Raw genomic sequence first — 199,925 nt, 5'->3', positions numbered from 1 at the left:
CTCGACTTGCATGTATTAGGCACGCCGCCAGCGTTCGTCCTGAGCCAGGATCAAACTCTCCATAAAAGTGGTGAGTTGATTGCTCAACTGCTGGCTTTGTTGATTGACACAAGATGTGTCTAAAATCAAACAAAGTGTTAATTGCGCATTATTTAACTTGAAAACAAGTTATTTTTTGCGACTTTTTATACTAATGAGATATCGTGTATCTCTTCGTACGCTTGGCTTTTGTTCAGTTTTCAAAGAACTCATTGTCGCGTTGGCGACTTAATTAATATATCATTTCCACTCAGATAAGTCAATTACTTTTTAAAAGTATTTGTTATCTGAAATGTGTTTGCGTCGTTTAAGACAAGAATTAGTATAGCACACGTAACAGAAATTAAACAAGCATTTTTTTATTTATTTTTAAAAGATCTTCAATGTGCAGATGTGGTGCCTGCTGAAGGTTCATAATCTCATTAGTACCTGATACCTTAATCATTGGTCTCGTTAGATCTTGAGGGTTAATAAAAACAATTTCACCAGTCTCTCCTGAATTCAAACGAACAGTCGCTCCTTTTGAATGCTGAAGAAGCAGTTCAGTTAAAGTAAGAACGATTGAAACGTTAAGTAACCCAAATCGTTGTCTTCTCATCTCTTCTAATATGAAGAAGATTGAATGCTTCGCTCTATATTCTCTTTCAGAAGACATCGCATGGTAAACGTCTGCTACTGCAATGATCTCACTATATGGATGGATCTTAGATTGTTTACTACCAATCGGATATCCTTCCCCGTCTGAACGTTCATGATGCTGCAGGACTGCTAGCTTAACTGAATCAGTTAAACTCGCTGCGGTTTTAATCATTTGATAGCTATGAACAGGATGTTGTTTGATTTCACTGTACTCTGCTGCTGTAAGGGGCCCACTTTTATCTAGCACTGTAGGAGTAATCTTAGCCATCCCAATATCAGCCAATACACCCGCTAAACCAATTTGAATCCAGTCTTTTGCTTCATAATTTAATTTGTGAGCGAGTGATGCCGAAAACAAACCAACAGATATGGCATGATGATAGCGATAATCCTTTGGATGATTGTATTCATGGAGAGCCAGTAGATAAACAGGTGCTCCAATTACATCTTCAAATAAAGGAACAATCATATTGCGAATATCGTGTATAGCTACAGGCATACCTGCTTGCCACGACTCAAATTGCCTTTTGAATGTTTGGACCGCTTGATTATAACGATAAAAAAAGGATTCATCTGTGTGGCGAACTTCCTCCAGTACTTCATCAGAATTAATCGGCTCGCCCAGATCTGACCCATTAACTGAATCAATCTCCACCTCTTTAATAGAAAAAGCGCGAAGAAACATTAGATGTTTTTCCTTAAGCACCGTACGGCTTTTAATTAAAGGTGTTTCCGCTAAACTATAAACATCATTCTTTAATACATGACCTTCTTTTAATGAACGTACTGGAACGATCATACTTTTTCTCTCCTAACAAATTATCATTACTTTTGAACTAGATCTATTATCCTTTATTATATAGGACTTTCTGAAATTGGGAAATATCAAACTTATGTAACAGTAACCACTTTAAAAAAAGACAAAAAAAACTGTCGAACCTACCTTAATACGAGGATAGGTCGACAGTTTTCTTTATTCTTCTGTATCTTGATTTTCTTGAATGTTCTCTACTGCTTCTTGTTCTTTTGCTGCTTCTTCTTCAAGAAGCTCTTCTACCTCGTCATCTTCAATGTCTACACGCGCAACTGTTGCTACCTCTTCGCCTTCATCTACGCGAATGAGTTTTACCCCTTGTGTATTACGACCTGTTCGCGAGATTGGTTCAACTTTGGTACGAATGATAACACCACTAGCCGTGATAATCATAATATCACTTTCTAGGGAAACCACTTTTAAAGAAATAAGCGCACCTGTTTTATCTGTGATATTAGACGTTTTGATTCCTTTTCCGCCTCGATTTTGAATGCGATACTCTTCCATAGGTGTACGTTTGCCGTATCCTTTTTCAGAGACAATTAGAACGTCTTGATCCGAATGAACAACATCCATTCCAACCACATGGTCTTCTTCTGAGAGGCTAATTCCTTTTACGCCTCCAGCTGTTCGACCCATTAGTCTTACATCCTCTTCATGGAAACGGATCGCCATACCTTGACGCGTTCCGATAATGATCTCTTCGTCTCCACCTGTCAGTCTAACACCGTGTAGTTCATCTTCACCACGAAGATTAATGGCAAACAAACCACCTTTTCTGATGTTAGCAAAGGCTGATAGTTGAGTCCGCTTCGCAATTCCTTCTTTTGTTAAGAAGAATAAGTATGAATCATCGTTAAACTCTTCAATTGGAATAACCGTACTAATATATTCGCCTTGTTCGATTTGAAGTAGGTTAATAATTGGTATTCCTTTAGCTGTTCGTCCGAGTTCAGGAATTTCATAGCCTTTTAGACGATAGACCTTCCCTTTGTTCGTGAAAAAGAGAATCGTATGGTGTGTATTTGTCGTAAAGAGATGCGAAACAAAATCATTATCGTTTGTCCCCATCGCTTGAATTCCTTTACCACCACGTTTTTGACTCTTATATGTGGAGATCGGTAGACGTTTGATATATCCATTGTGACTTAATGTGATAATTACATTTTGTCGTTCAATAAGGTCTTCGTCTTCTAAATGATCTTCGCTCATTGAAATGATTGTGCGGCGTTCATCGTTAAAGCGATCTTTCACTGCAGTCAGTTCTTCACGGATGATCTCGAGTACCTTTTCTTCATTAGCAAGAATCTCTTTTAACTCTGCAATTCTCTGCTGTAGCTCATTGTACTCGCCTTCGATCTTGTCACGCTCGAGTCCAGTCAGACGCTGTAAACGCATATCGAGGATCGCTTGTGATTGATCATAGCTAAGCTCAAAGCGTTCCATTAGACCATTTCTAGCAATTTCCGTTGTTTGTGATGCACGGATGAGACTGATCACTTCATCCAAGTGATCTAACGCAATACGTAAGCCTTCTAAAATATGTGCACGAGCTTCTGCTTTTTTAAGTTCAAATGCAGTACGTCTGCGTGTAACCACGACCTGATGGTCTAAGTATTCTTCCAAGCATTCTTTTAAGTTAAGAACTTTTGGACGTCCTCCAACTAATGCTAGTAGGTTAATACCAAAGCTTGATTGCAAGGCCGTTTGCTTGTGTAAGTTATTCAACAAAACATTCGCATTTGCATCTCTACGCACTTCAATCACGATACGCATACCTGTACGGTCGGATTCATCACGAAGATCCGTAATGCCTTCAATCTTCTTATCACGGACAAGCTCAGCAATTTTCTCAATTAGTCGAGCTTTATTGACTTGATATGGAAGCTCGGTAACGATAATACGTTGCTTACCATTGTTCTCTTCAATCTCTGTTTTCGCACGTAATGTGATAGACCCACGGCCCGTTTGATAGGCACGACGAATACCTGAACGGCCTAGGATCTCGGCACCCGTAGGAAAATCTGGACCAGGAATGTATTCCATTAATTCAGGAATATCAATTTCACGGTTTTCAGAAAGGGCTAGAACTCCATCAATCACCTCACCTAATTGGTGTGGCGGAATGTTTGTAGCCATTCCAACCGCAATTCCTGAGGCTCCGTTAACTAATAGATTTGGGAACCTGGCAGGCATAACAACTGGTTCTTGCTCTGATCCATCATAGTTATCTTGAAAATCAACTGTATCTTTATTAATGTCTCGAACAATTTCCATTGAGATCTTTGACATTTTTGCTTCTGTATAACGCATTGCGGCTGCGGAATCACCATCAACCGATCCGAAATTTCCATGCCCATCAACAAGCATGTAACGGTAGCTGAAATCTTGAGCCATCCGTACCATGGTTTCATAAACAGCCGTATCACCATGAGGGTGATACTTACCAATAACATCTCCAACAATACGGGCTGATTTTTTGTACGCTTTGTCAGGAGTCATACCTAAATCGTTCATCGCATAGAGAATGCGGCGATGAACTGGTTTTAGACCGTCTCTTGCATCAGGAAGTGCCCGGCTGACAATTACACTCATTGCGTAATCCATAAAGGATGTTTGCATTTCCTGGCCTATATTTATTTCAGTAATATTAGAACGATTCTCCTCAGCCATTTGTTACCCCTCCATCAGAGCTGTTGCATTTTTCTACCCGTTTACACATCAAGATTTTTTACGTATTGGGCATTTTCCTGTATAAAATCACGTCTTGGTTCAACTCGGTCACCCATTAAAACATCAAAAATCTCATCGGCTTTAATCGCATCAGCAAGAGTTACTTGCATCATGCTGCGTGATTCAGGGTTCATTGTTGTATCCCACAGCTGCTCCGGATTCATCTCACCAAGACCCTTATAGCGCTGGATCCCAATTTTTGAACGATCTGAGATGGTTTTGAGTAATTCATCTAGCTCTCGGTCGTTATACGTGTACGTAACTTGTTTTCCTTGTTGAACTTTATATAAAGGTGGTTGAGCAATATATACGTACCCATGTTCAATAACCGGACGCATGTAACGATACAAGAAGGTTAAGAGTAGTGTACGAATGTGCGCACCATCTACGTCGGCATCAGTCATTAAAATTAATTTGTGATAACGGGCTTTTGTAATATCAAACTCATCACCAATTCCTGTTCCAAGTGCGGTAATGATTGTTCTGATTTCATTATTTGCTAGGATTTTATCTAAACGTGCTTTTTCAACGTTTATAATTTTCCCGCGTAGTGGCAAGATCGCCTGGAAATGACGGCTTCGACCTTGTTTTGCAGAACCACCCGCAGAGTCACCCTCTACGATATACAGTTCACTAATCGTTGCGTCCTTTGATGCACAGTCAGCTAGTTTCCCAGGTAGGGAGCTCACTTCAAGTGCACTTTTACGACGAGTTAGTTCTCTTGCTTTTTTCGCTGCTTCTCGAGCTCTTGATGCCATTAAGCCTTTTTCAACGACTTTGCGAGCAACTTGAGGGTTTTCAATCATAAACCTAGCAAAATGCTCACTAAACAATGAATCCGTAATCGTACGTGCTTCACTATTACCGAGCTTTGTTTTTGTTTGTCCTTCAAATTGTGGATCCGGAATCTTAACAGAAACAATCGCTGTTAATCCTTCACGAACATCTTCACCTGTCAGGTTTGGATCACTTTCTTTGAAAAGGCTGTTCTTACGTGCATAGTCATTAATTACACGCGTAAGACCCGTTTTAAAGCCTGATTCGTGTGTTCCACCCTCGTGTGTATTAATGTTGTTAGCAAATGAATAGATGTTACTTACATACCCATCATTATATTGAACAGCAACTTCAACCGTCAGACCGTCTTTCTCACTTTCAATGTGAATCGGCTCAGGGTGAAGAACTTCCTTTGTACGGTTTAAATGCTCAACAAATGAACCAATTCCACCCTCATAATAGTAGGTAGACTCTTGTTCTTTTTCAGCTCGTACGTCCTTAATATGAATCGTTAATCCCTTATTTAGAAAAGCAAGCTCACGTAAGCGAGAAGCTAATGTATCAAAATCATACACTTGTGTTTCTTTGAAAATCTCATCATCTGGCTTGAAACGAATAACCGTACCCGTTTTGTCAGTTTCACCAATGATGGCTAAGTCAGAGACTGGTACACCACGCTCGTATTTTTGATAATGAATACTTCCACCTAGGTGAACATTCACTTCCAGAGAAGTGGATAACGCATTAACAACAGAGGCTCCTACACCGTGAAGTCCCCCAGATACCTTGTAGCCGCCTCCGCCGAACTTACCTCCGGCGTGAAGAACCGTCATGATGACTTCTACAGCTGGACGTCCCATCTTTTCTTGAATCCCGACTGGAATTCCGCGCCCATTATCTTCAACAGTAATACTATTGTCTTCCTCAATTGTCACGGTAATTGTGTCACAGTAACCGGCCATTGCTTCATCAATACTGTTATCAACAATCTCCCAGACTAAGTGATGGAGACCACGTACGCTCGTTGAACCAATATACATACCAGGTCGTTTACGAACAGCTTCAAGACCCTCGAGTACCTGTATCTGGCTTTCATCATACGATTGTTCCATTTGTTGTTCATTACTCACTTGCTTCACCTTCATTCCCAATGATCTTAAACTTTTTTATATCAGCTAAGTGGTTTACACTACTTCTTCTTTAAAACCTTGATCTGTTTGTGCTCGTCTATTTAATGTGATTGATGAAACTGGAGAGTAATAGATAATATGATCTGTAATAATGACGGATTTCACGAGATCGGGTGTAATCGTAACCGACTCTTTTGCGCCAGCTAGTGTGATAAAAGGGTTTTTCTGCTCTGGCGCTTCGCTGTCTTCGTATTGAAGAATGGCGATGATCTCAGCTGCCCGAATCATGACATCTCCACCTAAATGTATAAACATTACTTCACCTCATTGCTGTCGCTTTTGAATATGGCCCGATTTCACTTCAAAAACCTCGGCATTCTCTAGGGCATCTTCATGAACACCAGCAAGTCCAGTAGTTGTTACAAATGTCTGTACTTTTTGTTGAATCGTTTCAAGTAGATGAGATTGGCGGTAATCATCTAACTCAGAAAGCACATCATCCAGTAACAGCACTGGGTATTCTCCTACCTCTTCTTTGATGAGCTCAATCTCAGCAAGCTTAAGAGCGAGAGCAGTTGTTCGTTGTTGTCCTTGTGAGCCGAAGCTTTGCACGTCTTTTTCATTTACTAGAAAACCAATATCTTCACGATGAGGTCCAAATAGGGTTGTTCCTCGGATCTGTTCTTTTTCTTTTTTCTGTTGATATACCGTATATAGTCTTTCTTTTAGGTTCGACAAGTTTATGTCTTCTGATACCTCTATAGTGGAAAGATACGTTAGTTTTAATTGTTCTGTGCCCCGGGAAATATCATAATGGATTGATTCGGCCCATTTTTGGAGCTTATTTAAGAATTCGGCGCGGCGTTTAATGAGTTCTGCAGCCGTTTCAATCAGTTGATCTGTTAAAATATCAAGCATGTCAGGAGCAGGCTTTCTGTGCCAATCTCTAAGTAGAGAGTTCCGCTGCTGCAGGATCTTTTGATAACGACTGCTATGGTGAAGGTATACAGGACTAATCTGACCTAGCTCCATATCCATAAAGCGTCTCCGGCCCTGTGGACTACCTTTAACAAGATGTAGATCCTCAGGTGCGAACATAACGACATTAAGAGCCCCGACGTATTCACTGAGGCGTCGTTGCTCCAACCCATTAAGCTTTACTTTTTTTCCTTTGGCCGAAATACGCAAATCAAGAGTTAATTTGTTATGACGTGTTTGAGCTTCGCCGTAGATCCCTGCGTATTCCTCACTCCAGTTAATCAGCTCTTTATCTTTAGATGTGCGGTGAGATTTTGCCATAGCTAATACGTAGATGGCCTCTAGGACATTTGTTTTTCCTTGAGCGTTGTCACCAATAAACACATGCACTTGCTTTTTAAATTCAAGCTCAGCCTTTGCATAGTTCCGATAGTTGAACAGGGTTAGCTTATTGACCCTCATCTTCCTTCTCCTCAGACCATGCAACTTCGATCGATGTGCCGTCATGAAGCCGGATCACGTCACCCGCACGCAGTTTCTTGCCTCGTCGGTTCTCAGGTTCTCCATTCACAATCACTTCATATTCACTTAAATACCATTTCGCCATCCCACCAGTATCAATTGCACCAGATTCCTTGAGCAACTGTCCTAACGTGATATAAGGCGTTGAGATTTTTAGCACGTCCATCTTGTACCTCTTTTCCTCCCTTTTTTAAGGGTCATAAGAAAGGGAAGACAGCAAGTCATGGAGAGCTGCTGTCTTCTTGTTCCGTTCAATTTGCATACTTTCTCTATAGTCTATTGTACTAGACCAGCGTCTTCAAGCCAAGTCCAATCTTAAAAGAAAGCCACTTAGACCTAGTAAGTACGCACTGGTGAGAAGAGGTGCAGATAATGTTCATGATCAGTAGGTCTAATCACAAACGCACTCATTGCTCCTGTGAACATAATATTTACTTTTTCACTGTCAATTACCTTTAATGCATCGATGACAATCTTTCCGTTAAAGGAAATTCGCATCTCTTCTCCCTCTTGCTCTGTAGTTGATAGATCCTCAGTTACTTTTCCAATCTCTGGTGAAACGGATGTGATTTCGATTTGCTGATCATCCAGCGTCTTAAGTGTGACGACGTTATTCTTCCCATCAGAAAGTAATAGCGCCCGCTCAAGTGTTTGCAGCAGCGACTTGGTTTGTACAGAGAACGACGTTTTTGATTGAGTCGGAATCATACTGCTTGTCACAGGATACTTTCCATCAAGCAATCTAGAGAAGAACAATGTGTGACCCAGCTTAAATAAAATTTGGTTCTCCGTCACAACAACCTCGATTAGCGTGTCATTCTCTTCTAAGATTCGGCTAAGCTCCGTTAAGCTCTTTCCTGGAATCACCACATTTTCGAATGATAGATCTTGATCATTTCGTTCGACCGATGATTTTCGCATTGCTAGACGTCTGCTATCTGTTGCAGTACAGATTAACTCGCCATCCTCGATCTCTAAGTTTACACCTGTCAACACAGGACGTGTTTCCTGAGTGGACACTGCGAAAACGGTTTGGCGGATAATATTCTTTAGCATGTCCTGTGGCAAACGGAAAACCCGATCTTCTTCAAGTTGGGGAAGTCGAGGATACTCCTCTGGATCTAATCCGTTTAACGTAAAAACAGATGAACCCGATTTGATCGTTGCACTTAATTGGTCTTGAACGATAATTTCAATTTGTTCACCTGGAAGTTTTTTCACAATCTCTGCGAAGAAGCGTGCTTGTAAAACAATACTTCCTTCTTGTTTAATTTCAACAAGATGACGATCTTCTTCTTCTGTGGGGATAAAGGTTTCAATTGAAATATCAGAGTCACTACCAGTAAGAGTAATTCCTTCGTTTGTAGCAACAAGTTTCATACCTGTAAGAATAGGAATGGTGGTTCTAGACGATACGGCCTTCGCTACGTTTTGAACATCATGAACAAAACGATTTCTTTCGATGACAAAATGCATGACAAATAGCTCCTTTAAATCATTATTTATGTTTTAAAAAGTCGTAATAATAGTAATAGGGACTGTGAATTTGTGGATAAGTGCGTCTTCTCTAGCTAGCGCAAGTTATACACGTGTGGGTAAACTGTGTATAGCGCTGACTACTTTACCCACATGTGCACATTCATTAGGCGCGAAGCTGTTCTGTGATGGCCTGGACTTTTTGCTGTAAATCTTCATCCGTGCCAAGTAACCTGGAGATTTTTTCGTGTGCGTGTATGACGGTTGTGTGATCGCGTCCTCCGAATTCACTTCCTATCTTAGGTAAGGATGAATCCGTTAATTCACGAGAAAGATACATCGCGATTTGGCGAGGAAACGCAACAGACTTCGTTCGTTTTTTGGCTTTAAAATCCTCAAGCTTAACTTGATAATAGTCACCTACAAGCTTTTGAATATCTGCTATTGTTAGCATTTTTGGCTTTGAGTTTGGAATAATATCTTTTAAGGCTTCAGCTGCTAAATCCGCATTCATATCTTTATTAATAAGAGATGAATATGCAACAACACGGATTAGCGCGCCTTCTAATTCACGTATATTTGTATCGATTTGATTCGCAATATATAGCATAACTTCATTTGGTATATCTAAATTCTCTGCTTTTGCCTTTTTTCTTAAAATGGCAATCCTTGTTTCAAGATCTGGTGGAGTAATATCAGTAATTAACCCCCACTCAAATCTAGATCGAAGTCGATCCTCAAGTGTAGGAATCTCTTTAGGAGGACGATCACTCGAGATGACGATCTGTTTTGATTCTTCGTGCAGCGCATTAAATGTATGGAAAAACTCTTCCTGCGTCTGTTCTTTTCCAGCTAGGAATTGAATATCATCGATTAATAGGACATCTACATTTCGATATTTATTGCGAAAATTGACGGCTTTATTATCTCGAATCGAGTTAATAAACTCATTCGTAAATTTCTCAGATGATAGATACACCACTTTTGCTTTTGGATTATGCTCCATCACATAGTGTCCAATTGCGTGCATTAAGTGGGTTTTACCAAGTCCAACCCCACCGTAGATAAATAAAGGATTATAAGCCTTTGCTGGTGCCTCGGCTACTGCAAGGGATGCGGCGTGAGCGAATCGATTCCCAGAACCAATGACAAAGGTGTTAAACGTATATTTTCCATTAAGCATCGTGCGAGTCGATATATCATCGGTTGCATCTGCTTGAGGAGCCTTTTTAGGTGGTTGCTCTACCAATAGTTCATCCGCGTTATCATTTTGAGGAATAACGAACTTAGGCGTGAGTCGTGAACCTGTTAAATGCTCAATCGTATCCGAAGTTAACCCCGCATAATGATCCTCTAACCAGTCACGAGCGAATTCATTCGGAGCGGTTACTGTAATCACATCATTTTGTATAGTTGTCGCTTTTGTGGATTTTAACCACGTTTCAAAGCTTGGTTTGCTCACCTTTGTCTCCATTTCAGAGAGGACCCGTTCCCATAGGTCGTGAATGTTCTCCAAGATTAAACCTCCTTTTTCCCTAGTGTTACAAGTAGTCTAGACACAGAAAAGACCTATACGGCCTTTTTTAATGTTTGCTTGTATAGGTTTTGTACAACACTTATGTTAACGATGAATAAATATTCACCACTGAATAAATTGTGGAAAGATAATAGTATAGTAGAAAAACGTAAAAAAAGAAATAGTAAACATGCCTGTGGACAAAACAATCCATAGAAAAACATCCTGTCCACAAAGTTACCCACAGGCTGTGGACAATGTAAATAGGTGGATAAGCTGTCCACGAGTAAAAACAATATAATCATAGCAAAATAATCCCTTTGTCGCAATGGTTTGTTCTATTTATCCACAAAGCACACGATATTGTGTTTTATTTTTGTCCACAACACAAGATATGTGAGTAAGCTGTCGATGAGTCGTAGGATAAGTCGAAAACTGTCTATTGTAGTTTTCCACAGGTGAGGTTTAAAAAGAGGGAGAAGATGAAGAAAGGATGATTTCTAAATACGCCTTGACAATTGATGTTCTTTTTCTTTATAATTTACAAGACTGTCTTACAGCCAGAATTTTTTAATGAGCAATCCGCAGGGGGTGTAATAAATGGGTAAACCAACCTTTCAGCCAAACAACCGTAAGCGTAAAAAGAAGCATGGTTTTCGTGCAAGAATGAGCACTAAGAACGGTCGTAAAGTTCTAGCTCGTCGTCGTCAAAAAGGAAGAAAAGTATTGTCCGCATAAAACCACTGATAAGCCAGTGATAAGCAACTTCAGATTATTGGACTTGCTTTGCGCAAGCTGGATCCTTTTTATATGTAAGAAGGAGCTTATGAGCGAATCGCGGCAAGTATCGACATCTGAGACCACTGGCAGACAGTGGTCTTTTTTGCTTCAAAGAGAAGATAAGGAGCGGGAATATGAGAAAAGAACAGCGGATCAAAAAGAATGAGGAATTTTCGGCTGTATTTAATCATGGTCGTTCCGTAGCCAACCGTCAGTTTGTTCTATATGTGCTACAAAAAGAGGAACAAGAGCAATTCCGTTTAGGATTATCTGTTAGCAAAAAGGTAGGGAATGCTGTTGTACGTAATCGTATCAAGCGCTTAATTCGCACCGTTTTTCAAGAAAAGCAGGAAATACTGCTTCCTCATTGCGATTATGTAGTGATAGCGAGAAAACCAACAGCTACTATGGATTACTATGAGTTTCATGCAAGCCTAGCACATGTAATGAAAAAAGCAGGTGTCAGCAGAAGAAGCTCCGAGCATGCATCAAAGAAAGATTAAGTTGTGCAGAGGGTGTGAAAGAGTGAAGAATAAGTTTGGGTTATTCATTGTTTCATTTGGTCTGCTATTTCTTCTAACCGGATGTTTCAGTGTAAATGAACCGATTACTAGTAATAGTGAGGGGATTTGGAATAGCTTCTTTGTGTATCCGGTTTCCTGGCTCATTATTCGATTTGCTGATTTCTTTAATAGTTACGGAATCGCAATTATTGCTTTAACCGTGCTTATTCGATTAGTTATTATGCCACTGATGATTAAGCAAACAAAAAGCATGAAAGCTATGCAATTATTACAGCCTGAGATGCAACGTTTGCGTGAGAAACATAGCGCGAAGGATCAGGTAACACAACAGAAGCTGCAAAAAGAATTAATGGGTCTTTATCAAGAAAAAGGTGTGAATCCATTTGCCGGTTGTTTACCACTTGTGATTCAAATGCCGATTTTATTGGCACTTTACCACGCAATTATGAGAACAACTGAGATTAGTGGTAACACCTTCTTATGGTTTACATTAGATGTATCCGATCCGATCTTCCTTCTACCGATTATCGCAGGGGCGGCTACATTTATTCAGCAAAAGATGATGATGGTTCAAAATAATCCGCAGATGCAAATCTTGCTTTACCTCATGCCAATTATGATTACGGTATTTGGGTTCTTCCTGCCATCAGCAGTTATCCTTTATTGGGTTGTTGGTAACGTATTTATGATTGCTCAAACGTACTTTATTACGGGCCCGAACGTAGAACAACGGAAGGCTGCGAAAGCGGGCGTTGGAGGGAATACAGATGTCAAAGCACCTCAATCAAAACCAAAGCCTAAAGTTAAAAATAAGGGTAACAGGAAAAAGCGTAAATGAAGCCATTGAAGAGGCACTAAAAGAGCTGGATGTTCCAAAAGAGCGTCTTTCCTATGAAGTTCTTGAAGAGCCTAAGAAAGGGTTTCTAGGGTTTGGTGCTAAAAAAGCGCTGCTTGAAGCGACGGCCATTCCTGATCCGATTGAAGTAGCGTATTCGTTTTTGACGAAAACGGTGAGTGAAATGGGAATTGATGCGTCGATTGAGCAAAAGAATACGAGTGAAGGTTGTCTTCTTTCCATTCATTGTGCAGAGGAACGAGACGCTGCCAGGTTAATTGGAAAGCGGGGACAAACATTAGATTCTCTTGAGTATCTGGTGGAATTAGCCGCTAACCGCCACAAAGTAAAGTATCAAGCGTTTCAGGTTGATGTAGGAGATTATCGGTCAAAGAGATACGAGCTTTTGCGTGAGTTGTCTCATCGCGTGGCAAGCAAAGTCGCAGGGCAAGAGGAAGGGATTCCGCTTGAACCAATGAATGCACGTGACCGGAAGATTGTACATCAGATCTTATATAAGAAAAAAGGCGTCACAACCGTTTCAAAAGGAAAAGGTACCAACCGACACGTAATTGTCAAAAAGTCGAATGACTCATAATAGCAGTAGATTGAACGAGGCTGAGACAAAACTAAAAATCAATGAGAAAATGGCGAATGATTCTACCATCGAATCATTCGCCATTTATGTTTTTAATAGCTTTTAGTAAGATAAGCGGGTGAGAACCCGAGACGCCTATGGAAAAGTACGTGGTGAAGACTCAGTAGTGGTAGGTTTCCGCGAATGCTAGAGATTCTCCTGCAGAGGATGTTTTGCTGAGTTTATGTTTAGCTAACAGCATTAACGTTATATCCCAGCCTCGTTCATTGTCTCTCATCCGAAAAAGGGTCGAAATGTAGAATGAGATTGCAGAATCACCCTCATATTCCCATTAATGAGGGCTTGCTGGTTCGTAGCTTTTCGGCTAGGTCTGTGCTATTCTATTACATTAGAAGCGATCAGATAAGCTAGCGTATCAACGAATAGATTTTATGAAAACAAAGTAGGAGGTGACGACGATGATAACAGAATTTGACACCATTGCGGCGATTTCAACGGCTCAAGGAGAAGGGGCAATCGGAATTGTAAGGCTAAGCGGCGATGAAGCGATTTCCATTGCGTCTCATTTATATGAAGGAAAAAATCCGCTTCATGAGATAGCGTCTCATTCCATTGTCTACGGTCACATTACGGACGGAACAAGCAAGGTAGAAGAAGCGATGATTAGCGTAATGCGAGCTCCTCGTACATTTACACGAGAAGATGTCGTTGAAATTAACTGTCATGGTGGGTTAGTATCTGTTAACCGAGTTCTTCAGCTTGCGCTAAAACATGGAGCGAGGCTGGCGGAACCTGGAGAATTCACGAAACGAGCCTTTTTAAATGGACGAATTGACCTATCTCAAGCAGAAGGTGTCATGGACTTAATCCGTGCAAAAACAGATCGAGCGATGAATGTGGCACTCGGACAGCTTGAAGGGCGATTGTCAGGGAAGATTAAACAGCTACGCCAAGAGCTGCTTGAAACAGTTGCTCAAGTAGAAGTAAACATTGATTACCCTGAATATGATGCGGAAATGATGACTCATGATATTATGGTTGAAAAAGTAGGGTTTGTGATTGAAGAAGTGGATAAGCTGTTAAGAACAGCAGGCCAAGGAAAGATTCTTCGAGAAGGTCTTGCTACTGCCATTATCGGAAGACCGAATGTTGGAAAGTCGTCTCTTATGAACAGCCTCGTTCATGAAAATAAAGCGATTGTAACGGACATTCCGGGTACAACGCGTGATACACTTGAAGAGTACGTGAATGTACGTGGTGTTCCCTTGCGCTTAGTTGATACAGCAGGGATTCGTGAAACAGAAGACATCGTCGAACGCTTAGGTGTGGAACGGTCACGTAAGGCTTTACGCGAAGCAGATTTAATTTTACTTGTTGTTAATCACGGAGAAGAACTCTCACCTGAGGATGAAGCGTTGTTTGAAGCAACTGCAGATATGAATGCAGTAGTCATTGTGAACAAGGTCGATATACCTCGCGCAATTAATTTGGAGAGAGTAAAGGAGCTTGCAGCAGGACGTCCTGTTGTGACAACTGCTTTTATAGAAGATAGAGGATTGGAAGACTTAGAAGAAGCGATTGCGGCTCTGTTTTTTGAAGGGGCTATTGAAGGTGAAGATGCAACGTATGTATCGAACACGAGACATATCGCATTACTTGAACAGGCGAAGCAGACGGCGCAGGATGCTCTTGATGCAACAGATTCAGGTATGCCAATTGATTTAATACAAATTGATGTAACAAGAACATGGGAGTTGCTTGGTGAGATTATCGGTGACAGCGTGCAGGATAGTCTAATTGACCAGTTGTTCTCGCAATTTTGTTTAGGAAAATAACAACCTCATTCTGACTGAGTGAGAGTAAAAATAGAAAGAAGGATGAACGATGAGCTATCAAGGTGGAGAATTTGATGTCATTGTGATTGGAGCAGGTCATGCAGGAGTAGAAGCAGGACTTGCTTCTGCACGTATGGGTGCAAACACTCTAATGCTGACACTGAACCTCGATGCCGTTGCGTTTATGCCGTGTAACCCATCAGTTGGAGGACCGGCAAAAGGGATTGTCGTAAGAGAACTTGATGCATTAGGCGGCGAGATGGCCCGTAACATTGATAAGACGCATATCCAAATGAGAATGCTGAACACAGGTAAAGGACCTGCTGTACGTGCCCTGCGTGCGCAGGCGGACAAGTTCATGTACCAGCATGAAATGAAGAAAACCATTGAAGAACAAGAGAATCTTCTTCTTCGTCAAGGAATGGTAGAGAAGCTAATTGTAGAAGATGGGATCTGTAAAGGTGTCATCACCAATACAGGTGCAGAATACCGCAGTAAGTCTGTGATTATCACAACTGGTACGTATTTACGTGGGAAAATCATTCTTGGTGAACTAGCGTACGAAAGTGGTCCGAATAACATGCAGCCTTCTGTGCAGTTATCCTACCACCTGCAGGAGCTTGGCTTTGAGATGGTTCGCTTTAAAACAGGTACACCACCGCGTGTGAATGGAAATACGATCGATTATGATAAGACGGAAATCCAACCAGGTGATGATGTTCCTCGTGCTTTTTCATACGAGACAACGAAGTATATTACGGATCAATTACCATGCTGGCTGACGTACACGTCTACAGAGACACACATGATGATTAATCAAAACTTAACGCGTTCGCCAATGTATTCTGGAATGATTGAAGGAACAGGTCCGCGTTATTGCCCATCTATCGAGGATAAGATTGTTCGTTTTAATGATAAACCGCGTCACCAGATTTTTCTTGAGCCTGAAGGACGTAATACAACGGAAGTCTACGTACAAGGGTTATCAACAAGTCTTCCAGAAGATGTTCAGCTAAACATGTTGAAAACAATTCCTGGTCTTGAGAATGTAAAAATGATGAGACCTGGTTATGCCATTGAGTATGATGCGATTGTTCCAACGCAGCTATGGCCAACACTTGAAACAAAAAAAGTCGAAGGACTATTTACAGCCGGTCAAATCAATGGAACATCTGGATACGAGGAAGCAGCAGGGCAAGGAGTGATGGCTGGAATTAATGCCGCACTTAAAGCAAGAGGAGAAGAAGGTCTAATCCTTGATCGCTCACAAGCCTATATTGGCGTGTTAATCGATGATCTTGTGACAAAGGGCACAAATGAGCCATACCGCCTTCTAACGTCTAGAGCAGAATTTAGACTACTTCTGCGTCATGACAATGCTGACTTACGTCTAACGGAAATCGGCCATGAGATCGGCTTAATTAAAGAGGATCGCCATGCTCGCTTCTTGAAAAAGAAAGAGCAGATTGAGTTTGAGAAAAAACGAATTGAAAAAATCATTATTAAACCATCTGCAGAAGTGGATAAGATGCTAGCTGATGCAGGTTCATCACCTTTAGCAGAGGCGATGCATGCAGCCGGCTTATTGCGCCGTCCTGAATTAACGTATCAACATATTGCTTCTATTATTCCTGCAGCCGACACTGTGATTGCTGATGATGTCGCAGAGCAGGTTGAGATCCAAGTGAAGTATGAAGGATATATTGGCAAGCAACTGCAACAAGTTGAACGTTCGAAGAAAATGGAAAACAAAAAGCTTCCTGAAGATCTTGATTACATGGCTATTAACGGCTTAGCCACAGAGGCAAAACAAAAGCTAGCTGAGGTACGTCCAATTTCACTTGGTCAAGCATCTCGTGTATCTGGCGTGAACCCTGCGGATATTTCGATTCTTCTTGTGTATTTAGAGCAAGGAAAACTAGCAAAAGTGAAATCATAGAAAGAGGGAACTATGAATAAAAGTGAATTTGTTCTAGCTTTATCAAAAAAAGGGATTGAGTTATCTGAGCATCAACAATGGCAGTTTGAACGTTATTTTGAACTTCTTGTTGAGTGGAATGAAAAGATGAACTTAACAGCATTAACATCTGAGTCAGACGTGTATCTTAAACATTTTTATGACTCCATTAGTGCAGGATTTTATTATTCCTTTAATGAGCCAAAATCAATTTTAGATGTAGGAGCAGGGGCAGGTTTTCCGAGCTTACCTATTAAAATTGTGTTTCCAAACATTCACGTCACAATTATTGATTCCTTAAAAAAACGAATTGGCTTTCTTGAACATTTAGCTTCCGAGCTTAAGCTTGAGAATGTACGTTTTCATCATAACCGCGCTGAAATTGCTGGGCAGGACCCGGCTTATCGTGAACGCTTTGATGTCGTCACAGCACGTGCGGTTGCTAGGCTCTCTGTTCTCTCAGAGCTATGCTTACCTTTTGCCAAAACAGGAGGAGAGTTTCTAGCCATGAAAGGAGCAGGGGCAGGTGAAGAATTGAAGGATGCCAAAAAAGCACTTGATACATTAGGTGGTGCGGTTGGTGAAACCTTCTATTTTACCTTGCCTGAAGAAGAAAGCGAAAGAACCATTTATTTACTCCAAAAAACACGATCTACACCGAAGAAATACCCACGCAAAGCAGGCGTTCCTGCTAAGCAGCCTCTCTAAATGTTACAGGCAGTGTTTCACGTGAAACACTGCCAATCTTACATAAATATTGCTAAGAATTAAACAAAATCTTGACGACCTCACGCAGGTTGGATATAAAAGAGTTAGAGATAAAAAGGGATTATAGATCATAGTGTCGAATAGATAGATAGGACATTGAGGTTTATAAACAGAAGGTGGTGTCAGGGCGATGAAGCAGCCGTTTTCACGCCTATTTGGCTTTAGTGACAAACAGGATGAAACAGCAGTGATAAAAGAGAATGAGGAAGTACAACAACTCAGTCTAGCAGAAATTGTACCCAATCGTTTTCAGCCACGGACCGTATTTGATGAAGAGAAAATTGAAGAGCTCGCACAGACCATTCGTACACATGGTGTCATTCAGCCGATTGTTGTCCGAAAGCGCGACGACAAGTATGAAATTATTGCTGGTGAAAGACGTTGGCGTGCAGTTACACATCTAGGTTGGGAGAAGATCCCTGCGCTAGTAAAAGAATTTAATGATTCACAGACCGCTTCCATCGCGCTTATTGAAAACCTTCAACGTGAAGGATTAACAGCGGTTGAAGAGGCTGTAGCGTATGCAAAGTTAATTGAAATTCATGGATTAACGCAGGAAAGTTTAGCACAAAGACTTGGAAGAGGTCAGTCAACCATTGCAAATAAGCTTAGGTTGCTTCATCTACCTGATTTTGTACAACAAGCCATCTTGGATCGTAAAATTTCAGAACGACATGCACGTTCTTTACTTGTATTAAAGGATGCTGAAAAGCAAGAACTCATCTTAAACGAGATCATTGAACACTCGCTAAATGTTAAACAAACCGAAGAACGAGTCAAAGCCTTAATGGAGGCAAGTCAAGCTCCTGAAGAGAAGAAAAAGAAGCCAACTCGTAAAGCGTATTCAAAGGATATGAGAATTGCGATGAATACCATAAGGCAATCCGTTGACATGGTTCTTCAAAGTGGACTGAATATAGATACAGACGAAGAAGAAAACGATGAATTCTATCAATTCACGATTCGTATCCCTAAGAAGTAATCTATCTTTTGAAAGATAGGTTCTTTTTTTACCCAACTTTTTGAAGAGATTTCCGATCTCACACAACTTTCTAAAATGTTTTCTCTCAAACTATGATAGAATAATAACGACTTATGATAGTTCTTTTTGAGGGAAAGTAGGTGGCTAAGTGGCCAAGATTATTTCGATTGCCAATCAAAAAGGAGGCGTGGGTAAAACCACCACAGCCGTAAACTTAAGCGCATGTCTTGCTTTTCTGGGACATCGAGTCCTTTTGGTTGATATAGACCCGCAAGGAAATGCATCAAGTGGAGTAGGGGTAGAAAAGGGAGACGTAGACGAGTGTGTGTACGATCTGCTTGTTGAAGATATAGAAACAAAGTCCGTTATACGTGAAACAACGGTTGAAAACTTATCTGTTATTCCTTCGACTATTCAGCTTTCTGGTGCAGAAATTGAGCTAGTATCAACAATTTCAAGAGAGGTTCGATTAAAACGAGCGTTATCTGAGGTTGCTGATGAGTATGAGTATATTTTTATTGATTGCCCACCATCTTTAGGATTGTTAACGATTAATGCGTTAACTGCATCAGATTCAGTCTTAATTCCAGTTCAATGTGAGTATTATGCATTGGAAGGATTAAGCCAACTCTTAAATACAGTTCGTTTAGTACAGAAACATTTAAATACAGACTTAGCCATAGAAGGTGTTCTGCTCACAATGCTCGATGCCAGAACGAATCTTGGCATCCAGGTTATTGATGAAGTGAAAAAATATTTCAGAGAAAAAGTATTTGATACCATCATTCCTCGTAATGTTCGTCTTGGAGAAGCACCAAGTCACGGGAAACCAATCATTGTGTATGATGCAAAGTCACGTGGAGCTGAGGTTTACGTAGATTTAGCAAAGGAAGTGGTTACGAATGGCTAAAGGTTTAGGGAAGGGTCTTCAGGCATTTTTTCCAGAACACTCTGATGAAAAACAGGAACAAATAGAGCAGATAGCTCTTAAACAAATCCGTCCCAATCCATATCAGCCTCGTAAAACCTTTACAGAGGAAGCAATTAGTGAACTGGCTCATTCCATCCAAACTCATGGATTGCTGCAGCCAATCACTGTCCGTAAAAGTATAAAAGGCTATGAAATTGTGGTCGGTGAGCGTCGCTTTCGAGCTGCTCAGCATGCAAAGCTTGAAACAATACCTGCTATTGTAAAAGACTATACCGAAGATGAAATGATGGAACTTGCATTAATTGAGAACCTGCAACGTGAGGATTTAAATCCAATTGACGAAGGTTTCGCTTATCAGAAGCTTATGAGCCATTTAAACGTTACACAGGAGCAACTGGCTAAGCGACTTGGAAAAAGCAGACCCCATATCGCGAACCATATTCGATTGCTTCAACTACCAACTGTGGTTCAAGAGTTTATCCAAGATGGTAAGATCTCAATGGGACACGGCCGAGCGTTACTTGGATTAAATGACAAGAATAAAATCTCATCATTATTGGAGAAAGTCTTACACGATAAGCTAAGTGTAAGAGAATTAGAGCTTTTAATCCAGCAGGTCAATGAGCGTGTTTCACGTGAAACAAAGAAAAGAAAAATTAATCTTTCTCCTTTTCTTAGAGAAAGACAGGACCTCTTACGTTCAACACTTGGGACATCTGTTGCGATTAAGCCTGGTAAGAAAAAAGGGAAAATCGAAATTGATTATTTCTCTGAGGATGACCTTGAAAGAATTCTTCAGATTCTCTCCATTGAAGAAACACAGAAATAATGATCTAAAAATGAAAAAAGATGAGGTCATCCATTTAAGGTGGCTTCTTTTTTTAATGAAAGGATCGATTCTATGCTTTATTTTGATCATGCGGCATCATCATTTCCAAAGCCAACTCAAGTAGGGGAGGCGATGAAGGAAGCTGTAGATGCTTTTGCAGCTAACCCTGGACGCGGCGGACATGCTTTATCGCAAAAGGCGGCTTCGATCGTGAAGCAAGCAAGAAGTGAATTAGCTCAGTTCTTTGAAGCTCCTCATGCAAATCATGTCTGGTTTTATCAAAATGCAACGATGGCATTAAATCAAGCTATTCTCGGATTTCCATTTAGCTCCGGAGATCATGTTATAACTACTACCTATGAGCATAATTCAGTATTACGTCCATTACATAGGCTCGAACAAGAATTGAATGTTCACGTGACATATCTTACACCAGATGATTCGGAGCTCTTCAACGTTGAGGATGTACTTAAACAAGTAACAGATCAGACAAAAATGATTGTCATTACTCATGCATCAAATGTAACCGGTGCTATTTTTCCTATAAAAGAATTAGGAGAGCAGTTAATGGACCACTCAATTACAGTGGTGGTCGATGCCTCGCAAACAGCTGGAAAAGTGGACATACAAATGAAAAGAGATCATATTGATTTGTTAGCGGTTGCTGGTCATAAAGGTTTACTCGGACCTCAAGGAACGGGTGCGCTAATTAGTTACAATGACTATGATCTGAATCCACTAATCCTCGGCGGGACTGGAGCATATTCAGAGCTTGAAACACAGCCTCCAAACTGGCCAGAACGCTTTGAAGCAGGGACTCTTAATACACCTGGCATTGCGGGATTATTAGCGGGGGTGCAAGCAATTAAGGCACAAGGTGTAGAGGCCATTCAATCTCATGAGGAAGCGTTAATGAAGATGTTTCTAGAAGGAATGTCCACAATCGAAGCTGTCACATGTTTTGGTCCAACTGACGTACAAAAGCGAGTTGCTGTCATATCGTTTCACATGAAACATCTCGCCAGTCATGAGCTTGCTATGATTTTAGATAACCACTATCAGATCGCGGTTCGAGCAGGATTACATTGTTCTCCTAAAACCCATCAACACTTACAAACGGTTGAAGAAGGACTAGTAAGAGTGAGTTTTGGACCGTACAACACAGAAGAAGAAGTTCAACAATTAATTGAAGCAATCAAGGACATCGTTGAGGCTTTTACAGAATAAGCAAAACTAAAGAATAGGACGTACTCTCATATGGTATTAACAGGTACACTGGTGAATGGTTTGGCCATTATTGTAGCAGGCTTCCTTGGCCTCATGGTACAAAACATTCCGGAAAAGATGAAAACAACGGTTCTACAAGCAATTGGACTTGCTATTATTTTACTAGGCTTGCAAATGGGTCTACAAACAGAAAATTTCTTACTAGTTATCGGATGTTTAGCTGTCGGGGCCGTGCTAGGTGAATGGATAGGCATTGATTCCTATTTAAATAAGCTGGGAGTGTGGATCGAATCCAAATTAAAGCCAGCGAAGTCAGGGGAGTCTGGAAAAGTAGCCCAAGCCTTTGTAACGACCTCATTAATATATGTCGTCGGAGCGATGGCTGTTCTCGGATCCATTGATAGTGGACTTCGAGCAGATCACTCATTGCTTTATACAAAAGCAATGCTTGATGGTCTATCTGCGATTATCTTCGCTTCAACGATGGGATTTGGCGTCTTGCTCTCTGCCATTCCTGTTATGTTATATCAAGGAACCATTGCCCTTCTAGCTACATCTATCGCGGCTTTTGTGCCCAATGTATTGCTAGAGCAGTTTATTCTAGAAATGACCGCTACGGGTGGTGTGATGGTTGTTGCTATTGGATTAAATATCTTAGGGCTAACAACAATCCGTGTAGCCAATTTATTACCGGCATTACCAGTCCTGGCATTAGTCATTTGGATCCTATCGTACGTTTAAAATTGAAAAAGAGGCATGCACCGTTGTGACGGCATGCCTCTTTTTTGATATTTACTGCTTTATATCTGTTGGTTTATATTGAATTAATGCTTGAATGGCAGGTCTTTGAGTGGAAACATTGTGTAGCTGTTGGTCCGCTAAGTAAATGGATTGGGCAATACTTTCAGCCATCGACATCACTAAATGAAGCCTTGTATTCTGAAGAACATAAAACTCCATTGAACCACCAACATTCACGATCCCAGTAATATGGATATCTCCTACCTTTGGAAGGTTTTTGTGTACAGCTGCACCGGGGTGTAGAGGTCCGTCCTGAATGGTTAGTGATCCCACATTGCTCTCTTGTCCAAGACACGCGTCGATCGCAATAATAAAGGGCTTATGATGAGAGGTGGCAATCTCCGAAACTCGATCTGCTAGATTCATCGCATGAGCAGGGTAGGCAAGTGTCCCATAGACGTGAAAGTGTTTAAGTGACATCGCTTCAAGCTTTGAGCCAATCAATGGCCCAAGAGAATCACCTGTTGAGCGATCAGTTCCTACACATAAGATGACAAGATCTCGTTCATCTACCGAATTGCAATAAGCGACAAGTTTCTCGGCGAATGCATCATGAGAATGAATCTGATCATACGGAACACGAAACGGCTTTGGTTTCTTTTTATTAAAACGCCATAGGTTTGGACTCATAACTTGTACTCCTTTGCCATAGTAGTAACAGTATAGTAGGTTAACGCTGTTTTTATACATGTAGACAAAAAAGGGAGCGAGCTTTCATGTGGGCAAATGGGTTAAAATGGATGTTCTTAATTGTAGGAACACTAATAGGTGCTGGATATGCCTCAGGACGCGAGCTCTGGCAGTTCTTTGGAGCTGAGAGTAATGTAGCCATTCTTTTATTCACTGGGCTGTTTACGATTTCGTGTTATGTGATCTTAAATCTAGCATATAAACAAAAAAGCACTCAATATGTTCCATTGTTAACAACACTGGTTGGACCGAAGCTAGCACGGTTTTATGATTGGATTATTTTGTCTTATCTGTTTTCAACAACAACCATCATGCTAGCAGGAGCAGGGGCGACACTTGAGGTGTATAACATCCCATTCTGGCTTGGCATGGTTGGAACGGCTGCCTTTGTTGTCCTGTTATTTTTGCGTGATACTGATGGCATGACAACCGTGAATGCTTTTCTGATTCCAGTCTTAATTCTTGCCTTAGTTAGTATCTTACTAGTCTTTCAATATTCACTTGGATTTTCCTTCAGCTTTGATATCGCTCATCAATCTAATTGGCCGTCAGCCATTACATTTACCGCTTTAAATATCTTGCCCATTGTAGCTGTTGTCTCAGCGATCGGTAATCAAATCTCGCATCGAGGAGAAATTTGGATAGCTACCATTGGAAGTGGCCTGTTAATGGGTTCGATTTCGTATTTATACAATGAATCTCTCTTACAAATTGCAAATGAGATTATGTTTTACGAAATTCCCTTGTTTGTTATTCTTAAACAATATCCGTCTATTATGGTTATTGCGATGTCCGTTTTACTTTGGCTTGCTATTTATACAACAGCTGGTGCAGGTATCTTTGGACTGATTTCTAGATTGAGAGGCGTTTTAAAAGGAGAAACCTGGTTAGTTGCTATGCTGTTGCTTGCTGTAATGGCACCACTAACAACCTTTGGATTTTCTTCAATGATTGCTGTGTTGTATCCGTTATATGGGGCAGTCAATTTGTATTTACTTGTTGCCATCATCTTATATCCATTCCTTCGTCATCCTTCATCAAAAAAGACCTTGTAAGCATTCGAGAGGGTTTCCCTTTTCACTGTGGTATCGTGTATAATGGAAGCAGTATGCTTCAAGGAGGTCGAATTGAATGGCAGATAAGGAATTCTTCCTGAACGATATCGTTGAGATGAGGAAGCCGCATCCTTGTGGAGCCAATCAGTGGAAAGTGATTCGTGTTGGGATGGACGTACGCATTAAATGTATGAACTGTCAGCACAGTGTGATGCTTCCACGTAAGGAATTCACCCGCAAGCTTAAAAAGATTTTAGAATCCGCAGAACGTAGTGAGTAAAGCAAGGCGAGGGGAGCCTGATCCGTTGCCTTGTTTTCTTGTGCCAAAATAGAGAAGACAGAAAAGGACGTGACTGAATTGGCTTTAACAACAGGAATTGTGGGTCTACCAAACGTAGGGAAATCCACGTTATTTAACGCTATCACACAAGCTGGAGCGGAATCTGCAAACTATCCGTTCTGTACCATTGACCCAAACGTAGGGATCGTTGAAGTACCCGATCACCGTTTAAACGTATTAACAGAGCTTGTTGAACCGAAAAAAACGATTCCAACAGCTTTTGAATTCACAGACATTGCCGGAATTGTAGAAGGAGCAAGTAAAGGAGAAGGGCTTGGAAACAAATTCTTATCTCACATTCGCCAAGTAGATGCGATCTCTCATGTTGTACGTTGCTTCGCTGATGATAACATCACACACGTAAACGGAAGTGTTGATCCGATTCGTGACATACAGGTTATCAACCTAGAGTTAATCCTTGCAGACTTTGAATCAGTGGACAAGCGTATTGCACGTGTATCAAAGCTTGCCCGTACAAAGGATAAAGAAGCAGTAGCAGAGCTCGCTGTTCTTGAAAAGCTACGTGATGCCTTTGAAGAAGAAAAACCAGCTCGTAGCGTAGAATTTACAGAAGACGAAGAGAAAATTGTTAAAGGGCTTCATCTATTAACAAGCAAACCTGTTCTTTACGCAGCAAATGTAAGTGAAGAAGATATCATGGACCCAGAACAAAACGATTATGTAGCAAAGGTTAAAGCTTTTGCAGCTGAAGAAAACAGTGAAGTCATCGTCGTTTGTGCAAAGATTGAAGAAGAGATTGCTGAGCTTGAAGGCGACGAAAAACAAGAATTCCTTGATGACCTAGGAATCGCTGAATCTGGTTTGGACCAACTGATCCGTGCCGCTTATCAATTACTCGGACTACAAACCTACTTCACAGCAGGCGTACAAGAAGTACGTGCGTGGACATTCAAAAAAGGAATCAAAGCACCACAAGCAGCTGGAATCATCCACACCGACTTCGAGCGTGGCTTCATCCGTGCTGAAATCGTATCCTACGATGACCTAGTCGACGCCAAATCAATGGCTGTCGCTAAAGAACGCGGAAAAGTCCGTTTAGAAGGAAAAGAATACATCGTCCAAGACGGAGATGTAATCCACTTCCGTTTTAACGTGTAAACAGTAGAATACAATAGTAATAAAGAAAACCCCGAGCGTTCAGCAGAGCGCTCGGGGTTTTCTTATGTGGAAAGTGCGCGAGAATTTCCATCAATATTTACTAATCCAAATCCCAGCACATAACCCACCCAAAACCAGCGAAAGAGAAGGGGTCGACTCCTAGTGGAGAAAAGGGCAAGGTTGAAATGAATTGGCACAGCCAATTCGTTCAAAGCCCTCCACAGGAAAGCGTGCCCCTTCTCTGTAGCGACGACTAGAGCATCATAATAACGTAACTCGATTTTATTGTTTTTCATTCCCTCATATACTTGCCTATTTGCTCCAAATCTGCTATCATTAATTGTTGTGAGTAAAATGACTCTGTCGATGAGTTTTGCTCCTTGCTCTGTTAATCGGAGCCGCTTAGACCAAAAGGAGGTGGCCGGAATGCGTAAGTACGAAATTATGTACATCATCGCTCCAAACCTGGAAGAATCAGCTTATAAAGAAATCGTTGAACGTTTTAACAACGTATTAACAACGAATGGTGCTGAGATCGAAAAGGTTAATGAAATGGGTAAACGTCGTTTAGCTTATGAAATCAATGATTTCACTGAAGGTTTCTACGTACTGCTAAACGTAAACGCTGCTGCTGATTCTGATGCGCTTAATGAATTTAATCGCTTAATCAAAATCAACGACAACGTTATTCGTGTCCTAGTAACTAAAGACGAACAATAATTAAAACCAGAGGTTAAGCAGTCTCGCTTAATCTTGCTTTTGGACATCCTCTCGGGGACCGTCTTAATACTTTTAGAAGCGGGAGGGATTTGGATGCTCAATCGTGTTGTCCTAGTTGGTCGCCTGACAAAAGATCCTGAATTACGTTATACACCAAGCGGAGTAGCTGTTGCCAACTTTACACTTGCTGTGAATCGTCCATTTTCGAATCAACAGGGAGATCGTGAAGCTGACTTCATCAACTGCGTTGTATGGCGTAAACCAGCTGAAAATGTAGCTAACTTTTTAACTAAAGGCAGCTTGGTAGGCGTCGATGGCCGTGTACAAACAAGAAGCTATGACAACAATGAAGGCCGTCGCGTCTATGTGACCGAAATCGTTGCCGAAAGCGTCCAGTTCCTGGAACCGCGTAACAGTCAGAATAACCAACAAAATAGTGGTTCACAGTCTAACAATAACTATGCTCAAGGTGGTTACGCTCCAAACCAGAACGATAACCGTCAGCAGCAGCAGGGTGGATATAAGGATGATCCATTTGCAAATGATGGGAAACCCATTGATATCTCGGACGATGATCTACCGTTTTAAGTTTTCTGCCTGATCAATCATAAGAAAGGAGTTGTTCCGTTATGGCTCGTCGTGGTCGTCCTAAACGCCGGAAAGTTTGTTTCTTCACTGTAAACAAAATTACGCACATTGACTATAAGGATACTGAGCTTCTTAAACGTTTTATCTCAGAACGTGGCAAAATCTTGCCTCGTCGTGTGACTGGAACGTCTGCTAAGTACCAACGTAAATTGACTATCGCTATCAAGCGTTCACGTCAAATCGCATTACTTCCTTATGTTAACGAAGTAAACTAATGTTGATTAAATAGGTCGACGAGGAATCCGTTCCTCGTCGATTTATTTTTTTTACAGAAAGAGTGTACACTAAAAGGAAACCTTTAATTCTGTAAGCAATTACGATAAAATAGACAGGTATATATTGAGCTTACATTCGTTCTTTTTTCTTATGAAAAAGGGTATGTGTTTCTTGTAAAAAGAGGTGACATTGTGAATCAAAAAAGTGCTTGGAAAGACGGCATTTTGATTGTTGGACTATATGTTTTACTATTACTTGCTACACTTCTTGTTCCGATCTTGAATGTGGTAGTTCTTTGGACTCTGCCACTACCGCTTGTTTATTTTGCAGCGCGTCATGGAATTAAGCCTTCACTCCTTCTCTTTGGATTTCTCTGTATCCTAACAGCTCTGTTCGTTGAAGCGTTTATTTTAACCTTTGTGTGGGCCTCTGTTGGTATAGTGATTGGTGAGCTTCACCGCAGAAAGGCCGATGGGTTTGCTGTATTGATTGGAGCGAGCTTAACGTACATTTTTCACCTATTAGTTGGGTATGTGCTGTTAACGCTTCTATCAGACCAAAGCTTGCGAGAGATGATTTCAACACAACGTGACCAAGTGACATCCTTCCTGGAACAAGCAGGGACCTCGTCGGAACAAATTGAATCAGTAACGACGAACTTAACATTTATTCCTTCTATTATCCCATATATATTGGTTCTAACTGGAACTGTTATGGGAGTTATAACAGTCTGGCTAGCGGGTATCTTGTTAAGACGCTGTAATTTAGAGGCCAACCGAGTACCTCCTTTACGTGAATGGGGATTCCCTAAGGCGTTTATTTGGTACTATTTGATTGCGTTTATCTTACTACTTACAACGCAACCAGAAGAGGGTAGCACTCTTTTTATTGCGGTAACCAATGTGTTTTTATTAATTGAAACCATTATGACTATCCAAGGACTATCCTTTATCTTATTCTTCTTCCATTTGAAGAAGCTTCCTAAGATTCTAGGAATTCTTGCTGTGGTTATAACATTAGTACTTGCGCCGCTTCAACAAATTGTTAGACTGGTCGGAATTGCTGATCTGGTTCTTGATTTGAAAAGCAGGCTGGGAAGCCAGAGAAAGTAGGAGTTGACAAGAATGCCGAAGTCTATAATGAATCGATGGCACGGCTATCATGTCATTGCATTGTTTGCTGTGGCGATTGTGTTAAGCACGTTGATTACCTTTTGGCATTGGCAGATAGGTCTCGCAAGCTTTGCTGCTGTCATTCTTGTTGCCTTTTATTCGGTTTATGCCAAAAAGGGGTTTGAACAAGAGCTAGAGGCGTACCTTTCTACTCTTTCCTATCGTGTGAATAAGGCTGGAGAGGGTGCTGTAGCCAATCTCCCAGTTGGTATCATTCTGTATAATGAGAATCATGTGATTCAATGGGTGAATCCTTTTGTGAACAATCGAATTGAAGTGGATCTGATTGGAGAGAATCTCTCTGTGATTAGTGAAGAACTCCTCGTTATTCTTGATGAGGGCTCTACATCTGAGACGATTCAAGTGGATTCGGTTTTTTATCACGTAGAAGTTGAACGCAACGAGCGACTCATATACTTAACCGATGTAACCGAAAAGGAAGAAACAAAAGAGCTGTACGAAGATACGCAGACCGTTGTTTCATTGATTTACTTGGATAACTACGATGAAGTAACCCAGGGGATGGAAGAGCAGGTCAGAAGTCGTATGATGAGTACAATTACGTCCACGTTAAATCAGTGGGCTAATGATTATGATATTTTTCTTAGGCGAACGGCGTCAGATCGGTTCCTCGCTGTGATGAATTATAAATCCCTTTTGTTGTTGGAAGAAAATAAATTTGCGATTGTGGATGAGATCCGAGAGGCAACGAGTAGAGAAAAAGCGTCCATTACGCTAAGTATTGGTGTGGGAACAGACGAATCTTCTCTTAGAGAGCTAGGGCAAGTCGCACAATCAAGCTTAGACCTTGCGTTGGGGCGTGGTGGAGACCAAGTAGCGATCAAACGAAAGAATGGTCGTGTCAGGTTCTACGGGGGCAAAACCAATGCTATGGAGAAACGTACGCGTGTACGAGCACGAGTCATTTCTCATGCCTTACGTGACTTTGTGACAGAAAGTGAACGTGTGATTGTGATGGGGCATTCGCGACCGGATATGGATGCAATCGGTGCCTCAATCGGTGTACTAAAAATTGCAGATGTAAATGACCGAGAAGGATACATTGTTCTTGATCAAAGTGATATGAATGCAGATGTACAAAGATTAATGGAAGAAGTGGAAACACACGATCACCTTTGGTCACAATTTATTTCACCAGAAGAAGCTGTTTCATTAATTGATAAAGAAACGCTGCTCGTGATTGTGGATACACACAAGCCGTCAATGGTCATTGAACCAAAACTGCTTGATATGGTGGATCGAGTCGTTGTACTTGATCATCACAGACGTGGCGAAGATTTTATCAACGACCCTGTTCTTGTGTATATGGAGCCTTATGCGTCGTCTACAGCTGAGCTTGTTACAGAGTTACTTGAATACCAGCCAAAGCAATTAAATATGGATCGACTTGAAGCCACAGCGCTCCTTGCCGGGATTATCGTTGATACGAAGAGCTTCGCCGTGCGAACAGGTGCGAGAACCTTTGATGCTGCATCATTCCTACGCTCAAACGGAGCCGACACGGTGCTGGTCCAAAAGCTCCTGAAAGAAGACTTGGACCACTATAAAAAGCGTGCTAAGCTGATTGAATCAGGTGAGATGTACCGCGAAGGCTATATGATTGCCACAGCAGATCCAACAGAGACATACACGCAATTGATTATTGCTCAGGCAGCCGATACGCTGCTCACCATGAAACAAGTGGTTGCATCCTTTGTGATCTCGCAGCGAGAGGATGGATTAATCAGTATCAGTGCACGATCGTTGGGCGAAATAAACGTTCAGGTTATAATGGAAAGACTAAATGGCGGAGGACATCTGTCCAATGCGGCTACCCAGCTTGAGGGGATAAGCGTGGAAGAAGCAAAAGAAGCGCTTCAAGAAGCCATTGATGAAGTGACAGGGGGAGACGAATAATGGAAGTTATTTTCTTAGAAGATGTTAAAGGAAAAGGGAAAAAAGGCGAGAAGAAGAATGTATCTGAAGGATATGCACGCAACTATCTTCTACCAAACAACTTAGCTGTTACTGCAACAAAAGGAAACCTCAAGGACCTTGAAGCAAAGCAGAAAAGTGCGGATAAGAAACAAGAAGAGGAACTAGCTGAGGCGAAAGCATATAAAGATGAGCTAGAAGCGCTAACAGTTGAAATCAAAGCAAAATCAGGAGAAGGCGGACGTTTATTCGGAGCCATTTCAACGAAGCAAATTGCTGAGACACTGAAGAAGATGAAAAAGAAAGTCGACAAACGCAAAATTGGTTTAGATGAGCCAATCCGCTCACTCGGCGTCACCAAAGTACCAATTAAGATTCACCCTGAAGTAACAGCAACTGTTAAAGTACATGTGATTGAAGAATAAGAGAGACCTGGAAAAGCAGCTGTCCTCCAAGCTGGAGGCGGTTGTTTTTTTTGCGAAAGGAAGAGTAATCGTGAGTGAGTTGTTTTCAGACAGAACCCCTCCACAAAATATAGAAGCAGAGCAGGCAGTACTAGGTGCTATTTTTCTCTCAGATGCAGCGTTAATTACTGCAACGGAGAAGCTGATGCCAGAAGACTTTTACCGGGCCTCGCACCAACGCATCTATCAGGTGATGGTTGAGCTTGCTGAAAAAGGTGAGCCCGTTGACTTAGTCACCGTCACCTCTGACCTGCAGGATCGGAAGTGGCTTGAGGAAATTGGTGGAGTTGCGTATCTAGGGGACATCGCTAATGCTGTCCCGACTGCTGCAAACGTTGAATACTATAGCCGGATCGTGGAAGAAAAGTCTGTACTAAGACGACTCATTCGCGTGGCAACAGATATTGCAGCGGAAGGGTACGCGAGCGAAGAAGAAGTCGATACCATTTTAAATGAAGCGGAGAAGACCATTCTCGAAGTCTCACACCGTCAAAACACAAGTGCCTTTATCTCAATTAAAGACGTGCTCGTTGAAACCTACGACCGAATTGAGATGCTTCAAAATCAAACCGGCGATATTACCGGAATTGCCACTGGTTTTACCGAGCTTGATAAAATGACGGCCGGATTCCAGCGCAATGACTTAATTATCGTTGCCGCTCGTCCATCAGTAGGTAAAACGGCCTTTGCCTTAAACATTGCGCAAAACGTTGCCACAAAAACAGAGGAAAGTGTCGCCATCTTTAGCTTAGAGATGGGCGCCAGTCAGCTTGTACAGCGGATGCTCTGTGCCGAGGGCAATATTGACGCCCAACGCATGAGAACCGGTGCTTTAAACGATGAGGATTGGCAAAAGCTGACCATGGCTATGGGTTCACTCTCAAAGGCCGGGATCTACATCGACGACACACCCGGTGTTAAAGTAAACGATATCCGTGCCAAATGCCGCCGTCTGAAGCAAGAAAATGGACTGGGTATGATCATGATCGACTACCTGCAGCTGATCCAAGGTAACGGCCGAAGCGGCGAGAACCGTCAGCAAGAAGTATCGGAGATCTCGCGTACCCTAAAGGCCATCGCAAGGGAACTCGAAGTCCCGGTTATTGCCTTATCTCAGCTATCACGTGGCGTAGAGCAACGACAGGATAAACGCCCGATGATGTCTGATATCCGGGAATCAGGAAGTATCGAGCAGGATGCCGATATCGTTGCGTTCCTATACCGTGACGATTACTATGACAAAGAATCGGAAAACCAAAACATCATCGAAATCATCATCGCCAAACAACGGAACGGCCCAGTCGGAACCGTCGAGCTCGCCTTTGTTAAGGAATACAACAAATTCGTAAACCTCGACAGACGACACGACGAACGAGACATGCCACCAGGCGCATAAATGAGAAAAGCAGAGCCACATTCGCTCTGCTTTTTTGTATGCTCTTATCTTGCATGTCTTCCAACAGGTTTGAACACCCACTTAATCATCTCCACAACAAGAGCGAACACAACATTTAACACAAACAATGTTGTAACGAAAATCATACCGATAAATAAATAGTAACTATGTATATTAGCTGTAATCACGTACAACGAAATGGCTAGTAGTAATAAAAAGACTGAAAACGCCCATAACTTATTACTAAACGCTCGCATCTATTCACTCCTCTCATCTCCCTTGTACAACCTTATTCCTCTGTGCCTTCTTTCATGCATGATCAAACCTAAAAAAAGCGGGGAAACGAGATCGATTTAAGGTATGTGTTGGGGAATAGAACTTAGATGTCAGTACTAAGAATGTAAGGACGTTATTAAGACAAATAAAGGATAGAGCCCCTAAACTAAGTTCGAAGATACCAAGAGAAAATCACATTCAATAAGGACTAAACGTGTACACGTTTAAGAATGATGATTACTAAGCAGAAGTGCATGGAAACCAAGAACAAAGGCAAATAAAGCAAGAACGCAAAGATGTTACCAAGAAGAATGAGGTGCGGAGCAAGCAAGAAGGGGGGCCAATCAAGAAGTGTCTCTTGATAGCAAGAAAAGCTGTTCGAAAAGCAAGGAGCACCCCTCGATACCAAGAAACAGAGCCCAATTACCAAGCCCACACAACACAAAACCAAGAGAAAGAGCGACTCAACCAAGAACACGTCTACAAATAAGGAATAAACGTGTACACGTTTAAAATAGGTGATTACTAAGAAGAAAAGCTTAAAAACCAAGCCTGCGGGTAGCGTTAGCAAGAAGAAAAGCTCATGCAACAAGAGCGCAGAGCCGTTATCAAGAGAAATGGACATTTTAGCAAGCTAGAAGGGGGGCTCAATCAAGAAGAGAGATCTGATAACAAGAAAAAGCGATCGAAAAGCAAGGAGCACACCTCGATACCAAGAAACAGAGCCCAATTACCAAGCCCACACAACACAAAACCAAGAGAAAAAGCGACTCAACCAAGAACCTACGCTCACCCCACTCCCAATCCACTATATTAAGCAAGAACCTATTATTTAGAACCAGTGACCCCTTATCAACTCTAGTAAGCTCTTTTTATACGAACAAATGTAGAATTACCGAATAAGAATGTTCGTGTTTTGTTTGACGATGCTATCTCTAGCTGATATACTTATCAAGGGTTTTTAGAAGAGAGTTGGAGGTGCAACAAATGTCATCAGTTGTTGTTGTAGGAACACAGTGGGGCGACGAAGGAAAAGGAAAAATTACCGATTATCTTTCTGAAAAAGCAGAGGTTGTCGCACGTTACCAAGGTGGAAATAACGCGGGACATACGATTGTGTTTGGTGGAACGAAGTATAAGCTTCACCTTATTCCATCCGGAATCTTCTATAAAGAGAAGGATTGCGTGATTGGAAACGGAATGGTGATTGACCCGAAAGCACTTCTTGAAGAGTTAAAATATTTACACGATCGTGATGTAGACACAAGTAACCTTAAAATTAGTAATCGTGCACATGTGATTCTTCCTTATCATTTAAAGCTTGATATTGTGGAAGAGGATCGTAAAGGCGTAAATAAAATTGGGACAACCAAAAAAGGGATTGGCCCTGCATATATGGATAAGGCAGCGCGTATCGGCATTCGTATCGCTGACTTATTAGATAAAGAAACATTTGAAGAGAAGCTTGAGCTAAATCTTAAAGAGAAAAACCGTCTGTTTGAGAAATATTATGAGACAGAAGGTTTTACGAAAGAAGAAATTTTTGAAGAGTACTATGACTACGGGCAGCAAATCGCTAAGTATGTGTGCGACACATCTGTTGTGTTAAACGATGCATTAGATGATGGCCGTCGTGTTCTATTTGAAGGTGCGCAAGGTGTTATGCTTGATATTGACCAAGGTACGTATCCATTTGTTACGTCTTCTAACCCAATCGCGGGTGGAGTAACGATTGGTTCTGGTGTAGGTCCTTCAAAGATTAACCATGTGGTTGGTGTATCCAAAGCGTACACAACTCGTGTTGGAGATGGTCCATTCCCAACTGAGCTTCATGATGAGACGGGTGAATTGATCCGTGATGTAGGGAATGAGTACGGAACAACAACAGGTCGTCCACGTCGTGTGGGTTGGTTTGATAGTGTGGTTGTACGTCATGCTCGTCGTGTAAGCGGAATTACAGATCTTTCTCTTAACTCTATCGATGTATTAACTGGAATTGAGACATTAAAGATTTGTACTTCATACACGTACCGTGGAGAAGTGATGGAAGAGTTCCCAGCTAGCTTAAAGGTACTTGCTGAGTGTGAGCCGGTATTTGAAGAGCTTCCAGGCTGGACTGAGGATATTACTGGAGCGAAAAGCTTGTCTGATCTACCTGAAAATGCTCGTCATTATATTGAGCGTGTATCTCAGTTAACAGGTATTCCGTTAACAATCTTCTCTGTAGGACCAGATCGTGATCAAACGAATCTTGTTCGTGGAGTATTTGCTTAAGTTACAGGAGGCGCAGGGAGCAAAATTGCTCCTTGCATTCCCCTGTTTTATTAGATATTCTTGGTTAAGAGAAAAAAGTACATGAAATCACAACTTTTTTTAGAAAAGTGTTGCGCAGGACAAGCATATATGCTAAGATAAATCTTGTCGTCAAAGACAACATGTTAAAAACATGAGCCATTAGCTCAGTTGGTAGAGCATCTGACTTTTAATCAGAGGGTCGAAGGTTCGAATCCTTCATGGCTCACTTTCTTTTTAAAAAATCTTTACATAGTGGCCCGTTGGTCAAGCGGTTAAGACACCGCCCTTTCACGGCGGTATCACGGGTTCGATTCCCGTACGGGTCACCATTTATTCGGTCTGGTAGTTCAGTTGGTTAGAATGCCTGCCTGTCACGCAGGAGGTCGCGGGTTCGAGTCCCGTCCAGACCGCCATTTTATTTGAATAGTAGTGTGGCTTAGTAGCTCAGTTGGTAGAGCAACGGACTGAAAATCCGTGTGTCGGCAGTTCGATTCTGTCCTGAGCCACCATTTGCCGGCCTAGCTCAATTGGTAGAGCAACTGACTTGTAATCAGTAGGTTGGGGGTTCAAGTCCTCTGGCCGGCATTCATTCGCTAGAGAACCCTCATCATGAATACTTGATTGAGGGTTCTTTTTGTACGAGTGGGTTGAATTGATTGCAAAGAACGTATATAGATAAGCTTTTCCCCGTGCAACGGTACATATGGATGTCGTTTGGTCGCGGGGTTATTTGTGTTAAACTAAAAGAAGTTTGATAAGAATAGGAGAGACTTGTTAATGGATAAACGAATTCTCGTTGTGGATGACGAACGTCCCATTGCAGATATCTTAAAATTTAACCTCGAAAAAGAGGGATTTGAGGTCGTCTGTGCCTATGACGGCGTTGAGGCTATGGAACAAGTTAAACAGGAGAAGCCTGATTTAATTTTATTAGATATTATGCTTCCTCATAAAGATGGAATGGAAGTATGTAGAGAAGTACGAAAAAGCTATGATATTCCGATCATTATGCTAACAGCTAAGGATTCGGAGATTGATAAAGTGCTAGGACTTGAGCTTGGGGCAGATGATTATGTAACGAAGCCGTTTAGCACAAGAGAGCTTCTTGCGCGTGTAAAAGCGAACCTGCGTCGTCAGAAGACAACGGAGGAAGCACCGGCACAGAAAGAGCTTGTGATTGGAAGTCTCGTCATCTATCCAGATGCGTACCAGGTTAAGAGACGCGGGGAACCGATTGAGCTGACTCACCGTGAGTTTGAATTAATCCATTACCTTGCCAAACATCTTGGCCAAGTGATGACCAGAGAACATCTGCTTCAGGCTGTTTGGGGCTATGATTACTTTGGAGATGTGCGGACTGTTGATGTAACCGTACGTCGTTTGCGTGAAAAAGTAGAGGACAACCCAAGCTTCCCAGCGTGGATTATTACACGTCGCGGAGTCGGATATTTCTTAAATGAACCAGAACCAGAGGAGCAGGAGAAGTCTTAATGGATAGAAGAATTGGCTTCTTTAAATCCATTCAGTTTAAGCTGATTATCGCCTATGTTCTTTTAATCCTTGTAGCCGTTCAAGTGATTGGTGTGTACTTTTCAAGGCAGCTTGAGCAGGATCTTTTAGAGAATCATTTTGATGTGCTGAGCGAGCGCTCTACTCTGTTAAACTATCAGCTGGCCCAGGTACTTGGGAACCCTCCTGAGGAACGGGAACAGCTCACAGATGATATTAACTCACTGTTACGAGATTTCTTTACGATTGATAATGCAACCGTTCAGGTAATTGATAAGAATGAAGTGATTCTAGGGACATCCAATACGGGAGCGCGCGATCAGATTGGGATGCGGAATAATGAGATTCGAGTGAAGCGTGCCTTGCTTGGTTCAACCGAGGAGGGTGAGGTGCTCGACTCGAATAAGGAACGTTTCCGCATTATGGCTGTTCCGATTATGCAGGACAATGAAACGGTGCTTGGGGTTATCTACATTCAGGCGTCGCTTGAGGATATTTATACACAAATAAGTGAGATTAATAGCATTCTCTTTAAGGGAACGACGATTGCATTAATTATATCGGCGATTCTCGTTATTTTGCTTGCGCGGACAATCATTGTGCCGATTTTGGAAATGAGAAAGCAAACCTTACGTATGAGTCATGGGGATTTCTCACGTCAGGTAAAGGTATATAGTACGGATGAGATCGGGCAGCTGGCAACGTCTTTTAACCAGCTGACGATGAAGCTTCATGATGCGACGTTAACTCGTGATCGTGAGCAAAAACGTCTAAGCTCTGTGCTTTCTAACATGACGGACGGTGTGGTTGCAACGGATCAGAATGGTCGTGTTATTTTACTAAATAAACGAGCTGAAGAGTTGCTCGGCGTTTCTAGTAAACAGGTGATGCGTCAGCCTTTAACCGACGTGCTTAAGCTAACAGATACGTTTGGCGTGTATGATCTCTATGATCACTCAGGCTCCCTTCTACTTGATTTTAGTAATGAAGAAGGGCAATACCTGCTCGAAGCGAATTTCTCCGTGATTCAAGAGGACGAGGGGCCAATCAATGGACTAATTACCGTTCTACATGATGTCACGGAAAAAGAAAAGATTGAACAGGAGCGTCGTGAGTTTGTAGCGAACGTTTCACACGAGCTACGTACGCCTCTGACAACGATGAAAAGCTATCTTGAAGCATTAGAAGACGGTGTGATGCGGGACGAGGAAATGGGACCTCGTTTCTTGAAAGTTACGCAAAATGAAACGGAACGAATGATTCGTCTCGTAAATGACTTACTGCAGCTTTCAAAAATCGACAGCGATGATTACCAATTTAATCTACAATGGATTGATTTTGGACAATTTTTGCATGAAGTACTCGATCGCTTTGAAATTATTGCCCAGGAAAAGAATATCGAATTAAATCGACATATATCGAAAAAACCAAGCTATGTTGAAATGGATCAGGATAAATTGATTCAAGTATTAGACAACATAATTTCAAACGCACTAAAATACTCTGCTGAGGGCGCAAACATCACAACAACCTTGCTCCATCAAGGAAATCATGTGCGCGTAAGTATTGCTGACCAAGGGATGGGTATTCCCCGGGAAAGTCAGATGAAAATATTCGACAGATTCTACCGTGTCGATCGTGCGAGGGCGCGAAATATAGGTGGTACGGGACTTGGTCTTGCGATTGCCAAAGAATTAGTTCAAGCCCACGGTGGAGACATATGGGTGCACAGTGAGTACGGAGAAGGAACGACCATTTACTTCACATTACCCTACTCAACATCTAAGGGAGGAGACATGTGAACGTGAGAGGACTATATTATGAACGACTTAAAACATGGTTACTCGTTTTTTTGGTCCTTTTAAGTTTAGTCTTAACTTGGTTTCTGTGGACCTACGAGCCTGATTTGATGGAACAAGATTCTGAAGCAGTTGAAGTGAATCGAATTGGTGAAAACAAGTCGATTGAGGATGTTATTCGACCGAGTAAAATCATTAAGCACCAATTTGGAGAAAGCTACATGGTGCTTGAGACAAATGATTTGTTTAATCAAATCTATGAAACACTTTTGAACGCAGAATTATATGAAACAAATCCTTTCCCGCCAACAGATGTTACAACAGGCATTGAGTTTGTATTTCCCGACCGAATCCCAATAAAAATGTTTATGAGTTTGTTTGGGGAAACCGGAGAAGAGGATGAGATGCCGTTACGTGGGGTCGATCGAATTCTACTGTACGATGATGGAGATGGCGTAAAGCTACAAGTGTATTCTTCTGCTGACAAGGCACCCTTTGAAATCTCTACAACCTTTCAGTCATCAGATCTAGACCGATTCCTAGATGATAATACAGCTGTTCCGGCAATGACTGTAAATGCTACGAATAGCCAAGCGGTTTTATTGAATCAGGAAAATATCTATATCCCAACCAATGCAAATGAGTATGCGCGTCTGCAGTATTCAACCGATCGGGTGCCGAAAGATGACATTACGCAAACCTTATTCCCTGATCCGAAAACGGTGCGAAACTATCGCCAAAGCAATGGGGAATTTACGTATACAGATGGAACACGAATTTTAAATCTGCGAGATAATGAGAACTTTATGACCTATCGGAACTCTTCTACTTCCGATTCATCCAGTTTATCAACCAGTATTCCGCAGACAAGCTTTGACTACATTAATAACCACAACGGGTGGACGAACGATTATGTATTAAGCTGGTGGCGAGAATCAAACGAGCGTGAGTCAGCCGTGTACCGGTTATATGTGAACAATCTACCTGTTTATAATTTCAAAAATAGCCGTGATAGCATGACGATAAGTGTAGATAAGTCAGGTACCCAGACAACAAGCTACATTCGACCTCTCCTTAAGCTGGATAATACACCAATCGATGAAAGTATGATCGAGCTGCAATCAGGTGAGAGTGTCATTGAAAAGCTTGAAGCGGCAGAAAACTTTGATCTTGAAAGTATTCAAGATATTCGAGTGGGATATGAGATGGTTGATCAAGATAACCAGCGTGGTCTCGTAACGTTTGAACCAGCATGGTATGTGTTCACTGATAATAACAGTAGCTGGCAGAAGGTTCCGGCAGAGGGAGGGGCAAATGAATTGGAGTAGAACCAAAACCGTATTCATTATGACCTTCCTTTTCTTAAACCTCTTCCTTGGTTATCAGCTTTATCAGGTGAATGATGAAAATCAACTGAGCTTAATTAGCGGGAACAGCACACAGGATCGATTACGAGAAAATCAAGTAAGCATCGATGTGGAGCTACCCGATGATTTAGAAGAAGTGGAGTACCTTGTTGGTCAAAAAGAAACGATGGAATCAGAAGATGTCGAATCCCTTGCACTCAACGGGCAAACCGCAGAGCTAAAGGATGAACAAACCCTGATCTCAACGCTTGATGACCCGTTTCCAATTGGAGAAGAGCGAGAGACCCTTAATCAATTTTTATCCGCTTATGTAACACACGGCGAACAATATCAATTTGTGCGAGAAGAAAACAGTGTCATTTACCTTGATCAAATTTTTGATGAATTGCCCGTGTTTACGAATCAAAACGAGCCCCTACGGTTGTTTGTGAACACAGATGATGAAGTGTATGCCTATGAACAAGAGTATTGGAATTTCGAGAAGCAAGGAGATCCAAAGGATACACTCATCAATTTGCGTGCAATTGAAACGTTATTTAACCAACAATATATTACTATGAATCAACGGGTGACGGACTTTCAGTTAGGCTACTATAGCTTTTTCAAAGAATCTCGAGTCTTTGCTCCAATCATGAAAATTGTCGTTGATAAAGGAGAAGATATCGGCGAGGTCACGTATCTCGTTAACGCCTTTGAAGGGATTGTGCAGGAGCAAGGGATCCTGGATGACGAAGGCGATGTCATTGATCCTGAGCTCGAGCAGCCAACTGATCTTGAACCCGATGATGAAGAGATGATAGAGGATTAACCGGAAAGGAGGCCACTTATGGCCTTGCGATTTAGTGTGTTGGCAAGTGGCAGTACAGGAAACGCCATGTATGTGGAAACACCCACACAGCGTTTGCTGGTCGATGCTGGCCTCAGCGGCAAAAAGATGGACGAGCTGTTTCAGGAAATTGATCGAGATCCCAAGGAGCTTGATGGGATCCTGGTCACTCATGAACACAGTGATCACATAAAAGGTGTCGGCATCTTCGCCAGACGCCACAAGCTACCGATCTACGCCAACGAAAAAACATGGAACGCCATGGAAAGCAATCTTGGAACCATTCCAGTTGATCAAAAATTCCATTTTAATATGGAAACCGTACGTAGCTTTGGTGACCTGGAAGTCGAATCCTTTGGCGTCTCCCATGATGCCGCCGAGCCAATGTTTTACGTGTTCCGCCATAATGGCCGAAAGCTAGTCATCGCGACGGACATGGGCTATGTGAGCGACCGGATTAAAGGAACGATCAAAGGAGCAGACATGTTTGTCTTTGAATCCAATCATGACCTCAATATGCTGCGAATCGGTCGTTACCCTTGGAACGTCAAGCGCCGCATCCTAAGCGACGTCGGCCATGTGTCCAACGAAGACGCCGCACTTGCTCTCACAGACGTAATCGGCGATACAACAAGCCGAATCTACCTTGCGCACCTTAGCCTTGATAACAACATGAAGGACCTCGCCCGACTCACCGTCGAGCAAAGCCTGCGTGAACAAGGCATGGGCGTTGGCGAGCAATTTGAACTATATGATACCGATCCATTAAAGCCGACCGCTTTGACGGTGGTGTAGAGATTAGGAGATCCAGCCGATGCTGGGTCTTTTTTGTTGTGGAGTGAGTGGGCGGGGCGGGAGGTGAGGTGGCCGGTGGTTTAGCAAGAAGGATGAGCCGAAGTACATCGCGTCTCATCCAACATACATCGGAAAAACTCCAAATACATCCGTTTAAAAGCAAAATTCCATACCCGCGCACCCTTATAAACAGGTAAACTAATCTCAAACCTATCATAAAGGAGAGAATATGATGACGCAGGCAATCCTTTCTCGTTTATATGATCAGATCGACCAATCAACTGACCGCACCACACACTTTGTCTCAACCAACACCCAGCTTGAAGGAATGATAACGAAGGCTCATACACAGCTCGCACAATGCATCAAAGACCACGGCACAGGCAAACCCGTACTGCATGAAGGTGGAATCTATCACGGAACCTGGCTTGAGAGCACCGGCACCATTAATGCGGAGATTCTCTCTCGCTTTTTACCGGACATTGCGCAACATACATTTGAACAATTCGCCACCTATCAACGCGCAGATGGACTCATACCCTATAAAGTAACGCCGGACGGACCGAATTACCGCCAAATCCAACTCGTCTCGCCGCTCGCACGAAGCGTCTGGACACATTACCAGCTTAATGGCCGTGACAAAGTATTCCTGAAAAAGATGTATGACGCAATGGCCAAATACGACACGTGGCTCACCACATACCGGAATACACGCCAAACTGGCTGCGTCGAAGCGTTCTCCACATTTGATACCGGGCATGATCGCTCACCTCGCTTCTGGCACGCACCTGATGTGCCGCATACAGGTGACGCGACCCAGTGTCATCCAGACTCACCGCATCTCCCGTTTCTTGCACCGGATCTCACGGCCAATGTATATTGCCAGCGTCTCTACCTAGCAAAAATCGCTACCGAGCTTGGCGATACCACTCATGACTGGATCAAATTCGCCGACCAAAGCCTCCACAGTTTGATGGAGCATTGCTATCATAATAAGGATCACTTTTTCTATGATCTTGACCGAAATAATCAATATGTAAAAGTACAATCCGATGTGCTATTGCGTGTGCTTGCCTGCGAAGTCGGAGATCACGACTTTTTCTCCGAAGCACTCAGCCGCTACCTTTTAAATACGAAAAAATTTTTCTCAGCTTACCCATTCACATCGATTGCGCTTGATGATCCGAGGTTCGACCCAACTTCAACGGCGTACAACAGCTGGTCCGGTACAAGTAATTTCCTAAGTCTGATCCGTGCACCACACGCCTTTGAAGCACATGGACATTACGTAGAACTCTCGTGGGTGCTCCAGCCGATTTTAACTGCGTTCGCGCATATGGACCGTTTCCCACAAACGCTTCATCCGTGGACAGGCGAGGCCGGCTTTACTGACGTCTATTCACCATCGATTCTGTGCCTGCTTGATTACACTGAGCGCCTCTCCGGTATCCTGCCACGACCAGACGGGGAGCTTTGGATCACCGGATTAACGCCATATCCATTCCACCAGGAGCACGAGCAGCACAATCTGGCCTACAGCAGACATCACAACCATCACGAATATGCGCTCACTCATATAAACGAAATCTGCACACTGTACAAGGATCGCGAGGAACTCGCCACATTCCCACCTGGCATTCGTCTGATCCTAAACGAAGCTGATCAATCAATCTCAATAGTCGGCATGTCCGTCCGCACCATCACGGGCACACTCACATACCAACAAACCGACTATCATTTTCAAATCAAAGGCAACGAAATCCAAACGCTTCAAGCGGGAGCCTGGGTCATAACCAACTCACCCGGCATTGTTCCACCAAGCTACGAGTAAAATCAAACCAAAGAACGGAGCAGAACTCATGACAACATTTCCAACGATCACAACCGAACGACTCATCTTAAGAGAAATCACACCCGCTGATGCGACATCTATGTACGAATACTTATCCGACCCTGAGGTCACCAAACAAATGGCTCTTGATCCCTATGAATCACCTGAGGCGATAGCAAATGAGGAGATTCGTTGGTATGACTCGATCCGCAAAGCCGAAACAGGTATCCGGTGGGGAATCACATTAAAGGATGAGAACATTGTCATTGGCAGCTGTGGGTTCTTGAACCGCGCCAAGCAACATAGTCGTGCGGAGATCGGATTTGAGCTCCATCCCTCTCATTGGCGCAAAGGCATTGCAAGCGAAGCGATCCAGGCTGTCCTCTCTTACGGCTTTCACACGTATGGACTGCAACGAATTGAGGCGATTGTGGACCCAGCAAACACTGGATCCAGACAAATCCTCCAAAAGCACGGCTTCATCGAAGAAGGACGCCTGCGCCAATACGAGTATGTTGCCGGTGCCTACCAGGACGTCCTCATGTTTTCTATTTTAAAAACGGATTCCTAACTAATCAGGTTTAACGCCCTCTCAAATGTGGAAACATGATCCTATACACACAATTAGGCTAAAAGCACCACCGCAATTTGCGTCTATTTGCATAAGTTCGCGTCATCTTTGTTGCAAACTATCTAAGCATTGTCAAAAATGTACAAAAACAATTCGTGCGACTAGACCCCGCCAAATCTAGCGGTATAATAGGATCAAAGCAAGACATTATACTCCCAGGGAGACAGAGAGGGGTAAGACAAGATGGGCTATTATGATTCGCAAGACCCAAATGACAAATCAACGCAGCAAGGACATTATTCATCCGAACCAAGACATACAGAACCACAGGAACGCTACCGTAAGAAGAAAGGCAAAGGGCGCACAGCACTTTCTGCATTTGGAGGGGCCGTACTCGGTGGACTGATCGTTGTGATGTCAACACCTGCACTTTCAAGCTTAGGCTGGCTCCCTTATGAGATTGATGGCAATTCACCAAATGAACAGGTGAACAGCACACAAATCGATAATTCCGAACCATCCCAAGCCGTTAACTTAAACGTAAGCTCTGGTATCACTGATGCTGTTGAGAAAGTATCAGACGCTGTGGTTGGCGTAACGAACATGCAGCAGGGCGATCTCTTTTCACAGCAGGAAGCTGCAGAGGGAACAGGCTCAGGTGTCATCTATAAGAAAGAAAATGGCAAAGCCTATGTTGTGACGAATAACCACGTAGTCGAGGGCGCAAACGAATTAAGTGTTACACTCACAGACGGAACAGACGTCCCAGCCACACTACTTGGCGCAGACTTAATTACAGATCTTGCTGTTCTGGAAATTGATGATGAGCATGTAGATACGGTTGCGACATTTGGTAACTCTGAAAACCTACGTGCCGGTGAACCCGCGATTGCAATTGGGAATCCACTTGGTCAAAGCTTTGCGAGCTCCGTAACACAAGGAATTATCTCTGCTACAGAACGTAGCATCCCAGTTGACCTTGATGGCGACGGACAACCAGACTGGAACGCAGAGGTTCTTCAAACCGATGCAGCCATTAACCCAGGTAACAGTGGTGGCGCACTGATTAATATAAATGGTGAAGTGATTGGAATTAACTCCATGAAGATTGCGCAAAGCGCCGTAGAAGGAATCGGCTTCTCGATCCCAACTGCAGTCGCTGAACCAATCATTAACGACCTAGAAACATTCGGTGAAGTGAAACGCCCTCAGCTTGGCGTTGGCATCCGCTCTCTAGCAGATATTCCTGCCCAGCACCGTACAGGCACACTGAACCTGCCGGAAGACATTGAAGCAGGAGTGGTTGTGACAAGTGTTGCTCCAAACTCTTCTGCTCAAAAAGCCGGACTACAGGAATATGACGTCATTGTTCAAATTGATGGGGAAGATCTAAACGAAGGCGCAGACCTCCGTCGTTTTCTATACACGGACAGACAAGTCGGTGACACCGTGAGCGTCACTCTATACAGAGACGGTCAAAAACAAGACATCGACGTCCAGCTACAAGAACCACAAAGCTTCTAATATAGATATCCACAAAAAAGCAGTGACCGATCCCCGGCACTGCTTTTTTCCTGTGTAAAAGGTTATCCACACCTATCCACAATCGTTAGGATCAGCTCCTAACCTGTGGTATAATATGCTAGAAAACGAAAGGACGGATATCTTATGTATTACGCATGCGACGAGCATATTGAGCTTGCCCTTGATGTGGTAGTTGATGAAAATGAAGTCTTCCCGGTCATGGAAAAGCTTACACAAGAACAAGCCTTATCCACAGCCTGCAGCTTCTGCAAAAATCAAGCCATTTACACCGTGACAAAATAATCAGATACCCACAATGTTGATATGTGGATAACTTCTGTGGATAACAAATAAAAAAGGAGCCATCAACACTGTGAATATCTCCATTCTAACGGTCGGAAAACTAAAAGAAAAATACCTCAAGCAAGGCATCGACGAGTACACCAAACGACTCGGTGCTTACGCCAAAATCACCATCACCGAAGTCCCTGACGAAAAAGCACCCGAGAACCTAAGCCAAGAAGACATGCGCATCATCAAACAAAAAGAAGGCGAACGCCTCCTAGCCAAAATCCCACAAGACGCCCACGTCATCGCCCTCGCCATCGACGGCCAGATGCAAACATCCGAACAACTAGCAGCCAACCTCAACCAGCTCGCCCTGCATGGGAAGAGTAAGATCTGTTATGTCATTGGAGGATCGCTGGGATTGTCTGACGAAGTATTGAAGAGAGCGAATGAGAAGCTGTCATTTTCTAAGATGACGTTTCCTCATCAGCTGATGCGGTTGATATTAGTGGAGCAGGTTTATAGGGGGTTTAGGATTAATAGGGGGGAGCCGTATCACAAATAGTGGTAAAACAAAAGGTTGAGATAGTAATTAGACAAGAAGTGTTAAATTGTTTGTAACCGGGTTATTAGAAGTTTTTATTGTAATTTCTCAGGGTATATTATAGAATGAACTAAGAAATAAAAATGTGTTGACATTAATATGAAATTTAGATATTATAATAAAGTCATTAAAAATTCGAGAAAAAATGTATATTTTTTATAGATATGTTAATACATTAATAATGGGACATATGAGCCCGGCTAAATAAATGGACGTATGAGCCATGGAAAAGAAAGTACTTAAAAGTACTTTCTTTTTTTTATGAGAAATATTTTCTTAATCCATAGTGTACTACGAATGTCTGCGAAAAATTAGGGTCATTACTTGCATCATCCCTATATCCCCAAGAGAAGTGGTAAACAGGCTTTCCCTTTTTAGTTTTTCCATGTTTCCATGAGTTCCCGACCACACCAAACTTATATAGTTGAACCATAGTTTGCTTCAAGTTAGTTATGTTTGGATAATCGTCGATATTTTGATTGTAATGATCTTCTATTTTTTGCAAGTTTAGATTTAATTTTTTTATATCATTCAGTAACTTTACACCTTCAAGTATAGAATTTTTATTTTCATGGATACTTATCTCATTCTCAAGTTCATTATAGAACCATTTGGAATATGTCTGAGAGCATTCTTTAAAGAAATTTGGTTCAAAATGAGTAGCCTCAGGGTTACTCTTAATAATTAAATTAAGGTATTGTATAATGTCTCTTGGCCGCCCGAAACTATAGTTTAACAAATAATCTATTATTTCCTTGTCATATAAATTCTTAGGGAAAAGCAACTTATACAATGTGTCTTTATCAACGCCTGAATACTCTGGAACAGATTTTTGTATTTTGTATAAAACCATTTCCATCAGTGGATGATCTGCCGGAGATTTATAGTTTTTAGCGATCCAATAAAGTTTAACTTCACCTTCAGTTGTTAGTTTGTTTGAGTTGCTAGAGTGCTTATGAATTTCGTCTATTATGTCGCTTCTTAACAGAACTATAATCTTTGTAGAAGTTTTTTTGAGTTTACTAAATTCAATATTGAGTTCTTTAATAGTTTCTAGCATTGATTTCAATAATTTATAGTAATTTGGGGACTCACTAACACGTTCTTCAATTTCGTCTAGATCATCGTAAATTAATACAACTTCACTCTTCTTCTTTAAGCAGTCGAATACTAACTTCTTTAACTGTGAGAGTAATTCGTAATATTGCTTTTGTCCATAATTTTTACTGCTTGAGGTAGTATCTTCTGCACCAGCATCTAATTGTTTTCCTTTTGTCTTAAACGCTGTTTTAAGGGTGCTTTTTTTAGATTTACCTTTATTGAAGTCTACAAGTTTAAAAATATCATCAGGGTATTTTGTGCTTATAAAGTTCTTTAATTTTCTTTCTGCTAAAAAAGGAACCTTATTGCTATATTTCTTTTCCTTTACTAAAACTTGTCCAATTTGAATTAGAAAAAACCACTTCCAAAATAATGAACGCTCTTCTTCTTGAAACTCTCTATATTCTAAATCAATTAATCTTTGTAATTTAAAATCTTCCTTTTTAAAGACTCTGCAGTAAAAATTTTTATTATTATTTGTTTTTTTACAATATAATTAGCCAGAATAGTTTTCCCTGTCCCTTTTCTTCCAGAGATAATAAACTTTTCAGGTTGCATTATTTCATCAAATTTACTGTTTTTAGTGTAGAAAAGTTGTTCGAAATTATCACGTGATGACTCTTGTTCACCATCAATGTTTCCAATATACAGTTTGCTCAATGGAACGCTTGCAGACAAATATTATACCCCCTTATTTCAATCATTGGTATATTATAGCATAAAAAATATTGGTAGTTATGCAATATAAAGAACATATATTCTTAGTAATGTAATAATCGTTGTGATTATATATTATGATTTAAAAGTTCCTTTCTTCTAACCTTTTTAGTGCCTGATCATATTCAATGTTTTTTCTCTTTCCTTCCAAACCTAACCATTAAATTCTATTAATACTGTATTTTACTCCGTAAAAATCAACGGCTTTACTCCATTATCTTGAAGAGTAGTCATAAACAAATTTTCAAAAGATAATGGAGGAGATACACTTGCAGCGAACATAAACACATTAACCATTTGAAAGGGGTATAATCTATTTATGTTATACGACAAAAAATATGATAAAATAGGAAGAAAGTTGGAAGTTCCAAGAAATGTTTAGGGGGATTTAATAATGACTGTAAAAGCAGATATAGATTTTCAGAAAGACTTATTTGATGCGGCGACTAGGATGCGAGGAAGTATCACTCCATCAGACTATAAACATTATGTATTACCATTGATATTTCTACGATATGTATCATTACGTTTTGATAAGCGTAGAGCACAAGTTGAAGTAATGGTTAATGACCCTGAGAGTATTTGGTATTCAGATGACCAAGAGGTAAGAGAAAGTATTCTCAATGACCCAGACCAATACAAATCAGAAAATGTATTTATGGTTCCAGAAGAAGCAAGGTGGTCTTATCTGGTAGAAAAAGCTAATGATAGTAATGTTAAAGGTATTTTAGATAATGCTATGAAATTAATTGAACAAGAAAATCCTGAGTTAGAAGGGATCTTACCACGTATTTTTCAAGGCTCTAACTTACCAGCAGAAAATGTTGCAGGATTAATTGAAGTATTCTCAAGAGATGTTTTTAGTGCACGTCATGAAGATAGTGTCGATGTACTGGGCCGTACATATGAATATTTTATTGGAAATTTTGCTTCTAGCGAAGGAAACAGAGGAGGAGAATTCTTCACACCTTCATCAATTGTAAAACTTCTTGTTGCAATGATGGAACCAATTGAAGGAACAGTGTTTGACCCGGCTTGTGGTTCTGGAGGAATGTTTATTCAGTCAGAAGCCTACTCAGACAGAGGAAATGCGCTGTCATTTTATGGTCAAGAAAATGTTGAAACAACTTTACGATTAGGAAAAATGAATGTTTTATTACATGGAATGAACGCTGAGATTCGACTAAGTGATTCTTTATTAAATGACCAGTATCCTGACTTAAAGGCTGATTACGTTATTGCTAATCCACCATTTAACGTTGATACATGGGGAGCAGAAAGAATTTCAAAGGACGACCCTCGTTTAATTGGTCCAGTTACTAATGCCAATGCTAACTATATGTGGATGCAGCACTTCCTATATCACTTAAAGGAAGGTGGAACTGCAGGTTATGTTATGGCAAATGGAGCCATGACTACTAATACAACTGGTGAAAAAGAAGTCCGTCAAAAGTTAGTTGACGACCATCATATTGATTGTATAGTTCAATTACCTGAAAAACTATTCTTCACGACAGGAATACCATGTTGCTTGTTTTTCTTAAGTAAGAATAGGGACGGGGCTAATGGATATAGGAAACGTTTAAATGAAATTCTTTTTATTGATGCTAGAAAAATGGGCTCACTGGTTAGTAGGAAGCAAAAAGCGCTATCACAAGAAGAAATTGGAGAAATTGCGGCCGCTTACCACCAATATCGTAATTTAGATGGTGAATTTATAGAGGAAACAGGATTCGCCAAAGTAGCGAATATTGAAGTTATCAAAGAAAATAATTATAAATTAACTCCGGGTATTTATGTTGGTACTGTTCAAGAAGAGGAAGATAATGTTCCATTCGAAGAAAAATTGGAGGGATTGAAAAATTCCCTTCGCGAACAATTTGCTGAAAGTAATCAACTCCAAGAAAAAATCTTGAAAGATTTGGAGGAGTTAGTTTGATTTTTCAAAAAGTTAAATTAGGTGACGTAATAACGTTTAAGAACGGTAAAGGGATTAATGATGAAAAAAGAGATAAAGACGGGAAATATTTGATATATGGTTCAAATGGGGTTATTGGAAAAACCAACGAGGTCTTAGTTGAAGGGAAAAATATTATAATAGGCAGGGTTGGAGCGTACTGTGGATCTCTTAGATATATAGATCAACCGTCTTGGATAACGGATAACGCTATTTATGGGATTTCTAGTGAAGAGGTTGACGATAGATACATGTATTTGCTTTTAACTACCTTAGATTTAAGGAACTATGCTGGGGGAAGTGCGCAGCCATTACTAAATCAAACTGTCTTAAAAAATATTTCAGTCGATATTCCCAATAAAACAATTCAAACCAAAATTGCCGATATATTATTTAACTTATTGGATTTTATTAAACTTAATAATAGTATAAATGAGACTTTAGAGACATTAGCATTAACGCTTTACAATAACTGGTTTATAGATTTTGGACCGTTCCAAGACGATGAATTTGTTGAATCTGAATTAGGTATAATTTCTAATGGGTGGGAAGTAAAGAAATTAAAGGATATCTCAAACATCCTAATGGGACAGTCACCAAAATCGGAATTCTATAACCAAATAGGTGAAGGATTACCATTTCATCAAGGTGTTACGAATTTCGGTAATAGATTTCCAACAAATACAACGTATTCTTCAAAACTTTTAAGAGTCGCTCAGGAAGGGGACTTTCTTATTAGTGTAAGAGCACCTGTAGGAAGAATAAACATTGCTCATACCAAAATGGTTATAGGTAGAGGTTTAAGTGCAATCTCATCAAAAACAAATACACCTTCATATTTATTATATACACTCAAAGTAATATTTAATGAAGAGGATAGGTATGGTTCTGGAACTATATTTAATTCAATAAATAAAGGGGAGTTAGAAAACCTAAAGGTTATTGTGCCAGATCAAAAAATAATGAACGAATATGAAGATAAAGTATCCAAAATTGATCAGTTGATTAAAATGAACCATGAACAAACGATAATAGTAACTAACACAACGGACTACCTTCTTCCACGTTTAATATCGGGGGAGATAGATATTTCAGAAGCAGCAGAAATAGTAAAGGAGGTTATTTTAAATGAGCAACCGGAGCCGTCTGTATGAGTCTGATTTTGAGGAAACAACGATAGAGAGGCTAAAAAATTTAGGTTATGACTACATTCCTGCCTATGAGTGGGGTTCACGCCCGTCATTAGCAGATGTTGTTATGGAGGATAGGTTGGAAAAGTATCTTTTTGATACTTTTCCGTCCTTTCCAAAAGAACATATGCCAGCATTAATATCTCAGATTACTAATGTAGACGGAGTTACAGTTGAACAACGAAATGAACGCTTTCATGAACTGTTAACAAAAGGTTTAGATTTCAAAATTGAGCAAGAAAATGACGAAGATCTGTTTTATCATATTTCACCTATAAATTGGGATAAACCGTTAGATAATGACTTTGTGGTAATGAATCAATTGGCCATAGAAGGAAGAATGTCACGACGCCCTGATATCATTGTTTATATTAATGGATTGCCACTAATCCTTTTTGAACTTAAGAGCCCTTATATAGAAAACACCACTGTTCAGGACGCCTACACACAAGTAAGAAATTACACCTACGATATAGCCCAACTATTCAATTACAATGCATTTTCTATTATCTCAGATGGAACGACAACTTTACATGGAATGCCCTTTGCTCCAATTGAATTCTTTGCTGCATGGAAATCAATTGATGGAGTAAGCATTGATAATAATATAGCGAATACAATGAAAACCCTTATAGAAGGTTTATTTCAAAAAGACCGTCTACTAAACTATATTCGTAATTTTATCGTTTTTATGGACAATGGTAAAATAAAGGCAAAAATTGGAGCCAAGTATCATCAATTTTTTGGTGTGAACTTTGCTGTCCAAGAATCCATTCGAGCAACAAGACCGAATGGAGATAGAAAAATTGGAGTTATTTGGCATACTCAGGGATCAGGTAAATCAATATCTATGTTATTCTTTGCCGGTATCTTAATTCGCCATAGTGAAATGAAAAATCCAACTGTTGTGATTCAAGTAGATCGAGCCGACTTAGACAATCAATTACATGACACTTTTGTTGAGGGAAAAACCCTCGTAGGTCATGTCAAACAGGCTGAATCTGCCAGTGATTTAAGAGAACTCTTAAAAAATGAATCTGGTCAAATAATATTTACCACTATTGAAAAGTTCCGTTTGAAAGAGGCTGAAGGTGTTCATCCAGTTCTTTCTGAACGAGAGAATATTATCGTGATAGCAGATGAAGCGCATAGAACACAGTATAATGATGCTGGATATGCAGGCCATATAAAAACGGCTCTACCCAATGCCAGCCATATCGGTTTTACAGGTACTCCGGTTGATTTTGCAGGAAGAAGTACGAATGAAATATTCGGTCATACGATTCATACCTATGATATGCTTCAGGCAGTTGAGGACAATGCAACAGTTCCAATTTATTACGAATCGCGCCTGATTAGATTAGGGGTAACTAACGACGAAATAGACAGTCAAATTGACGAGTTAGGAACTGGTGAAGGTAATGACGAACTTGAGAAACATCGCAGAGCATGGGCGGCTCTCGCAAAGTTGGCTGGAACTAAGGAACGTGTCGAGGAACTAGCCAAAACAATTATTGATCACTTTGATGAAAAACAATCGGTAACACCTGAAGCAAAAGGCATGATTGTATGTATGAGTCGTGAAAACTGTGTTGCTCTTTATAATGAAATGCGAAAACTACCAAATTGTCCACCAGTTGAAATTATTATGACTGGTGATGTATCAAAGGACCCAGAAGAGTGGCGCCAAAAACAAGAGGGTAGTGATTACTCACATATAAAATCTAAAGAGGAGCAAGAGACCGTAAAAGCAAAGTTACGTGATTCAAAGGACCCGCTCAAACTTGTTATTGTTCGGGATATGTGGCTTACTGGCTTTGATGCAAAACCTTTAACTTATCTGTATATTGATAAGCCTATGAAGGGGCATAATCTTATGCAAGCAATTGCACGTGTAAACCGTGTATTCCCCGGTAAGCAAGGTGGGACAATTGTAGACTTTATTGGGATTGCAACCCAACTAAAAGAAGCAACCAAAAAGTATACGGACAGTGGTGGTAAAGGAGATCTAACCTTTGACATTGAGCAGGCAGAAGTTTTATTTTGGGGCTTTTTACACGAAGTAAGAGAACTTATCCCTCAAAAACTTTATCCAAATAACCTGTCCTTAAATGAGTGGAGAGCATTACCAAAAGTTGAACGGGAAGATTTTATTGCAGAAGTGGTTAATCACTTTTTAGATGGTAAAGAAAAGGTATTTTTAGAAGCGCATGTCAAACTTGCTAAATCCCATAAACTTGTTTCTCACCTTGCCTCTGTAACTGCAGTTTCAGGAGAAGTATTATTATATGACATTGTTAAAACACAACTCCGCAAAATATCACAACCAATTGGTGGAGACGGCCAGAAGGATAACAATTATGAAAAGAAATTAGGACAAATAGTAAATGAAAGTGTAAGTTCTTATGGGGCCTTGGATCTCTTTAAAATTGCAGGAATCGATAAGCCTAACATATCAGTACTAGATGATGCCTTTTTAACAGGGTTAGTTGAAAAACCCCATATTGATTTACGAATGAAATTGTTGAGGCAACTTTTGGAGGATGAAATTAAGGTTAAATTTAAAAAGAAGAACCCAAAAGGTAAACAGATGAGTGAAATGTTAAAGAAAACGATCGAAGAGTATCACAACAGAGTAATATCAGCAGCAGATGTTATTCGCTTTATGGTTGAGATGAGAAATAACTTAGACGAAGAGACAAAGCGACGAATGGATTTAGGGCTTACTGAAGAGGAAGTAGCGTTTTATGAAATTATCGCAAATATGGAAAACGCTACATTCGACAATCAGTTTATGGCAGGTTTAGTCCATCAAGTTGTGAAAAACATGAAAAAAGAATTTCAAATTGATTGGACCAACCCACACCGCCAAGATATCTTATCAAAAGTTAATCTCGCAGTAAAGGCAACATTAATGAAAAATAAGATAAAGCCAGAGCAGTTGAAGTTTTTGACCAATGCCTTTGTAGAGGAAGCAAAGGAACAGTTTAAAGATTGGCCAATTGATGCATAAATTACTAAAAAAAGGAGGGAAGATTTCATATGGAATTAGGACTACTTAGTAAATTTTCTATGTTTCTTTCCTCTTATTTTCTACTTTTTTTTGCTGTCGCAGTAAAATATGACTTTAATAATATTACTGTTGGAATGCTTGCCGTATCTTTATTTGGTGTTCTATACACATTAATTATTATTAAGACGACAAGGGTTAATAGGGACTCTAGAAAAGTAATTCAAGTTAATGCTGAAAATGAAAAGGTATTAAGTTATTTAGTAACGTACCTTCTGCCATTTCTAGGGTTTAATTTAGCAAATTTAAGTGACTCTATAGCACTAATTATCTTATTTATAGCAGTAGGATTACTATATATAAAAGCCGATTTAATTTTTATTAATCCAGTATTAATGGTATTTGGTTACAATATCTATTCCGTTACCTTCGAGAATAATCAGAAAAGGATATTGTTATCGAAGAGGACCATACAAGAAATAAGGAACACTCAAAAGACCACTTTTTATGAATTAAAGGATCGTTTTTTAATTGTTGAGATTACGGAAAGAAGGGGTTAACTTGAAAGATATCTCAAAACAAATTCTTTCACAGATATATAATGCAGATACAGTAAAAATATACTTTGTAAATCCTCAATATAACGAAGAGAACAGTTACAAAGTGGCAAAACTTAATATAAACGATAGTGTGATTGAGGCTGCAAAGGAAATTATTTCTTCATGTGTGCAAGGTTTTTCAGAAAAAGAAGAAATCGCCATAGAAAAGTTGGACAAGCAGGATGAAGATTATGTGGTTACAGTACCATTAAGTGAAGTCGATTTCCTTGAAGAATGTATTAACGATTTAAAAAATGAGAGATATGAATCTTTTCATGCACACGACTCTACTGATTTTTTGGAAAAGTTAAAATTCTATGTACTTGAACTCAGTCATAATGGAGAAAGCCACTACTTTATCAGACGTTATTCATGTAATAAACTGATGGCACCAAGACAGGTACTTCTAGTGAGAAAAGAAAATACTTTTGAGCATGTAAAGGACAATAAGGTATTTACACTTGAAACAGCGATTGACGCTTTTGTACAAGGAAATAAGGTATTCGTTTTACGGGATAAACAATTTTCTCAAATGACGGGCTATTATAAAAAGGAAAGAGAAAAGGCAGATAAAGTGCTAAATGATATTGGCAACCTTAACTTAGTTAATGGTTTTGATACATTAAAAGAACACTGTGAACAACGGATATCCTATGTAAAAAAGATAAGTAAAATAGACCAGTCATCTGTTAACAAGATTACCTTTAGTAAAGTTTTAGAATTGAAGCAATCTAGGGGTATTGATTTTGTAGTCGACGAGGGTAGTAAAACAATCTCATTCGAAAGCGATTCCCAATTAAAGAATGTTTTGGACCTTTTGCTTGATAATTTTTTAATATCTGAAGTTACTGGAGAGCCATATAGAGCCTTGAATAAAAGGAAAGATATCAAAACTGCCTAACCATTCTTAATAAGTAGTGGAGGGAATTATTTGAATTTAGAAGAATATAAAAATATCAATGATAGTTTCGCTGGTATTCGTGAGCAAATGCAACAGATTAACAGGTTAACTAGTGGAATAGATTTTAGCCCTATGTTAAAGGCACATAGAGAAATGCAAACAATTGGTTTTACAGCAAGTAGAATGGTTGAACAAATGAGAATGCCGCTAATTGAATTGCACAGAAATATGCAGATAAGTGGCGCGCTAGACGCAGTTAATCAATTAAAAAGAATTCAATTACCCATTATTAATATTCAAGATACAATTAGATTATCTGGGATAAGTGAATCTATTTCTTCTATCAACCGACTTTCAGGAATAGTTCATACGAGTTACTTTACAGATATCTCTAAATTGACAAAGGCAATGAGTCAAATACATTCCAACCTCGATCTTTCTAGTATAAGGCACTCTATCAGTACTATTAATAGTATAACTATGCCGGTTGTGGAATTAAGTAAGCAAATTCAAAGTATGAGTTTGGCTAATTATAACCTAAATACATTAATTCCGGATATAAGTCATGTATTAGAAAGTATTAGAGAAAAATCTATTAATATTTCATCAGTTGATATTTCATCAATAACTGAGAAGTTAAATGTTATATCATTCGAAGAAATAAGTGTCGAAGAGGATGGTACGATCAATTACCAAAATGAGTGGTTTACAAGAGAAGAAGTTCAGGAGATCGTTAACAAAGCAATAAATGATAGTTGTTTGCTTCTCCAGCAGGAAAGCAAGGATATAAACGTAGTAATTGCAGAAATACAAAAACATAAGCAGCCACTGTATCAACAGATTCTACTTAACCTTATATGTGGTGTAATTCTCTTTCTTGCTACTCCATTAATGCAAACAGTACAAGATTCTATTACAACTATAATGATTGAAAACAAAACGAAAATAATCAAATTAATCAAAGAAGAATACCAAAGTCTAAAGTTAGAAGTAAGTGAACAAAATCATATTAGACTAGTAAAGACTGAGAGTATGTTTGTACGAATAACCAATAAGAAAAATGCACAGCCAGTAGGAAAAGTTAATTTCGGAATGGTTGTTCAAGTGCTTTATAAAAATAAAAACTGGTCATTGATTGAGTACGAAAATGAAAATGAAGAAATTGTTACTGGTTGGGTTTATACTCGGTATTTAGAGAAATTAAATAAATAAAATTATGTCATTTCTGAAAAGGGTAGTTTCATACTACTCTTTTTCTTTTTTAAAAAGGTAATCTTGTATTGGTGCACAACTGTTTACATGGGAATTTTTCATCATTAAGATAATGGAGGAGATACTCATGAAAAAAGAGCACTTTAAAGTTGAAGGAATGGACACAGAATTTGTTGAATTTCGACACAAAGAGCATAATATTTTGTTCACAAGATTCGAACGTATTAGGTTTAAAGGAGAAAAAGTTAGAGAAGAGGCCAAATATTTATACCTTATTTATATTTTTCGTAAAAAGCATAAGGTAGTAAAAAATAATGATGAAAAGGCAATGGGCCCCTTTAACATAATTTGTTTTAATCAGGTCTATCATACCTTCGATTCAACAATATGTAGATGCACTACGTATGCCATACAAAAATAAAAGAGAAAAACTTGCTACGATAGAAGAAGAGAGACTACTAGTTCGTTCAATTTATGTTCGATTTGAAGATGTAATTAATGCAATTACAAGTATCTCAAATGAAGAAGAAAGTGAGGAAAGAGATTACGTTAAAAAAATCGTTACAGAGACATACGGTGATATATTTAGGAAGATACGTTGGATTTTAGATGAGGAAAATGATGTCGATGAGTTATGGAATTTTGTCTCGCCATTTCATAGATCTATTAATAAAAGGTGGGATGAGTTAGAAATTGTAATTCATGATAAAGGAATTCAGGCCGTAATTAGGGGAGAAAGTGTTACTCATCTCTGGATTAATATATTGCGTTGGATTGAGGAGCATAAACTCCCATTATGATATTGCGTTGCAACCGGTGCATATTAACCGTAGAAAATTCACAACAAGCCGAGAGTATCAATCTTTGTTAACAGGAGAAACGTATTATATTGAGGCAAAGATTAACACAGAGCGTGCTATGCTTACTATTATAAAGATGCTAGATAAACTAGGAGTAAAAGCATATACGCCACTATTAAATAGTAAAAGTTAAATAACAAACTAATTTCTAATTAAATGAATCAGATTTTAAACGCATTGATGGAATGAAAAAATCATATTCCCCAATTGACAAAACCCCAAAACTTTCATAACATTGTGAAATACATATAACTTCATATCTTATCCAGAGTGACTGAGGGACAGGCCCGATGACGTCCGGCAACCATCATGTGTGACATGAAAGGTGCTACTTCCTGCAGAATGATTTCATTCTGAGAGATAAGTTTTTTATTGAAACGCCTCTTTCTGATGAAAGGGGCGTTTTTTGATTGTTTATTCAACTATGCATCTACATAAAAGGGGAGAGTTTACATGATGAAAAGACATGCTCGTTTGACTCAATCGGTTGTTGCGGTTCTTGGTTTGGCGGTTCTAGCAGGTGGGTGTTCTGTTGGAAATACCACAACAAATGAACAGGTCATCTTAGTTGGTACGCAGAATGATTACCCACCTTTCGCGTTTGCGGATGAGAGCAATGAACTAACTGGTTATGATATTGAGGTGGTCCAGGAGATCGATAAGCGCTTGGATGGCTATGCGTTTGATTTTGTGGCGACGCCTTGGGATAGTATGTTCCTGGCGCTTGAATCCAATAAGATTCAGGTAGTGGCGGATCAGGTGGCGAAAACGCCTGAGCGTGAGGAGAAGTATTTGTTCTCAGAGGAGTCGTACTTTGCTGCGGAGACGGTGATTGTGGTGAAGTCGGGTGAAGAGGATATTGAGATGATTGAGGATCTAGAGGGGAAAAAGGTCGGGGCGCTCGCTGGGGATTCGTATACGCTGTTGCTTGAGGAATACAACAAGGATGCGGAGAACCCAATTCAACTGGAGTACAGTGAGAGTGGTACACCTGCTGAGATCCTGCAGGACGTTCAGAACGGGCGCGTGGATGCGTATGTAAATGATCCAATTATGATTGATACGGTGCTCGATAAATATGACTTAGATGTTGAGATTGTGGGTCAGTCGTTAGTGAATGACAATATGGGCATTGTGTTCGCACAGTCGGAAGAGGGCGAGGAGCTACAGAAGCTAATTGATCCGATCTTAAAGGAACTGAAAGAAGACGGGACGCTTGCCGAGCTTTCAGTGAAGTGGACAGGTGGAGAGTATATTCCGGAATAGAGTGGAAGAGGGGAAGACATCATGGAGAACTTACTAGACCTTCAATTTCTAATTGAAAGCATTCCATATATTTTAGCGCGGCTGCCAATTACGCTTGGGATTGCGGTAGGATCGCTCACCTTAAGTTTAGTGATTGGGCTTGGGACTGCATTGATTAAAATTTACCGGGTTCCTGTATTGCGGGTGATAACATCAGTCTATGTTTCGTTTGTGAGGGGCACACCGCTTTTAGTGCAGCTGTATCTCGTCTTCTACGGGATTCCTAAGGTGATCTATTTTCTGCAGCGGGAACAAGGGTGGCTGCTTGGGCTCGATGTGAATCTGATTGCTCCAGAGGTGTACGCTCTCTTAGCCTTTTCCTTTAATCTAGGTGCGTATTTATCAGAGACGATTCGTTCGGCAATTGAGTCGGTGGATCGCGGGCAGTTTGAGGCGGCAAAGGCGATTGGGATGAAGCCGACGCAGATGATGCTGAAGATTATTTTCCCGCAGGCCTTAATTGTAGCGATCCCGAACCTTGGAAATATGTTCATTACTACGATTAAGGATACGTCACTTGTCTTTATTATTGGCGTGATCGATATTATGGGCCAGGCGAAGATTCTTGGCTCGCGTGGGTTAGCCTTTTTTGAAGTGTATATTGCGGTGTCGATTATTTATTGGATCGTGTGCCTGATGGTGGAGAGGGTGCTTGTGATCATTGAGAAACGGGCGCGCAGATATGAAAGAGGGATTGCATCATGATCAAGCTAGAGAATTTACATAAGTACTTTGGGAAACACCATGTGCTAAAGGGGATTGATCTTTCGGTGAACAAAGGAGAGGTTGTGGCGATCTTAGGTCCAAGTGGCTCAGGCAAATCAACACTCCTGCGTTGCATGAACTTTCTTGAGGAGCCAACAAGTGGCTTCGTTGAAGTGAGTGGGAAAAGAGTAAATGTGGAGTCGGCTAGTAAGAAAGAGATTCTGGCACTTAGGACGTCTACCGGCATGGTGTTCCAGCAGTATAACCTGTTCAAGAACTTAACGGTGCTCGATAATGTGATGATTGGTTTAACGAGTGTGAAGCAGCTGAAAAAGAATGAAGCGAAGCAAAAGAGCATTGATATTTTAGAGCGTGTGGGTCTGGGGAACCGGTTAAATCATTTTCCTGCGCAGCTATCAGGAGGACAGCAGCAACGGGTTGGCATTGCCCGTGCCCTTGCAATGAATCCTGAAGTCATGCTGTTTGATGAGCCGACGTCTTCTCTTGATCCGGAGCTTGTGGACGAGGTACTAGCAACGATCAAAGAGGTAGCAAATGAAGGCAACACGATGTTTATTGTGACGCATGAGCTTCAGTTTGCCAGAGAGATCTCGGATCGCGTCATTCTTATGGAGGACGGCAGGATTGTGGAGGTAGGGACGGCAGAACAGATCTTTACGAACCCAAGGGTAGAGCGAACAAGACAATTTTTAGGACGATTTATTGAAGAAGGAAGGAAGGTTGAACATGAATCCAATTGAACAGATTCTCACGGACTTTCCTTTAATGGTTTTGGACGGAGCACTGGCGACCGAGCTTGAACGCTATGGCTGCGACCTAAACGATCCGTTATGGTCAGCCAAGGTGTTACTGGAGAAGCCGAGAGTGATTAAGCGCGTTCATACCGATTACTTTGAAGCTGGGGCAGACTGTGCGATTACGGCGAGTTATCAGGCGACAGTGAAGGGTTACAAGAGAAGGGGTTTAAGCGAACTTGAAGCCGCTATGTTGATTAAGCAATCGGTTGAGCTTGCGGTGGAAGCGCGGGATACATTTTGGAGTGTTGAGGCGAATCAGTCTGGACGCCCCAAACCGCTTGTTGCTGCATCTGTTGGTCCGTACGGTGCCTATCTTGCTGATGGCTCTGAATTTCATGGAGACTATGGATTATGCGAAGAGGAGCTCGTTTTATTTCACCGAGATAGAATCCGACTCTTAGTTGAAGCGGGGGCAGATGTGCTGGCATGTGAAACCATTCCTTGTCTAGTAGAGGCAAAAGCCATTGCACGTGTGTTAAAGGACTTTCCTGATGTGTATGCGTGGGTCTCGTTTAGCGCAAAGGATGAGCTACATATTAATAGCGGAGAAAGAATCGCCGATTGTGCCGAGTGGCTTGATGGAGAAAAGCAAATCGCAGCGGTAGGTATTAACTGTACGGCTCCGCAGTTTGTGGAATCGTTAATTACTGAGGTAAAAGCGAACACGCAGAAACCGATTATTGTGTATCCCAATTTGGGAGAAACGTATGATCCAGAGAGTAAGCAGTGGAGTGATAAGGGTTCAGATGAGCCATTTGTGGTAAACACCAAACGATGGTTTGAAGCTGGGGCAACGGTGATTGGTGGCTGCTGTCGGACGACGCCTGAGGATATTCGCGGAATTCGGGAGTGGGCGCGGGGGTAGGGAGAGGGAATCGACTTATGGGTCGATTCCTTTTTTATTTTAAGCATCACCCCTCTGCCTCTACCACCCGATCCACCTTCCGAAATGCTAGCTTCGTAGAAAGTAACACCACCAGCCCCATCGCACTCACGCTAAAAAAGAGACCGATTCCTGAAACGAACGTAATCAGAAGATAAACTCCAAAAAATCCAAAGATCATCGTCAGGCTTGCGACCGGATTATAGATGGCAAGCAACACGGCATTTTTGAGATGCGTTTTGACAGGTGCCTGAAATTCAACATATAAGGAAAGAAAATAACAAAGAATCAATAGGAAGAAGCAGGCTATGATAATGGTTGCTACATACATGGCTTGAGAGATGCCTGTATTCATCGTCTGGAGAAATTGAATGTTACTAATAAGGACGATGGATAAAAGGATGACACACAGTCCTATTACGTTACTTTTTATCCATTCTTCTTTGTAGAATGTCCAAAAGGTTTTAAAGATTGATCCTTCATTTTGGTTAAGGAGCTGCCTGATAGTTGCAAGCAGCGCCACAGTTGCAGGAAAGAATCCAAAGAGTCCAAGTCCCAGAATCGTGAAGAGGATCCAGAGTACATTAATGAAGGCTAAGCGATAGAACCAAACACAGAACGTATAGATTGGACCGGAGATGGCGTTAAGATACATAGAGCTTCCTCCTTTTTGTTATAGACTATATCATGCTTCCGGTGTATTTTTGAGGGAACGGAAAGGGATGTAAAAATAATCTCTAGAACGTAAAAAAGGTTCACCCTAAGTGGACAGGCTATTCCCACGAAATATGGGGATTTCGTTGATGGATCTACTTGTCTGTTCTTTGTAAGTATTGGTTTAATAACGTTTTTTGAGTGTGGAGCTCTGTGTGCCTCCAACTTATGCGAAATACTAAGAAAGTAAAATTTGTGCGCAGAACAGTCAAGATCGTTCATTTATGTAAGCGCTTTAAAAGGGTAAGATGAGCTTAACCCAGCTAGAGAGGTGAAATGAAAGCGCAACCAAAAAAGTTCTTTCGTAAAAAAACTCAAAAGAATAAAAGTCCATTAAACAGTTGGCGTGATGCAGTTGCAGGTTGGGTCTTTATTGGTCCAATGTTCATTGGGACATCCATCTTAGTTATCTTTCCGATTCTGTCTTCATTAACGTTAAGTTTTACGAACTGGAATATCGTTGCAGGCTATGAGAATGCGGAGTTTATAGGACTTGATAATTTCGTTGCTTTGTTTAATGACCCGCTCTTCATAAAGTCGTTAGGTAATAATTTTATTCTTCTATTAGCGATACCGATTACCTTATTTATCTCATTAACGTTGGCTACGATTATCAACAAATATATCTACTTCAAGGACTTCTTTAAGGTCATCTTCTTTATGCCTTTTATTTCAAGTATTGTGGCGGTTGCTGTAGTCTTCAGGGTGCTATTTCATCCAACTCAAGGTCCAATTAACCAATTGTTAATGACACTTGGAATTGATAACCCACCAGGATGGATTGCGGATATCTCGTTTGCCTTACCGTCCGTTATGATCATTATGATTTGGACGGGGATAGGCTTTAACTTAATTATTTATTTGGCAGGTTTGCAAAGCATTCCTAAGGAGCTGTACGAGGCTGCACAAATTGATGGTGCTTCTGCTTGGTACCAGTTTAAGAGTATAACGATTCCACTTGTTTCACCAACAACCTTTCTGTTATTTGTAACAGGAATCATTTCTAGCTTTAAGATCTTTGATTTAATTATTGTTTTAACAAATGGTGGACCAGCGAACTCGACTAAGGTTCCAGTTGTCTACTTATATGAAAAAGCCTTTCTAGACTTACGAGCAGGCTATGCCTCGTCGATCTCATTAGTTATTTTCGTCATTATTTTAATCATCACATACCTGCAATTTAAGGGGCAGAAAAAATGGGTGAATTATTAAGGGGGTGAGCGTATGAAGAAACCGATTAATGGTAAAAAGATCTTAGTTACAGTGTTGATGTTCATATTGGGGATCTGCTTCATGACCCCATTCTTATGGATGATCTCGGCTTCTCTTAAGGTTGAGGAGGAGGTTTTGACCTATCCAATCCAGTGGATCCCGACAACGTGGAATGCGATTGAAAATTATCGTGAGGTATGGACGGGGACGATGCCATTCTTCTTATTATATTGGAACTCAATTAAGGTTTCGGTCCTCACAACTCTTACGTCTGTCGCGGTTTCAGCGCTTGCTGCATATGGATTCTCAAAAGTTGAGTTTAAAGGTAGAAATCTAGTTTTTATGCTGGTATTAGCGACATTTATGATCCCGCCACAAACCTTACTCGTCACGCAATTTATCCTGTACCGCACGCTTGGCTTATACGACACGCATACAGGGTTAATTCTATTAAATAGCTTCAGTGTTTTTGGAACCTTTATGCTTAGACAATTCTTTTTAGGGGTTGGGAATGAAATCATTGAATCAGCTAGGATGGATGGTGCCGGGCACTTCCGGATTTTCACATCTATTGCCTTTCCACTAGTGAAGCCGGCAATTGCAACCTATGCGATCCTGCGATTCATCTGGACATGGAACGATTTCCAGTATCCCCTTATTTTCTTACGTAGCAAGGAGCTGTTTACGATTCAGCTAGGAGTGCAGAGCTTTGCTGATGAGCATGGAAGCATCTATTCGCTTATGATGGCGGCTTCTGTTTCAGCTATTATTCCGCTCTTGATTGTCTTTATTATCGGACAGAAGCAGGTTATTGAGGGCATTCAGCTTGGGGGCGTCAAGGGATAAACAAGGCAACAACCATTTAGTGGTTCACTATAAAAACTCACAAAAAAAGGGGAGTAGTATGATGAATAGAAAATGGTTTGTATTTGGAATGGCATCTGTTCTAGCGTTAGGCGTAGCCGCTTGTTCTGGGGAAGAAAGTACCACAGGAGGCGGTTCTGATGGTGATGATGAAGTAACGATCAAATTTGTGCATTGGTTTAATGAAGAGAATGGCAACTGGGAGCCTCTCATAGAGAAGTATGAAGCGGAGAATCCGGGTGTGAAGGTTGAATCAATGCCACTCGTTGAAAACATGAACTCTCAGGATTATTACAAACAGCTTGATCTTATGGCAGCAGCAGGAGAAGATTTAGACGTGGTCATGTTTAGTAACCCAAATGACTATGTTTCTCGTATAAATGCTGGTTTACTAGAGCCACTTAACTCCTTCTTAGATGATGAGGGAATTGATATTAATGAAGAATATACAAATAGCTTTCAAGCGATTGATGGAGATTATTATGGCGTTCCGATGAAACAGGTAAACCAGATGATTTTAATGAATAAGGATCATTTAGATGAAGCCGGGCTCGAGATTCCGACCGAGTGGACGTGGGAGGAGTACCGTGAGTATGCAAAAGAGCTTACAACGGATGATCACTATGGCTCTTACTTGCATACCTGGCATAACCTCCACTCGGCATTAAAGTTAAACAGTAAGCCTAATGGGGATAATGGATTACTTACAGAATCGGGGGACTCCAATATTAGTGACCCCTTGGTGAAAGAATCACTAGAGCTACGCTATGCATTAGAGAATGAAGATGAGAGCTCCGTTCCTTTTTCTTCAATTCTCTCTCAACAAATGGACTATCGTCAGCAATTCTTTACACAGGAAGCGAGTATGGTACCAATTGGGACATTTATGCTTTCAGAATGGGGACAATTCACACCAGACTTTGAAATGGCATGGGCACCATGGCCACAAAACGAGCTTACAGGGGTCAATTACTCAGGTGTTGGTGGAGATGCATTATCCGTTGCAAAATCATCTAATCACAAGCAAGAAGCCTATGACTTTATTCGTTGGTTAACAACGGAAGGGATTGTTGAACAAGGCATTTGGGTACCTTCTTGGAACGGAGCTAATCTTGATGAAGTCGTTGAGAATATTGCTGCGGGCACGAGTAACCCAGAAGCTCTGCATCTCGAATCAATTATCCATTCTTTAGATGTTGAACCTCTTGAAACCTATATGCCTGCACCATATATCACGGAAGTACACACGGCTTATGGAGCCGAAGTAGAAAGATATCTACTTGGGGATCAAGGCATTGATGCAACCATTGAGAATTTAGAGACCCAAATTCAGAATATTGCGGACTCTAATAAGTGAGCCTATAATTAGTGTAATGAGAGAGCTTACTCTCTCGTTACACTCCTTGTATTGATCGTGGTGGTGATGAGATGACCTGGTTAAAGCGGCTGCATCAGTTATCTTTTCGTAGTCGGTTAATGATTGCTGCCATTCTATGTATCTTATTTCCTTGGGTACTTACGTATTTTGTTTCGAACTATTTAACTGAGGATGCACTGGAAGAGCTTGCTGTAAATCAATCAAAGCAATCGTTAAATCTTCTTGGAATGAGTATCCAACAAATTTTGGATGATGTGATGTACACCGCAAACTATGTGAAGTTTGATTCAAGTTTTAATCAAGTCATGAGGGAGCATCAACTGATTGACCCTGATGCACCAAATGCAAGTCAGGAGATTGCATTAAGCCTGATTGAGGTGGCGAGTCATCTGTTTCCTATTACGAATACGGTGTCACCAGAGTATGTCACGCTTCTGTTTAGCAACGATTTATTCTATATGAATTACCCTTTAAGTGAATTTCACCCTCTTGATTTTAAAGAGGAGCCTTGGTTTGATGAGCTTGATACGTTAAGTTATTATGACTTGCTGTGGATTGGAGCTCACCCTACGTATATCAAATCAGATCAGAGCGAGAACCGTTTTTTAATTAGTTTCGGAAGCTACCTACGTTCGGTAAATGGTCGGAATGCCTATCTGATTATCAGCATTCGAGAACAACAAATTAGCTCCTTGCTTGAGAATTACCAGGCGGATGATGGGTCTGAGTATTATTTAACAGATGGAGAAGGTACGGTGTACTCAAGTGTCGACCAAAGGATGATTACTCGGACACTACCCTTCGATGTGAATTCGAATGAACAGCAGATTGTGGAGAGGAATGGGGAGACGTACTTTTTAGTGACCCGTCCTATTGCGTATTCAGATTGGAGGTTAGTGAATTTCGTACCATATAACGAAACGATAGGGAATATTAATCGAATGAACAAACTAACGATAACAACACAAGGCGTGCTGTTGTTCATTTTCTTAATTGGTCTCATTTTTCTCGTTCGGGAACTGACTAAACCGCTCATGGAGCTGAAATCTGTGACGAAGTCTGTTGAGCAAGGAGACTTAAGTCAGCGAGCCAAGATGTATGGAAATAATGACATCACTCAGCTAAGCTCATCATTTAATGAGATGCTCGACACGGTGGAGGAAATGATTGACCAAGTACGAATTCAGGAGCACGCGAAACGAAATGCAGAACTTGAAATGCTCCAGGCTCAAATTAATCCACACTTTTTGTTTAATGTGTTAAACGCCATTCGGATGCAAACCATGTTAAATGGAGATAAACAGAGTGCAGACTTAATTCATTCCTTATCTTCTTTGCTTCGAATGACAGTGAACCGAAATAATTCGTTTATTGCTTTAGAGGAAGAGCTTGAGATCAATCAGCATTATATCAAGCTGATGAACTTCAGACATCAACATGAGATTGAATTCATTCTTGAGCTTAAAGACAACGCATCACAGGTTCTTATCCCGCGATTTTTCCTGCAACCTATTATTGAAAACGCTATCATACGTGGGCAAACCGATGGCCAATTGACGATTAGGATTACAGCAGACGTAAATAAGCGTGACCAGCTTTCACTTGAACTATCAGACAACGGGATGGGCATGTCTCTGGAGATGCTAAACAGAGTAAAGGATAAGCTTCACCAATCAACACAAGCTCAATCAATAAGCAGTCATCATTCCTTTAACGGCATTGGTATTCAAAACGTGTACCAGCGAATGAAGCTCATCTATGGTGACCACTTTGAAATGGATATTCGTAGTACGGAGTCTGTCGGGACATCCTATCTGTTTTGTATTCCGATTAAAAAGGAGTAGATTCCCAATGTATCAGATCGTTTTAGTAGATGATGATCGACTTGTTACAACGTTTCTGCAGAAGATGATCCCTTGGGAGGAGTACGGATTTGAAGTGAATGCGGCGTTTTCGGATAGTATGGAAGCGTATGAGTATTTACGATCAAATTCGTATGATGTGTTAATGACAGACATTGGGATGCCAAGAATGAATGGCATTGAACTTATTACGAAAATTAAAGAAGAGAATGCGTCCTCCTGCAACATCATCATCTCGTGTCATGGCGAATTTGAGTATGCACAGCAGGCTTTGAAGTTAAAAACCTTTGATTACATTTTAAAGGAAACCATGAATGAAGAAGACATCACCGACATGCTTCAAAAACTTAGAAGTCATTTGGATCATCAGAAACAAGAGCTGTTTAACAAAAATAAGATTCGTAAGTATCTGTCGGAAAATCATTCCGTGTTAAAGTCTACATTTTTTAAGAGAGTCATTAGAGAGTCAACGAATCAATTCACTGACTGGCGGGTAGAAGCGGAGGAACAGCTAGGCCTGAGCTTTCCTTTTGATCATTACGCAGTGATTCATTGTTCTATTGATCAACATCAGATAGTAGCAGATCGATTTCAGGATGAAGTACTACTTAAGTCTTGTATCGCAAATATTATGGAAGAAGCTTTAGCAGAGAGGCAAGAGGGGGTTCACCTCATTTACTGGAATCAAAGCTTCTTTATTCTTTACCCTCTCATTGAACGAACAAGCATGGCCACCATCAAACACGCGCTTAAAGAGATGCAAGCCAAACTTCAAATGTGTCTTAAAACGACCATGACGTGTGCAATTCATCCCGTTTTAGAGCCACGGGGTGAGCTTGAGAGAATGAAAGAGCTGATCCATCATCAGGATCAACGGTTTTATTATCGTTACGGTTCTATTGAGGAATTTCAAGTAAAAACGTTCGAGAAGGGCTCTGTTTTTAAGAGCTATACCGCGGATGTTGAACAGGTGAAAACGGCCATTTTAACTAAAGACCCAGATAAATTGAACGGTTGGTTTTCTAAACAGTTTCATACTGAAAGGATTCATCGTCATTCACCCGAGGCGCTCAAGGACTGGGCAACCATGCTCGCATTAGACCTAAAGGTTAGCTTGAATGCCCTTCATCATTTTGACCGTTCAAGCTCATTCTCTGTAAAAAGTGATCGGATCCAGGATGCGGAGACTGTTCAAGACCTTGAAGCGCTCATGAAGGACATCTTTCATGCCTATATGGAGCAGGTTCACCATATCGACTCAGCCTCTCAAAATGAGGATATTACAAAAGCCAAACGATACATCTACTCGAATCTTGATAAGAAGATTTCATTAAAAGACATAGCAGCACATCTCCATTTGAATAGCAGTTACTTCAGCAGACTTTTTAAACAGGAAACAGGGCAGACATTTATCGAATATGTCACCACATTAAAGATGGAAAAGGCAATGGGTCTGCTAGATAACAGTACAAAAACCGTGGAGCAGATCTCCTATGATTTAGCCTTTGATAGCAAAAGCTACTTCATTCGAATCTTTAAAAAATATGTTGGTGTGTCACCAAAAGCCTATAAGTACAAAAAAGAAGATGTGTGTAGTTAGTTTTGATAGCGCTTACTTAAATGAAGGAGGATTCATATGAAAAAAGTGAGACTAGGCATTATTGGATTAGGTGTGCAGGGAAGCACGTATGCGGGGTTTATCTTGTCGGGCAAAGTTCCGAATATGGAGATTGGTGCCATTTGTGATACGGATACGAGTAAGAAGGCAACAGTCAGTGAGATGGAAGGCGAGATTCCTTTTTATGAAAACTACATTGATATGTTGGAAAGTGGACACGTGGATGCTGTTGTCACAACGGTTCCTCATTATTTACATCCAACCATGGCGATAGAAGCGTTAAAGAGAGATATTCACCCATTGGTAGAGAAGCCAGCTGGTGTGTATACAAAGCAAGTTAAGGAACTAAACGAGTTCGCAGCAACAAAGCCGGAGCTGACATTCGCCATCTTTTTTAACCAACGAACCAATGAACTTTACCAGAAAGTGAAAAAGCTCATTGATCAAGGGGACATTGGCGCCATCCGCCGAACGAACTGGCTCATCACTACATGGTGGAGACCTCAAGGGTACTATGATCAAAGTGCGTGGCGCGCCACGTGGGAGGGAGAAGGTGGCGGAGTGCTTGTGAATCAGGCCCCACACCAGCTCGATCTCATGCAATGGATTTGCGGGATGCCAAAGAAGGTGTATTCAAAGGTTCAGTATGGCTTTCAAAGAGAGATTGTGGTAGAGGATGAAGTGACTGCACTCTTAGAATATGAAAACGGGGCTACCGGGATGTTTATCACGTGCACTCATGACGTGCTGGGTACCGATCGCTTTGAAATTCTTGGAGATAAAGGAAAGATTGTCGTTGATAACAGTAGCAAAGTGACGATTAAGCGATTAAAACAACCAGAGCCTGAGATGAGCACCAACATGAGCATGCAGGATGTGATGGAAATGATGAGAGACCAGGGGCCAAGTGGGATGTATGACGAGGAAGTGATGGATTTCTCAAGTGAGTGGGGAGAGCAGCACATCGCCGTATTACAGAACTTTGCGGCAAATATTCTAGATGACACACCACTTATCGCTCCTGGTAGTGACGGAATTCACGGGGTGCACCTAGCCAATGCGATTCATCTATCAAGCTGGTTAGGGCAAGAAGTAGAGCTACCGATTGATGAGGAGCAGTACCTGGCTGAGTTAACGAAAAAGGTGGAAGAAGAAAAGCAGCATTCATAGAAAGGGGGGTTCCTGATGCTACAAGTAGCTGTAATCGGACTTGGTGATATTTCGGCTCTGCATCTCGCAGCCATTCAAGGAAGTGAGCTGGTAAATCTAGTGGCAGTCTGTGATCATGATCCTTCTTTAGAAGATAAGGTACCTGGCGTCCCTTTTTATACAGGTTATATGGAGCTTCTCACAACTGAGAATCCGGATTGTGTACACATTTGTCTCCCGCATCATCTGCACGATGAAGTCACAAGGGCTTGCGTTGAAAAAGGTGTACATGTCTTTTTAGAAAAACCAATTACAACAACCACAGAAAGCAGCTTGAGTTTAATAGAGCTAGTGGAAAATCAGCAAGAATCTAAAGTCTGTATCTGCCTGCAAAATCGCTTAAACACAACGGTTCAAGAGCTCAAAAACATCATAACAAGCGGTGAGCTTGGTCAGATCATTGGAATCAAGGGACTGGTTACGTGGCATCGTCCAACAGCGTACTATGACATAAAACCGTGGCGAGGGACGATGAAGGAAGCAGGCGGAGGAGTGATGATCAATCAAGCGATCCATACTTTAGATTTGATGCAGTTACTTGGAGGAGACGTTTTTTCCATTCGAGGATCAATCGATTGCTTGGTAGAGAATGAATATGAAGTGGAAGACACGGCGATTGCACACCTTACCTTTAAGAGTGGGGCTACAGGTCTATTTTTCGCAACCAATGCCAATGCAACCAATGACTCTGTTGAGGTTCAGGTTTCATTTGAAAAAGGTGAATGCACCATTAAGGACAGCATGTTAACGAAAAAATGGGCTGATGGAAAGAAGGTATTTGTTGTAGAGGACGAAAAGGTAGCTGGTACAAAATTCTACTACGGCGCTAGTCATGCCAAGCTCATTCACCAGTTTTATCAATGTATAGCAACCGATTCAGATGAATACATTCATGTGCGTGAAGCGCAAAGCTCAATGGAACTCATTCAAGCGATTCGAGATTCATCTGAACAACATAAACGAATCAACCTGAAGGGATCGATTACAATATGACACAACCTAAAATCGGCGTACAAATGATGATGCTAAAGCAAAAAGCTGAGGAAATTGGTGTATACGAAACGCTTAAGGAATTAATGAATCTAGGATACCGCTCCGTGGAGGTTTCGCAAATTCCGATGACAACAGAAAACGTGGCTGAGCTTAAAAGGGGCAGCACCGACTTTTCGATTAACATAGCTGCACTTTCTGCTCCTGTGGAACCTATGGCTCCCGGTGTCCAAATGGAGAACCTTACAGATAATTTTGATAAAATTATAGGCGATTGCCAGGAGCTCAACTGCAGCTATCTCCGAATTGGTATGCTCCCAGTTCACATCATGGGTGATAAAGAGAAGATCATGGCATTTATTCACCGGGCTGAGGCGTTAGCGGAGCGGCTAGCCGCTCGTGGCATTCAGCTTTATTATCATACGCATCATATCGAGTTCCAAAAGTATAACGGCGAGTATCTACTCGATCTCATGAAAAACAATACAAAGACATTGGGATTTGAACTTGATGTTCACTGGATTCAACGAGCGGGCGAGGATCCGATTAAGATGATTCAACAATACAGGGGAAGGGTCTCTCTTCTTCATTTAAAGGATTACCGTATCGGTCAGGTAGATGCAAGCGAAGAGGCGTTAAAGGATATGAGAGCATTCTTTGATGGCTTTACAAACCTCATTGAATTTGCTGAGCTTGGCGAAGGAAATTTAGATTTGAAGGCCATTATTGAAGCTGGTCTTGAAGCGGGTGTCGAGCATTTCTTTATTGAACAGGATGACACGTATGGAAGAAATCCGTTTGAATGCTTGAAATTTCTGGAGATCACCTGAAGACGTTAGGGTATAGTCATATGTTTTAAACGATTAAGAAGAGAGGTTGCTTACACGCAATCTCTCTTCTTTTTATTCATTCATACCTATATATTTCACCGAATGCATATGCGTTTTCGTTAGCTCAATGATTTCATGAATCAACGTCTCTTGATCCTCTTGAAAGTCTTCTAGAATCCAGTATTTCAGCAGTCCATAAAATCCGTAAGCTGTATACTTTTTAAAATAATCCATATTAACAGGAGCATGATCAATCGTCTCAAACTCAAATTGTTCCTGGTAGATCTTTAGGAATGTTTTTGGAAATCGCGTGTGTAGCCCAGGTAATGTATCCTCATATTTTATCAATGAAAAGAAGTCCCGATTGACGTAGATGTAGGAAACAATGTGTATAGAGGATTGCTTTAAATGGGTTGTGTAGACTTTCTGCCCTGGTACAAACGGTTTTCCAACAGATTGCTCTAATCCCTCAAGCATTGTGCTAAGTAAATCATTCGCTAGATCAATTTTATCTTTGTAATGAATATAAAACGTACTGCGATTATAGGCCGCTCGATCAACAATGTGTTTAACCGTTACATGCTGATAGCCTATTTCTTTGATTAATTCAATTAAAGCCTGTCTGAAATGTGTTTTTGTTCGATTTTGCCGTTGACTTGCATGTTCAAGCTCCATCATAAAAAAATCTCCTTCAATCTAGACACTTCTCAATTATATGTCTACCTACTAGACATTTCGAGAAAAGCTACTGATTGTCTAATGTGAACAAAGTAGTACAATTTAGTTACATAAGTTAGACATTTGTAATAGATACTATGTATTATACATGTCTAGTTTATGTAGATAAAGATTTGGCCTAGGGGGGCATTACGATGGGAAAATTACAAGATAAAGTAGCAGTGATTACCGGCGGTGCATCTGGAATCGGCGCAGCGACGGCGAAATTATTTGTTTCAGAAGGAGCCAAAGTGGTTCTGGTTGATTTAAATGAAGAAAAGGGTAAAGCATTTGAAGAAGAATTAAAAGCAGCAAGTGCGGAAGCTCTATTTATAAAAGCAAACATCACAAGCGAAGAAGATGTAGCAAATGTCTTTAAACAAACGGTTGATACGTTTGGTCAAGTTGACGTTGTGTTCAATAACGCTGGAATTGGTCGCGTACATCCTTCACATGATCTTGAATACTCAGAATGGCGTAACACCGTTAACGTTGATTTAGATGGAGTGTTCCTAGTAGCTCGTGAATCTCTTCGTGAGATGCTAAAACAAGGTGGCGGTACAATCGTTAACACAGCGTCTATGTATGGTTGGGTTGGATCTCCTGGATCAGCCGCTTACAACGCTGCTAAAGGTGGAGTAGTGAACCTCACTCGTTCTCTTGCTCTTGAGTATGCAGACAAAAATATCCGTGTAAACTCATTATGCCCAGGATTCATTGATACACCAATCATTCCTGAGGATGACAAACAAACCCTTTCACAAATGACACCAATGAAGCGTCTTGGCCAAGCGGAAGAAATGGCAAAAGCTGTTCTATTCCTAGCGTCTGACGATTCATCATACATGACAGGGAATAGTCTAATTGTTGATGGTGGATACACAGCACAATAATAAAGTTCTTTAATTAAAAATGTAGACAAACAATGGGTAAGATCATTAATGATCTTACCCATTGTTTTTTAGATACAGTAACCAAAAGATTGGTTTTAATTAAACGATTAATAAATAGCGACTTTCCCGTAAGGCCCCTGAATAATGTCGATCTGCGTTTCAAAAATATCTGTTAAGAGCGCTGGTTGCATAATGTCATCCACTGATCCAAACGCAGCGATTTGTCCTTTTTTCATGGCACAGATCCGGTCAGAGTATTTGGCAGCAAAGTTAATATCGTGCATGACGGTAACAATGGTTCGTCCGAGATCGTTGGCAGCTTCTCTTAGATGTCCCATCATCTGCACAGAGCGAGCGACATCGAGATTATTTAATGGCTCGTCCAGGAGTACGTATTCTGTTTCTTGGCATAATACCATAGCGACATACGACCTTTGTCTTTGACCACCGGAAAGCTCATCTAAATATCTGTTTTCCAGTTCGGTCAGGTCGAGAAAATCAATGTATCTGGAGATAATGTTCTCGTCTTCTTTCGTTAGCTTTCCTTTTGAATATGGAAAGCGTCCAAATCCAACCAACTGTCTAACGGTGAGTCTTGTGACAAAGTGATTTTCTTGTCGGAGGATGGTTAAAATCTTTGCGAGATCCTTTGATTTTGAATGAGAAACATCCATATTAGCTACCTGAATATGGCCTGCATCGATATCAAGAAGTCTTCCAATCATTAGTAGTGTGGTCGATTTTCCCGCGCCATTCGGTCCGATTAAAGAGGTCAGACCAGCTTTAGGAATTTCGATGTTTAAAGGACCAATTGTTTCCTCGCTATTGTAAGACTTACTCACGTTACTTATCTGTATCATAAAGACCTCTTCCTTAAAATGACGTACAAGAATATCAATCCGCCTACCAACTCAATAATAATGGACACGACTCCTTGTGCACTAAACACATGATACATTAAGAAGTATGCACCTGTTAATATCAAGAATCCGATTGCAAGTGCCATGGGAAAGATATATCTGTGGTCATAGGTTGGTGCGGCTTGATAACTAAGAGTAGCCACTAAGAATCCATAGAATGTCATGGGTCCAATTAATGCCGTGGATATGGACATTAGAATGGCAACTAAGACGAGAATATAGATGGTGCTGGAGCGGTGATTCACACCAAATGTTGTAGCCACTTCTTTACCGAGTGACAAGGCGTTTAAACGTTTTGAATAAGCGAATATAAGCAGCATCACAACGATGACTATAGGAATAGCAATTGGAAAATAATCCGAGTTTGCGTTATTAACAGAACCAAACATTCTTGCTTGTAAAATATCAAATTCAGAAGGTGAAAGGACTCTTCGCATAAATGAAGAGACGGAGCCAAGGCCACCTCCAATAATAATACCAACCAGTAGCAGAATTTGTAAGTTGCCGTATTTTCCGGAAAGTAACCAACCGTATAGGATTAAGCTCATCATGACCATGGCAGCAACTTGGATCAGGAAGGGTCCAGTTCCATTAAAATTTATTAGTGCTGCTGCCCCAAAGAAAAAGATCGTGCTCGTATTGATGACGGAATATAGTGATTCAAATCCTAGCAGGGACGGTGTAATGATCCGATTATTTGTTATAGATTGAAAAGCTACAGTGGCCAAACTCTGACAGACTGCCGCTGTAATCATCGCGATTAGAGCTACCATTCTTCTTTTAGTTACTGGGACAAATGACGGCGAGTCAATTGGAACTGGATTCTTGTAGACTAGTAACCCATAAGAAGCAAGTAAACCTAAAGCAATTAAGGTAATGAGTATAATCCAATATCGTTTTTCTTCATGTTTGTAACGAAATGCCCTCGCTGATCTTACGCCCTGACGCGGACGTGTATTGATCATCTTTTTATCTTCATTTTTTTGTAGCATCAATGGATTCACCTAGCCCTCCGTGGTCTTCTCTGTCTGAGTAAAATCGTGATAAACACCACGGCTCCTACTGTTCCAAGGATGAGGGAGACAGGTACTTCAAAAGGCTTAATAATTGTTCGTGAGATAATATCACAGGCCGTGATGGTTCCCATTCCGATAACGGCAACCCATGGTAAATTACTCCTCAGGTCATCCCCTCGAAACATAGAAACAATGTTCGGTACGATTAGACCTAAGAATGGCAAGTACCCTATGACCGCCGCTATAATGCCAACTGCAATCGCAATAAGGGCTGTTCCAATCAGAACGATCCTATTGTAATTAACCCCAAGACTTGTAGCCACATCTTCTCCAAGCCCTGCTAGCGTTAATCGATCAGCACAGATGAATATAAGAATACTTATAATGACAATGATCCATAGATATTCATATCGTCCAATTTGGACCGGGGCAAAGGAGCCGATAAACCAGCTTTCAATATTTTGAGTCATTTGAAATAAAAGTCCTACAAACGTGGAGAATGCGGAGACAACCGCTCCAAGCATAAGGCCAATGATTGGCACGATAAGTGAAGAGCGAAGCCTCACTCTTCGTAAGAATAAAAAGAAAATCATTGTTCCTATAAAAGAAAAAACAATTGCGCCAATCATCCTCACAACTAGAGTAGGGGAAGGGACTACTAAGTAAACAAGCAAAAGACCTAAACCTGCCCATTCAATTGTGCCAGTTGTAGTAGGTTCCACAAATCGATTTTGTGTAATAAGCTGCATAACGAGTCCGGCCATAGCCATAGCTGCGCCAGTGAGCAGCAAAGCAGCCGTTCGTGGGACTCGAGTAGTGAAGAACATTCTGAGTCCATCTTCTTGCCCATAGATGTCATAGACACCGGTCAAGAGAGAAACGATGCTCAAGATGACTATGATGATAATGGCGATTATAAAAGGTTTTGTCCATACGATCTGTCGATTATAAGATCGGGGCTGAGAAGTAGTCTTCTCAGCCCCGGATACTACGTGTTTAGGCACAATCTTAGACTCCTTTACACTACTTAATTTAACGTGTTGGCAAGATCTTCAAACATTTCAATGTACGTTTGAATGGATTCTGTTGTATACGTATCATCTGGTGCATAGAAGACATGGTCTTCGGAAATAGCTGTTGTGTTTTGAAGCGCTGGTGAACCCTCAATCACATCTGTTGCTGGAGATGAATCTGAACTAGATACGGCGGCGTCACGATCCAGGACAAGAAGCCAGTCGGGGTTGCTTTGAGCAATGGCTTCAACCGATACATCGTCCCCTTGATGATCAGAAGAGGTGTTTTCAATTTCAAGTGCGGGTTTAAAATCAAAGATATCATACATTGGTCCCCACACACGTCCGTTATGTGGTGCTGCATAATTAATGTCTCCACCTGAAACGATTAGACTCATGACGGTATCTGTCCCGTTATAGGCAGCTTTCACATCATCAATCGCTTGATTAAAGTCAGCCTCTAATGCTTCAGCTTCAGATGTTTTATCAAAAATTTGTCCTAACGCGAGCGTGTAATCAACAAGTCCATTTACAAAATTCTCACCGGGAGCATCTGCATCCTCAGAGACATCAATATTAAGATCGATCACAGTAGCTTCTGGAACAAGTTCCTTAATGTCTTCATAGTAACCGGAGAAGCGTTGGCCAACAATCACTAGCTCTGGATCTGCTGCAGCTATAACTTCTAGGTTTGGTTCGCGGTGATCTCCGATGTTCTCTACAGAATCATCATTTATATAAGGAGAATCAGCGTGCATAACATTTTTAGGTGCAGCCGTTAATGGAATACCCCAATCTGATAATGTTTCGAATGTTCGGTTGTCCAAAGCCACAACATTTTGCGGGTTAACAGGAACAGACACTGTACCATGTGCATCTGTAATCTCAACCGTTTCAGCTGATTCTGTTGTTTCGTCAGAAGATATTTGTTCGTCTGTCTTCGTTTCATTCGTAGAATCTGAACAAGCTACCAGCAAAGATGTAAAAACAGTTGCAATAATAGGGAATTTGTAATAACTCATTTTTTTCAATTTGAATACCTCTTTCTATTTTTTGATATGTATAGATTCGTTCGTATCATGCTTGCTACACAAAGGTGTACAACACTATGGAAGATGATGAAGGTACTCATTTAGTTGGCCATGCTAAATGGTATTGATAATCATTTTCAATTTCTTTACTAACTGAAGTATAGTTTTTAATTCTGTGAAAATCCTGTGAGAAAATAGATTTATTAGATGAATTTGAGTCTATGGATTAGATTTCAATGAACAATTGTAAGTATGATTCGAGCACATACAAAAGCCTGGATAAAACGTAGCAAACGATCTTCTGCAGCTGAATCCCACCGCTCTTATTGTTTAAACATAAGAAGGGCGAATGATTCAATTGCTGAATCATTCGCCCTTTTCAATTGGGGATTAGTTTTGTCCCAGCCCCAAAAAATTATTCTATTCTACCATTGAATAGCCTCGTCCATGTATGGTTTGAATGTACCGATCTTCCTTTTTACAGGATAGCTTTTTTCTTAGGTATCCAACATACAAATCCACCACATTTGAATTGACCGCTACATTAAATCCCCACACTTTATTCAGGAGAATTTCCCGACTCAGAATTCTATTTTTATGACTAATCAAATAATGAATCAAGTCATATTCTCGCTGCGAAAGAGAAATAGGTTCGCCATCCTTTGTGACGATCTTACGTTGGATATCGATAGTAAGATCTCTAAAAAGTAAGAGGCTCGTGCTGTTTGAATTGAAGCCATCTACTCTTCTTAAGACTGCTTTTACTCTCTCGACAAGTTCCTCTTTGGCAAAAGGTTTTCTAATATAATCATCTGCCCCTGAACGCAGGCTCTCTATGCTTGCCTTACTGGTTAAAAGATTAGAAACGATAATAATAGGTGTCGTATGAACCGCTCGAATTTGTTTGCAGATTTCTGGTCCAGTCATACTTAAAGAATCCCAGTCTATCAAAATAAGGTCCCAATCCTGTTCAAATGCTATTTGAAGACCTTGGTTCTCATTATGAAGTGTTAAGGTAAAGCCAGATTCTTGATTCAGAACACTTACTATCTTTTTAACTAAAGACCATTTGTTTTTTATAACTAGGACCTTCTTCAATCCTTCTCACCTGCTCAACAGTATAAATTTTTGTTACATAGAATTAAATTTGTACGTCATGAAGAAGAGTACCATGATTATGCGATGGATCTTAAATTATTTATCTAGACCATTGATCAATTGAAGTACATTTTATCAAAATCTGGTGATCATGCGCAATATGTATATATGGCTACAAATCTCATAATAATCATACTTTATACCTAAAACAATACTCACGGTTTACCGATATAAAAGAAGGAAGTTTTTTCATGGTCGTAAATAGGAAGGGAGTTTCTAATGCCAAACGTTTCATCGATTTTGATTCAGTTTATGAAAGAAAAAGGATGCACCAAGGTATTTGGTATTCCCGGAAAGCCAATCTCTCCACTTATTCTTGCTGCAGAAGACGAGGGCATGGATTTTGTACTGGCACGTCATGAAGGTGGTGCTGGCTATATGGCTACAGGGTACGCTATGCAGAATCAGTCCCTAGGTGTAGCCATTGGTACGAGTGGGCCGGGCGGGACAAACATGATTACAGCTGCTGCTCAGGCTGCTGCCTTCCACGCGCCTGTCTTGTTCATTACAGGACATCCGCCACTTGCATCGTCAGGGAAGGCGCTTGGTCAGGATTCCAGCATGTTTGGAACAGATCTTGTTGAATTGTTTAAGCCGGTCACAAAGCTTAGTGCAAAGGTTGAGAACAAGGATATGCTGAGACAGCTCTTACAGCATGCGGAGGAGCAGCTTCTTACAGGTTCAAAAGGCCCAGTACATCTATCAATCCCGCTTGATATTTTAACGAGTGAATTAGAGGCATTTGAGTTTGCGGTACCAGCAAGCGATTCCATTATCTCGGGGAATATTGAACGTGCGATTGATGTATTAAATGCTGCAGAGCGACCGTTAATGTTACTTGGTAAGGGAGCTCATCTTTCAGGAAGCTATGAGGAAATCCAACAGCTTGCTGAACGTTGGCAGATTCCTGTGATGACAACACCTGGAGGAAAAGGAGCGTTTGTTGAGACGCACCCACTTTCACTTGGGGCCCTTGGATTAGGTGGAACAAAGGCTGCTGCTGAGTACGTGAAGGACCGGAAGAGTGACCTTTTAGTTGTTGTTGGTTCAAAGTTAAGTGATATGTCAACCGTGGGACTAACAGCCGGCGGTGAGCCACAAAAGGTTATTCATTTTGACTGGCATGCGGATTTTGTCGGAAAAACGCTTGAAAGTGATACAATCTTAGTGCAGGGTGATGCGAAAACAAACCTAGCACACGTTTTAAAACAAGCGAATCATGTGGACGTTCCATCTCTTGATCTGACTGAGTACAAGAAAAAAGATGTGGAAGCACCGGTAGAAGAAGAGCCTGGCCGGATGTCTGCTGTACGTACTGTTCAAGTGCTTCGCGATTTACTGCCACCGGAAACGGTTGTTTACGGGGATGATGGAAGCCATTCCTTCTATACGATTAAGCACTTCACCACACAGGTTGCGGGAACATTCCGTTTTGATGATGTCTTTGGTGCAATGGGAAATGGAATTGGTCTCGCTATCGGCGCAAAAATTGCCAGACCGAATGAACCGATTGTTTGCTTCACTGGAGACGGATGTCTCTTTATGCATGGGACAGAGATCGGAACGGCTGTTGATGCAGGAGCGAATATACTGTTCGTTGTGTTTAATAATGAGATGCTCGACATGGTTGACAAGGGGATGAAAAATAACCTTGGCTTCTCAGCGGGATCTCGTTATACAAAAGGAATGAACGTCAGTATGTTTGCCGAATCCATGTGTGCAACTGGGTATCGTTGCCGTACGGAAGAGGATATTGTCCAAGCTTATGAGGCCTCTAAAGAGGTAGAGGGTCCAGTTGTCATTGAAGTCATCGTCAATAAAGAAGAATGGCCGCCAACCATTGGCAGGTAAGAAGGAGGAGGCGATCAGATGAGCGAGAAAGCAGCGGCTGGTTGGAAGATGATTGAACAGTTAGGTGGAGACCGTGGTCTTCAGGCAATGAAAGGTGTAGATGATTTCTCTCCAAGGCTTGCCAAGCTAGCAGTAGAGTTCGGTTATGGGGATGTCTATCTGGACGATGCGCTTGATTTAAAGCAACGCGCCTTAATCACATTATCTTCTCTCATCACCCAAGGCGATGCAGGAAGAGGCTTAACGTACCATTTTAATGCGGCCCTACGTGTTGGTGTAACAAAGGAAGAAATTCTTGAGTTAATTAACCACTGTAGTGCGTATGCAGGCTTTCCAAAAGCGATTCACGCGGTTCACATTTTTAAAGACTTCTTAGAGAATGTAGAAAAACAAACATCAGGGGGAATAAACAATGGCAAAGTACGAATACAAAGTTGAAGGTGACGTGTTTTATTTTAAATATCTAGAAATGGCAAGTACAGCAGAGGAAGCGCAGAAACAAGCTGACTTTGTTCGCAGTCAAATTGACAAACCAGGCATTAAGAAATTCTTGAACGATAACCGAAATGTAACATCTGTAGCTAATCCCGAGGTAAGTGCTGTTTGGGGCGAATTAATGGGCTGGCTTTCAACTAAAATTGAAAAGAACGCAACGATCACACCAAGTGCTTCTCTAAAAATGCAATTAAACCGTCTATCAAAAACAGCTGGAACGTACGACACCGTTCGCGCGTTCACAGACATGAACCAAGCACTTGAATTTGTAGGAATCTCTGACGCAAAGATTAGCTAGGAGGGTTACGTATAATGAATACTAACGTATATAAGAAGCTACAAGTGACGATGATTGGCGCCGTTAGTGGCCTCCTCGTTGTTTCACTCCTTACCGTCTTACTTGGCGGTGGGTTAGAAGGAAATGTCATCTTATGGTCTGGACTTGCTCTTACATGGATTCTCGTACTGGCAACTGCATTTATTTTTAACAAGCAGCTTGTCCAACCCATACGCGAGGCAGAAGAAAATGTTGTTGCTGGGGAAGCGGTGTTTGTAGAGAACCAGAAAACGGCGCTTGCTCCATTCTTAAACAAGCTATACTCGAAATCGAATGGGGCGCAGGTCGAGATGTTTGCTGAAATGGCGGCAACGGTTGAAGCACCTGAACGTCCAGAGATTACAGATGAGTCCGTTCAAGACGCAGAGTGGAAGGTTCAATCGGCAGAGGCTGCGAATCTTCTTCAAGTATCAGCAAGCGAAACAAGTGCAGGTGTAGAAGATATTGCGAAGATGATGCAGGAGCTCGCAACAAACAATAATGATCAGGTGGATGCAATTAAGACGATTGATGAAACCATTTCATTTATTTTCTTTAACTTAAAAGAAATTAGCGAAAGTACTCAATTCGTAGCCGAAGCCTCAAGCACAACATATACCAATGCGAAGCAAGGAAACACAGCGATCCAGCAAACCATTAGTCAAATGGATCAAATCGGTAAAGACGTTTCGTCTTCGAAGGAAAGCATTGAAGCATTAGGTCTAAAAACGGCTGAAATTGAGAAGATCCTCTCCTTAATTACAGGCATTTCCGATCAAACAAACCTCCTTGCACTAAACGCAGCAATTGAAGCAGCGCGTGCAGGTGAGCACGGTCGAGGCTTCTCGATTGTAGCGGACGAGGTTCGGAAGCTATCAGAACAAACAAACGAAGCAACCAAAAACGTTCAAAAGCTAATCGTTGAAATGAGAGAAGGAAGCCACGATGCCATTAAGGCGATCCAACAAGGAGCAAGCTCCGTTCAAGTTGGTATTAACTTAAACAAAGAAATTGGCACCGTCTTTCAAACGATTAATGAGAACGCTCAAGAAGTCGATGAATTCATCCAGGATCTATCTGACTCCATCGGTGAGCTGACAGAAAGCATGGAAAACGTATCAAACACCATGAAGGATGTCTCCTCCGTAGCCGTTCAATCAAACGGAGCTGTCCAAAACGCAGCAGCCGTAACCGAAGAATTAAGTGCATCCATGGAAGAAATCTCAGCCAATGCCGAGACACTGGCGGGTGTAACAAGCAAGTTTGCACAATAAGGAAAAACGCTTGGACGAGGGTCCAGGCGTTTTTTTATAATTCATTAAATCATTAAATTATGTTTAAAAGGTACATTTTGTGTAATAGATAAAAATCTAGAAATATCACAAAAAAATTAGAAGAATTGTATGAGTTTTTCATGTCATTAAATCATTGATATTGAAATTTGGGAGGTAGTTATGGAATTTTATTTCAAGGTTCCCTTATTAGTTTTTAGCACTAAAGAAATTTCAGTAAATAATAGAAAGGGTGAAAAAATCTGTGGATTATCCAGGTGGCATAAGAACTTCTCTTTGACTAAGAGGTATAATTTTAAAGTGAGTGATAAAACAGGGAATACAATTGTTTCATCAGAAATGCGTGATGATCATTTTAAGAATCCATCATGGGATGTGCAATTTGGTGACGCTTTACAATATAACTTAGATATGTGGTGTGAAACTAAATCACCTACTCATCCAAGATATTATTTTGTATATAAAGGAATGAAGCATATGATCAAGAGAAATATCGGTAACAGTACAACTTATGTTTATAATAATGACAATGAAGAAATAGCTCAATACTCATATAAATATAATGGATTAAATTTACTTAGACCATTGTATAAAATTAGAAAAACAAATGAAACTGATCTGCCGATTGAATTAATAGTCTGCTTGTTAAGGTGTTATGAGACTGCCTCAAAGAGTGCGTGAAGGTTTTGAACAATTAAATCCTTTTGTTGACTAACAACACGCGAGACTTCTTCACATCTCCAACGCCTCTTCAATCAAGTCCTCCACAAACGCTACTTCTTTCTTGTAGATTTGAAACATGAAGTAAAAAAGGGTGAGGAGAGGAAGGAAGACAGCTTGCTCCTTCCCACAAATAAAGGTTATTTCTGCCCCTTTTCGTACTTGAAATGGCTTTAACTTAGCGATTTTTTCTTTTTCAACCTTTAACTCTAAACCGCCGTCCCAATCTTCCTCTATGTAAATTGTCTTACCATCTACTATTCCTGAAACAGCGTAATAGATAAGTGATTTTCCTTTATGGTCCTGAAGAGAATAGGAGTGATTTCCAATGCGATAGTCATATTGAGCAAACAACAGGCGTCCTTTTTTAATTCCTATATGAATGGACTCGTCATTTGAGTGTTGTGTGTAGATGAATGCATGTCCTTTTTCGTACGCATCTGCTTTTAAAACGCGAACATCAGCTAATTCAATTCCGTCTGAATCGTGTACTAGAAATTCATGCCCTTTGCGAAGCAATGAATAGGTATCCATGTAAGAACCGCCCCTTTGCCAAACTCTTATACCTACTATACGAAGAAAGTGGGGCTTGGTTTCTTTTATTTTAACCCCTCTATTAATCTTTCCGCAGGCTTAGAAAGCGTATGCCCCTTCAGCCAAATTAGAGCAATTGGTGATGCAAACGGCTCGTCATCTTCAATTTTACATGCCTTCAATCGTGCGTTTTGAGTCTGTTTCACAAAGGCCTCTGGCACAATGGCATTTGTCATGTGGTTTGCAATCATTTGACTTAAAAGCTGGATGTCGGAGCATTCACCAACTGGCTGGTGTACGCCCCTTTTAGCTAAACGTTCACGTATGAGCGAATAGACTCCTAGTCCCTCTGTGCTTGGCAACATAAATGGGTAATCTGCGATCTGCTTCCAGGTGATCGTTTCACCAAGTGGCGAGTCACTTGATGTCACAAAGTAAAACGGCTCATCTTTGATATGTAAGACTTCAAACTCACTTAAATTGAGTGGCAGACGTATCAACGCAAGCTCTAGTTTTCGGTCCTTTACAAGCTGACATAAGTGTCCAGATTCGTTTTGCTGGATCTTTAAATGAACCTTTGGATAGAGCGAATGAAAGTGCTGAAGCTGTTCTAGTAATTCATTGGATGAGAAGGTATTAACCCCCACGCTTAAGGTACCTTTTAGCCCTGCTCCCACATCCCGCGTATGCTGCTTCGCTTCTTCTGTAAGCTGCAAAATTTCTTCAGTGTATTGGTAGAGTGAGCAACCTGCCTCTGTTAGTTCAAGCTTTCGACCATTGCGGTCAAATAGCAACGTGCCTAGCTCCTGCTCTAGAGCTCGCAGCTGCTGGCTGAGTGGAGGCTGGGACATGTATAGCTTCTCTGCTGCAGCGGAAATATTCCCTTGCTCAACAATCTCTTTAAAGTAACGTAATTGCTTAAGGTCCACTTAAAATCACCCTTGCCGTTTCATATATGCTAAACCTTACTTTACTCCATTTTATTCATATAATGAAATCTCTTACACGTGTGCTAGGATTTATATAAAGAGTTGTAAGGGGGACACGCAAAATATGTCTACACATTGGATTGGCCCAGTCACGCTTGAAACAGGTTTCATTTATGAAGATCAAGAGGTAGTTGGTACGAAGACTAAACCTTATTACGTAAAAATTGAATCAGGCTCCATCGTCGCAATACAAAAGGAACCTCCAATTGAGGATCTGCCTCTTTTTGATGCAAAAGGCTTCTTGCTCTTACCTTCATTTAGAGATATGCATATTCATCTCGACAAAACGTTTTACGGAGGACCTTGGAAGGCACCAACGCGAGCGAAAAAAGGGATTCTCACGCGGTTAGAGGAGGAAAAAGTCTTACTCCCTGAGCTTCGTCCTGTAGCTCAGGAACGCGCGGAGGGACTGATTGATTTGCTCGTACGCCAGGGCACAACAAAAATCCGTACGCATTGTAATGTCGGACAGGTTGAAGGACTGCATCAGCTTGAGGCGACACTTGCAGCAAAGGAAACCTATCAAATGATGGCTGACATTGAGATCGTTGCCTTTCCGCAGCAAGGCTTACTTCGAGACGCGGCAGCAGGACTTGTGCGAGAGGCGTTAAAAAATGGAGCCGCTTATGTGGGCGGAGTGGATCCAGCAAGCATTGATGGCGATATTGAACGTTCGCTTCAAACGATGGTCGAGCTTGCTGTCAGTGCAGATGCGGGAATTGATCTACATCTTCACGACAGTGGTCATCTAGGATTATTTACGATGAAGCGACTAGCTGCTCTAACTGAAGAAGCAAAGCTGCAAGGACGTGTGACGATTAGTCATGGATTGGCGCTTGCCGACTTGCACACGGCAGAAGTGGTAGAAGCGGCTCACATGCTGCGCGCTCAACATATTGATATCACCTCAACGGTTTCACCCGGAAAAACCATCCCGATTCCTCTTTTACATAAAGAGGGTGTGTCCGTTTCATTTGGAGCCGATAGTATCACCGATCACTGGTCCCCGTTTGGAACAGGAGATAGCTTAGATAAGGCCGCAGTGTTCGCTGAGCGGTTTGGACACAAGGAAGAAGAGTCACTTCATCAGGCACTCACTTTTATAACAGGTGGAATGACGCCGCTTGATCAAGAAGGGAACCGAGTATGGCCGAATGTTGGCTCTCCTGCTGACTTTGTTTTAGTAGATGCGAGCTGCACCGCAGAAGCCGTAGCAAGACGAGCGAAGCGAAAGGCTGTTTGGTTTAAAGGCAACATGACTGTGAACGCAATGAATGAATAAGGAGGAGAATCGAATGTGGTTGAAGGATGTAAGAATTGAGACAGGCTTTCATGTAGAGGACAAGCATTATGCGGGAACAAACACAAAGGCAGTCCATGTGAAGATTGCAGACGGACTGGTGGAGAAAGTTATATCCGCCGATCAAAAACTGGATGATGCAGCTTCGGTCATAGAGGGCAGTGGACAACTTTTATTACCCTCACTGATTGAAAAGCATTGCCATCTCGATAAAACATTACTCGGAGAAAGATGGCGTCCGGTGAAGAAAGTACATTCTATTTTTGAACGATTTGAAATGGAGAAAACCATCCTGCCACACCTTGAGACCACTACACAGGAGCGAGCAGAGCGACTGCTTGAAACGTATGTACAGGGTAGTGTCACACATGTTCGTACACATGTGGATATCTATCCGGAGGTCGGACTTCAAAATCTGTTGGAAGTTATGGCAGCAATCGAAACGTTTAAGGATAAATTAGACATTGAGATCGTAGCATTTCCCCAGCATGGACTTTTAGTAGATGAAACGATTGAACTTCTAAAAAAAGCACTCAGCTACGATCTGGTGAAATATATAGGCGGAGTGGATCCAGCAAGTGTAGATGGAGACATCGAAAAATCTCTGCAAACAATGGTCACACTCGCAAAGGATTATGCAGTAGGAATCGACCTGCACCTTCATGATGCGGATTACCTTGGAACCTTTACAATGAAAAGACTGGCGCAGCTCGTATTAGAAGCAGAGCTTCAGCAAGACGTATTCATTAGTCATGCCTTTGGACTCGCAGACCTCCCGACAACCCAACTAAAAGATACTACGGACTGGTTAAAGAAAGCAGGTATCACCATCGTCACAAGTGTCCCAATTGGCCGCCCCTATCCACCTGTTGCCTTTTTAGAAGAACAAGGCGTCAAGGTAGCAGTTGGATGTGACAACATCTTTGACCTCTGGTCCCCATTTGGAAACGGTGATCTAATTGAGAGAGTCAGCCGACTTGCCGAATCCTCAAAATGGACGGACGAATGGGAGCTCGCTCAAAGCTTAAACTACATTACAGATCGACGAGCAGCCATCGAGAAAAAAGACGGACGTAGTGCATGGCTAAAACGAGGAGCAGAGGCGAATTTGATCCTCGTACCAGCCGAATCAACAGCCGAAATGGTGGCAAGACGTGTGAAACCGAAGATGACGTTGTTTCAGGGAAAAGTGACGTTTGAAGGAGCAGAATAAGGTATGCAAACTAGAAATCATTAGGTGATTTCTAGTTTTTTTGTGGAGTAGATGGGTGTTAGTAAGAAGAAAGCTGTGAATACCAAGCTAAACGCAGATTTAAGCAAGAAAAAAGAAGCGTTAGCAAGAAGGAAGGGAGAAGAACCAAGCCCGGAGCGGGGGTCAACCAAGAAACAGATGCTGATAACAAGGAGAAAGCGGAGGATACCAAGAAGAGGACCCGTTTAGCAAGAACATTGAGGTGAGTAGTAAGAAAAATGGCCCGTTGACCAAGAGCTTATGCCTCCTCACCAAGAATCCCCCTCTCAGTGAAGAATATGAGCTATCACTAGTTCTTTCTGAAAGAGGCAGATCAAAAAGATCCAAACATCAAGAAGAAAGCTGTGAATCCCAAGCTAAACGCAGATTTAAGCAAGAAAAAAGAAGCGTTAGCAAGAAGAAAGGGAGAAGAACCAAGCCCGGAGCGGGGGTCAACCAAGAAACAGATGCTGATAACAAGGAGAAAGCGGAGGATACCAAGAAGAGGACCCGTTTAGCAAGAACATTGAGGTAAGCAGTAAGAAGAAAAGCACGCCAAACAAGAACATCTCCACCTTTACCAAGAAGCCCCGACTCAATAAGGAGTATTAGACATTTATCAAAGGTACTTCCAAACATATAATGTAAAAACCTAAAACTCTATTTAAGTTAAAATGTTGGAACTAAATCCCACATACCATTACAATTAAATTATGATTGAATTTAGATAAAGTTGGTCATATTCCTTTTTTCGACAAAAACTATATATTTTCGTGGGGTGATGAAATGAAGGTTGGTGTCATTTATGGAAGTACGCGTACAAATGGGAACACAGAGCGGTTGGCCGAGGAGGTTGTTAAAGAGCTTCCGGATGTAACGAGAATCAATCTAGTAGACTATCAATTCAAAGACATTACCGATCAAAGGCACGATGCGAAAGGTTTTTCGCCAGTAGAGGATGAGTACAACAAAATCATTGATCAAATGCTCGAGTGTGACGTCTTACTGTTTGCAACGCCGATTTATTGGTACGGGATGACCAGTGTGATGAAGCGATTTGTTGATCGTTGGTCTCAAACGGTACGTGACGAGCGCTACCCACATTTTAAAGAGAAAATGAGCAAAAAGGATGCGTATATCATCGCTGTAGGCGGAGATCACCCTCGAGAAAAAGGCATGCCACTCGTGCAACAATTCATATACACCTGCGGATTCATTGGGTTAAACTACAAGGGATTTCTCTTAGGTGAAGGCTCAAAACCGAATGATATTTTAATGGATCAAAAGGCGTTAGAAGAAGCGCGTGAGCTTGGGGAAGTACTAAAGAAAAGAATGGAGAATGAGTTATAGACAGAGAACGCGTTTTACTTGGAGCTCGCAATCAGTTTATTGAACTAGCTATCCCGCCACTAACAGAGGAGGAAGAGGTTGAGTGTGTGGTCGCGGTCCAAAGTGGTCATTACAGTGTACAACATGCACAGATATACATACCCTCTATGGATATTCAACAATGGTATCAAGGACTGAAGCAAATGCATCGTGAATTAAAGGGAACGGTTGCCTTAACAAATCGGGATGACTCGTTGTTCCTTAAAGTGACCTTCCTCACACTTGGACAGTTGCACGTAGAGGGGACAATTCAAGAGCTGCCAAGTGTAGACAATCAGCTTACCTTTGAGTTTCAGCTTGATCAAAGTTACCTACCGAGATTGATTGAAGGGTTGAAGAAAGTAATCGAGTAAATAACATGATACTGGAGGAGACGATATGACCATAAATCATGAAGGTTTCATAGCAAGCTGGCATGAAGGGGAATACGAAAAGATATATCATACAACCTCAGAAGAGTTTAAACGGTTAGTTACTTTAGAGCAATTTTGTCATTTAGGAACAGACTTTAATAAAGGAGTAGAAGGGTACAAGCTACTTAACAAATGTTTAAATCCTGATCATGTGACTCAATACGTTTGGTTAGATAACCAGGAGAATAAAGCAGTTAATGTTTATTTTGACTCTAGCCAACAAATCGTCGGTTTCTTATTATCACCGTATAATATATATCCTAAATATGATCGTATTTATACAAAAAATGAGTATATCATGCCCGTTGATAGTGAGTGGTTTGTCTTCTGGGGTGGCAGCAATGTGTTCATTAATTATCATTACGAGTTAACGAGTCAAAGATATGCTTATGATTTAGTACAGTTAAAGGATCATTCTACATATAAGTACGACGGCCTTACAAATTCAGATTATTACGCTTTTAATAGTCCTATCGTTTCTCCAGCCGAGGGCACGGTTTTAACTGTTCAAAATTACATGATTGATAATGAACCGGGACAAGTAGACAAAGAGAATGTACCGGGTAATTTTATTGTCATTGAACATGAACATCAGGAATACAGTTTGATCGCTCACTTTAAAAAGGAGTCCATTAGTGTAAAAGAGGGTGATCAAGTGAAAAAAGGACAGTACCTTGGAAGATGTGGAAATTCCGGAAACTCAACTGAACCTCATATTCATTTTCAAGTAATGAACTCCTTCGATATTAATAAGGCTGAATCAATTCGTATTACATTTGCGAATGACGAACCGATTAAAGGAGACTTTGTTTGTTAACATCCTTCACAACGCTTCTGGTAAAAACCTCCTATACATATCCAATGCATTGGTATGCTCTCTTAAGACAGCCAATGTGTTTGGGTGTGGCTTGGAATAGATCATTGGATAGTCCTTTTCGTCCAATGCTTCATCCACATGAAAGGCTAATTTCTCATGCTCAATCTGAAATTGCGCATTAATTCCTTCTTTATTTCCTCTGGCATCTAGTCTTATCCATCGATTTAGTGACTTTATATAAACCACATTAAGCGCATGTATACAATAGCCACCAGCTAGAGTATCAAACAGCATCAAGCGTTGATAACAAAAGCCTGTCGGAATACCTTGCGAGCGAAGTAACGCTGCGAACAGGTTTGATTTTGCGTAGCAGATTCCTTCTTTATAAAGAAGGACCTCCGATGCCTCACACGTCACGCGTTCGCTTTGAATGTCCCATGAATGAGCAACTTCATCACGCACAAAAGTGAATGCACGCTCTATTTTTTCCAGATCCGTTTGCGCACGATTAAAGAGCTCGGTGCTTTTTTCTTGAATAAGAGGATGGCTGAAGTTCACTTCAGGTAATTCACAACAGTATTGATCCAGGTCCGTTGTCTCACATTTCAACTGCATCATCTCCCTTCCTGTTCCTATATGATAACGAACTTTACATTTTAAGTAAAAAAAATGTTTTGCTACCTTGCATTGTATAGTAGTGTACCATATACTGTAAATGAAGATAAAATCATATTGGTGGTATGGAATGAACGCACAGTTTAAAAAAGGTGTTCTGGAATTGTTGGTGCTCTTAATCATCAACCAGAACGATGAATATGGCTACTCGCTTATTAAAAAGATTTCAAATCAAATGAGCATATCAGAAGGCACGGTGTATCCAATTTTAAAGCGACTGGTTCAGGATGAGTACGTCTCAACGTATCAAAAACCTTCGGCAGAGGGGCCAATTCGGAAGTATTATCACATAACGGATGCAGGTAAGGAAAAGCTGATTCAGCTAAAGAGCGATTGGCATGAGTTTGCTGCGATTATCGACTTTTTTATTAAGGAGAGTGGAGAGATTTGAAGCAAAGTGAGTTCTTAAGGACATTGCGGATGCACTTAACGTATATGTCGGAGCAAGAGAAGAATGAGATCATCCGAGAGTATGCGATGCACTTTAAAGAAGGAGAACAGGACAGTGTGAATGCTGAACAAGTCTCGCGGCAGCTGGGTAATCCTAAGGAGCTTGCCAAGGAATTAAATGCAGTGCATGCCGTTCAAAGGGTGGAAGAGAAGAAAAGCCTGTCTCACTTATTTCACGCGGTTTTATCCATTGGTGGGTTAAGCATGTGGAACTTATTTGTGATGTTCTTATGCTTTGGACTCTTACTGCTCGTATCTCCCGTTGTTTTTGCGTTTGTCATTGCTGTACCACTTATGATTGCATCTCCTGTCATCTTACTTGTGATGGGCTTTATATACGGCTTCGATATGATTACGTTAAAGGAAATCACAGAGGTGACAAGAGCTGTAGTCATTGGCTCAGCACTTGCGGTCGTCGGTTATCTCATCGCAAAAGCACTGGTATCCTTATTTATTCGTCATCTTAAATGGAATGCATCCTTACTAAAAAGGGAGAGAGTGATATGAAAAAATGGTGGGTTAGTCTGGTTGTAGGGTTAGCCATTCTGACAGGATGTAATCAAGAAACCATTGAAGATACTGCGGATGAAGATACTGAAATGATTGATTTAGAGGATGTTGAGATTCCAGATACCGTGTTTGAGTCGGATAAAGTAGACGAAGTGATCCCAGAGGATGAGATGAAGGATAGCTTAACAATGTATTTAAATACGTTTGGAGAATTATCGAACATTCAGTTTCAGTTAATGGAAAGAATGTTTGAGGATTCAGGTAAGGATGAACAAGATCTCATGAAGCAAGTGAATCGACAGTTAAAGAGGAACGACGACAATTTCTCTGACTACATCGATGAGAATACCTTACCGGATGGATACGAGGTTGATACGCTAAGAATCTATTCTTATGTATCAAGTACTAATGCGTTTGTGATGGAAGAAATGGAAGATTGGACGTCTGTTTTCAATATCCCGGACAATGTTACTGGAAGAGAACAAGCGAAAATCGAAGCATTCCTTGAGGAAAAAGGCATTGAAACCACGGCATTTAAACCATAATCAAAAGGCTGCTCTCATCAACGAGAGCAGCCTTTTCTTCTGTTCGCATGTTCCATTTATCTAGGAGCATACTAACCGAGAGACAAGCGAGTAGAGGTGAGCAAAATGGAACATAAGTGGTTTAACATGGAGATTGACGAGATCGAGCGTCAACTCGGAACTAAAGTTCAATCTGGGTTAACGAGCGATGAAGCCAATAAGCGGTTAGAGACTGACGGTCGAAACGAGCTTCCTGAAAAGAAAAAGGAATCCAGTTTGAAGAAATTTTTAGGCCAATTTAATGATGTGTTAATTTATGTGTTGCTTGCAGCGGCTGTCATTACAGCGATCTTAGGACACTTTATTGATACAACGGTGATCGTGCTTGTAACGATCATTAATGCGTTCATCGGATTTTTTCAAGAAAATCAGGCGGAGAAGGCGTTAAATGGAATTAAAGCGCTTCTTAGTTCCACGGCGAATGTAAAACGTAACGGTAAGCGTCAAGAAGTCGACGGGGTAGAGTTAGCAGTGGGTGACATTGTAATCCTTAGTGCTGGAGACAAGGTTCCAGCTGATCTAAGACTTGTTGAGGTGCATAATCTTCGTGTAGAGGAATCTGCCTTAACGGGTGAATCAACAGCTGTAGATAAGCAGATCATGTTGCTAGAACCAGACACAGTATTAAATGACCGCGTCAATATGGCGTTTTCCGGCACATCCATTGCGGCAGGTAGTGGAGTTGGTATCGTTACGGCTACGGGTTCGAAAACGGAGCTTGGAAAAATTAATGAGGCTATGTCTGAGGTAGAGGATCTACAAACACCTTTGCTTCGCCAAATTAGCGGGTTTGGCCGGACGATTGCCCTTTTTGTTGTTGGTGTAGCCGTACTTATGTTTGTATTTGGTTACTTTGTCCGGTCGTTTCCGGCAGGAGAGCTGTTGTTATCGGTTATTACGCTAGCTGTTGCGGCGATACCAGAAGGGCTACCGGCTGTCTTATCCATTATTCTTGCAATTGGTGTGCGTCGGATGGCTAAGAGACACGCCATAATACGAAGCCTTCCATCAGTTGAGACGCTTGGTTCGGTTTCTGTGATCTGTTCTGATAAAACAGGCACACTCACTAAAAATGAAATGACCGTAACCAATGTTGAAACCACCTCAGCGACTTATGAGGTTTCAGGGACTGGCTATGCGCCAACGGGTGAGATTAAGCTGAAGGATAATAAACGGACGGAAGATGCAGATCAAATCCTACAGCATTTTCTCACTTGTGTGCAGGTATGTAATGATGCAAACCTGCGGCAGGACGAAACAGATCATTGGACCATTGATGGAGACCCAACAGATGGATGCTTTCTAACGCTTGGTCGAAAGTCAGATATGGAGCTACCTAGCTACACAATCATTTCTAAAATTCCATTTGATTCGGATTATAAGTACATGGCTGTGCTTGCAGAGATCAACGCAGAACGATACATTTTTGTAAAAGGTGCGCCTGACCGAGTGTTTGAGATGGTGGCTAAACATAACCAGGCTGACTTTGACCGTGCGTATTGGGAGGAGCGGATGTCTCTGCGGGCACGTGTTGGGGAACGTGTCATTGGAGCGGCATATAAAAAGGTGTACTCCAAGACAGAGAAGCTTGGGCATCATGATTTAGATAACGGGCTCTATTTTCTCGGTATTGCAGGAATCATTGATCCTCCGCGTGCGGAAGCGATGCAAGCCGTAGATACCTGTCTTAAAGCAGGCATTCAAGTAAAAATGATTACAGGAGACCATGCTGATACTGCAAAAGCCATTGGAAAGCAATTAGGCATTGGTGATGGTCAAACCGCTTTAACAGGTCGTGACTTAGATAAAATGACTGATGAAGAACTGGAACATGCAGCAGAAACAACGCATGTATTTGCCAGAACAAGTCCAGAAAATAAGCTACGACTTGTAAAAGCCTTGCAGAAGCTTGGACATATTTGTGCAATGACTGGTGATGGCGTGAATGACGCGGCTGCCTTAAAGCGTGCTGACATTGGCGTAGCGATGGGGATTAAGGGGACCGAGGTAACGAAGGACGCTGCGAAAATGGTGCTCGCGGACGACAACTTCCAGACCATTGTCCATGCAGTTGAAGAAGGACGACGCGTGTACGATAACATTAAGAAAACGATCCTGTTTATCCTACCGACAAATGGAGCAGGGGGCATACTCATCATTGCAAGTATCTTTCTCGGAATGACCATGCCGCTCACACCTGTCCAAATTCTCTGGGTGAACATGGTGGTATCGGTGACGGTCTCCCTTGGGCTTGCCTTTGAAAAAGTAGAGGAAGGTGCAATGAACCGGCCACCAAGGGATCCAAAGGCTAGGCTATTGTCTCCTTACTACGCTTTTCGAATCGCCTTTGTTTCCATCTTAATTGGAATTGGAACCCTTTGGATGAACACCTTTTTGCAAAACCAAGGCTATCACAATGGGGCCCATCAAACGATTATCCTGCAAATGTTTGTCATGGCTCAATTGTTCCATCTATTTAACTGCCGGAGTGAGCTTGGTTTTGCCTTTAACAAAGACTTCTTCACAAACAAGATGGCTTTTCTAGTGGCAGGTATGTTAATTGTGTTGCAGGTAGCTATTACGTATCTGCCTTTCATGAACACCATTTTCCAAACCACACCGCTAACCTTAACCGAGTGGGGCATTCCAATCTTGATGGGACTCGCTGTGTTTGTGATTGTCGAGATTGAGAAGCGTATTACGAAGAGTGTGGTGGAGAGAAGGAAAAAAAGCTAGGAGTGAAAAAATCACTTCTAGCTTTTTTTGTACAGAAATGTAAATAGATGAGTGGTTTAAATCATTTAGCCACTTCACTCGACTAACGATTCTAACAATAGTAATATACTTAGTATTAGAAAAATAATAGAAAAGAGTGATATTTTTGGAAAGAACAGAACAATGGTTTGGAACAAAATCAGTTCATTCAAAATCTACTATTTTCTCCGTTTTGAAGAACTTCGTTACATTACAATCCATTAAATTTTGGGTTCTAGCATACGTATTTTCTATGATTGTCGATTTGTTTTTTGGAAGTAATTCAATACTCATTGATTCAGTAAATCTTGTCCTATTCCCGTTTGCTGTCATACTTATTGGTACAGTTGCAAACCAATTCATAATGTCCGCTCGTTTTGTTTATATTCTACTATACCCAACGTATAAGAATCTAACAAATAGTCAAAGTATCATGTTTATTCTTGTTGTGAATGTACTAAAATTCATATTCTTTATCATTGTATGGAAATATACCTTTGTTTTAGGTGTTATTGGATTAATTTTGTCAATTTATAATGCCCAAAAAATGTCTAGGTAGGTGGATTTACATGAAAAACATATGGAAGATAAAGCAAGGTTCAAAAAGAGGGTTAGAGCAAGTTTTGCAGTTATGTAATAAAGGGGATATTATCTTTTTATCTCCTGGCGAATATCATTTCCCACAGGGATTCACCTTTTATGAAATAGCAAATCTTGATATTAGAGGTGTAGGAAAAGAACCAAGTGAGACTGTGATTAAAGGCTCCTTTGTCATTGATGGGTCTGAAAGAATACGTCTATCAAATCTTACGTTAAATGCTTCTACTGATAGAAATGCATTAGCTATACATAATGGGGCAACTGTAGAACTTCACAAGGTCATATTAAATAGTGAGATGACTCGAACTTATTTTTCCATGTACTGTAATGACTCTAAAGTAAGGATAGTTGCATGCGAGATAAATCTTACAGACGATAAGAATTATGCGCTAGGTATATATGGACAATCAAATGTAGAGGTACGTTCATCCATTGTTAGCTCTATGTTGATTGAACAGTCGAGTGTTCAATCTTTTAATAATCAATTACAAAGAGAAATAAGGTTGGAGAAGGATTCAAACCTAACGGCTAAGGGGATTACCTATTTTGCGCGCAATAAGAGTGCAAATGTCATTGAAAGTATAGAGATCGATTCTGGTTCAAGTGCTGAATTTGAACTCATTCATTCTGATAGTGGAGAGATGCTGTTTTATTCTAAGCGAGCCACATTAACAATTAAGGAAATAAGGGGTTCAGATAACCCAAGCTATAGGATTGATTTTGACAAGCAGTCTACTATTGATGTAACCGAAAAATTGTATGAGGGCGAAGAAGAGAAACAACCATCTGAACCTTTACGAGCTCGCTTTCATGGACCTTCAAGCGAACCTTCTGAAATGGCTGAGCATAAGGAGGCTGCAGCTACCCTTGAGAAAGAAACCACACATGATCATAAAAGAGAGGCAGAATCGTCTCGTGGATTAGAAGAGTTGAATAACCTTTATGGGCTTAACAATTTGAAAGACCAAATTAATCAGTTTGTTAATACGGTGAAGTTTAATCAGCGTAGAAAGGAAGAAGGGAGAAATACAGTTCCAGTTACACTTCATTCATTATTTTTAGGGAATCCTGGAACTGGAAAAACAACTGTTGCACGAATTCTGGGTAGAACCTTTTATGAACTAGGAGTTATACCTTCGAATACGTTTATTGAAGTGACAAGGAAGGATTTGGTTGGTCAACATATTGGTGAAACAGCTCTTATCACACAAGAGGTTCTTAATAAGAGTAAGGGCGGGGTTTTATTTATTGATGAAGCCTATTCTCTTTATAGTGAATCAGTTACAGATTTTGGGAAGGAAGCTGTTGATACCATCATCACGTTCATGGAGGAAAATCGTGATAACTTGATGATCATCTTTGCTGGTTATACAGATGAAATGTCCCAATTTTTAAAGTTGAACAGTGGATTAAAATCTAGAATTCCAAATGAGTTCCATTTCGAAGATTATACTGCCATGGAGATTGTAGAAATTGGTTATAAAGATCTAATAAGACAAGATTATAATGTAGACGAGAATAAATACAAAGATATCGTCCAGTGGTCATATAACCAAAGTATGGACAAGAGCAATGCGAGGTGGGTTAGAAATGTTAATGAGAAAATACTAATTGCTCTCGCTAACCGTGTAGTTAAGAGTAATAATCAGGATACACAAACGATACTTGAAGAGGATTTAGCTGTGTTAAAAGGTAAGCAAAAGCACAACAAGGAAGAAAAAATAACCGAACTTCTTCACCAATTAGATGACTTGATTGGATTGGACGATGTTAAACAATTTGTGCATCGCTTAACGAAGGAAGTGAAAGTGGATCAGATGTTAATGGATGGTGGAACTTTCTCAAGCAAACCATCGTATCATATGATCTTTTCAGGGAACCCAGGTACAGGTAAAACAACGGTGGCAAAGATCATTGCACAACTTTTTTATTATTTGGATATCATGCCAACTTCAAATGTTAAAGTGGTAGAGCGATCAGACCTTGTAGGTTCTTATATCGGTCATACAGAAAAGCAAACAAAGGATATTCTAGAACAATCAATGGGTGGAGTTCTGTTTATTGATGAAGCCTATCAACTGGCAAATAAATACGAAAATGATTTCGGTAAGCAGGCAATTGAGACTTTATTAACCTATCTAGAAAATCACCGTGATAAGTTCATTGTCATTCTAGCTGGGTATACAAATGAAATGGAAGAATTCCTAAAAATTAACCCTGGGTTGCGCTCTCGCATCCCAAAAAATATCATTTTTCCTGACTACAGTGCAGATGACATTGCAACGATTGTAGAAAAAATAATTACCGATCAGTGGGAAGTAAATGTTCCTCTCCTAAGATCAAAGGTAATTGAAACCTATTCAAGCCTAGAAAACCATGAGAAAGCAAATGCTAGGTGGGCACGAAACTATGCAGAACAGTTGGTCCAGAACCATAAGGTATGGTTAGTTGATCAGGATTTGGCGATTGATCAATTTAAGAAAATAGATGACGATGTGGTCCGTGGACAATTTTAATCCTTAATAGAAAAGCCTAATGGTATTGTTTACAATACCATTAGGCTTTTACGTATTTGGATAATATAACAACTGTTTTATTAGGTAAGAAAGAAAGCGATTTTTACTCACCCTTCCCCAATCTCTCTAAAATCACCTCACGCTCCGCCTCATACCCGGGCTTCCCGAGCAGGGCAAACATGTTTTGCTTGTAGGCTTCCACTCCTGGTTGGTTAAATGGATTGACTCCCAATAGGTGGCCACTAATGCCGCATGCTTTTTCAAAGAAGTAGATCAGTTCTCCGAATGTGAAGGCGTTTAGCTCGTCGAGTTCGATCACTAGATTTGGAACGTCTCCATCGATGTGAGCGAGCAAGGTTCCTTCAAAGGCTGACTGGTTTACTTCGGCTAATGTTTTGCCTGATAGATAGTTGAGACCATCGTTTGAGTCTTCTTCTTTGATGTGAAGATCTTTGTTCTCCTGCTTGATTTGAAGAACGGTTTCTATGAGATTCCGGCGTCCTTCCTGGACGTATTGGCCCATCGAATGTAAGTCTGTTGAGAAGTCAACGGCCGCTGGGAACATCCCTTTTTGGTCTTTGCCTTCACTTTCCCCAAAGAGCTGCTTCCACCATTCAGCTAGATAATGCAGTCGAGGGTCGTAATTGACTAGAAGCTCAATGGCTTTTCCTTTGTTATAAAAGGCTTGGCGAACAACCGCATATTGGTAGCATTCATTCTCTAAGACGTTGGGATTGTTGTATTTCTCTGCTGAAGCAGCCGCTCCAAGAAGCATTTGATCAATATCAATGCCAGCCGCAGCGATGGGTAGTAAGCCTACAGCTGTAAGAATGGAATATCTGCCCCCGACATCATCCGGGATAACAAAGGTTTCGTAGCCTTCTGTATCGGCTACTTCCTTAAGCGCCCCTTGCTTCTGGTCAGTCGTGACGTAGATACGTTCCTTACTTCCTTCTTTGCCGTACTTGTTCTCCATGTATTCTCTGAAGAGCCTGAACGCAAGAGCGGGTTCGGTTGTTGTCCCAGACTTAGAGATCACATTAATCGAGATGTCTTTGCCTTCAAGCATCTCAAGGAGATCAAGAATGTAGGTTGTGCTGATATTATGTCCAGCATAATAGATTTCCGTATGTTCACCCATCTGATTATGGAAGCTGTGTCCTAAGGCATCGATGGCGGCTCTAGCTCCAAGGTAGGAGCCGCCAATTCCAATGACAATCAGGGCATCTGATTGTTTTTGGATACGCTTGGCTGCTTGCTTAATTTGTTGGACCTCTTCTTTATCATACGTAGTGGGTAGGTCCACCCAGCCAAGATAATCGGAGCCGGCACCGAATGCTTCATGAAGCTTTTGATGAGCAACGTTTACTTGCTCTTGGCTTAATGCGATCTCAGATTCACTCATAAAAGGTAAGGCATGTTTGTATTGAAATGATAGTGTCATGTAAATCTCTCCTTTAGTTTGATTTTTCTACAGCATGTCCGCCAAACCCGTTACGTAAGGCAGCAACCACTTTTCCAGTGAATGTATCTTGTTCAAGTGACCGGTATCTCATAAGTAAGGACATCGCGATTATAGGTGTAGCTGCTTGTAGATCTAGTGCGGTTTCCACTGTCCACTTGCCTTCACCAGAGGAATGCATGACTCCTTGAATACCATCAAGGTTTGCGTCTGTTGAAAAAGCGTTCTCTGTTAGTTCCATTAACCAGGAGCGGATCACAGAGCCATGATTCCAAACTTTTGCTACATCTTCGTAGGAATAATCAAATTCACTTTTCTCTAAGACTTCAAATCCTTCTCCGATTGCAGCCATCATGCCGTACTCAATGCCGTTATGCACCATTTTCAGAAAGTGCCCGCTTCCGACTTTGCCAGCATAGAGATAGCCATGTTCAACGGAGGTGTCTTTAAATAACGGTTCAACAATTGCCCATGCTTCTGGGTCGCCGCCAATCATATAGCAAGCACCGAAACGGGCTCCGTGCGTTCCACCAGATGTACCAACATCCATAAAGTGAATGCCATCCTCCTTTAGAAGCTCATATCGGCGAATCGATTCTTTATAATGTGAATTACCCGCTTCAATGACAATGTCACCTGCTTGAAGCAAAGGCTGAATGTCCGCCAACACAGAATCTACGACGCCATGAGGAACCATAAGCCAGATCACGCGAGGGTGTGGCAAGGATTCAACTACTTCTTGCATGCTTGCAGCACCCGTTGCTCCGTATTCTTTAAGTTTCTCCACAGCCTCTGGATTCACATCAAATGCAGTCACCTGATGTGTATGATCCATAACGTTTTTTCCTAAATTCATGCCCATTTTTCCTAAACCAATTAATCCAATATGCATCGTTAAAAACTCCTTTTCCTATGTGTTTACCACCATTTATAGCCATGCTTGCTAAGCAGCGAATCTGCTGCCACTGGCCCGTTTGTACCAGCCTGATAGTGATGAAGCGGAATCGTGTTTGATTCAAATTGTTCAAGGACCGGTTGAATCCATTGCCAGGCGAGCTCAACCTCATCCCAATGTGTAAAAAATGTCGGGTCGCCTTTAATCGCGTCAGCTAACAAAAATTCATATGCCTCGGGCGTTTCTCTATGACTAGCCGAAAATTCAACCTTAATTGGTTCGAGTTTACCTGTTAGCGGGTGCTTACTATTCAGTTGAAGCGTCACCCCGTCATTTGGATTAATATGAATAACGAGTAAATTAGGCTCCGCATCACTCGCATTTTGATTAAGATTTAATGAATCCTTGAATTCAACAACAATCTTCGTTTCCTTACTACTAAGGCGTTTCCCGGTGCGAATAAAGAATGGGACGCCCTGCCATGTTGGTGTGTTGATCTGGAGACGAGCGGCAACAAAGGTATCTGTTGTCGAATCATTCCTTACACCAGGCTCATCCGTATATCCACTTACGAGTGTCTCGTCTTTCGAGGCAAGTCGCGTGTATTGAGCACGAACAATGTCTTCAGGAGAAGTTGGCTCTATTGAACTCATCAGTTTGATCTTTTCATTTCGCAACTCAGATACGCTTTGCCTCTCGGACGTACGCACGGCTGTCATCATGACCAGCTGCAGCATGTGATTTTGAACCATATCGCGAATCGCACCTGAATGCTCATAATACGAGGCACGTGAGCCCACACCTACTGTCTCATTTGCCGTAATTTGAACGTTCGCAATCAGTTGGTTGCTCCAAATTGATTGGAGCACTGGATTGGCCGAGATCAGTGTCTCCAGATTCTGTACCATCGGTTTTCCTAAGTAATGGTCAATTCGGTAAATTTCATCCTCATTAAAGGCACGTAGGACGGTGCTATTTAATGCGCGAGCTGAGTTGAGATCATGTCCAAATGGTTTCTCAATAATGACTCGTTTCCAGCCGCTCGTGTCACCCAACCCACTTTTATTAATATTTGTCGTGATCACATCAAATAAGGCTGGCGTAACGGAAAGATAAAATATGCGATTAGTTCCAAGTCCTGCTTCTTTCTCCTGACCCTCAACAAAGGCTTTCAGCTCATTGAAGCTTTCTTCTTGTGTGACGTCCACGCTGACATATGAGAGCTTCTGAACAAACGCAAGCTTCTTTGCTTTGTCATCCGTTGAATGTCTTGAAAATTCATAAAGAGAATCAATAACGGTTGATTGAAATTCTTTTGTATCGAGTGTTTCCCGACCAACTCCTATAACAGAAAAGGCGTCGGGAAGCTTGTTGTCCATATACAAATTAAAGAGCGCGGGATAGATTTTTCGTTTTGCTAAATCTCCCGTTGCACCAAATAAAATAAAAGACATGGAATCCATGTTCATCATCCTTTTCGTGAAAAATGGTTTTGGCTTGCCTGTGCTCACACAGTATAAAACGTTCATTTCAATTGCGTAAGTACGCACTTTTTTTGCAAGAAGTGTGGAAAAGTATACTAAATGAATTTAAAGAAACGATAAAAAAACCACGCTCGCTTTGACCAAAGTCAAAACGAACGTGGCTCTCTTCTTATTCTTTGTCTAACACATTTTCAATATAATCCTTACCCCATTCGTACATGGCATCAAGAATTGGCATGAGGTTTCTTCCGTGCTCTGTTAGGGAATATTCAACCTTGGGTGGAACAACCGGGTACACTTCTCGGTGGAGAATCTCGTGATCCTCGAGCTCGCGTAATTGGTTAACAAGCATTCGCTGTGTGATACCAGGCATAAGAGCTTTAAGCTCACCGAAGCGTTTTGTTCCTTCTTTTCCTAAATGCCATAGAATGAGCATCTTCCACTTTCCACCTATGACAGACAATGTTAGTTCCTTCTCACAGTTAAATGTCCGTTCACCTAAGTTCGGCATACTTTCACATCCTTCGTCACCCATAGTATACTTTTCCGCACTATATGTGTTAAATGTGCGTACTTTTCATTTGGTGACGTACTTAGTATAGTGTGTTTTAGACAGATTAGTAAATAGTGAATTGAGAGATACTATACAGGCTGTCAAATCCAAAGAAAAAAAGGAGTTTTTTCATCATGAAATTACAATTAGCATTAGACTTAGTAAATATTCCAGAAGCCATTGAGCTTGTAGCAGAAGTTCAAGATTCAATCGATATCGTTGAAATTGGTACTCCAATCATCAACAGCCTTGGTCACGAAGCTGTTCGTGCAGTTAAAGAAGCATACCCGAACCTTACCGTTCTTGCTGATATTAAAATCATGGATGCTGCTGGCTACGAAGTACAACAAGCTTCTGCTGCTGGTGCAGACATCATCACAATCCTAGGTGCAGCTGAAGATAGCTCAATCCGTGGTGCGGTTGAAGCAGCGAAAAAAGAAGGAAAAGAAATCCTTGTTGATATGATTGCTGTAAAAGATATCGAAACACGTGCAAAAGAATTAGATCAGCTTGGTGCAGACTACATCTGCGTTCACACTGGTTATGACCTTCAAGCAGAAGGAAAAGATTCTTTCGCAGATCTACGTAAGATCAAATCTGTTGTTAAAAATGCAAAAACAGCAATCGCTGGTGGGATCAAGCTTGAAACTCTTCCAGAAGTAATCGAAGCTCAGCCAGACCTAGTTATCGTTGGTGGCGGAATCACGTCTAAAGACGACAAGAAAACGGCTGCACAAGAAATCAAAGCACTAATCAACAAAGGGTAATCAATGAATACTACCGAGTATCTTGAGACGATTATTCAAGAGCTTAGAGGTACAGTTCAGTCAATCTCCGAGACAGAGGCGGACAAGCTAGTTGAAGCGATTCTTCAAGCGAAGAAAGTCTTTGTTGTGGGAGCTGGACGTTCTGGCTTTATGGGTAAGTCCTTTGTGATGCGCATGATGCATATGGGCATCGATGCCTACGCAGTAGGTGAAACCGTTACGGCGAACCTTGAAAAAGGGGATCTGTTAATCGTTGGTACAGGATCAGGGGAAACAAAAAGTTTAATTCCAATTGTAGAAAAGGCAAAAGTTCTTGGTGGCACAGTTGCTGCTGTCACGCTTTCTCCTGATTCTACAATCGGTAAGCTTGCCGATCTCACTGTCATCTTACCTGGAGCACCGAAAGACCGTGCAGAAGGTAGTGAATATGAGACCATTCAACCAATGGGCTCCCTATTTGAACAGACGTCCCTTCTTTTCTATGATGCAGTGATTCTGCGTTTTATGGAAAAGAAAGAACTGAATTCAAAACAAATGTACGGCAAACATGCCAACCTTGAGTAGGTAATGAGGCACCTTTGATTTCTGTATCATATAGGAATCAAAGGTGTTTTTTCATCGCATCCTATAGGGGACATTACTTCACTTTAGGACAAGAACTCAGTAAAATGAGTAGGAATAGGAATACAGAAAAGAGGGATTTCCATGGCACAAACGATAAAAGGCAAGACAGCGTTAATCACTGGAGCGGGTAAAGGAATTGGGAAAGCAACTGCAATCGCACTAGCTAACGAAGGCGTAAACGTGGGTCTTGTTGCTCGTACAGAAGCAGACTTAACCGGTCTTGCAGAACAGCTTAAAGAAACAGGTGTGAAGGTAGCAATTGCAACAGCCGATATCTCATCACTTGAGCAAGTAAACAAAGCAGTGGACTCACTCACAAGCGAGCTTGGCACATTTGATATCCTGATTAACAATGCAGGAATCGGTAAGTTCGGTGGCTTTATGGACTTAGATCCAGAAGAGTGGAAAAATATCGTAGACGTGAACCTAACAGGAACATACTACGTAACAAGAGCGGTGCTTCCGCAGCTGATCGAAAAACAAGGCGGAGACATCATCAATATCTCTTCAACAGCTGGACAAAAAGGTGCACCAGCAACAAGTGCATACAGTGCTTCTAAATTTGGCCTACTTGGTCTTACAGAATCCCTTGCACTTGAAGTACGTAAGCATAATGTACGCGTAACAGCACTTACACCAAGTACGGTTGCAACAGACCTTGCAGTTAGAGAGAATCTGACGGACGGCAATCCTGAAAAAGTGATGCAGCCAGAAGATCTAGCAGAAATCATCGTGTCACAATTAAAATTACACCCACGTATCTTTATCAAATCAGCAGGTATGTGGTCAACAAACCCGTAAGTGGAATTGAAAGGAGCCAGAGACTAAGTCTCTGGCTTTTTTGTGATAGCTAAATCAAAACAAATCAACAAACCTTAAGATAAGATCAATGAGTGCTAAGGTTAAAATAAGACCTAATAAAATCGAGGATGAGATCAATCCAGACTTGGAGAATAAGTGAGTAGGGTACCTTCTTGCAATGAACACAGCTACTAATAAAAGAAGAACGGCAATGACCATTTCATGCACGTTGAGACCTACTAGCTTAAGCAAGTATTCACCGACACTGTAGCCTTTATCGCTCGCAAACAAAAGAACAGAGCTACATAAAAAAAGAACCAAAGAAAAACTTCCTAAGCCAAGTTTTTTGGTATGTTCCATCTCATTACCTCCATTTTATTTACAATGATATGTTATTACAATGATAACATGCCAACTACCAGAATATTGAAAAAATCTATAGATGAAGCTTTAAGAAAATTAAACCAATCTCATTCAAACCGTAAAAAAGACTGCCTCGTAAGCGAGACAGCCTTTCTCTTATTTATCCATCACAAATCCTGTTTTCGACGTTTGTTCGTCACTTAACCAACCAGATTCACTCAATCCGTCTAACCAGCTTTCTTCTATTTGATCTGCTTGCTCCTTTTCCGCAACCTTCGTTGAGATTTCGGCGATTGTATCTCCTTTGTATGTCCAGATTTCAAGGTCCGCGTCCTCTCCTAGATATTTGCCTTCAAAGGTTTCGGCAAGTGCAGGGCCATATGGAATGGTCTGGCTAAGTGTGTCCTGATACCAGTCTTCCTGATCCCATGTGCGATATTTCTTTGGAGCTTCTTCTTTAAAGAGCTTCACGGCATAATCTACGTCAATTGAATCAAATGTTAGCTTTTTGTTTTGTTTAAAGGTTTCTTTTCGACTAATAGAGAATGTATCGGTACCTTCTTTACGGTCATTCTCAAATTTATAATTGGACATGTCGTTATGGAACCCTTTTGCTGTTGCTTCTGCGATTGCGTCTTCTACAGTCACTCCAGGAAAGACTTTCTTATAAGTGATATTTGTCTTCTTATCACTCGCGTAGATTCGGAGGCGGTGTATGTAGCCCTGATCTCGGAATTGTTGGTCTGGAGTATCAAAGTAATAGACTTTAACATCTTCGTCATGTGTAGCATTAAACGTTTGAACAATATCCTCTTGATTTGAGAATGAGTCGAGATCTAGGTTGAATTTCACTTCATACCCTGGTTCAATGGGGCTCTCTGCTTGCGCGGGAAGGGCGAAGCTTGTAAAGAATGCAATGGTTAATGCGCCTACGAAACTCACTTTTTTCATAAAATGATTCCTCCATTTGTCTGGTGTTTTAAGATGATTTCCAAATCCTGCTCCTTACTATGAAAAAATGTGACGTGACTTGCTTTCATATAAGAAAGAATCCTTGAAAGGTCATCTCGATCTGGATGCGACTTATAAAAGGGAGAAGATGGATCGAGATAGATGCCCGTCTGAATCTTAGTCATTTCAAAAGGTGATTGCTTCGTTAAATAGATTCCAGGCTGCTTTGCTTCTGATGCGAGCTGCAATCGATCGCTCTGAAGCATATGCTTAAATTCGTGAGTTCGCTCTTCACGCATCTGATCAGGGTACTGCAGATAGGCGTGCAGGTGATCGTTTAGCCCTTGATCAATGAAGAAGGTTCGATCAGGTAGTGCGTGATAGAGTGAAAACAAAAGGTCACAGGCTTTGCCAGAGAGATTAACCGGAACATGGTACGGCTCGAGTGGGTCTGAAAGAGCGTCCATGATATTTCGAATACTTTTCTGATAAGGCATCGTATAGGCAGCATGACCGCTATCAATTAATGCGTGATCATAGAAACGAAGAGTTGGTTGATCTGTAACTAACAAAGGTGCATCAAGTGCCATATCGCCGGAGAAAAAGAATGTCTCCTCATTCACTCGAAAGCTATACCAGACGCTGCCTAGCATATGTCCGCTGTAGCCCCAGGTCACGTGTAGACTCTTCGTTAAGGAAACCTCCTTGCCCCGTGTTTGTTTAGGAAATGCACGGAAATGAAGGTTGGCAAGGGACACATCCGGGTTCTTTTGCTGCCACAGAGAAATGATAGGGGGAAGCTGAGCAAGGCTTGCTTCTGACATCCACACCTCTCCGTGGAATCCTTTTTTCGCAAGTAAGGGTAGTGCTCCGATATGGTCGTTATGAACATGTGAGATGAAAACGGCTTGAAGCGACTGAGCGGTCTCCTCGGTAATCTCAGGGTACACTTCGGGTGAGCCGTTTCTGACGCCGCAGTCTAGCATGATACGTGTGTTGGTTGTGTGGTCGGTTAGGAGAAAGCAATTTCGACCGTATTCTTTTACGCCTCCAAAGGTGGTGAGATTCATCATGATTTTGTTCGCATGGCCTTTCGTTGCAGCGACTCTACCACAAAGATACAAAGGATGGTCAATAGAACCGTTACAACAGCCATGGCCATTCCTTTAGAGACATCTCCTTGTTCAAATTGGCTATAAATGAATGTTGCACTCGTTTCTACAGAAGGCGGAAGAATAAGTAAGGAACCAACCAGTTCACGCATCGATATAATAAAGGTCATCACCCAGCCTGCAAGAATCCCTTGCCCAAGTAGAGGCAACCAGACTCGAATGAGGACAAGCCACTCGTTGTGAGCAAAAACCGCATTTGATTGATGGATAGATGAATGAAGCTGTGATAAGGCAGACTTCGTATATTGCACGGAATAAGGCAGAAAGAGCACAATGTACGTGACAATCGGCATCCAGGTTGTGTTGTAGATGGTTGATGGAAACCACGGGGTATTCCAAAATAAAATGAGACCCACCACAAAGACAATACCAGGAACGATATTTGACAGGATGCTTGTAAAATCTAGCACCTGCTGTGATTTTTTTTGACCCTCGCGGATGATAAGTGCGGCACAGAAGCCAATAACGGCTGCAACTGTAGCAGCGATAAAGGCAAAGTTTATACTGTTCATTAATGCTTTAAAGCTCGAGGAGCCAATGGTAAAGAGGTCTGCATAATGAGTGAACGTCAGATTGCTTAAGCTGAGACCCTCTCCACGAATATTTAATAGTGAGGTCACGATGATAGAAAAGTAAGGAATTCCAATGGAAAGGCCGAGAATAACTAGAACATAGCCACTTGAGATCACTCGAACAAGAGCGGTGTCTTTTGGTTTGGTGCTACTGCCAGATTTTCCTGAATGAATGCCAAACGAATACTTTCGACTGATCACATTCTGGAGATACCAAATGACCATACACACACTTAATAGAATGAGTGATAGGCTGGTAGCCGCTGAGATGTTAATCGGCCAACGAGACAGGTAGGCATGAATGTCTGTTGTAAGCACGTCATACCCAATCCGTTTACCGAATGTAGCAGGAGTCCCAAACTCTCCTAACGTCTTAATGAAAACAAGGAGACTAGCCATCACGTAGCTTGAAATGAGTAATGGCAAAACAACACGAATCCAATTCCAGACTGGGTTCCGACCATAGATTAAGGTTGCATCTAGGAAGGATCCGCTCATTCTGAGGAGAGCATTTTTTAACATCAGGTACAAGAATGGATAGAGGTGCATACTCATCACAAAGACCATTCCTGCGATATTAAAGAAGGTAAAAGGAAACTTGCCGCCAAATAATTGCTCATAGTAGCCATTGTTCTGCATGAATAAAATCCATCCCATAGACCCGATATATGGTGGGGTCATAAACGGAATCACAAATACTAGATCAAGCCAGTTGTGGCGTGCGAGAGACGTTTTTGTTCGAATAATGGCAAGTGGTAGGGCAATGAACGTTGTTGCTGCAATTACGTACACTCCAAGCAACAAGGAATTCTGCATCGTTTGCAGAATACGATTAGACGCAAGCACATACTGCATGGATTCAAATGATAGAGAACCCTCATCTACAAATGTGTAGATGAGGACGGAAAACAAAGGTGCTACTGCTAGCAAGCTAACAATAATTAATAGGATCGTATAAGGCGCGTGTTTCTGTATAATCACGTGGATACCTCCAATGTGCGTCGTAGCGAATTACTCCATAGATAAGAAGGTATTCAGCGTTTCAACTTGCTTGTCTTCGATGCCTTCAAAATCAAATGGAAGAGTAGGAATATCAGTTAAAGGTGCGCGGTTGCTTAACTCAATGTCCGCATTTCCTGGTAGGATGTATGCATCTGCAACTAGCTCTTGAGCCGCGTCAGATAATAAGAAGTCCATGTAGGCTTTTGCACCTTCTAGATTTTTAGAATCAGCTACGATTCCAGCTGCACGTGGGCTGATCACTGTACCACTTTCCGGATAATAAATATCAACCGGCTCACCGCTATCCTTCGCTTTGTACGTCATATAATCTACAGCTGCAACTACAACGTCTTTATCTCCTGTAATCACTGCATCAAGAGACTCCTTATTTGCTCCAGCAACAAGAAGACCATTATCCTTCCAGCTTTGAATGATCTCCCAGCCTTTTTCATCGCTATCTGTTAATCCGTACAAAAAGTCTACGGCAGATCCAGATGAAGTCGGATCAGGCATCGTTACGCGGCCTTCCCACTCAGCCTCCCCAAATGCTTCCCAATCTGCATCAAGAGAGTCAACCTGGTTTGTATTATAGGCAACACCTAGAGCAGAGGCACTGTAGCCATAGTAGTAATGATCTGAATCATTCCATTCCGGATTCATACTGTCTGCATTTTCAGGCTCGTACGGTTGAAGCTTCTCCTCAGATTTCAGGCCTTCCATCGAAGGAATTGATGCAAGAACAACAACATCGGCAATCGGATTATTGGACTCTGCTTCAAGACGAGAAAGAATTTTACCAGTTGTGCTTTGGAACATTTCAACCGTTAAGCCTGTTTCTTCTTCAAATGCAGCCTGGATGTTCTCAGCTAATCCTTCAGGTCCCGCAGAGTAAACGGTTAATGTATCACTTGTAGAATCTGTTTGGGCTTCAGCTGTTTCTGTGTTTGTGTTCTCTGTTTTTTCTGTGGCTTCGGCATTATCCCCACAAGCTCCAAGTAGAAAAAGTGATGCTGATACCCCTGCAATAGTTAATAGATTACGTTTTTTCATCAAATTATGCCTCCCGTTTCATTAGTGAATGGATAGAGTGTTCGTCAATATAAAGCGTGATCGCTGAACCTTCTTCATGCGGTTTATGGTCATAGACCTTCCAAAGCTGTTCATGTGTATTTACAAAAATGACATAGCGGTCGCCCTCGTACATGCTTTTTGCCACAACACCCGATCTAAGAATGGTGTGTTTTCGAGGGCTTAGAGAGATATTTTCTGGGCGAATCATCTGATTTTCTCCTTCTAACCAGTTGGTCTTTCCAATAAAATTTGCCACATAGGAATTAGCTGGCGTGTGATAGATCTCTTCTGGAGACCCGGTTTGAACAACAGAACCGGCATCCATCACGATCATCGAATCGGACATCGCCATTGCTTCTGATTGATCATGAGTAACAAAAATTCCTTGGGATCCGATGGACTGAAGGATCGTCAATATTTCCTCGCGCATTTCATCACGTAGGACCGCATCAAGTGCGCTTAATGCTTCATCAAACAAGATCAATTTTGGCTGGATGGCAATCGCCCGTGCGAGAGCTACACGTTGTTGCTGACCACCAGACAAATCACCGGGCAACATGTTCGCTTTTGCTTCAAGTTTCACCCGACTCAGTGCCTCACGTGCCAGAGTCAGCCGCTCTCGTTTCGAGACTTTGCCACGAAGACCAAATGCGATGTTATTAAGCACATTCATGTGTGGCCACAACCCAAAGTCCTGAAAGACCATTGCGATCTCCCGCTTATTTGGCTTCACGTTGATCTTCTTTGTTTCAGAGAAAATCGTACGCTCATCAAATGTTAACTCGCCCGCGGTGGGTTCAGTTAGACCTGCCAGCATTTTTAATAAGGTGGTCTTTCCACAGCCTGATTGACCGAGGATGGTGACAAAGCTGTCTTTAATCGTGAGATCAATCGGTTTGACTGCTTGTACGGAGCCAAATCGTTTCTCGATCCCATTCAAGCGAATGATCATGTTACCCTCTCCTCATTTTTCTCTTCGTCTTTAGTTTAGGGACAAAGTATTTAGAAAGGATTAATAGATTGTTAACAATACGTTAAAACGATTCTGATAAACTTGACACATCGTTAGAATCTATCTAAATTACTGTAGGAGGATCCAGTGAATATTCAAAAGCTAAACGTCTTTCTCTCATTAGTTGAAACGAAAAAAATGACTCAAACCGCAAGACTTTTAGGGCTATCTACTCCAACTGTCTCGTTCCACATCAAATCATTAGAAGAGGAATACGGAGTGAAGTTATTTCGAACGAATGCCGGCGGCTACAAACTAACGGATGTTGGTGAAATGCTGTACCATTACGCAAAGCAGCTGAACCAGGTGAATCAGGCGATGGAGAAAAGTGTGGAGGATTATAAGCAAGGGGGACACGGCTCAATTACGCTTGGAGCAAGCGGTGTGCCGGCACAAATCTATATGCCTAAGCTGATTCATCAGCTGGCAGAACGCTATCCGAAAATTAAGGTATCACTCGACGTACAGACGGCCCCTGAAATTGAAAAAAAGCTCCTATTACAGGAGCTTGATTGTGGTTTAGTCATGGAAACAGGCAAAAAAGAACCGGAGCTACACTATGAATCCATTGCAAGTGACAAGATTGTACTCGCATTCAGCACATTACATCCTTTCTCAACCATGCCGAATGTTGAGAAGGTTAATATGAGGGGTCAGATCTTACTTGTACATAGACTTTCAAGTTCAACGGGTCATTTCTCGGAAACATGGCTAAGAGAACAGAATTTGGAGATGGAAATGATTCAGCTTGATTCTGTTTCAACGATTAGTCGAATGCTTTCTTACGGGAAGTCGGTTGCGCTGATTTCTAAGAAGTTAATTGAAAAGGAAGACCATCTGGCTTATATCGAGTTTGATAATCGGGAGCTCGAACGGCACATTTATTTTGTGTACCACCGAGAGTTGTGGATGGGAGCTCCGTTTAAACATTTTCAGGAGCTGGTAGGAGAAATAAGAGAATTGGATGACTCACTTATGATGAGTTAGATGACACATTGAACAAATACAATTGCAGAAAGCTTTCCTAGAAAAAGGGCGATAAGTAGTTTTTTATAAGAAGGCTTTTCTGGATGTTTAACCTGTTCATTTTCTTGTGGTCGCATGGATTTTCTCCTCCTTTTTACCATCTGATAACCTATTATATACCCATTCAAACCACCTTTTTACAGAAGGTGGCGGTTTCATAAAAAAGATTGATTCGGCAGCCGTAACATCTATGTAAAGTGGTTGAATGACGTCCGATAGATGTAGTAATACATGTTCGTCTCATGAGGACATGTGTAGATGAAACTTTAGGAATGGGGATCACACCATATGTCGAACACAAAAAGACGAGCACTAGCATCAAGATTACACACTTCATTAAAATCAAAACTAATCCTTTCTTTTTTATTGGTACTTATTATACCGAGCTTCTTAATTGCGATTATTTCCTTTCTCAGTGCAAGTCAGAACGTTGATAAGCAACTGAATGGTTCGGCTGAAGAGAGTTTATCGATCATAAATCATACAATTAGTAGTTTTATCTTAAATCAAAAGGAAAACATTGACTATCTGGCAAGTACAAGTGACACGGCATCATTTTTAGAGGAGGATACCCCAGAACAACGGAAGCTTTTAGATGATTTTCAAGCAGCACGTACAAATGTGGAGCTGACATTTGTGGGGACAGAGGAAGGGCATTTTATAAAATCACCAGCAAATCCGCCCTCTGCCCCAGACTATGATCCACGTGTACGTCCATGGTATCAGCAGGCATTTGAACAATCTGGAGAGATGATCGTTACTCCACCTTATGTATCAGCGTCATCAGGTTCTATTGTTACAACGGTAGCCAAAACAACAGAAGATGGACTAGGCGTAGCGGGTATTGATATTACGCTTGATGCATTAACGGATCTATTTTCAAGCATAAAAATTGGAGACCAAGGATATGTATTCTTGCTTGATAACGAGAATCGCTATTTGGCACATCCAACAGAAACGTTGGGAGAGCCTGCAAATGAGGCCTATCAAGATTTTCAAGAGTCTGATGCGGGTCAGATAGAGGCTGACCTAAATGGAGAAGCAACAACATTAAGCTTTCTAACGAATCCAGAAACAGGATGGAAGATTGTTGCGGTTTCCTTTGATAAGGAAGTAGGTCAGGCTACACAGCCAATCTTAATCACATCAGGAATTGTTACATTAGCCTCTATTGTTGTAGGAATGGCGCTTGTCTTACTATTGGTTCGATCCATTACTGGCCCTCTTCGCAAGTTAACAGACTCTGCTGAGCAGATGAGTGAAGGTGACTTGAGAGTAGTCTTTGATGTGACCTCAAATGAGAAAAATGAAATCAATCGACTGAGCCGGGCATTTGATACGATGAAGACTTCGCTTTCAAATATGATTTCACAGGTTCAGGATAAGTCTCAATATGTAGCTGCATCCGCTGAGGAGCTATCTGCAAGTGCAGAAGAAAATACAAAAGCAACAGAACAAATCTCAGCAGATGTACAGGAAATGGCACAGAAGGTGGATCGACAAAAAGATTTGATCCAACAAGGAAACGTGGCAACGAAGAAAATGACAGAGAGCGTCTCATCCGTAACGGACCGTGCGCATTCGGTGCTTCAACATACGGTACAGGCGACACAGGCTGTGGAAGACGGGCATGCGGCGATTTCGAGTAGCATTCAACAGATGCAGCAGGTAAAACAAACGGTTGAGGAGCTTTCAGTAAGTGTTACAGGTCTTGGCAGCAAAGCAACAGAGGTTACGAGAGTAATTGATGAGATTACTGGAATTGCAGAACAAACCAACCTTCTTGCTTTAAATGCAGCGATTGAAGCAGCACGTGCAGGCGAGCAAGGAAAAGGCTTTGCTGTTGTGGCTGAACAAGTCCGCAAGCTTGCAGAACAATCAGCGAACTCTGCCAAAGTAATCAAAACAACGCTTGAATCTGTTCAAAAAGAAACAAGTCGAACCACTGTAAAAATGAATGAAAGTACAGAACAAGTACAAAAAGGCATAGAAGTGGTGAACCAAGCGGGTACAACCTTTAACGTGGTAAAACATTTTATGGAGGGTGTCTCAGATAACGTTCAAAACGTTAACAAAGAAACCAAGCACCTCGATGCAGGGACCAAACAATTTATAGAAACGTTCAGAGAAATTGCTACGATTGCAGAGACGACTGCAGCAAATTCTGAAAACGTGACAGCATCCACAGAAGAGCAGCTTGCATCCATGCAGGAAATCGCAGCTTCTGTTACCAGCCTATCGCAAGTGGCGGAAGAGTTGCAGGACTTAGCGTTACGGTTTGAGTTAGAGAAAGAATAATGAAAGAGAAACCACACTCTGGATGACCAGAGTGTGGTTTTTCCTCTTACTTAATCGTCTGTCATACTGCGCTTAAAGAATACAACTACGAAAATAATGGAGGCAAGTACCCATAACGAGATGATACCAACAGGGAGCCATGAATTCGTATCATGAAGCTCGATTGCTTGAACAATCGGGAAAAATTCGATGATGGATGAGGCGATCTCATTTTTAACAAAGAAATCAAGCATTAATAGCAAGGGTGTAAATCCAAATAGGAACATGATCGGCATTGAATAGACGTACGTTGAAGCAATACTTTTTGCGAAGAGGCCAACGCCAATACCTATCATGAGAAAGAATATGAACAATAAAAAGATAGCAATGATGACACGTAGCTCTAATAAAGGCTCAAACCCAATAATAAATAAGGAGATAAAAAGAGCGACAACTGTGAGAAGGGCAGTGAGTAAACTCTTGCCGATGATAATATCCGCAAACGTTGCAGGCGATTGAATCAGGCCACGTAGCGTCTTTTTTTCGTTTTCTTCAGCCATCATTGTTAACATTGAATTAGTGGTAACAACAGAGAACGTGACGCCGATAATGGTGTAAATGAAGTAAATTAGTGCTTCATCTCCTCCGTCACTCATCTGGCTATACATTAATGCCATTACAATAGGAAGAACTGCCGTTACAAGTAAAGTCGTATTCTTCAAAAAATCCTTATAATCCTTTTCAAAAATGGCAGCTATGCGTTGAGTATTCATTAGACAAGCTCCTTTCCTGTAACTTTTAAGAAGATTTGGCCAAGCGTTGGATGGTCTGAATGCATGGACTTAATTTGATTGGTTGCGATTAGTTCTTGGATTTGGTTTGCATTTTCTGGTTTGTTCATGATCACCATCTGATGACCATCATGAGTCTCAACGTGAAATGCACCTGTAGAGTACTTATGTCTAAGCGCAGCTGGACTATCGACTTCTTGCAGCTCACCATCATGAAGGAACGCAACGCGATCACATAACTCTGTCGCCTCTTCCATATTATGGGTTGTTAAGAAGATGGTTGTTCCGGCTTCGTTTAGTCGTTGCAATCCACGATGAATATGCGTCATGTTTCCGGGATCGAGTGCAGATGTTGGTTCATCTAGAAAAACAAGCTCTGGTTTATGAATCAATGCTTTAGCGAGAAGAACGCGTTGCTTCATTCCTTTTGATAATTTTGAAACGATACGAGAACCGTCATCCTGTAAATTAACTTCTTTTAAAAGAACATCAATCTGTGAAACGGGCACCCCGTATAATTTACAAAAAAGTTTTAAGTTGTCATACACTGTTAGTCGTTCGTATAAAGAGCTGTTATCAGATAAGATACCAATCTTTGATTTAAATGAAGCAGATCCAAATTTAGATGATTCCATTCCTAGAACATTCACCTCTCCAGACGTTGGTGATAACTCTCCTGTGAGGATTTTATTTGTTGTTGTTTTACCAGATCCACTTGGTCCAAGTAAGCCGAAAATTTCTCCCTTTTTAACATGTAGGGTTACATTTTTAATGGCTGTGTGTGAGCCAAATGTCTTCTTTAATCCGTTTACTTCAATTACGTTTTCCATATTGTTGCCCTCCCTTGTTTATCTGCTTCTATCATAGACCGCACAAGGGATTGCTGCATTCGAATGAGTATGAAATGTACCTAAAAGAAGACGAATGGTACCCATTTTGCTCTTGAAAGGTGTCTAATTCTAGTTACTTTTATGGATTATTTTTATGAACGGTACCTAACGCAAGCTGAATCTTTCTTGAATCTCCTGGATCTTTGTCCGCGATAACGGAATGGTCGATTGAACACTATTATCAATTCGAAGTGAATACGCATTTTTGGACCATGTGATAATTTCACGTACTTTTTGCAGATTTACAATATAAGATCGGTGGCATCGATAAAATCCGTATACATTTAACTTCTTTTCAATCTCTGAAAGTGTGAGATCCATCAGGTAAGATTGATCATTAATCACAATCTTACCTTTTCCATCCTGACTTTCTATGTAATCAATCTCTAATGGGTCAAATAGGATGATCTTGTCATCAACTTTCGCTGGGATTTTAAACAAATGATCAAATGAGGTTTTGGGTATGGCCCCTGCTTCCTCGTCATTTTGCTCCTCATCAATCTCTATTTTCTTTAAGCCGCTTTGTTGCAGCTTATAAGGGATGTCCCCTAAAAGGAGTGCATGCTCCATATTCGAAACAAAGATTAAAGTCGGGATCGCGTCTTGTTTCATTCGTTCAAGCATTGAGATAAATGTTTGGGTCGTTAGAACGTCTACTCCATGAATGGGTTCAACAAAGACCATGGAGCTAGGCGCACTAAGTAAATACTTAATATAATGAACTCTGCGAACCTCAGAAACAGAACATCTATGTAACGGTTTTTTCGCTATGGAAGCTAATTCAAATTGAACAAGAATGTCGTGCAACGTTAGTTTACATCCAAACCATTTATGATAAAAAGAAACATTCTCTTGTACTGTGAGTCGAGTATACAAACCGTCCTTTTGATCAAAGATGGGAGTGGTTATTTGAGTTTGTAATTTCTTAATAATCTCTGTTTGCAAATCCATATTGCTATAGACTGTAGTCACTTCTTTATCACTTGTAGTTAGAGAAAATGCTGGAATAGATTCAGATGAAATCATATCTTGATCAATGCTGAAAGTAGTCATGACGTTACCCCTTTGTACAATCATTCTTGTAGTCTTCTTTTAAGCGTACAATATTGGAGACTATTGTCAATTTAAAAATTTGTATTATTTCCTCGAAAATAATTTGTCGCTCGTTCTATCTGTTATACTATGAATATAACAGATAGAACGAAAGGGGGGCAGAAAGTGATCATTACGCTCGATTTTGAATCAAAGGATGCGATTTATACTCAAATTACTCAGCAAGTCATGATTGGGATAGCAAAGGGCGAGCTCCAACCAAACGATGCCTTACCATCAGTTCGTTCATTAGCTTCTGATATAGGAATCAATTTGCATACAGTGAATAAAGCGTACCAGCAGTTAAAACAGGATGGATACATATTAATTCATCGACAAAAAGGTGTTGTGGTTCACCCTGAGGGAGTAAAAAAGGCTGATGCTGCTTACATTGAGAGTCTCAAACATACGCTTAAGCCGATTATGGCCGAAGCACTATGTAAAGAGTTAAAGGAAGATGAACTAATTAGTCTATATAAAGAAGTATTATCTGAGTTTCGTAAAGGAGGCGAGTGAGAATGACTACAAGTACACTGGTTGCCATGTTATTATTAATATTCTTACCAATTGCCTTGATTCGTGCGAGGACACCTTATTTAACTCGTAGGACTGAGAGCTTAGGCGTGACGATTCCAGAAAGCGTGGCTACTACTTGGTAGTGTGCTGGCTACAGCAATTGGAATACCTATTTTAAATATGGTATAGAGGATTAAAATTCATTCAAATGAACGATAGCCAAACTACTCTCATATTGTATACTAGGTATTAGTTTATCTTAAACGATGGGGTGCAAGTATAATGAACCTTGAAACAATTTTTCAAGAATTAAGAACAACTATAAAACCTGAAAATGTCAGACTCCAAGAGCCTCTTAAAGGCCATGTCTATACAAGGCTTGGTGGGAATGCAGACTTGTTTGTTACTCCAGAGAGTGTTGATGAATTGAGAGTTGCATTAGATATCCGCAAAGCACATGATATTCCGCTAACAATCCTTGGCAGCGGTTCTAACGTGATTATTAAAGACGGTGGCATTCGTGGGATGACGATTGGCATGGGTAAATTAACGAATCTCTTTATAGAAGGAGACAAGATGATTGCTCAAGCTGGAGGAACCATCATCGGTGCATCGAGAAAAGCGCTGGACCACAACTTGTCAGGACTTGAGTTTGCTTGTGGAATTCCAGGAAGTGTTGGCGGCGCATTGTATATGAATGCCGGCGCCTATGGTGGGGAGATCTCCGAGGTATTAGAACGAGCAACCGTGATAACCAAGGAAGGCGAGATTCTCACAATCGAAAAAGAAGACTTAGCCCTAGGTTACCGGAAAAGTACGTTCCAAAGCCATGACTACATTATTCTTGAAGGTGAGTTTAAGCTGACAGCTGGAGATCCAGTCGTCATCAAGGCAAAAATGGATGCACTGACCGAAGCGAGGGAATCCAAACAGCCACTTGAGTATCCTTCATGTGGTAGTGTCTTTAAGCGTCCGCCTGGTCACTTTGCAGGAAAGCTCATTCAAGACAGTAATCTACAAGGAACAAGAATTGGTGGAGCGGAAGTATCCAAAAAGCACGCAGGCTTTATTGTGAATATTGATGGAGCCACCTCAAAAGATTATCTAGATCTAATTAAGCTTGTCCAACAAACAGTAAAAACCAATTTTCAGGTTGAACTGGACACTGAGGTCATTGTACTTGGTGAAGACCTTGAATAACGAAGGAGAAGTGTAGAATTCACTCTACGCTTCTTTTTTATAGTAAAATAAGGAAGATTCATACATACATTCATTTAATCGGGGGTCACTAGATGAAAAAGGTAGAAAAGATGGATAAGCACTTAGAGCAGATCGAGTCACCTCTTCAAACATCTGATATTCAAAAGGTCGTACAAGCTTCATATGAAATGGAGCTAAGTGACAAAATCGTGCAGGACCAAACCTTCAGCGAATTTTTAAAAGAAAACCACTCCGGACAAGAGATTCGCCAATTTATTAATGAAACCTACGGAATCAATCTCGATGCCATCTCTGCTCTAGATGGATCATGCATTTCCCTTTACTCCAAAAATCAGTGGATCGTTCAGGATGATCAAGATTTATTTGTTGTAAGGACAGGCATTGGTGATGTTGACGTAAAAGTTTACCCAACGAAACGATTTAAAAACAAAACCAACTCATCTTCACTACCGAGCGTATTAAAAAATGCGTTACAATCGCTTGGCTATCATCCAGATGAACAGAGCGGAGGCTACTACTACATCAATCCAACTGGACAAGCTGTGCCAGATTCCTTTAAAGGACAGACGATGGGAGCGATTATGCAGGCGGTGCGGGGGATGGAAGAGCGTTAGTAAGAAGAATACATGAATGAGTAAGGAGGAAGCAGATTTTATCAGGAATCTCTTCCTCTTACCAAGCGAAACGCAATTTTTAGTAAGCTCACAGGGGGGACAATTAAGAAATGACCCTCAATACTAAGAAGGTTCTATGTTTTACCCACAACAGGGTTCCGTTACCAAGGTCAGTAATTCCGTTAGCAAGGAAGACCAGGTGCTTACTAAGAGATTTGAGGTGATAAGCAAGACCATCACCTTAAATGAAGGATAGAACCGCCTTAGCAAGACTAATCCCCACTTCAGCAAGAACGCCCGCTCAATACAAAGAAAACTAGCATCCTAATAACCATGCATGACCCTACCCACAAAAAAAAGACTACCATCATACTCGGCAGTCTCACACTTCTCATATTTACTTTCCAAACGAAGACAAAAACTTCACTCGATCTCCCATTGGAGGGGTGTTCTGATCAATTAGGACAACTTCTAGTACAGCGGGTCCATTGCCGTTCGTTAAATGATCGATCGTTGCTTGGTTCAAATCATTCATGGAGTTCACACGGAAGCTTGGAACCCCCATTCCAGCTGCCATTGCGCTAATATCAATTTGTTGTTGTTCAAATGATGGATGGGTGCGCTTGAACTGCAATGCATGTCCATGATAAACCATCCCTAGTCGGGCGTTGTTCATAACAACAAAGAGGATAGGGAGATTGTATTCTTTTGCTGTTAAAATTTCCATGCCGTGCATAAAGAAGCAGCCATCACCTGTTACACAAACAACGGGACGATCTGGTTCTGCTAGCTTTGAACCGATTGCCGAACCAATGCCGGTTCCCATTGCGCCAAAGTGAACGTTTATGCCAAAGGTATCCGGTTCCTTAACGCTCATGTGGTTGATCACATATGCCATAAACTCTCCGATATCAATCGTATATCGTGTTGAAGTCGGAAGAAGCTGCTGTAGGCTCAGCAAGACATTTTTCGTATTGTAGTCTTCAAAATTTGTCTCTTCCTCGACAAGCTTATGCTCATAGCTAGTTTGAGTTAGTCCTCTGTTACGCAATTCTTCTATTAAAAATGCAAGACTTAGATTAATATCTCCGTGTACGGGCAAGTCGGTTGTGTACTTACGGTTAAAGACCGTTTCGTCAAAATCCAATTGGATCATAAAACGATTTTCAGTTAGCTTCACGTTATAGTTATTGGATGCTGTCTCTCCAAGGCTTGACCCGACAACAAGTAATACATTTGCATCTCCCTCGGCAATAAGGTTAGATGCTGCCGCGTGTCCAGCAAAGCCGTAGACTCCAATCAGAAGAGGGTGGGTATCAGGTATGTACCCTTTTGCTTGTGGTGTTGTAAGGATAGGCCAATCTAATAACTCTGCAAGTTCTACTAATTGTTCAACAGCGCCTCTGACCCCTTGGCCGACAAAAACGATTCCTTTTTCACGTGATACGAGCTCGTCCGCTACGTGTTTGATCGTTTGTAGGTCAGGAACAAGTTGTTCTCTTGATGGAAGGGTAGGAACGGTTAGATTGTCTACGCTTCCATGCTGCACATCAATTGGAAGGGCAACATGCACAGGACCAGGAACGCCAGAGATAGCGATTTCACAAGCTTTGGCAATCTCACTTAAAACATTTCCCGCTTCGTTGACGGTTACACTATACTTCGTTACGGGACGGAAGATGGGCTCGGCATCTAATTCCTGAGATGCATTTAAGCCAACGGTGTTAACGGGCACAGCGCCAGTGATAAATAAAACAGGTAAGTGCTCCCGCATTGCATTTGCGGCACCAGTTACTAGATTTGTTCCACCAGGACCACTGCAACCAACAGCAACACTCAGCTGACCTGAGTATTTAGCATAGGCTGCGGCCATGTAGGTCGCGGCGCCCTCATGCTTTGTCACAACAGGGGTTAACTCTTTCATGTCATACAGTTCATCAAATAGTGCGTTTACCGAACCAGCTGGAATACCAAAGATGTGTGTCACACCATTCTCTTTCAAATACTCTAAGACCAAGCGTGCAGCTTTCATTATGACAATCTCCTTGTCTCCTTTGGATTATATAACCAGATACTACTGGAAATATTTTATCATAATGTCGGTCGATTGTACTGGTTTACTGAAAAAATATCCCTGCATTCGCTCGCAATTTAATGAAAGTAAAAAGTCAGCGTGTTCCTTTGTTTCGACACCTTCTGCAATCACATTCAAATTAAGGTTATGAGCAAGAGTAATAATTGTTTTTGTAATCGCTGCATTATCCTTAAGCATGTCTTGAACAAAGGAACGATCAATTTTTAACGTAGAGATAGGCAAATTCTTTAAATAACCCAATGATGAATAACCTGTCCCAAAATCATCAATCTCAAGCTTAATGCCTAAGTCATTTAATTGTTTCATTGTGTGTACAATAGACTCTGTATTCTTTACGATTACATTTTCCGTTAATTCGAGATGAAGATATTCAGGTAAGACGCCTGTTTCCTCAAGGACATGTTGAACCGTTTCTACTAATTTATCGTGTTCAAACTGTTGAACGGATAGGTTTACAGCCATCGTAATGAGTGGTGCACCAGAATCATGCCATTCTTTTAGTTGTTTGCACGCTTGTTTTAGCACCCATTCACCAATGGGAACAATCAAACCGGTTTCTTCTGCAATCGGAATAAATGTATCAGGAGGGATCATGCCTTTAACGGGGTGATTCCACCTTAATAATGCTTCTACCCCTTTAATTGTATTGGAGCGATAATCAATTTGTGGTTGATAATACACCGATAATTCATTCTGCTCTAATACCTTATAAAGATCATTTTCCAGTTTAATGTGATCAACCGTTCGTTTATCCATTCGTTCACTGAAGAAGTGATAACTGTTTCCTGGGATCGCCTTTGACTTATACATCGCTGTATCGGCATGTTTAATAAGAACTTCTCCTGCAATTCCGTTAGCCGGGTATATGCTTACACCAATACTTGTTTTTACAAAAATCTCTGTCTCTTCAATTTGAAAGGGGGTACTAAACGCTTCCTGAATGCAGTTAATTTCTTTCCTTATATCATTTTCATTCTTAATAGTTGGTAGGAAAATAGTGAATTCATCTCCACCCTGTCTTGAAACCGTGGCCCCTTTTGGCACGCATTCGGTTAATCGTTTAGCTACATCTTTTAATAACTGATCACCATAGCTGTGACCGAATGTGTCATTAACAAGCTTAAACCGATCCAAATCAAGTGAAAGAATTGCAGCCTTCTCGTTGTTTATCTTTGCGTACTTTAATCCTTGTGATAGCCGATCTGAGAGCAACGCACGATTAGGCAGATTCGTTAAGCTGTCAAAATAAGCATGGAAACGCACCTCTGAAGTCCGTTCTTCAATGATCATTTCTTGCTTTTCCATATAGATCAGATTAGCTAATGTTGATGCGGTTGCATCCACAATGGATTGAGCGAGCTCGATCTCTGCCTCTGTATATAAAATGGATTCCTTCTTTAGGTTAACGATGGAAATCTGTCCTAAAATACGTCCCATTGAGATCAATGGAAACATCGCTAATCCCTTAATTCCAAAGTTGCGACACAAGTCGAGATTTGGTCTGCCATCTGTATAAACATCCGGAATAATAATTGGCTTTTTGGTTGCAAAAACTTCCTGCATAACAAGGTCATTACTTTGATCAAAATTCGTATTCTCATGCGTCTTCTTCCAGTTTTCCTCTGTCCAATCACTATCTTTACTTAGCTTGGCAGGTTTTACTTTCTTTTCAGCAATGGGATCTAATAAGTGAACACCAATATTAGGATTGTCCAAAACCTTTGCTAAATAAGAGAAGCACAAATCTATGCTTTCCTGTAGAGAGGAACACATGGATAGTTCGCGTGTCACATCAAGCAGCGTTTGTTTATCCAAGATAAGCTGCTCCTTGTGAGTAAGTGTGTTGGCATTTAGGATGGCAACACCTGCCATACTAACGTAGGCTTCAACGGTTTGAATCTCTTTCTCCGTTAAGTTCATAGCGATTCCGTAATCAAATAAAAAGACAAGGCCAAACAGTTCATCTTCAAAAGAGATCGGAAGCACTAACAACGATTTAATGGAGAACCCTTCCACTGCTCTTGGATCGGGACGCTGATCCTTAGACGTATCAGGAATGTAGATAGTCTTTCTTGTTTCAATGACTTCTTTCGCTAATAAATCGTATTCTGTATCAATGACATGCATGTCTAGTGTCCACCCATTAAGTGTTTCGGGTTTTCCAACGTAGCCCCTGAATGTTCCGTCTTTTTGAGGCAAGTAAATGCCAACAGAATCACAACGAACAATTTCTTCGGATATAGCCTGGATAACCTGTTCCAGCATGTCTCGTAATTCAAGCTTTGTATTAATTAACTTTGTAATATTAGCAAGTCGAGAATATCTCGTCTGTTCTTCGTTCACTCAAAGGCCTCCATTCAAATATCATAGATTTCACACGGTAATTCATTCATGGCACGGGTATTTTATAGTCTTTATTTCATATTACCTTAATCCTAGTAATTTTAGTGTGAAATTGTTGAAATTAGTCGAAAGTTTATAAAAAAAGCATAGCCACTAGACTATGCAAGATAAAAACAAAAAGTTAGATACTCGTAAATCCTCCATCTATCACAAAATCCGAGCCTGTTGTAAACGAACTTGCATCGCTTGCTAGATAAACAGCAATGGCTTGCAGTTCCTCCGGTTTTCCGATCCGGCCGAGTGGTGAGACGCTTTCCCATTCATTTATGAGTGGTTTTAAGTCGGGAGAGTTGAGTGTCAGTTCTGTTCCGATATAGCCCGGACTTATTGTGTTAACTCGCACGCCTTTTTTTGCCCATTCCACTGCAAGTGACTTACTTAATTGTATGACTCCTGCTTTAGAGGCGTTATACGAAGCTTGTGGCTGGGGTACATTCACGATATGAGCTGACATTGAGGCTGTATTAATGATCGTTCCTTTTCCTTGTTCAAGCATTATTTTACCAACAGCCTGAGAGGTTAGGAAGACACCCGTGAGGTTAATATCTATGACCTTTTTCCATTGCGTGAAGGTCATTTCCTCGGCAGGAGCATTGATACAAATACCTGCGTTGTTAAAGGCAATGTCAATTCGCCCGTACTCATTTATCATCTCAGCAATCATTCGTTCCACATCCTCAGGATTGGTTACGTCTGTTTTTATTGCAATTGGATGTGTACCTGTTGCTTGTTTGATTGAAGCGACTGTTTTTCTGGCTTCCTCCATATCAAGGTCTACAATCGCAACGTCTGCTCCAGCCTCCGCTAGGGCAGTGGCGATACTTTTTCCAATACCTCTTGCTCCTCCAGTTACATACGCTTTCTGACCTGTTAATTTAAATTTCTCAATGATGCTCACTCAATTCACTCCTTTTTTTGTAAGAATGATGTTCTAATGCTCTATAACCTTTTTTAGAAAAAAGTAAGCAAACTATAGTAAAAAGAAAATAAAGGAACTAGATACAATTTAAAGTTTAGCTTCTAGTAACTTGGTGAATAGGAGGGTAGAGAGAAGAAAAGGGGAGGAATGCTAGATGAAAAAGGCCATTGTACTTACGGTAACAGGCGCTGTCTTCTTAGCAGCGTGTGGTAGTGAGGAAGAAAGTCAGACCGCAGCAGCAAATGAAACAGAGGAAACCGGCACAGAAGAAGCGGTGAATGAAGAAACGGAGACGGATAAAGATTCGGAGGATACACCTTCAGCAGAGGAGATTGTGGAAGAAGCCATTGCTTTTTATGATGGAGTAACTAGTCTTTATATGATCTCAGAAGGAGAAGTTGGTGTAGATTTTGATGGAGAGCAGGAAAATGTACCTGAAGGTGATGTCTCAACAGCTATTACTGAAACGCACTGGAACTTCATTCAAGATGGAGAGCTGTATACACGCATGGAGTTAGATTTTTCAATTGATGGTGAAGAGGATGGCGAGGCTTTTTCTGATGACATGCCGACCACTTATCAATTTAGTGACCTTGATGATCCTGTTTTCACGATTACATACGATGAAGGAGACGAGGAAGCCATTCGCTATGAACAAGGTGTCGATCCCACGCAAGAAGATTTTTCAGACTGGGCCAGTTTATACGAGGGTCTTTTAGAGAATGCGGAGCTGACGTATGTTGGAGAAGAAGAGGTTAATGGTTTCTCGACCTATCATATCGAGGCAGATCGTGACGGACAGGTAACCGAATATTGGTTTGATCAAGAAACCTTCTATGAAATTAAAATGGAAAGTGAGATTGCGGTAGAGGACGCGGAGCATGCGGCTGGAGATACGAGTAGCTCGGGCGCAGTCATTGATTATGAAGTGAATCCTGACTTTGATGAATCTCTTTTCCAAGCGCCAGATAATGTAGAAGTCGTTGATGGAGAACTTGAAGACACGTTCGGTTCAAATATGGATAACTAAAGGTGGTCTATAATAGATGACAACGTATTCTGTAGACGAATTTTTAAACAAAACCAAGCAGCAGAAAACCTCCACGGATTCATTTGCTCTACAGTCTGAACGAATTTTAGAAATAGATCTCAGTGGAGAGATTTGGTCGAAAATGGGGTCAATGATTAGTTATCAAGGCGAGATTACATTTGAACGTGAAAGAATTCTAGAACACGGTTTAGGACGTGCATTTAAGAAGTCATTTACCACTGAAGGGCAGGAGCTCATGAAGGCTACTGGTGAAGGCAGACTATTCCTCGCCGATCAAGGTAAGAGGATTACCATACTTGAACTTGGTAACCAACAAATTACGGTAAACGGAAATGACTTGCTTGCATTTGAACCGACCGTTGAATGGGATATTGAAATGATGCGGAAGATGGCTGGATTAATGTCTGGTGGATTGTTTAATGTGACATTAAATGGCCACGGCAAGGTAGCGATCACCACTTATTTTGAACCACTTACATTAGAAGTAACACCAGAGCAGCCTGTATACACAGACCCGACCGCAACAGTCGCCTGGTCAGGAGATCTTAAACCAGAATTTCACACAGACATTAGTTACCGGACATTCCTTGGGAAAGGCAGTGGCGAGTCAATCCAAATGAAGTTTACTGGAAGTGGATTTGTTATTGTACAACCGGGATTTGAAGTGGAATAAAATTTTGAGAAACGGCTCCTATGTAGTCGTTTCTTTTTGGTAATGGTAAACGAAAACGAATGAATACAAATAAGGACAGTGACTCCCGCGAATTCGGTCATAGTATTCATTTGTGAAAACGATTACAATAATAAAAAGGAAAGAAGGAGTGGTTAAAATGGTACGCAAAGCAAGTGTCATGAAGGTGTATAAAGACCAATACGCAGAATACAAGAAACGCCATGATGAATTGTGGCCAGAGATGGAAATCATGCTTAAAGAACATGGAGTCAGTGAGTATTCAATCTTTTTATTAGAGGAAACCGGACAATTATTTGCCTACCTTCATGTTGAGGATGAGGCCATCTACGACCGTGTATCAGAAACAGACATCTGCAAGAAGTGGTGGTCTTATATGGAACCATTAATGGAAACGAATGAGGATCATAGTCCGGTAGCTAGAGAGTTGAACGAAGTGTTTTATTTAGCTTGATATCTTTTATATTCAATCTGTCTATCTAAATAGGCGGATTTTTTATTATAGTAAAGAAAAGAGAATGCGAAGGTGGGAGAATGAATTCAAGAGTTGAGTATTTTATTGGCTTTATAGAGCGTAGATGGGGGTTAACGAACTACACCTTGCACAAACATACCGTTTTGCAGGAAGTGAACGCGATATATGAAACAAAGTATGTGTTATGTACAGAATGGCTGCCAAAAAGTGTAGATGGTGTAACAGAAGACGACGTGTATCCTGAAGGGGCAGCGACGATTGAGCTGGATATTCATGAACAGACATTTACTCGAGTGAACTTCATAGGAGGTATTACCTTTTCGGATCACTCTTACTCCTTTTCAAATCAAACTGAGATTATTAAATGGGTTGAAGGAGAGACTGGACTGATTTATCAAAAGTCATTTATGCACGAACGAAAAGAAGAGCAAAGTTATACGTTTAAAAGCTGTATTGATGGGATTTCAACCTATCCAGGTGGATTGATTCAGGTAGAGTGGAATGAGCAGAATCAGTTGACCTTCTTTTCGAAGCAAGGTATTTTTGTCGATCAAGGAATGACTAAGAAAGGAATGGATCTTTTACAAGTAGAGGATGTTTATGATCTATTTGAACGGCAGGTGGATCGGTATGCCATTCCAGACTTTGATCAAGAAGTCATAAATGAGGTTTATATGATAGAGGAGTTGTTTGTACGACACGATTTAAAGAAAACATACCCTTATTCTCTCCTTGAACGTCCTTATATTCAATTGAACAAGCCGTTGATATGGATGAAGGCAGGAGAACGTAAGACGGTAAGAACAGAATTCTCAATGAGCCGTGAAGTATCGATTAAAACGGCACTTGAAAACGAAGAAAGCTTAGACGCTCAACCAATCACAAAGAGTAGTCAATTGAGAGTAATGGAAGTTGTTGCAGAGTATGTTTCTTCCTTTTACCCGAATGATAGTGGGAAATGGATGCTTTCATTCTTGTTTCGGGAATGGGGGCTTCTTCAAGCAGTTGTTCGTCCAGTTGAAAATGGGGCGAGGGGATTTCAAACCAAGCTTGTTTTTATGATTGATCCCAAAAGCTATGAAGTATTGAACATCTTGGATACGAGTGACTTTGCCACGATGTATAAATCGTTTAAGAAACCTGGTGATCTAAAGGTTCATAAAGAAGAAGCCGTCCATGAACTATGGGAGCACATGACTCTTGAATCTTACTATGTCTACGACGAGGAAGAAGATCACTTTGTACTCTGTGGTAAATTGGACTGCCAAAAAGCAGTTCTCGCCGATAGCGGAACCGTGTTAGACGAGAAAGAGATTTAGAGGAAGGGAACCCCCTTCCTCCTTATTATCACTTATCCTCAACCATCCGATATCTTAAAGCCAGTAGTAACGCTGGAATCGTTGAAACCACCATACCCAAAAAGGCATAACCTGGCTTGATTTCGTATAAATACCCACCAAATAAGGTAAAGACAGCAGTGCTCCAACTTAGTGCAAGCGCTGAGTACAGACCTTGTACCTTTGGAATTTGGTGCTGCGGGATGTAGCGAATCAAGTATTGCATAAATGCGTAGTGAGCCATGGCAAACGAGCATGCATGAAGAATTTGGGCAAAGGAAAAGACGATGACACTTGGAAAAGTAAAGACCAACACCCAACGAAGTGAGGATCCGAGTGCAGCCAGTGCAAGTAGAGATCCAATAGAGAACCGTTTAAATCCACGATCTGCCGTAGAGAAAAAAATGATCTCAGCCATGACAGCAATGTTGATAATCACACCAATCATATAATCTGGTGCACCGATATCCTGCAAATAGATGTACCCATAATTATAGTAAGATGCATGAGCAGCTTGCAGTAAAACAACAATGAGAAGCACTAGCCAAAAATGTTTCATATGAAACATTTTCATGAAACCACCTGTCATTGCTGGGTTTTTAACAGGTTTTTCGGATAAAATGGGTGGTGCTTTTTGAAAGGCTAACAATACTAGAACTGAAATCCCAAGTAGGAAAGCATAATAAATAACGTCCTCGCTGTAGGCTGTAATAAAAAGGGAAAGAACAATACCCACAGTGACAAAACCAATAGAACCCCACTGACGCGTTTTGCCGTAATGCTCCAATTGTTTATGCTGCACTAATCGACTTGCAGCTGTATCTAATATCGGCATGAGTGGTGGATAGAAAAAGTGAAAGAAAATCGTAACGAGAAGCAGACTAGTAAAGGTATAAGATGGAATATAGCAAAGAACCGAAACCAATGTTCCAATAGCTGCTCCCTTAAGAACAATCTTATTACTGAAGCGGCCTGACAAGTACGGAAAGGCAAAAAGCGTAGAAAGTCCACGTGCCACCAACCCCATACTCATAATTAAGCTTGCCTCTGTGATTGAGAGGTTTTTTGAATAGACCAACCATCCTGTCCAAAAAGGCAGGAAAATTCCCCAGGTAACAAAGAAACTAAAAAATTGCGTGCTCATCCAGCGATGTGTATTCATGATGCATCCTCCATTCTTATGCATGGTATCATGTTAAAGACGTTTAAAAATAGGAGGTTTCTCATATTTGAGGTGGAAGATGAATAAGGTACCCTTAGAAAAAATGAATCAATACTTTAAAAACCATCCCATTGCTCATCACTTTTCTTTTCAGGTCTTAGAATACATGACTGTTCATGAATTTCAACGAAACGAATGGATTGTTCGCGAGGGCGCAAAACCTGATGCACTATTTTATATGATAAAAGGAAAGGCAAAGATCTATACAACTCACCAAAACGGAAAGGTTTCACTCATTAACTTTGTGAATCCAGGCGATTACATCGGGGAGATGGAGCTTCTTCATGAGAATTATTACTCCAAAGGTATACAGGCTGCGGCAAAAACAGTTTGTTATTCAATTCCACTTAATACGTGTAGGACAAAACTATTAGAAGATGTAGTATTTCTTCGGGGGCTTGCAATCTTTTTAAGTAAGAAGGCAACGTTTATGTCGACGAAGTCTTCTCAAAGTCATGCCTTTCCCCTTGAAAATCGTCTTGCTCACTTTATTTTAGAACTGGCTGATCAAGGAATTTATCGAGAGAAGCACGTAACGGTGTGTGATTATCTTGGCGTTTCGTACAGACACTTATTGCATGTGCTGCATTTATTCTGTGAAAAGAGGTATTTGAGTAAAGAAGGCAAGGCATATCACATTCAGAATAAAGAGTCATTGCAAAAACTTGCTGATGGCCTGAGTTAAAACGACTAATAACAAAGGCATCTAAATTTAATTTATAAGATTAACAAGAGCGGACGAAAATACATATAGTAAGTAAAAAGTCTACGATATGTATGAGAAGCTATACCGATATACCTAGATTTCCCACAATATTTTATGTAAAAAAGCGTGTGATATTTTAAATTGGTCCTGAAGGTGATACAATAAGAAAAGTACAATTTCAACATTTTTCTTCGAATCTTAACGTATAAGGACTGAAAATATATGACGAACACACAAAGTACGGACGTTATATTGATTGGTGCTGGCATTATGAGCTCAACGTTGGGCGTTCTGTTAAAAGAATTAGCACCGAACTGGAAGATGACAGTTTTTGAAAAGCTATCAAACGCAGGAGAAGAAAGTTCAAATGAATGGAATAATGCGGGGACGGGGCATGCCGCCTTATGTGAATTAAATTACACAGCAGAAAAGCCTGATGGTACGATGGATATTAGCAAGGCAATTAACATTAATGAGCAGTTTCAAGTTTCTATGCAGTTTTGGTCTTATTTGGTTAGCCAAAGCAGAATCCAAGATCCGCAGGAATTCATTAAAACGTTACCTCATATGAGTATGGTACAAGGCCAGGCTAATATTGAATTTCTTAAAAAACGTTTTAAAGCGCTTTCAGAAAACCCTCTCTTTAAAGGGATGGAATTTACAGAAAATCCAGAGAAATTGATGGAATGGATCCCACTTATGATGGAAGGTCGTCTTCAAGAGGATCACATTGCAGCAACAAAAATTGATACGGGTACAGATGTAAACTTCGGCTCTTTAACACACAAAATGTTTGATCATCTAGAATCTTTAGGTGTCGATATGAATTACCAACATACTGTAACCAATTTATCACGCACAAATGATGGGTTATGGGAAGTAAAAGTACGTAATCTTGAAAGCGGTACAACGACTACACACACAGCTAAGTTTGTCTTTATTGGTGGTGGGGGAGGCAGTCTTCACCTCCTTCAAAAGACAGGTATTCCAGAAGGTAAACACATTGGTGGCTTTCCGGTAAGTGGAATCTTCATGGCCTGTAACAATCCTGAAGTAGTGAATCAGCATCATGCGAAGGTGTACGGCAAGGCGAAGGTTGGAGCACCACCTATGTCTGTACCGCATCTTGATACACGTTTTATTAATAACCAAAAGATGCTTTTGTTTGGACCATTTGCTGGATTCTCGCCGAAGTTCTTAAAGCATGGATCTGTGTTGGACCTCTTCACATCTGTGAAAGCGGATAACTTAGTGACAATGCTTGCAGCGGGTGCAAAGAACATGTCTTTAACAAAGTATTTAATTCAGCAGGTTATGCTTTCTAAAGAGCAGCGAATGAAGGACTTGCGTGATTTTATTCCGAATGCCAAGTCAGAGGATTGGGATCTTGTCATTGCCGGCCAACGTGTTCAGGTTATCAAGGATACAGAAGCAGGCGGAAAAGGGACACTTCAATTTGGAACAGAGGTGATTAGTGCAGAGGATGGTTCAATTGCTGCACTACTTGGGGCTTCCCCAGGCGCATCAACAGCTGTTCATGTCATGCTCGATGTGATTAAGCGCTGTTTCCCTGCTCATATGAAAGAGTGGGAAGGGAAGATCAAGGAAATGGTTCCATCCTATGGGCAATTGTTAATGAACAATCAAGAGCTTCTTGATCATGTGCATGCAACGACAGCTGAAGTACTGGAATTAAACGATCCGACTAAGACGAGTGGTACTCATTTTTTAAAGCAAGCGTAATTTTATAAAGCATGAGCTGATTGAGGAGGACTCAATCAGCTTTTTTTATTGGCTTTTCAGATATTGGATATATTTTATCAATTTTAGGATTACGACAATGCAGAAGCTACTATACGATAGAGCTAGCTACAAAAAGGAGGGGAATTTATGAAAGCGCTTAAATTAACAGTTCTAACTGCAGGAGCGGTGGCCATCATGGCTGGTTGTGGAAATTCTAGTTCAGGTTCTGGTGAAGGTGAGCTTGTCATTTATACCACACGAAGTGAAAACTTAAACGAAGCCGTGATCCCGAATTTTGAGAAAGAAACAGGGATAAAGGTTCAAACGATTTCAGCTGGAACAGGGGAAGTGGTTACACGGGTTGAGTCAGAACGAAATAATCCTCAGGGAGATATCCTTTGGGCAGCCGATGTGACTATGCTGCACGATAAAACAGATTTATTCGAGGAGTATGTGTCACCCGAAGATGAATTTATGATGGAAGGCTTTAAAAATACGACTGGCTTCTTTTCTCCTGCCTTCTCTGATCCAACTGTATTTATCGTTAATACAGATCTAGTGGGAGACATTCAAATTGATAGCTTTCAAGACTTATTAAACCCTGAATTAAAAGGTCGCATTGCCTTTGGTGACCCGGTGAATTCAAGCTCTGCGTTTCAATCACTTGTTGCCATGCTCTATGCAGCTGGTGACGGTGACCCCATGGCAGATGAAGCTTGGGATTTTGTAGAACAGTTCATGGCTAACCTCGATGGAAAGGTGCAGGGGAGCTCTGGGCAGGTGCATAAAGGCGTGGCAGATGGAGAGTATGTTGTAGGTCTGACTTGGGAAGATCCAGTTATTCATTATATGCAAAGTGGAGCAGCAGTGGATGTTGTCTTTCCATCAGAAGGTGTGGTTTATCCAGGGCAGTCCGTTCAAATTATTAAAGGGACTGACAATCTAGAGGGAGCCCAGAAATTCATTGATTACGTCTTATCAGAGGAAGTACAAAGCCGGACAGGGATGGAGCTTACGGTTCGTCCCCTGCGCGACAATATAGAAGTGGCAGACTATATGACTCCACAGGACGAAATCTCACTTTTTGAAGACTACGATGAGGATTACATTATTGAACACACAGATGAAATCACAGCACGTTATGTTGATGTTTTAGAACAATCAATGAATTGATTAGAGAGACATGTAGAGTCTACGAGCTCTGCATGTCTTAAACAGAGTTTGAAGGGAGAGAAGATTGATGAGCGTAGCGATACATGTTGATAAAGTCGTGAAAAAGTACGAGGATCACACGGTAATTAATGGTCTATCCTTAACGATTAAACCAGGAGAGCTATTTACCTTACTTGGCCCATCTGGATGTGGAAAAACGACGTTGCTTCGAATGATCATTGGCTTTAATTCCATTGAGGGTGGAACCATAAAGATCGACGAGCAAGTTGTTAACTCCATACCAGTGAATAAAAGAAAAATGGGGATGGTTTTTCAGAACTATGCAATCTTTCCTCATATGACGGTATCTGAGAATATTGCATTTGGATTAAAAGCACAAAATGGAAATAAAAAAGACATGCAAAGTCGTATTAATGAAATGATGAAGGTTGTACGAATTGAAGATCATCATGCAAAGAAACCTGAAAAGCTTTCTGGAGGTCAGCAGCAACGAGTTGCGCTAGCTAGAGCGCTTGTTATTAATCCTAACGTTTTGTTAATGGATGAACCATTATCAAATCTAGATGCAAAGCTACGAGTAGAGATGCGTAATGCGATAAAGGAAATTCAACAAAAGGTTGGAATTACAACGGTTTATGTAACTCATGATCAAGAAGAGGCGTTGGCGATTTCAGACCGAATTGCAGTCATGAATAAAGGTGTGATCCAACAGATTGGCAAACCAGAGGACATCTACCTTAGACCAAATAATCTCTTTGTCTCGCAATTTATTGGAACGTCCAATGTAATCAAAGGTGTCATCGAGAAGAATCAAGATGGTTGCTTTGTGGTATTTAATGACGGCTATCGTGAAAAAATGGAGAACCTGAGTGATACTGTAGTTGATGGACATCGTGTACTAGCATCCGTTCGACCACAGGAATTTATTGTGACCTCTGATACGAACGCACTTGCTGGGGTAGTGGATAAAACGATATTCTTGGGAATTAATACGCACTATTTTGTTACCTTAAAAACAGGAGAAACGGTTGAGGTTGTTCAAAATATCGAGGATCATGCTCTTATTCCCGAGGGAACACCTGTCAACATAAAGGTAAAACCGAAGCTGATCAATCTATTTGATGAAGTGAGCGAGATGACATTGATTAAGGCAGGTGAGTAACATGCTTCGTAAAAGCCTTAACGGATGGAGCCTCATTACACTTTTTATTATGCTATTCTTTGCACTTTTTATTTTATTCCCTGTCATTCTAGTATTGAATAAAAGTGTATACGATTCGGGTTCAGGGACATTTTCTCTTCAGCACTTCGCTCACTTTTTTGAGCGGAAATTTTATTGGGTCACTCTGTGGAACAGTATTAAGGTAACGGTTGTTAGTACGATACTTGCTGTCATAATTGGTTTACCGCTGGCCTATATTCTAAGACGAGTAAAAATATTTGGGAGTAAAACGATTCAAATCCTTGTTGTTGTTTCGTATATCTCACCGCCATTTATCGGAGCTTATGCCTGGATTCAATTGCTTGGTAGAGGTGGGGTCATAACAAAATTTCTAAATAACACGTTTGATATGAACTATGATGGAATTTATGGGTTTGCTGGAATTGTACTTGTTTTAACCTTACAATCATTCCCTTTAATTTTCATTTATATATCGGGAGCACTTAAAAATTTAGACAACTCTCTGATTGAAGCGGCAGAAAGTCTTGGTTACTCTGGTATCCAACGTGTGATGAGAATCGTTGTGCCACTAATTACACCTACCATCTTAGCTAGTTCATTACTTGTATTTATGAGAGTTATAGCAGATTTTGGTACACCTATGTTAATCGGAGAAGGGTATCGTACAATCCCCGTTTTAATATATACTCAATTTATGAGTGAGGTTGGTGGAGACGCAGGGTTTGCAGCAGCTATAGCAGCGATCTTTATTATCGTGACTATCGCGTTGTTTATGATTCAACGTATCATTGCTAGACAATACTCATATTCTATGTCAGCTCTTAAACCGATGGAGATAAAACGTAGTTATGGACTGAAGAATGTACTTAGTCACGGTGTTGTCTATGTCATTGCTCTCCTCTCCATACTTCCGCAGCTTGTTGTTGTCTACACATCGTTTCTAGAGACAACAGGTGGTCAAGTGTATACGGGTAAGTTCTCACTGCAAAACTATGAAACGATTTTATTTAATCGTGACCTCTCGATGATTTTGAACACGTATACATTAGGTTTTTTTGCGATCGTGATCATTGTAATTGTAGGTATTTTAATCGCCTATTTGACTGTACGAAAGCGAAACCTCATTACATCCATGTTAGACACGATCTCGATGCTGCCATTTGTTATCCCTGGTTCAGTGCTTGGGATTGCACTAGTCTTTGCCTTTAATGATGGTCCCTTTTTCTTAACGGGTACGGCGCTTATTATGATTGTAGCATTTGTCATTCGACGTATGCCTTATACCATTCGCTCAAGTACAGCAATTATTAGCCAAATTAGCCCTAGTATGGAGGAGGCGGCTGTAAGCTTAGGAGCATCTGAGAAAAGAACCTTCTTTAAAGTAATTGTACCGATGATGATGCCTGGAGTGTTGGCAGGTGCGATTATGAGTTGGATTACCATATTAGGTGAATTAAGTGCTTCCATTATTTTGTATTCAAGTAATACACAAACACTAGCTGTTTCAATCTATTCAGAGGTTATTAGAGGGAACTTTGGTAATGCATCCGCTTATTCGGCTATTCTTACCATTACCTCTATCTTGTCATTACTCTTATTCTTTAAGCTATCAGGTAAAAAAGAAATGAATCTATAAACCATAGGGCTACCTTTTAGCAAGGTGGCCCTATTTTTACACAAGCCGTTTAAGTGGAGTTGGCTTCTATGAAACGAAAAAAAATGAAAGATGAAATCATTCGTTCTTTTATTAAATACGCAATCATAATTGTTGCTATTATTCTTGTTATTTATCTATTATCGCTATACCTCATCTTTAAAGCGTCAATTGTGAAGCCAAATCAAGAAGTGAATCAGCAAATAGCTGCGGAAATTGAGTTTGGTTTTAATGAGTATCGAGAGGGTATCGCACAATTTGTTCAGGATGATACAATTAGAAGCTTTCTGACAAAGAAAACTGGGAGTAGCGATGCCAATCAAATTCTGTATGACTTTAGGAATAATCAGCAAATGTTTGCTAACTTCGTTTTACTAGATGCAGACAAAGAAATTGTTGCAACGAGCTACTATGAAGAGACTCATGAAGAGCTGAATCAGAGTGCCTTTCTAAAAGAGTTTGTGGACAAGGCACAGCAGGAAGGTATGATCGAGGAACGCTTAACAAAACAAATGAAGGATATAGATAATGATGCTGCCTATGTATTTGCAGGGGTTGTTGCGGATGAATTTTATCAACCAGCTGGCTACTTATTCTTCCTTCTCGGCAACCAGCTTCCGTCTACAAATAATCATCTTTTATTTATCACGGATCCATATGATAATGTCATCTTCCATAGTCACTCCTTCCCATTCACTGCTCTTGGAAAATTAGAGCTAGAGCAAGGACATTATATACAATCAGCTACAGATTATTTTTATAAAACGCGTTCAACCATTTCAGAAAATCAAATTCAGGTTGTCACACTGACTCCCATAAATGCATATCGGCTATTATTAATATATGGGTTGTTAACAATGATTGTATCAAGTTTAGTCATGATTTTAGTGATTTGGATTGTGACACCAAAAATTTTAACAAAGTCACTAAAGCCTTTTGATGCATTGGTCACAATCATCTCGAACAAGAATCACAATCCTCGTTTTCAGATTGAGCATATGTATGATGAAGTTCAGACGATCTATGAGGAATATATAAGCAGAGTGCATGAAATCAACTCATTGGTGGATCAGAATCAAAAGATTATGGAGAAAACAAAATTAAGTGAAATGAAACATCTTGAAGCAAAATTTAATCCACACTTTCTATTTAACGTACTAGAAATGATTAAGTATGAAATATTATCCGATCCAGAAAATGCGGCTAAGATGATCGTAAAAACCGCAAAGCTCATGCGATACAACATTAATTTTGGGGATACGATGGTTCCCTTAGAAAAAGATTTAACCTATCTTGAAGACTACTTTTCTTTGCAGAAAATGCGTTACGGGGGAAGGTTAACCTATCTGACAAAGGTTGATCCTTCTGTCTACCACGCCCAAATACCAAAGCTAATGATTCAACCACTCATTGAGAATGCAATTAAACATAATATTAATCTTACAAAGCATTTGCATGTTGAACTGATCACGAGTGTCCTAGATGGCGCACACTTACTTATTCAAGTGAGAGACAATGGTTGTGGTATTGAAGTAGATGATCTTTCAACTATTTACAAGATCCTTTCAGAAGAGGTTAAAGAAACGGAGCACACTGGACTAAAAAATACCCATCAACTCATTCAACTACTATACGGGAAAGAATATGGTCTAGAGATAGCTACAAAACGCAAAGAAGGAACCGTTATTACTTTAAGAATTCCATTAAGGGGTGAGGCGATATGTTAAAAGTCGTTTTAGTCGAGGATGAACCGATGATTCTTAAAGGATTACTTTATCGAATGGATTGGTTAAACAGTGGCTGTGTCGTTGCAGGGACGGCTGAAGATGGTGAGGAGGGCTGTGAATTAATTAAAGAAGTCACACCAGACATCGTTATTACTGATATTCGTATGCCATTTAAAGATGGACTTAGCATGCTGAAAGAGACCAAATCAACGTATCAATATGAGGCAATCATTTTATCCGGTTATGGAGAGTTTGCCTACGCGCAACAAGCAATCAGTTTAGGTGTTCGAGATTATCTATTAAAGCCGATTGATCTAGACGAGCTAGCTGCCTCGTTAAAGCAATTATCAAACGATGTTCAAGAAAAAAAAGTGAAGAAACAATCTATGATGATAGAGGAGTTATTGTCTATTAATATGGAATTAGAAGGTGCATCTACCTATGCTGTAGAGGCAGTTCACTTTATTAAAGGATATTATGATCAAAAAATCACTTTATCTATGTTGAGTGAGGAAATCGGACTTTCAACTGTAAGTATTAATACAAAGCTTAAAGAGCTAACAGGCTATAGCTTTAATGAATTTTTAACGAGATATCGTATTACTAAGGCATTGGATAAGCTACAAAATGAACATATGCTTGTATATGAAGTGGCAGAAACCACAGGTTTTAAGGATTACAAGTATTTTAGTCAGGTCTTTAAGAAGTATGTAGGCATGTCTCCAAAACAGTTTCTTCGAGAATCTATGTAGAAAAAATAAATATCTTGACAGGCAATATGTCCTATGATAAAAATAGGTAAGCGATTACAAAACAATAACTTGGATTGTTACTGTTCGGCAGGCAAAACCTAACTTCTTTTATGTGGGGCTCACCATGGGATCCGTACGTATTAGTGTTAGGTTTTTTTTGAACAATCGCGCTCTCTTTTTAAATGAATGGGTAAGTCGAACGAGGTGAAGCAGGTGAAAATCGAGAAGGTATTAAATCATAATGTAGTTATCGCATTTAATGATTGTGGACAAGAGCAAGTCGTCATGGGTAGAGGTTTAGCATTCCAGAAAAAAACAGGTGACATCATTGATTCAACAAAGGTTGAGAAAACGTTTATCCTTGAAAAGGACGGGGTCTCTGATAAGCTTGCTACGCTTTTAGGGGAAACATCGGAGCTATACCTTGCGATAGCGGCCAAGATCCTGGATCATGCGAGGTCACAGTTATCCTATACATTAGACGATTATCTCTATGTCGCCTTAACCGATCATATTAGCTTTGCAATCAGGAGACATAAAGAGAACATTCAATTAAAAAACCCGCTTTTGTGGGAAATCCGTAAGTATTATAAGTCTGAATATCAAGTAGCACTTAAAGCGCTTAAGATCATTAAACGAGATACAGGAGTCGATTTTCCCGAAGATGAAGCAGCATCTATTGCGCTACATCTAGTGAACAGCGCGATGTCAGGTGGAAACTTAGAGATGGCTGTTCAAGTAACGGAACTTGTTAACGATGTATTAAACATTGTGAAGTATCATTACGAAATGGAATTAGATGAGAGTTCCATTAATTACGAGCGATTTATTACACATCTTCGTTTCTTTGCCGTTCGTTATTCACGAATGGAAGAGCAGTACACAAGTGATGAAGATTACTTCTTATATGATCAAATCAAGATAAAATATCCAGAAGCTTTTGTCTGTACACAAAAAATAAAAGCCTATCTTAACAAGAGTTTGAATTGGGACATTTCAAAAGATGAAGAAACGTATTTGATTCTTCATATTCATCGTGTAACCAAACGTCAAACGGATCAAACAATGGATTCATAAATTTAATTATTCTTTATTAGGGTGTTACCTTAAGTGGGCATAACCTGATCTGGCTTAGCAGTGTCTCGTACACTGCGTGCTGGTTCGGGTTTTTTTATACTCAAAACGTTAATTGGGAGGGTATTTACTATGAAATATGAACAATTAGCCAACGAAATTATTGAAAAAGTTGGCGGAAAAGAAAATGTAAATAGCGTTGTACATTGTATCACTCGGTTACGCTTTAAGTTAAAAGATGAGAGCAAAGCTCAAACGGAAGTACTGAAGAATATGGATGGTATTGTCACGGTTATGAAGAGTGGTGGTCAGTATCAGGTTGTAATAGGGAATCATGTACCGGATGTCTATAAAGCTGTAACCACAATTGGCGGTTTTGCAAACGCTTCACAAGTGGATCAAGGAGAGGACGAGCAAGAAGGAGGTAGTTTCTTTAACCGCTTCATCGATATTATCGCTAGTATTTTTACGCCAATTCTAGGTGTACTTGCAGCAACAGGGATGATTAAAGGATTTAATGCATTATTCCTATCAACAGGTGTGCTTAAAGATACAGACGGTACCTACTTGATGCTAGATCTTATAGGTGATTGTTTATTCTACTTCTTCCCAATCTTCTTAGGATACACAGCCATTAAGAAGTTTGGTGGAAATCCATTTCTTGGGTTAGCTATTGGGGCTGCTCTTGTTTATCCTTCTATCGGAGAAATTATGACTGGAGATCCACTCTACACACTTTTTGCAGGAACACCTTTTGAGTCACCTATCTACATGACCTTTTTAGGTATACCAGTTATCTTAATGAGTTATGCTCAATCGGTAATTCCAATTATCTTGGCAGCATTTTTTGCTTCAAGAGTCGAACGTTTCTTTAAGAAAATCATACCAGACGTTGTAAAAATGTTTTTAGTTCCCTTTTCAACTTTATTAATTGTTATTCCGCTTACTCTAATTATCATTGGACCGATTGCTACTTGGGCGAGTCAGCTCTTAGGACAAGCAACGATCTTTGTTTATGACTTAAGTCCAACGATTGCCGGGCTAGTTATTGGTGGATTATGGCAAGTTATTGTTATTTTCGGATTGCATTGGGGTCTTGTTCCAATTGCGCTTAACAACCTTGTTTCTACTGGATCAGATCCTGTATTAGCCATGATCTTTGCTGCATCGTTTGCACAGATTGGAGCCGTGCTTGCTGTTTGGATTCGTACGAAAAATGAAAAGTTAAAAACACTTAGCTTCCCTGCATTTATATCAGGAATCTTTGGAGTTACTGAGCCTGCAATCTATGGTATTACCCTTCCTTTGAAAAAACCATTCTTGTTCAGCTTAGTTGGGGCAGGTATTGGAGGCGCAATCATTGGCTTTAGTGGTGGCGCAGGTTATATGATCGGAGGATTAGGGATATTCCAAGTTCCTTCCTTTATTGGGCCTGAAGGGTTAAATGTAGGTTTCTGGGGGGCAATGGCTTCTATGCCTGTTGCATTCGTAATCGCTTTTGTTCTAACGTACCTATTCGGAGGCGTGAACAAAGCGGCTGAACCGGAGAAGAAAGAAGAAGTGAAACCAACAGTAACCAATGCTTCAAGTGAGATTAAGAAGGATGAGATCTTTGTAAGTCCTTTAACAGGAAAGATTGTTCCACTTGATCAGGTGAAGGATGCAGCCTTTGCATCCGGTGCGTTAGGTGAAGGTGTGGCAGTCGTTCCAGTAGAAGGAAATGTCTATGCTCCAGCATCAGGAGTGATCTCCGTTTTGTTCCCAACCAAACACGCAATCGGGTTAAAAACGGATAGCGGGGCTGAGGTCTTAATTCACATTGGAATGGATACCGTTCAACTACAAGGGGAACATTTCCGTACGTTTGTTCAACAAGGAGACCGCGTAGTTAAAGGTCAACTGCTGGTTGAGTTTGATATTGAAGCGATTAAGAAAGAAGGCTTCTCATTAGATACACCAGTCATCATCACAAACCACAAAGAATACAAGGAAATCCAAGCTACGAAAAGCAATGCTCTTAAAAAGGGCGATGATTTCCTTACACTAATCGCAGATCAAGCAAAATAATAAAGGGAGGGGATCGGTGAGAACCGGTCCTCTTCATACGAGAAAGGGAGTTTCATTCATGACAATGCCATCATTTCCAAAGGGATTTTTGTGGGGTGGGGCGATTGCTGCCAATCAAGTAGAAGGAGCGTACCAAGCAGGGGGAAAAGGTTTAACGATCGTTGACACTCTTCCGACAGGCGATAAGCGTTGGGATATCATGTTTGGAAATGAGCCAGATATCTCTTTAAAAGATGAGCTATACTATCCTTCACATGAAGCGATTGACTTCTATCATCGTTATAAAGAAGATATTGCTCTGTTTGCAGAAATGGGTTTCAAGGCTTTGCGTGTTTCGATTTCATGGGCAAGGATCTTTCCTAATGGAGACGAAGAGGAGCCTAATGAACAAGGTCTTCAATTTTATGATGATTTATTCGATGAATTATTAAAATACGAGATTGAACCTGTTGTGACAATGGCTCACTTTGACGTGCCTGTTCATCTGATCAAGACGTATAAAAGCTGGAGAAATCGAAAACTCGTTGATTTCTTTGAACGATATGCTCGTACCATATTTACTAGATACAAAGATAAAGTAAAGTATTGGATGACATTTAATGAGATTAATATGCTCCTTCACTTACCTTATATAGGTGCTGGACTTATATTTGAAGAAGGAGAAGATCGAACAAAGAGTAAGTACCAGGCAGCTCACCACCAGCTAGTTGCGAGTGCTCTAGCTGTAAAAGCATGTCATGAAATAAGTCCGGATGCCAAAATAGGTTGTATGCTCGCAGCTGGCTCTACGTACGCTTATACAAGCAATCCTGATGATGTATTTGACGCGATGGAAAAAGACCGTGAGTCGTTCTTTTTCATAGATATTCAGTCTAGAGGGGAATACCCAGGATACGCAAAGCGTTATCTTGCAGAGAATGAGATTACGATTGAGATGGAAGATGGAGACCTTGAATTACTTAGAGAGCACACAGTTGATTATATTGGGTTCAGTTATTACTCTAGCAGAACAACAAGTGTAGACCCTGAGATCTTGAAGAACCAAACAGAGGGTAATGTCTTTGGTTCGATTGAGAATCCGTATCTATCCAGCTCAGAGTGGGGATGGACCATTGACCCTAAAGGCTTCAGAATCACAGCTAACCACTTGTATGATCGGTACCAAAAACCATTGTTTGTTGTTGAAAACGGATTAGGTGCTGTTGATGTTCCAGATGCAGATGGGTATGTAGAGGACGATTATCGAATCGATTATATGCGTCAGCATGTTGAAGAAATGGGAGAAGCGATTAAGGATGGGGTTGAGATCATCGGATACACTAGCTGGGGACCTATTGATATTGTCAGTGCCTCAACTGGTGAAATGAAGAAAAGATATGGCTACATCTATGTTGATCGCGATAACGCTGGAGTGGGTAGTTTAAAACGAACGCCTAAGAAAAGCTTTGCATGGTATAAGAAAGTGATTGAGTCAAATGGATCTGATTTAACGTAAGAAAAAGGATTAGAAGCTCCTGCTTCTAATCCTTTTCTTTCTATTTAAAACGATGTTCGGCTTAGTATACGGATGTGCTTAGCTCCACATCGATATTTCCTTTTGTTGCTTTGGAGTAAGGGCAGAAGCTGTGAGCTTGCTCAACTAGTTCTTCTGCTTCTTCAAGAGATACGCCATTCACTGCAACATTTAAGACAACCGCTAGTTTAAAGCCACCTTCTGGATCTTGGCCAATCGATACTTCAGATGTCACTTTTGATTCAATGCGTTTCTTTGATTGTCTAGCAACGGCAGCTAGTGCACTATCGAAGCATGCAGAGTAACCTGCTGCAAATAATTGTTCTGGGTTCGTTGCGCCTTCTTTTTCTTGGCCACCTAGTGATTTAGGCATCGTTAGCGTTAAATCTAGTGTTCCATCGCTGCTTGTTACCTTCCCTTGACGCCCGCCTTCTGCTGTTGCTTTTGCTGTATACAATGATTTCATGATAAAACCCTCCCGATTTGTATTGTGCAAAACTTAATTGCTTAAAACCATCGTAACGCATATAAAAATAATAGTCAACAATTTAATTGTACGCAATTAAATTTTGGAGTTTGATCCTACTATTGTGTATGATAGAAGGAAGCTGAAAGGAGTGTCGATAATGGATAACGAGGCACTAAAACTGGAGAATCAAATCTGCTTTAAGATGTATACAGCAGAGAAAGAAATCATGAAGATGTACCGCACATTATTAGGTGAACTGGATGTCACCTATTCACAATATCTTGTTTTATTAGTTTTATGGGAGAAGAATCTAAGTACTGTAAAAGAATTAGGAGAGAAGCTCTCTTTAGATTCGGGTACGTTAACTCCTATGTTAAAGCGTATGGAGTCACACGGGCTTTTAACTCGCAAGCGCTCGGTAGAAGATGAACGAAGTGTGTTGATTGAGCTTACAGAAGAAGGGGAGGCACTAAAGGAAAAGGCCGAATGTATTCCTTCACAATTGGTTGGAAATCTTTCTTTAGACTTAGAAGATTACAAAAAGCTAGACGAACTTCTTTCTACCTTTCTTAAGCAAGTGAAGGAGAAATAGAAAAAGTATACAGCGGCTAGTCAATTTAGTAAGCTATTGATGAGTACGACACAATGATTAGGAGGGGAATTAGGTTGAAACAATTTAACATTAAAGGAACCGATTTAAATGTGTCCAACATCATTATGGGGAACATGCGGATCAACAGCCTGTCTTTAAAAGAAACAGAAGCATTAATCCGTACGGCTCAAGAAGCTGGTATTAACTTCTTTGATCACGCGGATATATATGGTGGAGGAAGCTGCGAGGAACAATTTGCCCAAGCTATCTCAATGGATAAGAGTGTTCGGGAAAACATGATTATTCAAAGCAAATGTGGGATTAGACACGGTGCTACAGGATATTATGACTTTTCCAAGGAGCATATTCTTACGTCCGTTGATAATATCCTTCAGAGATTACAAACTGATTATCTAGATATTCTTCTACTTCACCGACCGGATCCATTGATGGAGCCTGAGGAAGTGGCAGAGGCCTTTGATCAATTGCACACATCTGAAAAGGTTCGCCACTTTGGTGTATCAAACCATAATCCAATGCAAATAGAGCTCCTCCAAAAAAGCTTGAATCAGAAGCTTGTTGTGAATCAGGTGCAATTCAGTTTAGCTCATACGCCTCTCATTGACTCTGGTGTATCGCTAAACATGAATACAGAGAATGCGGTGAACCGTGACAGTAGTACGTTGGAATATTGTCGTTTAAACGATATTACCTTACAAGCTTGGTCGCCATTCCAAACGGGTTTCTTTGACGGAGTATTTGTAGGAGACCGTGAACGATTCCCGAAATTAAACGATGTCCTAGATCGTCTTGCTGGTAAGTATGATGTGACGCCAACAACGATTGCCGTTGCATGGATTACACGCCACCCAGCTAATATCCAGGTTGTGCTTGGTACAACGAATGCCGGTCGCTTAAGGGAATCAGCTGAGGGATCAGATATTCCATTAACACGCGAAGAGTGGAATGAGATGTATGCTGCAGCAGGTAATATGATTCCATAAAAAAAATCCCCTGAGCCACTTGGCCAGGGGATTTTTATACATCATTCCGCAAACGGACGATATGTATTTCCATCGTAGTCATAAATAAATGTACGAGTGTCAGCATCACCGTTTAAATAAACGTAAACTTTACCATTATTCGTATAAAGCTGTTTGTTTTTAAACCCATTTCCAAGTTCAATGGCTTCGTCAATTTCTCCTGATTCACTATCAATAACAAAGAGGTGATAATCACCGACTGCTGGGATTTCCCCTTTGGCTGCGACAAGATAGATTTTTCCATCTAAGTATAGGTATCTTTCGAGAACGAATCCATCATGGTCGATTCTCCATTGTTCTTCTAGATCAAAGTTCAGGAAAGCGAGTTCTCCTGATTGTTCAATATCTGTGGGCATTAGTATGCCAGTATCCGTTTTCATAGGTTCACGCATACCAGAGTGACTAGCATTAAATGAGGCCTCGTTACGTACTTCTCCTGTCTTAGCATCTAGCTCCTTAAGAATCATCACCCGATCAACAAGTGCGTAATCAGCTACAAAGATAGAGTCTTCATGGACAATCGGATAATGAATTAAGCTCTTGCTATCGGCTAGTGTATAAGGGCGGTCTTGTTCAAATAAGACCTCACCTGTATCCTTATCGAGAATATATAATATAAGGTCGTTTTCATATATAAACCCTTGGTCACTTTCTACGATAGCTGTATTTAAACCACTGGGTAGGGAATTGGTCCAAAGCTCTTCTCCAGTATGAAAGTCAAAGGCGGTTAGTTCTTCATGATTATAAAGGAGAAGGTAGTCATCAAAATAGTGTGGACGTGGTTCATGACCAAGTTCAAAAGGATAGTCTCTAACCACCTCTCCACTATCAAGATCCGTTGCGATGACTCCTTTTGTATTATATGAATATAAAGTGCCATCGATAATCTGTGCTTCCGCTAGATCGTGTATACCGTCTTGCATTCTCCAAATTTCTTCTTGTGTACTCAGATCATATCGATAGATAAAAAAACTTTCTGCTGCAACAACTTCTTCATCTCCCAAAAAAATTCTTGGAGTCATATTGTCCTGTCTTAACGTTCGTGCGACTAGGTTATCATAGTCATCTGAGGTTTTAATCTCTGCTTCAGAAAAGGCAGAGACGATCTCCGCTTTTTGGGGAAAGTGAAAGCCATCATTTTCTTCTTCCGCAATTGCCTCTTCAGTTGTTTCTACTACTTCTTCATCTTTCTCTTTCTCTACTTCTGTTTGTGCTGTCTCTAACGGTTCATTTGTTGATTCTTCCGACGAACAAGCAACAAGAAACAATATTAAAAGGAATGAAGTGGCAAGACTCATGTTTAACATTGTTTTTTTATTTAACAAATCAACCATCCTTTCCACGATCTATAACATCTATTATCATTTTCTACTAATATGGAATAATAATCCATGATCAGAATGACCTAATCTCTTTTCACTCTGAGTGACTAGTAATTTAACATAATTTGGTCATGGAAAAGAAGTAGCGAAAACAAAGTCGCTACTTCTTTCATATATTTAATCCCAACCAAACAACGCCAAAAACCGTTCCCAGATGCTGGGATCATCTTCTTCAGGTTCTTCCTCCGTATCTTCAGGGAGAACAATGCCCTCGGTTTGAATGACAAATTGAACGTTATTAACGAGCTCGTTATTCTCTGCGGAAACAAAGGAGATCGCTTCAAAGTCTGACTTATCGTACTGGGAAATCATTTCATCAATTTCTTCCTGCATTTGCTCTGGAATGTCTGATGTGGCCGTTTCAAGCTCGGTCATTCCTCCACGAATCTCAGAAAGACCGCCAGATAGTTCAGAGGATCCATTTGCTGATTCGCTGATCCCATTATGAAGCTCTTGATACCCACTCGATAGCTGGCTGACTCCGCCCGTATATTCTACTAATCCATTATGGAAGCTGCCGTATTGCGTAGCAAGCTCGTTAATTCCACTCGCAAGCTCTTCAAGACCCTCTCCTAAATCAAGGTCCTGTAAGCCTTCTTGAACGGAGGATGAAAATATATTCATTCCTTCTTCTAGTTGTGATGAAGCTTGGCTCATTTCTTCTAATGCAGGCTGAACCGCTTGAAAGGCTTCATCTACAGCATAGAAGGTTGCACTTGCTTTTTGGGCCGCAGCGTACGTTTCTACAAGTTGATGAACAACCTCTGATTCAGGGTTATCCATGTAGAGCTGCTGGATCTCCTCTTCACTTATTTCAGTAGTGGGAATATCATATATTGCTTCTTTTAGAACGCCATAGGCTTCCTGGTAGTGAGAGTTAAGTTCATCCATTCCTGCGCTGAGCTCAGATAATCCAGTTGCAAACTGATCAAGTGCTCTAAATAGGTCTTCATCGAGTCCAATGTCAATCTCTGTATCGCTTGCAGATAGCCCTTCATTTAATTGGTCTAATCCTGATTGAATGGCACCTGATGCTTCCACTAACGCTGGTCCGCCATTTGCAGATTCATTCACTCCGTCACGATAGCTAGCTGAACCAGTCTCCAGTTGAACAAGCCCAGTCGACAAGGCCTCAATTCCTGATTTTACGTCCCCTAATCCATTATTTAATTCGCCAATTGCTCCTGTTAACGAGTCGAATTCCCCGGTTAATTCTTCTGTATCAGGTGTATCAATCGCAAACGATGAAGGAAGAGCAGAGATTTCAATTCCGCTCATTTCAAAGTTTGAGACATTTGCTCGTAAGGTGTAGGATGCCTCTTCTTCAGGCATGATCGTATAGGCCAACTGCTTATTTTGTCCGGCATTTGCGACAGTTGCTTCGGGTGCATCAATTTGAGTGAAAATGCTACTGTCCAAAGGAATCGAGAGTTGAAGCAGATAATTTTCAAAGAAAGCAGGATCTACCACCTCGTTTTGCGTGACATTAATATGCAGCTCAAAGCTTCCATTATTCCCCACGAGTTCTTCTGCAGAGACTTCGTTCCCATCTAAGACATATGAAATGTCAAAATCCCACGGTAAATTCGTATTCGTTGAAAGGTTCCCCTGGTAATAGAACATACCCTCAGCTGCTTCATATATCTCAACTTGATCCTGATCTAACTGGGTCATTTCAGATAGAGTCGTTAGATTTGTAAGCTTGTCATAGTTACCATAATCAATAACCGATCCTTCTCTTCCTACTTCCAAGGCGTTTACAACATACAGTTCATTAACCGTTCCTCCTTCATCTAGGTTAGCGTAAATGACCTCATCCTTTGAATAGATGGTTCCAGTTGATAAGGAATCCTCTGCATAGGAGATTGTTGTAAACCAAACAGGTTGAATAAGTAAAATAGCTGTTAGAGTAGCCGGGATGACTCGTTTCATTTGTCTTCCTCCTCATAAAAATTTGATCGGTATGTTGTCTTTTTAACGAAGCGATCACAGACGATTAGTAAGGCAGGCAAGAACACGATGACGAGTACAAAGGCTAGTGCAGCACCACGTCCGAGTAAGAGGCCAATCGCTGATACGGTAGGGTTTGTAGAAGTAAACCATAGGATAAACCCAACGCTTGATAATATAGCTGCTGAGATCGTGATTGAAAATAATTTTTCATCTAAGGCTTTTTTCATCGCTTCATAGGCATTCATTTTCGCGCGGTGATGTTTATATGTCTCCATTAAAAGAATGGCGTAATCAATCGTTGCAGCTAATTGCACCGTACTCACAATTAAGTATCCGACAAAGACAAGGGAATCGTTTGTGAAATAAGGAACAGATAAGTTAATCCAAACGGCTGCTTGAATCGTAAGTAATAAGATAATTGGGATTGAAACCGACCGGAATGTCAGCAAAAGCACAACCGCAATTGTAATAATGGTCATGATATTAACGAATTGGTTATCCTTGCTGACTGTCACCTTCATATCATAAAGCGTGACACTTTCTCCTAATGTATAGGCACCCTCCCCGTAATAGGAGTCTGCAAGTTCACGTGTCTGTTCAACCAGCTGAAACGGGATGTCCCCTTCAACACCGGCGTTCGTCATGGCTATGATTCGACTATAGTTGTCGGAACGGAATTCATTTGTGATTGATTCGTCTAAGAAATCGATTGGAATGGCCGAGTCTACAGCAGTGGCATAAGACATGACGGAATCGACATAGGGCAGTTGCTCGAGTTCAAGTGCCAGCTGCTCTTCTTTTGCTATGTCATCATTTGGTACAAGAAGCACAATAGGCGTAGATTGACCAAATGCTTCATCAATGGCTTTAATATCCTGACCTGTTCGCGTATCCTCTGGCAAGTCTCCTAACCCATATGTGAAGGATGTACTGCTTTGAGCTAGGAAGCTCGGAACAAGTAAAATAAAGACTAGAATGAGAGCAGGCATCCGCCATTTCAGTAAGGCTGCTCCAACTCCTTTAAAGCTTGGAACGAGGCTTTTATGCTGTGTTTTTTCGATCCATTTATATCCGTATAACGTTAATGCAGGTAAGAAAATAACAACAGATAAAAAGCTAAAGACAATTCCTTTTACTAGATTCAAACCAAGGTCCGCGCCGACTCCGAAGTCCATCAGCATTAAGGACATGAATCCAAAGAAAGTAGTAAGGGCACTGACAAAGATAACAGGGAATGAAGCTTTCATCGCAATAGCCATCGCTTTTTCCGCTGAATGCCCAAGCTTCAACTCATCAGAGAATCTGTGTAGCAAAAAGACCGCATAGTCCAAAGAAACGGCGAGCTGCAGAATGGGTGCGACAGATTGGGTAACAAAGGAGATTTCACCTAAGAAAATATTCGTGCCTAAGTTAATGAGTATGGAGACACCGATTGCTGTTAAAAAGAAAATCGGTTCTACCCACGAATTGGTTGAAAGAATAAGAATAATGATGATGATTGGAACTAGTAATGCAGCCGCATAAATCGTCTCTGAGCTTGTCATGTTTTGTGAAGTAGCTGTATTCACAGCTTCACCTGCGACAGCGTTGTCCTCGCCAATTAACTCGTAGATGGCATCAGTAGCTTCGACCTCTGCTCCTGTTTCAATTGTTAACGAAATAAGCGCTTGGTCGTCTTTATAATAGGATTCGACCATGGCTGTGTCTGCCATTTCAAGTGGAATTCGGGTATCCATGATGTCATCAAGCCAGGTGACACCGGTTACACCTTTAATTGCTCCAAGCTGTTCTTTGTAGTCGAGCGCTTCTTGAACGGTGACATCACGTATGAGAACATTTGTATTAGGAATAGACGATGTGAATTCCCTTTGCATTTCTTCAAGACCAACACTTGAAGGAGCATCCTCTGGAAGGTAATCAACCATGTTGTAGTTAACGGATACAAAGAATTGAGCAATGATTGCAATGATCGTTAGTGCTGCAAATGACAGCACAACGGACCTTTTGTATTGGATAATTTTATGTATAAGCAATTTTGTCCCCACCTATATTGACATTCTGTATGATTCCATTAAAAGTATATAGACACGGTGTTGGGTAAACAACAAACAGTTGTTTAAGAAGTGTTAAATAATCAACAATCGGTAAGAATATGTTGTATAAGATGAATAAAGGATGTGAACGTTCATTGAACGAGAAAATAGATCGCCGCAAAAGGTATACCCGTCATGCTCTAAAGGAGGCTTTAGTGAAGCTTCTTAAAGTAAAATCAATCTCGTCTATCACGGTAAAAGAACTTTGTGAGATGGCTGATATAAACCGTTCGACCTTCTATGGTCACTATACGGATCCCTACGACCTTCTTGAGAAAATTAGTGAAGAGGTTGTAGACGACATGTACAAAACACTTAATCAATATAACTTCAATGAAGAAGAGGAAGCTCTTCAAATGACAGAGAAGATCCTTGAATATGCGGCTGAGAAAAGTGACTTGTGCCAGGTGCTCTTAAGTGGAAGTGCTGATACAACGTTTAAAAGACAAGTGATGGAATTAACACAACGAATTATTATGAAGGACTTTATGAAGACGATGAACGTACAAGAAGAGATCTCTTCGTATCTTCCATTGCTTGTTCTAAGCGGAAGCATAGATGCGATTGAAAACTGGTTAGTAAATGGTCAACAAGAATCGCCAAAAGAAATGGCACTTCTGATTCATCGATTTACAAACTACGGGTTAATGGGTTTTGTCAGAAATTAAGAAGGGAAGGGATATTCAGGAAGAAGCTGAAGAGAGGGGCTGAGCTCGCTTGAGAAACTATAAGCTAGGTACGCTTGTTTTGGTTATGATCGGTGTTCTGGTTCTTACGGTAGTAGGGCTTGCGATCTATAATTGGTACGATCATGCGAGGGTTCTTTCGTATGAAAAAGTATTAGAGCGGGAATACGGCTCTGACATCCGTTATGATGAAGGAAGAATCTATCTAACTATGACTAGGCTTGAAGGGTATTTATCCTACTCTGGAGATGGAAATCAAGAATTGAGTGAGGCCATCATTTCTGAGCCAGCGAACATGCAACTTCAGAAAACAGACAGATCTACGGGTGGCCTTCAATACATGATAAGTGGCACTCCTGCTAATTTAAGAATTGATGTATGGGAACGCGAAGTAGGTGTAGGTTCGGATATATACAGAGTAGTTGGGGAGGATAATCAGTTATTACAAGCCATTGAAGAGATCAAGGATGACGTAGAGTGGGAGGAACCATGAAGACATTCTATGTTGGTTCAAGCTTTCGTAACATTGAACAAGTACGTTTGGTAGCTCAGACTCTGATAAAAGAAGGCTTCGTACAGTCCTATGATTGGACAGAATGGGAGAACGTACAGTTCGTAGAGGAGCTCATTTCCATAGGAGAGCAAGAGAAAGAAGCTATTATCGGCAGTGACTTTATTATTTTCATCCTTCCATTAGGTAAAAGTAGTCATGTAGAGTTAGGGATTGCCCTAGCATCTCAAAAACCGATCTACCTCTATTCACAAACAGATGATGCATTTACTCCGGGTCAAACGAGTAGCTTCTACCATTTAGAAGGTGTAGATCGTTTTTGTGGTTCTTTAGAGAGCTATCTTATTAATCTTCTGAAAAAATTAGGTCATTCTTCTAAAAAAGACTAGCTTACTAGGACTATTATGCTACATTTAAATAAAATGACTAGTAAAAGAGGCTAGAACGATGAGTTCCCAATTAACCGCCTACATTGCCTTGTTCAGCACATCTGGTGTAATTAACCTTTATTTATGTATGTACGTTTTTTTAAGACGTCACCAGTACACAAACATAGCCTATTATTTTATGCTGTATACAATCACTATTTCGTTATATTGCTTTGGTTCTGCTCTAGGACTAACATCAACCACGTTGAGTGGCTTAAAATTCTGGAACACTATCTTATACTTAGGCATGCCTGCATCCGCTACACTCGGTTTGCTCTTTGCTATGAAATATTTGGGGATGAACATTAAAGCCGCCTGGGCGTTACCACTTCTATCTATCTCTATGATCACGTTTATAATGGTTGCCACTAATGACTTCCATCACCTCCATTATCTTGTCTTTGAAATTGATCCTGTCTTAGGTGCGCCCTTTGTTGTTCAAGAAATTGGTCCGTGGTATATCTTCCATGGCATTATTACGTTCTCCAGTATGTTTGTTGCGTTTCTTCTGATGTTATCAAGGTGGAAGGAAACGGCCAGAGTGTATCGGGCGCAGCTTCTTTTTCTACTAATTGGACAATTTATCCCGATGGTTACGGCTTTCATCTATTTATTAGGGTTAACTCCGCCAGGCATTGATCCTGTACCAATGGTTCTTTGGTTTACGTCCTTGTTATATGTTTGGTCTATTAATACAACAAGAATGTTTGCAGTTGTACCAATTGCCAAGGATGCCATCTTTAATAGTATCAATGATGGAGTTGTTGTGTTAGATGGTACACATCAATTAATAGAATATAATCAGGCTTTTAAAGGCATGTTTCCATCTATTCACCGGTCGATGTACGGCGTGAATTTTAAAGAAGTTTGGAAGGAACTGGTCAATGAACCCTTTCCTCTTACATTAGATTCCAACTCTGTAACAAGTGAAATCAATTTAGACTCATTTCCCATCCCTTATATCTACCAAATACGAATGTTACCATTACAGCATGCAAACAATCAAAAAGGAATGTTACTCATTTTTACTGAAGTAAGTGAATTAAAAAGACTGCAGCGTGAGCTTGAAAATCGTGCGTATCACGATGAACTGACACAGCTATACAATCGACGAGCCTTTTTTGAAAAAGGAGAGTTGGACTTAATTTTAGCAAAAGAAGACGAGCTCTCGTATTCACTGATTCTGTTTGACGTCGATCATTTCAAAAAGGTAAATGATACCTTCGGACACGACGTAGGGGACCTGCTGCTTAAACATGTCGCTGATGTCTGCAAGTCTCAGCTTGAGGAATCTAACTTATTTGCGCGTTATGGTGGTGAGGAATTTGTGATTGGGTTAAAAGAAAAAACAGGAAGGGAAGCGGAGAAAGTGGCCGAGCGCCTTCGCCTGAAGTTAGAATCAACCCCACTTATTCTCTCGGAGCAAGCAGTCACCGTGACCGTGAGTAGTGGTGTTGCCGAAGCACAAGCCCATACAGAAGAAACACTGCATCAACTCCTAAAGAAAAGCGATGAGGCTCTGTATCTTGCGAAAAGGCAAGGACGTAAAAAGGTTCAGATGTATAAGGAGGATGTGGGGTAGGTGTTTGTAAGGTTATATATTCGAAAAACGGGATAAAGTAATAAGAATAGTTATGAGTATGAAGGAGGATTATATCTTGCAATGCCAATCAAACACAGAGCTAGAAGCGCTCGTTGAAGAAGCCAAGCAACAAACTAAACACGGAAAGATCGCTGACTACATACCGGCACTCGCACTTGCAGATGAAGATAAGCTTTCCGTTTCCTTATATTATCCGGACGGTCGCTGTTATTCAGCGGGGGATATCGATGAGAATTTTACATTACAAAGTATCTCAAAGGTACTTTCCCTCGCACTTGCCTTAATGGACCGCGGGGAGGAGTATGTGTTTGATCGCGTCGGGCAGGAACCAACGGGTGACCCGTTTAATTCCATTGCGAAGCTTGAAACAAATAAGCCTTCTAAGCCACTAAATCCAATGATTAATGCAGGAGCGCTCGCGATCACACATATGATTAAAGGGGATTCAGTTGAAGATCGCTTGCAGCGGCTGCTTGCCTTTATCCGGAGGTTGTCGGGAAATAAATCAATCACATATAACCATATCATTGCTCAGTCTGAGCTTGAGACAGGTCATCTTAATCGTTCACTTTGTTATTTTATGAAGCAGCATGGCGTCATTAATGAGCCTGTTGAAGAGTTAATGGATCTGTACACAAAGCAGTGTGCAATTGAAATGAATTGCTTAGATTTAGCCAGAATCGGCTGTGTGCTTGCAATGGACGGGGCAGATCCCGTGTCAGGAGAGCAAATCATACCTTGGGATATTGCTCGCATCTGTAAGACATTTATGGTTACATGCGGAATGTATAATGCATCTGGTGAGTTTGCGATCAAAGTGGGAATCCCCGCAAAAAGTGGTGTCGCAGGTGGCATTATGGGTTCCATTCCGAAAAAATGTGGAATCGCGATCTGTGGTCCATCACTAGATGATAAAGGAAATAGTATTGCTGGGTTACGGCTTCTTGAGATGATGTCGAAGAACTATTCGTTGAGTATGTTTTAAGAGAAAAGGTGAAAGAGGCTGGGACATAACTAAATATTAATTTGAAAAGGCGAATGATTCGATTGCAGAATCATTCGCCTTTCATGATTTTATTTGAACAAGCGAGGGATTCTTCTGTAGCGGGTTTAGTGCTATCTTCGTGTTTTGCTCGCTGCATTAATGTTATGTCCCGCCCCCTTTTTCGTTACTCTGATTGATTACATTCTTTAATAAACTGCTCGAGTGCTTCGTTTGCTTCTTTTGATGGCTGGAAATTAACAAGTGCACGAAGAGGCATGTATTTAAGCATTTCGCTCATCATATCAGATCCACCTTCTTCACTTTTCTCTTCTGTTTCTTCACTTGGAGTAAAGGGGCTATTACCAAAGTGACTATCAAGCCATTGATTCAGCTTTTCTGCATGTTCGGACTGCATTAGATCGCCGATCGTTGAGTTGCGAGTCACCGTGAAAGTAGCTGGTTCGGAAGAGGTAACAGAAATCGTTTCCGTAAGCACAATCTCAGCAGAGGATGGTCCGACTCTTAACTCAAATTCTCCGCTTTCCACTGTCCAGTCCTCTTTGTCCGTATTGTAGTACGCAAAGGCACGACGATCTAATTGAAGATGAACTTCTTTTGTTTCACCTGGTTCAAGCTCGACCTTATCAAATGCTTTTAGTTCTTTTTCTGGTCGAACAACAGAAGATTGTTTATCGTGCACGTATAATTGAACGATCTCTTTCCCTTTTACGGAGCCTGTATTTTTAACTTGAATCGTCACCTTCACCTTTTCTGATTCATTTAGATCATGGTTAGATACAATCATATTTTCATAAGAGAACGTTGTATAGCTTAATCCATGACCAAATGGAAACAGTGGTTTGACCTTTTTCGTGTCATAGTAGCGATAGCCAACGAAGACTCCCTCTCTATACTCGACCCGGTCACCTTCTCCCGGGAAATAAAGATAAGATGGATTATCCTCAACATTTACTGGGAACGTCTCAGCTAACTTACCAGAAGGAGACTCAGCGCCATATAAGATATCCGCAACAGCGCCTCCACTTGCTTGTCCACCGAGGTAACCTTCAATGATGGACGGTACATCATCGACCCAAGGCATTTCAACGGGCGAACCATTACTTAGAATCACAATGGTGTTTGGCTGTGCGTCTAAAACAGAGCGTATTAAGGCTTCGTGGTTGGACGGCAGAGCCATGTGATCTCGATCAAATCCCTCAGATTCATAGCGGTCCGGCAAGCCAACAAACAAAACAGCTACCTCGGAATCACGTGCACATTCTATTGCCTCATGAATTAACTGATCATCTACCTTATCTTTTTCTAAGTCATAGCCTTGCGCGTAAGATAGAGAATCTGCATAATGTGCAATCTCATCATAGGCATTATCTAACTGATACGGATTAATGTGAGAGCTACCTCCGCCTTGATATCGAGGTTTTTTAGCGAGCTCACCGATCACAGCGACACGCTGGCTTTTTTGAAGAGGAAGCAGCTGCCCCTCGTTTTTCAGAAGAACAACAGCCTCTCTGGCGACCTTTCGTGCGAGCTTATGTTGTGCATTCATGTCGACATCTACTAGAGATTCTTGAGAAAATGACTTTTCAACCAACTCCAAAATACGAGTAACTGCTTGATCGAGAGCTTGTTCGTCGAGTTCTCCTTGTTCTATGGCATCAAGGATTTTCTGTGTTCCAACCCCATTTGATGTCGGCATCTCAAGATCCATGCCAGCTCCTACACCAGCGGCACGTTCATTCACCGCTCCCCAGTCAGAGACAACAAGACCATCAAATTCCCACTCATCACGAAGGATTGTTGTTAACAAACGCTTATGCTCTGAGGCATACTCTCCGTTAACCAGATTATAAGAGCACATAACTGTCCATGGCTGTGCTTCCTTTACCGCACCTTCAAAGCTTGCAAGATAGATCTCGCGCAGTGTGCGTTCATCAACTACAGCATCAACACTCATGCGTCGGTGTTCCTGATTATTTACAGCAAAGTGTTTAAGCGAAGCACCTATGCCCGCGCTTTGTACCCCTTTAATATGAGCTGCAGCGAGCTGCGCGGACACGTAAGGATCCTCTGAAAAGTATTCAAAATTACGACCACATAGCGGCGAGCGCTTAATATTTGCACCTGGCCCAAGAAGAACAGCAACCTCTTCCTTACGAGCTTCCTTCCCTAAAGCTACGCCCACATCATAAATTAGATCACGATTCCAAGTTGAAGCAAGGCCTACGGCTGAGGGAAAGCAAGTAGCAGGTACACTTTCATTTAGACCTAGATGGTCAGATTCACCTGCTTGCTTACGTAATCCGTGCGGACCATCTGTCATCATAATGGAAGGAATACCTAATCGCTCAACCGCTTGGGTTGTCCAGAAATCCTTTCCACTACATAACTCTGCTTTTTCTTCTATCGTTAGTTCATTTAACCATTGATTTACTTGATCACTCATCATTCTTCCTCCTTATGTATCTAACGTAGGTATTTCCGTTTTTCGGGGATTGGAAACCTTGAAACATGTTTTAAAAAGAAGAATGATGTCGAAAAATAGAGTAATGTATATTTTTTGTTTTAATATACAAAAAAAGGTTTGGAAGTTAATATTGCGGGAAAAAAATAACCACATAAGCTATTGACCTTAACTGAATTTAAGGCTGCCAGCATTTTTTGATGTGACAAAAATAAAGTGAGAAAAATAAGTTTTACAATTAAAGTAATTGGGTACATAAAAAGTAATAAAATTTAATTAGTGTAAAATAAAAATAACGGTTGTTGAGGTGAAGAAGCATGCAAGAGAATAAGGAAGGAAACTCATTGTTCAAAAGTATCATTGGAGGTATTGTAACGTTTTTAATCGTGCAGTTGGTCTTTATTGTTATTAGTATTACATCTTGGGAACCTAATCGAAGAGAAGGTGAGAATGTATTAAACAATCTGATTGGCTTATTTCCAGACGGACTATTTAGAGAGTATTTGGCACCTTATCAAATAGTAGAATTTAATGCTATTACCTTTTTGATGGCAGGTGCGATGTTCATCATTATTTTCTTTCAGTTTCTGTTTAAAGTCTTGGCTAGGTCTTAAAAAATGAACTAGAGAAAAAGGAGATGGTCTTATGGAAGGAAATATGCTTTATCATCGCTATTTAAAAGAGGGAACAGTTTATTTTGAAAAATCTAGGTCTACACGCTTTCAGGATGATTTTGAACTATCTAATCTACCAAGTGATTGTCTTGTAAGTGTTGACGAGGTCAATGGTTCCCCTTGGAAGCATTATCAATTTAAGGGTGTCCGACTTCCAGATCAAGGTTGGAAAATTCATGTAAGTGCAAATTTAGATAATGCTAAACAAATTCTATTAGAGATAAGCGATGTATTAATCCATCACAGAGTAAATTTTAAACACCTTAGAAATGTTGAAACACTTATGACTATGAATTCAAAACACGCAAATAGATCTTCCTCAGGTAAGTTCATGGCTATCTATCCTCTGAATAACGATCAATTTCTTTTCTTATTAAATCAATTACACCTAAGACTAGAGTCTTATGAAAAAGGTCCTTATATACTTAGTGACAAACGTTGGAAGGAAGGCAATGTGTATTACAGATATGGTGGCTTTAAAAGCATTTATAACGAAGAAGGTAACCTATGTATAAAAGATGAGAATGGGGATCTAATTCCAGATAAAAGAACTCCATTTTATCATGTTCCTTCATTCGCTCAAGAATTTGATGAGATGCTTGATTCAGTGAACCAAAGAGAAGCAGGTGACAATGAGCAGAGTCGTTTAGACGATTACTCTATGGAGAAAGCTATAGGTTTCAGCAATGGCGGAGGAATTTATTTAGGGGTTAGAAAGGAAGATAACTTAAAAGTAATTATTAAAGAGGCTAGACCTAACGCAGGATTAGACGCGGTCTCTTCTGATGCAGTCACAAGGCAAAAAATTGAGCATGACGCATTAGTGCAACTCAGAGATGTAATAGGCGTTGTAAATGTAATCGATTATTTTAAATCTTGGGAGCATCATTTCATAGTTGAAGAATTTATTGAAGGGGATAATCTACATACTTGGATTACAAAGAATTATCCATTTATGAAGACTGCAAGCATCAATGAATATGGAAGTAAGATAAAAGTTATTTTAACTAAAATCGTTGAAATTATTGAAGAAATGCATAAAAGAAATGTAGCTATGGGTGATTTGCAGCCGGCAAATATTATTGTGTCTAACCACTTGGATGTCACTCTTATAGACTTTGAAACCGCTAAGCATGTTGATTCTAAAGAAAAGCCTGGTATGAGGACAACTGGCTTTTCAAGTAATCAAATTGTCAATAGTGGAGCAAGAGATTGGTACGCATTTAAGAAAATAATTCGTTTTTGTTTACTTCCGGTTTCTACATCGGAGGATTTGGACGAACTTCTTTTTAGAACTCACTATAGATGGATTAAAAAGACATACGGTGAGGTATTCTATAAATTTGTTAAGAGTTTACGAGATAAGTGTGACCATCAACTCTCTATATATGAGGAGGTGGTGTTTAAAACGCAAGACGATGAATTAAATGAAGCATTCGTAAGTACATCATCAATTATTGAAGGATTAAAAACAGGTTTAGAAAAGAACTTAATAGCTGATCAGAGATTGATCAATGGTGATATCCGTCAATTTGAACTTGAAGGAGGGAAAATCAATGTTCTAACAGGTGGAGCGGGAGCAGCAATTGCACTCAAAAGAGCTGGAGTTGAGACTGAGAGAATAGAACAATGGAAGACAAAATATCTTGATGCAAGTCTAGGTGATACTAAAGAATGGGGACTTTTTACAGGTAAGACAGGTGTTGCTGTTGCCCTATTCGAAAATGGATATCGTGAAGATGCATTTGGCTTACTCCAAAACATTGAAGAAGAAGTAGATTCATCAGATATTTCACTAAGATCAGGGCTTTCAGGTATTGGTTTAGCACTAATAAGTTTATATCTTGAGGGTGGAGAACCGTTTTATTTGCAAAAAGCTAAATCGATCTCAACTAAGGTCGATTCATTCATCAATGCAGATAAACCATTTCAAGTGAAGGATTGGTCAGCTGTAAACATTGGGCTTTTAGATGGATGGTCAGGAGTATCGCTGTTTTACTCAGCATTATACTCTGTAACAAAAGATGAGAATGATTATAACAGGTCTTTAGACTTAATAAAAAAAGATTTGGATCGTTCTGTAAGAGATCAAGAGTTAGACGTACTCCAAACAATGGATAATCAAGAAAGGTTATTACCTTATTTAGCTGGTGGGTCAATCGGTGTGGGATTGGCAATCTGGTTTTTAAATCAGGTAAGTTCACAGAAACATTTTCAAGAGGAACTTAAGCAAATTACTAATCTCTCAGACATCAGATGCACGATAAGTAGTGGACTACTTGAAGGAGCTGGTGGATTTTTACTCTTACCTTCTTTGAATGATGAGAAGGAAACTTATACTTATCAAAAAGAAAGTGTACTAGAGCTGTTACGATTATTTTTAATAGAGAAGGATAATCATTTAGTATTCCCAGGTCAATTCGGCTTCCGATTATCTGATGATCTTTATTCTGGAAGTACAGGAGTCCTCTTAGCTCTTATAGGCTTGGAGAGGGACAATCCTTTGTATTGGATGCCACTTGTTAATCCCGATACTTTTATTAAGAAAATAAGAATTTAACCATGAAAGAGAACTTGAAAGGAGGTGATAGCATTGAATCAGGTATTAGATTTACAAAAGCTTAACAGTCAAGAAGGTCAATCAGGTTTTGGAAAAACAGCTATTGAAAAAACCCCGGCAACGATTACGGTTACAACCACTGCGGTAGGATGGTCTACAGCAAGTAACGATTGTTAACTAACTGAGTTGCATTCGTTAGAAACTTGCATAATGTACTTATGTTTGTTTATTACGTTTTAAAGAGGTGAGTATTCTATGAGTCATGTATTAGAATTACAAAAGCTTTCTTACAGCGAAGATAAATCAAAATCTGGAATGACAGTTGTTGAGAAAACCCCTGCGACGATTACAACTACAACAACTGCAGTGGGATGGTCAACGGCAAGTAATGATTGCTAATGGAATCTAAAGACCAAACTTCATCAAAATGCAATGTTTTAACAAATGAAATTCAAATTAGATATGGGAGGAGTGAGCACTTATGAATCATGTACTTGATCTCCAAAAACTCTCTCAGAGTGAAGATGGTTCAGTTTATGGAAATACAGCTGTAGAAAAGACCCCAGCAACGATTACAACGACAACAACTGCAGTGGGATGGTCAACGGCAAGTAACGATTGCTAATGGAATCTAAAGACCAAACTTCATCAAAATGCAATGTTTTAATAAATGAAATTCAAATTGGATGTGGAAGGAGTGAGTACTTATGAATCATGTACTTGAACTGCAAAAACTTTCTCACAATGAAGATAGTTCGTTTTATGGAAATACAGCTGTAGAAAAGACCCCAGCAACGATTACAACGACAACAACAGCAGTAGGTTGGTCTACAGCAAGTAACGGATGCTAACAGGAATCGAGATGTTTTTAACGCTGCTTTTACTGTAATTAAGGAGGGTTAGTTGATGAAGAATGTGTTGGAACTTCAGAAGCTATCATACAACGATAACGTGTTTATGCAGCCAGGGGTAGAGGCAACTCCCACTACTATAACAAGGACTGTAACTGGATGGTCAACGGCAAGTAATGGATGTTAGTTGCAGAGGTTACCTAGTTGGGAATTTAACATTTTCAACTAGGTAACTACCTTTATAAAACTATATAAACTTATAAGAGAGGGTGTTATTGGATTAATGGAAAAAATGTTTGAAGTCTTAAGTGCGCCAGCAGTTTTCGAGAAAGGCAATAGTGATGTATGGACTGATCCAAAGATGTCGGATTTTGTACTGCAATCACATCTAGATTCTAATTTAGAAGGAGCTAGTCGCAACAAGAAATTTATCGATGATTCGGTTTCCTTCATTCGAAAAATTGCACCAGTAGAAAGGTATCGTAATATTATAGATTTAGGATGTGGACCAGGTCTTTATTCAGAAAAACTCCAAACTGAGGGCTATCGGGTGACTGGCGTTGATTATTCAAAGCATTCTATTGATTATGCTAAAGAACAGGCTAAAAACAAAAATTTAGACATTGAGTATCGAGTAGAAAACATTTTAGAGTTCAAAGAAGAAGAAAAGTATGACATCTCACTGTTGATCTATCAAATTTTTGGATTATTTAGTCCTGATGATAGAAAGATCATTTTGAAAAACATTAATAAAGGGTTAAAAAAAGGAGGATTACTACTTCTAGATGTACTATCAGAACACAGTTACCATGAGTTTAAAGAACAGCAAGTTTGGAGTTTTAGTCGGAGAGACAGCCTTTTATTTCAAAAAGAACACATTGGTTTTTCATCAATGATTAAATATCCAGACAGAGTAACCCTACAAAAAACATCATATCTTTTTAAAGATGAGGATCATGTGAATTTAAATTATTGGAATCAATATTTCAGTAAGGATCTAATAAAGCAGGAAGCGGAAGATGCGGGATTCACAGTTCAAGGTTTCTATGCGGATGTAAACGGGGAACCATACCATGAGCAGAGCGAAACGCTTGCTGTTGTATTAGTGAAAGTTAATGAAGGATAAGTTGTTTAAGATAGGGGAGCTTCTTTATTAAACATTTGAGTTAAGTCATTGTGTCAACACGTAAAGGAGGGAACACATTGTCAATCTTAGAGGTGAAAAACCTAAGTAAACAGTATCATGACTCATCCTTTGCCCTAAAAGACGTCTCATTCACGATCCCTTATGGAACGATTGTTGGTTTTATAGGCGAAAATGGAGCTGGTAAATCAACGACAATGGGGGCCATTCTCGGAACGTTGCAGAAGGACGATGGATCCATTCATATTTTTGGCGAAGAGTTAACTTCAGATCATACGCAAATTCGAGAGGATATCGGTTTTGTTTTTGACGATATGAATCTCCCGAAAGATCTAACGATATCAAGACTAGGAAGTGTGTTTGAGGAGATTTATCAAAGGTGGGATCAGAAAAAGTTTGAAGAATATGTTACCTTATTTTCGTTACCAGATAAGAAGAAACTAAGCAGTTTCTCAAGAGGTATGTCAATGAAATTAGCCATTGCTGTAGCCCTCTCTCATCATGCAAAGCTACTAATATTAGATGAGGCAACTGGGGGGCTTGATCCATCAGGTAGAGATGAAGTGTTATCAGTTCTGAGGGATTTTGTATCAAAGGACGAACGTGGAATCCTGCTGTCTTCACATATTACTAGCGATATTGAGAAAATAGCAGATGCTCTTATTTTTATTAAAAATGGAGAGATCATACTGGAAGTATCTAAATCAGAATTAAAAGCAATGTATGCAATTTTAGAATGTTTGCCAGAAGAATTAGATCAAATCGATGAGCGCTTTATTCTAGCAAAGCGTGAAAATAAAACCGGTTGGGATGTATTAGTTACTGATGAGTCAAAAATCGAACAAACGATAAAAAGGAAGCCATATTCGATTGATGACATGACTCTATTACTCATGCGAGGTGATAAACAATGAAAGGATTAATGTTAAATCAATGGTACTCCGTAAATAAAAGCTTTTGGGGATACTTGGTTCTCAGTGTTGTCATTATGGGTGTCCTCCTTATTGCTCAACAAGATATGTTGTTAACGGTCGCGACGTTTATTCCCATTATCTTTATGGTCACACCTGCTTTTGAAGTTTTAAAAAATGAAACCATGTCCGGATGGAATAAGTTTGTTTTAGCACTTCCTTTAAAGCGGAGTCAAATTGTTCGGAGTCACTTTTTATTCTTTATGATGTTAATGTTCGTAGGAATCATCATTTCGGTTGGTGTGTTTGTTGTAGCGGAATTCATTTCTGAAGGCATATGGACAAATGCAGTGACAAACTCTATCTTAAATGGAATTGGATTAGCCCTCATTTTAGGATTAGTCGCTTATCCTCTAACCTATCACCTAGGAACAGAAAAATCAGACATGGTTCTCATGCTTAGTGTATTAGTAGCAATTGGATCTTACTTCCTTGGCAGCTTCATTTTTAATTGGGTGTTTAACAATTATACAATTGCACCTCTACAAAATGTGGATCTTGATTTTCTTTTTTCTGCAGCATTTGCTCTTGTGAGTTTTGTTCTCTTTTTTCTCTCTTATGTTATAACGAATCAAATCTATAGAAAAAAGGAATTCTAAATACGTCAGGAACAGCAGACTCAAGAGTGGGTCTGCTTTATTTTTGTAGTTGAACAGTATCCTTTTAGATACAATGCCACTCATAAGTGCGTACTTACATTTAGTGAGCTTTCTTTTTATACTAATGGTAGAGGTGATTAGATGGAGAAGTATCGGATAAATCCTAATAAGTTTGAGTTTGGTTTATATACATTGGGAGATCATTTAGCGAATCCGAGGACTGGAGAGCGAATCCCTGTACAGCAACGACTGCAGGAAATCATTAAATTGGCTCAGCTCGCTGAGCAGGCGGGGCTTGATTTCTTTAGCGTCGGTGAAAGTCATCAGGAATTTTTTGCGACACAGGCTCATGCGGTTGTGTTATCAGCAATTGCGCAGGCAACGGAAAAGATTAAGGTTGCAAGTAGCTCAACAATCATTAGTACGTCAGACCCTGTACGAGTGTACGAGAATTTTTCTACGATTGACTTGTTGTCAGGTGGACGTGCAGAGATCGTTGCAGGGCGCGCTTCACGTGTTGGCTTGTATGAACTGCTTGGGTATGACCTACACAATTATGAAGAACTATTTGAAGAAAAGTTTAATTTGCTACGGAAGATTAATGAGGAAGAGGTCGTCAACTGGAGTGGAGAGTTTCGTAAGCCACTACGGAATGCAGAGGTGCTTCCACGTCCAGCAAGTGGTCGTCTGCCAATCTGGCGTGCAGTAGGGGGAACACCAACCAGTGCCATTAAAGCGGGTTATGCAGGGGTTCCAATGTTCTTAGCTCATTTAGGTGGACCGGTCGAAGCGTTTAAGCGCACGGTGGATGCGTACCGTATGGCTGCAACTGAGGGTGGACATGATCCGGCGGCCCTACCAGTTGCAACAGCAGGGTTCTTCTATGCAGCAGAGACGACGCAACAGGCAATTGATGAGTATTATCCTCACATTAATGAGGGAATGAAACGTACCAATGGTCAAGGGTTCCCACGCTTTCAGTTTGAACAGGGTGCTGATCCACATAACGTCATGAATGTAGGAAGCCCTGAGCAAATTATTGAGAAGATCCTTTATCAACGCGAAGTATTTGGTCATCAGCGATACGTGGCTCAAATGGACTTTGGCGGTGTTCCTTTTGAAAAGCTAGAGAAAAATATTGAGATCATCGCAACGAAGATCTTACCTGCTGTTCGCAAGTATACAGCAGAATAGAAAAAGCGCAGGACCCTAAGAGGGCAACCTGCGCTTTTCTCATGAACTTATCATTCTCCACCATTTGTCGCAATAACGTTTTTGTACCATTCGAAGGAATCCTTCTTGGAGCGTTTCATGGATCCGTTTCCTTCGTTGTCACGGTCAACGTGGATCATACCGTACCGTTTTTTCATTTCACCCGTTGTGAAAGAGACAATATCGATGATCCCCCAAGGTGTATAGCCCATTAGGTCAACGCCATCGTAGGTTACGGCTTTCGTTAGCTCCTCGATATGATCGTGTAGGTATTGGATACGCTGTGGATCGTGAATGGATCCGTCCTCTTCAATATGGTCGACTGCACCAAAGCCATTTTCAACAATGAACAAAGGAATCTGGTAGCGATCATAAAAGCGATTCAATGTGTAACGTAAGCCAACTGGGTCAATACTCCAGCCCCAATCACTTGCTTTGATGTATGGATTGTCTACACTGTTTGCTAATCCGCCATTTACAACAAGCGAGTGACTTGCTTCTTTATCAGCTTTCACTGTTGTTGACATATAGTAGCTAAATCCAAGGTAGTCAACCTTACCATTACGTAGGATTTCTTCGTCGCCTTCTAAGAACTCGATGTTAAAGCCTTCGCGTTCAAATTCCTTTAAGACGTAGTTCGGGTATACGCCACGAACGTGTACATCTGGGAAGAAGTAGCGCTCTCTCATTAACTCTTCAGCGAGCATAATGTCATCTGGGTTTGATGAGAATGGATACACAGGAACGTGAGATACCATGGCTCCGATTTGGAAGTCAGGGTTGATTTCTTTTCCTTTGATCACAGCTAGGGCGCTAGAGATTAACTCATGATGTCCTGCTTGATACATCACTTCACGCGCATTTTCGCCTTCCTCTACAACCACTCCAGAATTTGTCCAAAGAAATAATGGATTCTCCGCATCCATCTTATTGTTGATTTCATTAAATGTCATCCAGTATTTAACCTTATCTTTGTAGCGAGTAAAACAAACCTCTGCAAACTTCACAAAGAAGTCGACTACTTTACGGTTACGGAAGCCACCGTATTCTCTTGCAAGATGTAGTGGCATTTCAAAGTGTGATAGTGTGATAACTGGCTCGATGCCGTGTGAAATCAGTTCATCAAACAGATCATCATAAAACTTTAGACCTGCTTCATTTGGTTCTGCCTCATCACCTTTTGGAAAGATGCGGCTCCAGCCAATTGAGGTACGAAGGCATTTTAAGCCCATCTCAGCAAATAGTGCAACGTCTTCCTTATATCGATTGTAAAAGTCGATCGCCTCGTGGTTTGGATAAAAGGATTCTGCTTCCACCGTTTCAGTTACACGTCTTGGAACCCCGTGGGCACCTGCGGTCAGAACGTCTACGACGCTTGGACCTTTCCCGTCTTGATTCCATCCACCTTCAAATTGGTGGGCAGCGAGTGCGCCGCCCCATAAAAAGTCCTTCGGTAATTGTTTCATTGTAATTCCTCCTTTATTTTACTGCAGTTATTAATGCTTGTCCGACAGAGCTGTTTGTTCCTTCTTCGATCATAACCTCTGAAAAATCGCCTGTGTTCGTCACAATGATTGGTGTAATTGTTTCAATGCCACGCTGGATAATGGCTTCTTGATCAAACTCCATTAAGAGATCACCTTTTTTAAATTTATCTCCTTCTTTAACAGAAAGAGTAAATGGTGCGCCGTCTAATTTCACTGTGTCTAAACCAACGTGAATCAGCAATTCAACTCCTGTAGTAGAACGAATTCCAATCGCATGTTTGGTTGGAGCAACCATCACAACACTTCCATCAAATGGACCGTGCAGCTTGCCTTCAGATGGCTGGATGGCTACGCCTTTACCCATTGCACCTGACGCAAAGACATCATCAGGGACTTCGCTAAGCTGAAGAATCGTTCCATTCATTGGAGCAGCAACTGTCTCTTCATTTGCACTAGTTGGATTCTCTGTTTTTGGTGTAGCTTCTGATTTCTTTTCATCTGTTGCTTGTTTGGCTGTATCTTCACCAAATCCAAAAATCTGGACAAGTACAATAGGTAGAATAATCGCAATCGCGGAACCGATGACAATCCCCCAAACAGATGTTGGATTATCTGCGTTGATACCATTCACAATGGTAAGTGGACCTGGGAGCCCAGCATAGGCGTAGTAATAAGGGTTAAAGAAACTTGCCACAATCGCTCCAACAGCCCCAGAGATACACCCGAAAATAAATGGCTTTTTAAAGCGTAGTGTTACCCCGTAAATGGCGGGCTCTGTGATACCAAATAATCCAGTTGTCCCTGCAGAGATCCCAACTTTTTTCGTTTCCTTGCTTTTCGCTTTCAAAATCACACCAAGTACCGCTCCAATTTGAGCAATAACGGCGATCGTTTGGTAAGCCTGGAATGAATCTTGTCCGTATTGTTCATAGTTTGCAAGAATCATTGGTGTGATACCCCAATGAACGCCAAAGATAACGATGACTTGCCATAATGAACCAATGATTGTAGCAGCTAAAATCGGTGCATTTTCAGCTAAGAAGTTGTAGCCGTTTGCAATTCCGTTTGCACCAAGAGTAGTGATTGGTCCAATCGCTACAAGCGTAAGTGGAACCATAACGACTAAACAAATAAGTGGTACAAACAATGGTCGAACAACCTCATGAATTCTCTTATTTAAGAATCGTTCAAGATACGATAAGAACCATACTAGAAACAGTGGTGGAAGAACGGATGATGTATACACCGTCTCTGATAAACCTAGATTTAAAAAGGTAATGCTTTCTCCGTCTGCAATACGTGCAGCCATGTCAGCCCAGTCCGGACTTACTAATGCAGCACACGCTGCAACAGCGATAAACATGTTTGTTTTAAAATGTTTAGATGCTGTTATTGCAATGAAAATTGGTAAAAACGTAAATGGTGCCCACGAAATGAAGCTAAATACCTGATACGTTCCTGTTTCTAAAAAGGCAGGGAAGATTAATGTTAGTAAAATTAAAAGACCTTGAAGAATCCCTGCTGCAGCCAAAATATAGATAAATGGTGCAAAAACAGCTGACATCGTTGCAATAATTCGATTCATAATAGAACCTTTTTGAACAGGTTCGTCTCCTTCACTTGATGTGTCAACATTGACTAATCCAGCAAAGTGATCGTAAACCTCTCCAACGTGTTGTCCAATGACAACCTGGAACTGTCCATTATTTTCAACAACGGTGATCACACCTGGTAAGGAGGATACTGCATCCTTAGCAGCAGGCTTAGAACGTCTTAATACAATCCGAAGACGGGTGGCACAACGTGTAACGCCAACAACATTCTCGTCTCCTCCTACAGCTTCTAATATATCTTTCGCCAATTGAGGATAATTTCTAACAGATTTGCTCATCTCATACACTCCTTTATTCTGTTGTACGCTTACATTATAATTGTTACGTACTAATTTATCAATAACCTAATAATAAATTTATTTATATACTATTTTTCAAGAAGAGCTACTGTTCATGATGTGGTATCATTTATCCAAGAGACTAATTCGTAAAAAGAGGAATGCATATGTTAAAGTACGAAGAAATCGCGCAGAAGATTGAACAGACAATCGTTGATAAGAAATATGAACAAGGGAAAAAGCTGCCTGTACTTGAGCATTTGATGACCGAATTTCAAGCGAGTAAAAGTACGGTGATGAAAGCAGTTAGTTTGCTTGAGAAAAAAGGACTCATCTATCAAGTAAGGGGAAGTGGGATCTTTGTAAGAAAGCAAAAGCGAAATGGCTATATTCGTTTCTCAAATCAAGGGTTTAGTGGAGAACTGCGTCGTTTTAACATAACGGCTAAGGTGCTTGAATTAGATGTGCGGAAACCAACAGAAGAAGTAGCGGAGAATTTGAATATCGATTTAACAGAAGACGTCTATTATGTAAAGCGTGTACGCTACATTAGTGGTCAGACGCTTTGCCTAGAGGAGTCATATTACAATAAATCGATTGTTACGTATTTGAATCAGGAGATTGTAGAGGGTTCGATCTTTGATTACATCTCTGAGGGTCTAGGTCAGAAGATTGGGTTCTCGGACATGTACATGCACATTAATAAGCTGAAGAGGGAAGAGGCAGAGCTATTGGAGCTTAACGTGGGCGATCCTAAACTATTTGTGGAGACGATATTCTACCTAAATAATGCCCAACCATTTGACTATTCAAAAGTGACGTATAACTACGAGCAATCTCAATTCTTTTTCCAATCAACAGGATACTCCTCTTAGGTAAGGAGAGGAGGCCGGGACATAACAATAATGTAACGAGTAAAACACGAGCATAGCAATATAACCGCTACGGGAGAATCCCTCACACCCGCGGGGAACGGCCTTAGCCCCCTTTGCGGGTATCGCCGCTACAGTGTCTTCACCGCGTTCTCCCTCCGCTTTTTCAATAAAAAAACGAATGGCGAATGATTCTGCAATTGAATCATTCGCCATTTTTGTAATAATTTTTAGTTATGTCCGCTCTCTTTTGTTAACGGACACACACCACAATATTCTTTTTTGCCAACTAAATAGTACATACAGCATGTACGTCTTGTGTTAAATGATGTATCTAGATGCAAGTAGGGTGAAAGAGGGTTTATTTCCAAACCGAAAAGGTCTCCAGTTGATTGTTTTAAAAAGGAAAAGTCTTTTTTAATCAGGTCCTGTTGTTCATGGCTAAGGTCTTCTTGAAGAAGTCCGCGGTAAAAAGAGTTAATACGAACGGCAACATTCTCCCACAGTATTGAAGAAGAGACCTTTGCTGTTTGCTGCAGCGTTGAGATCACTGGTGATAAGTGATAGGTGAACAAAGGTCGCAAACTGCGATCTAACCACTCTTCACGAGAGCCAGTGGTCCACTCATTCCAAACCACTTGTTCTTGGTCAACAAACAGTTTACGATCTTCTCCAACATAACAGCTTGAGAGTGGAAGTGTAACATGTCCATTCTTGGAACCCATTTGATAAAGTACGGCGGCAATCGTGATTCGTGCATATTGCTTCATAAACAGAGAAGCAGTAATTCGTATATTTGGTGCCTGAATCTTCTTCATGTAGCTTTGAAGAAATGTAAGGCACGCGTTTTGATTTACTAAGTGGTGAGAGGGGATTGCTTGAATTTCATCTCTTCTATGTACAGGTCGTATTCCTAAGCCTACTAATTCTTCTCTCAATAACTCATTCATAAAACCAGATCACCTTCCACATTCATCGCTACTCTCCATTATTTGCGATTGATTGAAGGTTGAACATGGAGATTTCCGTGTTTTCACTGAACAATTAAGAGGAGGCTACGAGCATTTGATTTACTTTTTCTAAAAATAGCTTGTTTGAGAGTGAATTATAGCTCGTATATAAATGGTTTCTGTTAATGATCGAATAAATTTGCTGATTCCGAACAGCTCGTAGCGATTTCCAATGAGGAGCTTGCTTTAAATCATGGAATTGCTTGCGCAGTGCCTGTCTACTCGGAAGCTTGTTATGACTACGATAGATGGTCAAAAGAATATAGTCTGGATTCATTCTATGGATCTCTTCAAAGGAGGTCTCCTTTATATGTTCGATGTCCCGAACCTCCTGAGGCATAGTAATTTCTAAATCATGATAGAGGACCGTTCCTAGATTCCGTTTACCATATATACACAATGAATCTCCTCCGAGTCCAATCACTAATAGATTCTTACGACCAATTGTGTGATGTACATTCTTCTTTATAAATTCTACTCTTGTATCATACTCCTCCAGAAAGAGCTTAGCTTCAGCCTCTTTATTTACTAAACGTGCGATAGTGTGTAAGTGATTTTGCCAGCTATCTTGAAAGGACAGGCTGACAGTAGGGGCGATTGTGTAGTACATCTTCTCCTTGCTGTTTGAAATTTGATTTTGAGTTGAACATCGAATTATTAGATCCGGATTTGCTGCGAGTAACTTATCTACACTTGGTTGATGCTCACCTATAGAAATGGCATGAACGAAGGTCTCTGATAAAGGAAAGGCAGCATGACTCATCGCTGCATATGGTTCAATACCAAGCGCCAGGGTATGACCCGTAACCAGGTGGTTAAGTGAAGCTAATCTAATTGAATTTTTTAATTTGTTGATATAGACAGAAGGGGAGAACCCTTCCTTTGCTTTAAATCGTCTACTAAAATAAAATTCATCGTTAAACCCTACGCTTTTTGCAATGGTACGGATCGTTTCGTCAGATTGAAGTAGCTTCTGTTTTGCATGAAGAAGGCGTACTTCGTTTACATATTCAATCGGTGTCTTCTGATAATAAGATTTAAAGGTACGTGAGTAATAATCCGTATTCAATCCTGTTAACGCGGCAAGCTGCTCACGTGTTAACTCCGTGTGATAATGGTCATCTATATAGTCTTTACTTTTTTGAATTAACTGCTTAACCGATAGAGTCGATTTGGTTGTTAACTCGATCAAAAGAGAGTAAATCCACTTTTGGAATAAAAGATTTGCCTTCATTTGATCGTGCTGTAGACAATCTAAAATGTCACGAGCATTCGTGACAAACGTTTGAGCTAATTTGGAATCAAGTATGGGAGGAAGTTTAAGTGAGACAGCCTTATAGGATCCTTGTCCTTGATCTAACAGGGAACAAAATGAGAGAAAATATCCTCTTAGACCTTTATCAAACGTAATAACCCTCTTCTGATTCATGTTCGCTGGAATAAAAAAGAATGAGTTCTGATTTGGTTCTTGTACAACCCCATCTACTCGAAATGGGCCATCAGATTGATCGATATATAGCAACCCTTGCTGGAATGCTTCAAGGTGAATGCTCATCTCTGTTTGTATGTATAGAAGGTGTTCGAGTTTGTAGAGACATGAGAATAGCTCTTTCTCATCTGACAAGCGAGATGACATAGATAGATCTCTCCTTTTCCATTCATATCTGAATTGTCCATATGGAAACCGAAACATCCATGGACGATCAATCCTTGATTCTATATAGTATTATAAGTGCAGATGATTATCAATATCAATTAAGAATGAAGGTGGCTAGGGTGATAGGGAAAAGCTTAATACCGTTTATGGTGAGTATCGTTTTGTTTCTAACTGCGTGTGGGGACTCAACAACGGATCAACATATAGACGAAAATTCTAGTGAAGCAGTTAACGAACAACAACAGATCACTACCATTGAACATTTAAAAGGGGACATGACATTTGAAGAAGTGCCAGAGGATATTGTCGTTCTTGATGTTCAATTCTTGGATCATTTATTAGCTTTAGACAAACAGCCAGTGGGGACTGTATATGCAAGTACAGATCAGGCACTTCCTGAGTACCTTGAGGACTTACCTGGGGACCCGACCCTACTTGGAACATATGAAGAACCCAATGTTGAACAAATTCTATCATTAACACCTGATTTAATAATTGCAACAGATGCTCATGAAGGGATTCAAGATCAATTAGAAAGTATTGCACCCACGCTTGTATTTGATCGAATGGAAGATTGGAAAACCATTCAGCTAAAAATGGGAGATATCTTAGGGAAAAGAGATCAAGCAGAATCTATTGTTGCGGATTACAATGAAAAGGTTGATGCATTAAGAGAAGAGCTATCGGAAACAATGTCCGAAGAAACGGTCGCTTTAATTCGTCCAAGAGATGATATGATTCGTCTTCATACAACCGATCACCGGACTTCAGAAATTCTCTATAATGATTTAGGATTAAAAGCTCCAGAGCTTGCAGAAGATCAAGCAGATACGAGTTCCATGATTTCAATTGAAATAGTACCTGATTTAAATGCGGATCACTTTTTCTTACTGCAGGATGCGACAAATGCGGAGCTCACTAAAGAATTTAAAGAGACTTCCATCTGGCAGGGGTTAAAACCTGTTAAAGAAGGTCAAGTGTATGAAAAAGATACAGCGCTCTGGGTGGGATACTACTCGCCACTCGCATTAAACATTGTTGTTGATCAAGTGGCAGAGGAACTATTGGAAGCGGAGTAAACAGACGTCCTAGCGATGTCTGTTTTTTTAATGTTTACGAGGATTCATTGACTTTCAGCAGTAAAATGATTCATTGTTATGAAAACGTTAACATGATATAGTTAAGATATGTCATTTTTGATAATTCATCGTTAGAAGCCAATGTATAAGAAACATTGTTGTTGAGAAACTACATGATTGTAGGTCACAATTACGCTGTACAAAGGATGTGGACACTAGCGATGGATACAATTGTACTAATTGGAGGAGCAGGAACCGTAGGACGGGCTCTCGCAAAAGGTCTTTCATCACATTATAAGGTGATAATTTTGGATTTGAATAATCCGAATCTGAACCATCCAACAGTTCAATTTCAACAAGCGAACGCATTAAATAAAAATGAACTCATTCAACATATACCAAGTCAAACGGTCGCATTAATAAATCTTTTGAATTCAAGTACTCAAAACAGTCTTAATGAGACACGGTTTCATGAAATGACGGACATATTTTTTCGTGCCAGTTACCATGTCTTTCAAACGGCTGTTGAAAAAAAGATTCCTAAAGTTATTTTTGCAAGTACCAATCATATAACAGATGGCTATGAAGACGAGGGAATGTCGCTTCTAAACAGAGAAATTACAACAGAAGATGTTCCTAAATCGAAAGGGTTATATGGTGTATTAAAATTCGCCTCAGAACAATTAGGCTTACTATTTTCAGATCAACAAAACCTTTCCGTAATCAATATAAGAATTGGATCGTTTCCAAAAGACGCATCAAAGCAAGCGCTTATCCAGAACAAGCGACTCCAGCATACATTATTAACAGAGCAGGACCTTGTTCAATATTTTCTGTTAGCACTTGAGCCAACGAGTGGATCAGGAACCTATTATGCAGTGTCAGATAATGAAGGAAAACCATGGTCAACTGAGCGTGCGCAAAAAGAACTTCGTTATCACTCTTTACGTAATGCACAGGATGTTTTAAGGGAGTAGGTCTTTCGGAATAAGGGGGTACTGAAGTGAAATATAGTTATAAGGCAAGATTGATTTTGTATGGAGCACTCATTAGTATTATCCCCGTTCTTATTGTCGGGGTTTTTTCATACAACCAATCTGTTAAGCAAGTTGAAGAAAAGATTAGTAATGAAAATATCGAATTTATACAGCAGATGCGTTCAAATATTGAACAAACCCTTTCTATTGTCAGCCATTCTGTCGACGTATTAGTTGATTCTCAGACTATAAATGAAGCATTAAGGCGACCGCTAATTGCTGAAGATTTTAAATTATTGGAGAATATGAAGGGTGATTTCTTTCGTCTTCAATCTTTAGGAACCAAAGTAGAAGAAGTCATCATGGTTAATATGGAACAGAATTGGATTGTGAAAAATGAGGGATTAAAAAGGCTTGATCAGTATAGTGACCGAGAAAACTATGAATCACTTATGAATATTGAGAATGATATGGGTTGGGTACTACTTAATAATGAAGACTTTAGTGATAACCTGATTAATCGCGAGTGCGCTTATACCATCGGATTAGTAAAAAAGCTGCCCGAAAAAACGATTAATAAAACGAGCATGGTTCTGGCTAATGTTCCAATGTGCACACTGATGGACATGATTGCAGATAATGAGGGAACAGGTGAAAAGTTCGTACTTGATCGAAATGGGAACATCCTCATTGATCAGGATCTTGATCGTATTGGCCAATCACTTTTAGATATCGGGTACAACCAAGGTCTACCAGGAGAGCTTGAAGAGGTAGGTCAGTACCAAACGCAAGTAAATGGGGACGAGCATGTAGTTACCTATGCAACGTCACCAGATAACAATTGGACCTATGTGTACAGTGCTTCTCTTAAAGAATTAACGAAAGAATCCAATACGATTGGCTGGTTTACATTTATCGTTGTAACGAGTATTATTCTTTTTTGTTTAGTTGCAGTCTGGCTTATTAGTCGTAACTTGTATCGTCCAATCAATAATTTGCTTCACCTTGCTAGACAGTCTCAATCGGTTCCAGTCACGGCAAATAATAATGATGTAGCAGAGATTGAACGACATCTTAATGAACTATTTGATTCTAAGGCAGGATTAGAAAAAGATATTCACAAACACTTAAAGCAATCTGTTCTATTCTTTCTTAGAAGTTACTACGAGGGAAAGACATTTGATCCAGTTGAGGTCAATGAAAAAAGAAAGATTTATAAACTAGATGAAAAAATAGATACATGGGATGCTATGACCATGATCGTTCTTAGGTATGATCAAGATCATCAATTAAAGGATGGGGAATCGAGCGTGCCACAAGAAGAATGGCATACGTTTGCAATTAAAAACATTGTAGAAGAAGTGATACAGGAGCCAAATCGTTTACCTACTGTATGGAATGATCGTTCTCTTCTCATATTCATTGGTGTGGAAGGCGCTCAGGAAGACATTAATCAATGTGCATACAAGGTCACGGAACTTATTCATGATTACATTGATAAGTATTTGAAACTGCCAATCAGCATAGGAGTGAGTTCTCCATTTCAAGAATTCACCGATGCGCCAACGGCAATGCAGGAAGCAAATGAGGCTTTAGCTCACCGCTTAAAGTATGAACAAAATGTTGTGATTTTCTATGAAAGTATTAAGTCGGGATCCAGAAAAAAGCTGGCTGATTATCAATACCCTAAAAAGATTGAAGGAGAACTGATGTTAGCTTTACGAGAAGGGGATAACAATAATGCCTACACGCTATTCGATGAATGGATCAACAGCATCTTTGATAAAGCTGAATTTCTAGGTGAATATCAAGTCTCATTTAATCAACTGTTAACAAAGCTCTTAAGACTAAGACAGGAAAGTGGTCTGTATCAAACGAATCTTGAAGACCGGACTGAAGCGGATCTCTATAAGGAATTACTAAAGCTTCATCGTAAGGAAGATGTGAAGGCCTGGTTTAAGAAGAATTTATTAAAACCATTACTTGATCGATTTAATTCCATACATGATTCTCAATATCAACAGCTAGCTGATCGAATGATTGTCTATGTACAAGAGCATTATGATAAAGAACTAACTCTCGAATCGTGTGCTGCAAACCTTCACTACAATGCAAATTACTTAAGTACGGTTTTTAAGCAAAGTACCGGAAAGACATTTAGTGAATATGTAACCTATTATCGTTTTGAAATGGCCAAACATTTTTTATCAGAAACAACAAAACCAGTCAAAGAAATTGCAGAGAAACTTCAATACAATAACTCTCAAAACTTTATCCGATCGTTCAAAAAACAAGAAGGTGTCACTCCAGGACAATATCGTACAGACAATCGAAGAGATCATACGATTCATTCTAAAAATGGGTAAAATATGAAATGTTAATGCATTAGGTTCGTGTATCCCTTATATAGCAGGGATTACACGAATCTAATAAAATGATTATTACTGTTTTCCTGTTAAGCGACTACACTTTGAGTAGGTTTTTAACAGCGCTTAGGAGCCAATAGACAGAATATTCGGGAGGAATATATGAAAAAAATGAAGAGGGCGGTAGTCTGTACAAGTGTTGTAGTTGGAATGTTGGGCTTAGTTGGTTGTAACCAAAATGAAAGCGCTTCCCCGAGTGGTGACTCTGGTGAAGCCAAAGGAGATGCTAAACCGATCTCAATAATGGCAGTACTTCACACACCTGAAGTACCAGACAAGAAAATCCAGAATATGATTGAAGAAAATACTGATACTACATTAGATATTCAATGGGTTCCACAAAACAACTATGAAGAACGCTTGAATGCAGCGTTCGCTACCGGCACATTACCTCAAGTTTTATATGTATCTGGACCTGAAATGTTCTACGAAGCTTTAAGGGATGATCAATTTTGGGAAATTGGACCTTATCTAGATGAATTTGAAAATCTAAAAAAGTTAAAACCCGATGTGTTATCAAATATGGAGTTTGAAGGTAAATTATATTCGATTTACCAAGGGAGACCTTTATCGAGACAAGGAATTATCTATCGTAAAGATTGGGCTGATAATTTAGGACTTGAAGCTCCAACTACAACGGACGAAGTATATGAAATGCTAAGAGCATTTACAGAAGATGACCCAGATGGAAATGGGAAAGATGATACAATTGGTTTAACGGACCGAAATGAACTACAATATGGAGCGTTCAAATCCGTTGCTTCATGGTTTGGTACACCGAACCAATGGGGTGAAAAAGATGGTAACATCACACCAGAATTTATGTTTGATGAGTATAAAGATACGTTAGACTTTTTTAGAGATCTTCATGAGAGCGGTTACATTAATCAAGACTTCCCAGTTACAAGTAAAACAGATCAGCAAGACTTACTTAAAACAGGAAAAGCCGGAATGTACATTGGTTCAATGGGTGACGTTGAAACATTGTACAGAGATGCAACCGACCTAAATCCTGACGTTGAATTTGATGTTCATAACTATGTTGAAGGTCCAGATGGTGAGTATGGAATTTGGTCCATCCCAGGCTATAGCAGAATGCTCCTGTTCCCACGTTCTTCTGTAGAAACAGAAGAAGAATTGAAGCATATTCTTAGCTTCTATGACCAGTTGATGGAGCCCGATAATATGAACCTCATGACATGGGGCGTTGAGGGAGAGCATTATACCCTTGAGGACGGAAAAGCTCAATCAATCGCCGATAACCAACAAGCAAACGATCGAGAAGTAAAACCGTTCTTATCACTTGAAATTGGTGAGCCAGAAACAAGCGGTAAATACGAGGGTCTATCTACGTATGAACCAAAAACAAAAGCAACAGAGCTAGAGAAGGATAATGAAGAGTACTTAATACCAGATCTATCTGTTGGTTTAGTGTCGGATACGTATGTACAAAACGGTGATCGCCTGCAAGGAATCATTGATGATGCTACGTACAAGTATATGTTGGGGCAACTTGACGAAGCAGGGTTTGATGCAGCTGTTGATAACTGGTTGAACCAAGGTGGTCAAGATATGATTGATGAATACACAGAGGCTTATAACGCTCAGTAAGTTATAATGAATAAATAGCGCTTCTTTTAACAAAAAGTAGCGCTTATTTTTTTTCTTTTAATAACTAATAAATACATTCTAGGTCAAATTGATAAATTGACAAAGGATTTTAAGCAGAAGCAAACGAATATATACAACCAATAGTGCTTTCTGATAAGGAGAGCACTATCGTTTTGAATTCGCACTACAAATTAAAATTGAGCGGGGGAGTACTTTTGAAAAACATAAAAAAGGTAGCTCTATTTTCAGGGATTTGTATCGGATTATTAGGATTAACAGCATGCAGTGAAAATGAAAGCGCTTCAAATGAGGGCGGGGGTCAAGCGAGCAATGATCCTATTTCAATTATGGCTGTACTACACACTCCAGAAGTACCTGATCATAAACTTCAGGATTTACTTGAGGAAAAAACAGATTCTACACTTGATATTCAATGGGTTCCAAGTGACAATTACACCGAACGACTTAATACCGCGTTTGCAACGGGTACTCTTCCACAAGTTGTGACGGTTTCAAACCCTGATTTATTTAGAGAAGCAATCATGGATGGACAATTTTGGGAGATTGGGCCTTATCTTGATGAGTTCAAAAATTTAAGTAAGCTTAATCCTGATATTTTAGATAACTCAAAAGTTGACGATAAACTGTTTTCTTTGTACCTCGGAAGACCGCTGTCTCGATCAGGTATTATTTACAGAAAAGATTGGGCTGAAAATCTAGGACTCGAGGCGCCAACAAACGTTGATGAAGTATTTGAAATGGCTCGAGCATTCACCGAGGATGACCCAGATAGAAATGGGCAAGACGATACGATTGGTTTAGTTGACCGAGGCGAAATGTATTACGGTGCTTTCAAAACTATTTCTTCATGGCATGGGACACCGAATGGTTGGGGTGAAAAAGACGGTATCATTACTCCAGAATTTATGTTTGACGAATACATGGATACACTCAACTACATTAAAGGGATTCACGAGAATGGATATATGAACCAAGATTTTCCGGTTACAAGTAAAACAGATCAAGTGAATATGTTTAAAACAGGTAAAGCAGGTCTCTATATTGGATCAATGGGTGATGTAGAAGGTATTTATCGAGATGCAACGGCTCTAAACCCAGATGCTGAATTTGATGTTCATAACTATGTAGAAGGTCCAGATGGAGAATATAAGATCTGGTCGATTCCTGGATATGGAAGTTTACTTATGTTTCCTAAGGACTCTGTAAAAACAGAAGAAGATCTAAAGAACATTCTAGGTTTCTATGATCAGTTAATGGAAACCGATACGATGAATCTACTCGTGTGGGGTATCGAAGGCGAGCATTACACAGTAGAAGATGGATTGGCAAAATCAATTGCTGAAAACCAACAAGCGATCGATCGTGAGGTAAGACCGTATCTTTCACTTGAAATCGGAGAAGCTGAGTCCTCAGGGCGATATGAAGGCTATTCAGATTATGAACCAAAGATGAAAGCAACAGAGCTCGAAAAGGATAATGAAAATTACTTGATTCCTGACTTATCAATTGGTTTACATTCCGATGAATATATTCATAACAGCGAGCGACTCCAAGAAATTATTAACGATGCAACATACAAATATGTACTTGGACAAATCGATGAGGATGGGTTCAATCAAGCAGTAGAGAATTGGAAAAACCAAGGCGGACAAAAAATTATGGATGAATTCACGGAACATTATAAGCAGAAACAATAAATGATTCTTAGATGAAAGAGACCAAGTTAAAACTAAAAATTAATGAGAAAGTGGCGAATGATTCTACGATCGAATCATTCGCCATTTCTGTTTTCCGTATTGTTTAGTAAGACGAGCGGAAGGAGAACCCGACACTCCTGTGAAAAAGTACCCGGTGAACACACTGTAGCGGCGTTTTTCCCGCGAAAGGGGCTGAGGCCGTACCCCGTGGGTGGGAGGGATTCTCCTGAAGCGGATATTGTGCTGTGTTCGTTTTTTGCTATCAACATTAATGGTATGTCAAAGCCTTTTACTATTTTTAACTAGTTCCTACTCAGGAAATGTAATCGTGAGTGAAGCCGAATTTTCCTATAACTTGTAAAGTAACGCAAGTAATCATTAGACCATATGTCATCTCAAACCCTTACCCATGCTAGGATCTACCAACCAATGCAATGATTATTCTCAATACGTTCATTGATCGGTACACTAAGATTAAGCTTTAAAAGACAAACGAGAAATCCACAAAAGAAAGTGAGGAATTACATTGAAACGATCTAAGAAAGTTGTTCTATATGCAGGTGTATGTGTAGGACTTGTAGGGCTTACTGCCTGTAATCAAAATGAAAGCGCTTCATCTGAAGGCGGGGGAGCGAGCGATGGTCCGATCACAATGATGGCTACATTGCATACTCCTGAAGTCCCAGATAAAAAAATCCAAAATTTGATTGAAGAAGAAACAGGTGCAACACTCGATATTCAGTGGGTGCCAGGAGATAACTACGATGAGCGTTTAAATGCTGCATTTGCAACAGGCACGCTTCCACAGGTTGTTTCGATTCAAAATCCGGATCTTTTTATCGGTGCCATTCAGGATGATCAATTCTGGGAAGTTGGACCTTATTTAGAGGAGTACGAGAATTTAAGTAAATTGAAGCCAGAGATTCTAGAAAACTCTAAAATTGATGGAAAGATCTATTCAATCTATCAAGGTAGACCGTTATCTAGATCAGGTATTATCTACCGTAAGGATTGGGCAGATAATCTAGGACTTGAAGCTCCAACAAATATTGATGAAGTGTATGAAATGGCACGTGCGTTTACAGAGGATGATCCCGATGGAAACGGCAGAGATGATACGATGGGAATTACAGACCGTAATGATATGCAGTACGGTGCATTCAAGGCAATCGCATCATGGCATGGTACTCCAAACGACTGGGGAATTAAAGATGGTGTAATTACTCCAGAATTTATGTTTGATGAGTATATGGATACGTTAAATTATATTAAAGATATTCATGAAAACGGATACATGAACCAGGACTTCCCTGTAACAAGTAAAACAGACCAGCAAGACATGTTCAAAACAGGAAAAGCCGGAATCTATATCGGATCAATGGGTGACGTTGAAACCATTTATCGTGATGCAGTCGCGTTAAATCCTGATGTTGAATTAGATGTTCACAACTACGTTGAAGGTCCAGATGGAGAATACGGAATCTGGTCTATCCCTGGTTATGGAAGCTTAATGATGTTCCCTAAATCAGCTGTTGAAACGGAGGATGATCTTAAGAAAATCCTTGATTTCTTTGATAAGCTGATGGATACAGACACGATGAACACACTTGTTTGGGGAGTAGAAGATGAGCATTACACAGTAGAAGATGGACTAGCTAAGACAATTGCTGAAAACCAGCAAGCAGCTGACCGTGAAGTGAAACCATATCTTTCTATTGAAATTGGTGAGGCTGAAACGAGTGGCCGTTATGAAGGATATTCTGATTACCCACCTAAAACAAAAGCAACGGAGCTTGAAAAAGATAATGAGCAGTATTTAATTCAAGACGCGTCCATTGGTTTGCATTCAGATGAATACATTCAAAATGGCGAAAGACTTCAAGGAATTATTCAAGATGCAACATACCAGTACATTCTTGGACAACTTGATGAAGATGGATTTAATAAAGCAATCGACAACTGGAAAAATCAAGGCGGACAAACCATCATGGACGAGTACACAGAGTCTTATAACGAGTTGAACTAATCATAATCAAGGGGCAGGAAACTGCTCCTCTCAATGAAAGGGGTGTAGTATGGCTAATCAAGTTTCTTTAGAACCTAATCAGAAGATAAACCTTAAAGCAGCAAGGCGTAAGGAACGGGTAAATAAATTAAAGAAAAATAAGCTTATATACTTAATGATTGCTCCAGGTATTTTGTACTTTCTGATTTATAAGTACTTCCCTATGTATGGATTGATTATTGCCTTTCAAGATTACAAGCCTTATCTCGGAATCACTGGAAGTCCATGGGTTGGTTTCACTCACTTTGAACGATTATTCCAAGACCCTGATTTCTGGATGATCTTTAAGAATACGATTGTTTTGTTTATTCTCCAGTTAGTCATAGCATTTCCAATACCGATTATCTTAGCTCTAATGTTAAATGAAATAAGACATCAGTTTTATAAAAAGAGTATCCAGACGCTTATCTATATTCCTCACTTTATGTCTTGGGTAGTAATCGTTTCAATCAGTTATGTGATGCTGACATTAGACGGAGGAATCATTAACAGTTTGTTACGTGCAATGGGCTTTGGACCAATTAACTTCCTCTTAAGTGAAGAGTGGTTCAGACCAATGTATATCCTGCAGATTATCTGGCGCGAGTCAGGTTGGGGAACAATTATCTTCTTAGCTGCTATTGCTGGGGTAGATCCACAGCTTTATGAAGCAGCGAAGATTGATGGAGCAAGTCGCTTAAGACAGATTTGGCATATTACGCTTCCGTCAATTAGAAGTGTCATCATCATTTTGTTAATTCTTAAAATTGGTGATGTTTTGGAGTTAGGTTTTGAGCATGTGTATCTACTCCTAAACTCATCTAACCGAGCCGTAGCAGAGATCTTTGATACGTACGTCTTTACCGCCGGCTTGCAGCAAGGACAATTTAGTTACAGTACAGCAGTAGGTTTCTTTAAAGGAATAGTCGGCCTCATCCTTGTTATTGGTGCCAATAAATTGGCCAAAAAATACGGCGAAGAGGGCGTTTATTAGAAAGGAGTGCACATATGGTAGGCGAAAAAAGTATTTCAAACCGATTGTTTTCAGGCGCAAATGCCTTCATTCTCGGCGTTATAGCACTTTTGTGTGTACTTCCTTTTGTACATGTTATTGGTAGCTCCTTCGCGACGAGTGCAGAAATTGCTTCAAGAAGCTTTTTAATCTTTCCAACAACATTCAGCTTAGATGCATATCGTTACATTTTCTCAACGGATACCATCATGACTGCCATGCTTGTCTCGATTGGCGTTACGCTTGGGGGGACGGCTTGGAGTATGTTCCTTTCCGTTCTAACTGCTTATGGATTATCAAGAAGAGACTTAGTTGGTAGACGTTTCATTATGTTCTTTATCATCTTCACTATGCTTTTTAACGGGGGGATGATTCCTACATTCCTTGTTGTTCAACAGACTGGATTAATGAACAGCTTACTTGCTCTTGTTATTCCAGTTTCAATTAACGCCTTTAACATGATCATCCTTAGAAGTTTCTTTATGAACCTTCCTGCTGGTTTAGAAGAGTCAGCAAAGATTGATGGTTGTAACGATTTTGGTGTATTATTCCGAATCGTACTTCCATGTTCGATGCCAGCGATTGCAACGATTTCATTGTTCTATGCGGTTACGTACTGGAACACTTATATGCACGCTATTCTTTATCTAAATGATGCTTCAAAATGGCCGGTTCAGGTTCTACTTAGACAAGTCGTTGTTCTAGCATCCGGTTTAAGCTATGACGGATCTGAATATACAGATGTACCACCACCGGAGATTGCAGTTAAGATGGCAGTCATTGTGGTAGCAACAATTCCTGTACTAATGGTGTATCCATTCCTACAAAAGTATTTTGCAAAGGGTGCACTAATTGGTTCAATGAAAGGGTAATAGGAGGCCATTGTGAATACGTTTAAGAATCCAATTATTCCCGGGTTTTACCCGGACCCCTCCATTTGTCGAGTGGGGGAAGATTACTACTTAGTCACATCGACCTTTGAATATTTCCCGGGTGTACCCATCTTCCATAGTCGTGATTTAGTAAACTGGAAGCAAATTGGCCATGTGCTAGATCGTCCTTCTCAGCTTGAGCTGGGTGGGACTGAACCATCAGCTGGAATTTGGGCACCTACCATTCGTTATCATGAAGGAATCTTTTACATGATTACAACGTTTGTTGTGAGCAGGCAAGGAGAAAGACGAAACTTCTACGTGACAGCAAAAGATCCAGCTGGACCTTGGTCGGATCCTGTATGGCTTGAAGGAGCACCCGGTATTGATCCATCGTTATTCTTTGATGACGATGGACGGGTGTATTACACCGGAAACCGTGTACCTCCTACTGGTCAAACGCATCATAAGCATGAAGAGATCTGGTTGCAAGAACTGGATATTAACGCAAAGAAACTGATCGGAGAGCCGATGAGTATATGGGACGGTGCACTAAAAAACGCCCATGCACAGGAAGCACCTCATCTTTATAAAAAAGATGGATACTATTACTTGATTATTGCTGAGGGTGGCACGGGTTATACGCATGCAGTGACGGTCGCGCGAAGTAAGTCAGTCACGGGACCCTATGAATCGTCAAAGCGAAATCCTATACTCACACATAGACATTTAGGGAAACACGCAAAGATCGCAAACGTAGGTCATGCGGATATCATTGAAACACAAAACGGAGAATGGTGGCTTGTTTGCTTAGCATCAAGGCCTTATGGTGGACACTACCGTAACCTTGGAAGAGAAACGTTCCTTGCTCCGATGATATGGGAAGATGATTGGCCGGTTATGTGTCCGGATACAGGGAAAATTGAGTTCGAGATGGAAAAGCCAGATCTGCCAGAACATAAATGGCCGAGCTTGCCTACATTTGATTCGTTTGAAAGTGAGACACTTGACTTACGGTGGAATTTCCTACGAACTCCAGATGAAACAAGCTATTCTCTGACAGATAGACCAGGTTTCTTAAGGTTACATCTACGTCCAGAGTCGACAGTCGAATACACGACACCTAGCTTTATTGGACGTCGTCAACAGCATTTAAATTTTTCGGCAACGACTGTCCTTGACTTCGCGCCTGCCTCAGAGAATGAAACGGCAGGACTGTTACTCATTCAAAATCATGACTACCAGTTTCGATTTGAAGTCGCTCTAATAGATGGAGAGCAGGTCATTCGACTGGTTAGAAGAGAGAATGGGAATGAGAACGTCGTTGCAAGCAATTTATACAGAGATAAGACCATCTACTTAAAAGTAGAAGCAGATGAGCAAGAGTATCATTTCTATTACGCAGAGAAGCCAGATCAATGGAAGTTACTTGTTTGGAGCGAGGATGGTCGTATTCTGAGTACAGATAAAGCAGGAGGGTTTACCGGAGCGTATATGGGACCTTTTGCGACGAGTACCGGAGTGAAAAGCGATAATCATGCTGACTTTGATTGGTTTCATTATCAGGGGATTGAATAAGCAAGACTAGTAGAACAGGAGGATTCAAGATGAAAAGAAATCTGAAAAAGAAGATCTATTTAATAGGGTTTAGTTTTCTCTGTTTCCTTCTGGCTGCATGTCAATCAGATGACGATCAAATGAAAGTCATCGTTTTCTCTGATGAACTCTATGAGCAAAAAGAAATGATTGAATCAGAATTCGTTCTTGATTCAAACACCGAGGTAACGTTTTTTCCGGAAGTTCAAGAGAGACTCTTAACGGAGCTCGCTAGTCACCAATCAAGCTTGCTTATCGTAGAAGGAGCATTAGCCCAGCAGATGGTGGAATATGAAGCATTAATTCCGCTAGAAGGATTTCAATCGGATCTCGCTCTCAACGAATATGTTAAAAATGATGCAGATCAAGAGGAAATGAAGGCACTGAACTTGAATAAGAGTAACGTAGTGGAATTACATGATGTTGAATTAACAGAGGACCACTTGGTAGGAATACCTGTGTATAGTCCTGAACAAGAAAAAGCAACAGAATTAGTAAACATACTATTTTCCAATTAAATGGGGTGAGATCATGGAAATGCCAGGGATTTGGGGAAGCTTCTATCGGATTAGTACAGCAATTTATAAGCTTGCATATGTAAACGCTTTATGGTTAGGGTTTACTCTTGTAGGATTAGTCTTATTTGGATTCATGCCAGCAACCATCGCAATGTTTGCTGTATGCAAGAAATGGATGCAGGGTGATTGGGATGAGCCGGTATTTGCTACATTTTGGGCTAATTATAAGAAGGAATTTATTCGTTCGAATGGCTTAGGTGTTGCGTTGATTCTAGTAGGCTTCTTAATTTATTGGAATCTAACATTATTCACCGGAATGGAATGGACCTTCGTCATTATTCGTTACACGATGATAGCTGTTGGCGTTGCGTTTGCCATTATGCTTATTTTTCTCTTCCCGACATACGTTAGTTTTGACGTTGTAGGATTAGACCGAATCAAGACAGCTTTAGCCTTAGCCTTTGGGCATCCAACATATCTCATCTTAGTTTTAGTTGGGCTGTATGCCATGCAAATGCTGTTCATGACTGTGCCAGGACTTATTTTATTCTTTGGTGCTGCAGTGCCCGCTACATTCTTAATGTGGGTCTTCAAATTAGTTCATCATTCCCTTGAAAGAAAAGCCCAGACACAGGAGGTACAACAAACATGAGAAAAATAGCAGTATGCGGTCTTAGTAATCGTGCATTAAAAATGTTTATGGAACCAGTGATGTATCAGTTTTCGCAGACAAATCAAATTGTTGGTTTACTTGATATTGATCCTAGACGTGAAGAGATCTGTATCGAGAAATTTCCAGAGCTTGTCGGAACCCCCTTCTATACTCAGTTCGAGCAATTTGATGAGATGATTAAAGCAACAGGGGCCAATACAATTATCGTTACAGGTCGAGATGATTCACATGTTGATTACATTGTAAAAGGCCTAGAGCATGACCTTGATGTCATTACTGAGAAACCAATGGTTACGACAGTTAAAGATGCCAAACGAGTAATGGAAGCAGAAGGAAAGAGTAAAGGGAAAGTAACGGTTGCCTTTAACTATCGCTATAGTCCATACCATCGTAAAATTAGAGAATTGATTGCTGATGGAAAGCTTGGGCGCATTACATCTGTTGATTTGAATTGGTACATTGATACGTATCATGGGTCAAGCTACTTTAAGCGCTGGAATCGTATGAGAGAATACTCTGGTGGACTTTCCATTCATAAATCAACTCACCATTTTGATCTAGTAAACTGGTGGATTGATCAGAAGCCACAGCAGGTCTTCGCTCATGGTGCACTAAACTACTACGGAAAAGATGGGGAACTAAATCCGAGTCCAACTGATAACCGCTTCTGTGGTACCTGTAAGGAGCAGCATCTATGCCCTTATTACACGCGTTGGTTTGGACGTGGCACGGGCGCGACTGAAGATGATCACTTAAATAGCGATCAAAAAATGGAAGCGTACACAAATTACCGTCCAGATGCCTGTGTCTTTGATCATGAAATTGAGATTGAAGATACGTACACAGCGAGCGTACGTTATGATAAAGGGGCATTACTGAGCTACTCTATTAACTTCTCTCTTCCATATGAGGGATATCGCCTTGCAATCAATGGAACAAAAGGCAGATTGGAAACAACAGAGTTTCATTCTCCTGACCGTACACCGTTCCCAATTCCTGAGCAAACGATTGATTTCTTCCCGTTATTCGGATCAAAAGAAGTCATTCATGTTGTGAAGAACGATGGAGGTCATGGTGGTGGGGATCCTCTTATCCAAGAAGACATCTTCCTTGGTCCAGATCCAACAAGACCATATGAAATTTTAGCAGGATCAGAGGCAGGAGCTTATTCTATCGCTGTGGGAGAGGCTGTTTGGAAGTCTACGAAAAGCGGGTTACCAATCGATATTGAGCAATTGTTACAGCATAATTATGAAGAGATCAAAGGCTAAATACATTTTGTATTTAGCTTTTTTTTCGTATAATGCCATTATAGAAAGGTGAGTGTTGAGATGACTGTAGAGATAACAAAGGTACATACAGAAGCAGAAATCAATAAACTGGCTGAACAAGCCGTAGGAATTTGGAACGAACATTACGTTGGAATTATCACAAAAGAACAAGTGGATTATATGATTGGAAAATATCAATCAGCAGAGGCAGTGACACGTCAAATTGAGACGGAAGGCTATGAATATTTTAACTTAAACGTCATTCAAGCTCCAATTGGTTACATGGCAGTCAAAGAAAAGAGTGGAAAGCTCTTCTTAAGCAAATTGTATATGCAAAAAGAGTCTAGAGGGAATGGATACGCAAGTGAGGCGATGTTGTTTTTAGAAGACCTATGCACACAGAGGGGTCTTGAAGCTATTTGGTTAACTGTTAACCGAGAAAACCTTCATACCATTGACGTCTATAAAAAGAAAGGCTTCAATATTATTGCAGAAGAAGTGAACGACATCGGGCATGGTTTTGTGATGGACGATTATATTATGGAAAAAAGAGTAAAGTAAAGAATAAAAATCTCCCTATTCGGTTAACAATAAGATTGACCAAAATTAACCGGATAAAGGAGATTTTTTACTTGGATAATCATACCGAAACAAATGCCCAGCATGATGGCGATTCTCGTGACGGTCGGATGGCAGGAAATGAAACCGATCAAACATTAACCAATCGACAAGGACAGCCCATCGTTGATAATCAAAATATCAAAACGGTAACAAATCGAGGGCCTTCCACGCTTGAAAACTATGATTTCTTAGAAAAAATTAGTCACTTTGATCGCGAACGTATCCCTGAACGAGTGGTGCATGGTCGTGGAGCTGGGGCACATGGGATCTTTCAATCATACGGAAAAGTAGGGGATGACCCTATCTCAAACTACACTCGTGCCAAAGTATTTACCAATACAGACGTCGAAACGCCTGTTTTTGTCCGCTTTTCTACCGTAACACATGGTACACACTCCCCTGAATCATTAAGAGATCCTCGTGGGTTTGCGGTTAAATTTTATACAGAAGATGGAAACTGGGATTTGGTCGGAAACAACCTTAAGATCTTTTTTATTCGTGATGCGATGAAGTTTCCTGATTTAATTCACGCGTTTAAGCCAGATCCAGTTACAAATACACAGGATCCTGCCCGCATCTTTGATTTCATTTCAAACACACCTGAAGCGACACATATGATTACATTTTTGTTTTCACCATGGGGAATTCCGGCCAATTACAGGCAAATGCAGGGCTCTGGCGTGAATACCTACAAATGGGTGAATAATGAAGGAAAAGCTGTACTCGTTAAGTATCATTGGGAGCCTCTTCAAGGTATTAAAAACTTAACGCAGGAATTAGCTGAAAAAATCCAAGCAGAAGATTTTAATCATGCGACGGTTGATTTGTATCAAGCCATTGAGGAAGGGAATTATCCTGAATGGGAGCTATATGTGCAGATCATTGAGGACCATGATCATCCTGAGTTGGATTTTGATCCGCTTGATGATACGAAGCTATGGTACAAAGAGAAATTCCCGTGGCATAAGGTAGGGAAGATGACGTTAAATCGTAATCCAAAAAATTATTTTGCTGAAGTAGAGCAAGCGGCATTTGGTACAGGTGTCTTGGTTGACGGGCTCGAATTTTCAGATGATAAAATGCTTCAAGGACGGACATTCAGTTATTCTGATACGCAGCGACATAGAGTAGGGGCTAATTATTTGCAGCTTCCAATCAATGCACCTAAAAAACGAGTTGCGACCAATCAACGTGATGGGCAAATGACCTATTACGTAGATACGCCTCCTTCTCACAACCCGCATATTAATTACGAGCCATCGGTTGAAGGGTTAAAAGAAGCGAAGCGAAACGGTAAGCCGCACGAGCCGGAAGTAAGCGGTCGAGTGGTAAAGGAGTCCATTGACCGACCAAATAACTTCGGTCAGGCGGGAGAGACCTATAACCGGTTATCTGAATGGGAAAAAGATGAACTGATCAAAAATCTTGTCGCAGGTATTAGCCAAGCCGACGAGCGAGTGCAAACTCAAATGATTCATAACCTCTCTGAAGCGGACAAAGACTACGGCCGTAGAGTGAAAGAAGGAATTGAATCATTTAAAAAACGGGGCGCCATGAAACCATCGGCTGTTGTAGAAGCGCAGCAATTAAGTGAGCCATCAAGTCCTTATTAAGAGGGGGCGGAAGAAGCAGGGGACCGGTGTCCGCTGCTTTTTTAGTTTTGGGCGATGAGGTGGGGAAGTGAAACGTTACGCCCCCTCTACTTAACAACAAAAACGCACACCTTCACATCTCGATGTGAACATGTGCGCTCCTTATCCTTCTTACCGAAAGCCTCCAACATACTCCTGGCTCGGGCGGAAGATTCGATTATCGGCTGATTGCTCTAACACATGCGCCGACCAACCTACGATCCGGCTGACACAGAAAGTAGGTGTAAACCATTGGGGATCAAGTTGAAGTGCATCCATGACAGCGGCTGCATAGTACTCTACATTAACATGTAGCTTGCGTCCTGGTTTGTATTCAGCAAGAAGCTGTGTGATTAGCGCCTCGAGGGTAACGGCATCCTGCAATGCCTTGTGGTCGCCTCCGGACTTCTGCAATACGTGTCGAAGCGCGATAGCCCGCGGGTCGTAGGTTTTATAAACGCGGTGACCAAATCCCATGAGCTTCTCTCCTGCAGCTAGTTTCGTTCTCAAAACAGATTCAGGATCATCTGGTGCTGTCTGCACATCCTTTAATAATTGTAGAACGCCCGTGGGTGCTCCGCCGTGCAGTGGCCCCTTCATCGCACCAAGTGCGCCGCAAATCGCTGAGGGCAGATCTGATTCAGTTGAAGATACAACCCGCGCTGCAAATGTAGATGCGTTCATCCCATGTTCCATCGTTAACACAAGGTAAGCAGTTAATGCTGCACTTTGTGCAGGCTCAGGCTTACTACCCGTGAGCAAATAAAAATAATGATCTACATGATTAAGTGTTGAATCTGGATTGAGAAGGGCTTTGCCTTTGGAATGCCGGACCCAAGAGGCAATAATTGTAGGAAAAATGGCGATGAGTTGAATGGCCTCTGCTTTGGTAGGAGGCCAAGTAGCCTTACTGTTCAAACAGGACACACATGTACGCAGAGCATCCATAATAGAAAGCGATACCGGGAGCGATTGGATAAGTGTTTCCATGCTTTTAGGAAGAATTCTTTTTTCTTTTAGCTCTTCCTCAAACTCGTTAAGCTCTTTTGAAGTCGGTAGCTCACCATATATAAGTAGAAAGGCTACCTCTTCAAAGCACCTCGTTTCTGCTAGCTCGGCGGCGTTGTATCCTCTGTAAAGCAACTGACCCTTCTGTCCATCTACGTCTCCGATTGCTGTTTCAGCGACAATGACTCCTTCAAGTCCTCGTTTTAACATAACCCTCATCCTCTCCTATATTTTCTTTAGTGTACTAGAGTGATATGATAATAAACATTGAATAATAATGGTTTAATTGATTATGAAATATAATCAATAGTGGAGGTGAAGTTTGTTGAATATGCATTGGATTGAGAGTTTTCTAGCAGCAGCCCACTACGAAAATTTTAGAAAGGCAGCTTCGTCTCTTTATGTTTCACAGCCAACTGTGACGGTTCATATTCATCAGCTTGAAAAACTTATTGGTGCCGAATTGTTTGAGCGCACGGGACGAAGAGTAGTACTCACTCACTTTGGACGGGAATTCGTTCCGCATGCGCATGCGATGCTGTCGACTTATCGAGCGGGGATGTCGCATATGGATAAGAAGATACAAGGATTCTTAACGGAAGTTCGTGTAGCCGTATCACCACTTATTGCGACAAGCTATCTTCCTCATTGGATCAAAGCATTTACGAAGACACACCCCAACACGGAAGTGAAGATTGAGGTCATGGAATCGAAGCTAATCGGACCAGCGGTGAGTGGGGGAGAGGTGGACATTGGATTGTCTCGAATGCCTGTGATATCAAATCAGCTTTCTTGTAAGCAGATACAGTCAGAAAAGGTTGTGTTTGTGGTCCCGCATGATGGGCGTGATATGGAAAGTGGTATCCCAGTAGATGCAGAAGCCATTCTATCAGAGCAGGTTCTATTAACTCATAATCATCCGATGTATTGGGAGGAGCTTCTTCTTTCTTGCAAACGGCTGATCCCAAGTACAAGGGAAATGAAGGTGTCTCAAGTTCACGTTACAAAACGGTTTATTGAGGAGGGGTTAGGTTGTTCGTTTCTACCACTGTCTGCAGTAAGAAGAGAGCTAGCTGAGGGGAGAATACTAGAAGGTGAGCTACCGTCACTTGAATTGCCTATTGTCTCTACGTATCTTTTAACCAAATCGCCCTCTCGTGAAGCCATTGCTCTGGAGGATACCATCCTGCACTTAACCTAAAAAACGAGATGAGCAGCTCATCTCGTTTTCTTAGAATTCATTTATGGTTTGAAAATAGTTTTAATACTACCTTCTTCTTTTTTATCAAATACACGATATGCCTCTGCTGCATCTTCAAGAGCGACTTTGTGCGTAATGATATCTGTTGGATCAAATGTGCCAGCCTCAATCATATCGTATAGCTTTGGCATTAAGTGAACAACAGGTGCTTGTCCCATTTTTAAGCTGACATTTCGGGTAAAGAAATCACCGAGTGGAAAGCCGTTCGCTTCTGATCCATAGACACCGGTCAATTGCACTGTTCCGAATTTACGAACCGATTGACTTGCTGTGATGATTGGGGAAATGGTTCCGAACTGATTATCGAATTCTGATCCGAATGTTTGACCGTTTGGTACTGTTCCATCCATTCCAACACAATCAATTACTACGTCGGCACCACCTTCAGTCATTTCATGTAACTGACTGCCAAGCTCCGGGTTGTCTTTAAAGTTAAAGGTCTCCACTTGATTTGTTCGTTTTCCATGTTCAAGACGATGATCAACCTGATCCACTGCAATTACACGTTTTGCGCCTTTTAACCAGGCAAATTTTTGTGTCATTAATCCAATTGGACCAGAACCAAGGACAATAACCGTGTCGCCTGCTTTGACGCCACTATGCTCTACACTCCAATATGCTGTCGGAATAACATCTGATAAGAAGACAACCTGTTCATCCTCAAGCTCACTTGATTCAGGTAGTTTAAATGAAGTGGAGTCGCCATATGGCACGCGTAAGTATTCTGCTTGTCCACCTGGATGGTTACCAAAATCTTCAGCAAATCCAAACAATCCGCCTGCATCCGAATGTGGGCTATTATTAGAATTATCGCATTGGCTTTCCATCTGATGATTACAATAATGACAATCTCCACAGCTTACGTTAAAAGGAATAACGACTCGGTCGCCTTTTTTAAGACTCTTAACCTCTGAGCCTACCTCTTCAACAATACCCATGGGTTCGTGACCAATCACGTAATCTTGTTCTGGAACGATCCCACCGTGGTATAAGTGAAGGTCAGAACCACATATTCCGCTTGCCGTAATACGAACAATAATATCTGTATTCTCCTGAATCGATGGTGCGCTTACCTCTTTCATCTGGATGTTTTCTTTACCCTGAAATGTTACAGCTCTCATCATCGCACTCTCCTTATACCATTTTGGGGGAGTATTCCTTTTCTACTATAAATTAAACATCACTCTTCTTACGCTTCTCATCTAATTCCTCTAGGAACTTCTTATATTCATCCTGATTGTTTGTTGTATTTGAGATCTTTTCAAGAGTTTGATAGTAGGATTGTTCATTGTATTCAAAAGCAAATGAGGCTTCATACCCCTTTGCGACCATTAAAGCGAATTCCCATGAACAATCGTGATATACGTCATCAATCGCTTCGGCTAACAGACTGATTGCCTCCAATATATCGTTTGTAATCACGGGATCCTTTTTAGCATACAAGCAGATGTGTGAGAACGTAGAGTTTAAGTAAAAAGCAAATGATTCCTTGCGAATGATGACTCGCAACTCATTGTTCGAATCTGTTAAATATGGCGAAAATCGTGAAACCTGAGAAATGGAGAGCAATAAGTCAGACAGCTGAAAAATGGCATTAGATGTTGTGTGAGGATCATCGTTTCCAAGTGCTTTGATAGCAATTTCTTTTAACTTATTAATTCCGAATTCAATGTCCTGTACTTCCGTTTTTTTGGAGCCAATAAAGACCCGCTTGTTAATTTCATGTGAATCAATTGGATAACGGCCTGTTTTCCAATACGTAAGCAGTGGAGCACCTTTTAACACAAATTCTCCAATTCGTCTCTCGAACTGAATAACCGTATCTACGGATTGTGCGTATTCAATCAGACGCTTGTAATCAACAATTTGGATATAGCCCGTTTTTGATGCAGTAATCGTAATACCTTCGCCTTCAAGCTGATCAGCTAAATTCCGTTGTGGTTCTGTTGTGCGGTATTCTTCTAAATCCTTCACTAATGTTGTCAAAATCTGATGCTGGGATTCGTCCTTCATATGTTGCATAATATTCGGAACCTGCATCCAGTTAATCGTATGACTAATAAAAATAACAAACGAACCGACGGCTATCAGCATAAAGAAAACGGTCAGAATGGGAATGGCCGAATAGTTTGAGGCAACAGCCTCGTCCAACACAAAAAAGGTTAGCAAAATAAATACAAACGCCATATTGAAGATACCCATCAAATGACGGGTTCGTCGATCAGAGATAAAGGTTGTTAGCATTCGCGGTGTAAACTGGCCTGAGAAGTTTGTAAGAACAACTAAGATAGAGTTTAGTGTGAACGCATTGAGTGTGATAATACCGGCCACAAGAGAACTAACAATTTGTCTTGTTAATTCATAATCTGCCTGAAAGAAATCTGTTGCCTCTAGACCAATTTTAAGATGCATGTCTAAATACCAAGCGAGAACGGCAAAAAGAAAACCGATAAACCCATAGGCCAAACAGATTAACCAAACATTTGATTTAAGGCTATATTTCATTTGATGATAGGACAGGCTGTTCAAACGCTGGAACGTGCGTTTTATGTATTGAACCGGGTGCAAGCGGATCATCCTCTCTAGAAGATGTTGTATCTAGAGAGTCTCTACCCTTTAAAGGCAGAAAAAAACATACTTCATTTACTTTTCTGATTCGTCTATGATGCCGTTATGGACAAGGTTAAGTTCAAGATTCACTTTAATATCCATAGTTGGATAGGACTCGTACCATTCATCCATCGTTAATCCTCTAATTCGATTCTTGGCTAGGGAGCCTAGTGCTAACGGATCAATTTCTAACTCTTGAAATAAATGAACGAGTGAAGTAAGTTTTTCTTGAAACTGATCTACACCATACCGTTCAAGTTCCCTCATAGTATACGGGTGAGTATCACCTTTGTTGTCTCCTAGTTCATTGATTGCTCCTTCTAAAGTAACAGCGATGGAAGTTATGAAACCGCCATCTGTGCTTCTTTCAATCGTATAGGATTGACTGACATTAACATTCTCAACGCTAACATAATTATCATCGGATAAATCTATCTGATAAAACCCACCTGAAAATCGTTCTCTTAGCAGCTTAAGGTAGGAGGCTTGACGAACATTTAGTTTATGGACACACTGATCTTCTTTAAATAAGGCTAAGCCAGTTACTTGGGCGCGGTCTTTATAAGGTTTAATCATTGGAAGATACATATCACTTCCATCCTCATAATAGTGATATAACAAAGAGTGCAGAGTCACTTTAGGAAAGATTTCTTCTTCACTTTCTTCAATTAGATCATTTAAGTATTCATACACCGTGATATCAAGTTTGTAATCTTGTGTGAGGAGATCATAGACTGTCCCTTCAACAATAGCAGGTCTTACATTTCGACCGATCACGGGATCTCGCTGAAGAATATCTAAAAAATAAAAAATTCCCTGCTCCGCTAATTTGTCTTGAAATAATAATAAATTTAACCGCCCCAAAACGAGTTGCTTCGAAGATTCTGTTTGCATCTTCTTCCTTGTAATACGAGATGTGTTACCGGTTGCACTGAATACAACTGCATTCGGAAGAGTTTCCCCTTCGCTTGGTAGAATGATTTGTGAGCCGGCGACCGTACGAAACTCATCCTCACTATTAACGTCATATCCCAGTGCCTGTATCAGTTGCAGTTCTTCTATAACCTGTGGACGAGGCGCACATCCATTCACTATTAGAAAACAAATGATAATGACAGCTACTTTCTTCATGCGCGCTCTCTCCTTTTTTTCAATATGTGACGAAGCCTGAAGCACACAAACAGGAAGGGAATATATCCAAAGAGAACGTAAAATCCAATACGGGAAGTGATGTCGTTTAATGTCTCAACATTCATGCGTCCGTTGATCTTAAAGGAAAGAATAAATAAAATGAGGCATAGCAATCGTAGCCAGGTACGTTGTTTTAATGGTATGACTCGTTTGGTTAACCTGCTTGCCGCCCATAAAAGTAAGCAGATGGATGGAAGAACAACAAACAACCATAGTGATACACCTATGTATTCAAATCGCTCGATGATCCCAAGATCTACGGCTTTCCATAAGGTGATTGTTGGCCATATGGTTTCTAGAAGTTGAGTTTTACTATAATAAGAAATCGTCAAGATCATCGCAATCATGTACATGCTCATGTTAAAAAATAGGCCAAGGTGAGTCCATTTTTGTGAAGAACGGGGATTTTTAAAAAAGGGATAGATCATAAAAAGAACACAAAGACCCAAAACATTTAAGGCCATGGCTTTTGCCCCTTTAGCGATATCAAGAATAGAATGATTAAAAACGGGTTTAAGGGTTTCAAGCTGAGAGTCAGGAAGAGTAAAAAAAATGGTCACGATAAGAGGGAATGTAATGAGCAAACTAATGACGGATAGTCCCGTTACCACTCGGATACCTTTTGTTGTATAGCTATATGCAATAGTCAAGAAGAGGAGAGTAAACACCCATGAATACACGTCAGGAAACATCCATGTTTCCAGGACTTCTGTATACGTACATATAACAGTGTAGGCAAGTAGCGCATAATAGCAGATAAAAAAAAGATTAAAGAGGACTCCTATATAAGGCCCAAACGTCATAAAATGAATGGTTGCTAGATCTCCGTTACATTGATTTAAAAGATAGTACATGATCCAAATGATTACATGGGTAGCTAATCCAGCAATAATGATTGAAATCCACGCATCATGGCCTGCTTTTACAACAATAAACCGCTCAAAACCAAGAATCCCTACACTGATCTGCACACCAACAATGATAAAGAAGCTTAAAAAGGGGGAGAGTTGACGTGTACGATTAGGGTTGTCATAAAGTTGCATAGCTCTCTCCTTACTCTTCAATATCAGATTTGGTTAAATGATTTCCTTCTTTTATATGCTTAAACCGTGTTCGTTTTTGCGCTCTGGCACTAGCTGGCCTTAATGATTGTAAGCGGAATGGCAAACGAAAAAATGAATCTTTTAAGTCAGCGATTCGTAAAGGATAGATGGGTGTTAAATAAGGTTTTCCAAGAGAGGTCAGCGCTAGAAGATGACTTAAGAAAAGCGCGAAGCAGGCAGCTACTCCTAAGAATCCTAACCATTGAGCGGCTAAGATAAATGGAAAACGAATCAAACGAATGGTGTTGCTCATTTGGTAAATAGGTGTGGTAAAGGAAGCGAGCGCTGTTAAAGCAACGATGATGAGAAGGATATTACTCGTTAACCCTGCGTCGACCGCGGCCGTTCCGATGACAATCCCTCCAACAATCCCAATGGTCTGACCAATTTTTGTTGGCAGGCGGGCTCCAGCTTCTCTCAAGAGTTCAATAACAAGTTCAAGGATAATGGCTTCGAAGACTGGAGAAAACGGGATTCCGCTCCTGGACGAAACGAGTGTATTAAGAAGGTTTGTCGGAATCATTTCGTAATGATACGTTAAAATGGCCACGTATAAAGCAGTGGAAAGAACTGAAAAAAGGATCGCAAACAAGCGAATTAAGCGGAAAATAGATGCGATCGGCCAAGGAAGAAAATAATCCTCGAACGCAGAGAAAAATTCAACAAATGATGTCGGACCCGTTAAAGCGTGAGGGGAGCCATCTAAAAGAAGGACAACCTTTCCTTCAGATAAGACTGATGCGACCCGGTCCGGACGCTCCGTATCAATTAACTGTGGAAAAACAGAGTTGGAATCATCTGCAATCAGTTGGGCAACAAAGGAACTATCTACTACCTGATCAAACTGAATATCTTGTACTCTTTGAGTCATCGTTTGAACAACCTGCTCATCTGCAATCCCATGTAGATACATAATGGCTGTTCTTGTTTTACTTAAATCACCTACTTTATATTCCTTTACAACGAGCTCAGGAATAGGCAATCGTTTTCGGACTAGGTTTAGATTGGTTTGTAATGATTCCACAAACGCCTCTTTAGGTCCGACCACACTGAATTCAACTTCGGGTAAGCTGACTGAACGCGTCTCAGCATGTTCAGCCGGAATAATAAGAAACAATCCTAATTCGCGTGTAGACCCAATCACAATGCCTCCACGCATGAATGATGCCATTAATATTTTGAAGGAGCTAGTTAACTCAATTTTTTCAATAGGAATGAGATCTCTTAGTTCACTTAAAGATGCATCAGGATGATTGGTTAGAGACAGTAGCACTTCATCATGTAGGATTTCAGGCTTGATAATCGATGCAAAATAATAGAGTGAAAACGAGTAATGTTCTATTTCTTCAAAGTCAGAGGACAGATTACAAAGCGCGATTAGTTCATCAAAGGATTGTATAGGCTGCTTAGGCGTTTGATTGAGCTTTTGATACAGGCGCTTTTGTTTCCATTTTCTAAGCACAATGATCCCTCATCCCTCAACAAGTATTCTTTATACAGTGTGTGATAAAGGGTATATTTATACATTTGCTGAGGCTAATGTAAGTGTTGATGCTTATGGACTGAAGAATAGACAATAAAAAAAGCCTCTTGAAAGAGACTTTTTTATTGCTCAATTGTTAGCTGATAATGATAAAAATCATTGTCGCGGACAAACCCATGCTTCTCATATAGTCGCTGCGCGGCATGATTATCCATAGCGGTGCTTAAGCTTAAACGAAAAATTTGATGCTGCAAGATCGTGTCTTTTACCGCTTGAAGTAATGCGTCGCCCACTCCACGTTTACGTGCTGACTCTGTTACATACAGATCATTTAATATAAAGGCTTTTTGCATAGCAATGGATGAAAAGGTTGGATAGAGTTGAGCGAATCCGAGATAGTCATTACCGTCTTTTGAAACGATTATGATCGAATCTTGATTCGTTAGACGCTCCGTTATGTACGAGGTTGCTCCAGCTACGTTTGTTTTCTGTTGATAAAATTCGCGGTACTTGTTAAATAAGTCTGAAACCGGTTCTAGGTCTTCGAGTGTAGCATGATAAACGTCCATAATCTCCCCCTATAAAACTCGTTTTTCTAAGTGTATAGAAAAAGTAAGAAAATAACAATCAATAGTATTATCCACAAATGTGCAAGAGACGTGTTAATAAGAACGTATCCCCATGTGGATATGTTCTACTCATCATGATTGGTTTAGTACGTAATAATGTTCTCTAATTCTACAGAGCTATCAAAAACTTGATCAATCCATAGAGATGCGGCACCAATGACATCTGCGTGGTCTCCGAGTTTGGATTTTACGATTTCAAGTGCCTGTGTACTAGCTTGAATCGAGTGAGCCTGGATCGCCGTTTG

General features: G+C 40.7%; 182 protein-coding genes, 5 tRNA genes, 1 rRNA gene, 1 pseudogene and 1 riboswitch (1 of these 190 only partly in view). Of the genes and pseudogenes, 132 read left to right on the top strand and 57 right to left on the bottom strand.

Features of this window, described 5'->3' with window-relative positions:
- The 9 genes from ACQKKO_RS05745 to dnaA form a co-directional block, all read right to left on the bottom strand.
- Positions 1 to 66, bottom strand: a 16S ribosomal RNA gene (locus ACQKKO_RS05745); the annotation flags it as partial.
- Between the two features lie 316 nt (positions 67 to 382).
- Entirely contained in the window at positions 383 to 1,477 is a 1,095-nt protein-coding gene (locus ACQKKO_RS05740) for an HD-GYP domain-containing protein (protein WP_498645169.1), read from the bottom strand.
- A 174-nt stretch (positions 1,478 to 1,651) separates the two neighbouring features.
- On the bottom strand, positions 1,652 to 4,165 hold the full coding sequence (gene gyrA, locus ACQKKO_RS05735; protein ID WP_498645167.1) for a DNA gyrase subunit A: 2,514 nt from the start codon (positions 4,163 to 4,165) through the stop codon (positions 1,652 to 1,654).
- Positions 4,166 to 4,206: 41 nt separating this feature from the next.
- On the bottom strand, positions 4,207 to 6,147 hold the full coding sequence (gene gyrB, locus ACQKKO_RS05730) for a DNA topoisomerase (ATP-hydrolyzing) subunit B (protein WP_498645165.1): 1,941 nt from the start codon (positions 6,145 to 6,147) through the stop codon (positions 4,207 to 4,209).
- A 39-nt stretch (positions 6,148 to 6,186) separates the two neighbouring features.
- The gene (gene remB / locus ACQKKO_RS05725) at positions 6,187 to 6,447 is read right to left on the bottom strand and encodes an extracellular matrix regulator RemB (protein ID WP_498645163.1); all 261 of its coding nucleotides are present in this window, start codon (positions 6,445 to 6,447) and stop codon (positions 6,187 to 6,189) included.
- Between the two features lie 9 nt (positions 6,448 to 6,456).
- Positions 6,457 to 7,572 (bottom strand): DNA replication/repair protein RecF, encoded by a 1,116-nt coding sequence (gene recF, locus ACQKKO_RS05720; RefSeq protein ID WP_498645161.1) that lies wholly within the window; start codon positions 7,570 to 7,572, stop codon positions 6,457 to 6,459.
- The gene (gene yaaA / locus ACQKKO_RS05715; protein WP_203087543.1) at positions 7,559 to 7,798 is read right to left on the bottom strand and encodes a S4 domain-containing protein YaaA; all 240 of its coding nucleotides are present in this window, start codon (positions 7,796 to 7,798) and stop codon (positions 7,559 to 7,561) included. The genes recF and yaaA overlap by 14 nt, the downstream gene beginning before the upstream one ends.
- A gap of 170 nt (positions 7,799 to 7,968) precedes the next feature.
- Positions 7,969 to 9,108, bottom strand: coding sequence for a DNA polymerase III subunit beta (dnaN, locus tag ACQKKO_RS05710; RefSeq protein ID WP_498645159.1), 1,140 nt, complete (start codon positions 9,106 to 9,108; stop codon positions 7,969 to 7,971).
- Positions 9,109 to 9,274: 166 nt separating this feature from the next.
- The gene (gene dnaA / locus ACQKKO_RS05705; protein ID WP_498645157.1) at positions 9,275 to 10,624 is read right to left on the bottom strand and encodes a chromosomal replication initiator protein DnaA; all 1,350 of its coding nucleotides are present in this window, start codon (positions 10,622 to 10,624) and stop codon (positions 9,275 to 9,277) included.
- Between the two features lie 600 nt (positions 10,625 to 11,224).
- On the opposite strand from dnaA, the gene rpmH reads away from it, so the two are divergent.
- The 12 genes from rpmH (at position 11,225) to ACQKKO_RS05645 (ending at position 22,631) form a co-directional block, all read left to right on the top strand.
- Positions 11,225 to 11,362 carry a 50S ribosomal protein L34 gene (rpmH, locus tag ACQKKO_RS05700; protein WP_203087546.1) on the top strand — a complete coding sequence of 46 codons (138 nt, stop codon included), beginning with the start codon at positions 11,225 to 11,227 and terminating at the stop codon, positions 11,360 to 11,362.
- Between the two features lie 176 nt (positions 11,363 to 11,538).
- Positions 11,539 to 11,907: a ribonuclease P protein component gene (gene rnpA, locus ACQKKO_RS05695; RefSeq protein ID WP_203087547.1), complete on the top strand. Its 369-nt coding sequence runs from the start codon at positions 11,539 to 11,541 to the stop codon at positions 11,905 to 11,907.
- A 22-nt stretch (positions 11,908 to 11,929) separates the two neighbouring features.
- The gene (gene spoIIIJ, locus ACQKKO_RS05690; RefSeq protein WP_498645154.1) at positions 11,930 to 12,766 is read left to right on the top strand and encodes a YidC family membrane integrase SpoIIIJ; all 837 of its coding nucleotides are present in this window, start codon (positions 11,930 to 11,932) and stop codon (positions 12,764 to 12,766) included.
- Entirely contained in the window at positions 12,696 to 13,361 is a 666-nt protein-coding gene (jag, locus tag ACQKKO_RS05685) for an RNA-binding cell elongation regulator Jag/EloR (RefSeq protein ID WP_498645152.1), read from the top strand. Before spoIIIJ ends, jag begins: the two co-directional genes overlap by 71 nt.
- 458 nt (positions 13,362 to 13,819) lie before the next feature.
- A complete protein-coding gene (gene mnmE, locus ACQKKO_RS05680) occupies positions 13,820 to 15,196 on the top strand; it encodes a tRNA uridine-5-carboxymethylaminomethyl(34) synthesis GTPase MnmE (protein ID WP_498645150.1) in 1,377 nt (458 codons plus the stop codon).
- Positions 15,197 to 15,245: 49 nt separating this feature from the next.
- Positions 15,246 to 17,135, top strand: coding sequence for a tRNA uridine-5-carboxymethylaminomethyl(34) synthesis enzyme MnmG (mnmG, locus tag ACQKKO_RS05675; RefSeq protein WP_498645148.1), 1,890 nt, complete (start codon positions 15,246 to 15,248; stop codon positions 17,133 to 17,135).
- A 12-nt stretch (positions 17,136 to 17,147) separates the two neighbouring features.
- On the top strand, positions 17,148 to 17,861 hold the full coding sequence (rsmG, locus tag ACQKKO_RS05670; protein ID WP_498645146.1) for a 16S rRNA (guanine(527)-N(7))-methyltransferase RsmG: 714 nt from the start codon (positions 17,148 to 17,150) through the stop codon (positions 17,859 to 17,861).
- A gap of 190 nt (positions 17,862 to 18,051) precedes the next feature.
- Complete coding sequence (gene noc, locus ACQKKO_RS05665) at positions 18,052 to 18,903, top strand: nucleoid occlusion protein (protein ID WP_498645144.1); 852 nt, start codon at positions 18,052 to 18,054, stop codon at positions 18,901 to 18,903.
- Positions 18,904 to 19,051: 148 nt separating this feature from the next.
- Positions 19,052 to 19,813 carry a ParA family protein gene (locus ACQKKO_RS05660; RefSeq protein ID WP_203087555.1) on the top strand — a complete coding sequence of 254 codons (762 nt, stop codon included), beginning with the start codon at positions 19,052 to 19,054 and terminating at the stop codon, positions 19,811 to 19,813.
- Complete coding sequence (locus ACQKKO_RS05655) at positions 19,806 to 20,663, top strand: ParB/RepB/Spo0J family partition protein (protein ID WP_498645142.1); 858 nt, start codon at positions 19,806 to 19,808, stop codon at positions 20,661 to 20,663. Before ACQKKO_RS05660 ends, ACQKKO_RS05655 begins: the two co-directional genes overlap by 8 nt.
- Positions 20,664 to 20,735: 72 nt before the next feature.
- Complete coding sequence (locus tag ACQKKO_RS05650) at positions 20,736 to 21,890, top strand: aminotransferase class V-fold PLP-dependent enzyme (protein ID WP_498645140.1); 1,155 nt, start codon at positions 20,736 to 20,738, stop codon at positions 21,888 to 21,890.
- Between the two features lie 30 nt (positions 21,891 to 21,920).
- Positions 21,921 to 22,631: a DUF554 domain-containing protein gene (locus ACQKKO_RS05645; protein ID WP_498645138.1), complete on the top strand. Its 711-nt coding sequence runs from the start codon at positions 21,921 to 21,923 to the stop codon at positions 22,629 to 22,631.
- Between the two features lie 51 nt (positions 22,632 to 22,682).
- Here the strand turns inward: ACQKKO_RS05645 and yyaC are convergent, their stop codons facing one another.
- Positions 22,683 to 23,321 carry a spore protease YyaC gene (gene yyaC, locus ACQKKO_RS05640; RefSeq protein ID WP_498645136.1) on the bottom strand — a complete coding sequence of 213 codons (639 nt, stop codon included), beginning with the start codon at positions 23,319 to 23,321 and terminating at the stop codon, positions 22,683 to 22,685.
- A gap of 86 nt (positions 23,322 to 23,407) precedes the next feature.
- On the opposite strand from yyaC, the gene ACQKKO_RS05635 reads away from it, so the two are divergent.
- The 10 genes from ACQKKO_RS05635 to dnaB all read left to right on the top strand — a co-directional run bounded on the left by ACQKKO_RS05635 (position 23,408) and on the right by dnaB (position 32,446).
- A complete protein-coding gene (locus ACQKKO_RS05635; RefSeq protein WP_498645135.1) occupies positions 23,408 to 24,436 on the top strand; it encodes a YkvI family membrane protein in 1,029 nt (342 codons plus the stop codon).
- A gap of 76 nt (positions 24,437 to 24,512) precedes the next feature.
- The gene (locus tag ACQKKO_RS05630; RefSeq protein WP_498645134.1) at positions 24,513 to 24,716 is read left to right on the top strand and encodes a DUF951 domain-containing protein; all 204 of its coding nucleotides are present in this window, start codon (positions 24,513 to 24,515) and stop codon (positions 24,714 to 24,716) included.
- A gap of 78 nt (positions 24,717 to 24,794) precedes the next feature.
- Positions 24,795 to 25,895, top strand: a complete 1,101-nt coding sequence (ychF, locus tag ACQKKO_RS05625; protein WP_498645133.1) for a redox-regulated ATPase YchF — start codon at positions 24,795 to 24,797, stop codon at positions 25,893 to 25,895.
- A gap of 426 nt (positions 25,896 to 26,321) precedes the next feature.
- Positions 26,322 to 26,615 (top strand): 30S ribosomal protein S6, encoded by a 294-nt coding sequence (rpsF, locus tag ACQKKO_RS05620; protein WP_203087563.1) that lies wholly within the window; start codon positions 26,322 to 26,324, stop codon positions 26,613 to 26,615.
- A gap of 93 nt (positions 26,616 to 26,708) precedes the next feature.
- Positions 26,709 to 27,203: a single-stranded DNA-binding protein gene (gene ssb, locus ACQKKO_RS05615; protein WP_498645130.1), complete on the top strand. Its 495-nt coding sequence runs from the start codon at positions 26,709 to 26,711 to the stop codon at positions 27,201 to 27,203.
- Positions 27,204 to 27,244: 41 nt separating this feature from the next.
- Positions 27,245 to 27,478 (top strand): 30S ribosomal protein S18, encoded by a 234-nt coding sequence (gene rpsR, locus ACQKKO_RS05610; protein ID WP_143848023.1) that lies wholly within the window; start codon positions 27,245 to 27,247, stop codon positions 27,476 to 27,478.
- Positions 27,479 to 27,670: 192 nt separating this feature from the next.
- Positions 27,671 to 28,591, top strand: a complete 921-nt coding sequence (locus ACQKKO_RS05605) for a YybS family protein (RefSeq protein ID WP_498645128.1) — start codon at positions 27,671 to 27,673, stop codon at positions 28,589 to 28,591.
- 12 nt (positions 28,592 to 28,603) lie between these two features.
- Positions 28,604 to 30,568, top strand: a complete 1,965-nt coding sequence (locus tag ACQKKO_RS05600; RefSeq protein ID WP_498645126.1) for a DHH family phosphoesterase — start codon at positions 28,604 to 28,606, stop codon at positions 30,566 to 30,568.
- The gene (gene rplI / locus ACQKKO_RS05595; protein WP_498645125.1) at positions 30,568 to 31,011 is read left to right on the top strand and encodes a 50S ribosomal protein L9; all 444 of its coding nucleotides are present in this window, start codon (positions 30,568 to 30,570) and stop codon (positions 31,009 to 31,011) included. The genes ACQKKO_RS05600 and rplI overlap by 1 nt, the downstream gene beginning before the upstream one ends.
- A gap of 70 nt (positions 31,012 to 31,081) precedes the next feature.
- The gene (gene dnaB, locus ACQKKO_RS05590) at positions 31,082 to 32,446 is read left to right on the top strand and encodes a replicative DNA helicase (protein WP_498645123.1); all 1,365 of its coding nucleotides are present in this window, start codon (positions 31,082 to 31,084) and stop codon (positions 32,444 to 32,446) included.
- A gap of 44 nt (positions 32,447 to 32,490) precedes the next feature.
- Here dnaB and ACQKKO_RS05585 read toward each other — a convergent pair whose 3' ends face one another.
- Positions 32,491 to 32,703, bottom strand: a complete 213-nt coding sequence (locus ACQKKO_RS05585; protein ID WP_498645121.1) for a hypothetical protein — start codon at positions 32,701 to 32,703, stop codon at positions 32,491 to 32,493.
- Positions 32,704 to 33,709: 1,006 nt separating this feature from the next.
- On the opposite strand from ACQKKO_RS05585, the gene ACQKKO_RS05580 reads away from it, so the two are divergent.
- From ACQKKO_RS05580 to rlmH, 16 genes are all read left to right on the top strand, one after another.
- Positions 33,710 to 34,996: an adenylosuccinate synthase gene (locus ACQKKO_RS05580; RefSeq protein WP_498645119.1), complete on the top strand. Its 1,287-nt coding sequence runs from the start codon at positions 33,710 to 33,712 to the stop codon at positions 34,994 to 34,996.
- Positions 34,997 to 35,170: 174 nt separating this feature from the next.
- A tRNA-Lys gene (locus tag ACQKKO_RS05575) sits at positions 35,171 to 35,243 on the top strand.
- A gap of 28 nt (positions 35,244 to 35,271) precedes the next feature.
- A tRNA-Glu gene (locus ACQKKO_RS05570) sits at positions 35,272 to 35,346 on the top strand.
- Between the two features lie 7 nt (positions 35,347 to 35,353).
- Positions 35,354 to 35,430: transfer RNA gene (locus tag ACQKKO_RS05565), tRNA-Asp, on the top strand.
- A gap of 20 nt (positions 35,431 to 35,450) precedes the next feature.
- Positions 35,451 to 35,526: transfer RNA gene (locus ACQKKO_RS05560), tRNA-Phe, on the top strand.
- A gap of 3 nt (positions 35,527 to 35,529) precedes the next feature.
- Positions 35,530 to 35,602, top strand: a tRNA-Thr gene (locus ACQKKO_RS05555).
- Positions 35,603 to 35,794: 192 nt separating this feature from the next.
- The gene (gene yycF, locus ACQKKO_RS05550; RefSeq protein ID WP_203087572.1) at positions 35,795 to 36,508 is read left to right on the top strand and encodes a response regulator YycF; all 714 of its coding nucleotides are present in this window, start codon (positions 35,795 to 35,797) and stop codon (positions 36,506 to 36,508) included.
- A complete protein-coding gene (walK, locus tag ACQKKO_RS05545; protein WP_498645117.1) occupies positions 36,508 to 38,328 on the top strand; it encodes a cell wall metabolism sensor histidine kinase WalK in 1,821 nt (606 codons plus the stop codon). The genes yycF and walK overlap by 1 nt, the downstream gene beginning before the upstream one ends.
- A 2-nt stretch (positions 38,329 to 38,330) precedes the next feature.
- Entirely contained in the window at positions 38,331 to 39,653 is a 1,323-nt protein-coding gene (locus ACQKKO_RS05540) for a YycH family regulatory protein (protein ID WP_498645115.1), read from the top strand.
- Positions 39,640 to 40,500 (top strand): two-component system regulatory protein YycI, encoded by an 861-nt coding sequence (locus ACQKKO_RS05535; RefSeq protein ID WP_498645113.1) that lies wholly within the window; start codon positions 39,640 to 39,642, stop codon positions 40,498 to 40,500. The genes ACQKKO_RS05540 and ACQKKO_RS05535 overlap by 14 nt, the downstream gene beginning before the upstream one ends.
- Before the next feature lie 18 nt (positions 40,501 to 40,518).
- On the top strand, positions 40,519 to 41,313 hold the full coding sequence (locus ACQKKO_RS05530) for an MBL fold metallo-hydrolase (protein ID WP_203087576.1): 795 nt from the start codon (positions 40,519 to 40,521) through the stop codon (positions 41,311 to 41,313).
- Between the two features lie 232 nt (positions 41,314 to 41,545).
- Complete coding sequence (locus ACQKKO_RS05525; RefSeq protein ID WP_498645111.1) at positions 41,546 to 43,144, top strand: MGH1-like glycoside hydrolase domain-containing protein; 1,599 nt, start codon at positions 41,546 to 41,548, stop codon at positions 43,142 to 43,144.
- A gap of 28 nt (positions 43,145 to 43,172) precedes the next feature.
- Complete coding sequence (locus ACQKKO_RS05520; RefSeq protein ID WP_498645109.1) at positions 43,173 to 43,715, top strand: GNAT family N-acetyltransferase; 543 nt, start codon at positions 43,173 to 43,175, stop codon at positions 43,713 to 43,715.
- Positions 43,716 to 43,958: 243 nt separating this feature from the next.
- Complete coding sequence (locus ACQKKO_RS05515; protein WP_498645107.1) at positions 43,959 to 45,239, top strand: S1C family serine protease; 1,281 nt, start codon at positions 43,959 to 43,961, stop codon at positions 45,237 to 45,239.
- Positions 45,240 to 45,383: 144 nt separating this feature from the next.
- The gene (locus tag ACQKKO_RS05510; protein WP_498645105.1) at positions 45,384 to 45,542 is read left to right on the top strand and encodes a CxxH/CxxC protein; all 159 of its coding nucleotides are present in this window, start codon (positions 45,384 to 45,386) and stop codon (positions 45,540 to 45,542) included.
- A 70-nt stretch (positions 45,543 to 45,612) separates the two neighbouring features.
- Positions 45,613 to 46,092 carry a 23S rRNA (pseudouridine(1915)-N(3))-methyltransferase RlmH gene (gene rlmH, locus ACQKKO_RS05505; RefSeq protein WP_203087581.1) on the top strand — a complete coding sequence of 160 codons (480 nt, stop codon included), beginning with the start codon at positions 45,613 to 45,615 and terminating at the stop codon, positions 46,090 to 46,092.
- Between the two features lie 298 nt (positions 46,093 to 46,390).
- Here rlmH and ACQKKO_RS05500 read toward each other — a convergent pair.
- Positions 46,391 to 47,650, bottom strand: a pseudogene (locus ACQKKO_RS05500) (P-loop ATPase, Sll1717 family); the annotation flags it as partial.
- Positions 47,647 to 47,910 (bottom strand): hypothetical protein, encoded by a 264-nt coding sequence (locus ACQKKO_RS05495; protein WP_498645103.1) that lies wholly within the window; start codon positions 47,908 to 47,910, stop codon positions 47,647 to 47,649. The gene ACQKKO_RS05495 and the pseudogene ACQKKO_RS05500, both read right to left, overlap by 4 nt.
- 433 nt (positions 47,911 to 48,343) lie before the next feature.
- On the opposite strand from ACQKKO_RS05495, the gene ACQKKO_RS05490 reads away from it, so the two are divergent.
- The 12 genes from ACQKKO_RS05490 (at position 48,344) to mmuM (ending at position 61,371) form a co-directional block, all read left to right on the top strand.
- Positions 48,344 to 49,888 carry a type I restriction-modification system subunit M gene (locus ACQKKO_RS05490; protein WP_498645101.1) on the top strand — a complete coding sequence of 515 codons (1,545 nt, stop codon included), beginning with the start codon at positions 48,344 to 48,346 and terminating at the stop codon, positions 49,886 to 49,888.
- Positions 49,885 to 51,060, top strand: a complete 1,176-nt coding sequence (locus ACQKKO_RS05485; RefSeq protein ID WP_498645099.1) for a restriction endonuclease subunit S — start codon at positions 49,885 to 49,887, stop codon at positions 51,058 to 51,060. Before ACQKKO_RS05490 ends, ACQKKO_RS05485 begins: the two co-directional genes overlap by 4 nt.
- Positions 51,035 to 54,109, top strand: a complete 3,075-nt coding sequence (locus ACQKKO_RS05480) for a type I restriction endonuclease subunit R (RefSeq protein WP_498645097.1) — start codon at positions 51,035 to 51,037, stop codon at positions 54,107 to 54,109. Before ACQKKO_RS05485 ends, ACQKKO_RS05480 begins: the two co-directional genes overlap by 26 nt.
- A gap of 29 nt (positions 54,110 to 54,138) precedes the next feature.
- A complete protein-coding gene (locus tag ACQKKO_RS05475; protein ID WP_498645095.1) occupies positions 54,139 to 54,666 on the top strand; it encodes a KwaA family protein in 528 nt (175 codons plus the stop codon).
- A gap of 1 nt (position 54,667) precedes the next feature.
- Positions 54,668 to 55,606, top strand: a complete 939-nt coding sequence (locus ACQKKO_RS05470) for a Kiwa anti-phage protein KwaB-like domain-containing protein (protein WP_498645093.1) — start codon at positions 54,668 to 54,670, stop codon at positions 55,604 to 55,606.
- 30 nt (positions 55,607 to 55,636) lie between these two features.
- On the top strand, positions 55,637 to 56,818 hold the full coding sequence (locus ACQKKO_RS05465; RefSeq protein WP_498645091.1) for an SH3 domain-containing protein: 1,182 nt from the start codon (positions 55,637 to 55,639) through the stop codon (positions 56,816 to 56,818).
- 127 nt (positions 56,819 to 56,945) lie between these two features.
- A complete protein-coding gene (locus tag ACQKKO_RS05460; RefSeq protein WP_498645089.1) occupies positions 56,946 to 57,239 on the top strand; it encodes a hypothetical protein in 294 nt (97 codons plus the stop codon).
- Positions 57,223 to 57,618 carry a hypothetical protein gene (locus ACQKKO_RS05455; RefSeq protein WP_498645087.1) on the top strand — a complete coding sequence of 132 codons (396 nt, stop codon included), beginning with the start codon at positions 57,223 to 57,225 and terminating at the stop codon, positions 57,616 to 57,618. The genes ACQKKO_RS05460 and ACQKKO_RS05455 overlap by 17 nt, the downstream gene beginning before the upstream one ends.
- A gap of 318 nt (positions 57,619 to 57,936) precedes the next feature.
- A riboswitch (SAM riboswitch) is annotated at positions 57,937 to 58,045 on the top strand.
- A gap of 86 nt (positions 58,046 to 58,131) precedes the next feature.
- A complete protein-coding gene (locus ACQKKO_RS05450; protein WP_498645086.1) occupies positions 58,132 to 58,944 on the top strand; it encodes a transporter substrate-binding domain-containing protein in 813 nt (270 codons plus the stop codon).
- A 21-nt stretch (positions 58,945 to 58,965) separates the two neighbouring features.
- Positions 58,966 to 59,688, top strand: coding sequence for an amino acid ABC transporter permease (locus tag ACQKKO_RS05445; RefSeq protein WP_498645084.1), 723 nt, complete (start codon positions 58,966 to 58,968; stop codon positions 59,686 to 59,688).
- Positions 59,685 to 60,449 carry an amino acid ABC transporter ATP-binding protein gene (locus ACQKKO_RS05440; protein WP_498645082.1) on the top strand — a complete coding sequence of 255 codons (765 nt, stop codon included), beginning with the start codon at positions 59,685 to 59,687 and terminating at the stop codon, positions 60,447 to 60,449. The genes ACQKKO_RS05445 and ACQKKO_RS05440 overlap by 4 nt, the downstream gene beginning before the upstream one ends.
- Entirely contained in the window at positions 60,436 to 61,371 is a 936-nt protein-coding gene (gene mmuM, locus ACQKKO_RS05435) for a homocysteine S-methyltransferase (RefSeq protein ID WP_498645080.1), read from the top strand. The genes ACQKKO_RS05440 and mmuM overlap by 14 nt, the downstream gene beginning before the upstream one ends.
- Before the next feature lie 46 nt (positions 61,372 to 61,417).
- On the opposite strand, the gene ACQKKO_RS05430 is transcribed toward mmuM, so the two are convergent.
- Positions 61,418 to 62,044 (bottom strand): YesL family protein, encoded by a 627-nt coding sequence (locus ACQKKO_RS05430; RefSeq protein ID WP_498645078.1) that lies wholly within the window; start codon positions 62,042 to 62,044, stop codon positions 61,418 to 61,420.
- 335 nt (positions 62,045 to 62,379) lie between these two features.
- Here ACQKKO_RS05430 and ACQKKO_RS05425 point away from each other — a divergent pair, with 335 nt between their 5' ends.
- The 8 genes from ACQKKO_RS05425 to ACQKKO_RS05390 all read left to right on the top strand — a co-directional run bounded on the left by ACQKKO_RS05425 (position 62,380) and on the right by ACQKKO_RS05390 (position 72,066).
- A complete protein-coding gene (locus ACQKKO_RS05425; RefSeq protein WP_498645076.1) occupies positions 62,380 to 63,315 on the top strand; it encodes a carbohydrate ABC transporter permease in 936 nt (311 codons plus the stop codon).
- Positions 63,316 to 63,327: 12 nt separating this feature from the next.
- Positions 63,328 to 64,161, top strand: a complete 834-nt coding sequence (locus ACQKKO_RS05420) for a carbohydrate ABC transporter permease (RefSeq protein WP_498645074.1) — start codon at positions 63,328 to 63,330, stop codon at positions 64,159 to 64,161.
- Between the two features lie 61 nt (positions 64,162 to 64,222).
- Complete coding sequence (locus ACQKKO_RS05415; protein WP_498645072.1) at positions 64,223 to 65,536, top strand: ABC transporter substrate-binding protein; 1,314 nt, start codon at positions 64,223 to 64,225, stop codon at positions 65,534 to 65,536.
- A gap of 71 nt (positions 65,537 to 65,607) precedes the next feature.
- A complete protein-coding gene (locus tag ACQKKO_RS05410; protein WP_498645071.1) occupies positions 65,608 to 67,401 on the top strand; it encodes a sensor histidine kinase in 1,794 nt (597 codons plus the stop codon).
- A gap of 7 nt (positions 67,402 to 67,408) precedes the next feature.
- A complete protein-coding gene (locus tag ACQKKO_RS05405; RefSeq protein WP_498645069.1) occupies positions 67,409 to 69,019 on the top strand; it encodes an AraC family transcriptional regulator in 1,611 nt (536 codons plus the stop codon).
- Positions 69,020 to 69,055: 36 nt separating this feature from the next.
- Positions 69,056 to 70,207 carry a Gfo/Idh/MocA family protein gene (locus ACQKKO_RS05400; RefSeq protein WP_498645067.1) on the top strand — a complete coding sequence of 384 codons (1,152 nt, stop codon included), beginning with the start codon at positions 69,056 to 69,058 and terminating at the stop codon, positions 70,205 to 70,207.
- A gap of 15 nt (positions 70,208 to 70,222) precedes the next feature.
- On the top strand, positions 70,223 to 71,239 hold the full coding sequence (locus ACQKKO_RS05395; RefSeq protein ID WP_498645065.1) for a Gfo/Idh/MocA family protein: 1,017 nt from the start codon (positions 70,223 to 70,225) through the stop codon (positions 71,237 to 71,239).
- Positions 71,236 to 72,066 carry a sugar phosphate isomerase/epimerase family protein gene (locus ACQKKO_RS05390; protein ID WP_498645063.1) on the top strand — a complete coding sequence of 277 codons (831 nt, stop codon included), beginning with the start codon at positions 71,236 to 71,238 and terminating at the stop codon, positions 72,064 to 72,066. Before ACQKKO_RS05395 ends, ACQKKO_RS05390 begins: the two co-directional genes overlap by 4 nt.
- A gap of 72 nt (positions 72,067 to 72,138) precedes the next feature.
- On the opposite strand, the gene ACQKKO_RS05385 is transcribed toward ACQKKO_RS05390, so the two are convergent.
- Positions 72,139 to 72,741 carry a TetR/AcrR family transcriptional regulator gene (locus tag ACQKKO_RS05385; protein WP_498645194.1) on the bottom strand — a complete coding sequence of 201 codons (603 nt, stop codon included), beginning with the start codon at positions 72,739 to 72,741 and terminating at the stop codon, positions 72,139 to 72,141.
- Between the two features lie 197 nt (positions 72,742 to 72,938).
- Between ACQKKO_RS05385 and ACQKKO_RS05380 the strand changes: the two genes are divergently transcribed.
- On the top strand, positions 72,939 to 73,676 hold the full coding sequence (locus ACQKKO_RS05380) for an SDR family NAD(P)-dependent oxidoreductase (protein ID WP_498645061.1): 738 nt from the start codon (positions 72,939 to 72,941) through the stop codon (positions 73,674 to 73,676).
- Between the two features lie 107 nt (positions 73,677 to 73,783).
- Here the strand turns inward: ACQKKO_RS05380 and ACQKKO_RS05375 are convergent, their stop codons facing one another.
- From ACQKKO_RS05375 to ACQKKO_RS05355, 5 genes are all read right to left on the bottom strand, one after another.
- Positions 73,784 to 74,536 (bottom strand): iron ABC transporter ATP-binding protein, encoded by a 753-nt coding sequence (locus ACQKKO_RS05375; RefSeq protein ID WP_498645059.1) that lies wholly within the window; start codon positions 74,534 to 74,536, stop codon positions 73,784 to 73,786.
- Positions 74,533 to 75,588 (bottom strand): iron chelate uptake ABC transporter family permease subunit, encoded by a 1,056-nt coding sequence (locus ACQKKO_RS05370; RefSeq protein WP_498645057.1) that lies wholly within the window; start codon positions 75,586 to 75,588, stop codon positions 74,533 to 74,535. Before ACQKKO_RS05370 ends, ACQKKO_RS05375 begins: the two co-directional genes overlap by 4 nt.
- 8 nt (positions 75,589 to 75,596) lie before the next feature.
- Positions 75,597 to 76,616, bottom strand: coding sequence for an iron chelate uptake ABC transporter family permease subunit (locus ACQKKO_RS05365; protein WP_498645055.1), 1,020 nt, complete (start codon positions 76,614 to 76,616; stop codon positions 75,597 to 75,599).
- 23 nt (positions 76,617 to 76,639) lie between these two features.
- Complete coding sequence (locus ACQKKO_RS05360; RefSeq protein ID WP_498645053.1) at positions 76,640 to 77,656, bottom strand: siderophore ABC transporter substrate-binding protein; 1,017 nt, start codon at positions 77,654 to 77,656, stop codon at positions 76,640 to 76,642.
- Between the two features lie 420 nt (positions 77,657 to 78,076).
- Positions 78,077 to 78,754: a response regulator transcription factor gene (locus ACQKKO_RS05355; protein WP_498645051.1), complete on the bottom strand. Its 678-nt coding sequence runs from the start codon at positions 78,752 to 78,754 to the stop codon at positions 78,077 to 78,079.
- Between the two features lie 279 nt (positions 78,755 to 79,033).
- On the opposite strand from ACQKKO_RS05355, the gene ACQKKO_RS05350 reads away from it, so the two are divergent.
- The 5 genes from ACQKKO_RS05350 to ACQKKO_RS05330 all read left to right on the top strand — a co-directional run bounded on the left by ACQKKO_RS05350 (position 79,034) and on the right by ACQKKO_RS05330 (position 83,449).
- Positions 79,034 to 80,665 carry a thiamine pyrophosphate-binding protein gene (locus tag ACQKKO_RS05350; RefSeq protein WP_498645049.1) on the top strand — a complete coding sequence of 544 codons (1,632 nt, stop codon included), beginning with the start codon at positions 79,034 to 79,036 and terminating at the stop codon, positions 80,663 to 80,665.
- Between the two features lie 18 nt (positions 80,666 to 80,683).
- Positions 80,684 to 81,103 carry a carboxymuconolactone decarboxylase family protein gene (locus ACQKKO_RS05345; protein WP_498645047.1) on the top strand — a complete coding sequence of 140 codons (420 nt, stop codon included), beginning with the start codon at positions 80,684 to 80,686 and terminating at the stop codon, positions 81,101 to 81,103.
- Positions 81,078 to 81,458, top strand: a complete 381-nt coding sequence (locus tag ACQKKO_RS05340; protein ID WP_498645046.1) for a hypothetical protein — start codon at positions 81,078 to 81,080, stop codon at positions 81,456 to 81,458. Before ACQKKO_RS05345 ends, ACQKKO_RS05340 begins: the two co-directional genes overlap by 26 nt.
- Positions 81,459 to 81,472: 14 nt before the next feature.
- Complete coding sequence (locus ACQKKO_RS05335) at positions 81,473 to 82,750, top strand: methyl-accepting chemotaxis protein (protein WP_498645044.1); 1,278 nt, start codon at positions 81,473 to 81,475, stop codon at positions 82,748 to 82,750.
- A gap of 180 nt (positions 82,751 to 82,930) precedes the next feature.
- Entirely contained in the window at positions 82,931 to 83,449 is a 519-nt protein-coding gene (locus ACQKKO_RS05330; RefSeq protein WP_498645042.1) for a tubby C-terminal domain-like protein, read from the top strand.
- A gap of 51 nt (positions 83,450 to 83,500) precedes the next feature.
- On the opposite strand, the gene ACQKKO_RS05325 is transcribed toward ACQKKO_RS05330, so the two are convergent.
- Positions 83,501 to 84,022: a hypothetical protein gene (locus tag ACQKKO_RS05325; RefSeq protein WP_498645040.1), complete on the bottom strand. Its 522-nt coding sequence runs from the start codon at positions 84,020 to 84,022 to the stop codon at positions 83,501 to 83,503.
- A 65-nt stretch (positions 84,023 to 84,087) separates the two neighbouring features.
- A complete protein-coding gene (locus tag ACQKKO_RS05320; RefSeq protein WP_498645039.1) occupies positions 84,088 to 84,951 on the bottom strand; it encodes a LysR family transcriptional regulator in 864 nt (287 codons plus the stop codon).
- 124 nt (positions 84,952 to 85,075) lie between these two features.
- On the opposite strand from ACQKKO_RS05320, the gene ACQKKO_RS05315 reads away from it, so the two are divergent.
- The 5 genes from ACQKKO_RS05315 (at position 85,076) to ACQKKO_RS05295 (ending at position 90,161) form a co-directional block, all read left to right on the top strand.
- On the top strand, positions 85,076 to 86,293 hold the full coding sequence (locus ACQKKO_RS05315) for an amidohydrolase (RefSeq protein WP_498645037.1): 1,218 nt from the start codon (positions 85,076 to 85,078) through the stop codon (positions 86,291 to 86,293).
- Between the two features lie 13 nt (positions 86,294 to 86,306).
- Positions 86,307 to 87,524 carry an amidohydrolase gene (locus ACQKKO_RS05310; RefSeq protein WP_498645035.1) on the top strand — a complete coding sequence of 406 codons (1,218 nt, stop codon included), beginning with the start codon at positions 86,307 to 86,309 and terminating at the stop codon, positions 87,522 to 87,524.
- A gap of 804 nt (positions 87,525 to 88,328) precedes the next feature.
- Entirely contained in the window at positions 88,329 to 88,892 is a 564-nt protein-coding gene (locus tag ACQKKO_RS05305; protein ID WP_498645033.1) for a flavodoxin family protein, read from the top strand.
- 86 nt (positions 88,893 to 88,978) lie between these two features.
- Positions 88,979 to 89,284, top strand: coding sequence for a WapI family immunity protein (locus ACQKKO_RS05300; RefSeq protein WP_498645031.1), 306 nt, complete (start codon positions 88,979 to 88,981; stop codon positions 89,282 to 89,284).
- Between the two features lie 25 nt (positions 89,285 to 89,309).
- Positions 89,310 to 90,161 (top strand): M23 family metallopeptidase, encoded by an 852-nt coding sequence (locus ACQKKO_RS05295; RefSeq protein WP_498645029.1) that lies wholly within the window; start codon positions 89,310 to 89,312, stop codon positions 90,159 to 90,161.
- A 6-nt stretch (positions 90,162 to 90,167) separates the two neighbouring features.
- Here ACQKKO_RS05295 and ACQKKO_RS05290 read toward each other — a convergent pair whose 3' ends face one another.
- The gene (locus tag ACQKKO_RS05290; RefSeq protein WP_498645027.1) at positions 90,168 to 90,776 is read right to left on the bottom strand and encodes a transglutaminase-like domain-containing protein; all 609 of its coding nucleotides are present in this window, start codon (positions 90,774 to 90,776) and stop codon (positions 90,168 to 90,170) included.
- A 130-nt stretch (positions 90,777 to 90,906) separates the two neighbouring features.
- On the opposite strand from ACQKKO_RS05290, the gene ACQKKO_RS05285 reads away from it, so the two are divergent.
- The 6 genes from ACQKKO_RS05285 (at position 90,907) to ACQKKO_RS05260 (ending at position 98,250) form a co-directional block, all read left to right on the top strand.
- Positions 90,907 to 91,227, top strand: a complete 321-nt coding sequence (locus tag ACQKKO_RS05285) for a PadR family transcriptional regulator (protein ID WP_498645025.1) — start codon at positions 90,907 to 90,909, stop codon at positions 91,225 to 91,227.
- A complete protein-coding gene (locus tag ACQKKO_RS05280; protein ID WP_498645023.1) occupies positions 91,224 to 91,793 on the top strand; it encodes a DUF1700 domain-containing protein in 570 nt (189 codons plus the stop codon). The genes ACQKKO_RS05285 and ACQKKO_RS05280 overlap by 4 nt, the downstream gene beginning before the upstream one ends.
- The gene (locus ACQKKO_RS05275) at positions 91,790 to 92,341 is read left to right on the top strand and encodes an NDxxF motif lipoprotein (protein ID WP_498645021.1); all 552 of its coding nucleotides are present in this window, start codon (positions 91,790 to 91,792) and stop codon (positions 92,339 to 92,341) included. The genes ACQKKO_RS05280 and ACQKKO_RS05275 overlap by 4 nt, the downstream gene beginning before the upstream one ends.
- Positions 92,342 to 92,446: 105 nt before the next feature.
- Positions 92,447 to 95,116, top strand: a complete 2,670-nt coding sequence (locus ACQKKO_RS05270; protein ID WP_498645020.1) for a cation-transporting P-type ATPase — start codon at positions 92,447 to 92,449, stop codon at positions 95,114 to 95,116.
- A 145-nt stretch (positions 95,117 to 95,261) separates the two neighbouring features.
- The gene (locus ACQKKO_RS05265) at positions 95,262 to 95,693 is read left to right on the top strand and encodes a hypothetical protein (RefSeq protein ID WP_498645018.1); all 432 of its coding nucleotides are present in this window, start codon (positions 95,262 to 95,264) and stop codon (positions 95,691 to 95,693) included.
- 10 nt (positions 95,694 to 95,703) lie between these two features.
- Positions 95,704 to 98,250: an AAA family ATPase gene (locus ACQKKO_RS05260; RefSeq protein ID WP_498645016.1), complete on the top strand. Its 2,547-nt coding sequence runs from the start codon at positions 95,704 to 95,706 to the stop codon at positions 98,248 to 98,250.
- Positions 98,251 to 98,353: 103 nt separating this feature from the next.
- Here the strand turns inward: ACQKKO_RS05260 and ACQKKO_RS05255 are convergent, their stop codons facing one another.
- From ACQKKO_RS05255 to hxlR, 4 genes are all read right to left on the bottom strand, one after another.
- Positions 98,354 to 99,694 carry a glucose-6-phosphate isomerase gene (locus tag ACQKKO_RS05255; RefSeq protein ID WP_498645014.1) on the bottom strand — a complete coding sequence of 447 codons (1,341 nt, stop codon included), beginning with the start codon at positions 99,692 to 99,694 and terminating at the stop codon, positions 98,354 to 98,356.
- A gap of 13 nt (positions 99,695 to 99,707) precedes the next feature.
- Entirely contained in the window at positions 99,708 to 100,604 is an 897-nt protein-coding gene (gnd, locus tag ACQKKO_RS05250; protein WP_498645012.1) for a phosphogluconate dehydrogenase (NAD(+)-dependent, decarboxylating), read from the bottom strand.
- Between the two features lie 26 nt (positions 100,605 to 100,630).
- Complete coding sequence (gene zwf / locus ACQKKO_RS05245; protein ID WP_498645010.1) at positions 100,631 to 102,070, bottom strand: glucose-6-phosphate dehydrogenase; 1,440 nt, start codon at positions 102,068 to 102,070, stop codon at positions 100,631 to 100,633.
- 190 nt (positions 102,071 to 102,260) lie between these two features.
- The gene (gene hxlR, locus ACQKKO_RS05240) at positions 102,261 to 102,602 is read right to left on the bottom strand and encodes a transcriptional activator HxlR (protein ID WP_479824635.1); all 342 of its coding nucleotides are present in this window, start codon (positions 102,600 to 102,602) and stop codon (positions 102,261 to 102,263) included.
- Positions 102,603 to 102,778: 176 nt separating this feature from the next.
- On the opposite strand from hxlR, the gene hxlA reads away from it, so the two are divergent.
- From hxlA to ACQKKO_RS05225, 3 genes are all read left to right on the top strand, one after another.
- Positions 102,779 to 103,411, top strand: coding sequence for a 3-hexulose-6-phosphate synthase (gene hxlA, locus ACQKKO_RS05235; RefSeq protein WP_440160338.1), 633 nt, complete (start codon positions 102,779 to 102,781; stop codon positions 103,409 to 103,411).
- Positions 103,412 to 103,414: 3 nt separating this feature from the next.
- Complete coding sequence (hxlB, locus tag ACQKKO_RS05230; protein WP_498645007.1) at positions 103,415 to 103,975, top strand: 6-phospho-3-hexuloisomerase; 561 nt, start codon at positions 103,415 to 103,417, stop codon at positions 103,973 to 103,975.
- A 141-nt stretch (positions 103,976 to 104,116) separates the two neighbouring features.
- Positions 104,117 to 104,836 carry a 3-ketoacyl-ACP reductase gene (locus ACQKKO_RS05225; RefSeq protein WP_498645005.1) on the top strand — a complete coding sequence of 240 codons (720 nt, stop codon included), beginning with the start codon at positions 104,117 to 104,119 and terminating at the stop codon, positions 104,834 to 104,836.
- A gap of 54 nt (positions 104,837 to 104,890) precedes the next feature.
- Here ACQKKO_RS05225 and ACQKKO_RS05220 read toward each other — a convergent pair whose 3' ends face one another.
- From ACQKKO_RS05220 to ACQKKO_RS05195, 6 genes are all read right to left on the bottom strand, one after another.
- Complete coding sequence (locus ACQKKO_RS05220; protein WP_498645003.1) at positions 104,891 to 105,196, bottom strand: hypothetical protein; 306 nt, start codon at positions 105,194 to 105,196, stop codon at positions 104,891 to 104,893.
- Positions 105,197 to 105,355: 159 nt separating this feature from the next.
- Entirely contained in the window at positions 105,356 to 106,150 is a 795-nt protein-coding gene (locus ACQKKO_RS05215; RefSeq protein WP_498645002.1) for a hypothetical protein, read from the bottom strand.
- Positions 106,147 to 107,223 (bottom strand): MBL fold metallo-hydrolase, encoded by a 1,077-nt coding sequence (locus ACQKKO_RS05210; protein ID WP_498645000.1) that lies wholly within the window; start codon positions 107,221 to 107,223, stop codon positions 106,147 to 106,149. The genes ACQKKO_RS05215 and ACQKKO_RS05210 overlap by 4 nt, the downstream gene beginning before the upstream one ends.
- The gene (locus ACQKKO_RS05205; protein ID WP_498644998.1) at positions 107,220 to 108,875 is read right to left on the bottom strand and encodes an ABC transporter permease; all 1,656 of its coding nucleotides are present in this window, start codon (positions 108,873 to 108,875) and stop codon (positions 107,220 to 107,222) included. Before ACQKKO_RS05205 ends, ACQKKO_RS05210 begins: the two co-directional genes overlap by 4 nt.
- Positions 108,876 to 108,905: 30 nt before the next feature.
- Positions 108,906 to 109,946: an ABC transporter substrate-binding protein gene (locus ACQKKO_RS05200; RefSeq protein WP_498644996.1), complete on the bottom strand. Its 1,041-nt coding sequence runs from the start codon at positions 109,944 to 109,946 to the stop codon at positions 108,906 to 108,908.
- Between the two features lie 4 nt (positions 109,947 to 109,950).
- Positions 109,951 to 110,919, bottom strand: coding sequence for an ABC transporter ATP-binding protein (locus tag ACQKKO_RS05195; RefSeq protein ID WP_498644994.1), 969 nt, complete (start codon positions 110,917 to 110,919; stop codon positions 109,951 to 109,953).
- Between the two features lie 147 nt (positions 110,920 to 111,066).
- On the opposite strand from ACQKKO_RS05195, the gene ACQKKO_RS05190 reads away from it, so the two are divergent.
- Together ACQKKO_RS05190 and ACQKKO_RS05185 are read left to right on the top strand one after the other, a co-directional pair.
- Positions 111,067 to 111,966 carry a LysR family transcriptional regulator gene (locus tag ACQKKO_RS05190; protein WP_498644992.1) on the top strand — a complete coding sequence of 300 codons (900 nt, stop codon included), beginning with the start codon at positions 111,067 to 111,069 and terminating at the stop codon, positions 111,964 to 111,966.
- 327 nt (positions 111,967 to 112,293) lie between these two features.
- On the top strand, positions 112,294 to 114,303 hold the full coding sequence (locus ACQKKO_RS05185) for a methyl-accepting chemotaxis protein (RefSeq protein ID WP_498644990.1): 2,010 nt from the start codon (positions 112,294 to 112,296) through the stop codon (positions 114,301 to 114,303).
- 50 nt (positions 114,304 to 114,353) lie between these two features.
- Here ACQKKO_RS05185 and ACQKKO_RS05180 read toward each other — a convergent pair whose 3' ends face one another.
- From ACQKKO_RS05180 to ACQKKO_RS05170, 3 genes are all read right to left on the bottom strand, one after another.
- Positions 114,354 to 115,055: an ABC transporter permease gene (locus tag ACQKKO_RS05180; RefSeq protein WP_498644988.1), complete on the bottom strand. Its 702-nt coding sequence runs from the start codon at positions 115,053 to 115,055 to the stop codon at positions 114,354 to 114,356.
- Positions 115,055 to 115,903, bottom strand: a complete 849-nt coding sequence (locus tag ACQKKO_RS05175) for an ABC transporter ATP-binding protein (RefSeq protein ID WP_498644986.1) — start codon at positions 115,901 to 115,903, stop codon at positions 115,055 to 115,057. Before ACQKKO_RS05175 ends, ACQKKO_RS05180 begins: the two co-directional genes overlap by 1 nt.
- 165 nt (positions 115,904 to 116,068) lie before the next feature.
- The gene (locus ACQKKO_RS05170; RefSeq protein WP_498644984.1) at positions 116,069 to 117,016 is read right to left on the bottom strand and encodes a LytTR family transcriptional regulator DNA-binding domain-containing protein; all 948 of its coding nucleotides are present in this window, start codon (positions 117,014 to 117,016) and stop codon (positions 116,069 to 116,071) included.
- Between the two features lie 165 nt (positions 117,017 to 117,181).
- On the opposite strand from ACQKKO_RS05170, the gene ACQKKO_RS05165 reads away from it, so the two are divergent.
- The 4 genes from ACQKKO_RS05165 to ACQKKO_RS05150 all read left to right on the top strand — a co-directional run bounded on the left by ACQKKO_RS05165 (position 117,182) and on the right by ACQKKO_RS05150 (position 119,406).
- Complete coding sequence (locus ACQKKO_RS05165) at positions 117,182 to 117,571, top strand: GntR family transcriptional regulator (protein ID WP_498644982.1); 390 nt, start codon at positions 117,182 to 117,184, stop codon at positions 117,569 to 117,571.
- A gap of 2 nt (positions 117,572 to 117,573) precedes the next feature.
- Positions 117,574 to 117,714, top strand: coding sequence for a hypothetical protein (locus ACQKKO_RS05160; protein WP_498644980.1), 141 nt, complete (start codon positions 117,574 to 117,576; stop codon positions 117,712 to 117,714).
- Between the two features lie 139 nt (positions 117,715 to 117,853).
- A complete protein-coding gene (murB, locus tag ACQKKO_RS05155; protein WP_498644978.1) occupies positions 117,854 to 118,771 on the top strand; it encodes a UDP-N-acetylmuramate dehydrogenase in 918 nt (305 codons plus the stop codon).
- A 92-nt stretch (positions 118,772 to 118,863) separates the two neighbouring features.
- Positions 118,864 to 119,406, top strand: coding sequence for a hypothetical protein (locus tag ACQKKO_RS05150; RefSeq protein WP_498644976.1), 543 nt, complete (start codon positions 118,864 to 118,866; stop codon positions 119,404 to 119,406).
- Between the two features lie 397 nt (positions 119,407 to 119,803).
- Here ACQKKO_RS05150 and ACQKKO_RS05145 read toward each other — a convergent pair whose 3' ends face one another.
- The 3 genes from ACQKKO_RS05145 to ACQKKO_RS05135 form a co-directional block, all read right to left on the bottom strand.
- A complete protein-coding gene (locus ACQKKO_RS05145) occupies positions 119,804 to 121,438 on the bottom strand; it encodes a thiamine pyrophosphate-binding protein (RefSeq protein WP_498644974.1) in 1,635 nt (544 codons plus the stop codon).
- A 42-nt stretch (positions 121,439 to 121,480) separates the two neighbouring features.
- Complete coding sequence (locus tag ACQKKO_RS05140; RefSeq protein ID WP_498644972.1) at positions 121,481 to 123,844, bottom strand: sensor domain-containing phosphodiesterase; 2,364 nt, start codon at positions 123,842 to 123,844, stop codon at positions 121,481 to 121,483.
- Between the two features lie 181 nt (positions 123,845 to 124,025).
- Positions 124,026 to 124,802, bottom strand: coding sequence for an SDR family oxidoreductase (locus ACQKKO_RS05135; RefSeq protein WP_498644970.1), 777 nt, complete (start codon positions 124,800 to 124,802; stop codon positions 124,026 to 124,028).
- Positions 124,803 to 124,977: 175 nt separating this feature from the next.
- On the opposite strand from ACQKKO_RS05135, the gene ACQKKO_RS05130 reads away from it, so the two are divergent.
- The 4 genes from ACQKKO_RS05130 (at position 124,978) to ACQKKO_RS05115 (ending at position 128,359) form a co-directional block, all read left to right on the top strand.
- Positions 124,978 to 125,853 (top strand): hypothetical protein, encoded by an 876-nt coding sequence (locus ACQKKO_RS05130; protein ID WP_498644968.1) that lies wholly within the window; start codon positions 124,978 to 124,980, stop codon positions 125,851 to 125,853.
- A gap of 16 nt (positions 125,854 to 125,869) precedes the next feature.
- The gene (locus ACQKKO_RS05125) at positions 125,870 to 126,547 is read left to right on the top strand and encodes an AIM24 family protein (RefSeq protein WP_498644966.1); all 678 of its coding nucleotides are present in this window, start codon (positions 125,870 to 125,872) and stop codon (positions 126,545 to 126,547) included.
- Positions 126,548 to 126,704: 157 nt separating this feature from the next.
- Positions 126,705 to 127,019 (top strand): L-rhamnose mutarotase, encoded by a 315-nt coding sequence (gene rhaM / locus ACQKKO_RS05120; protein WP_498644964.1) that lies wholly within the window; start codon positions 126,705 to 126,707, stop codon positions 127,017 to 127,019.
- 80 nt (positions 127,020 to 127,099) lie between these two features.
- On the top strand, positions 127,100 to 128,359 hold the full coding sequence (locus ACQKKO_RS05115; RefSeq protein ID WP_498644962.1) for a hypothetical protein: 1,260 nt from the start codon (positions 127,100 to 127,102) through the stop codon (positions 128,357 to 128,359).
- A gap of 28 nt (positions 128,360 to 128,387) precedes the next feature.
- Here ACQKKO_RS05115 and ACQKKO_RS05110 read toward each other — a convergent pair whose 3' ends face one another.
- Positions 128,388 to 129,539 (bottom strand): MFS transporter, encoded by a 1,152-nt coding sequence (locus ACQKKO_RS05110; RefSeq protein ID WP_498644960.1) that lies wholly within the window; start codon positions 129,537 to 129,539, stop codon positions 128,388 to 128,390.
- Between the two features lie 79 nt (positions 129,540 to 129,618).
- On the opposite strand from ACQKKO_RS05110, the gene yeiL reads away from it, so the two are divergent.
- The 10 genes from yeiL to ACQKKO_RS05060 all read left to right on the top strand — a co-directional run bounded on the left by yeiL (position 129,619) and on the right by ACQKKO_RS05060 (position 143,173).
- Entirely contained in the window at positions 129,619 to 130,284 is a 666-nt protein-coding gene (gene yeiL, locus ACQKKO_RS05105) for a transcriptional regulator YeiL (RefSeq protein ID WP_498644958.1), read from the top strand.
- A gap of 243 nt (positions 130,285 to 130,527) precedes the next feature.
- Positions 130,528 to 132,048, top strand: a complete 1,521-nt coding sequence (locus ACQKKO_RS05100; RefSeq protein ID WP_498644956.1) for a malate:quinone oxidoreductase — start codon at positions 130,528 to 130,530, stop codon at positions 132,046 to 132,048.
- A 147-nt stretch (positions 132,049 to 132,195) separates the two neighbouring features.
- On the top strand, positions 132,196 to 133,221 hold the full coding sequence (locus ACQKKO_RS05095; RefSeq protein WP_498644954.1) for an extracellular solute-binding protein: 1,026 nt from the start codon (positions 132,196 to 132,198) through the stop codon (positions 133,219 to 133,221).
- Positions 133,222 to 133,288: 67 nt separating this feature from the next.
- The gene (locus tag ACQKKO_RS05090) at positions 133,289 to 134,383 is read left to right on the top strand and encodes an ABC transporter ATP-binding protein (RefSeq protein WP_498644952.1); all 1,095 of its coding nucleotides are present in this window, start codon (positions 133,289 to 133,291) and stop codon (positions 134,381 to 134,383) included.
- 1 nt (position 134,384) lies between these two features.
- Positions 134,385 to 136,040 (top strand): ABC transporter permease, encoded by a 1,656-nt coding sequence (locus tag ACQKKO_RS05085; RefSeq protein ID WP_498644950.1) that lies wholly within the window; start codon positions 134,385 to 134,387, stop codon positions 136,038 to 136,040.
- Positions 136,041 to 136,108: 68 nt separating this feature from the next.
- Complete coding sequence (locus ACQKKO_RS05080) at positions 136,109 to 137,785, top strand: sensor histidine kinase (RefSeq protein ID WP_498644948.1); 1,677 nt, start codon at positions 136,109 to 136,111, stop codon at positions 137,783 to 137,785.
- On the top strand, positions 137,779 to 138,537 hold the full coding sequence (locus ACQKKO_RS05075) for a response regulator transcription factor (RefSeq protein ID WP_498644946.1): 759 nt from the start codon (positions 137,779 to 137,781) through the stop codon (positions 138,535 to 138,537). The genes ACQKKO_RS05080 and ACQKKO_RS05075 overlap by 7 nt, the downstream gene beginning before the upstream one ends.
- A gap of 213 nt (positions 138,538 to 138,750) precedes the next feature.
- On the top strand, positions 138,751 to 139,614 hold the full coding sequence (gene licT / locus ACQKKO_RS05070; RefSeq protein WP_498644944.1) for a BglG family transcription antiterminator LicT: 864 nt from the start codon (positions 138,751 to 138,753) through the stop codon (positions 139,612 to 139,614).
- Between the two features lie 129 nt (positions 139,615 to 139,743).
- Positions 139,744 to 141,678 carry a beta-glucoside-specific PTS transporter subunit IIABC gene (locus ACQKKO_RS05065; RefSeq protein WP_498644942.1) on the top strand — a complete coding sequence of 645 codons (1,935 nt, stop codon included), beginning with the start codon at positions 139,744 to 139,746 and terminating at the stop codon, positions 141,676 to 141,678.
- Between the two features lie 58 nt (positions 141,679 to 141,736).
- Positions 141,737 to 143,173 carry a 6-phospho-beta-glucosidase gene (locus tag ACQKKO_RS05060; protein ID WP_498644940.1) on the top strand — a complete coding sequence of 479 codons (1,437 nt, stop codon included), beginning with the start codon at positions 141,737 to 141,739 and terminating at the stop codon, positions 143,171 to 143,173.
- 61 nt (positions 143,174 to 143,234) lie between these two features.
- On the opposite strand, the gene ACQKKO_RS05055 is transcribed toward ACQKKO_RS05060, so the two are convergent.
- Positions 143,235 to 143,657 (bottom strand): organic hydroperoxide resistance protein, encoded by a 423-nt coding sequence (locus ACQKKO_RS05055; RefSeq protein WP_498644938.1) that lies wholly within the window; start codon positions 143,655 to 143,657, stop codon positions 143,235 to 143,237.
- Positions 143,658 to 143,817: 160 nt separating this feature from the next.
- Between ACQKKO_RS05055 and ACQKKO_RS05050 the strand changes: the two genes are divergently transcribed.
- Positions 143,818 to 144,252 (top strand): MarR family winged helix-turn-helix transcriptional regulator, encoded by a 435-nt coding sequence (locus ACQKKO_RS05050; protein WP_498644937.1) that lies wholly within the window; start codon positions 143,818 to 143,820, stop codon positions 144,250 to 144,252.
- Between the two features lie 74 nt (positions 144,253 to 144,326).
- The gene (locus tag ACQKKO_RS05045; RefSeq protein WP_498644935.1) at positions 144,327 to 145,256 is read left to right on the top strand and encodes an aldo/keto reductase; all 930 of its coding nucleotides are present in this window, start codon (positions 144,327 to 144,329) and stop codon (positions 145,254 to 145,256) included.
- 41 nt (positions 145,257 to 145,297) lie between these two features.
- Here ACQKKO_RS05045 and ACQKKO_RS05040 read toward each other — a convergent pair whose 3' ends face one another.
- The 3 genes from ACQKKO_RS05040 to ACQKKO_RS05030 all read right to left on the bottom strand — a co-directional run bounded on the left by ACQKKO_RS05040 (position 145,298) and on the right by ACQKKO_RS05030 (position 150,555).
- The gene (locus tag ACQKKO_RS05040) at positions 145,298 to 146,620 is read right to left on the bottom strand and encodes an outer membrane protein assembly factor BamB family protein (RefSeq protein ID WP_498644933.1); all 1,323 of its coding nucleotides are present in this window, start codon (positions 146,618 to 146,620) and stop codon (positions 145,298 to 145,300) included.
- A gap of 174 nt (positions 146,621 to 146,794) precedes the next feature.
- Positions 146,795 to 148,609 (bottom strand): YhgE/Pip domain-containing protein, encoded by a 1,815-nt coding sequence (locus ACQKKO_RS05035; RefSeq protein WP_498644931.1) that lies wholly within the window; start codon positions 148,607 to 148,609, stop codon positions 146,795 to 146,797.
- The gene (locus tag ACQKKO_RS05030) at positions 148,606 to 150,555 is read right to left on the bottom strand and encodes an efflux RND transporter permease subunit (protein ID WP_498645192.1); all 1,950 of its coding nucleotides are present in this window, start codon (positions 150,553 to 150,555) and stop codon (positions 148,606 to 148,608) included. Before ACQKKO_RS05030 ends, ACQKKO_RS05035 begins: the two co-directional genes overlap by 4 nt.
- Before the next feature lie 323 nt (positions 150,556 to 150,878).
- Here ACQKKO_RS05030 and ACQKKO_RS05025 point away from each other — a divergent pair, with 323 nt between their 5' ends.
- The 5 genes from ACQKKO_RS05025 (at position 150,879) to glsA (ending at position 154,936) form a co-directional block, all read left to right on the top strand.
- Positions 150,879 to 151,391 carry a TetR/AcrR family transcriptional regulator gene (locus ACQKKO_RS05025; RefSeq protein ID WP_498644929.1) on the top strand — a complete coding sequence of 171 codons (513 nt, stop codon included), beginning with the start codon at positions 150,879 to 150,881 and terminating at the stop codon, positions 151,389 to 151,391.
- Between the two features lie 49 nt (positions 151,392 to 151,440).
- Positions 151,441 to 151,902, top strand: a complete 462-nt coding sequence (locus ACQKKO_RS05020) for a hypothetical protein (protein ID WP_498644927.1) — start codon at positions 151,441 to 151,443, stop codon at positions 151,900 to 151,902.
- Positions 151,899 to 152,309 carry a group-specific protein gene (locus tag ACQKKO_RS05015; protein WP_498644925.1) on the top strand — a complete coding sequence of 137 codons (411 nt, stop codon included), beginning with the start codon at positions 151,899 to 151,901 and terminating at the stop codon, positions 152,307 to 152,309. Before ACQKKO_RS05020 ends, ACQKKO_RS05015 begins: the two co-directional genes overlap by 4 nt.
- A gap of 58 nt (positions 152,310 to 152,367) precedes the next feature.
- A complete protein-coding gene (locus tag ACQKKO_RS05010) occupies positions 152,368 to 153,930 on the top strand; it encodes a histidine kinase N-terminal 7TM domain-containing diguanylate cyclase (protein ID WP_498644923.1) in 1,563 nt (520 codons plus the stop codon).
- Between the two features lie 76 nt (positions 153,931 to 154,006).
- Positions 154,007 to 154,936 (top strand): glutaminase A, encoded by a 930-nt coding sequence (glsA, locus tag ACQKKO_RS05005; protein ID WP_498644921.1) that lies wholly within the window; start codon positions 154,007 to 154,009, stop codon positions 154,934 to 154,936.
- Positions 154,937 to 155,120: 184 nt separating this feature from the next.
- On the opposite strand, the gene ACQKKO_RS05000 is transcribed toward glsA, so the two are convergent.
- A complete protein-coding gene (locus tag ACQKKO_RS05000; RefSeq protein ID WP_498644919.1) occupies positions 155,121 to 157,400 on the bottom strand; it encodes a beta-glucosidase in 2,280 nt (759 codons plus the stop codon).
- A 335-nt stretch (positions 157,401 to 157,735) separates the two neighbouring features.
- Between ACQKKO_RS05000 and ACQKKO_RS04995 the strand changes: the two genes are divergently transcribed.
- The 11 genes from ACQKKO_RS04995 (at position 157,736) to ACQKKO_RS04945 (ending at position 165,411) form a co-directional block, all read left to right on the top strand.
- Complete coding sequence (locus tag ACQKKO_RS04995) at positions 157,736 to 158,032, top strand: YfzA family protein (protein WP_498644917.1); 297 nt, start codon at positions 157,736 to 157,738, stop codon at positions 158,030 to 158,032.
- 31 nt (positions 158,033 to 158,063) lie between these two features.
- Positions 158,064 to 160,652: a class III lanthionine synthetase LanKC gene (gene lanKC, locus ACQKKO_RS04990; RefSeq protein ID WP_498644916.1), complete on the top strand. Its 2,589-nt coding sequence runs from the start codon at positions 158,064 to 158,066 to the stop codon at positions 160,650 to 160,652.
- 33 nt (positions 160,653 to 160,685) lie between these two features.
- The gene (locus ACQKKO_RS04985; RefSeq protein ID WP_498644914.1) at positions 160,686 to 160,829 is read left to right on the top strand and encodes a class III lanthipeptide; all 144 of its coding nucleotides are present in this window, start codon (positions 160,686 to 160,688) and stop codon (positions 160,827 to 160,829) included.
- 78 nt (positions 160,830 to 160,907) lie between these two features.
- Positions 160,908 to 161,051 carry a class III lanthipeptide gene (locus ACQKKO_RS04980; RefSeq protein WP_498644912.1) on the top strand — a complete coding sequence of 48 codons (144 nt, stop codon included), beginning with the start codon at positions 160,908 to 160,910 and terminating at the stop codon, positions 161,049 to 161,051.
- A gap of 82 nt (positions 161,052 to 161,133) precedes the next feature.
- Entirely contained in the window at positions 161,134 to 161,277 is a 144-nt protein-coding gene (locus ACQKKO_RS04975) for a class III lanthipeptide (protein ID WP_498644910.1), read from the top strand.
- An 82-nt stretch (positions 161,278 to 161,359) separates the two neighbouring features.
- Positions 161,360 to 161,503 carry a class III lanthipeptide gene (locus ACQKKO_RS04970; protein ID WP_498644908.1) on the top strand — a complete coding sequence of 48 codons (144 nt, stop codon included), beginning with the start codon at positions 161,360 to 161,362 and terminating at the stop codon, positions 161,501 to 161,503.
- A 55-nt stretch (positions 161,504 to 161,558) separates the two neighbouring features.
- Positions 161,559 to 161,690, top strand: coding sequence for a class III lanthipeptide (locus tag ACQKKO_RS04965; RefSeq protein WP_498644906.1), 132 nt, complete (start codon positions 161,559 to 161,561; stop codon positions 161,688 to 161,690).
- Positions 161,691 to 161,786: 96 nt separating this feature from the next.
- A complete protein-coding gene (locus tag ACQKKO_RS04960; RefSeq protein ID WP_498644905.1) occupies positions 161,787 to 162,629 on the top strand; it encodes a class I SAM-dependent methyltransferase in 843 nt (280 codons plus the stop codon).
- A 77-nt stretch (positions 162,630 to 162,706) separates the two neighbouring features.
- On the top strand, positions 162,707 to 163,561 hold the full coding sequence (locus tag ACQKKO_RS04955; protein ID WP_498644903.1) for an ABC transporter ATP-binding protein: 855 nt from the start codon (positions 162,707 to 162,709) through the stop codon (positions 163,559 to 163,561).
- A complete protein-coding gene (locus tag ACQKKO_RS04950; RefSeq protein WP_498644901.1) occupies positions 163,558 to 164,217 on the top strand; it encodes an ABC-2 transporter permease in 660 nt (219 codons plus the stop codon). Before ACQKKO_RS04955 ends, ACQKKO_RS04950 begins: the two co-directional genes overlap by 4 nt.
- Before the next feature lie 141 nt (positions 164,218 to 164,358).
- A complete protein-coding gene (locus ACQKKO_RS04945) occupies positions 164,359 to 165,411 on the top strand; it encodes an LLM class flavin-dependent oxidoreductase (protein WP_498644899.1) in 1,053 nt (350 codons plus the stop codon).
- Positions 165,412 to 165,461: 50 nt separating this feature from the next.
- Here the strand turns inward: ACQKKO_RS04945 and bglA are convergent, their stop codons facing one another.
- Complete coding sequence (gene bglA, locus ACQKKO_RS04940; protein WP_498644897.1) at positions 165,462 to 166,895, bottom strand: 6-phospho-beta-glucosidase BglA; 1,434 nt, start codon at positions 166,893 to 166,895, stop codon at positions 165,462 to 165,464.
- A gap of 13 nt (positions 166,896 to 166,908) precedes the next feature.
- Positions 166,909 to 168,807 carry a beta-glucoside-specific PTS transporter subunit IIABC gene (locus tag ACQKKO_RS04935; protein WP_498644895.1) on the bottom strand — a complete coding sequence of 633 codons (1,899 nt, stop codon included), beginning with the start codon at positions 168,805 to 168,807 and terminating at the stop codon, positions 166,909 to 166,911.
- A 167-nt stretch (positions 168,808 to 168,974) separates the two neighbouring features.
- On the opposite strand from ACQKKO_RS04935, the gene ACQKKO_RS04930 reads away from it, so the two are divergent.
- Positions 168,975 to 169,682, top strand: a complete 708-nt coding sequence (locus ACQKKO_RS04930; protein WP_498644893.1) for a GntR family transcriptional regulator — start codon at positions 168,975 to 168,977, stop codon at positions 169,680 to 169,682.
- A gap of 227 nt (positions 169,683 to 169,909) precedes the next feature.
- Here the strand turns inward: ACQKKO_RS04930 and ACQKKO_RS04925 are convergent, their stop codons facing one another.
- Both ACQKKO_RS04925 and ACQKKO_RS04920 read right to left on the bottom strand, forming a co-directional pair.
- Positions 169,910 to 170,629: an IucA/IucC family C-terminal-domain containing protein gene (locus tag ACQKKO_RS04925; RefSeq protein ID WP_498644892.1), complete on the bottom strand. Its 720-nt coding sequence runs from the start codon at positions 170,627 to 170,629 to the stop codon at positions 169,910 to 169,912.
- A 94-nt stretch (positions 170,630 to 170,723) separates the two neighbouring features.
- Positions 170,724 to 172,325: an ABC transporter substrate-binding protein gene (locus ACQKKO_RS04920; protein ID WP_498644890.1), complete on the bottom strand. Its 1,602-nt coding sequence runs from the start codon at positions 172,323 to 172,325 to the stop codon at positions 170,724 to 170,726.
- 41 nt (positions 172,326 to 172,366) lie between these two features.
- Between ACQKKO_RS04920 and ACQKKO_RS04915 the strand changes: the two genes are divergently transcribed.
- From ACQKKO_RS04915 to ACQKKO_RS04850, 14 genes are all read left to right on the top strand, one after another.
- Entirely contained in the window at positions 172,367 to 173,425 is a 1,059-nt protein-coding gene (locus ACQKKO_RS04915) for an ABC transporter substrate-binding protein (protein WP_498644888.1), read from the top strand.
- 221 nt (positions 173,426 to 173,646) lie between these two features.
- A complete protein-coding gene (locus ACQKKO_RS04910; RefSeq protein ID WP_498644886.1) occupies positions 173,647 to 174,402 on the top strand; it encodes an NAD-dependent epimerase/dehydratase family protein in 756 nt (251 codons plus the stop codon).
- A gap of 26 nt (positions 174,403 to 174,428) precedes the next feature.
- Entirely contained in the window at positions 174,429 to 176,768 is a 2,340-nt protein-coding gene (locus tag ACQKKO_RS04905) for a helix-turn-helix domain-containing protein (protein WP_498644884.1), read from the top strand.
- A 162-nt stretch (positions 176,769 to 176,930) separates the two neighbouring features.
- Positions 176,931 to 178,439, top strand: a complete 1,509-nt coding sequence (locus ACQKKO_RS04900; RefSeq protein ID WP_498644882.1) for an extracellular solute-binding protein — start codon at positions 176,931 to 176,933, stop codon at positions 178,437 to 178,439.
- Positions 178,440 to 178,654: 215 nt separating this feature from the next.
- Positions 178,655 to 180,157: an extracellular solute-binding protein gene (locus ACQKKO_RS04895; RefSeq protein WP_498644880.1), complete on the top strand. Its 1,503-nt coding sequence runs from the start codon at positions 178,655 to 178,657 to the stop codon at positions 180,155 to 180,157.
- 526 nt (positions 180,158 to 180,683) lie between these two features.
- A complete protein-coding gene (locus tag ACQKKO_RS04890; protein WP_498644878.1) occupies positions 180,684 to 182,183 on the top strand; it encodes an extracellular solute-binding protein in 1,500 nt (499 codons plus the stop codon).
- A gap of 49 nt (positions 182,184 to 182,232) precedes the next feature.
- Complete coding sequence (locus tag ACQKKO_RS04885) at positions 182,233 to 183,195, top strand: ABC transporter permease (RefSeq protein ID WP_498644876.1); 963 nt, start codon at positions 182,233 to 182,235, stop codon at positions 183,193 to 183,195.
- 14 nt (positions 183,196 to 183,209) lie between these two features.
- Complete coding sequence (locus ACQKKO_RS04880; protein WP_203087715.1) at positions 183,210 to 184,085, top strand: carbohydrate ABC transporter permease; 876 nt, start codon at positions 183,210 to 183,212, stop codon at positions 184,083 to 184,085.
- A 12-nt stretch (positions 184,086 to 184,097) separates the two neighbouring features.
- A complete protein-coding gene (locus ACQKKO_RS04875) occupies positions 184,098 to 185,663 on the top strand; it encodes a glycoside hydrolase family 43 protein (protein ID WP_498644873.1) in 1,566 nt (521 codons plus the stop codon).
- A gap of 29 nt (positions 185,664 to 185,692) precedes the next feature.
- Positions 185,693 to 186,199, top strand: a complete 507-nt coding sequence (locus tag ACQKKO_RS04870; RefSeq protein ID WP_498644872.1) for a hypothetical protein — start codon at positions 185,693 to 185,695, stop codon at positions 186,197 to 186,199.
- Positions 186,200 to 186,212: 13 nt separating this feature from the next.
- Entirely contained in the window at positions 186,213 to 186,851 is a 639-nt protein-coding gene (locus ACQKKO_RS04865; protein ID WP_498644870.1) for a YesL family protein, read from the top strand.
- Positions 186,848 to 188,143: a Gfo/Idh/MocA family protein gene (locus ACQKKO_RS04860; RefSeq protein ID WP_498644868.1), complete on the top strand. Its 1,296-nt coding sequence runs from the start codon at positions 186,848 to 186,850 to the stop codon at positions 188,141 to 188,143. The genes ACQKKO_RS04865 and ACQKKO_RS04860 overlap by 4 nt, the downstream gene beginning before the upstream one ends.
- Before the next feature lie 60 nt (positions 188,144 to 188,203).
- Positions 188,204 to 188,704, top strand: a complete 501-nt coding sequence (locus ACQKKO_RS04855; RefSeq protein ID WP_498644866.1) for a GNAT family N-acetyltransferase — start codon at positions 188,204 to 188,206, stop codon at positions 188,702 to 188,704.
- Positions 188,705 to 188,832: 128 nt separating this feature from the next.
- The gene (locus ACQKKO_RS04850; RefSeq protein ID WP_498645190.1) at positions 188,833 to 190,377 is read left to right on the top strand and encodes a catalase; all 1,545 of its coding nucleotides are present in this window, start codon (positions 188,833 to 188,835) and stop codon (positions 190,375 to 190,377) included.
- A gap of 150 nt (positions 190,378 to 190,527) precedes the next feature.
- On the opposite strand, the gene ACQKKO_RS04845 is transcribed toward ACQKKO_RS04850, so the two are convergent.
- Entirely contained in the window at positions 190,528 to 191,613 is a 1,086-nt protein-coding gene (locus tag ACQKKO_RS04845) for a citrate synthase/methylcitrate synthase (RefSeq protein ID WP_498644864.1), read from the bottom strand.
- Positions 191,614 to 191,734: 121 nt separating this feature from the next.
- Here ACQKKO_RS04845 and ACQKKO_RS04840 point away from each other — a divergent pair, with 121 nt between their 5' ends.
- Positions 191,735 to 192,604: a LysR family transcriptional regulator gene (locus ACQKKO_RS04840; protein ID WP_498645188.1), complete on the top strand. Its 870-nt coding sequence runs from the start codon at positions 191,735 to 191,737 to the stop codon at positions 192,602 to 192,604.
- A gap of 41 nt (positions 192,605 to 192,645) precedes the next feature.
- Here the strand turns inward: ACQKKO_RS04840 and ACQKKO_RS04835 are convergent, their stop codons facing one another.
- The 7 genes from ACQKKO_RS04835 to ACQKKO_RS04805 all read right to left on the bottom strand — a co-directional run.
- Complete coding sequence (locus ACQKKO_RS04835; protein ID WP_498644862.1) at positions 192,646 to 193,785, bottom strand: alcohol dehydrogenase catalytic domain-containing protein; 1,140 nt, start codon at positions 193,783 to 193,785, stop codon at positions 192,646 to 192,648.
- Between the two features lie 52 nt (positions 193,786 to 193,837).
- Positions 193,838 to 195,232, bottom strand: coding sequence for a DUF2254 domain-containing protein (locus tag ACQKKO_RS04830; protein WP_498644860.1), 1,395 nt, complete (start codon positions 195,230 to 195,232; stop codon positions 193,838 to 193,840).
- A gap of 75 nt (positions 195,233 to 195,307) precedes the next feature.
- Positions 195,308 to 196,405: a Ger(x)C family spore germination protein gene (locus ACQKKO_RS04825; protein ID WP_498644858.1), complete on the bottom strand. Its 1,098-nt coding sequence runs from the start codon at positions 196,403 to 196,405 to the stop codon at positions 195,308 to 195,310.
- Complete coding sequence (locus ACQKKO_RS04820; RefSeq protein WP_498644856.1) at positions 196,402 to 197,508, bottom strand: GerAB/ArcD/ProY family transporter; 1,107 nt, start codon at positions 197,506 to 197,508, stop codon at positions 196,402 to 196,404. The genes ACQKKO_RS04825 and ACQKKO_RS04820 overlap by 4 nt, the downstream gene beginning before the upstream one ends.
- Positions 197,509 to 197,518: 10 nt before the next feature.
- The gene (locus tag ACQKKO_RS04815) at positions 197,519 to 199,030 is read right to left on the bottom strand and encodes a spore germination protein (RefSeq protein ID WP_498644854.1); all 1,512 of its coding nucleotides are present in this window, start codon (positions 199,028 to 199,030) and stop codon (positions 197,519 to 197,521) included.
- 143 nt (positions 199,031 to 199,173) lie between these two features.
- Positions 199,174 to 199,620, bottom strand: coding sequence for a GNAT family N-acetyltransferase (locus tag ACQKKO_RS04810; protein ID WP_498644852.1), 447 nt, complete (start codon positions 199,618 to 199,620; stop codon positions 199,174 to 199,176).
- 143 nt (positions 199,621 to 199,763) lie between these two features.
- Positions 199,764 to 199,925 carry the final stretch of an ROK family transcriptional regulator gene (locus ACQKKO_RS04805; RefSeq protein WP_498644850.1) on the bottom strand. The gene runs 1,029 nt beyond the window's last position, so only the last 162 of its 1,191 coding nucleotides appear in the window; its start codon lies off the right edge, out of view — the gene reads right to left on this strand; the stop codon is at positions 199,764 to 199,766.

The organism is Alkalihalobacillus sp. NPDC127517 (genome assembly GCF_050276055.1).
Classification (GTDB): domain Bacteria; phylum Bacillota; class Bacilli; order Bacillales; family Bacillaceae_D; genus Alkalicoccobacillus.
Note: the sequence above shows the minus strand (reverse complement) of the source record. Positions and strands in the feature narration are given on the sequence as shown.

Coding starts and splice junctions, on each gene's coding strand:
- ACQKKO_RS05740 (WP_498645169.1), bottom strand. CDS start 1,477: ATGATCGTTCCAGTACGTTCATTAAAAGAAGGTCATGTATTAAAGAAT.
- gyrA (WP_498645167.1), bottom strand. CDS start 4,165: ATGGCTGAGGAGAATCGTTCTAATATTACTGAAATAAATATAGGCCAG.
- gyrB (WP_498645165.1), bottom strand. CDS start 6,147: ATGAAGGTGAAGCAAGTGAGTAATGAACAACAAATGGAACAATCGTAT.
- remB (WP_498645163.1), bottom strand. CDS start 6,447: ATGTTTATACATTTAGGTGGAGATGTCATGATTCGGGCAGCTGAGATC.
- recF (WP_498645161.1), bottom strand. CDS start 7,572: ATGAGGGTCAATAAGCTAACCCTGTTCAACTATCGGAACTATGCAAAG.
- yaaA (WP_203087543.1), bottom strand. CDS start 7,798: ATGGACGTGCTAAAAATCTCAACGCCTTATATCACGTTAGGACAGTTG.
- dnaN (WP_498645159.1), bottom strand. CDS start 9,108: ATGCATTTTGTCATCGAAAGAAATCGTTTTGTTCATGATGTTCAAAAC.
- rpmH (WP_203087546.1), top strand. CDS start 11,225: ATGGGTAAACCAACCTTTCAGCCAAACAACCGTAAGCGTAAAAAGAAG.
- rnpA (WP_203087547.1), top strand. CDS start 11,539: ATGAGAAAAGAACAGCGGATCAAAAAGAATGAGGAATTTTCGGCTGTA.
- jag (WP_498645152.1), top strand. CDS start 12,696: ATGTCAAAGCACCTCAATCAAAACCAAAGCCTAAAGTTAAAAATAAGG.
- mnmE (WP_498645150.1), top strand. CDS start 13,820: ATGATAACAGAATTTGACACCATTGCGGCGATTTCAACGGCTCAAGGA.
- mnmG (WP_498645148.1), top strand. CDS start 15,246: ATGAGCTATCAAGGTGGAGAATTTGATGTCATTGTGATTGGAGCAGGT.
- rsmG (WP_498645146.1), top strand. CDS start 17,148: ATGAATAAAAGTGAATTTGTTCTAGCTTTATCAAAAAAAGGGATTGAG.
- noc (WP_498645144.1), top strand. CDS start 18,052: ATGAAGCAGCCGTTTTCACGCCTATTTGGCTTTAGTGACAAACAGGAT.
- ACQKKO_RS05655 (WP_498645142.1), top strand. CDS start 19,806: ATGGCTAAAGGTTTAGGGAAGGGTCTTCAGGCATTTTTTCCAGAACAC.
- ACQKKO_RS05650 (WP_498645140.1), top strand. CDS start 20,736: ATGCTTTATTTTGATCATGCGGCATCATCATTTCCAAAGCCAACTCAA.
- ACQKKO_RS05645 (WP_498645138.1), top strand. CDS start 21,921: ATGGTATTAACAGGTACACTGGTGAATGGTTTGGCCATTATTGTAGCA.
- yyaC (WP_498645136.1), bottom strand. CDS start 23,321: ATGAGTCCAAACCTATGGCGTTTTAATAAAAAGAAACCAAAGCCGTTT.
- ACQKKO_RS05635 (WP_498645135.1), top strand. CDS start 23,408: ATGTGGGCAAATGGGTTAAAATGGATGTTCTTAATTGTAGGAACACTA.
- ACQKKO_RS05630 (WP_498645134.1), top strand. CDS start 24,513: ATGGCAGATAAGGAATTCTTCCTGAACGATATCGTTGAGATGAGGAAG.
- rpsF (WP_203087563.1), top strand. CDS start 26,322: ATGCGTAAGTACGAAATTATGTACATCATCGCTCCAAACCTGGAAGAA.
- ssb (WP_498645130.1), top strand. CDS start 26,709: ATGCTCAATCGTGTTGTCCTAGTTGGTCGCCTGACAAAAGATCCTGAA.
- rpsR (WP_143848023.1), top strand. CDS start 27,245: ATGGCTCGTCGTGGTCGTCCTAAACGCCGGAAAGTTTGTTTCTTCACT.
- ACQKKO_RS05600 (WP_498645126.1), top strand. CDS start 28,604: ATGCCGAAGTCTATAATGAATCGATGGCACGGCTATCATGTCATTGCA.
- rplI (WP_498645125.1), top strand. CDS start 30,568: ATGGAAGTTATTTTCTTAGAAGATGTTAAAGGAAAAGGGAAAAAAGGC.
- ACQKKO_RS05585 (WP_498645121.1), bottom strand. CDS start 32,703: ATGCGAGCGTTTAGTAATAAGTTATGGGCGTTTTCAGTCTTTTTATTA.
- ACQKKO_RS05580 (WP_498645119.1), top strand. CDS start 33,710: ATGTCATCAGTTGTTGTTGTAGGAACACAGTGGGGCGACGAAGGAAAA.
- yycF (WP_203087572.1), top strand. CDS start 35,795: ATGGATAAACGAATTCTCGTTGTGGATGACGAACGTCCCATTGCAGAT.
- walK (WP_498645117.1), top strand. CDS start 36,508: ATGGATAGAAGAATTGGCTTCTTTAAATCCATTCAGTTTAAGCTGATT.
- ACQKKO_RS05535 (WP_498645113.1), top strand. CDS start 39,640: ATGAATTGGAGTAGAACCAAAACCGTATTCATTATGACCTTCCTTTTC.
- ACQKKO_RS05530 (WP_203087576.1), top strand. CDS start 40,519: ATGGCCTTGCGATTTAGTGTGTTGGCAAGTGGCAGTACAGGAAACGCC.
- ACQKKO_RS05525 (WP_498645111.1), top strand. CDS start 41,546: ATGACGCAGGCAATCCTTTCTCGTTTATATGATCAGATCGACCAATCA.
- ACQKKO_RS05520 (WP_498645109.1), top strand. CDS start 43,173: ATGACAACATTTCCAACGATCACAACCGAACGACTCATCTTAAGAGAA.
- ACQKKO_RS05515 (WP_498645107.1), top strand. CDS start 43,959: ATGGGCTATTATGATTCGCAAGACCCAAATGACAAATCAACGCAGCAA.
- ACQKKO_RS05510 (WP_498645105.1), top strand. CDS start 45,384: ATGTATTACGCATGCGACGAGCATATTGAGCTTGCCCTTGATGTGGTA.
- ACQKKO_RS05490 (WP_498645101.1), top strand. CDS start 48,344: ATGACTGTAAAAGCAGATATAGATTTTCAGAAAGACTTATTTGATGCG.
- ACQKKO_RS05480 (WP_498645097.1), top strand. CDS start 51,035: ATGAGCAACCGGAGCCGTCTGTATGAGTCTGATTTTGAGGAAACAACG.
- ACQKKO_RS05475 (WP_498645095.1), top strand. CDS start 54,139: ATGGAATTAGGACTACTTAGTAAATTTTCTATGTTTCTTTCCTCTTAT.
- ACQKKO_RS05460 (WP_498645089.1), top strand. CDS start 56,946: ATGAAAAAAGAGCACTTTAAAGTTGAAGGAATGGACACAGAATTTGTT.
- ACQKKO_RS05455 (WP_498645087.1), top strand. CDS start 57,223: ATGCCATACAAAAATAAAAGAGAAAAACTTGCTACGATAGAAGAAGAG.
- ACQKKO_RS05450 (WP_498645086.1), top strand. CDS start 58,132: ATGATGAAAAGACATGCTCGTTTGACTCAATCGGTTGTTGCGGTTCTT.
- ACQKKO_RS05445 (WP_498645084.1), top strand. CDS start 58,966: ATGGAGAACTTACTAGACCTTCAATTTCTAATTGAAAGCATTCCATAT.
- ACQKKO_RS05440 (WP_498645082.1), top strand. CDS start 59,685: ATGATCAAGCTAGAGAATTTACATAAGTACTTTGGGAAACACCATGTG.
- mmuM (WP_498645080.1), top strand. CDS start 60,436: ATGAATCCAATTGAACAGATTCTCACGGACTTTCCTTTAATGGTTTTG.
- ACQKKO_RS05430 (WP_498645078.1), bottom strand. CDS start 62,044: ATGTATCTTAACGCCATCTCCGGTCCAATCTATACGTTCTGTGTTTGG.
- ACQKKO_RS05425 (WP_498645076.1), top strand. CDS start 62,380: ATGAAAGCGCAACCAAAAAAGTTCTTTCGTAAAAAAACTCAAAAGAAT.
- ACQKKO_RS05420 (WP_498645074.1), top strand. CDS start 63,328: ATGAAGAAACCGATTAATGGTAAAAAGATCTTAGTTACAGTGTTGATG.
- ACQKKO_RS05415 (WP_498645072.1), top strand. CDS start 64,223: ATGAATAGAAAATGGTTTGTATTTGGAATGGCATCTGTTCTAGCGTTA.
- ACQKKO_RS05410 (WP_498645071.1), top strand. CDS start 65,608: ATGACCTGGTTAAAGCGGCTGCATCAGTTATCTTTTCGTAGTCGGTTA.
- ACQKKO_RS05405 (WP_498645069.1), top strand. CDS start 67,409: ATGTATCAGATCGTTTTAGTAGATGATGATCGACTTGTTACAACGTTT.
- ACQKKO_RS05400 (WP_498645067.1), top strand. CDS start 69,056: ATGAAAAAAGTGAGACTAGGCATTATTGGATTAGGTGTGCAGGGAAGC.
- ACQKKO_RS05395 (WP_498645065.1), top strand. CDS start 70,223: ATGCTACAAGTAGCTGTAATCGGACTTGGTGATATTTCGGCTCTGCAT.
- ACQKKO_RS05390 (WP_498645063.1), top strand. CDS start 71,236: ATGACACAACCTAAAATCGGCGTACAAATGATGATGCTAAAGCAAAAA.
- ACQKKO_RS05385 (WP_498645194.1), bottom strand. CDS start 72,741: ATGGAGCTTGAACATGCAAGTCAACGGCAAAATCGAACAAAAACACAT.
- ACQKKO_RS05380 (WP_498645061.1), top strand. CDS start 72,939: ATGGGAAAATTACAAGATAAAGTAGCAGTGATTACCGGCGGTGCATCT.
- ACQKKO_RS05375 (WP_498645059.1), bottom strand. CDS start 74,536: ATGATACAGATAAGTAACGTGAGTAAGTCTTACAATAGCGAGGAAACA.
- ACQKKO_RS05370 (WP_498645057.1), bottom strand. CDS start 75,588: ATGCTACAAAAAAATGAAGATAAAAAGATGATCAATACACGTCCGCGT.
- ACQKKO_RS05350 (WP_498645049.1), top strand. CDS start 79,034: ATGCCAAACGTTTCATCGATTTTGATTCAGTTTATGAAAGAAAAAGGA.
- ACQKKO_RS05345 (WP_498645047.1), top strand. CDS start 80,684: ATGAGCGAGAAAGCAGCGGCTGGTTGGAAGATGATTGAACAGTTAGGT.
- ACQKKO_RS05340 (WP_498645046.1), top strand. CDS start 81,078: ATGGCAAAGTACGAATACAAAGTTGAAGGTGACGTGTTTTATTTTAAA.
- ACQKKO_RS05335 (WP_498645044.1), top strand. CDS start 81,473: ATGAATACTAACGTATATAAGAAGCTACAAGTGACGATGATTGGCGCC.
- ACQKKO_RS05330 (WP_498645042.1), top strand. CDS start 82,931: ATGGAATTTTATTTCAAGGTTCCCTTATTAGTTTTTAGCACTAAAGAA.
- ACQKKO_RS05325 (WP_498645040.1), bottom strand. CDS start 84,022: ATGGATACCTATTCATTGCTTCGCAAAGGGCATGAATTTCTAGTACAC.
- ACQKKO_RS05315 (WP_498645037.1), top strand. CDS start 85,076: ATGTCTACACATTGGATTGGCCCAGTCACGCTTGAAACAGGTTTCATT.
- ACQKKO_RS05310 (WP_498645035.1), top strand. CDS start 86,307: ATGTGGTTGAAGGATGTAAGAATTGAGACAGGCTTTCATGTAGAGGAC.
- ACQKKO_RS05305 (WP_498645033.1), top strand. CDS start 88,329: ATGAAGGTTGGTGTCATTTATGGAAGTACGCGTACAAATGGGAACACA.
- ACQKKO_RS05295 (WP_498645029.1), top strand. CDS start 89,310: ATGACCATAAATCATGAAGGTTTCATAGCAAGCTGGCATGAAGGGGAA.
- ACQKKO_RS05290 (WP_498645027.1), bottom strand. CDS start 90,776: ATGCAGTTGAAATGTGAGACAACGGACCTGGATCAATACTGTTGTGAA.
- ACQKKO_RS05285 (WP_498645025.1), top strand. CDS start 90,907: ATGAACGCACAGTTTAAAAAAGGTGTTCTGGAATTGTTGGTGCTCTTA.
- ACQKKO_RS05275 (WP_498645021.1), top strand. CDS start 91,790: ATGAAAAAATGGTGGGTTAGTCTGGTTGTAGGGTTAGCCATTCTGACA.
- ACQKKO_RS05270 (WP_498645020.1), top strand. CDS start 92,447: ATGGAACATAAGTGGTTTAACATGGAGATTGACGAGATCGAGCGTCAA.
- ACQKKO_RS05260 (WP_498645016.1), top strand. CDS start 95,704: ATGAAAAACATATGGAAGATAAAGCAAGGTTCAAAAAGAGGGTTAGAG.
- ACQKKO_RS05255 (WP_498645014.1), bottom strand. CDS start 99,694: ATGACACTATCATTTCAATACAAACATGCCTTACCTTTTATGAGTGAA.
- gnd (WP_498645012.1), bottom strand. CDS start 100,604: ATGCATATTGGATTAATTGGTTTAGGAAAAATGGGCATGAATTTAGGA.
- zwf (WP_498645010.1), bottom strand. CDS start 102,070: ATGGATTCCATGTCTTTTATTTTATTTGGTGCAACGGGAGATTTAGCA.
- hxlR (WP_479824635.1), bottom strand. CDS start 102,602: ATGCCGAACTTAGGTGAACGGACATTTAACTGTGAGAAGGAACTAACA.
- hxlA (WP_440160338.1), top strand. CDS start 102,779: ATGAAATTACAATTAGCATTAGACTTAGTAAATATTCCAGAAGCCATT.
- hxlB (WP_498645007.1), top strand. CDS start 103,415: ATGAATACTACCGAGTATCTTGAGACGATTATTCAAGAGCTTAGAGGT.
- ACQKKO_RS05225 (WP_498645005.1), top strand. CDS start 104,117: ATGGCACAAACGATAAAAGGCAAGACAGCGTTAATCACTGGAGCGGGT.
- ACQKKO_RS05220 (WP_498645003.1), bottom strand. CDS start 105,196: ATGGAACATACCAAAAAACTTGGCTTAGGAAGTTTTTCTTTGGTTCTT.
- ACQKKO_RS05215 (WP_498645002.1), bottom strand. CDS start 106,150: ATGAAAAAAGTGAGTTTCGTAGGCGCATTAACCATTGCATTCTTTACA.
- ACQKKO_RS05210 (WP_498645000.1), bottom strand. CDS start 107,223: ATGATGAATCTCACCACCTTTGGAGGCGTAAAAGAATACGGTCGAAAT.
- ACQKKO_RS05200 (WP_498644996.1), bottom strand. CDS start 109,946: ATGAAAAAACGTAATCTATTAACTATTGCAGGGGTATCAGCATCACTT.
- ACQKKO_RS05195 (WP_498644994.1), bottom strand. CDS start 110,919: ATGATCATTCGCTTGAATGGGATCGAGAAACGATTTGGCTCCGTACAA.
- ACQKKO_RS05185 (WP_498644990.1), top strand. CDS start 112,294: ATGTCGAACACAAAAAGACGAGCACTAGCATCAAGATTACACACTTCA.
- ACQKKO_RS05180 (WP_498644988.1), bottom strand. CDS start 115,055: ATGAATACTCAACGCATAGCTGCCATTTTTGAAAAGGATTATAAGGAT.
- ACQKKO_RS05175 (WP_498644986.1), bottom strand. CDS start 115,903: ATGGAAAACGTAATTGAAGTAAACGGATTAAAGAAGACATTTGGCTCA.
- ACQKKO_RS05170 (WP_498644984.1), bottom strand. CDS start 117,016: ATGACTACTTTCAGCATTGATCAAGATATGATTTCATCTGAATCTATT.
- ACQKKO_RS05160 (WP_498644980.1), top strand. CDS start 117,574: ATGACTACAAGTACACTGGTTGCCATGTTATTATTAATATTCTTACCA.
- murB (WP_498644978.1), top strand. CDS start 117,854: ATGAACCTTGAAACAATTTTTCAAGAATTAAGAACAACTATAAAACCT.
- ACQKKO_RS05150 (WP_498644976.1), top strand. CDS start 118,864: ATGAAAAAGGTAGAAAAGATGGATAAGCACTTAGAGCAGATCGAGTCA.
- ACQKKO_RS05145 (WP_498644974.1), bottom strand. CDS start 121,438: ATGAAAGCTGCACGCTTGGTCTTAGAGTATTTGAAAGAGAATGGTGTG.
- ACQKKO_RS05130 (WP_498644968.1), top strand. CDS start 124,978: ATGAAAAAGGCCATTGTACTTACGGTAACAGGCGCTGTCTTCTTAGCA.
- ACQKKO_RS05125 (WP_498644966.1), top strand. CDS start 125,870: ATGACAACGTATTCTGTAGACGAATTTTTAAACAAAACCAAGCAGCAG.
- rhaM (WP_498644964.1), top strand. CDS start 126,705: ATGGTACGCAAAGCAAGTGTCATGAAGGTGTATAAAGACCAATACGCA.
- ACQKKO_RS05115 (WP_498644962.1), top strand. CDS start 127,100: ATGAATTCAAGAGTTGAGTATTTTATTGGCTTTATAGAGCGTAGATGG.
- ACQKKO_RS05110 (WP_498644960.1), bottom strand. CDS start 129,539: ATGAATACACATCGCTGGATGAGCACGCAATTTTTTAGTTTCTTTGTT.
- yeiL (WP_498644958.1), top strand. CDS start 129,619: ATGAATAAGGTACCCTTAGAAAAAATGAATCAATACTTTAAAAACCAT.
- ACQKKO_RS05100 (WP_498644956.1), top strand. CDS start 130,528: ATGACGAACACACAAAGTACGGACGTTATATTGATTGGTGCTGGCATT.
- ACQKKO_RS05095 (WP_498644954.1), top strand. CDS start 132,196: ATGAAAGCGCTTAAATTAACAGTTCTAACTGCAGGAGCGGTGGCCATC.
- ACQKKO_RS05090 (WP_498644952.1), top strand. CDS start 133,289: ATGAGCGTAGCGATACATGTTGATAAAGTCGTGAAAAAGTACGAGGAT.
- ACQKKO_RS05085 (WP_498644950.1), top strand. CDS start 134,385: ATGCTTCGTAAAAGCCTTAACGGATGGAGCCTCATTACACTTTTTATT.
- ACQKKO_RS05080 (WP_498644948.1), top strand. CDS start 136,109: ATGAAACGAAAAAAAATGAAAGATGAAATCATTCGTTCTTTTATTAAA.
- ACQKKO_RS05075 (WP_498644946.1), top strand. CDS start 137,779: ATGTTAAAAGTCGTTTTAGTCGAGGATGAACCGATGATTCTTAAAGGA.
- ACQKKO_RS05065 (WP_498644942.1), top strand. CDS start 139,744: ATGAAATATGAACAATTAGCCAACGAAATTATTGAAAAAGTTGGCGGA.
- ACQKKO_RS05060 (WP_498644940.1), top strand. CDS start 141,737: ATGACAATGCCATCATTTCCAAAGGGATTTTTGTGGGGTGGGGCGATT.
- ACQKKO_RS05055 (WP_498644938.1), bottom strand. CDS start 143,657: ATGAAATCATTGTATACAGCAAAAGCAACAGCAGAAGGCGGGCGTCAA.
- ACQKKO_RS05050 (WP_498644937.1), top strand. CDS start 143,818: ATGGATAACGAGGCACTAAAACTGGAGAATCAAATCTGCTTTAAGATG.
- ACQKKO_RS05035 (WP_498644931.1), bottom strand. CDS start 148,609: ATGAAACGAGTCATCCCGGCTACTCTAACAGCTATTTTACTTATTCAA.
- ACQKKO_RS05030 (WP_498645192.1), bottom strand. CDS start 150,555: ATGGTTGATTACCTTCCAGAGGATGCTCCTTCAAGTGTTGGTCTTGAA.
- ACQKKO_RS05015 (WP_498644925.1), top strand. CDS start 151,899: ATGAAGACATTCTATGTTGGTTCAAGCTTTCGTAACATTGAACAAGTA.
- ACQKKO_RS05010 (WP_498644923.1), top strand. CDS start 152,368: ATGAGTTCCCAATTAACCGCCTACATTGCCTTGTTCAGCACATCTGGT.
- ACQKKO_RS05000 (WP_498644919.1), bottom strand. CDS start 157,400: ATGAGTGATCAAGTAAATCAATGGTTAAATGAACTAACGATAGAAGAA.
- ACQKKO_RS04995 (WP_498644917.1), top strand. CDS start 157,736: ATGCAAGAGAATAAGGAAGGAAACTCATTGTTCAAAAGTATCATTGGA.
- lanKC (WP_498644916.1), top strand. CDS start 158,064: ATGGAAGGAAATATGCTTTATCATCGCTATTTAAAAGAGGGAACAGTT.
- ACQKKO_RS04980 (WP_498644912.1), top strand. CDS start 160,908: ATGAGTCATGTATTAGAATTACAAAAGCTTTCTTACAGCGAAGATAAA.
- ACQKKO_RS04975 (WP_498644910.1), top strand. CDS start 161,134: ATGAATCATGTACTTGATCTCCAAAAACTCTCTCAGAGTGAAGATGGT.
- ACQKKO_RS04970 (WP_498644908.1), top strand. CDS start 161,360: ATGAATCATGTACTTGAACTGCAAAAACTTTCTCACAATGAAGATAGT.
- ACQKKO_RS04965 (WP_498644906.1), top strand. CDS start 161,559: ATGAAGAATGTGTTGGAACTTCAGAAGCTATCATACAACGATAACGTG.
- ACQKKO_RS04960 (WP_498644905.1), top strand. CDS start 161,787: ATGGAAAAAATGTTTGAAGTCTTAAGTGCGCCAGCAGTTTTCGAGAAA.
- ACQKKO_RS04950 (WP_498644901.1), top strand. CDS start 163,558: ATGAAAGGATTAATGTTAAATCAATGGTACTCCGTAAATAAAAGCTTT.
- ACQKKO_RS04945 (WP_498644899.1), top strand. CDS start 164,359: ATGGAGAAGTATCGGATAAATCCTAATAAGTTTGAGTTTGGTTTATAT.
- bglA (WP_498644897.1), bottom strand. CDS start 166,895: ATGAAACAATTACCGAAGGACTTTTTATGGGGCGGCGCACTCGCTGCC.
- ACQKKO_RS04935 (WP_498644895.1), bottom strand. CDS start 168,807: ATGAGCAAATCTGTTAGAAATTATCCTCAATTGGCGAAAGATATATTA.
- ACQKKO_RS04930 (WP_498644893.1), top strand. CDS start 168,975: ATGTTAAAGTACGAAGAAATCGCGCAGAAGATTGAACAGACAATCGTT.
- ACQKKO_RS04925 (WP_498644892.1), bottom strand. CDS start 170,629: ATGAATGAGTTATTGAGAGAAGAATTAGTAGGCTTAGGAATACGACCT.
- ACQKKO_RS04920 (WP_498644890.1), bottom strand. CDS start 172,325: ATGTCATCTCGCTTGTCAGATGAGAAAGAGCTATTCTCATGTCTCTAC.
- ACQKKO_RS04915 (WP_498644888.1), top strand. CDS start 172,367: ATGGAAACCGAAACATCCATGGACGATCAATCCTTGATTCTATATAGT.
- ACQKKO_RS04910 (WP_498644886.1), top strand. CDS start 173,647: ATGGATACAATTGTACTAATTGGAGGAGCAGGAACCGTAGGACGGGCT.
- ACQKKO_RS04900 (WP_498644882.1), top strand. CDS start 176,931: ATGAAAAAAATGAAGAGGGCGGTAGTCTGTACAAGTGTTGTAGTTGGA.
- ACQKKO_RS04885 (WP_498644876.1), top strand. CDS start 182,233: ATGGCTAATCAAGTTTCTTTAGAACCTAATCAGAAGATAAACCTTAAA.
- ACQKKO_RS04880 (WP_203087715.1), top strand. CDS start 183,210: ATGGTAGGCGAAAAAAGTATTTCAAACCGATTGTTTTCAGGCGCAAAT.
- ACQKKO_RS04870 (WP_498644872.1), top strand. CDS start 185,693: ATGAAAAGAAATCTGAAAAAGAAGATCTATTTAATAGGGTTTAGTTTT.
- ACQKKO_RS04865 (WP_498644870.1), top strand. CDS start 186,213: ATGGAAATGCCAGGGATTTGGGGAAGCTTCTATCGGATTAGTACAGCA.
- ACQKKO_RS04860 (WP_498644868.1), top strand. CDS start 186,848: ATGAGAAAAATAGCAGTATGCGGTCTTAGTAATCGTGCATTAAAAATG.
- ACQKKO_RS04855 (WP_498644866.1), top strand. CDS start 188,204: ATGACTGTAGAGATAACAAAGGTACATACAGAAGCAGAAATCAATAAA.
- ACQKKO_RS04850 (WP_498645190.1), top strand. CDS start 188,833: ATGGCAGGAAATGAAACCGATCAAACATTAACCAATCGACAAGGACAG.
- ACQKKO_RS04845 (WP_498644864.1), bottom strand. CDS start 191,613: ATGTTAAAACGAGGACTTGAAGGAGTCATTGTCGCTGAAACAGCAATC.
- ACQKKO_RS04840 (WP_498645188.1), top strand. CDS start 191,735: ATGCATTGGATTGAGAGTTTTCTAGCAGCAGCCCACTACGAAAATTTT.
- ACQKKO_RS04835 (WP_498644862.1), bottom strand. CDS start 193,785: ATGAGAGCTGTAACATTTCAGGGTAAAGAAAACATCCAGATGAAAGAG.
- ACQKKO_RS04825 (WP_498644858.1), bottom strand. CDS start 196,405: ATGAAGAAAGTAGCTGTCATTATCATTTGTTTTCTAATAGTGAATGGA.
- ACQKKO_RS04820 (WP_498644856.1), bottom strand. CDS start 197,508: ATGCAACTTTATGACAACCCTAATCGTACACGTCAACTCTCCCCCTTT.
- ACQKKO_RS04810 (WP_498644852.1), bottom strand. CDS start 199,620: ATGGACGTTTATCATGCTACACTCGAAGACCTAGAACCGGTTTCAGAC.